Source organism: Haloglomus irregulare (assembly GCF_007421925.1).
Lineage (GTDB): Archaea > Halobacteriota > Halobacteria > Halobacteriales > Haloarculaceae > Haloglomus > Haloglomus irregulare.
In genome coordinates this window covers 471,160-696,243 of sequence record NZ_QMDX01000001.1, presented here as the reverse complement: position 1 = coordinate 696,243, position 225,084 = coordinate 471,160, and the positions used below count along the sequence as shown (strand labels likewise).

Sequence of the window (225,084 nt, the reverse complement as noted above, 5' to 3'; positions counted from 1 at the left end):
CCGGCGGTGTTGCGCGGCGATCGCGTCCGAGAGCCTCGATTCCATTGTACTGAATGCGCCTCCGTCCGGGCTTAAACGGTGCTAAGACCTCTATGTATCGGTACTGTTAGCTCCGTATGGACGTGCCGCGTCGACGTCCTCGCCCCCGAGCGGGAAGCTATTTAGGCCGAAGGACACACCGCATGGGGTATGCAAGCCGTCGTCATCGCGGCGGGCGAGGGAACGCGACTCCGCCCGTTGACCGAGGACAAACCGAAGGGGCTGGTCGAGGTCGCCGGGGAGCCCATCCTCACGCACTGTTTCGACCGGCTGGTCGAGCTGGACGCCGACGAGCTGCTGGTCGTGGTCGGCTACAAGAAAGAGCAGATCATCAGCCGCTACGGCGACGCGTACGAGGGGGTGCCCATCACCTACTGCCACCAGCGCGAGCCGCTGGGCATCGCCCACGCCCTGCTGACGACCGAGGAGCACATCGACGACGAGTTCATGATGATGCTCGGGGACAACGTCTTCGAGGCGAACCTGGCCGACGTCGTCAACCGGCAGCAGGAGGACCGCGCCGACGCCGCCTTCCTCGTGGAGGAGGTGCCCTGGGAGGAGGCCAGCCGTTACGGGGTCTGTGACACGAACGACTACGGGGAGATCGAGGATGTGATCGAGAAGCCCGACGACCCGCCCTCGAACCTCGTGATGACGGGCTTCTACACGTTCACGCCGGCCATCTTCCACGCCTGTCACCTGGTCCAGCCCTCCGGCCGCGGCGAGTACGAGATCAGCGATGCCATCGACCTGCTGATCAAGTCCGGCCGGACCATCGACGCCATCCGGATGGAGGGGTGGCGCATCGACGTGGGCTACCCGGCGGACCGCGACGAGGCCGAACGCCGGCTGGAGGAGGGGTACGACCCCGAGGCAGAGGGCGGCGCCGAAGAGGCCGAAGCGACGGAGTAAGTCCGGTCTCGGCTCATTCCGCCCAGAGCTGTTCGATACGCCCCTCAATATCGTTTAGCACGTGACGGAGTAGGTCACGGTAGCCCTTCGGCCACGAACGGTCCGCTCCGGGTGTCTCGGCGTCCGGTGGAGGATGGAAGTGCTCTCTCGTATCGTGCGGGTTCGGATGCCTGTCCCAGCGGCACTCCCAGTTTCCGTCAGCGGTCTCCTCCTGGTAGTGGACACTGAAATCATCGTTCGTGTACCATCGAACGGTCAGAGTTGACGTGGCCTCCGCGGTCGGGTAGTAGTCCTCCGAGAGCGTCACCAGCAGCTCAAGATGTCCTGCCCCGTCGATGAGCCGCGCCGTGGCAACCTGTCGGGTCGTGAGGAGCCGGTCCCGGAGCTGACGTAGGACGGTACGATCGGTGGGGGTTGCACTTCGGAGTCGTCGGGGCCCATCGCTCACGGTGAGGCCCGACCACCAGTGTCGGCGAGTTTCTGTTGCGCTCGTTCGTGGAGGCGGCGGTCGCGGAGTGCCGTCGCCCAGTCGCTCAAATCCGCGTAGACGGTATCGATGTCACCGTCGACCCTGAGTGCGTCGACCTCGTTCGGATGGTCCGCATGGTACTCCTGCTGATAGGAGTCGATCCGTTCGGTCAGGTCCGCGATTCGGCTTCGGAGCTCCTCGAGAGAGTTCGTCGTTGCGAGGCCGTTCACTCGCCGCCACTCGAAGTACGCGTCGTTGCGCTCGTAGGTCACCGGCCGACCGTCGTGGCGCGTCGCGATACCGAGATCGGTGAACCACTCCAGATACTTGCGAGCGGTTTTCGGATCACAGCCGGACTGCTCGGCGATCGCGGTGACGCCTGTCGGCTCCCGCGTCTGAAGCAGCGTCCCGTAGATGCGCTGTTCCACGTCCTCGCCCTCGAACGGGTCGTCGAACGATGGAGGGCCCCCAGTGTCTTGCTCGCTCATGTACCTCCGTTCATCTGAATAATAATTGTTATTCCGAGGAATAATATCCTCTTCCTCGGCAGTTCTGACACGTAGCGAGCGGACGCCCACCCCTTCGGGGGGGATGACAACCACAAGTAGCGCAACAACTATCCGTCACAGCCCTGTCCCGCCGAACATGGCGACCCAAGAGACCCCCGAGGAGACGAAGGTTAGCGACAGCGGCGTCGTCACGGTCCCCGCGAGTATCCGCCAGCGGTTCGACATCGAACCCGGCGACAAACTCCGTTGGAACACCGACGACGAGGGGAACCTCACCGTCGAGGTCGTCCGCGAGCGCTACGGCACCTTCGAGGACTTCGAGCCGGTCCCCATGGGGGGCGACGGTGGAGACACCCACAACCTCGCTGGCCACGGGGCCGATCCGGCGTTCCGGGAGGACTCGTAGATGCCCGCCGCGCTGGTTGATACCGGCGTCCTCATCGGTGCCGCCGCTACCGACGACCAACATCATAATGTGGCTAACGATGTCATCCAGGCTATCGACCGCGGCGACCTTCCGACGGGACGAGTGACGAATTACGTCGTCTTGGAGACGCTGAACTGGATTCACGAGCGCAAGCGCCACGCCACCGCGGTCGACTTCTATACCCGCCTCACCGAGTCGGCTGGGTTCGAAATTGTCCACTGCGCGCAGAAGGACCACTACCGGGCCACCGACCTGTTCGAGACCCACGACACCCCCGCCTTCGGCGATGCCACCATCGCCGCGTATATGAACCGAACCGATATTGAGTACCTCTACACCTTCGATGGCGAGGATTTCGGCCCATTCGACTGGGTGACGCCCCTCGATACGGCCGATAACCCGTTCCTCTGAGCCGCTCCTGGTATCTCAAACATCGCGCGTCTGATATCCAGTAGGACGGGGACAGCGCTTGTCTCGGCAGCCTCCCACGACTGCGGTCGTGGTCTTCTGGCTTGTATCGCTGTGCGGCCGGTCCCGACACCTTTGTACCCCATCCCCGACGACTCCGTTCCATGCAGATTCTCGTGACGGGCGGCGCGGGCTTCATCGGGGGCCACCTCGCCGAGCGGTTCCTCGCTGAGGGCCACGACGTGACCGTCCTCGACGTGATGCATCCGTACTACGACTTGGGCATCAAGCAGCGGACGCTGGAGGGCCACCGCGAGACCGCCGCCGACGCCGGCACCGACTACGAGTTCATCGAGGGCGATATTCGGGATTCGGACCTCGTCGCGGACCTCGTCGGCGACGCGGACTACGTGTTCCACCAGGCCGGCCGCGCGGGTGTCCGGGACAGCGTGGCCGAGCCCCGCGTCTACGACGAGGTGAACGTCGACGGCACGCTCAACATCCTCGATGCGGCCCGTGCGACCGACGTCGAGCGTGTCGTGATGGCCTCCTCCTCCTCGGTGTACGGCGTCCCCGAGTATCTCCCGTACGATGAGGTCCACCCGACGACGCCGGTGTCGCCGTACGGCGCCTCGAAGCTCGCCGCCGAGCGCTACTCCTGTGCCTACAGCGAGGTCTACGACCTGCCCGCCGTCGCGCTGCGGTATTTCACCGTCTACGGCCCCCGGATGCGCCCGAACATGGCCATCACCAACTTCGTCTCGCGCTGTATGAACGACGAGCCGCCCGTCGTCTACGGTGACGGCACGCAGACGCGGGACTTCACCTACATCGATGACGTGGTCGAGGCGAACCTGTTGCTGCTGGAGACCGACGCCGCCGACGGCGAGGCGGTCAACATCGGCTCGACGGACAACATCGAGATCCGCGAGCTGGCCGCGGTCATCCGCGACGAGATCGCCCCCGATCTGGACTTCGAGTTCGACGACCGACACGACGCCGACGCCGAGCATACCCACGCCGACGTATCGAAGGCGGGAGAGTTGCTGGGCTACGAGCCGACCCACGACATCCGCGAGGGGGTCCGGCAGTTCGTCGACTGGTACCGTGCGAACCGGGACTGGTACGAACAGCTGGTGCGGGCCTCCTGAACGTCACACCGGTGTCGGATGCTCCCGTATACCGCCGGCGCGGCTACCACCCGGTGCCGGTGGCCGAATCGGCGTCGCCGGCGTCGAGATTGCGGGTGATCGACTCCACTATCAGCTCCGTTTCGCGCGGGTCCAGTCCGGCCGTGACGTCGCCGAGTTCGACCGCTGCCTGTGCGACCGTCTCCCTGAGTTGCTCGAACGACTCGCTCTCGGCGAGTTCGGCATCGTCCTTCTGGCCCTCGATGGCGGCCTGCGTGACGGAGTGGCGGACGTGGTCACGGACCTCGGGGTCGAGACGGCCGAGTGCGAGCAGTCGCTCGACGGCCCGTTCGAGCGTCTCGCTATCGACCGGTTTGAGCAGGTAGTCGTCGAACTGCATCCCGATGACGTCCCAGTCCGGTTCGACCGCGGTCAACATCGCCACGGGGGCGTCGACTCCGGCCGCCCGGATCCGCTCGAGCACCTCGTGCCCGGAGAGCCCGGGGAGCCGGCGGTCGAGCAGGACCGCATCGACACCACCGATGGCATCGAGCGCGCGCTCGCCGTCCAGTGCCGTCCGGACCGTGTAGGTCTCCCGGAGTACGCTCGCGTACATCTCCGCGAGTCGCTCCTCGTCCTCTACGAGTAGTATCCGTTTCATAGCAGTCATCTGTTATCACTCTCACCACGAGTCCACTCGTGGCCAGCCTTGTCGGCCCGCAGCGTCTCGCTCGTGATGTTAGCAACGTTCGAGAGGACGTCCTCCCGTGTCAACACGCCCACCACCTCCATCCCGTCGACGACGGGGAGACACCCCGTCTTGGACCGCCGCAGGTGGCCGACCGACAGAAGCACTGTGCGGTCCGGGCTGCTGGTCCGTTCGAACCCCCGACCGAACCGGGTGAGCGAGACGTCGCTCAGCGCCTCCTCCGCGCGATAGGCCGCCAACAGCGCTGTCCGATGCGTTATCAGCGCCGTTGGTTGGTCACCCTCACGGACGATGACGTGGTTGATACCGTTCCGGAACATCCGCTCGACCGCCGTCGCAAGCGTCTCGCCCCGCGAGACGTACTCCAGTTCCGTCGTCATGATCTCCTTTACCAACATCGCTCACTCACCGTTTCCAGGGGGTTCACCCGCCGGCAGGAGCAGTGTGACAGCGGTGCCGCGGTCCGCCTCCGACGCGGTCGTCCCGTCGGCCGACATCACGCCGGTTTCGAACTCGACGGTGCCGCCCGAGAGCGACACGACCCACTGGACCAGCCAGAGCCCGAACCCGTCGAGATGGCTGAGCGGTTCCTCGGCGCCGGCCTCCAGTACGGACACCGTCCGAGCCGGTATTCCGGGACCGTTGTCGACGATCCGGACCGCGACCTCGTCCGTGGCCGGTCGCTCCGAGACCGCGACCTCGAGCGCAGGGGTCGCGCTGTCGTTGTGTTCGACCGCGTTCTGCAACACGTTCCGGACGGCCCGGCCGAGCAATCCGTTCCCGACCACCCACACCGGTTCCGGTAGGCTCGTCTCGACGGTGACTGCCGGGCGCTCGGTCCGCAGTGTCGCCACCTGCTCGGCGACGACTCCCGCCACGTCTACCATCCGTTTTACCTCCGCCTCCTCCTGCTCGAACAGTTCCTGCATCCGTTTGACGTCCCGAACCAGTGACAGCGTCTCCTCGACGGTCTGCCGGATCGCGCCCGCCCGGTCGGCCACGGCGTCGTCCGTCCGCTCGATCGACTCGGCGGCGAGCAGGATCTCGTTGAGGCTGTTGCGCAGGTCGTGGCGGAGCACCCGCTGGAGGACGGACAACTGCTGCTCCCTCCGGCGACGGTCCGTGACGTCCGCCGCGACCGCTACCACCCGCTGCAGTTCGCCGTCCTCGATGACCGGCGAGAGGGTCCGGTTGGCGATGTACCGTTCGCCGCCCTTCCGCCGTCTGACGGCCTTCTGTTCCCAGATCTCACCCTGTGCTAGCGTCTCCCACATCTGCCCGTACTCCCCCTCGTCGTGAACGCCGGCCCGGAGCACGTCGATCCGCTCGCCGACCGCCTCGGCCGCGTCGTAGCCGGTCTGTGTCTCGAACGCCGGGTTGACGTACTCGATCTCGCCGTCCGGCGTCAGCCAACTGATGGCATGCGCGGCGTGCTCGACCGCGGTCCGGAACGCCCGGAGTTCCTGCTCCCGCTCGCGAAGCGCCGTGATGTCGCGCGCGATGCCGATCAGCCGGACCAGCTCCCCGTCACGGTAGACGCCCGACGAGCGGTCCCGCAGCACCTCGTCGTTCATTCGGCTGCCTCCTCGTTGTACTCACGGGTCGGATCGAAACACGCGAAGCACGGCAGCGTGTCGCTGTCCGGGCCGTTACATCGGATTAGTCCGTTTGGGCAGGTGGACGTTTGACTCGACGGAAATTGATCCTCGTTCGATTCTTGGTCGGTATCTTCTTGTCCTCTGGTTTCGGATTTAGACATGGCTTCGATGCCTCCGAAGCCCGAGGTCTGGTGTCTCAGCACCAGGCTATTCTGCTCTGTTGAATAGCGACCTCTAGACGGAAGGAAGCGCCGCAGAGTTTGAGGCCACGCCCCTCAACCGCTCACAAGCCGCCTCACATTCTGCCTGCCTACTCAACTACCGCTATTCAACAGAGCAGGCTATTCCGCTCTCCAAGTTACCTCGGGCCCAGATGTTAGTTCGTCCTGCAGGGTAATAACACTGTTCTATTTGCACATTCTAACAGCACATTCATTCCACAAGGTCTAAGAGCACAGAAAAGTTACTATCGATATGGCGCTAGAGCATCGCCACGTGGTTGACTCAGTCGATCTGTCGGAGGCCGATAAGGCTATTCTTGATGAACTTCAAGAAGGAGCCAGAACAAAAGGGTATCTTGTAGATATAACGGGCTATCATCGAAACACGGTCGGGCATCGGCTTGAGGTGCTTGAAGCTGCGGACGCTATCAGGTGCATACACGAATCTACAGCTCTCTACGAACTCTCCGAAGACCCCCGTGAACGTACTGAGTAGCGACGGGCCACCGGCCTGATCAAGCTACCCGTTTTCTGAGAGCCCGTCCCTGACGAGCGGGAAAACTGGAGGAGCAGCCCTTCGCCAACGGGTTGAGCGCCCACTTGTCGCCGGATACGGACTCAGTCGCCGCCAACTCGTCAGGGAGGGTGTCGTAGCGGGATCCGGCGAGCAGTCGTGCGGCGCCGGTCGACACACAATCATCTGAATTCGGGCCCGCCACGCGTATGGCCAACGCGCGCTCGTGTCCTCTAGATGGAGGCTACGCGACATCGCCCACCGGAACCCCGAACAAAGCCGGTTGTAGGAGGCTTCGGCCCCGGTCGCCGACGGTGGCATGTCCGAGCGCGGCCTCGTGAACGGGCCGAATGACGTCGGCACGCCCTGTCTCCCTCGCGAACTCCACTACCGTACCAAGGAGCAGCAGTTGGGGGTCGTGCCGTCATGCGCTCGGAACACGCGAACTCAGGCATCCACTACTGAATGCGGTTCGCCTCCGACAGCCACAGACCGCACCACGCCGCGAGGACGATACGGGGTCCTACGTCAACGGTACCTCGATCGTCTCGGCCAACTCGGCCGCCTGCTCCTCGGCGACGGCTTCGGGCCCCGGATACGGGTCGACCTCCCAGTCATAATGCGCGGCGACCCCCTCACGCACCGCCTCGAGGGCATCCAGATACCCCGATATCGAGGCGAACACCGCCCGACAGGCCGCCTCGTCGATCGACGCTGAATCACATGTGCCGCCGAAATCATCCACGGGCTGGGTCACCGGTAACAGCATATCGAGGTCGAGTTCGAGCTGCTCCTCGGTGAACAACCGCCACGTGTGGAACGTCTCGGCGAACCGAACGAGCGCCCCGAGCAGCCGAACCTCCGAGACGAACGCCTCGCCGTGGCCGATGTGTACGAGGCGCTGGCGTACTACCACCGGCACCCGGGAGGAGATGCAGGAAATCGAGGAACGGCGCCAGCGCGTCGTGGAGGGGGCGCCGACGCTCGAAAAGCCCGAATGAGACTGCTCCTGGACGAGGCTCTGGAGCATGAACGACACCACCGTCTCCTCACCTTCGGGCACGATGCTCTCCATGTCGAGGGAAATACGTCGCCGGGGCCGTTGCGTTTTGTGTCACAATCCTGTGCTCTCCCGGCCGCAGACGCGGGCGTTCGCGGCCTTTCATTTCGGGTCGTCTCCGGAACAGCAAGGGTGGTGCTACCGGAACGCTTTAGATCATAGTTCGCGTACTATGAACTATGTCTGACGCTACACCGCTCGCGCACTCACCGGACGCGGCACACACTGCTCGCCGGTTTTTTGTCTTGCAGGAACTGTTGGGAACGCCCGAACTTGCCCGGTTCTACACCGATCTGCTGATCAACTCCCCGACGACGGTCACCGCTGCCCGTGACCGCCAGGGGTTCTCGAAGAGTACTGCGTACAAGTACGCCAACACACTGGCAGAGTTGGGGGTCGCAGCGGAACTCGACGAGTACGAGGACGGATCGGCGTTGTGGCGCGCCGACCCTGTGAACGGCAACTGGACTGACGAAACGACGCTCGAACTCGGGCCCGTCATCATCGCCGTCTACGGGGCCACCAGTGTCGATGACGATCTCAAGCTGTTCGTTGACCGCCACGGGAAGGCGGCACTCGCCCCCGCCGTCACGGCGACGATCGACTACCTGAGGGGCGACACGACGCGCCGCGGCGTCGCGGATGACCTCGGCGTGCCTGCCGTGGAGGCCATCGGAGTCACGCAGGCGGTCGAGCGAATCATCGCCGTAGTGAAAGACCACGATCCAACACTCGACGATGTCGCGTTCGAGGTAAACGTCCACGACCGGGCGATCGAGCAGGCACCGTACCAGCGCAGCGATGAGTGAGCCGCATCCGTCGCCGTTCCCGACTGCGCTGATTCTCGATACGAGCTTTCTCCGAACGATCGGTGGGGTGGGAAGTGAGTCCTATCAGACGCTCATTGAGAACGTCCAGGCCGAGGCCCGAGAGTTGTACCTGAGTCGTGGCGTCGTCGAAGAGCTCACCGAACAGCGTGGCTACATCAGCGTCGATTGGGTGGACCGAGCGGACACGACGGAGTGGATCACTCTCGCAGGTGATGTCCAGCCAGGGGTTCGAGTACACGACGGCCCGCGTGCCGGCGAAATCATGGACCGCGTTCACGAGCGGTTGGCAGCGTTCGAACAGGCGAACCCCGATGAGTTACGAAAGACGGACTCGGAACTGCCAGCCGTCGGCGTGATGCTTCTCGGCTCCACGTCACACGATTCTGTCGGAATCCTGATCGACGACCGGAACGCCGAGCGGGCAATTACTGGCGTCATCAAGAACTCATACTACGAAGGACGTATCCGCGTTATCGATGTCTGGACGGCGATTGCATACATGGAGTCACAGCCTGAGTAGGCGGGGATTCCCGCAGGGGCGCCGTACAGTCCAGGACAAGAGTAGTGCTGACACGCTCTTGGGACGATACCGCGCCCTATCACCTGGATGTCGGACGGCACCACCGACACTCACCTGCGGGCGACATAACGGAGCCGGCGTTCATAGGGCTCTCCGACCTAATCGAGGACGTCCAGACCGAGGTGACTGAAATCCATGAGCAACGAACCGACTGATACCGAACCCACGCACGATGAATTCACGCCCGATCCGGGCGAGACTGAATACCCGTCGACCCTCCGCATCACGTCGCTCCCAGCGGCGCAGGCATAGGCGGCGACCGTCGAACGCGCCGAACGGTGGGAGGATGGCGAGGGGGTTCCCCACGTGGTCAACGTTGAGGACCGAGCGCGGCTCCGCAAGCTGCTGACCGACCGGCGGATGGAACTGCTCGAAGCGGTGATGCAGCACTCACCCGAGAGTATCCGCGCGCTGGCGGCCCGCCTCAATCGTGACATACACGATGTGCACGACGACCTGCACCTGCTGGCCGAGTACGAAATCATCCACTTCGAGTCGGACGGCCGCGCGAAGCAACCGTACGTCCCCTACGACACGGTCCGGATCGAAGTCGAGTTCGGCCTGCCCCACGGCGAAGAGTCAGATTCGGCCGCGTCGGCGTGAGTCCCAACACGGTCTACAGATAGACAAGACGAGTAGTTCGAGGCTTGCCCCTGAGGGTGAAGCCGACACCAAATGAAACCCCACTGCGAATATCATGTTCAGTTGGTGACACCCCGGTCGACCACAGCCACGACTGGTTCGCCGTCGCATGGAATCACGAGAGCGTTCTTTATGAATAACGCGCGTCACGAGAGCGGACGGGTGAACGCACACCGACCTCCTCCCACGATCAAATCGTGATCGATGATGTTGCCGTAGGTATGGGACAAGACGTTCCGGAATCGCGCTCCCTGTGCCATCTCCTCGACCAGTGGGCCCGAGACAACACCCATCTCACCGAGTGCCCGCATCGATTCGGGATTGCTCGCTGGCGGCTCGCTACGCTCGTGTTTGACCAATTCTTCAGCAATATCGATTGCAGCCTCGGTCATCTTCACGAACCTCCGCTCGACGATGTCGCGAGTGTCCGAGTCGGACTTGTAGTCCTCGCGGCTGACGTGCTGCTTGCGGGCGAGCACACCGAGACTCTCTTCGATGGTTTCGATAGCGGTCAGTACTCTGTCGAGGCGATCCGCTGGGACCCCATCGCGATCATCCGTCATCCGTCGTCCTCTGTGTCGCCCGTTGCTGGCACCCCAGTATCGCTGTTGTCGAGATGCGCGTCGATTCTGTCGAGCGCCGCATCAAACTGTTCACGGGGTGACGGCTGCTCGGACTCGGCCGCGGATAGCTGCCGGCGAAGCTCGGTAGCATGCTCCTGCTCGCCGACGAGGAGCACCCCGTTCTCGAAGATCGCCGTCGCAAGTGACGACGAGGCCCCGTGGAGATCCACGAGATCCCCGTCATCCGTCCCAAGCACGTCACTGAGATCAGCACTGAGCCCGAGAAATACATTATTGTGACCCGGCTCGGTTGGCCGGTGGGTGTCGAATTCGACCGCGATATTGATATCGCTCTTCGAGTGTGTCGTCCCCGTTGCGTGAGAGCCGAAGAGAATTGCGAGCCGGACGGGGTGCTCCCGAAGCACTTCCTGGAGAGCGTCGAGGTCGAGGGACGTATCAAGCGTAGTCGACCCAGCAGTTCTGATTGGGAGAAACCAGACTCCCAGGTAATATAAAAACTCAGGTGGGGGGGATTCCGCTCTCGCTCGTCTTCGCCGATGGCCTGTAGTCGAGATACACTACCACGAGCGCACCGATAAGGAGATCATGGAACAGCGACGGGGGTAGTTGGGAGACATTTAGCAGCAGTCGCGAGCCAACCATTATTATGTAAGGAATTCTTACGTATGCTATGGCCTCCGACGAACCAGAAGTAACTACGGTTACCTCGAAGGGACAGATCACGATTCCCAGCCGGCTCAGGGATCAATTCGGTCTTGAACAGGGGACGAAGCTCATGGTCGTCCCGACGGAGTACGGGCTTGTATTGAAGAAGGTCGAACTCCCTTCGATTGCAGAGTTCCAACAGCGTGTCGAAGACCGGACGGACACAGTCGAACTGTCGCTCGATGAGGTTACCCAGCTCGTCCACGAGGCACGAGGCAGTGAGGAATGAGGGCGGTTCTGGATACGAATGTGCTCATTTCGGGGGTCATAGCAACCGGTGTGCCACATGAACTTCTCCTCAAGGGATTCAATCGGGAGTATCAGATCGTCGTCTCTGTAGAGACGCTCACGGAGTTCCGCAAAACATTGCACAAGTATCCCGAGCGGTTCCAACTGAGCGACCACGAGATTCAGCAGGAGATCGAAACGATTCGGTACTTTGCGGAGTTCGTCGATCCGCAGGAAGACATCACCGCAGTTGAAGCCGATCCTGACGATGATAAATTTCTTGAAGCCGCTGTCGCTGGTGACGTTGACTACGTTGTCTCTGGGGATGGACATCTGCTCGACCTCCAGTCATTCCGTGGCATCGAAATCGTCGAACCACGAACCTTCTACGAATACCTCAACGCACAGTAGGTCGTTTGTAGCGAACAATTCTGGGGGAGTAACATCCGAGTGTCCAAACCCTCCTATGATATCTTGCCAGGAGGCATGTCAGTCTTGAAGCGGCGCGGGCGCTCCGCGGGCAGAACCGTATTGCAACTAGTATTACAGGCTCTCGACATACAACCGCCGGGCCTCACGACGCACCGACTCGATAAAATGCCCTACCACCATTCGATGGCCTCGGGTTGACGTCAAACCGTTTCGAGGTCACCTGCCTCGTTGCTACCTCCACAGTTTAGTTATATAGTGGAGAGAAAGGCTATCCATGGGTAGTAAAAGTATCCAGAACAGTGCAACACTCGAACTGTCAGTGCCCGTCCCTTCCACTGACCTCTTCAGTCACAGTTGCTCTGCTCATCGGTCCACAACTGAAGTCGTGAGCTTGTCCGTGGACTTCTGGTCTGCCTCCGACGTGGAGGAGGCGGTGCACTCGCCAGTCCCGTTCAGCGTCCCGGAATTAAAAGCGAGATGACCGTCGCCCAACCCATCGGGACGTTTGCCCGATGGTACAGTTAGCAATTTGAAGCCAATGCCCGTGACCATGTTGTAGTCACCGTCGATTGGATATCCACAGTCGTTGTACTCGAACCAGCCATCGGCATTATCGGCCGGCGCGTGCTGTGTAACACCCGCTGAGACCACCCGCGGGTCACTGACCAGAAGAATCCGAGTATTCGCGACCGGCCCGCTCTACGCGTCTGCGATGTTCGACATCGATGTCGGACTGACGAGCAGACTCGAGTTGTGAGTTGATGAGGCGGTTCTGTTGGTCACCCCACTCGTCTGCATCGTGCGTTTTGATGAATTCGACCCAGCGGTTGATACTGCTGAGGCGCTGCTGACGATTCCGTTCGTGCTTCGCCTCGATATCCTCACGCCTGTTTGAGTCGCTCATAGTCTCCCTCGACGCCGGGGTTCGTAACCCAATGTTCGAGCGCAGGGGTGCTAACACTTTCCTCGAACAGCGAATGGAGGTGGAGGGCGTCCTCGAAATCCTTCGGAGTACCCAGATACAGTTTGTAGGCAATCTGAAGCTCGAGGGGACCGATGGGGAGTTCCTCGTTGACGCTAGTGAGTTTCGCGGTGATTCGATTCTCGAGAGAGGCCCGGTCGTACTCGTCGCTGACGAATTTGGCTTCGAGATGCGGAACCATCTCACCGTCGCGGGCGACCCAAATATTGTCTTCGAGCACCTCCTCCATGGAGTCGAGGGGCATGGCTGGCCCCCACAATCCATTATCCTTGAGTTTCGTCACGAGCTGGTTGATTTTGTCGGATGTAGTGCGCGCGAGCAGGACTCGATGTCCTCTGTGGCTCTGGCTCTCCCAGTCAGAATCGCGACGTACCCGCTGATGAAGACGTGACCGATGCCGATTTGATCGAGAAGCGTGGAGAACAGAATCGCGAGTTCGTCCAGGTCGTTCGGCTCCCGATCGACGAGGAGCGTCCCATCGCGAAGTTCGATTCCGCCCATGATTGCTCCTATTTCGGGAGGGGTATAACACCATGGAGACGAGTACATCAGCAGCACTGCCTGATAGTGTCTAGGGAACTGTTTTACCGATAGAGACGCTGGCGTTTGTAATGGGTCGGCTTGACCATATCACGCTCGAAGAGCTCTACGATCTCAAGGACCAGATCGACGAAGGGAAGCCGCGAGAACGTGTTCTCGCGGCGATCGGGCGCAAGCAGGGCGATCAACTGGAGACACTGGCTGACCGCCACGGTGTTGTCGAGAAAACGATTCGCAACTGGCTCGATCGGTTCGAGGAAGAACCGATCGAGCAGGCACCTTACGACGCTCCTCGACCAGGAGGTCCAGCAAAAATCGAGGGCGAAGATCGTGAGCGACTGTTCGAGCAGTTGCAACAGCCGCCGACCGAACTCGGATACGACCAGCAAGCGTGGTCAGCGAAACTGTTGCTTCATCACGCCAAAGCGGAATACGGCGTCGAATACCACGAAACCTACGCGTATGACTTGTTGGAAAGAGGCCGGGCTGTCCTTGCGGACAGCCCGGCCTCAACATCATGAAGCCGACCCTGAAGAGAAAGCTGAGTTTCAGGAGACAGTCGAAAAAAACGGCCCGAACTAACCGAGAAAACTGTCGTTGTTGTCGATCAGTTCACCAAGCACGTCGGAACTGTTCAGCGACGTGGCTTCTACCCAATTGGCTCAAACCCGAGAATAGAGGTTGCAACAGCGTGGGACTCAGTGACGGTGCTGGGCGCTGTCACCGACGACGGTGACAGCTTCTTCTGCTGGACAGAAGAGAATCTCACACGGAACCACGGGATTCGGCTGTTAGAAGCGCTGAAAGACAAGTTCGGTGAGGAGTTAGTGGTGTTTCTGGATCGAGCGGGCTACTTCTACGCGAGGGATCTGTGGGAGCACGTGAGTGGTGAGCGCGAGACCGAAACTGTCGGAGACAGTTCGGTCTCGTGCGTGCGAGGGAATGATCTCGAAGTGTGGTACTTCCCGTCGAAACTTCCCGAATTGAACGCTGTCGAAGGGTGCTGGGACCAATTGCAAGAGTGGTTCAAGTACCGGCTTATGCCAGATCTCTCGACGCTGAAAAGATACATTCCACGAGGATTGAGCGCGATCACCGAACCAAACATCTGGCCGTATCTCACCGGTAAAGATTCGAACTAAACACTATGAGACTCCCGTTTCCCGGCGCGAGCGGCTCCCAGGGCGGGATGTGTCCTTTCGGAGTCGAGAACGAACGACGCCCCCGCGCCAGTATTTAAATACGACCAGGGCACTACTGACCACCATGGCCAATATCGTGACCGACGAGGCGATCCGGTTCGGCAAGCCCCGGATCGAGGGGACGCGAATCACCGTCCTCGATATCAAGCGTCGCGTCGTGGACGGCGATGAGGATCCGTTTGCAGTGGCCGCGGAGTACGAACTCGATGCAGCGGCTGTGTTCACTGCGCTCGCCTATTATTACGACAACGTCGAAGCGATGCAGGCACTGGAAGCCGAGCAGGAGGACCGACAGCGCGAGATCCGTCGCGAATCCCGGTCCCTGCGCGATCGGCTCGAGGATGAGCCCACCTCCGAAGAGGCCTGACCGCGATGCGACTTCTGGCCGACGTCCATGTCAAGTCGGCTTATCTGAGCGCGCTCCGCGCCGACGGCCACAAGATGACACGTGTCGTTGACACGCTGGAGCCGACCGCGTCCGATTCTGACATCGTCGACCACGCTCGTGAGCTGGACGCTATAGTGCTGACCAACGACGCGAAGGATTTCACTCGCTTCGAGGGTCATCCGGGCATCGTAATCGTTCCACAGACAGGGACCAGCGCGGGAGAGGTGGCGGCAGCGGTCTCCCGGATCGAACGGCTCGTTCCGGACCTGACGGGACAGGTACTGTACGCCACCGACTGGGTATAGACTCTCTTTTCCCCTACTCCACGTCCTCCTGCAGCGCGTCGGGGAGGAACCGGTCTTCGTGGGCCGTCACCACGTCTTGGTACGCCACGAGCGAGGAGATCGCGTCCCGAACACCGCCCTCGAAATCCACCCGCTGCGAGCCGATCAACTCCATGTAGCGGTCGTTCTCGATCTCCATCGCGTGCTCCTCGTCCTCGTCACGTGGGTTCTCGACGTGCGTGACCTCCGTGTCGAGCCCGTGCTCCTGGGCCACCTCGGCGATCGTCTCGGCGACCTCGACGATACTGATTGCCCGCGTGACCTGATTGTAGACCACGTGCTCCGCAGGCCGGTCATCGACATCGTTCAACGCCAGTCGTGCCAGCCCCTCGACGGCGTCCTCCAGCGAGATGAACGGCTTGCGCTGCTGGCCCTTCCCGTACACCGTGAGCGGATACTCCGCGACGGCCTGCGCGCAGAAGCGATGCGAGACGACCCCGAAGTAGTAGTCGAAGTCGAACCGCGTCCGGAGCCGCTCGTCGGCCGCGGTCTCCTCCGTCTCGGTTGTGTACGTGATGGCCGTCCGCACGTCCGAAATCGGGATCCCGAACTGCTGGTGTGCGAGCCTGAGATTAGCGGCATCGTGACTCTTCGTCAAGTGATAGAAGGACCCCGCCATCGCCGGGAACGGCACCTCGTCGCGCTCGCCCTGGTTCTCCATGACGGCGCCGCCCTCGGGGATGGGGAAATCAGGGCTCCCGTACACCCCAGTTGTCGTTGTTTCGATGAGATGGGTATCGCTCAGCCCGTTCTCGGCCAGTCCGAACGCGAGGTTCCGGGTGGCCTGCATGTTGTTGTGCTGCGTGTAGTTCGCCCGCTCGCCGTTGATCTGTGAGTACGGCGCACTCGGCTGCGCGGCCGCATGGACCACGACCCGCGGTTCGTGGACCTGTAGCAGTTCGTCGACGAACGAGCGCTCGGTCAGGTCGCCCTCGACGAACGACAGGTTGCCGTAGCCCTGCTCCTCGGCCGCGGCAAGGCGCTGGTTGATACTCGCGATGGGGACGGCGCTCTTCGAGCCGACCTCCTCGACCCACTGCCGCCGGGCGAGGTTATCGACGCCCACGACACGTTCCTCGGTGCGGTTCGCGATGCGGAGCGCGGTGGGCCACCCGATGAAGCCGTCCGCGCCGGTCACGACGATCGTCATTGGTTACTCACTTAGCGAGTAACTTGCTGGCTACAAATATCTTGTTACACGAGCGGCGTCCCCGCGATTAGAGAGCCCCGACCCGCCGGGGCACTCGCCGAGGCGCCGGTCTAGGGCACCACTCGCCATCTCACGACAACTGGGGCCGACCGAACCGCCTTTCGCCCCGTCACCGTACCATCGGCTATGGAGGTTCACGACGAGCGTGTTCCCGAAGGGACGTTCCGCGAGTTCATTGCTCGGATGCCACAAGTTTGCGCGGAGACCGTCGTCGAACGCGCCGACGGGGCCGTCCTCCTCGCTCGGCGGACGAACGAGCCCGTCCGCGGCGCGTGGTTCTGGCCGGGGAGCCGTCTCTACAAGGGTGAGTGGCTGGAGGATGCCGCCCGGCGCGTCGGCCGCGAGGAACTCGGACTCGACCTCACCATCGGCGACCGGCTCGGCGTCTACGAGCATCGCTGGGAGACGAGTGCGCCAGGGCCGAGCCGGCATACCGTCAACATCGTCTTTCGAGCGCGTGCCGCAGTTGACGGCCTCTCAGGTGATGATGTGACGCTCGACGACCAGCACGACGCCGTCCGGTTTGTCCAGCCCGACGACGTGGACGACGAGTACCACGAGTACGTGCAGCAGTACGCGCGTGACCTGCAAGCTGTGCGGAGTTCGTAGGCCAGGCACCTGTAAATCGGGAGGTAAATTACTTCTGAGGGACTGTCCAAAGTGATGTATGTCTGACCGGATGGAGGAGGAGACGACGGTGAATGATAGCTACTCCGTCACGGTGCCCGCGGCGATTCGTCGAATCGCGGGAATCGAGCCGGGCGACAAGCTTCGGTGGTCAGTCGATGAGGCGGGTTCGCTCTCGGTCGAGGCCGTCGAACAGCGATACGGTGCGTTCTCGGAGCTGGAACCGGTCGACACCGGTGAGGAAACTCACGTCGCGGCCGATCACGACCTGATTCCTGGGGACCACTAATGGCTCGGGTACTGGTCGACGCGAACGTCCTAATCGCAGCGCGTCTCACTCGTGATGAGGACCACGACCGGGGGAAAGCGATTACTGACGCGTTCGACGACGGATCACTCCCTGTTGCCTGCGTCCTGAGCGATGCTCTTGAGGAGGTGGTGAACTATCTCCAGGCACGGAGTGGCCATGAGACCGCTGTCGAAACGCTCGATGCCATCGTCGAGAGTCGAGGATTCGATCCCCACTTCACGCCGAAGCGTGATTTCAGCGGTGGCCGTTCCCTGTTCCGGAAGTACGACCAGTTCTCGCTCACCGACGCGGTGATTGTCGCAGCGATGGAGCGCCTCGACATCGAGTATCTCTACTCATTCGATGATGGGTTCGATGCTGTCGAAGGGGTCACTCGTCTAACCACTCCGGACGACTCCTTCGCCTGAACGACCATCGATCGAAACGTCCAAACGAGGAAGGTGGGCGTTCAGCCGTCCAGCCCCTTACGAATCAACGCCCGAACCGTCGCCTCCACGCTCTCCTCGGGCTCCCAGCCCAGCTCCGCCTGCGTCCGTGACGTATCGACGCCGAACTCGCTGACGAGCGTCTCGTCCCGTGGGTTCTCCAGCAGTTCGATGTCGACCTCCAGGCCGCTCTCCTCGACGCAGACCCGCTGGACGAGTTCGGCGATGGTCATCACGCCGGGGTCCTCGTCCGTGGCGACCTCGTACGCGGTGCTGCCGGTCTCGCCCGCCTCGCGCTCGTCCAGTAGCGCCTCGGCACTCCGGAGAAACGCCCGGGCCACGTCCCGGACGTGGACGAAGTTCCGCGCCTGGTCGCCGGGCTCGTACACCGTCAACGGTTCGCCGGCGAGCGCCCGGCTCACGAAGAAGTTGATGACGGTCCCCTTCGAGACCTGCCGGCCGCCCACCTCGTGCCCGCCGTAGAGGTTCGAGATCATGAACTGGTGGGCCGGGAACGCGTCCTCGGCCATCGTCCCGACGGCCCGCTCGCCGAGCACCTTCGTCCGGCCGTACCAGTTCAGCGGGTCCCGCCGCATCTCGGCAGTGATGGGGAACTCGTCGGGGTCGCCGATGACGGCCATCGAGAACGGGAACGCCAGCGCGGCACCGGTCTTCCGACAGAACCAGGCGACGTTGTTCGTGCCCCGGACGTTCACCTCGTACGCGAGGTCAGCGCGGTCCTCGCAGTCGTCGACGCCGGAGATGGCCGCCAGATGGAGCACCACATCGGCTCCCGAGAGTGTCCCCTCCAGCCGCTCCCGGTTCCGGATGTCGACGTGTTCGACGGGAACGTCCCCGATCTCCCGGATATCGCCGAGATAGAAGTTGTCGATGGCGGTTACGTCCCAGTCCGGGTGGATTTCCCGAATATCCGCGACGACGCGGCTCCCGATGTAGCCCGCCGCGCCGGTGACGGCGACGTGTGGCGCTTCGCTCATAGCCGGTTACTCGCTGCCGTGGTCAATAGTTCGTGTGGTCGGTAGGCGGCGGCGACGGATTAGTAGGGTACGATGGCGTCTCTTTTTAATGATTGCCCGCTGCACCCACGACAGAGCGTTATCTATCGACCGGCGTCCGAACGAGTCGGTGACGGCATGCCGACATCGGCCAGATATGGTCTCTTATTCTTCATCATCCCCGGCCCCAGCCTGTTCAGCCTGCCTGCGGATTTTATTCATGTGGTCCTTCACTTGCGGATTCAGTTGGTAGTAGGAGGTCCGCTGTCGCTCCTCGGGAATCTCGGCGACGAGTTCCTCCATTCGCCGGATGACCTTCTCCGGGTCGTCCTCCGGCTCCACGACCGCCTTCCCGTCCTCCTCCCGGGTTTCAACCTCCGTTCCGGGAGTGATTCCGAGGCGTTCACGAATCTCCTGTGGAAGAACGATTCGACCTTTCGAATCGACTTTGAGCATGTCCCCAGCATTAGAGAGATTTAGCATAATATTGCGGTGCGACTCACGGACCCCCGACACTGGTCGACGGTTCCGGTGTGCTACATCCACTCCTCGACCCAGACGAGTTCGTTCTCCAGTTCGGACCGCGTAAACACGGTCAGTAGTCGGTCGACGGCACGGACGACGCTCCCCGGATCCGGTGACTGTGCGGCGAGCAGCAGGATGCCTGCGTGGTCGTATGACTCGGCGAGAGCAACGAAATCCCGGTCATGGGTGAGTACGACCTCGTCCCGTTCGGCGGCATCTCGGAGGAGATCCTCGTCGACCGTCCCTTCACCGTACCGCTCGTCGGCGACCGCAACGTCGTAACCGTTCGAACGCAGGGCGGTCACGACGACCCGCTCGACGACTTCGTCTGCGAGAATCGAAAGGCTCACTGGCCGACCGGGTCCGGCGGTGAAAGAGCGGTTTCCCGCAACTCCGCTTCGAGGTCACGCCGCTCCCGGCGGAGTTCGTGCATCTCCTCGGGATGTTCGTAATAGTACGCGAGCGCGGCGTGCACCTCAGCAAGCGAGATACCGAGTTGGTCGGCAGCGTCCTCCGGCGACCGGCCGGTGTTAAGCACCAGCTCGGCGACACGGAGCACACTGATCCGCCGGCCGTCGAGACAGGGCTTCCCTCCGAGTACCCCCTCCGTCCGGACGATGTCGACCATACTGGTATTCGACCGTTTTCGTGTATAAACCTTCGTCACCCCTCCCCCCGGAACGCGGCCGCGATGTCCCTGACGCCCTCCCGAAGCGACCATTCGGTCTCGAAGCCCGTCTCCCCAAGCCGATCGAAGCTCACGTTGTACGACGGGCCGGGATGCTCGTCCTCCAGATAGGTCACATCGACCGGACCGACCGCCTCGCGGACGAGTTCGGCGATCTCGCTGATGCGGTAGTTCCCCCCGTCCGAGCCGACGTTGTAGACGCGCTGTGGCCAGCGCTCTGGTTCGAGCGCCGCGCTGGCGTACGCCCGCGCCGAATCCCGGACGTGGACGAACGGCCGCCAGTTCGAGCCGTCGCCGTACACTGTCAGCGGCCGGTCGGTCAGCGCCCGGAAGACGAAGTAGTTGACCACGAGGTTGAACCGCACCCCGGGCGCGTCGCCGTAGACGGTCGCCATCCGCAGGGCGGTGCCGTCCATGTCGTGGTCCTCACAGTACTCCTGCAGGAGGGCCTCGCTCTGGAGTTTGGCCTCCGCGTACGGGTTGATAGGGTCGGGGTCGGTCGTCTCGTCCATCGCCCGGCTGGGGGCCCGGCCGTAGACGTTACAGGAGGAGGCGAAGACGACGTTGTCGACGCCCAACTTCCCGGCCGCGCGGAGCACGTTCTCGGTGCCGTCGTAGTTGACGGCGAACGTCTCCTCGCGGCGGTCGTGGGTCGACGCGGCGCCCGTGATGGCCGCGAGATGGATGACCGTATCGACGCCACGGGTCGCGCCCTCCACGTCGCCGTACTCGCGAACGTCGCCGCGCTTGAACGAGAGGTCGTCGCCGCCGAGTTGCCCGCGGAGCGCCCGCGGGGAGCCCGAGTCCAGCGAATCGAGGACGGTGACGTGGTCGACGCGGTCGTCCTCACGGAGTATCGGGAGCAGGACGCTGCCGATGTAGCCACAGCCGCCGGTGACGAGGACGTGCATACCGGTCGTGTGTGGACTGCGGATAAATGGTTTCTGCGACGACCTACTCGGACTGGAGCCTGGAAACGAGTACCGACATCACCTCCCAGACGACTCGCGTCGGGTTGACCGACGAGAACGTGTACGGTTCGTAGTCGTACGAGGCTGCGGGATTGACCCGCTCCTGGAAGTGACCCCACGCGTCGACATGTGGATTCGGCTCGTGGTGCCACCCGAAGTCACCGTTTTCGCCACTGTAGTGGAAGGAGAACGTCGGCCTGTCGTCCGAGGTCCCCCCGGCGAACCAGCGTACCGTGAGCGTCCCCTCGGTTACATCGGTATCGAGACGGTCGATTGCGACCTCGGCACCTACCTGTGTGTACTCACCCGATGGGAACCCCCGAACCGTCGAGATGGTGGGGTGACGTTCCAGTTCTCGCTGGATGCCTCGCAGGGCCCGATGCGACGCTTCTGCTGCGTCGTACGACGAGTCATCACCGCTCATCCTGCTGGTGCGGGCGAGTCTCGACTGTACGCCGTGTAGTTCTCTATCGCCTGCTCGACGATATCGAGTCGGTACAGCAGGAGCGCCCAGTCGTTCGCAGTTTCTCGGATCTCCCGTGTCTCTGCAGCGTCGGCGCTCTCGGCAGCCCGGCGGCGGAGGGCTTCCGGGGATTCGACACCGTATTCGCGGGCCCACGTCTCCACCTGCTCCTGCAACTCGGCCTTCAACTGGAGGAGGCCGTCGTGATCGTACTCGTCAAGAAGGTCACGGAGGGTCTGAACCCGCGTGTGAAGGGGGTCGGGTTCGTACATCGCTGCCCCGCCAATATCACGTTTCATGAGGACGTTCATCTCGACGAGACGCTCGAGGTGGCTGCGCGCGGTGTTCTCGGCGACGTGGGCCTCGGTTGCAATATACGACACCGGTTGCGGCCCCGAGACCGTTCCGGCGACCGACCGAACTCTGTCGAAGGCACTCGTCTGCTTTTTCCACGCCTCGACGCCAGGCGCCTCGTCGTCCATGCCGTAACCTTGCAGTCGAAGTCAATAAATTCATTCATGGAACAGATAATCGAGAACGCGACGGACACTCCGCAGGGTCCGTGCCGGTATCGCGGACTGGGACCGGCGGAGGAGTTTCAGCCCCGTGCGGTTCCAGACCCCGAATATCGGTGGCATGGGTCAGCCGGCCGCTCCGGCGGATGGTTGTGTCTCGGAAACAGCTGGTCGTACTCGCTCGCTTCTATTCTCGGCCTGACGACTCCGGGCTGTAGTCCGGACTACAGTCCGCTCACTCCACCGTCACGCTCTTGGCCAGGTTGCGCGGCTTGTCGATGGGCCGGCCTAACCGATCCGCTACGTGGTAGGCCACCAGTTGCAGCTGGACGTTCGCCAGCACCGCCGCGGTCCGGGGCGGCGCCTCGGGGATCTCCAGCACGTGGTCCGCGTACCGCTCGACCTTGCTGCGTCCGTCCGTCACGGCCACCACGGGTGCGTCCCGTGACTCGACCTCCTTCACGTTCCCGATGGTCTTGGTCGCGAGCGGCCCGTCGCCCGTGACGACCGCGAAGACGGGCGTCTCGTCCGTGACCAGCGCGAGCGGGCCGTGTTTCAACTCGCCGGAGGCGAACCCCTCGGCGTGCCCGTAGGAGATCTCCTTCAGCTTCAGGGCACCCTCCAGCGCGACGGGGAAGTGGACGCCGCGGCCGATGAAGAAGTACGAGGGCGCGCCGACGAACTCCTCGGCGAGCGCCTCGGCGTTCGACTCGTCGAGCACCGCCTGCACGTCGCCCGGGAGCTCCCGGAGGGCGGACAGCGAGTCGCGAACGTCGCCGGCCCGTCGGCGCTCCTGGGCGACCGAGAGCGCGAGCGCGTTGAGCGCGGTCTGCTGGGCGGCGAACGTCTTGGTGGCAGCGACGCCGATCTCCGGGCCCGAGCGGATGTAGAGCACCTCGTCGCACTCGCGGGCGGCGGTCGACCCGACCGTGTTCGTGCAGGCGAGGGTCCGGACCCCCCGCGAGCGTGCCTCCCGGAGCGCGCTCAGCGTGTCGGCGGTCTCGCCGGACTGCGTGACCCCGATGACGAGCGCGTCGTCGACCGGCGGCGGCGAGGTGGCGTACTCGCTGGCGAGGAACGCCTGGGCGGGGACGCCGGCCTGGCGGAACAGTTCGGCGCCGTACAGCGCCGCGTGATACGAGGTACCGCAGGCGACGAACTGCACCCGCTCGGGGTCCACGTCCACGTCCAGCGTGACGCGACCACCCATCTCGTCGACGCGGCCCTGGAGACACTGCCGCAGGGCGCGGGGCTGCTCGTGAATCTCCTTCAGCATGAAATGGTCGTAGCCGGACTTGCCGGTGTCCTCGGGGTCCCAGTCGACCGTCTCGACGGACGTCTGGACGACCTCGCCGTCCGTTCCGGTGACGGTCCAGCCCTCGGCGTCGATACGGGCGAACTCCCCGTTCTCCAGGTAGACGACGCGGTCGGTGAACGCCCGGAACGCGGGGACGTCACTGGCGAGGTATGTCGCGCCGGCTCGCGGCTCGCTGCGCTCACCGCCCGCTGATCCGGCGTCGCGTGGCGACGTCCCCAGCACGAGCGGGTTGTCCTGCCGGGCGCCGAACAGCGTCTCCACGCCGGCGACCGAGACGACGACCGCGAAGCTCCCCTCCAGCCGGGCGACGGCCTCGCGGATGGCCGGCTCCGGGTCCGCAGGGTCGTACTCAGGCCCGTCGAACAGCTCCTCGATGAGGTGTGGGATGACCTCCGTGTCCGTCTCGGAGCGGAACTCGTGACCGTTCGCCGCGAGCTCGTCGCGCAACGCCTGATAGTTCTCGATGATGCCGTTGTGGACGACGGCCACCCGCCCGGTGCAGTCCGTGTGCGGATGGGCGTTCGCGTCCGAGGGCGCACCGTGCGTGCTCCAGCGGGTGTGGGCCATCCCGACGGTGCCGCGGGGCTCGGCCCCGTCCGCCCTGGCGGTCTCGAGGACGCGCCGCAGCGCATCGAGCTGCCCCTGGCGCTTGACGACCTCGACGGTGTCGTCGCCGGAGCCGGTCAGCGCGACGCCGGCGGAGTCGTAGCCCCGGTAGTCCAGCTTCGAGAGCCCGTGGACGAGCGTGTCGAGCGTGTCGTCGCCGCGGCCGACGCACGCGATGATGCCACACATCAGCGGACCACATCGCTGTCCTCGTCGATACGGCCCCGTACCAGCACGCCGGTGCCGAGCGTGGCGTTCGGCCCGACCAGGGCCCCGGGGTCGGCGGTGACGCCACCGCGGGCGGTCACGCGGTCGGCGAAGACGGCGCCGAGCCGCCGGTCGCGGTAGACGCGGTCGTCCAGCGCGACGTCGGCTGGCCCGCCGGGGACGGTCGTGTTCGCGCCGAGGGTCACGTCCTCGCCGGTGACGCACTCGACCAGCGTGGAGCCGGCGCCGACGCGGGTGTCGGCGTCCAGTACGGACCGCTCGACGGTGGCGTTCGCGCCGACGGTGACGTTCCGCCCGAGCGCCGTCTCCGGCCCGACGACGGCGTTCGGCCCCACCTCGCAGTCCGGGCCGACGACGAGTGGCGGCTGGAGCGTCGCGTCCGGGTGGACGATGGCCGACGGCGCGACGTACAGCGTGTCCTCGGATTCGGGCTCGTCGACGCGGTCCGTATGGAGCACCTCCCGCGTGACGTACAGCAGGTCCCACGGGAAGGTGGCATCGGCCCAGAGCTCGTCGGTACGGACACCCCGGACCGGCTTCCCTTCGTCCTCGATGCGTCGCGAGATGGCCGCCGTCAGGTCGAGCTCCCCGTCGCGTTTGGGCGTCCCGGCCAGTGCGTCGAAGATCGCGGGCGTGAACGCGTAGACGCCGGCGTTGATGAGTCGGTACTCGCCGGCCGCCGGCTTCTCGACGAGTTCGGTCACGCGGTCACCGTCTAACCGGACGGCGCCGTACGTGTCGGCGTCCGGATGCTCCATGACCGCGAGCGCGGGGTCGCCACGGTCGCCGAACGCGTCCGCGACGTCCGTGACGATTCCCGGGTCGATGACCCGGTCGCCGTTGAGGACGAGCATCGGTCCCTCGACCCGTTCCCGGGCCTGCAGGAGGGCATGCCCACTGCCGAGCTCCTTCTCCTGGACGGCGTACTCGATGGGCACGTCCCGATACGACGGCCCGAAGTGCTCCTGCACCCGGGCGCGTTCGTAGCCGACGACGAGGACGATGCGGTCGACGGCCGCGGCGACCAGCGTGTCGAGCACGTGCTCGAGGACGGGCCGGTTCCCGGCCGGCAGCATCGGCTTGGGCCGGTTCCTGGTGAGCGGCCGCAGGCGACGGCCCTCGCCTCCCGCGAGGACGACACCCGTATCGAGGGTCATGGAGTTACCCAGAATCTGAGTAACTGTAAGTGTTCGGGGGACGGTGGTGACGCCTCGCACCGCGCGGCGTTGATGTGCCTCCAGCCGTTACAGGATACCGATGGCAGTCCTCTCGGATGTCGACCGACAGAAGCTGGACGACGGCCCCGACGACCGGTTCTACGACGAGCCGCGGTTCGTCACGCATGCCGACGAGACGTTCCAGACGCGACTGACGGCCCTGTACGAGACGGTCCTCGACCCGGGCGACCGCGTGTTCGACGCGATGGGGAGCTGGGTGTCGCATCTCCCGGAGACGGAACTCGGACGCGTCGTCGGCCACGGCCTCAACGGGGCGGAACTGGACGCGAACGACCGGTACGACGAGTGGTTCGTGCAGAACCTCAACGAGGACCGGACGCTTCCGCTCGCGGACGAGTCGTTCGACGCCGTCTGCTGTGCGCTCTCGGTCCAGTATCTCCAGTATCCCGAGGCGGTGTTCGCGGAGTTCGACCGCGTTCTCGATACCGGCGGGACGCTCGTCGTGAGCTTCACGAACCGGATGTTCCCCACGAAGGCGGTCAGGGCGTGGCGGGCGGCGTCGATGACCGAGCGCGAGGAACTGGTCGCGTCGTACATCCGGGCCGGCGGGATGGCGGTGATCGACCGCGTCGGGGAGGGCGGCCCCGGGGACCCGTTCCACGCGGTCGTCGGTCGCTCGGTGCCCTGAGCCCGGCCCCCTCGGCACGCATCGCGTTCGAACTCCGACTACCGCAGACGAACTCACATGGGACAGGAGACACTCGACGGAACCGACATCACGACGCTTCGGGAGACGTATCGCCGCAAGGTCATGGAGGAGTTACCGCGGGCCGCTCGTGACGCGGATGACTGGCCGATACACCTCGACCACTGCTTCGGCCGTGTCGTGCTGGACAACCTGTTCGGGGACGAGTGGTACGACCACGTCGACGGGCGACCGGCGTACGAGGCGCTCTCGGAGGCGGAACTCCGCGAGGCGATCGATATCGCTGACCGGATGCTCGTGGACGGTCGGTCGGCTGTGGCGGAGTTGAACGAGAACTCGCTCCGCTGGCGGGGCGAGGCCGACTGACTCCCGACCCGGCGTCCGGGACGGACCGACGGCTCCGGTCGCGGGTTACTCCTCGACCTCGGTGACCGACTCGATCAGCTGTTTGCCGACCGATTGGGTGGACCCGTCCTCCAGTTCGATCATATACATGCTTCCGTAGTCCTCGTATCCCGCGACCCGAAGCATCGTCTCGTCGCCGTCGGTCAACTGGTGTGGCTCGGCGAATCGGAGTTCGTACATCTCTACTCGGTTGTTGGGCCGCGACGAGCAATACTCCGTCGCTGCCGGAACCCCCCCGTCTCAGTCGTCCAGCAGACGCGTCAGCGCCGAGACCGCATCGGTGGGCCACGCCGAACACGCGGTGGTGCCGACGTGGAACGCCCGGCAGGTCTCCACGGTCGGGTTCCCCGCGAGCGAGACGACCGGCTCCGTCCGGCGCTCCCAGGCGACCGTCCACGATGCCGGCGGCTCCACCCGGACGTAGGTCGTGGCGCCGCCGCTCGTGTCGATCTCGTCGAGCCGCATCCGCCGCTGGCCGGCCGCGTTCGTCGCGTCCACCACCGGCGTCGTGTCGGCCGGCACCGTCCCCGCCGCCCGGACCGTATCGAGGAACTGTCCGACCCCGGCGGCCGTCCAGGTCAGGCTGACGTGACCACCGTACGTCTCGACGTATACGGGCGGCTCGACCGGGACCTGCTCGCTCATCGACCGCCGTACGTGTCGGGCGAGTAAGGGTCCAGTGCTGGCGGCAACGACCGCGTCGTCCCGGCTCACTCCGCCGTCGAGACGCGGACCAGATGTGGCTCCAGCACTCGCGCCTCGTCCGGGTGGGCGGCACTGTAGGCGTGCCAGTCCTCGGTCTCGAAGTCGAAGACGATCTCGCAGGGCCAGTCGATATCGGCCGCGCCCGAGAGCCGTTCCAGCACCGTCGTGCGGTCCCCGGGGGGGATGAGGTCGTCACTGGTCGCGTCGAGGAACTGCTCGAGGGCGGCGTATGACTCGATGGTGAGGTCGGCCCGATACCGGCCGCCCCCCGTGGCTGGCCCGCCCCGGTCGGGCGTCGACGTGACCGTCCGTGAGGCCTCTCGGCGGGTGTTGCGACCGAAGTAGAAGACGAACCGGTCGCCGCGATAGCGGAAGGGGCCGTGGGTGCACTCCGGGTCGTCCGGGAAGCAGCGCCACGCGAACGTGGCGTCACAGTCCAGGCAGCGGAACCGGGAGACGGTGTTCGTCCCGATGGGGTCGTCCCGGTCGAACCCGCCCTCGGCCTCAACGACCCCGCAGTGGGGGCAGTGAGCCGGGCCGCGGTCATCGGCCATGTCACGGGAGAGGCCGCGGGGACACCTGTCGGTTTCGGCTGCCAGGTGGGCCGACGGGCTGCCGGACGCCGGTCGGCCCGACGGCCACGTTCAGAACAGCACCTGCGCCGCGAGTTCGTGCAGTCGGCGGTCCAGTCGGCCCCAGTCCTCGACGACCGAGACGCCGTGGAAGTACGACTCGTCGTCCTCGCGAGCGCCCTCCCCGGCCGCCGCGCCGTCCGTCAGATAGACGCCCAACACCGGGAAGGTGGCCGCCTCCAGTTCGGCGAGATAGCGGTCCCGGTCGTCCGGCCGGCCGTCGGTCACCACCAGCACGAACGGGTTGTCGACCTCGTGGAGTCGGAAGCGAGCGATACGAAGCGCGTCGGCCAGTGGCGTCCCGCCGCTTGCCTCGCCGGCGAGCAGCGCCCGGCGAGCGGTCCGTGTGGGCTCCGCCTCGGCGTTCACCAGCCGGACCGACGAGCCGTGCAGGTCGAGCGTCGTCACGTCGACGCCGACGGCTTCCAGCGCCAGCGCCAGGGCGGCGGCGCCGTCCTCGGCCGCTTCGACCGCGCCGTCGGCCATCGACGCCGACCGGTCGACCACCAGGACACAGGTGTAGGCCCGCTCCTCGCCGGCCTCCGTCCGCGTGAACACGTCCAGCCGCCCGCGGGCCGCCGCGACGAGTCGACCGCGGTCGAACGAGCCGCGTCGCTGCCTGGGGTGGTCGGTGTCGCGTCGCTGCTCCTGCAGCCGGGTCCGGAACGAGCGCGCCAGCCGCCGTGACCGCCGACGGGCCGTCTCCCACCGGTTCCGGTCGAGCGGCTGCGTCACGGACTCTACGACTTCCAGCGCGAGCCGTCGGCCGTCCGCGGTTCCGGCGGCGGCCTCCGTCAGCGCCCGCAGGTACGCCTGCAGTTCGGCGAGTCGCGCCTCGCCGCCGTCGGTCTCGTTGGCCTCCGCCGCCAGTTCGGCCCGATGCCGCTCGGCAACCGACCCCGTATCGGCGTCGTCGATTCCACCGGCTCCGTCCGCGGCGGATCCGGCACTCGTCGCCGGGCTCTCCGCGCCCCCCGAGCGGTCACCGTCGGTTCCACCGGAGCTACTCCCCGGAACCGGCCCGGAGCCCGGGTGCGACCGTCCGTTCACGCCTTCCTCGTCGCTCCGCCCGTCCGGCGTGATTCCGTCCGCACCACCAGCCGGGCCGCTGTCGGAACCGCCCTCACTTCCGCGTCCCGACGCACTGGCGTCATCGTCCGGCTCGTTCCCGCGGCTCCCGCTCATCGGATCGTGGTGCCCGGGCGGTTCGGGGTCGTCGCCGCCGTCTCGACCGTCGTGACCGGTACCGTCCGTCCCGGACGCGCCCGTGTCGGTGTCCGGCGATCCGTCCCGGCTCGCCGTCGTACTCCGGATCTGCCGGCCGACCTCCCTGCGGACGGCGTCGCGACGCAGCTCACGAGCCTCCCGGGCGTCTTCGGCGGCGGGGCCGGCCGTGTCGTCCGGCTTGCCGGGCAGCGGGCCGTCCGTGTCGGCGGCCGCGTGCACGGCGTCGTCGGTGAGCCGTCGCTCGGTCACCGCGCTGGGGCCGTCCGCGGCCCGTATCGTGCCGTCGGGGTCCAGCAGGCGGTCCAGCTCGCTCGCGCCGGCCCCCGAGACGGTCGAGTCGTCCAGCCGGTCGGTCAGGGCCGTCCAGAACGCCCCGATACGCTCGGTCCGAGGCCCCGGGTCGGGCTCGGTCACGACCGCCCGGACCGCACGCTCCATCCGCGGTCGGAACTCGTGGAGCAGCCGCTCGTCCCGACGCGATGCCAGCCGGGCACTGTCGTCGCTCCCGTCCAGCAGCCGCCGGAACCGACCACTGTCGTAGACGGCCATGTCCGCGAGCCCGCAGAGGACGGCGTTGAACAGGCTGTACCGACGCCCGCCGTCGCCGCTGTCGTGGCCGAACGGCCCCGCGGCGAACAGGTTGGCGTTCAGCAGTTCCAGCTCGGTCGCCACGTCGTAGCGGTGGCGCAGCTGTCGCTCGATGGCGCCGTCCTCCAGCGTGTTCCAGACCCGGGCGAACAGCCGCCGTCGCTCGGGTGCCACCGCTTCGAGGCGGTCGTGGAACCCGCCGATGTCGGTGTACAGCAGATGCCCCAGTTCGTGGACGACCAGCGCCTCCTGGACCGCGAGGTCGAACGCCGGCCGCCGGAGGTCGCTGGCCGGCTGGTCGAACGCCCGCGTGGTGATACTGATCTCGGGCTGGTCGGCCTCGTAGTCCGTCGTCGCGGTGTGGACCGCCCCCGAGAGCCGGACGGTCGGGCGGACGGGCGCCAGTAGCCGACAGTACTTCTCGAGGTAGCGCCGCCGCTTCTCGGACTCGCGCAGCGCCTCGGCGGGGCCCACGCCGAGCCGTTCGCGCACCGTCCGGGCCGACGTCGACGGGGTCAGGCGCACGGCCGGACTCACCACCGGGTCGACTCGATGGCCCGGGCGACGGCGTTGCGGTCCTCCGCCGCGGCGCGGGTCTCAAGCACCTGTTTGGCGGCGGCCGCCGGCGCCATGTCGAACTCGCTCACCAGCCGCCCCACCTTGATGACCGCCCGGTGGGAGGTCGGCGTGGCGAGGTCACGCTCCCGGTAGCTGGCCCGGAGACTGGCCGCAAGCTCCGTCAGTCGCTCGGCCACCCGCTCGTCCCGGTCGACCCCATGCCGGAGTCCTGTCGTCGCGTACAGCAGCCGTCGTTCGGGGTCGGGCGCGAGGTAGTCGAGTTCCAGCTCCCAGAACCGCGACCGGAAGGCGTCGTTGAGCGGGCTGGTGCCGGCGTACCGCGGCGGGTTCATCGTCGCGACGAAGCGGAAGGCCGGGTGTGGGTCGAGCACCTCGGCAGTCGGCTGCACGACGAGCTGGCCGTCCCGCTCGGTCAGGCCGTGCAGCGGCATCGTCGCCGCGGGACCGGCGGCGTTCAGCTCGTCGGCCACGAACGTCCAGCCGTGCCGGACCGCCTGGTAGAGGACCCCCGGGCTGAACTCGAAGGCGCGCTCGGCGCCGATCAACTCCGCGGCCTCTCCCAGCGCCAAGTCCTGTGTCTCGGCCACCTCCCGGGCCCGCTGGACCCGGTCACGCTCCGCGCCCTCGGCGGGGGCGTACTCCCCGACGAGGTCGGCGTACGTCGTCCCGGAGCCGAAGTTGACCCTGACCAACGGCCGGTTGGTGCGGGCACAGAGCCCCCGCACGAGGCGGTCCTTCCCGACGCCCGTCTCGCCGGTGAGGAGGAGCGCGTAGTCCTCGTCCGCAAGGAAGCGGGCGGCCAACTCCACGTCGGTTCGGTCGTCCCGTACCTCGCGCTGGATGTACTCGTGAGCCAGGTCGGGGACCAGTGGGTGGCCGGAATCGTCCAGCACGGACAGGCCGTGGAACTCCTCGCTAGTCGGCGTTCCCGCGGGGCGGTCGAGATCCGCGACCGCGACGCGTCGGCCGCGCCCGTCTACGGCCTCCGTCGGTTCACCGGCGTCAGTCATCGTCTCCACTATCGGTGCAACGGGTAAAGCCCCGACGGAAGCGACGGCGGGCTGCTGACCGATGCTCGGTATCCTCCGTCAGTTCGTCCTCGAATCTGTTCGGAGCCCGCCCGAGTGCCAGCGTCGGAGGCGTCGGCCGCTACCGCCACTGACTGGCTTCCGCAACTGGGTGGGCCGTGCTGCGCTCACGCACGTTACGAGCGGAGACCGACTCTAAACAGCCTGTGAGGGCGGGTTCCACGACCCAGTAGTCGAGGCGAAGTCCGGCACTCGGCACGCTGTTCTACCTCCGTCTCACTACTACACGGTTCAACCACTCCCTCTGAACCCGCGCCCGTCGTTCATCTCGGGATATCGCGACGCGTGCCGGACGTGTCGCCACCACGGGGGCCGCGGTCACGATGGGCCACCACTGGCTATCCGTGACCGTCCGAACTGACGGTAGCACCGGTCTGTGGCAGGTCGATTCGCAGGGTGGCCGCAGGCGTATCCGCCGGCCCCGGTTCGAGCGTTGCCGCCCCCCCGACCGACTGGAGGGTCAGATACGACCGTGCGATCTCGACCCCGCCGGCGTGTTGCAGCGCCGTCTCGGTTCCCTCCTGGATTAGCACCCGTTCGCCGCTGCAGAACAGTGGCGTGTCGCTCTCGACGGAGACCTCCACGTGATTGGCCACGGCGTCCGCATCGACACGGATTGCCGCATCGCTGTGACAGTTGAGGATGTTGTCGAACAGCTCCAGCGCCGCCTCGGCGGCCTTCTCTCGGACCTGACCATCCGCCACGTCAATCGCGAGCTCGGCATCGGCGACGCTCTCGTCCGCCCGGAGCTGCGTGGACAGCGTCGTGAGGACGCTACTGACGTCCTGTGGTCTCGCATCGTGGCCGCCCTCCGAAACGGTGTGTCGAAGCTTCACGATCTCGTCGCTCAACTCCAGCAGACGGTCGCTCGCACCCATAATCTCCCTCGCCGCCTTGCCGTTGTCGGACACGGTGTCCTCGAGGATCTCGGCCCACCCGCTAATGATCGTCAGTTCGTTCCGGAGGTTATGCCGCGCGACGCGGTGGAGCACATCCAGTTGCTGCTCACGCTGATGCCGGTCGGAGAGGTCGACGGCCGTCCCGACGACTCCCGAGACCGACCCGTCCTCGTATATCGGACGTAGGTTCACCTCCACGGGAACGCGGGACCCGTTCTCTGCTCTGAGCGCCGTCCGGTAGTCCTCCAGCATCTCTCCCTCGGTCACGCGGTCCAGCAACGAGGCGAACTCGTCGGCGTCGGGCAGCAGCGAGTACTCCCGGCCGACAATCTGCTCGGCCCGGTAGCCGAACGTCTCCTCGGCCGCCCGGTTCCACCGTCTGACGGTGCCATCGGTGTCGAGAACGGCTACCGGGACGGGAAGCGTCTCGAGAAGGGTCTTCAGTCGGCCGGTGGTTCGCTCGAGCGTGCGCTCCCGGGCCAGTTGTGCCGAGCTCTCGCGGAAGAGGCCCATCAGGTGCTCCGTTCCGTCGACCGTCATCGTCTGGACGGTGATCTCGACCGGGACGCGATCGCCTCCCGCAGTCTCGATGAACAGGGGGTCGCCCGACCGAAGCCGGTCGACACGCTCCCCCCTCAGCCCCCGTTCGAACGCCTCGGCGTACGCATCGGCGTTACCCGGCGGATGCAGGCCGGTCTGAACGCGGCCGATGAGGGCCCCCGGCTCACAGTCGAACAGCTCGTTCGCGGCGGCATTCGCATAAACGATGTGACGAGTTTGTGCGTCGGCGATCACGACCGCGTCCGGGATACTACCGAGTCCGATGGTGTCCGACAGCCTGTCACCGACGTCGGACCCCACGGTCGGATCGGGTGAATTGTCGGTCGCCATTAACGTAGTAGTATAATGGAGCCACGGGAATATAGGCGTTTCACCCATGATTTGATGATTTTTAGTAATACAGTTTCGGCACCTGACAGTGCCAAGCCGGCCGCGGTGCGGTCCCGGCATAGTGGTGAACGATACCTCGGTAACCGTGTGCAGACACCCGTCTGATGATACCGAAGGACGTATACTAAATATTATATGAACGACGATAGCCGCCAGGTCGATCAAGCAGCCAGCGATCGAGACTATTCGAGCGCTCCACGCCGGGGGACGGGATTCAGCGGACGGTCGGGTGAGATGTCCACCGCCTGGAAGGGGTACTGGATACCTCCCGACTCTGACCCGACCGTAACCCGGACGCGTGGCCGTGCCGAGGCGCGCGGGACACGCGGGGCGTATCCGGCGGGTCAGCGACCACGGCGAGCACGTCCCCACCCCCGCTCAGAACGAGGTCGACTCCCCTGCGAGGACGCGATAGCTCTCCAACGTGCCGGCCATTGAGGGACTCTCCTCGTCGTCCTTCAGCTGGGTCCCGTAATCCATCCACCGTCCCCTGGTGAAACTGTACATCTCGAAGCCGGTGTCCGTCTCCAGGACGACATCGACGACGGCGTCGTCGGGCGCATCAGGTGGCATGACCACGGACCGGATGCCGGACGTGTGGTCCATCACCCAGACAGCGATGACGTCTCCCTCGTCGGTACGGTGCGCTTTCGCCTCCGCCTCCGAGAGGGGCCTGTCCGGCCATCCCTCTGCGGGCTCGGGTTGCTCCATGGTACCCGTAGGGGCGCGAGACGTATTGCAGTTGGCTCGATGGGGCGCTGCGAGGAGTCCCCCCGCCGCTGTCGTTCGGCGACCGGCTGAGATACGCTCGGTTGTCGGTCACGGCACGGCCCGCACCTGCCGGCGGGGGACGTGCCGCCCCGGAGGGCACGGGACGGACGGCCTCCGACGGGGAGCCGGGATGGCCCGGCGTCCACCTGTTCGGCCGCAAGCGCGGACGACCCGGCCCGTGAGAACCCGTCGACTGCACCCCTTCACCCCTCGACGCTCGGGGGGCCGACCGCCCCCGTGGTCGGAGTCGGTCACCGGGAGCACGGTCCCCGCGCTACAGCTCGCCGAACTCGTTCTTTCGACGCAGGTCCTCGACGCGCGCCTTTATCTCCTCCATCTCGTCGCCGTCCTGCTTCGAGTCGACGTGACTGTACATGAGCCCCATCCTGTGGTTCGACCGGAGCTGGTCCTCGTTCCTGTCGAGGAAGTCCCAGTAGAGGGCGTTGAACGGGCAGGCTCTCTCGCCGGTGTCCTTCGTCTTGTAGTAGTGGCAGTCCCCGCAGTAGTCGCTCATCTTGTCGATGTAGTTGGCCGAGGAGACGTACGGCTTCGACGCGAAGACGCCCTCACCGTACTGTCCCATCTCCACCACGTTGGGCGTCGTGACCCAGTGGTACGCGTCGACGTACGTCGCGTGGAACCACTCGTTCAGCTGCTTGGGCTCGACGCCCCACAGGGTCGCGAAGTTCGCCAGCACCATCAGCCGCTGGATGTGGTGGGAGTATCCACGTTCTCGCACGTCCCCGACCGTCTGCCGGAGGCACTCCATGTTCGTCGCGCCGTCCCAGTAGAACTCCGGCAGGTCGTGTGGGGCGTCCAGCTGGTTGGCCTCGTCGAGCGTCGGCATCGAGTGGCGGTAGACGTGCCGCATGAACTCCCGCCAGCCGATGAGCTGGCGCAGGACCCCCTCGACCGAGTTCAGCGGGATGTCCTCGTGCTCGTGGTATGCGTCCTCGATGGTCCGGACGACCTCCCAGGGGTGGAGCAGGCCGATGTTGATCGACGAGCCCAACAGGGCGTGCGCCATCGCCCAGTCGTCGCTGCGCATCGCGTCCTGGTACGGCCCGAACTCCGGCAGTCGGTTCTCGACGAAATGTGTGAGCTTGGCCTTCGCCTGCGCTCTGGTGACCGGCCACACGAGCGTCCCCTCGACGCCCCAGACGTCGAACTCCTCGCTCACCCACTCGCTCGTCCGCTCGGTCAGGTCGTCGTGCTCCGGCCGATGCACCGGTGGCGACTCCCACTCCTCGGGCGGGAACTCCTGGTTCTCGTCGTCGTAGTTCCACTCGCCGCCGACGGGGTCGCCGTCGTCGGTCATCAGAACGCCGGTCTCCCGGCGCATCCACCGGTAGAACGTCTCGTGTCTGAACGGGTCCTTGTCCGTGTCGTTCGACCACTCGTCGAACGCCTCCCGCGTCCCGACGAACAGCTCGTTCTGAACGACATCGAGCCGACCGCCGGCCGCCGTCACCAGCCGCTCGAAGGTGTCCGCACTCCGGTGGCTCGGCGACCGCATCTGCACGAGTTCGTCGTCCGGGTGCGCCTCGAAATACCGCTCCAACCCGTCGCCGAACGTGTCGGCCTTGATATACTCGACGTCGTACCCGCGCTCCCGGAGGTCGTCCCTGAAATGCCGCATCCCGCTGAAGACGAGGGTGAGCTTGTCGTGATGGTACGGTTTCCGCCGGGCGAAATCGTGTGCCTCGATCAACAGCACGCGCGACCCCTCCGGCGCCCGCCCGATCGGCCCGACGTCGGGGTGCAGATGTGTTCCCAGGACCCAGGGAACCCTGTTCGGGTCCTCCATGCTGTACGTCCGCGTCTCACCGACAACTGGCGAAGTCAACACCCTCTGTAGTACCGTGAGTCACTTATCTGTGTGGCCGACTCGACGACGGCGGACATCTCAACCGGCCGCAAGCGCCGCGGTCGCCTCGATGAGCGAGTGCGGTGGCCGACGCTCCCTCCCGTGGCGGCCCCGGTGCCGCGACGTGCCGCCGGGTCGAGCGTCGACCCCGCAGGAGTCCAGCGCCCGCGTGCTCCGTGCGTCTCAGTCCGAGTCGAGAACCACGTAGCGGTCCGGATGTGTCCTGACGCGGTTCGACCACGACGTCTCCGGACGCGGGAGGACGGTGATGACCGTCCGGACGCCGGCGTCGTCCGCGACGGCTACGGCGTGTCCCTCGTCCTCGACGACGACGAGTTTCGACCCGTGCCTCCGGTCGAAGTAGTCACCCTCGGCATGGCGCATGAACCGCCGGAACCGGGCCACGTTCCGGACGCCGAACTGCTCCAGGCGCTCGGCTGCGTGCGCGGAGACGTCCACCGAGATGTCGTCGCCCATATCCGTTGGTCTGGTCCCTCGGACGGATATCCGTCCCGACGCCACACGGTCGGACCGGACCGGTCGGCCGGGCCCGCGGCGCCGTGGCCGATTCGACCTGGCGGCCGTGCGACGTCAGCCGTCGCCGGGTCGGCGGCGCGGAGCGTGCGCGTTATTCGTTCCCGGCGCCAACATGAGGCATGTCCGACGATACGGTGCCGACGCTGGTGGATCCGGACTGGCTGGCGGACCGACTCGACGCTCCGGACCTCCGGGTGCTCGACTGCACCGTCCATCTGCGTACCGACCGGAACGGCGACTACCAGCTCTCCTCGGGATACGACGACTGGGTAGACGGCCACGTGCCCGGGAGCGCGTTCGCGGACCTGATCGAGGACCTCTCGGAGACGGACGACCCGGACTACCCGTTCCAGCTGCCGACGCCGGAGGACTTCGCGACGGCGGCTGCCGACCTCGGTGTGAGCAACGACTCCAGGGTCGTGCTGTACGACACCGTCGATGCGGGCAACAACAACGAGTGGGCCGCCCGGCTGTGGTGGATGTTCCGCGTCTTCGGCCACGACCAGGTCGGCGTTCTGGACGGGGGCTGGGCGCGGTGGACCGCCGAGGACCGCCCCGTCTCCACGTCGACTTCGGAGCCGGAACCGGCCACGTTCACCGCCGACTACCGCCCGGAGTTGGTGGCCGACAAGGAGGACGTCGATTCACGCCCGGACGACGATGATGCCTGTCTCATCAACGCGCTCCGGCCGTCCGACCACGCGACCCAGCGGATCCCGAACAGTGAGAACGTCCCCGCCGTCGGGGAGGACGCGGTCATCACCGACGACGGGACCTACCAGCCCACGGAGACGCTCCGCGACCGGTTCGCCGATGTCGGTGCAACCGACGCCGAGGCGGTGATCACCTACTGTGGCGGCGGTATCGCCGCCAGCAGCGAGGCGCTGGCCCTGTACCAGGCCGGTATCACGGACGCGGCGGTGTACGATGGGTCGCTCAGCGAGTGGACGGCCGACCCCGACCGGCCGGTCGAGAGCGATAGCTGAGCCGGCCGACTCGTCGCGACCTACGACCGCACGTATGCGGCACAGCGCAGGAGTATCGGGCCGGAAACCAGCATCGCAACTCCGATCAGACGCACGCGGGCAGTCGCGCTCTCCTGCGGCTGGAACCGGACGGCCAGGACACGCTCGTACCCCTGACTGGCGAGCTCGAGCAGTCGGCCCGGGATGGCGATGTGGAGGAGCCCGGCGAGGATGCTCATGACGGCACTCACGCGTAGTACCCGATGAACTGCGACCATCACTCACCGATGAACCGAGCGAGTAATATGACTATCCGTTGCCCGGGACTGCTGTGATGCGCGTCGGCCGCGCCCAGGTGCCGCTCGCTGGTGTGTGCCGGGCTCATCACTCGGGCTCCCGCGTTCCGCGTCCCCGCCAGGTGGTCTCCACCGCGCTCCACGAGGTGCCGAAACCGACACCACCTCGACCGGGGTTCCGACCGGGCAGATACTGAACACTTATTCATCTGTAAGACCGACTATCCGACGAGATGTGTGCACAACAGATGACGACACCGGACGAGATAATCCAGAAGACCCGCGAGGGAGCAGCTGAAGGTGCCGAGATGGGGGCCGCGTTCGGCCCGTTCGGTGCCGGATTCGGCGCGGGCTGGGGCGCTGCGTTCGGGTACCTCGACGCTGCATCCGAGGAGATGGCCGACCCGGAGAACATGTCGATGATGATGGGAATGGGTGGTTCCGACGACTGAGCCCCGGGCGTAAGCGCAGAGCTGGTTCTGCTGTTCCCCCCTTCCGGCCGAGTTCCGAAGTACGATCCCGTACTGAAATCTGCCGTTTCGCCGACTGGTGAACAGATAGCGGCTGGGCCAGCGACGAGCGGGTGTGTGCGGCCGACGACCGTGCAGACCTGCGCCGGCCGAACAACGCCTCGAATCCGCCGCGACCGGGTTTGAGCCGTATTCCGGCTTCCGAGCTATGGACGCCGGAGCCATGCCGGCTGCTCGCGGCTCGAGCGTTCGGAACCTATCGCTTGCATGCTCGAATCAGCCGCTTGGGCCCATCTCCGCCACGTCGGCGCCGAACGTCGCCAGCGCGTCCGCGGGGTTGGGGTCGCTATCGACGAGATGCTGCCAGTCCTGCGTCGGGAGCCGGGTCAGCAGCTCCGCGGCCGCCCCGGCGTATCGCTCGGTTCCATCGATGGTGGTCGGCTCGTCGCCCCAGACGCTCCGGATGACGGTCATCGAGTCGATGCGGATCTCGACCTCGGTCGGGTCGTAGCGGCGCAACAACTCCGCCAGGCCGAGTTGCAACGCGACGTACTCGGCGGTGTTGTTGTCGGCTCGCGAGCCCACCGGCCGCCCCATCCGGACGAGTTCGTCGCCGGCCGTGTCGAGGATGACGGCGCCTGCACCCGCCGGGCCGGGGTTGTTCCGGGCGCTGCCGTCGACGTAGAGCACGAACCCGTCTCCCTCGGGAACCGGACTGGTATGCTGTGGCCCGTCCGTCTCCAGTATCCGGTCCATCGCCGTTCGGAGCTCCGCCGACGTCGTCTCTGGACCGAACAGGCCGCCGTAGCCCGGAACGGCGTCGTCAATAGCAGCGATGGCCGCCTCGGCTTCGTAGCCGAACCGCTCCAGGACACGTTCGACGCGCTCGGCCAGCGGCGATAGCGGCTCCGCCGGCAGCACTTGGAGGTCACCGCTCACGTGGGATACCTCCGTGTGTGCGTGTCTCGCCGGTCGCCCGGTCGATACATACTCGACTATCGGTTCGACGGTGGCCTGTACCTGTCGGTGGTCGTGTGATATCGTGGATGCAATACGAGCGCATACTGCGGGGTGACATCCCCCCCGTCATCTATACTGGGGAGGATATCACCTCTGACTTGTTCGTTCGTGTCGGCCGTGCCGACCGACAGTAGTCGATCATGGATCCTGTGGCGATCGAGTGGGCCGACACCGGTGGTCATCCATCGTTGAGGACTCTGACTATCGCCCAGACGGGGCTCTGAGCGTGTCGTTCGAGGTGACCGGTGGTTCCGTTACAATCCAATGTCAACCCGAAGAACGCACCTCAAGCCCAAGAGGCCCGCCGCCAGGGTAGATGATGGTCAAACCGGCGCTGATTACCGAGTGGGGTATCCCAAGGCGATGCTACGGACGGAACAGGCATGAGCATCAGCGCGGGGATGGTACTACGATGCGGCGCTGAAGCAGTATGCCGCCCCCGCGTTCAGTTCTCGTCGCCCTCCCCGTCCACATCGGGTGCGCCGTACGTCTTCTTGGGCTCGTCGAGGTCGAGGACGACGAGGCTCTCGTCGTCGTTCCATGCCGGGTCGTACTGTGTGGTGACCTCGGGCACGAGGTCGTAGCGTTCGAGGAACGCCTTCGGGGCGATGGTGCCGCCGGAGTCGGTCTTACTGACCGTGTAGGCGGCGTCGTCGGCGTCCTTGTCGGCGACGGGCTCGATGCCGACCTGGTCCGCGTCCTCGTCGTAGTACATCACGGCGCCATCCTGGTCCTCGAAGAACTCGTCGATGGCGGCCTGGTTGACGCCGATGCTGCCGGACTTGCGGATGGAGAGCATCGGCTCGGTGCCTGCCGGGCGGCCCCGACCGGAGCCGGCTTCATCGAATTTCTCGAATCCCATGGCTATACCATTTGATTGTATAATTTACAGTTCTTCTGGTTGGGCGAGCTATGTGGCTATTCTCTACGGTTAATTGTTGAGATGCGTCGGTGACCGTGGCCGATGCGACGGTGTATGTGACAGACCAGCCGACCAAGGGGAACCCGTGACACAGGCGAACGTGGTCGACATAGAAACCGCTGGACGTACGGGATGGCCAACCATTCACCCTCCGTGGTGGGGCGGGGAATTCACCCCAGCTAATGTTGAATAGTACGGAAGTCTTACCTATGAATCATTCTGTACTATGAATAATGAGTGAGTCGGATCAATCAGATAAGTATGAAAAAGAAGTCGTTTCGGTGACGAAGCATGGGCAGGCCACGATCCCGAAACGGTTCCGCGAGAAGCTCGGAATCGACGCCCCCGGGAAAGTCGTGTTCCGGGAGACCGAAGACGGAGAGGTGATCGTCGAACACGTCCGCTCGCCGAGCGAGATGCGTGGCTTCGCCGCACGCAATGCGGCGACCACCGACACGCCCGCAACCCGAATGCTCCGCGAGAAGCGCGAGGATGATCGAGACGAGCGTGACGCCCGCCTCTCAGGACCGGAGTGATGCCAGTCCCCGATCGCGTCGTCTTCGATGCCGAGCCGCTGGTCGCACATGCCGCCGACGAACCTGGAAGTGAGACGGTCGAGGAGTACCTCGATGCGGTCGCCGGTGACGATACAACCGGCCACGTCAGTTGTGTGAACCTCGCCGAGATTCGGTATATTATCGCTCGGAGGTACGATCGGCCCACCGCCGACGAATATCTCGACTGGCTCGATGAGCTCGGTATCGAGACGAGGGGCGCCGAGGCGGTGATGTCCGCGGTGAACGGCGGGAGTCGCACCTCGCGGAAAGATGGACAGATCAACGGTTCGGCCCGATCCACACTGATGCTGTCACTGCCGACACTGCTGCGCGTGGGGTCCGTGATGGGTGCGCTTGCTGGCCTCGTTCATATTGCCATTCCGAATCGGCTGCTCGAACTCGCCAGTTGTGGCTACGACCGCGTCTTAGCCGTCCGGTTCCAGCCGCAGCGGAACGCGACCCGCCGGGTCCGTCCGATCGGTGTTGCGATGGTCGCCTCGGCGCCGGTGCTGGCCCGTCTCGCCGCGTGGATGGAGTAGACACCTCGTTCGATGGTAGGGCGCCGTCCACGATCGACCACGACCGCGACTGCACGGGCCCACTATGAGCCGGTCTTCGCTCGAGTTGAGAGCTGCACCCAGGGAGCGGTACTGATTATCCGGTGCCGCTCGTAACGGCCCCATGGCAACGTCTCTGGGCTTTCACTCGCTCTCGGACGAGCGGGCGACATCGCTGGCGGTCGATGGATCGCTCCCGGCGTGGCTCACGGGCAGTCTCATCCGGAACGGGCCGGGCAGCTTCTCGATAGCCGATGGCCAGGCGGTCGATCACTGGTTCGACGGGCTGGCGATGTGCTATCGGTTCACGTTCGACCCGGGCAACCGGGCCGGAACTGCGGTCGACGGTGCCGACGACGCCGTCCACTATCGGAACCGGTTCCTCGACACGGACGCCTATGCGGATGCACAGGCGGGCACCTTCGACGGCGGGTTCGCCACCGGCGAATCGACGCTGCGCGAGCGCCTCGCAGGGCTGTTCACCGAGCCCTACGACAACACCAACATCATCGTCGAGCGGGTGGCAGACCAGTACCGCGCGCTGACCGAGTCGCCACGGGCGACCGTCGTCGACCCGAACACGCTCACGGTCGCGGACGACGTGCAGTACGACGGGCCGGAGCCGTCGGGCCAACTGGTCTGTGCGCACCTGAAGCGTGACCCCGCGACGGGAACGCTGTTCACCGTCGAGACGGAGTTCGGCCGCACCAGCACCTACCACATCCACGCGCTCCTCGGGGACGGTGATCGCCGACACGTCGGCAGCGTCGAGACCGACGCCCCGGCGTACATGCACAGCTTCGCGCTGACGCCACATTACGTCGTCCTGACGGAGTTCCCGCTGCGGGTGAACCCGCTGTCCTTCTTCAAGCCGGGGCGACAGGGACCGTTCATCGAGCAGTTCGAATGGCAACCCGACCGCGGGACCCGCGTGGCGGTCGTCGACAGGACCAGCGGCGAACTGGTGGCCGAGCCACGAACCGAGGCGCTGTTCGGCTTTCATCACGTCAACGCCTTCGAACGCGACGGCGGCACGGAGGTCGTCTTCGACCTCGAGACGATTCCGGACGCGACGGCGATCGATGACCTCTCGCTGGAGACCCTCCGCCAGGGCAACCTCGATGCCGTCGCCGGCCGGCTCGAACGGTTCATAGTCGACCTGGGCGGCGTGACGGGCAGCGACCGGTACGGGCCGGGCGAGGCGACCGTTCGTCGGGAGATGCGCTACGACGAGGGGACCGCGCTGCCGACGGTCTCGCCGGCGCGGTGGTGTCGGCCCCACCAGTACGTCTACGCTATGAGCATGGACCAGCCGACGACCGAGTGGGCGACCGGCGTCCTGAAGTACGATACCGAAACGGGTGCGGTAGCCGAGTTCAGTTCGGGCGGGGATTACTTCGGCGAGCCGATCTTCGTCCCGCGGGGCGGCGGCCCCGAGGACGCCGGCGTCGTCCTCACCGTCGCGCTGGACATCGACGCCGAGCGCTCACGACTGGTCGTCATCGACGGCGAATCCTTCGACGAGCGCGCGCGGGTCGAGCTGCCGCACGCTGCCCCGTTCGACTTCCACGGTCGATACTTCCCGGAGGTCCAGGCGCGGGCGGAAACGTAAGGAGACTAGCGGTCACCGGCGAGGTTCGATGAGTTCGGGACAGGCCCCGTGAGTACTGGGCGGAGGACAGGCGGCGACCCAGCATTCTCCAGTTCCGTGCGGGCGGTCGGTGCTGGAGCCGGCTTACTCGAGATGGTGCCAGATAGTCGTCGGGTCGGCGTCGTTGAGGTCGGCGTTCGTCTCCATCTGTCGGAGCTCCCTGACACAGCGCTTCGCGACGAGCGGGAAGACATCGGCGGGGACGAGTTCCCGCTCGAGTCGCATGATCTCCTGCCAGTTTTCAGCCCAAATGTCTTCCACGACGCGCGGATACAGGTCGTCAGTCAGGTGGACACCGAAGTCGCGCCCCTCCTCGACGACCATCGAGCGGACCTCCTTCCGGATGCGGGCTGACGTACAGTACGTCGCGACGAGGTACGCCGCACCGGAGTCGGCGTCGTCGGGGTTGCGCCCGAACTGCTTGCGGTTCAGCTCCTTGAATGCCTCGCGGACGATTTTGACGCGCCGGTCGTGGGTGTCGCTCCGGACGACGACGCCCTCGGCGCGGACATCATCCCCCAGCGATGACGGTGGGACCTGGAACGATTCCGGGTCGAACTCGGACGATTGCTCGAGAACTGTTGCCGGGGTGAACGCGTGGGCTGTCGGTGCCGAATCGTTCCGGATGCGATTCAGCACGTCCCATGCCTCGTTCGTCGGGAGGAACCCCTCGAACGTCTCGTCGTACGGGTTCCCCGGCGGCGTCATCGTCTCGATCTCCATGTACGGGAGGACATCGAACCCGACCAGCGCAGGGAGGTCACGGTCGGTGTAGCCGTAATCGAGCGTCGAGTAGACGAGGTTCTCCGCGTACACGATGAGCGGGCTGTCGTACGCGTCGTGGAGGTCACGAAGGGCCGTCGGCTCGATACCCTCGCGCAGACAGCGGACGGCCCGGTGGAGGGCACCGTCGATATCGTCGAGGTCGTCGCGGCGGTTACCCCGAATCGACCGACGGGTACCGAAGACCAGACACCCGTCCCCGTCCGCGGCGTTCAGAACGGGGTCGGGGTACATGTCGGCATACCGGTCGTCGTACAGTGTGAACCGGAACCCGCTCCCGTCGTACTTCTCGACGATCACCAGGTCGTCGGCCTCGAAGAACGACTCCGGAACGACGGGATGGTCATAGCGCGGAATCTTGGGATAGATCTTCATGATGGTGTGATGGACGAGTCGCTGGCCGGCACGCTACGCTTCGGCCCGACCTGATTAAACTGAACGCAGCATCGGCAGACGATAGCATGGGGCAGGTCGCTATCCTGCTTATTCTACGGGCCGACGCATTATCACCGTTCGTCAACATCTGGGCCCCACTCTCCTCTGCCAGGTTGATGAATTCGACCGTCCGGATCGGATAATAACCCTGTACCGAAATCCATCGACGGGCGTCGTGCGTACACTTGATGGCATAGGGCCGTACCGTCCCACTCATTGGTGTGCCGCAGCACCCGTGTTCCGATTTGGCCGGTCTGCGCTTCGAGGTCGTACGTCTCGAAGACGTGGTGGACATCGAGTACGAGCACTTCTCCCGATTCCTCTTGCTGGTAGACCGTCCCGCTCGGTATTTTCATATCATAGCCAGTATCTGTGTTACTTCGCCGCTCTCTACTCCTCGTCCGGCTGATCGATTCCTTCTTCTAGATCTGAGAGATCCCGTTCGAGGCGTTCGACCTGGCGTTCGAGTTCCGCTATGCTCATCAGTGCCAGGCGAAGGAACTCGTCGTCACGCCCGGGCATAAGCGGAAGACAGCTTTCCATCCGGGGCGGGCTATCCGAGTTCTGTGAGCGTTTGCGAATGGGTTCCTCGCGCGCTGCACGCAGTTCTCGGCGGATGAGTTCAGCATCGTCCATTGTTTCTTTTTACGCACTCGAGGGGGCAGCCCGCTACGGCCCAGGTTGGGCGGTCGCGCGGACCGCGTCATCGAGTGCGTGGGAATTCTACCAGCGCTCGCCATGGCATGAACTCACATGAGTATCGCGAGAACAAGTGCTTTTTTTGGTTGCTATCGCAGCCTCACCGCAGATGTACCATTCCTCGAGATATCGGCACTCTTCACCGAGGAGTACCGATTTCGGGTACACGGCTGACAACTTCTGTCGGCCCGCAAGTGTTGGTGCCGATCGTATGCACTGCAAGTCTGGATAGGAGTTTCAGGTCGATTGATAGACAGTCTAGCTGCTGCTGGAATGTGCTAACGTTCGTCCCGTTTTCCGCTAGAGTGGGGTTGTGTAGTCGAAACAGGTGGCAAAGATGGAGAAGAGAGGAATAGTGGCGGAGTCTCGCAGCGCGCGTTGAGGCCTGAAGAATCAGGGGCTTGAGCGGCCCTCCGGATCGTCGAGGAGCACACCTGCCGGTGTTCTGTATCGTTATAAGCATGGATAGAACCGCAAGACAGCACCAAGCTTACACTATTATCACGCGAGATGTGATACTCATCTGAGAGTAGCGAAGAGTCCTCACTCAGCGCAACGACCCCCGCAGCGGCTCCGAGAGAGGCGGTCTGCAAGCAGTAGTTCTCCGACTGCTCTCCGAGCGAAGTGGCCCCACCAAATCACTAGTCAATCTTTCCCACTCACACCACAGCGTAGCGGAAATCGCGGCTAACCTTCCGTCGTCTGAGCGACGACTAGCAGCCTTGGGATGTAACGAGGACTGGTAACTATGCTTGATGTAATCTTAGGCTGAGCAGAGAGACTGGAAGACCTCATACTGTGGGTCCGTCCCCACCGAGCGCTTCTCGGACCTGCTCGACGGTGTACATCGCCGTCAGTCCGGGCACGCTGATTCTGAACGAACTGACCGGCGAGGTCTTCGCGTACGTCTTCTCGACCCGAGCATCGCCTTCGAGCGGGTCATTGAGCGCGGCCAGCACATCGTGGCCCTCGGTGTGCGACATGACGATCCAGATGGCCTCATCAGGGTCGCACGCGGCCATCTTATCGAAGTCCTCCGGGACGGCCCGCTTGACATCGTGGTTCACCCGCTCGACCTCGATCGCGACCACCACATCGCCCTCGTCATCGACACCGGCGAGGTCAAGACGCTGATTGTCCCCGAGGTCGTAGTACGGAATCACCTCGGCGACCTCGGATTCCGGGTCATCCTGATATTCGCCCTCGAGATACCGACGGCCGACCTCGACACCGAGAACGTGCTCGCTCGACTCCTCGAGGTCGCCCTGGCCGTGGCCGTAATCCACGCCCTGTCGGTAGCTCTCGCCGATCACGTTTCGTCCCTCTGGCGAGACTGTGTACAGTCGGTGCGGCCGATCCGTATCGTGGCGCAACAGGTCTGCGTCGATGAGGTCCTGGACGGCGTCGCTCTCGATGCCGACGTACTCCTGCAGGCGGAGCATCGAATCCCAGAGCAAGTCGTACTCTAGCGCGTCGAAGCGCAGTTGCTGGGCGTTGTAGACCGCCTGGAGGAACATGAGCTGTGTGTCGGACCACTCCGAGCCGAGCCGTTCTGCCTCGGTGAGCTTGAGGTTGAGTTCACAGATGGGGATATCGTCGCCGTCGACCGCGTCGATCGACGAACAGCACTCGATGGCGCGCTGCATCCCGTCGCTGGAGGGGTCGTAGCGCGTATCGCATCGCGTACACCGGAGCGCGTGAATCGAGTCGTCGTACTCGACGGTCGGGGGGAGTCGCTTCGTGTGTGGGAGGGCGCTGTCGACCCGGACGGCGGGTGGTGCATCATCGGACGCCGCCGACTCGGCCGGGGCGTCGCCGTGACTCGGCCCCTCGCCGACGACACTCGGCGACGAGAGGCCGAGGCCGAACTCGGCCCGCGTTCTCGCCTGCATCTCGATCCGTGCAGTAGCGAGCGTAGACTGTTTGTCGAACGCGAGTGCGTGCTCGCCGTCCGGATGGCCGGGCGGGAGCGGTGCCGACTGGACGAGGAACGGCCGTGGCTCGGGACGGTCGAACGCACTCGGGAGGCTGACCAGCCACTGCCCGCGTCGGAGCGCCCGGAGTCGGTTACCGACCTGTTGTGGATTCATATCGTCGGTCGCGAGACGCTGGGCGAAGCGGGTGTCCGAGGGGACGTTCCCCGTCAGGACGGTCGAGACGTTGTTGAGGATCTCGTCGTAGACGTCCTGGTCGTAGCCGCGGAGTTGCGCGGGGAACTGCATGGCGAGCGTGACCGAGCAGTCGAAGCTGCGTGACTGTGAGAGGAGTTCCTGCAGGAGGTCGGAGACGGCGATGCTCGCGGCCTCCTCGATGTAGCAGTTGACGAGCGGGAGGTCCTCGGTGACCGCGCGCTTGCGTCGGCGCTTGAGCGCCGTCCACAACTCCGAGAGGATGAGCAGCGCGAGGACGCGCTGCGCCTCGGTTCGGAGCCCCCCCGTGTCGAAGACGATGACGACGTTCTCGTCGAGGAAGTCGAGCAGGTCGAAGCGTGGGCCAGCATCGTCACCGTCACCGTTCTCGTTCTCTGCTCCGTGGACATGGTTGAACAGCCGCGCGAGGCGGCGGTCGACGGGTACCTTCTCGATTCGGTTCGCCACGCCCTGCATGATCTCGTCGAACGTCTGTGCGCGATTCGCGACCACGCCCCCGAGCATCCGTTCAAGATCGTCGTCGGAGACAGCGGGAGCGGACTGGCGCTCGTGCATCCTGCGGGTCGCCTCGTGGAGTTGTCGGTGGGTGAACGCGTCCGAGCCGTGGACCGGGTCGAACAGCGCCTTCACCAGATACCGGATGATGTCGGGCGAGCGGACGGCCTGGTCGAAGCGGTCGCGACCCATGATCGCCCGGAGAATCTCGATGTAGTGGTCGACCGCATCCGCGACGGCCGTCTCGCGAGGAATGCCCGCGTCGAGTTCGCCGCGGATGTCGAAGAACGAGATCGCGGGGAGGACCGCCGCACAGTCGAAATAGAGGACATCATCGAGCGAGCCGTACTCGGCGGAGTGCGCCCGGAGGTAGTCCTTCCCCATCCCGTCGCCCTTCGGGCCGATGAGGATGCTTGCGCCCTCGGTGGCGCGGTGGTTCGCGAGCATCGCGTTGACGAGGGCTGTGGATTTACCGGCGCCCGTCCGGCCGAACCAGCCGACGTGGAGGGGCTGCAATGCGGGTGGGAGGACGAGCGGCTCGTCCGTGGCTCGGTCGTCGTCCGTGAGCGGGAGGCCGAGGGTCATCCCCGCTCCCGAGTAGTGCGCGAGCTGGTCGGCGGGCGGGAGCGCGAGGCCGGTTCGCTCGCTCGGGGTCACGCCCATGCCCCGGACGCCCGCACTCGTGAGGGCGTCACCCGGGAGCGCACAGAACGAGCCGAGTTCGCGAGCATCGACGACGAGGCCCGGACTCGTTCGGCGGCCGGAGCTGGTGAGCGAGCGGCCGTAGGCGGGCGCGTGGAGCGTCCGCTCGTGGAGGTCATCGGCGAGTCGTCGAGCGTCTGTGCCGGTCGCGACGGTGCCTTCGATCCGGTAGAACGGGCCGCTCACGGCCTCGAATGCGGTCGCGAGGTCGCCCAGAACACGCTCTGCGTCTGTCGGGTCGGCACTGTGGCCGGCCACTGCCCGGACGTTGACCTCGAACGAGTGGTGCGAGTCTCGCTCTCGGAGATGGACGACCCGCTCCTCGTCGGCGCCGAGCATGACGAGTTCGTCCTCTGGAGGCGGACCGACGAGCGCGTTCATCAGTTTGCCACCGAACGTGTCCGAGCCCTGTTCGAGGTCGAGGCGGCGCTCGTCGGCCTCGACGGACCAGTCGGGCTTCGGGCGGACGAGCACCTGATAGCAGACCGGGACCGGGCTGTCGGCGAGCGTTTCCGCGACGGCCGCGAGCGGTGCGCGGACGTGATTTCTGTCGCGCTCTGATTCGTGGAACTCAGCGAAGGGTGTGAGACAGGTCTGCCAGTCCTTACGGTGGGTCGGGTCGCCTTCGAAGGCGAGTGCGACTGTGTCGGCGTCTTCGGATAGAGTGAGCGGGTCGAGGAGCGTCTCCCGGTCTGCTTCGGCGATGGCGTAGCTGTCGGGGAACAGCCCGCGGATGGCGTGTTCGAGTGAGGAGTGGGCGTCCTCGTCGTCGACGCCGACGGCGTAGGTGAGACCGTGTTCATCGCCGGAACTGGTCAGTAGCCACTCAATGGTCGGCCGTGGCGACCTCGTGAGGAGGCCTGCCTTCGCGGAGCCAGTCAGTCCGTGGAGACGCCGGAGGTGCGTCTCGACGGTTGCGGGGTCGAGCGGGGAGTCCGCAGGTCGAACCGTGAAGTAGGGCAGCGCAGCGGGAGTGGAGCGTGAATCGTCGGCGGCGGCCACGGGTAATCGCTCCTCTCAGGGTGCGCAGCCAGCATAACTGTTGTCGATGGAGGGGGTAGCTGGGCTGAACAGGAGGATGCGAGGCCCTCCGAAAGCCCCCGGGCGCTCGACCCACGGGAAGACGTTCCTGCTCGGCCTCCGGCCTGCGCGGGCTGCGACTGCCCTGGTTCGCGCCGGAGGCGCTCACCTCCGGGACCGCCTCGCTCCGCTCGCCTCGCCTTCGGCGACGGCTGCGTGCCTCACTCGCTTCGTTCGGCCTGCGGTGCTTGCCGGGTCCGGGAGGGATCGACCGCCCGGCCCCTTTCAGTCCCATCCCGTTGTGTTCCGGGGCCAGCGCTGCGGCGGGAGTAGCATTTTCCTGATGGCTGAGCAGGCTTCCCCTCGGTGTCCCCACGATGGGCGCTGACGCATTCGTTGCGCTAAACGGATTCTACCCTCTACACGGAGCTCCGATTGCATGGTGGACTCGACAGGGCTTCTCTGGCGGTTTGGAGGCGTAGACCGTCCTCCGGAGCGAACGACGCCCCCACCGACTCCCGTGGAAGATAGATTGGGGCCTGCAGGCCTGGCCTCTGGAAACAACTCCTCGCTGTTGCTCGTTGGGACTTGGATATTTGAGTTCAGCCAAATTATTTACGCCATCCGGCACAAACATCGGGCTGATGAGTGAATCGAGTCAGGAATCGTGGACGGAGAGCATGAGTGGGCGCGAGCGCGTCCGGCATGTCGTAGAGCTGCTGGACGAGCCGGTGCCGGTGCAGGAGATCGCAGACCGAGCAGATGTCTCTCGTGCAACGGCGGACGACGAGCTTCAGCGACTGCAGAGCGACGACTGGGTTACCGAGACGACCGTCGACGGGGCAAAGGCCTACGATCTGAACCCCGTGCGGATGCTCTTCGACGAGGTAACTGACCTGATCGACGCACATTCGCGCGACGAACTGGAGCGCCAGCTCGCCGAGCTGAAAGAGGAACAGGAGGCGCTGACTGCGGAGTACGATGTCAGCTCACTCGAGGAGTTCCGCGAGCAACTCGCTGAAGAACATCTCTCGGCGGCAGACGTTCGGGAACGCCGCAACGTGATCGCCACGTGGGAGGCGATCAATACGGAACTCGGGCTCGTGAAGCACGCCCTTCACCTGTATGGCGATGTCGTCGAGCTCTCCTCCCCGCGAACGGATTCGTCCTCGACACTCGCTTGATGATCGTCTTTCTCGCGAACCGGGCGAACTTGCAGAGCAAACGGCTCCACGACCGCATCCGCAATCGGCTCGGCGGAGTGTTCGACAACGTCCGACGACGGCGTGCCGAACCGCGCGAAGCTGGGCCATATCGCGTCATCGGGGAACTGGATCCGCGGCAGTTCCTGGATGATGAGGCGTATCCCGTACCGACCGCACGGATTGAAATCGGGTTTCAATTGCAGACTGGCCAGCCGTACGAGTACTACTGGTTCAACTGGGTCGAGCCGGAGCGGAGTCTGTTGGTCGGCTGGCATCAGGACGATACGCACGAGGACCTCGGACCGGTCCATCTGCAGGTCAACGATGGCGCGACGGCCGTCGTTCACGAGCGAACCCGGTTCATCGATTCGCATCCGCTGGACGTCCTCGAGCACAGACTCGACGCGCTTCCAGACGCAGTCCTCGCTGTCGAGTGGGAGCAGGGACGACCCGTCGGAATCGATTCCGCTACCACCTGAGAAACCAGGCTCTCCGAAAGCCCCCGGGCGCTCGACCCACGGACAGACGGTCCTGCTCGCTTCGCTGTCGCCGGAAATCAAAGATTTCCGGGATGACGAGAGAGCTTTGCTCTCTCGAACCACGCGGGCTGCGACTTCCCTGGTTCGCGCCGGAGGCGCTCACCTCCGGGACCGCCTCGCTTCGCTCGCCTCGCATTCGGCGACGGCTGCGCGCCTCACTCACTTCGTTCGCTCCGGTGGCCGCGGTCGTCCGAAAATCAGAGATTTTCGTGATCACGAGACGGCTTCGCCGTCTCGGATGACTTCGCCGCGGGTCCGGGGGACGGAGTCCCCCGACGCTTGCCGGGTCCGGGTCCGTCGTACTCTGATGTCGGCACTCGCTACTGGCAGAAGGCGGGCCCGTCTGTATCGTCTTCCAACGAGCGTACCAGCTCGGGTATCGGTCGCCGCGCGCGGCGCCCGCTCGCTCGGGGCCGTTCGCGTCTCCCCGACGCGCCAGCATCAAGTGCAGTTTCGGTTGCGACCCAGCGAGCTTTCGCGTTCCAGCCTCGGGGCCACCTGCGCGCCCGCGCCACTACGCGGCGCGAGTGCTCGGCGACCCCCTCGCCTGGACACGACTCGCTGCGGGCCGGACCGAGAACTGACTTGAAGCTGGCCTCGCCCCCGTCGCGGGGGCGCCACTACGCGGCTCGGGGGTGTACGCTCTCGAAACGATCTTTCGCTCGCGCCCGGCAAGCCGGGCGAGGGCGCGAGCGAGAGACGTAGCTGGTTGTGCGATACAATCAGGAAGAAGACGCGGGCGGGAGCGCCTTCAGGAGTTGTAGCTCCAATGAGTACGAGAGACATCTTCGGTAATGACGTTTCGGGTCGGACAGACAACGAACAGTGGGCGACGTGGGCGGCTGAGGAAGGCCTCGAAGCCGAGGCGGTCGATGAGGACGAGATCTACATCGTCGACGAGCGGCCGGAACTGCACGCGACGGTGGCGATGGAAACCCGTACGAAGGTCGACACCAATCATCCCGACACCCGGAGAGCGGGGCTGACACTCGCGGCGGAGGAGCGCATCGAAGCCCGCGAGTGGGAGATCGAGCGAACGCGGACGCGGGTGGACCGGTCACCGGAGTCAGACCGGGAGCACCGGACGGCGCAGGTGGTCGAGCAGGAGAGTCGCGAGCGACGCGTGAGTTTCGAGCGACGGGCGGCGAGTGTCGATTCACGACGCGACCCGGATGCACCCGACCCGAGGGAGCGGCTGAGCGGCGAGGAACTGGCGGCGGTCAATCAGGAAGCGCGGCGCATCCAGGTCGGAATTCCCGAAGCGGGGTCGACGGCGGCTATCTCGCGTGAACTCGCAGAGCAGGTCCTGCGCACGGGCGACCTGCTGAGTGCGACCGTGGCGGTGGCCGATCGGCTGAAGACGCAGCCGGGGACGGTGACGCCGATCTCCCGGCTGGGCGACGTGCCGCACGGCGAGGTCGACTTCTCGGGGCGCGTGGCGGTGCTCTGGGGGCCTAGTCATCCAGCGATCCAGCAAGTCGGGCTCATCGAGGACGAGACGGGTCGGGTGAAGGTGACCGTCTGGGACGCCAGCGATCAGCCGTGGCTGGACGAGGGCGAACGTGTTCGTATCCACGGCGCGGCGAAGAGCTGGTACCAGGGGCGCGTCTCGGTGGCGCTAACCTCGCGGAGCCGGGTCGTCTTCCCCGAGCGCGAGACGTGGCAGGAGCAGATCTCGTAGCCGCTGTCGCCCCCCTTTGCTGGGAGGCGACAGTAGGCTGTCGCCCTCGTGATGCGCTCTTACCTACCCTCCCCAGCCGACAGGCCCTCCACTCCGTTCCGGTCCCGCCCCTCGCGCGTTCTCGGCGCTCAACCGAATCGCCGATTCATCGCGCGCCGGGGTCCGCATCAGGTCGAGCAGAACACCGAACAGAGAGCTGAAACAATCCCGAGGTGGTGAAGTTGAGACCGGTAGTCTCAATGTATACGCCTCAACCTCCGGTCTGCTCTGTCCTTCAGAGTTGGTCGATTGGCTTGTTGATTATTTTGAAGACTTCGCTCGCCCGGTAGAACCGATTCCGCTCTTTGCCAGTGAGTTCTTCGACTATTCCGTCATCTTCGAGCTGCGCGATTAGCCGATTCGCCGTACTGTATTCGACATCTAACCACTCGGCTGCTGTGTTCACGTCGAGGTACGGGTCTTCGAAGAGTCGCATGACCAGTTCCAGGATGTTCTCAGACCGCTCGCTCTGGTAGCGCCGTTGATAGTCCTCACGGAGGTCCACCAAGAGGTTTGCCCGCTGATGAGCCTCGTCTGCTTGCGACTGCACGCCACGCAGGAAAAACAGGAGCCACTCTTCCCATTCACCGTGCTGACTGACTGCCAAGAGATGATCGACGTACGCTGAACGTCGTGCGTTGAAATAGGAACTCAGGTAGAGATACGGCTCGGGCAAGAGACCGTCACGTTGCAGGAGGAGACTGATCAATAGCCGCCCGAGTCGTCCGTTCCCATCGAGAAACGGGTGAATCGTCTCAAACTGGTAGTGGATCAGCCCGATTCGGAGAAGTGGATGCAGATCCGTCTCTTGGTTCGCATACTCGAGCAAGTCTTCGAGGAGGTCGGGGATTTCGTTCGGTGGCGGCGGCACGTACCTAGCGTCTTGGATGTATGGCGTACTACCGATGAAGTTCTGAGTCGTACGGAGTTCCCCTGGGTCAGCCTCGTCCCCACGAACACCCGAAAGCAACCGGTCGTGCATCTCGCATAGAAATTTTACGGTGATTGGATCGTCAGCTGTGATTGCGCCCAATCCGTGCGTCAACGCATGCAGATAGTTCACGACTTCTTGGGTACCCCGCCGTCTGTCTTCGTCGATGAGAGCTTTTTGTCCGGCCTCATAGGCGTAGATATCCGAGAGAGTAGCATGTGTCCCCTCGATTTGGGAGGATTCCAGCGCTTCTTTTCGGATGAACGGCTCGATCAGGATCTCTCTCGAACCGACACGTGGACCAATGCCATGGAGCCGACCGAGTGCCTGTGTCGCCTCCGCTAGCGGCGTGATGAACTGTTCAGTAGTGATTGAGGGCGGAAGCGGCTCAGGTTGAAACGCCGAATACGTCCCCTTCGATGTCGTCGTGGGAACGATCTCACCGGGCGCTGCCTCGTCGAAGTCATCTCGCTCCATTAGTGGTATCCCGACGAATACGCCCGCCACTATTGGTATTTTCGGCACTAAATGAAAATAAAAGTCTAGCTGATTGCGCTGTTACAACTACTGTGGCAGATCTCGATACGCATCTTCACCTCCTCTGGTTCAGCGTAAAATACTACTCAATACATATGCGAATCGGTCACTAGTGAGTGGTCGCAACGAGACCAATCGGGCCAGTCGATACAGAGCGACAACACGACAGCTACCATCGCGTAACATTAGTTTTCGAGTTCTATATCCAACCTTACGAGAGTACTTCCCGAGTTAGATCACTATATGAAACGCCGCGGGAGCTGAGCGTTGGCTGTTCGTTCCGCATAACGCCAGATTTTGTGGCCCCTGAAGGGTGCGGGGCCTTCTGCAGTCCCGCGGAGCCGAGATGGCAACGACACAACCCTACGAGCGAAGTTTCGACGAGGACGTAGCGCACACGACCAACACCTGCCCGGAGTGTGAGGGGCGCGTGACGACGAACACACATGAGACAGTCTGCGATGATTGTGGACTCGTTCTCACGGACGAGAAATTCGACAGAGGGCCCGAGCGAACGCAGTTCGAGGAAGACGAGGGACCGGATCCATCCCGAACAGGTGCACCCTTGACGCCGACCAGACACGATGGCGGACTCTCGACGGAGATCGGCTGGCGACAGAACGGACCGGGACAGCCATCGGGAGCGCAGCGACGGCAACTCGCCCGACTCCGACACCTCCACCGTCGGAGTCAGTTCGAGTCGAAACAGGACTGGTATCGGATGGAGGGCCTCTACGAGGTCCGACGGCTCACGAGTGCGCTCGAGTTGGGCCGGGGACTCCGAAATCAAGCGTGCTCGCTGTTCTCCTCGCTCCACGAGGCGGGGCTGGCACAGGGACGCTCGCTCCCCGCGATCGCAGCCGTGGCCGTCTATGTGGCCTGCCGGGTGAACGGACTCCCATGGACACAGACGGACGTACTGGAGATAGCTGACTGCGACCGAAGTCTGTTCCGAACGACACTACAGGCCGCACGGCAGAAGGTGGGCCTCGAACTCCCACCCCGTCCACCTGCTTCGTTCATCCCGAGACTGGTGTCCGCGGTCGATGCGCCAGACGAGGTTCGAACGCGGGCGACCGAGATCGTGCAGTCGCTTCCCGTCGACGCGTACACGGGAGCCAAGCCGACGGGCGTGGCTGCGGCGTGTGTCTACGTGGCCGCGCAAGAACGGTCGATGTCCATCACGCAGGCCCAACTGGCGGAGGAAGCCGACGTGACGACGGTGACACTCCGGTCGCGTATGAGCGTAATTGAGGGTGTGCTGGAGGAACGATGAGGCCGAGCGAATGATTCCGGGACCTCTTCCACGAGGGGGAGCGCTACTACGAGCGTCGCGAGTGCGGGCAGACAGCTCGGCCGGGGGCTCATCGCTGCTCGAACTGTGGCCGAGACGAGATTGCTGAGTACGATATTCGGTAGTTCGTTGCCGCGCGGAGGCGTCCGGGGTCCAAGGGAGTCCGGCGGTATCGAGGACTGCAACGAGCCACGGGCGGTGACTGCCCCCAACATCTAACGTCTTACATGACTTCTTACCGAGCATGAGCGAGACCGAAGGGCCCGAAACCACCCGCGTTACGGACAAGGGCCAGACGACGATTCCGAAGGCCCTCCGCGAGAAGTATGGCATCGAGCCCGGCGATGAAGTCGTGTGGGTCGAGGGCGAGGACGGCATCACGCTCCGGAAGAAGAGCGACCTCCCGAACTACGGTGTCGCCGCCGAGAACACGACCGAGGACGAGGCTCGGGCAGTTAGCGAGGCGCTGAAAGACGACATGGACGAACTCCAGCGCCCGAGCCTCGACCGATGAAGCGCTACACGGTCGACGCAAACGCCCTCGTGGACTTCTCCCTCGGCATCCTCCCCGACGCGGCCCACAGAGCTGCAAGGAGGAAGCCCACAGCTTTAGCCGTGGGAGGAATCCGACGTTAGGCCGACATCGACGGCATCGAGGTCGGGTTCGTCGAACTCGAGGGCTTCCGCAACCGCCTCGGGAAGCTCCGGGCGCGGGGCCGATTCGTGCCGTTCGATTTTCTCGGTCTTGCGCGTGTTCTCGTAGAGGGCACGAGCGACTGGGATCCCACGGAGATACTTATAGTCATGGAGGATCTCGACGCCCTGCTCCGTGAATCCGTAGAACTGTGAGGGGAAGTCACGTTTCCCCTCACTCGGTTCGTACGTGTACTGTGAGAGAATCCCCGCATCGATCAGCGTCTCGAGCTGGTCTTTGATGGCCGCCTGGCTCTTCCCAGTCATATACTCGAGTTCGGCGAGCGACATGAGATGGGCGGGGTGGCCCAGCAGCTCCTGAATAACGAGGTGGCGCGTATCCTGGGACAACAGCTTGAATAGCCGCTGCTGTTCTGCGAACGGCCCCTCATCGGCCGTGTCAGTATCGGTCTCGCTCATACGTGGCAATACGTGAAGCGTCGCTATAACAGTTAGGGTCATCCAAATTGGTTAATTAGGAAAAGACCAAACTGGTTCAGAAGACATAAGGTGATGTTGTTTGAACCAGCAGCTAATGGGTGATCCGAGTCCTCCGCCTGACGCTACGGACATCATGACGGTGGTCCATGAGGCGATTGGCGGGATTGAACTCGAACCGGGCGAAAAGCGGGAGATCTGGCGCTTCACTCAGCGAGAACTGCCGTATCTCTTGAGTCAGCAGACATCGTATTTCATTCTCGGGAGTTACCGCGACCCCTATATCCGTCGTCTCCGCGCCATGCAGAACGAACTCACGAAGCAACTCGGCGCCTATCCGTTCGTCATGGGTGATCTCCTCGAGTTGCCGACTGAGCGGCTCAACTCGTTCGATATCATGTTCTCCCTGTTGGCGACGTACAGCGACTACATCATCGGTGTCTTCGAGAAGGAGAGTGGTGGTGAAGCGCCGGAACTGGGCGAGATCGATGACTCGCCGTATTTCGACAAATCGTACGTGTTCCCACGCGACTATGCATGGGTGACCGACGAGAACCACGAATCGAAACACCACGTCGTCCAGGCTGCCCTCGAGATTGCGTTCACGGATGATTTATCGAAGGACGATGTCCGTTCGAAGATCGACTCGCTCGTCGACCGTGCACGAGACAACGGTATTGATATCGACGATCAAGAGATGCTGAACCTTATCGAGGATCGGGCGGATGAGGGAGCGGAGCCAGCAACGTACAGTTGGGTCCATCTCAACAAGTTCCGTAAATTCGAATTACATACTCGGTGCTTCCCGTGGACGACAGAGGAAGAACTCCGGGCTGCGGTTGACGAACTCCCGTCGCCGACACCTCGACCGGAGTGGGAAGTCGGTGATCGATGAACCACCTCGATGTTAGTGCCCGAGGCAGTCGACTTGGTCGAACTTTCAGGACGTAGCCCTCGTCCATCAGGATGCGCGAGGATAGTATCTCGTGATTATACAAGAAGATACAAACATATATGAGAATCAGGAGCGAAAGCTGTCGATAGGGGCGTTGAGTATGTCCGAATCTCCGCGAGATGGGGTCCAGTCGTGGGAAGAGTCGATGAGCGCCCGCGAACGCATTCGCTCGGTCGCGGAGACGCTTCGCGAGCCTCGATCAGTCAACTGGATTAGCAACCAGGCGGACACCGCTTGGAGCACGACCGACGATGAGCTCCAGGACCTCGTCGACCAGGGGCGGTTGCGACGTGTTGAGACGGACAATACGACGCTCTATCAGCCGGACTATACGCGGATGCTGTTCGAAGAGATCCGCACGCTCATCGAGGAGAACTCACGCGAAGAGCTTCGGAGTGAGCTGGCGGCGATCACCGACAAGATCGAGGGGTGGCAGGAGACGTACGGTGTCGAGACGTGGGAAGAACTCGAACAATCGCTTGCTGACGGTGATCTGTCGGGCGCTGAGATTCGTGAGCGCCGCGATATAATCGCATTCTGGCAGGAGAACGAGGAAGACCGCCGACTCATCAAGCATGCTTTAGCGCTCTACTCGGATGTCGAGTCTGCTCGCGAACAGCACACAGACCTAACTGAGGGCGCCACGAGCTAACTACCGGTTCTGATCTCTTCATGCTCTTTCTTGCTGGTCGTGATCGGTATACACAACGCACGCTTCTCCGAGATGTTCATGATCGGTTGACGAACGAGGCCAGTTGCGAGGACGTGCGCTATCGCCCATCTCGACGACGGCCCCGATATGTGGTTGCAGATATCTCGCCGGTAACGTTCCTTGGTGAATCCTATCTTGATACAGCGAGAGAATCCCGCCCTTCCCGTGAGTGACGAGGGGTCCGACGCTCTGTCGGAACCGAGGAGCGAACAGGGCGGGAGTGAATCGCGTACGCTCTGTGCAACGAACCACTTGGCTTCTTCCTGCTGAATACCTCACGACACAAGGCTTATCTGACTTGGATATCCCGTATCTGCTAAGGCCAAATGGAGTATCATCTGCAAACCGGGTCCCACACAGTGTACGCCCTCCAGTATCACTTCGTGACCGTCACGAAGTACCGTGCCGATATTCTCACGGATGAGCGGCTGGAGCGTGTCGCTGAAATCGCCCACGACATTGCAGATGACTTCGAGGCCGACATCAAGAACGTGGACGGCGGTACCGACCACGTTCACATCCTGTTTCAGACCAAACCAACCACAGACCTCACGAAGTTCATCAACTCGCTCAAGGGTGTCACCTCGCGCCGGATTCGGCAGGAGTACCCCGAGGTGAAACAAACGCTCGAAGATGCGTTCTGGCAACCGGGATATTTCCTGACCACGACCGGCCAAGTGAGCATCGACGTGCTGATGGACTACGTGGACGACCAGTAGCATGACCGCGACAACCAGGAAAACGCTGGAGGCCACGCTCGCCCCGCCGACAGCCCACAAAGAGCGCAAACTGTGCGACCTGCTCGACACCTACCGCGCAGGACTCCACGAGGCGTTCGAGGCAGGGTGTAAGACGATGACCGCCACCAGCGACGTGGTGACGCCCTACGATCTGCCGTATCAGGCGAAGGCGGCCCTGTGCAACTACGTCCCGCAACTGCACGGCACCTACGACGCACAGGAGTTGGACGACGACCACCCGGTTCGGCTCACCAACCAAGCCGCCGAGTTCGACCACTCACCGGAACGCGACTACGAGTTCACATGGTGGGCACCCCAACCCGGTCGCGGAACGAATTTCTGGATACCGCTTCGTATCAACCCCGAACAAGACGGTCTGTGGCACGACCTCGTACACAGTGACGCTTCGGCGGGACAACTCCGACTGCAACGCCACCGCACGTCGTGGACACTCCACGTCACCGTCGAGTTCCCGGTCGAAGAACCGGACTATGAACCGACAGACGAGGATGTGACGCCAGTCGGCTTCGACATCGGCGAAGCCCACCTGCTCGCGGGCTGTGCCTGCGAGCAGGACACTCCGACCGACCCACTACTCATCAACGGTGGCCGCGCTCGTCGCCTCCGCAAAGAGATGTTCACGACACTCAAGCGACTGCAAGAGCGTGACGCCGCTCAGTGGCGGATTGACGAGCGATTCGACCACTACCAGAACGCACTCACGGACATCATCGAGAAGGCGTCTCGACGTGCCGTCGAGTACGCCTGTCGATTCGAGAAGCCGGTCATTGTGTTGGAAGACCTCTCGGACATCCGCGAAGACCTCGACTACGGCGAATGGATGAACCGACGCCTCCACGCATGGGCGTTCGCTCGCTTGCAGGAGCGCATCGAGGACAAAGCACGAGAGGCTGGCATCCCGGTCGAATACATCCGCCCGGAGTACACGAGCCAGACGTGCCACGAGTGCGGCCACATCGGGTATCGGGACGGCGATGAGTTCCGGTGTACGAACGACGAGTGTTGGGTGTCGGAGTACCACGCAGACATCAACGCGGCGGTCAACATCGCCGACCGCCACGACCCGTGGGGTGAGAGCCTGCCGCTGAAACCGGCGGGCGATGACATCTCACGGGATGGGAGCGCCTGTGACAGCGCCACGACCCACGGAGAGACGAGCGAGGAACCCTCGCAGATGACTCTCTCGACGTTCCACGGGTCGGAACCCTCTGCCAGCAACAGCGAAACGTAGCTGGTATTCCCATGCCGGGAAGCCGCGCCGTTCACGGCGCGGAGGATGTCACGACGTTGAGAACGCACGACTGGAAGTTCGCTTCTGGTATCCCGCCGGTGTTAACCACGAATATTACCGCATCAACTGGATCGAACCCGAGCGGAACTTCATGCTCGGTTTCCATCAGGATGCTGATCACCAGGGCCTCGGCACCTGTCACATCCAACTCGATTACGACGGGACGACTGTTGATCGGTATGGCACGACGTTTCTCGATGAACATCCCCTCGCCGTTCTCGAGGAACGACTTCAGCAATTTCCCAGCGCGTTGGCAGCGATTCGGTGGGAAGCCGGGATCCCCTCGCTCCCGACGTGGCCGGTATAGCCAGGAGACCACGTACGGAACGCCGGGAGGATCATTAATGTTTATTGGCTCTGTTGAAATCCTCTTCTTCAGATATATTATCGTCTGAAACAACCAGTCGCTGAAGAGTGCGTATTGACTATTGAAACTCTGTACTGACATGGATGGCTCGTCACAACATCTATTACGGTGGAGAGAGAATGTAGGGTAAGATGGCCGCAAACAACGACAAAATCCAGTTCCGGGGAGAAACTGAGAAGAAGGCGACTCAGATTGTCGACCAGATGCGTCTTGGTGGGATCAACATTAGTGAGCTTGCTCGACAGGGTCTTCAAGAGAAACTCCGAGAAGTCCTCTCGGACGAGGAGAAGATCACCCTCCACCAGCGATACAAGCAAGGAGAGCTTTCTGAAGACGTTGCAGAGATCCTTCTTGGTGACGCCTTAGAAGAAATTGAGCGGGAGCGAGAGGCTTTTGAGGAGGCCGCAGAGCTTGATACGACAGGCGTTTTCCAGGAGTGAAGATGGTGGACGATGAGGTTCGCCATCCAGTTATCGTTGATACAGACGCACTAATCGCTGTCGCGAACACGGGTCTCTGGTCTCGAATTACGGACAATATCCAGCTGACGACGACTAACGTGTGTTATCACGAACTCAAGCGCCACGTTCGGGAGATGTCTGAGTACGCGCCTGAAGGGACGAGAGAGCGGTGGGTTCACGATGGGAGCAAGAAGGCACTTGAACCGTTCGACGACAAGAAGAAGTCGTTCACGACGGTTCCGTGTGTTCCTCGACCGCATGGAGAGGATGCTGGGGAGAAGTCCGTGAAGGTGGAAATCGAACAGCATACAGCGCTGTATCGGTTCGCTATTTTGATGGATACGCACGGGCGTCGGGCTATTAATCGAGTATTCGATGACGCAGAAGAGACAACTGGGAAGGCGGTTGCTCCCACGTTTTTGCTGTATCTGTTACTAAACGAGGGGGAGTGTACTGTAGCGGAGTTTTGTCAGGCCTGTGGCGAGATGCTTCGAGGGGAAGGCTGGACAGGATATCAAGCGATTCAGGCAGCCTGGGAAGCGATCCCGGTCGATTGCTCGCAGTATCTCCCGAACGATCTACTTCCATGAATACTCCTGAATAACGAAACCGTATTACCAACCACTGTCGATTTGTACTGAGCGATTCGTACTTCAGCTGTACTGGGCGATTGGGGGTGTGAAACTATCAACTTCTGAGGATTTCAACAAGGCCGGAAATCGATTAATTGGACGTGGCAAAGAGGGTCACCGTATCATCTCTCCTATCTGGGATAGCGCCACGCCGATTTTGTAGCCCTCTGAGAGGTGCGAGGGACGTAGGAGCGTGCCTCGCGGAGTTCATCGATGAAAGATGCAGAGCAGACGACGGTCTTCGCGGGACTGGACGGACGAACAGGCGGGCAGCTCCCGACGTGGTACAGATGCGAGACGAACGACTCGGACGCGATCCCGTTCGCGGCAGCCGTGCGGCAACTCCCGCGAGCGACGAGAACGCGGGTGGCCTACCGGAATCCCTACTCCGAGGAGTGGGTCGAGACCGACCGCTTCAACGCCATCATCGAGCCCGCGCGAGCGATGGACCAGGTCAGAGACGAGAGCGTGGATTCGCTGTTCCACGTGCCCACCGACAGCTATTCGATCATCAACCCGACGAACATCTACAGCCCGCTGGAGGCAGTCCTCAGAGAAACCGAGGTCGACGGCCGCTCGCTCGGGGAGGTGATGTTCGGCGAGATTCGCCAGTACCGCGGTGGCGGCGAGGTCCACATGGACATCATGTTCGACGGGCTGGAGGTGCAGCTGCCGGGTGCCAGGGAGCCCATCACGATGGGCGTGACCTCGGGCTATGACTACTTCGGCGGGCATGCGGTCTACGTCGAGGGGTTCGCCCGTGACAACGCCTGTGCGAACTCGATTCGCGCGCTGACGGACAGACAGATCGTCAAGCACGTCGGCGACATCGGTGACTTCGGGGAGTGGTGGGAGGGCATCCTCGAGGGACTCGCGCTCGTGAGCAACGACCTGTACGCGTTCATCGAGGACGCCCAGGAGATCGAGATCGACTTCGCCGAGACGCCCTTCGACGTGGCCGCGTTCTACGAGTTGATCGGCTTCCCCGAGTATCTGGCCGAGCGGGCGGCCGACGACGCGCTCGCCGCGAACGAGGGATTCGAGATCGACCTGTGGATGCTCCACTCGGGGGCGACACACGCACTCACGCACTTCTTCCGGGGGAGAGAGGGCGGGTCGCTCGACCGATACGTCCGGGCGGCCAACGACCTGCTGTTCAATCCCGAGCGGACGCTCTCGGTGGTTGAGCGGACCTACCGCGAGCAGGCCGAAGCCGAGACCAACGGTGATGGGCAGACGGGCATCGAGAGTCAGGTCGCGCTGGCGCAACTGGAGCGCGTGGAGACGGATATCCGGGAGAAGGCAGAGCAGTTCGAGGAGCGGGAGTCGGTACTGCGCGAACGGTTCGCCTGAGTGTCTGCCTACTCGGTGAGAGGCATCAACGGACGAATCTGACCACCCTTCGCGTCTCTGGTGGGCCTCCGTTTCTGGAAAAGCTTTTGATAGACTATCTCATTAGAGATAACTAATAGAGCACCCATGTCGATGACTGAGTTCATGGATTCCACCGCTGCGAAGATCGTCATGGCGGCTAATAGAGGAGACTCAATCAATAGAATCGCCAATAAAGTAAATATATCGTACTCGTGGGTGTACGACTGGATGGGGCGATTAGAGGCCGAAAATATCATCTCAAACACCGATAATGCAATCCGGATTCTCGACCACGAGTTACGCCAGCAGTACGCCGAGATGATGGCCGCGTTATATAGTCGCGACACTATCTCGCAAGAGGACGCTTACGTGATTCCGCACTTCGCCGGGATGGAGTTCGCGTACACGGAGATCGATGCGGCGTACGTCTGGACGGAAGGCGGGTATCAGATCGCTCGGAGTCACGATGATTACCCCGTTTTCGTCGCGGTCCACGACCGGGACATCGAGCGGTGGATTGCCTTCTTTCAGCAGTTCGGGGCCACTGCCACAATCGACGAGCGCCCCGATGCGAGCGATGTCGCTGGCAACGTGCATTACGTCGTATTCCCCCGAGCGGACGGCATCGATGTTGAGTGGGTCGGAGGGAATCCCGTAATTCCGTTGCAGGAGGCGGTCGAACTGATGACGGAGAACCGCCCGGCCTACGAGCCTGCCTTGGAAATGATCGCTGAAATGTACGAGCTAAATATCGACGCCTATCACCACCAGCCACGGATGGCAGATTGACCGGTCACACGTATGAGCCTTCAAGAGAGACAAGACGAACTCGTCAGCACCCACCGAGCGATTCAACAGGCCAGCCTCCCCCACATCCTGGTCGGTGGATGGGCTGTTTCTGCATTCCAGACTCGGTTCACCACCGATGTGGATATGGTCCTTCCAGAATCTCTGTTAGCAGACTACGACGAGCTGCTTCAGAATCGAGGATATCAAAAGGAATTCGATAACGACGTATCGAATGTCTATGAGGGGAGAATCGTCCGGTACGAGAAACCAGTCGGTGATAATGCGGTGCAGTTCGACGCGCTTGTTGGTGCGATGCGATGTCGACAAACTGATGCGGAGTGGTCGTATCGATATCTTTACCAACACAGCGTCGTCGAACCGCTGGATGTTGCTCCTGAATTGGAAGGTCGGATTCCCGAACCTGCACTCCTCTTCGCGCTCAAACTACACAGTGGCCGACTGGCGGATACCCGTGATCTAGTGGTAATCAGCTTACAGGCTGATTTCGACCGTATTGGGGCCCATCTCTATCGCGGTAATCAGGAGAAGCTCGGCGAACAAATCGAAGGAATCCTCGAACGGCTTGCCGATGAGGGCTTCAAGGATTCGTTCAAGGGTGTCTTTCAACAGCAGGAACTCCCCGAGAGTGCACTCACGGAGTTGCGCGGGTTTCTTTATGAGCAGTTGGAGCAGCTTTGAGAACTGCACACCGACGGTCGCGTACGCGTTCTGTCTCTCGGTCGGCACCTAGGAGGTGACGGCGTTTTGTGTGGGGCAATCTTCCGTATACTTGGTATAAAAAACACTATACCGATCGGGTCCCGAAGTGCACGTTAGTGAAATGCCTCCGGGAGAACTACCGGATCGCACCCCAGGGACGTACGTCGAGTACCATCCGAATCCGTACTACTTGCCGGACTCGCTCCCGGTAGAGCCCGCGATTACGATTTCCGACGAGGTGCACGATCAGAAAGCGGATGCCGCGTATCAGATCGGTCGTGTCGATGGTATCAGCTCGACTGTTGAGTTCTCGGCAGTACTCTACACGTCGCTCATCCGAATCGAAGCGGTCGAATCTGCGAGAATCGAGGGTGCAGATGTCGAGTTTCAGGATCTCGAGGCGTATCACACACAGCACCCGACCGAGGAACCGGACACGCCGATCGAGAGAGATCTGAAGGGGGCGCTCAACTACGAAACGGCGCTCACCTATGGGCTTGACCGCATCGAGAAGGGCGAGACGATCACGCTCTCGTTCATCAAGGAACTGCATTCGATGCTGCTTGCCGACGTCCGGAACGAGGGCGATATCGTCGGTGACTTCCGTGACCACATGGTCCATCTCCCGAGTCCACAGTCAGGACAGCGTCCGTTCGTCCCCCCATCGCCCGAGCAACTGGACGGACTCATGCAATCGCTCGAGTCGTATCTCCAGATGGGCGGTCAGTACCATCCGCTGGTCGACGCTGCGATCATGCACTACTTCTTCGAAACAGTCCATCCGTTTTCGGACGGGAACGGACGGCTGGGGCGGCTGCTCATCATTCTGTATCTGACGGGTGAGGGCTATCTCGAGAGCCCCTACATCTACCCGAGTGCGTACTTCAACCGCCACAAGATCGAATACGTAGAGCGGATGCGTGCAGTGAGTGAGGAGGGGGCGTGGGAGGCCTGGTTCGAGTTCTTCTTGGAGGGGCTTCGGAGTCAAGCCGAGCAGTCGTACAGTCGGACTCATCAACTCCGGAAACTTCAACAGCGATACGAGAGCCAGTATCCAGGGAACACGGCTACGGACCGGTTCGCTCGTCAATTACTCCAGTATCCGTATTTTACTGCTCCTGACCTCGTCGACTATCTCGATGTCTCCCGTCGAACTGCCTACAAGGTCGTCGACGCGCTCGAGGAGGACAGGCTCATCAAGGAGGTGACCGGCAAGGAACGCGGGAAGGAGTACAAGGCGGTCGATGTGTTCGATATTCTCCAGTCATCGACCCACGACTGAAGTCGGGGACGTGTCCGTTGGCTCCCGGTCCACTACGACGTGAGGTCGGCGGTGTACTCGTCACCTTCTTACAGAGATTCGAGGAGAAAGCCCACGATTTCAGTCGTGGGAAGATGTCAAAACGAGGCAATGCCGCCGATTAGCGCGAGAGGAGCCGAGAGTCAGGTCGCGCTGGCACAACTGGAGCGTGTGGAGACGGACATCCGAGAGAAGGCCGACCAGTTTGAGGATCGGGAAACCGTCCTGCGGGAGCGGTTCGCCTGAAGCCGTCTGGTAGAAATCCTTATTAGCCTATTCCAAATTAGGCTAATCGGAATAATTACTTTGCACCGAGCCCACAGCCAAGTATGGACAGCTTCGTGGACCGCGATGTGGAACTCTCCCGGTTGCACGACTGCTACGGTTCGGATGAGCCGGAGCTGGCGGTCATCTACGGTCGTCGCCGACTCGGCAAGACGCAGCTCGTTCAGCACTCGCTCACCGACCGCGATGATGCCGTCGTCTACCAGGCGACCGAGACGACGCCACGACTCCAGCTCGACCAGTTCGTCGATATCGCCGCTGAAACGTTCCCTGGCGTGACGGACATCAAGGAAGACTGGGAGTCACTCCTCGGCTATCTCGGTGACCAGAACGCTGTCGTCGTCCTCGACGAGTTCCCGTACCTCATCGAGGCTGACCCGAGTCTTCCGTCCGTCATCCAACGCCTCTGGGACCAGCGCTTCCAGCGTACGTCCGGGACGCTCGTTCTCGTCGGCTCGTCGATCAGCATGATGGAGGAAGCAACCCTCCTCGGCAATAGCCCACTCTACGGCCGCGCCACGGAGAAACTCGACCTCCGGCCGCTGCGCTTCGCTGCCGCTCAGGCGTTCCTCCCTGGCGACTACACGCCCGAAGAGCGTGTGTTCGCGTGGGGCGTGTTCGGCGGTGTCCCGTACTATCTCGATGGAATCGACCTTGGTCGGGACTTCGGTACGGTTCTCACCGAGGAGGTACTCTCACAGAAGGGCTACCTCCACGACGAGCCGGAATACGTGCTTCGGACGGAACTCACCGAGCCGAACCGGTACTTCGCGATACTCTCGGCCATCGCGGCGGGGAAGACGGCATCGAACGAGATCGCCCAGGCGATCGGTATCGATGGGAAGCAGATATCGACGTACACACAGAAGCTCGAACGGCTCAGACTCGTCGAGCGTGACGTGCCCATCACTGAGGAGAAAGCCACATCCCGTCGCGGCCGGTATCGAATCCGCGACCCGCTGTTCCGGTTCTGGTTCCGCTTCGTCTACGGGAACGAGGACCGCTACGAGCGCCTCGGACGCGATGCCTACGAGGCGATCATCGAACCTGAACTCGCTGATTTCGTCAGCCCGGCATTCGAGATGCTCTGCCGGGAGGCGCTTCCGAACCTCTACCCGGACAAGCTATTCCTCGATATCGGGCGCTGGTGGTACAAGGAACACGAGGTGGATGTCGTCGGGTTCACAGATGCGGGCACGATGGTCGTCGGGGAGTGCAAGTTTACGAACGCGCCGCTCGATTACTCAGCACTCGCTTCGCTAGAGAACCACGCTGCAGAGATTCGGTGGACACCACCCGGCGGGGAAGACGCAGATATCGAGTACGCCCTGTTCGCGCGGAGCGGTGCGACCCAGTCCGTACGGGAGGCCGTCGACGAACGTGACGATCTCCAGTTGTTCAGTCTCGAGAATGTGACAGAGAATGCCTGAAACGGGGGTTTGAGGACTGTGTTCGGCTTCTCCTTTCTCGAGTAGAGTTTTCGCGCCCCTCGACGAGCGAGGGGCGCAAACAGATGTGCCCTGACCCGAAATGAGCGAACACACCCACCACTCAGTCCAGCGTCAGGAAACCGACCACGGAGCCAGCGCCCGACTCCGTAGAGCAAGAACAAAGGATATGGATGTCTCCCTCCTTCGAATCGGCATCTACTCTGTGTTCAGCCAGTCTGGACAGACCTACCTCGTCGATGTCTTCGAGCGCAACTGCACCTGTCCGGACTGGGCGAAGAACGAACCGAAGGGCGGCTGCAAGCACATGCGTCGGGTCGACCTCGATATCGACTCCGGCGTCGTGCCAAGACCGGACGGCCGACTGCCGATACCCGAGCCCCGTGTCGTGGTTCAGACGGCGGAACGATCGACTCGACGCCCGCCGACGAACGTCTGCCTACCGTTCGAACACACGAGTTCGAGGGTCCGTTTCCCGAATTCGACCGATATGGACGATTCACCGGGGGGCGGTACTTCCGATGCAGACGCTGTAGCCGCGAGGTAAAGCGACTACAGGCTCCGGAATTCCTCCGTCTTGTCTCGCCTCTGTAGAGTCGCATACGTTCAGGGCGGTTACAAGTACACAGAGAGTCAAACGGGATTGAATGACGGCTCCGTCGCTTCCCAGTGGGTACGACGTCTCGAAGCACGTCAGTGCTGGCCGGCACGACTGTCACATCACCGTGGGCTTCGATCAGCAGGGCACTCGCATTCCCCGTTTCTTGGTACAACTGCACTACCACACTACGACCGGGGCTGACCACTGGGCCGAAATCGCACGGATGGACCACAACGAGACCGCCCCGACCGGCCATGAGATCTACAGCGAGGGACTCCACGTCGACATCGCCCGTCGCTCGGGGGCAACAGTACACCTCCAGATACGCCATAACCCACTCCCATCAAATCGGGGGAAGGTGATTCGCGGCTGCGTCACCTACCTTCACAGTAATGCTGACTATTTCATCGACGTGTACAAGGGGCGGAAGTCGCCCGGTGGCGGTCCCCCACGGTGGTCGCCCGACGGTGGGGAACCGACACCCACGCTTATCTGTGAGAATCCCGTAGACATGGATATGAGTCAGGAATCGCCCGTCGAAGATGCTCTCTCGCCCGATGAACTGTCAGCGATTCTCGCCGAGGCGACTGGGACCACCGCCGAAGAGATCGAGCAGGGGGCCGAAGAGTTGAATCTGTCTCCACCCGATGAGGCGACCGTCGTCAGCGACGAGTCATCGACTCACGACTGAAGTCGTGGGCTTCGGCCTCGCTATTCTGTGATTAACGAGACTCAGGCAGTCTGACGGACGTGGAGACTCGCCCGGGAAGCACTACATGGAGCGGCGCCGAGCAGACATATTAGTCGATCCGAACGAGAGGGATTCGGCCTCCTCCCAGTAGCCTGCGTGGATATCCAAGGCCCAGCCGACAAGTGCCTCGTTAGTAGAGACGAGACCAGCGGGGTACTCGTACGGACTTCCGTATGCCCCGACGACGATTCTTTCCCCGTCGGTTACGAACCCGAATGGCAGCGCTCCCTGAGATATCCTGATGTCGACCCCCGGTCGCTCCGAAGCCGTTTCGACGACGTGCCGATACGGTGAGGACCGAACCCGCTGGGCGGTTTCGGCATCGAGTAAGAATCGATACTCGATATCGTCTTGGAGTATCGTAGCGAACTGCTGGAGCAGGACGGGGCTGTATGTCGAGACGAGGCCGATCACCGAGCCCGAGTCCGCACCAGTCTCGGTGAGTTGCAGGACGGCATCGGCCAGCGCATCGGTATCGTACTGAGATTCCTCGATTGGTGTCGCATCGAACAACGCAGCGACCGGAATAGTCAGGCTCCGCTCGCCAAGTCGTCGGAGGAACGGCGTCGCAGCGAGAACTGTCTCTGTCGCGCTGAGGAACTCCTCGTAGACGGCCATCGCCGTCCGCCCGGCGTCGGTCAGGCTGAGTACCCCGGATAGGTCCTCACTGGCCCAGTCACGAGTCCTGAACTCCGTGACTGTCTTCTCGATTGTCGTTCGCGAGGGGAGATCCTCCTGATGGTGGAGGTCACACTTCCGCCCGGGCGTCTCCGCGATTGACCTGAGGATGGGCAGGCGATGTTCGGACACCGAGAGCACCGCAATCTCGCTCGGTGTCAGCGTCTCGGTCGCGTCCCCGAAGCAGCCGAAGAAAACCAGCCCCGCGGCCGTGAACTCGTACTCACCGACGTGCGTGAGGAACTCGGCCTCGACGAACGGCCGACAGTTGGTCGCGACTGTCGACGGGGAGATCGAATTGGCCCGAGCCAGTTCCGAGGCGTTGGCCGGCCCCTCCTGAAGCGACCTGAGCACGGCGGCCGGTCCGCCGGAGGGTCGCTGCGAGTCATCGCACAGGTGATGGATTAACCCCCTCGCATGCATGAACTCAGGATGTCGTGCCTAGATATATCTATAGCGGTCCGTGCAAAGGTGACTGTCGGACACTCCGAAACCTTTCCGAGAGGCGTGTTCTTGCCCTCTATGGCCCAACGGGGCCATCGATGCCAGCAATCGACCTCACGGAGAACGACATTGCATCGACCGACGACGCGTCCGAAGCATCTGACCTGGACGCAGGGCCACCCACGGAACGGGTAGACCAGTTCTCACCGCTGACGCGCGTCGGCCTCGTGGCCGGTCTCTCGGTCACGGTGCTCGCACTCGCGACCCAGCCCGCGGCCGCGCAGGTCGGGAGCGCCTTTTGTCAATCCGACATGGCGACGACGATCAAGAACCTCTTCACGCTCATCCAGTTCGGCGGCCCACTCGTGGGGGGCGTCATCGCACTCGGCGCCATCGTCGCGACGCCGACCGTCCGACGAGCGGGTATGAAGCGCGAAATCAAAGAGATTCGCAACCAGGCGATCATCTGGGGCATCATCGTCGCGCCGCTCGGAACGGCCATCGTCGCGTTCCTCCTGAACAACGTTGTGGCGGGTGGCTCCAGTTGCGGGTTCTAACCGCTCTTACGAGCCTCCTCATCATGACCACACTCACAACGTCGAGCGCCTTCGGGCATCCAGAGACGGAGCCGGACCACGGTCTCGACAACGAGACGTTCGCCACGCTCTGGGCCGGGGATGTCGATCTCACCGACCTAGAGACGTTCCGGGAAGCGACCGCGAACGAGTCCGACCTGGTCGCCCTCGCTGCCGGAACGGACATCCCGCTCGACGAGCCACCCAAGGCTGTCGAGCGGTGGAACCGCGCCGATCTCGAAACGTTCCCGGATACCGACCATACCCGCTCGGTCTTCCCCGTCGGGGCGCCGCGAGCGAACGGGACCTACCTGAAGGACGTGACCGTCTCGGTGTTCGCGGTCCAGCCATCGACGCGGGCGCTCACGAATCCCGAGCGGACGGCCCTGTTGGTACCGACGGAGGGTGTCACCCTGGGGACGACGGACTACCGCGTTCGCGTGCCTGCGGACGACCGAACTGGGTCACGCCGGTCGACGTGGACACTCGTCGACTCACGAATCGTCGAGACACGACTGCTCGCCGACGGTGAACTTCAGGCGCGGTCGAACGGCGACCGGACGGTCCGACTCGCCTACGACGGGCTCGACACCGGGGACGCAAACGTCGTCTTCACGCTGGAAACCGAGGTAGGGGTCGAACTGTCGGTGCTGCGCGAGCGACAGGTGCGCCGCTGCCGGACGGTCGTCATCAACGAGACGAGCGGTGAGACCGAGCGACGATGCCGGTGGGTGTGGCGCTCCGATCACGAGACGGTACTGGAGACCGTCACCGTCCGTGACTCTATCGAGGCACGGCTGTACAGCCTCGCAGTCAGCGGCCAGCGGACGCGCTACCCGGACGACGATATCGGACTCTCGCTGCGCTACCACGACAGCTGGCTCGGCTACAAAATCGCCTCCGGAGAGGTGAACGGCGTCTGGCGGTTCTACGTCGCACGCGATCCGGTGTGGGATACGCTCGCGACGAGCAGCGAGAGCGGAGCGACGACACAGCATTCGCCGCTCCACCCGCTCCAGGTCCACGCCTATCCGTTCGAGCCGGGGCCGACGACGGACGGGCCGGGCGTGCGTCTCCTCGGAACGGATGGTGTGCGACTCGCCGCACCCGACCTGCCCGAGCACGTGCGCCTCGATACGCCACCCGAGGTGTACGAGACGAGCTTCGAGGTGACCACGCGCGCTGTGGGAGAACCAGGGCGTGGTGACTGGCCACGCGTTCGGGCACATGGACTCGTCCGTGGGGTCGGCGTCTCCTCGGATGATATCGCGTACTCCGAGGTCGCGCTCCATCGGAGCAACCTCTCGCTCTCGATCGTCAACGTGACTCGCGAGACCGCGACGATTCGCATCTCGCTCCGGGATGCGGCGTTGGGGGGGCCGATCGATACGAGTCGGCGTGTCGAACCCGTCTACCTCGGGTCGCGGGTCATCACGACCGACGCGGATGGACTCGCGACGGTCACCATCCCACGGCCTGCTGGTGGTGTCACTGCTCGGTACGAGCCACGCGACTGGTGGCAGGTCCAGGGCGAGCAAGCCTACCTCGGCGACTCGGAGACGGTCTACGTCCGCGGGTCGGCTATCGACGGCCTGTCCGTACTCTACACTGGGGGCGTTCCGATTGCACTGTTCCTGCTCGGCGTGTTCCTCATCGACCGCATCACGAACTGGGGTGTGTGGCCACCGTGGAGGGGGCTGTGATGCCCGCGATGTCGCGTCGGAACGTGCTCCGGGTGCTCGGCGGTGGAGCGATGGTCGGGCTGGCCGGCTGCTCGCGTTCGCAGGCCGACCCGGTCTCACCGACTGATAACGGGAGTGGGGAGCCTGGGAGTGTCCTCCAGTCGCTCTCGTTCGACCTCGGTGATCTGGTTATCGGGCTTCCAGAGGACCACGGCGTCTCGCAGATTTCGCTGGTCGAGCCGGATGGGACGGTGTTCGCGTCGGTCAACCCGGACTTCGCAGCGACGACCGTTCGGATGGCCATTGCTGACCCCGAGATAGGCGATACGGATTACGTCCACTACACACCGGGAGTTCACGAATTAGTCGCCAAGGTGGGTGATGAAACCGAGCGTCAGCCGATTGAGCTGTTGCCCGAAGTCTCGATAACTGGTATCCGACTCAATGGAGGTGGCGAGAGATTGCTTGATTCGGGAAAGGTAGTGGTACAGATCGAGAATCGTGGCTCTGCTCCGACTTGGGCACACGATATAACATTCGAGGAAGCCCCCAACTGGACGGTAGATACCCCAATTAGTGATTTTCCTGGCATCCCATTCATCGGTGGAGTTCCAATTGAATCAGTAGTAATTCCTCCCCAGGGTAGGCAAGAGTACGTATCGACTGCTGCTCCGGCAGTATTTGACGAAGCGACTTCTGTCGAATGTGCAGGCGAAGAATTCGTCTTCAGAATCTCGGTCGGAATTGCGACCGGCGAAGTCCTCTCCACCTCAGTCCGTCTTACCGCAGAAGGGAATCCTGGCACAGGAACTACCGGCGGACGGTTTGTCTGTGATAGCTCCAGAATCGAGGTCCTGGATGGCTGATAGAGGGAATCGTGAGTTTGGAGCTATGAGCCCTGATGACGAGGTTATCACTACACTCCCTGCTGAATTCCCTCTTCTCCCGCTATCGGCGCTCGGAGATGTGATAGTTGATGCGTTGAAACAGCTCCTTGATGGTCTCTTCTCGCCGATATCGGGATTAATAGAAAAGTACGCGGGGGAACTCATCAAACTGGTTGTCAAGACTCCACATCCGAACGCAGTCTATGAAGCCCCGACCAACGATGCGTGGCCACAGATCTACGAGTACTATTGGGACTCGATCGTCCCGCTGGCCCTGCTCCTCTACGCGCTGAGCATCGGACTCGTCATCTTCCTCGAATCGACGAGCTACTTGTTCAGCACCTACCACCGCTCGAAACTCAAGAAGCGGGCATTCACCGGCCTGCTCGGTATCCTCGCGTGGTGGTGGATCGCAGCACTCACCCTACAGTTCGCCGACGCGCTCACGGGGTACATCGTCCCCAACTTGTCGGAACTGACGCTCTTCGAGACGCTCTCGTTCACCGGACTCAGCCTCCTCGGGGTCGTCCTCACGCTGTTCATCGACCTCGTGTTGTTCCTGCTCCTCGCGCTGGTCTATCTGCTCCGCGAGGTGATCCTATACTTCTTCGTTCTCATCATGCCCATCCTCATCGCGCTCTGGGTGCCGGGGGTCGGTCCGTTCGCGCTGGTCGCGAGGTTCGCCTCACGCATCGGCGGGTTCTTCGTCCCATTCCTGTTCATGACACTCCCGGTCGCGGTGCTGTTCCGCCTGGAGATCCTTCTCTTCGAGAGCCTCGAACTCTCGATGGACAGCCTCGGAACGTGGCTGCTCGCGCTGATCGTCCCGCTGGCTGCACTCCTCAGTCCGTTCGTCCTCATATGGCAGGCCGGTGCCGTGTTCCTCGTGGCCGACCGCGTCGGCAGACGGGCATCCGTCCAGACGGCCCGAAACCGAGTGGCAGGTGCAGTCGAGACGAAGCGACAGACGGTCCACCGGACGCAGAACTTCGTCGGCGGGCTGCAGGGTCGCGGAGCGACGGTCTACCAGCCACCACGACCACGCCCGGTCGGCTTCCGGGCGAACGAAGCAGGGACGCGATTGAATGCTCTCGGCTCCCGATTCGCGAGCGAACTTCGGGAGCGACGCCGGGGCCCCGGAGGTTTCGGTCGCGGGAACGACGGCGGTGGAGGACGTGGTGACGGGTCACCCCGCGGTGATGGCGGAGGGCCCCCTGAGACGAAGGTCGCCTCAACGCACAACCCGGACCCACCAGCAGCCGGACCACCAGGGTCGGACGAGAGCAGCTCGTCTCCACCTACGGACGCTACCAGCGAGACCACGTCGGGAGGTCCCGAATCCGAGCGTGAACACATCCCTGTTCCTCCGGATCGCTACAAGCGCGACTCGAACTCGTCGACGCACATCCCCGTTCCACCATCGAAAGCGCCGCCCTGGGAGGAGTCGCGGGAGTTCGAGTCACTGCGCGATGACCGCGGTCGAACACGGCGCACGGCTACCCGACGCCGAGACAACTCTTCGAAGTGATTCAGATGTCAGTCCACGACCCAACCAAACGGATTCCGAACGGCCTGAAGGCCGAGACCAAACTGTTCGGGCGCTACAGCCTGACCGACCTCGCCGTCGGACTGTTCCCGGGGGTGCTGGTCATCCTGGCGACGCAACTGCTCGTCCCGGACGCCGTCATCGGTGGTATCGCTATCCAGACGCTCGCGCTTCCACTCGCGGGCGCTGCCGTGCTGGTCGGGGCACTCTTCGTCTATCTCACGCCGAGTTACACGGGCAGTCTCGACTGGTTCGGGACACTCGTCGGCTACCGGATGCGCGCGCACGACCACGACCACGAGGCGGCGAAGGGATTCACGCTCATCGAGCGGGTCGATGTCGAAACCGATACGATCGAACGAACCGACGGCGCCCTCATCGGGATGGTGCAGGTCGACCCTGCGTCGATGGCCCTCGCGACGGCCGAGGAGTGGCAGGCACAGGCCGGGGTGTTCGAAGACTTCCTGAATACGGTCGTCGAGTTCCCGATCCAACTCTACGCGACCACGCAGGCGTTCCCCGTCGAGGAGTATCTCGGCCACTACGAGGAGCGACTCGGCGACGCGGACGTGAAGGCGAACCCGCAGCTGACCGCGCTCGTCGAGAGCTACATCGACTGGTACGGCGACGAGCTCGAAGCCAGGCGGATGACCATCCGCGACCATTACGTCGTGGTCCCGGTCACGCCTGAAGAGGTCAGCTTCGAGCGCGAGAGCATGGTCGAACGCCTCTCCGTAATCCCCGTCCTCGGCGTGTTCATCCGCGCGGTTCTCGCTGGCGGTGAGGCCGAACAGCACGCCGCGATGGTCGAAACGCTCGATGATCGTCTCGCTCGCACCGAGCGGGGGCTCAGAGAGATCGATGGCTGTGGCGCGCGGCGCGTGCCCGCAGCGGACGCGGCCCTGCTCGTTGCGAAGTTCTGGACCGGAGAGGAGCGCGAGTACGGCGATGCCCCCGAGTCGGTATTCGGCCGGACACCCATCGTCGGCGGGGTGGGCCCATGATCCGACGGCTCCTCGGTCGTCGAGGTGCGGACGACGAACGGGACGACCCGGATGAGTCAGGAGATATTCCCGAAACAGAAGACGCTCGAGCAGAGACAGGCGGGGGTATCGGAGAAGGACGCGGGACATCGAGTGCCGGCCTCCCTGCTCCTGGTGATGCACACCAGTCGATCCTCGCGCCGTCGACGGTCACCGAACACGCGAACGGTGTCGAGACGGGACGTACGTGGACGCAGTCGCTCTGGATCGCGGGCTACCCGGACGAGCCGAGTGACGGCTGCCTGGAGGGGTTGTACGCGACGAGTGATACGCGCCGGACAGACATCGCCATCCACCTCGACCCTCGGGAAACGCACGCAACACTCGACTCGCTGGAGAACCGCATCGAGGACCTGCAAGCTGACCTCGACTATCTGACCGACAAGCAGCGAGCCGGTGCGCGTGGCGTCCAGAAGGATCTGGAGGATTACCAAGCGCTCTACGACGTGCTCCGGAACACGCCCACGCGGGCGTTCGACGTCTCGATGTTCCTGACCGTCCGCGGTGAGGACCACGAGACCGTCGAACACGATGTCGACTCAGTTCGGAAGGCCGCCCGACGGGCGCCCGCGAACCTGACACCTGTGACACCACGGTGGGCCCAGCCCGCGACGCTCACCTCGTGCAGTCCCGTCGCGGTCGACCAACTCGCGGAGTCGATGGAGACCACCACGCCGATGCTCGCGGGTGCGGCGGGCGCACTGTTCCCGTTCGTCGCGGGCGCACTCGCCGAACCGGGTATCGAGTACGGGACGTACGCGCTCAACGAGAGCCCGCTCATCCTCGACCGGTTCAACCGCTCGACCGGCTACTGCATGATGACGATCGGAAAACTCGGCGCGGGCAAGTCCTTCGGGACGAAACTCCAGCTCGTCCGTCGCGCGATGTACGACGAGGATACTGTCATCGTAATGCTCGACCCGATGGGTGGCTTCGCGGGCGTGAGTCAGGCCCTCGGCGGCGAGCGCATCACGGTCGGCGGGCGTCGGGGGCTGAACCCGCTCGAACTCAAGCCGACGCCCGAGTCGATCCTGCGGAGCGTTCCTGATCTCGACCCGTGGGCCCAGCAGATTACCTGGGTGATGACCTTCTTCGAGACGTTCTTCGAACACGTCGCGAACAATCCGCTCGGCGAGCGCAAGCAGACGCTTCGTCGGGCGGTACAGGAGGCCTACGAACGCCGGGATATCACGCGCGACCCGGGCACGCACGACCGGGAGTCGCCCACCGTGACGGACGTGATCGCGGTGCTGGAGACGATGTTGGAGGACCCGCGGGCGTTCGGCTACGAGACAGCCGGTGAGCAGGACAGCGTCCGTGCGGACGTCCAGTCGCTCCTGAAGGATCTCCGCCCGTCATTCCGGGCCGATGGCGATCTCGCACACCTCGCGCAGCCGACGGCGTTCGACCTCGATTCGAAGGTCGTCTATCTCGACCTGCGCCAAGAGGAGGGCAGCCGTGGTCGCTCGGAGACGGGCCTGATGATGCAGGTCCTGTTCAACGCGGTGTACGAGCGAGCGAAGGCGACCGAGAAGCGGGTCCTGTTCGTCATCGACGAGGCGCACTACCTCATGTCGGATGCGACCTCGCTCGGATTTCTGGAGACGGCCGTGCGACACAGCCGGCATTACGACCTCTCTCTCCACTTCGTTACGCAGACGGGCGGTGAGTTCACGCTCACACCGGAAGCCCGGACCATCGCGAACCTCTGTTCGATGACGGTCATCCACCGGGTGGACGAGGAGGCCGAGCAACTCGCCGAGTGGTTCGGGCTGAGCGAGCGGGAGGTCGCGTGGGTCCGGACCGCGAAGGCGGGCAACGACGAGGACGGGTACTCCGAAGCGTTGCTGGGAGTGGACGAGGAGGGCTGGTTCCCGATCCGCGTTCGGGCGAGTCCGTATGAGACACAGGTCATCGACGGGTACGTTGCGGAATCACGTTCCGAGGCTGACACGGTATCCGAGGCGATGGCCGAGAACGGTCTGTCCATCGGCGAAGAGGTGGCCGATGACTGACAGTGCGTACCCCCAGCCGACGGCAGACGAGATACCGGATGCCATGACTGCCCGTGAGCAGTGGCTCTGCTGGCGGGAAGAAGAGCGGGACGGTAAGCCGACGAAGGTGCCGATCAATCCCGCGGATGGCAATTGGGCCTCGACGACGGATCCGGAGACGTGGAGTTCGTTCGACATCGCGTACGAGTTCGCGACCGAGTGGAACTACGGCCTCGGGTTCGTCTTCACCGAGATCGACCCACTCGTCGGTATCGACCTGGACGACTGCCGCGATGCCGAGAATGGGCGGCCGACCCCAGTCGCGAAAGAGATCGTCGGTGCGCTCGATTCGTACACCGAGGTCTCACCGAGCGGAACGGGATATCACGTCATCCTACAGGGGCGGCTTCCAAACGACCGGAACCGTCGTGGGAAGGTCGAGATGTACGAAAAGAAGCGCTTCTTCACCGTAACCGGCGACCATGTCGAGGGGACGCCCAAGTCGGCGAAAGAACGGCCCGAGGAACTCGATGAGGTATACGATGAACACATCGGTGTGGAGACCACGTCGGTCGGGAACGAGCAAGCCTCTAGTCAGTCGTCAACGCCCGTACTCTCGGATTCGGAGCTCATCCGACGGGCGGGCGCCGCGAAGAACGGCGAGAAGTTCCAGCGACTCTGGCAGGGACAGACGACTGGCTACGCGAGTCAGTCGGAGGCCGATATGGCGCTCTGCTGTCTGCTTGCCTTCTGGACCGGTGGCGATGCGAAGCAGATGGACGCGCTGTTCCGTGACTCGGGGCTGATGCACGAGAAGTGGGATGAACAGCACTACGGCGACGGCTCGACGTATGGTGAGGTCACCGTCGCGCGGGCTGTGGATGTGACGGACGAGTTCTACGAACCGGCGAGTGGGGACGGAGCTGCGTCTGCTGGTTCGCGACCGTCATTTCGTCAGCCCCAACAGCGTGGGCAGCGAGCCTACGATGCGGAACGGATTCGGTTACTGGAACAGCGAGTGCAGGAACTGGAGGCGCTGCTCGGGCTGAAAGAGGAACGGATCCAGATGCTGGAAGCAGAGATGGGAGATGGTGAGCCTGCGGTTTCGGAGCCAACTGTCGACCAGATGGGGGAGGAGTCAGATTCCGTCTCCGAGGACTCGAATTCGCTCCTGCGGCGGCTCTTCGGATGATCACCTCGGAGGTCGGCCTGAACGACATCGTTGATGTCGACCAGGTCGTGTGTTTGCGACCCGTCGCCGGCGCCGGTAATTGCTTGTTGTTTCAGGCCTAGTCGGCCTCTGACGGACCTGGCGAGCGGCTCCGTGGCACCAGGCAACCTCGATGAATGTCTCGGGTACCCTCCAGTGAGGCCGATTTCGGGTTGCGCAAATGATTAAAGAGTGAGCACGGGGAAGCATAGGATACGAAACGCGAGTGTGCCAGCCACAGATCGACATGGCGGCACGATATGCGGGACAATCACTCATGAGCACGAATAGCGATCGTCCGACGGCGAAACGAATCACGCTGCTCTACGATGATGATGAGGGCCAGTGGCTTGCGCGTGACGAAACCCGAAAGGTCACTGCCCGGTCATCCACTCGTGAAGATGCGCTCGAAGCCCTCGATAAAGCAGTCGTTCGTGCTACTACAGAGGGCCACGAGATCGTAGTTGACTCGGATGATCCGTTCTTTTCCGCGCCGTCGTTCTCGAGTGGCCAATCCGATGTCTCCCAGAACGTCGATGAATACCTTACACAAGACTCCTCTCGTGGGGATTCTGTGCCTGATGAGGAGTCCTGAGAGCCGATGAGCGGTATCGAACCGTAACCAATCTTCGTCGATACCGGGCCGTTCTACGCCCGATTCGACGAGGATGCTGCGTTTCATGAGCGGACGATCGAACTCTTCGAACGCATCCGGACGGGGGACCTACTCTATCGTCCGGTGTAGACCTCCCGATATATCCTCGCTGAAACGACACGTCTGCTGGTGCAGCGAGTTAGCCACGAGGCAGCCAGCACGGCGCTCGGAGCGATTCGAGCTGGAGGATTGTTCACCGTTCTCGATGTCGACGAGGACCAGTTCGAAGCCGCCTGCAACCAGTTCGTGCAGTACGACGATCAGACGATCACGCTCGTCGACCATCTCAGTAGCGTGCTCGCGGATTCGAAGGACGCCTCACACGTCTTCACGTTCGATACGGACGACTTCCAGACGTTGGGTTTCGATACCGTTCCGGATGATATCGACAGTTGACGGACGGTTGCAACAGACCCCCGAACGAGTCGGGCGGCGAACGCTGGCACTCGCGTTGTCGTGGTTGATCCCGCCGATCCCGTCCTGAATCGGGATCGGCGTGGTTCGATGGCCAGGGCTCTCGCGTTCAGCGACGATCGGAGTCGGCGTCAACCGTGGCCGGCGCTCTAGTTGAATCAGGTACCTATAGCGGACAGGGACTCGATGCCCTTGCGGAGTGAGAGTCGTGGGTCGTGGCCGAGTTGCTCGCGCGCTTTCGCGATATCCGCGACGCTGTGGTCGATGTCGGCCGGACGCGGGTTGGCGTGGACGATTTGGGAATCGGTGTTAGTGGCCTCCTGGATAGTCTCGGCGAGGTCGAGGACGGAGGTTTCGGTGCCCGTCCCGATGTTGTCCGCCTCGCCGACGGCGTCGGTCGTGGCGGCGCGGAGGTTGGCTTAGACGATATCATCCGCGGAGATGGGCTCGTCGTTCCGAACCTGTTGGAGGAAGATGGGGATGACGTCAGAGGGAAGCACCGAAGTGGCGCTGTGGGCCTTGCTCGCACTCAGGGTGGTAGATGGCGGTCGTAGATATTCCGGCGATGCCCGACGGCTTCGACGACGAGGCGGTCGTCGTCTCGGTCCCAGGTGATGATGGCACGATAGTCGCCCGCACGGAGCTTGTAGTACGGATAGCCGGTCAGCTTCTCGAGTCGATGGGAGGTCCAGTCCTTCGCCTCGTCGAGTTTCTTGACCAGTCGCTCCTGGGCTTCGCTGTCGAGGCCGTCGAGCAGATCGAGTGCTTTCGGTATCCAGTCGACCTCATTGACATCCACCCACCCCTGAAGAGGCGGGATTCCTCCGCTGGGGATGGCTATACTGACCCCACGGAGGCAAGGTTCCCGTCGCCGGTACTCCGGTTTGTGCGCTCCTCGTTGGAATTTGTCCGCTGTAGCGGGGCGGGTGTGGTAGGCCGCCATTCGTGATTGTCCCACGTGAGGCGCACGGGCCGTGCCATCGACCCGACTTCGAAGTGGGTGCCTGCCTGGGCTTCGAGGAAGGTCCGCGAGGCACCGAGGTCGGCGTGTCCTTCATAGCCGCACGGACACCAGAATACATCGCCGGTACGTACCGTCTCGTCGCGCTCACCACACGCTGGACACTCCGCAGTGGTGTACGCTTCCGACCGCACTTCAACCGTAATGCCGTACTCCTCGGCGGTCGTCCCAAGGCGGTCGATGAACGAGCGATACGCCCAGAACTGGTGGGTTTTCTCGTTCACTCGTGCCGACCAGTGTTCCGACAGCACATCGCTGAGGTCGCCCACATACACCCTCGCCACGCCCTCGTCGTACAGACGCTCCAGCAGGTTCCGCACCAAGGCGTCCTGTGCGTGGTCGCGTCGGCGTGCGCGCTTGCGGTAGAGGCGCCGAATCTGTCGGCTGCTGTACCGGCCCTCGCGAAGTTTCGACTGCAGGCGGGCGATCTTTTCGGTAGTTTCGCGGAAACGGGCGAACAAGTCACGGCCCTCGTAGCAATACTGCTGGCCGGTCGTGGTCGTACAGGCGACGAGGTTGTTCGCGCCTACGTCCAAGGCAGCCGACTCATCAGCTACTGGTGAATCCTGTCGAGAATCGGGTACGGTGACAGGTTGAAAGGCCCTGAACGTATCGTCTACCTCGTCGTAATACAGTTCCAACCGACCCGGTTCGCCATCCCACTTCGGAGCGCCACAGACCTCTAACCGTAGGCGGTCGTGGTAGCCAAGCCCGAACTCATCCTTCAGGTCTTGGCCAACGGGGATTTCGAGTCGGCTCCGCTCGCAGGTTTCGAGGGTGTACTGGTCGTTGCGGATGTACGTCCGCAACTCCCTGCCGTCGTCTTCGTTGCCCCAGTAGCCGGGTGGGGCGGTGTCCTCGCCGTCCTCGCGGGCAGCGAAGAACGACCGCCACGCCTCGCTGTTTTTGCGGATGACCTGCTGGGCGGTTGCGGAACCGAGGACACCGATGTACCGCTTGCGGTAGTCGGCGGTATCCCAGACACTATCGCCATCGAAGAAGTTCTGGCGGCGCTCGTAGTTCAGCTCGTTCCACAGGCTGGCAGATGCGTCCAACAGCTCGCGGAGCAGCCGCTCGTCTTGCTCGGAGAGGGGGCGCACCGCGAACGTGTTGGTTCGCCGCATCAAGCCTGCTTACCTCGTAATCGCTAATAAATTCTCACCCATTCAGAATGTCTGCTGGAGGTAGCACTGTCACTAATAACAACCCTGCACGGGGAGACGACGGAGAACGTAGAGACCCTCCAGACTGAGCTAGACAACGCGGACTGCGTGGCTCCGCTGTCGCTCAGAATCCCCTGCATGGGTGGACTTCCGCTTGCTATCTGTCATCGATACCGAGCCGTTCCTTCACATCGTCCTGCGACACCGTCTCACCCTGCTCTCGCTGCTCGCGGCTCTCCGCGAGATGGTCGAGGGCCTCCTCGGACAACTGCGTCGGGGGTTCGACCGCGTCCCGAAGGGCGTCGCGGATGAACCGCGCGGCGTCTGCGTACATGATGTCGAGAAAACGCATTTTCGACGGTACAGAACCGAACGGACGCCGTCGTTCAACTCTCAACCGCCATAGCCATCGACGCGATACCCTCCTGCAGCGACACCTGTGGTTCGTACCCCAGCCGCTCGCGAGCCTTCGAGATGTCCGCGACGCTGTGGTCGATGTCGGCCGGCCGTGGATTGGTGTGGATAATCTCCGAGTTGGTGTCGGTGGCCTCCTGGATGTTTTCGGCGAGGTCGAGGACCGAGGTTTCGGTGCCCGTGCCGATGTTGTACGCTTCGCCGACGGCGTCGGTCGTGGCGGCCAGCAGGTTCGCTCGGACCTCGTCGATGTGGACGAAGTCGTGTGTCTGCGTGTCTTCGCCGCCACTCAACTATCGGCCGGCCCTCGGCTGAGCGACCCCCCATTTCGAGACGACTGCGCGATTTTATCCGTGGCAGATGGCTGAATCTGGACCATGTTGGCCGCGTCCAATCACCGACGGACTGCCCTCACAGTGTCTCCCCGCATAGGCCCACAGGTCACCCGTCTGCAGTTGGGGTCCACCGGACGCCAATCCGACTGTAGTGAAGTAACGACCCCCGTCGAGCGGAAGGGGTGGTCGTGGTGAACGTAGAGCGGTTGCGGATGCACTTCGTCCAAGCGCTCACTCGCACGCGCGACGCGGATGTCAGGCGACACGTGGCCGCAGCGCTGGCGGAACTGTCGCCGAGCGGGAAGCCCCCACTGATCACCTGTCCGCGTTGCGGAGCGGTGGGCCTTCCCGAACGAATCAGTGATCACGATTGTACGGAGGAGAGTTGAGTCACCTCGACGGTTGTAGCCGTGTGAAGAGATCGCGTGCCTATAGGAGCGCGCGGACGAGGCGACGACGTGCAACGCGGTCGAGAACGGGCAGCGGAGGTTTGATCAGGGGATGTACGTGGCCGCCGAGCAGGCAGAAGAATGGCCTTCGCGAATCGATACAGCGGGTTCCGACAGGACTTCACCGATTGCTGTGGGACATCAATATCGCCGCTGAGGTGATTGTTGAACAGTCGTTCGTATGGTGGTTCTCGCCTTTGAGGTTCTATACTCTTCCAGAAGGCAGTACTGTCTGAGTACATCGGGCGTTTCGAGTCGGAACGACTCCCTATCTTGTTCTTCTGGTACCACTGGGAACGCACCCGCTGATCTGGACGCCACTGTCGATTGTGACGTTCGGGCCGACCAATGTCCCCGGCTCCGCCGTGGTGCCACCATGGGCGGTGACACGGTCAGCGAAGACCGCCCCGAGGTCCCGATTTTGATACACATGCCCCTCGAACGTCACCTCGGCGGGACCCCCTGGGACGGTCGTATTCGGTCCGAGGCTGACATCCTCGCCTGTAACGCATTCAATGAGTGTCGAGCCAGCGCCAATTCGCGTGTCCGCGTCGATGATGGAGCGTTGGACGGTCGTGTTCGAGCCGACCGTCACGTTCCGTCCGAGGGATGTCTTCAGGCCGATGACGGCTTTCGGGCCGACCTCGCAGTTCGGTCCGACGAGGGTCGGTGGTTGGAGGACAGCATCCTCGTGGACGATCGCCGACGGGGCGACATAGAGTCCGCTGTCGATTTCCGGTACGTCGACCCGGGCCGTTTCGAGGACACTGCGAGTGAGGTCGATCAGGTCCTAAGGGAAGGTTGCGTCCGTCCACAGGGCATCCCTCTGGATGCCGTACACTGGATCGCCCCGTTCGATACGGTGCCCGATGGTTGTGGGAAGCGCGAGTTCGCCCTCGTGCATCGGGGTCTCAGCGAGCGTGTCGAAGATATCCAGCGTGAGGCCGTATACGCCGGCATTGATCAGCTGATACTGGCCACTTTGTGGTTTCTCAACGAGGTCAGTCACCCTCCCGTTGTCGAGTGTCACTGCTCCGAAAGTATGTGCCTCCGGGTGTTCCATCGCGGCTATCGTGGGGACGCCCCTTTCGGTGAATGTATTAGTTACATCGGCGAGAATCTCCTGACCGATGATCCGGTCTCCGTTCAACACAACGAACGGCCCGCTAACGTGATTACGTGCTTGGAGGAGGGCATGTCCACTCCCGAGTTCAGACTCCTGCGTAACATATTCGATCGGGGTGTCGCGGTAACTCGGGCCGAAGTGTTGTTGAATGCGCTTCCGCCGGTATCCGACGACAATGATGATTCGCTGAATATTGATTTCGAGAAGCGTATCGAGGACGTGTTCAAGGATTGGCCGGTTCCCTGCCGGGAGAAGTGGCTTCGGCCGGTTGGTGGTGAGGGGCCTGAGCCGCCGTCCCTCTCCACCTGCGAGAACAACACCAGTAGAGACGTTCATTACATGTTCTACTACCTTATTCAGGAATCAATTTTCGGGTTGCTGGTCGCTTGGTAGGATGATCGGGCTGTTATGATATGCGCTGTCTGATTTATTGCTGGTATATACCTAGTGAATTAAAACTCCATATAATCCGACTATAATCAATTTCCATATATCAAAATATACGCGATTAGCGGTAACTGGTCACGAAATCGTGTTACCGGATGCAACCAGGTCGACAGCGTGCTGCTACCCGTATCCAAAGAAGGATGACTGTTCACATGCCCCTGCAGAGATTCCTGCTGAGTATCCAAATCCATGTACAAGAGCCCTCCAGAGAGCAGTAGAGGTCTGATCAAATAAGCCCAAATGTATCAGATCCCGGTAATCGCTACTATGCGGATGAATTCTCAGAGTTCCGCCTCACTCCGCAACGGAGCTCAGGAAGAACGACGAGAACACCAGTTGAACACCAAGTACAACAGCAGTCATCGCCGCTATATTGATCATGAGTACGGGAAGCATCGTAAATCCACTCGCAACCCAGCGGACACCCATCAGCACCACGTAGGCAGCCCCTACACCGAACACCAATAGCCCGGCAGTTGCTCCATGCTCCAGTTGCACTCGGCCAACGATCCAGTCCGTCACTGGATCGGACGGAGCCTGAATCGGGTCACTCGTCACGGTCGCAAACACGGCGAACGCAGCTATCTGAGCGCCGGTGAGGGTAAGTAAACTCCCGCCGACCATCGTATGCAGCCCGAACGAGGTCGCCCCCAAACTCACGCCAGCCAGACAGAGCGTCATGAGCAGTCCACCGAGCCCCATCATCGCCAGGCCAGGCAGCGAGAACAGGTATCCCGGTGCGTTCACCAGCATGAACCGGACATGCCGCCACCCATCGCGGAAGCTATCGAGTGTCGCCTCACCCTCCCGCTCGTGATAGACGATCGGTCGCTCCTCGATCACGAGCCCGCGGGCCCCGGCGTCCATGATCAGCTCACTGGCGAACTCCATGCCATCGGAGTCCACCTCCAACGTCTCCAGGGCGTCCCGGCTGAATACCCTGAACCCGCTATGCGCGTCGGACACGCCAGCACCGTAGAACGTATTGAGGAACTTCGTCAGAAGCGGGTTCCCGATATACTGGTGTAGTGGGGGCATCGCGCCGGACTTGATCTCTCCGTCGAGGCGGCTCCCCATGCAGATGTCGGCGTCACCGCTCCGGACCGGTTCCAGCAGACGTGGAATCTGCTCGAAGTCATAGGTCGTATCCGCGTCGCCGATGACGACGTACTCCCCGCGGACACGCTCGAAGGCATATCGGTATGCGTAGCCGTAGCCGGGCTCGTCCGGCTCGACGACGATGGCGCCGTGTCGGCGTGCGATTTCAGGCGTTCGATCGGTCGAGCTATCACCGACAAGATGCTCGACAAGTGCGACGAGCAATGGAACGCGTTCTACACCCAACTCGACAACTACCACGACCCGGAACACGACCGCACGGAGAAACCCGGTCTCCCCGACTGCTGGAAGGAAGACGATGACCGCGTCCTCAAGCCATGCATCCGCAACGACGCCTACACCGTTGAATGGGGCGAACGCAGTCGGATCGAACTCGCACTGGGCAGCGAACTGAAAGAGAAGTACGGCATTCCTCTCAACCAGCGACTCCGCGTCCCAATCCGAGGCAACCCGAAATGGGACGGCAAGGGCGGTCGGTTAGAACTTGTGTACGAGAGAACCACCGAATCATTCACGACACGTCAACCAGTCACATTCCTGCACGACACAACACGGGCCACAGACTCCAGCGACGAGGAGTGCGTGGCCACCGTGGATGTCGGTGCCAACAACTTCGTCGCCGTCACGACGACCGCTGGCCACCAAGCCGTCTTCCACGCCCGTCCACTCTTCGACCGCTTCCACGAGTACACCGAGCGCATCGCGGAACTGCAGTCCCAACTCCCCGACGACGAGTACACGAGTCAGCTAATCGAACGCCTGTACAGTAAACGGAAGGCGCACCGCGACCACGCCCAAGACGCCCTCGTCCGCTACCTCGCCCGTCTCTTCGGTGAGTGGAACGTGGGCGAGGTGTACGTCGGCAAGCTCGACGACGTGCGGGAGAAACATTGGAGTGCAGCCGTGAACGAGAAGACGGACTTGTTCTGGGCGCACGGCCGATTCCGGCGCCGGATGCGCAAAGTCCTCGAAGAGGAATGCGGGATTCGCGTCCACGAGGAGTCCGAAGCGGGCACGTCAAGTCGCTGTCCGCGGTGCGGCGAGGAAAAACACGTGGGGCGGAGCGGCGACGTGTTTCAGTGCGGTGAGTGCGGTTTCGAGGGGCACAGCGACGTGGTGGGGAGCGAGAACTTCCTGCAGGACGTGGTTAGTGATGATGTTGCGCTAGCAGGGCCGATGGCTCGGCCCGCGGTCTCCGGCCAGAACAGGCCTGAGAACGGACACGCTGATGTGCTACGCCTCGAGTGGGACGATCACCGGTGGCAACACCGTGATCATTCGAGCAAAGAGGAGCCCGCAAACCGGAGTACCCGCGAGGGGAACTTTGCCTCCGGGGTCTCGGCATAGCCGAATCACCCACGGAGGAATCCCACGGCTTCAGCCGCGGGAGGAAGTCAACCCCGACCAGTTGTTCCTGATCGTAGTACGTCGATATCTCGTGAAGGATAGCGGCCAGTTGCTTCGCCGACAAACTCTGGTCCGGGAAGTACAGGAGCGCCCCATACGCGGACTCTGAGAAGTCTGTCCAGAAATCGTCGTCGTAGGTGACGATAACCCACCCCTCCTCGCGAGAACGCTCGGCCAGTTTCCGATCTGAATCGCCCTTGTTCAGACTTCCACTCACCTCGACGTGGAGTACCTCGTGCCCGTAGTTCTCCAGCCGGTGGTACACCTCGTGTTCCAGATTCTCGTCGAGGAGGAACCTCATTCGGGCTTTTCGAGCGTCTCCATCTCCGAAGCGACCCGCTGGCGCCGCTCCTCGATCTCCCGCATCTCCTCGGGGTGGCGGTGGTAGTAGGCCAGCGCCTCGTACACGTCCGCCACGTCGAGATTCAGCCGTTCCGCGACCGTCTCCGGGCGCAGCCCTCGCCCCTCGACCCGGGCGTGGATGTGCTGGACCGTCACCCGACTCCCCTCGATGTGAGGCTCGTCGTGAATCTCGGACTCATCGGCGGTGACGATTTTCGACTTCGCGACTGCCATACCCGGAGATGTGGCATCGCGGCACGTAAGTCCTCCCCCGCCTCGTCTGAATCGTTCACCTCGCACGCATCCCGGCGTGCTCGGAGATATATTGACGCCGGGCGGGGTTCTGTTCCGTCAGGACCCGGAGCGAACCATAAAAATGGATTCAACTCGTGTGAGCACCTGAGTCGACGCAATGACTACGAAGCCTTCTCGAATCGTTCCCGGCACGGAGTCGGAAATTCACGAGGAGCCCCACATCCAGGGAAGTCGAGTCACCGTCAGGGATGTCCATGCTCGAGTTGAGCAGCGAGGACTCGCACCGGAGCGGGTAGCCGAACGGTACAACCTCGACATCGCCGACATCTACGAGGCGCTGGCGTACTACCACAACAACCCTGCGGAGATGCGCGAGGTCGAGGAACGTCACGAGCGTGCCGTTGCCGAGGCCAAGGACCGATCGTCCCTGACGCCACCTGATAATTGAGGATGGCATACCGGCTCATTCTGGACGAGAACGTGGAACACGAGGTGTTCCACCGCCTCGAGAACTACGGCCACGATGTCGAACACGTCGATTTCGTGCCCGAACTCGGGAAGGGGACATCCGACCGCCCGATCGCCGAGTACTCCCTCGATACCGACCGAGTAATCGTCACGTACGACGACGATTTCGTGCTGAAAATCGACGAGGACGACTACCGGGCAGTACGCTCCGTCGGCGACGAGACGCTCTCCATCAAACAGGTTGCCGACGTCGTCCACGCTGTCACCACGACCTACCCACAGGAGGAGCTGGATGGGCTCGAATACGTCGGCGAAGACTGGCTCTGAAGGCCTCCAACACGACGCGCGAGTGTTCGCGTCCCCTGGTCCGAACCAGCAGGATTCGTAGATTTGTGTTCACTAGCGTTACCACCTGTGAGGATTACTATTGTCATCGGGGTTCACGGGAGGTGCATGAGCGACTCGCCCCCGACGCACCCCGCAGCGGACCGGGACACCAAGCAAGCCCGGCTCAAACACCCGAGCGGCATCCTCCACCTGATGCAACACGAGAGGGTGCCCATCCTCATCGACGCGATTCTCGATCTTCCCCCTGGCCGGGAGTTCAACAAGAGCGAACTTGCCGATCACGCTGGTGTGACCCGGCAGACGGTCGGTACATACACCGACCTGCTTCTCGAGGTCGACATCATTGAGGAGGTGCCGAACACGACGCCACGCCGATACCGGCTAGCCTCCAGCGATGTCGTCAAGAAACTCTTCGCCCTGAGCAGCGCCCTGAACGCTGCCGGAGACCAGGACCGGCAGTAGTACCCCGGTGTTCTGAAACCCTACCTTCTCCGGCATAATTCATATACTGCATGAAGGCCTCTCTTGAGACGAGGCATGTCCCGAACCACCGCGACCATCCCGGATGACCTCACCGATCTCATGGAGGGGGCCGTCAAAGCAGGTATCTTCGAGAACAAGAGCGACGCCATCCGACACGTCCTCCGTGAATACTTCGAGGAGAACCAGAACGCCCGAATAGCGGCTGCGGTCTCGCTGTACGAGACCGAGGATATCACGCTGGGGACCGCCGCGCGGCTCGCTGCTGTCAATCGGTTCGAGATGCGAGACATCCTGCGGGAAGAGGGCGTCGAACTACGGCTCGGACCTGAGGACGTGGCGGCTGTACGAGACGAGATCGAGGCCGCCCGGGATCTCGAATGACAGAGGTGCCGAGAAAGGCGACCGTTCTGAACACGACTGTTCTTTCGAACTTCGCTCACGTCAACCACGTCGAGTTGTTGCTGGGGTTACCCCGGGTCGTGACGGTTGACGCTGTATCTACTGAACTCAACGACGGAATCGAGACTCATCAGTATCTCGAGCGGGCTCTGAGCGCACTCGAAGACGGAATCCCCGTGGTCACCCCGTCACCGCCAGCACAGAAGCTGGAAGAGACACTTCTGGAGACCCTGGACCCGGGGGAGGCGCAGGCGTTGGCCGTCGCAGCGGAGGCCGAGGGGACGGTCGTGACCGATGATGGAGATGCACGGACGGTTGCCGACCAGCGTGGGATCGGGCTAACCGGATCAATCGGTCTGTTGGTTCGGTTCGTCGAAAACGACCGGATCGCGGCCGATACAGCGGATACGTATCTGAAGCGGTGGATCGACGAGGCGGGCTTTCGATCTCCCGCTCGGGATTTCCGACGGTTCCTCGGCGAATGACATAGATCTCCGCCCCTACTGTCGGCATCGAAACTTACGATTCCGGGTGGTCGAATCGTGATCGTACGCCATCGCACGACGATCAGTCGTCGGCCCCGGCCGCCTCAACGCCCGAGTCTCCCTCATCGAGCGCCGCGCGAACGCGCTCCAGCACGGTCGCAGCCGTCTCCTCGTCGGGCGCCTCACCCGCGAAACTCACGCGCTCGAACGCCTCGGTCACCTCGCGGAGCGCGTCGAGTTGGGCCTCCGAGAGCCCGCTGTCGGCGGCCATCCGGTAGAACTCCCAATGTGTCGCCGGCCCCTCCGCCACTGCCAGTCCCTGCCGGAGTGCCGCGTACCCGGAGAGGACGGCCCTACTGTACGCCCCCGCAGACAGCGCGTCCCGGACCGCCGTGATATCAGGACTCCGGTCCGACTCCTCACTGGTGTCACCGGATACGGGTGTTGCCCCGGTCGGCTGCTCGGAATCGTCACCGCTGGCTACCGTCCCCTCACTCGTCCGCCGTCGACGCATGATCACGAAGCCACCGGCGACCAGCAGCCCGAAACCGACGACAGTCCCCCCCCGACTGCAACCGGATTCGACCCGACGAAGGCGACGATACGATCGCCCACACCTGACTCAGCCGCGACACCGCTCCGAACCGACACCGCCTGTCGTGTCCGAGCACTCTCTAAGTTCGTCCCTGTGCCGTCGTACGCCACGACCACGCTGAGCGACGCCTGGCCGGCCGCCGGGGACGACGCGTTCGGAACCGTCACCGTCCCGGGGTAGTATCCACTCGCGTTCGTCCGGAGCGTCCTGACTTGCTGGCCACCGATCCGAACCGCGACCTCCTGTTCGGGGATGCCCTCGCCCTGGGCCAGCAACCGCCCAACGACACGGACGCGCCGCTCGCCCGTCGCTGTCTGCACCGCCCGCGCATCGAGCTGGGTCGCCGACGACTGGACGCGCACCTCCTGCCGAGTTGGTTCGACGACCACCGCACGGCCGGCCGACGGACCACGCACGCGGAGTGGCTGCGTGCCGGGCGCGACTCGCACGGGTAGCGGCCCTCGGAGCGTAACGCGTCCATCCGGGCCAGTACGACTCGTCACCAGTTCCCGCCCGCCGAGCGAGGTTGTCAACGGCACCCCAGGCAGTGAGGTGTTCACGCCGTCAGCAGCGAGTTCGAGCGTCGCAATCCCACCGACCGTATCACCGTACCGCACAGTCCCTGTCACGTCCTGAAGCGCGACGGTCGCCACCACAGGCTCCACCGTCGCCTGAACCGACACGTTCGCGGCCCGGTAGACCGAGGCCGCGGGCGGCACGTACCGGACCGACAGCGTCCGGTTGCCTGTCCGCACGGTCGTCGGCTGGTACGACAGCCGGTACTCGCCGGAGGCGTTCACTGCCGCCCGCGTCCGCGATACGACGGGGGCATCCCGTCCGGGCCCCGTCGCAAGCACGACGCTTCCGTTGGGTACACGACTCCCGTTGGACGTCTGTACCGTGCCCGAGACAACCAGCGGGTCCCGGGCGGAGATGTTGCCCGTACCCTCCCGAGTCGCCGTCATCGCCGTCGGGAGGAACACGGTTGTCACCACCGTTTTGGTCGTGTTCGAGACGTTCCGGGTCGCCAGCCGGGTGTTCTGCTCGACGGATTCAAGTGAAACACCAGACCGGTTGCTGACCTCGGTCGCCGACCGCGAGACGTTCGTCCCCGTGCGCTGGATGTCCCCACGCAGTTCGAGCAGTTCCCGCGCCAGTTGCCGTGCGCGGCTGGTGTTGCCGTTCCGTCTCGCCTCCTGATACTCCTGATACGTCTGCCGGAACTCCCGTGTCTCGTTGGCGAACTCCTGCTGTTCTTCCTGCAGGTCACGGTACGACTCGGCGGTCTCCGAGTCCTCGTCGTCCCCATCTCGCCCGGTCACGTCAACGTACTTCGACAGCGCGTCACCGTACTCCCCATCCGCATCCAACTCTTCACAGGCGTCGTAGTTCCCGACACGAATACCCTCGGAACAGTCGACGGAGATCTCGCCCAGCTGCCCGGCAAGGACCCCACTGACCCTGGAGAGGTCCCCATCTTGATTCGTCTCGTCTGGGTCCTCGTGCCGGACGGTCGTGTTGTTCGCCTGCTGGGCCGACACGGCCGATCCCGCTCTATCCAGAACAACACCGTCAGTAGTATCGGTCCCAACCCCGGCGGCCGTCGTCGTTCCGGCACCGGCCGTGGACGGCACACTCATCGTGACCAGCAGGAGCGCCATCACGACCATTGCGGCGCGACGTGTCACACTCGTCCCGACCGAGGCCCCAGGGCATCAAAGAGGCTCCGCCTCGCATCGCGGAGGGAAGCTTTCAACCATACCACCCACCTGCACCGCGGTATGCACGCCACGCGCCGTGCCCGGGCGGTCGCTGCGACCGCCGTCGTGCTGGCCGCCCTCGCCGTGGGCTTCGAGCGGCCGGTCCTCCTGTTCGGGGCCGCCGTCGTCGGCGCGTGGCTCCTCGCCCACCAGTTCCTGTTCGCCCGCCGGGCGGCCGCGCTCGACGAGCGCCTGACCGTCGACCAGTCGCTCACGCCCGCTCGCGTCGCGACCGACGACCCGGCGACGATCACTCTCTCGCTGTCCGCCCCCGACGGCAGCCCGCTCGACATTCACGCCGACGGCCGTCGCCCAGTGGCCGGCGTCGCGACCGACGAGGGCTCGACGACGACCACGCTCGCCCGCGGCATGACCGAGGCAACCACCGTCTTCGGCGTCACCGTCCCGGTCGCTGGTGGTCACACGGTCCCGCAGGCGGAACTCCACCTCACCGACGGCCGCGGCCTCTTCCACGAGACGGTCGCACGCGGCCCGACACCAAGGCTCACGGTTGAGCCGCGCGCCGCGCAACGTCCACGTCGGCGCCGGCGGCGACTCGGTTGCGGCCGCCTACGGCGAGCACGACGCCGGCCGAATCGGTTCCGGACTCGAGCTCGTCGAGATCAGACAGTACGTCGCCGGCGACGAGGCCAAGCGTATCGACTGGAAGGCGACCGCCCGGCTGAACGAACCCCACATCCGCGAATTCGAAGCCGAAGCCGACCGGACGACGGTGCTCCTGCCCGACCACCGGGCGGCGACCGGGCGCGGCCGCGACGGGCAGCGGGCCCTCAACTATCTCCGGGAGGTCGCCATCGCGTATCTGGAGAGCGCCCGCGAGCTGGACGACCCGCTGGGCTGCTACGCCGTCGGGGACGCAGGCGTGACCGTCGCCGAGCCGCCGAGTGCCGACCTGGAGACGTACGCGACCATCCGCGAGGCACTCACCAACCTGACGCCGACCGCGCCGCACGGAAGCGCGGATGGCAGCAAAGCATCCCGGTCCGGGACGCTCCGGCCCCCAGAGTACGGTCGCGGGGCCCGGACGCCGGCCTCGGCCCGCCGTGATACGACGGCACTCGCCGACGACGAGTCGCCGTTCGCGACGACGCTCCGGCCGTTCCTCGAGGCGGCCGACCCGTACGTTGACCGCGTCGAGGCGGACCCGCTGTTCGCGACCGCACGGAGCCGGCTGACGCGCCTCCGGGGCTCGACCTGGACGATCATCCTCACCGACGACGGCAACCGCGCGGAACTCCGGGAGACGGTGAAGATAGCCCGCCGGGGTGACGACCACGTCGTCGTCTTCCTCGCGCCGCGGGTGCTGTTCGACCCGGACGCGATGACCGACCTCGACGCCGCGTACGACCGGTATCTCGACTTCGAGGCGTTCCGACGCGACCTCGCGGCGCTAGACCGGGTCGAGGCGTTCGAGGTGGCCCCGGGCGACCGCATCGGGGCGCTGCTGGCCCAGCGTCGGCGGCAGCGCGAGGGGCCGCGGGAGGCCGGTAGTAAGGAGACCGTCGACACCGGTGGCGCCGGCGCGAATGGAACCGGCACGGCCGAGAATCCCAACGCGGCGCCCGGGGGTGGCGACCGATGAGCGCCGGGACGGCGACCGCCGGCCGCGCGACGCGGGTCCCGTTGTTCGGCCCGGTGTCCGTGGTGGTCCTCCACCTAGTCGCCCTGCCCATCCTCCCGGCGAACCCGCCGCTCGTGCTGTTCGCGGCGTTGGAGGGCGCGTCGCTACTCATCTGTGCGTTCTCGCTGGCCGGCATCGGGGCTGCCCTCCGGACGACCCTCGTCTGCTGGCTCATCGCGCTCGGGCTGTTCGTGACAGTCAGACTGGCCCAGCGCGGGACCGACAACCTCGCGCTTGTCGCGCTGACGCTGGTGCTGACCGGGACGCTGCTCGGGTACGGGCTCCATCGGTACGAGCGGGTCCGGCTCGGGCTCGTTTCGGACGGAGGGTGACCTTCACGCGGAACCGCCACCCATAATATGGCTAGACTGTCCAGCGCCGACCCCTGCGGTGTGAGTGGTCGAGTAGCAACTGCGAGGCGACCGCCCACCGCTTCAGGAGTGGGCGGAGGTCGATTCCGGATGGAGACGTGTTGATAAAGAAGAGGTCAAGTACGACAGGGCCTAACGGTGTCACGACTGAGAGCTGTGAATCGATTCTACGTCAACAGCGTCGATACGAGCTTGCTGTGTGGCGCCGGCGCAGTATGTGGTGAGATGGATATTTGAGTCTCAGAAATCGTCTCAGTGGACTGTTCAAGGGACAATCGGAACTGGACCTGACTGACGGGTCGATTCCGAAGTCGTTGTTCTTCCTCTCGCTGCCGATCGTCATCACCAATCTGCTGCAGGTCAGTTACAATCTGGCCGATACGTTCTGGCTCGGACGATACAGCACGGAGGCATTAGCGGCGATCAGCCTCGGGTTCCCGCTGGTCTATCTGTTCATTTCGCTTGGGCTGGGGCTAACGGTCGCTGGCAGCGTTCTCGTGGCACAGCACACCGGCGCCGACGATGCGGCGGCCGCCGAGTACGCCGCTTCGCAGACGGTCAGTCTGACGCTCTTGGCTGGGATGGGGTTCGGAATGTTCGGGTTCGTGTTCGTCGCCGATTTACTGCAGGTCTTCGGCGCTGAGCCGGCCGTTCTGGGGCCGGCCACCGACTACATGGAAGTCATCAGTCTCGGGCTTCCGTTCCTGTTCGGATTCACCGTGTTCATCGCGCTCATGCGAGGGGCCGGCGACACCATCACGCCGATGTTCGTCATGCTTGGGACGGTGGTCCTCAACATCGCTATCGATCCGCTGCTCATCTTCGGCGTGGGACCGATCCCCGAACTGGGCGTCGAGGGGGCGGCGATCGCCACCGTCCTGTCGCGCGGGTCGGCGATGATCGTCGGGCTCTGGCTCATGCTACGCGGCTCGCACGGCATCCGAATCAACCCACAGGAGATGATCCCCGATGCCGAGTACGTCCGGAAGATCCTCCGACTTGGGGTGCCGGCCTCCATCGAGAACACCGGTCGCGCGATCTCCGTCAATGCCGTGTTGGTCATCGTCACGTTGTTCGCGACGCCAGTCGTCGCCGCGTTCGGCGTCGGGATCCGCGTGTTCTCGATGATCTTCATGCCCGCCATCGCGATCGACCGCGGCGTCGAGACGATGACAGGGCAGAACATCGGCGCTGGCCGGCAGGACCGGGTCGTCGCCACCAACCGGTTCGCCGCCAAGACGTCGTTTCTCATCCTCTCGACACTGGGCGTCCTGACGTTCATCTTCGCTCCCGACATCATCCGCCTGTTCGATGACTCGCCGGCCGTCGTCGCAGAGGGGGCGACTTTCCTCCGGTGGATCGCGCCCACGTTCGGCTTCGTCGGCGTGTTGCGAGCGTACAGTGGGGGGTTCCGCGGCGCTGGCAAGACGCTGACCGCTGCCGCCATCGCGGTCCTGCTGTTCGGCTTCATCCGCCTGCCCATCGCCTATATCGCCTCCCAGGATCTCATCCCGGTCGATGTCTGGTTCCTCGGGACTCGCACCCCGACCGGAATCTGGTTCGCGTTCGCGGTCTCCGGCATCATCGCGGCCACCGTCGCGGCCAGTTGGTTCGAACTCGGAACGTGGCGCGGGACGGACCTCAGCGGCTCCTCGGATGACGCCGACCAGTCCGGTGGCGACGCCACGCAGGGGGAGAGTGTCGGCGAGACGGATCCGGGGCCCACCACGAGCGAGGCCTGATCGCCGCCCGTCGAACCGAACCCCGGACGTTGCCGGGGTCTCGCAGTCGGTTCCGAGGCCGACCGTAGTCGGCCCAAACACTCGGAACGTTGCCATCCCCCATGGCTAAATCGTGGAGCTTCGGCCTTGTGGTTCTATCTTTGTTCGAGGAGAGGATCCCGCCGTTCACGGCGGGCGTGAATCCGACAACGCCCCCACAACCCACGTTCAGCAACAGTACGTCAACTGGCAGTGTGTCGTAGCATGACATGCACCGAGGCGGCCACACCGCCGACTCAAATGCACAATATCGGGACTCCGAGGCCCAGAACGTTCGAGACACACGCTCGAACCGCTGTGGCGTCTCGGGTACGGATAGCTCCGAGTCCCCATGTCGGGGATAAGGGGTAACGGCGGTGCGGTGCCGTGGGAAGCCTCGCCGTTTACCGCGAGGAGGAGGTTACCACTGCGGGACTCTCACTCAGTTCCGGGCATCGTGACCCGACCCGTCTTGCCGTCAGACGCTCACGGCCGCGAGGTTGCCGGACGTAAAACTTATTTGACTGTGTAAAAGACGTTTGACTGTAAAGAGCGTTTGACGACAAACTCGTTTGACACACTGACCATGACACCGACCGAATCGGATTCCCGTGGCTCGATCGTACCGCTCGCCAGTGGGCTGTTATCCGGCCTTGCGGCGCTCCTATTGGCGCTTCTCTCGCAGAGTCGCCCCCTCGTCGCCGTCGGTGGTTACGTCCTGCTGATCGGCACGGCTGGACTCGGGTTCGTCATCACCGGACAGGGCTCCGATCGCTCCGAGCAAGCGGACCGTATTGGGGCAGCCGACGTGACCCTTGCCGTGGTCGGCATCGCTTCGGGGGCCGTGTTCCCGGGACTCGTCCTCGCGGCAGGCCTGGGGTACTTCCGCTGGACACCCGTGGCCGCCGGTATCGCCTTCAGTGTGGCTGGCCTGTACGCGCTCTACGGGACCGTGGCGTTGGGGCAGTGGCTCCGCACGCGCCCGGCATGACGTATCCGCTACTGAGTCCAGTCGTCGTCCGTCGACTGATCGGGTTCGCCGTCGTGCTCGGGAGTCTCGCACTTGCTGGCCTCACGATCGTCAGCCGTCCCCTTGTCGGCGTGGCAGCGTACGTGCTTTCGCTCGTCGTGGTTGCTGCCGCGCTGTTGCAGACGGATTCGCCCGTGTTCGACGAGCGTGACGAGACGGTCTCGAAGGAGGCAGCCAGCCGGACGCTGACCGTCTTCGGCGTAGCGTCGGCGGTGGTTTTTCCGGCTCTGACCGTCGCCTGGGGGCTCGACATGTTCGAATGGCAGCCGTGGAGCTCCGCGATCGGCGTGTTCGTGGCAGTACTGTACCTGACCTATGGCGCGTTTACCGTCGCTATCGGGTCCCGGAGGTGAGTATCGTGAAGAACTCACTCAAGCAGTTGCGCGAGCAATACGGACTCAGTCAGCGGGCCCTCGCAGCGCAGTTGGAAGTGACCCGCCAGACGATAAACGCGATCGAGGGGGACCGGTACGACCCATCGGCGGAGCTGGTGTTCAAACTCGCCCACTTCTTCGAGTGTTCGGTGGAGGACGTATTCCACCCCGATGTCGGGCTCGACACGACCGTCAGTGAGGTGGACTGAACGAGGTGACGACCGAGGGGTCCGGTGGGCTGTCGAACTAATCACGCGGCATACTGATATTGCGCACTGGCGAATCGCAGGCGTCGCATGTACCGGGTTTGCTTGCAGCAGTCACGCGCTCGCCACAGGATAGACACTCGTACGTGTCCTCGGCGTCAGCCCCAGTTGCTCCAGCGAACATCGAAATCACCGAGTCGAAATCGGTAGTGAGTGCCTCTCTGACATCCGTCGTACTCACGATTCCAACGGCCTCGGTGCCGTCCTCGACGACAACGCGTTTGATTTCATATTCGTCCATGCGGTCGATTGCGGTTTGGACGTCAGCATCTCTCGAAACGGTGACCATCGGGTCGGTCATGAGTTCCGAGGCGGGCGTCGTGAAATTACTGCTGCTGATCTCCGTGAGGAGGTCTGTTTTGGTCACAATCCCATCGGCCTCTGCGACGACGACTGACCCGATCGATTCCTCCAGTAAGATCGTGGCCAGCTCACTCACCGGAGTTTCCGGTGGCACTGATCGGATCGGTTCAGTCATTACTTCACTGACTGGCCGCTCCAGGCTCTCCATACCCTGTATTGGCAATGCTACACAATAACATCGTTGTGGATTCGACTTTTTTGCCTGACGGCCATTTTCTGGACGAAGGCGAGAAGATGTAGTATGATAGCGTGTGGTACAACCCGCTTTCTCGGTCAGGCCACTACTGACAACTGGTGAGTAGGTCGACACAGCGCTGCCGAGTGGACGGCGCGAGTCGGTCAGCCTCCTCATTCGGTGTCGCTCTTCTGTGGCCCGATAGCCCGGGTGTTGTACTGGCCGAGCGGGGTTATTGCAGGACAGGATGTCACGCTGGCTACGTGACATCTCGGACGGGGCCCCCTGTCTCAGGGTGGCAGTCGCTCCGGTACAGCTCAGATTGCCGTATAGAGCACTCGCACGAGGACGACGGTCATCGCCGCGGCGATCAGGAACGCCCAGCCGGTCACTCGAACGCGCCGTCCGTACTCGGGTAGCGCCTCGCTCTCGGTCCCGAGTATCGAGACGAGCCGACTCGGATGTCTGAACGGGCTCGGCGGCCTCGGCTCGGAGAGCCGCCGCCGGAGCCGTCGATACCGGCTGAACGACTGGACGCCGTACAGACACAGCGAGAGAATCATGCCGAGCCAGAAGCCGGCCGCCGCGAGCAGCGGAACGCCGACCGGTCCGAGGAGGTCGGCCTCGACCGGTTGTGCCGACCCCTCGCTCAGGCTCAGGATGCCGACCGCCAGTCCGACCATCGAGAGCCAGAACGCCACGAAGCAAACAAGGAGTGCCCACTTCGACAGTCGGCGGAGCGACTCGTGGTTGCGCTCGATCCACGTCCGGGACGGCGGCGACCGCACCTCGCGTTCCGGGCGGAGTTCGTGTCGGCCCGGACGTTTCTCCCCCAGGCCAGCGAGCACGACGAGGCCGAGCAGGACGCTCCCGATGGCGAGCGCTTGCGTCGGCCACGGGGTCCGCTCCCTGATGAGGAACGCGTCGCCCGGAGCGGACGGGCGGACGTACGCCCGGACCGTCGTCCCCGGCTCAAACGACCGGACCACGGACTCCGCTTTCGACCGATCCGAGTAGGTGCGGATGGTCGGCCCGGGGAACACCTGCTCGCTCGTGTACGTCTCGCCCTGATACTCGTACGTGTACTCGATCTCCGGTTCGTAGTCGATGCTTCGCCGGCTATCCATCCGCTCCACCTGTGCGCTGTCGACCGTCGCCTGCACGGGGACGGCGTCGCCGACCGCCTGTCCCTGCTGGACGTAGCTGTACCCGCCGGCCCCGAGGAAGGCGACCGCGAGGACCAGCAGGTACACGCCCTTCCGTGAGAGGTGGAGGGTCGTGATTCCCACGGGGAGTTCCATCTCGGTCGCCAGTATGGCGGTCCACCAGTATGTGGGTGCTGTCTGCCGCTCGCGATTCCAGCCCTCACTCGAGTGTACGAGCGGTAGCCTCAACCCCGAGTGCGGTCAGGGCGAACGCCACTGCAGCACCGAGGAACCCCCCATCCCATCCAGAGACAAACATTAATGCCCCGACGTAGATGACGAACGTAGCGGTACACGCGGCGCCCGTGCGGACGACCGCGGCGGTGAACCGTGTCCCCAACAGGTCGTGTGACGTGAGCGTCGTCGGCGTCGAGACGCCGAGGATAACCAGTCCCAGGAACGCGGCGACACCCGCACTGACGCGAAGTTGTATTACGTACGCGCCGACGATCGAGAGGGCGACGGCGACTGTAAGACCCGCGTTCTCCGGCGTGAGGAGTCGGGGTCGAACGTCGCGGATGGAGGGCATGTTCCGGGCTTCGTGCGATTCGACATAAACCCTGTGCGGCGCGGGTCGCCATCGCACGGTTCGGTCGAGATCCGCTGCTGTCACCGGGCTCCCAGCGTGATCGCCCCCGCGTGCTCACGCCGACGGGTCGGAGTCACGCCGCGGGGTCGTGGGGACCTCAGCGTGACAAACCACAATGGAATTCCGTGGCGACACCCGGGGTTCAGTTGATGGCCCGACTCGGATGGCTCCGGACGGCCGGCCGCAGCCTCGCTATCGCCACGGGCGCCGTGCTTCTCGTCGGTGGCCTCGTTGCCGACGGTCGGGGACGAACGACGGCGTTCGCGCTCGTCGCGGTGTGGCTCCTCCTCGGGGTCGGCGTGGTGAGTCTCGGTCACGCACACGAAACGAACCGTCTCCCACACCACCTCACGTTCGCCGCCGTCTTCGTCGTGGGCTGCGTCGGCGGGAGTCTCCTGTGGGGTGCGACGGCCGGCATGCTGCCGGATACCGTCGCCGCCGGTATCGGCCTCAGCACGTGGGTCGTGACCTCCTGGGCCGGGAGCAGACTGGTGTACGGTGGTCCGCTCGACAGCGTTCTCGCTCGTGTCCGCAGCGCGGGGTGAGGACGATGTCACAGCAGGGGCCGCGAAGGGTCACCGACGAGCCGGTCCTCGTCGGTGTGTCGATGGAGTTCGAAAAGCCTACTCTACGACCATCGCCGTGGGAGAGCTCCGACAGCAGTATTCTTGGGGACAGCCCCGATACTCCACGACGGTGCCACCGCACGTGCCCTCCGATAGGTCCCGGTCGGAGTTGACGAGCCCGGAATACGTTGCGCCCGTCGTCGGGCCTCGCCGCCGGCGCGCTCGTGGTCCTCGCTGCGCGCAGGCGATCCAGTCCGACGGGTGCGAACGTGCCGTCTACGACCTCGAATATCGCCGTGCCGGCGACCACCGCCCCCGAACTCGCCCGGGGGCGCCGATGAGCGCAGGGCGGTCGTCCACGCCGGCATGAAACGCTGCAGGAGCTCGCGTCCACGACTCGACTGATCGATGCGCGTCCAGCCGCCGACGGAGTGGCAGCAACATCGCGTCGGTAGGGTCGCGGCCGTCGCCAACCTCGTGCCGCTGGTCGGCGTCCTGGCACTCGGGTGGAACGTCTACTCCCTGCTGCTGCTCTACTGGATCGAAGGACTGGTGACGGTGTTGCTGGCTGCAGCGAAGGCGCTGTTCGCCGAACGTGGCTCGCCCGGGCTCCCCGCTATCGAGCCGCTCCACGAGCTTCGGGAGAAGCGTGGTGGCTGGCGTCCCGTCTCCCGGCTGCCCGCGGTTTATCCACGGAACGTTCCGTTCGCGGCGTCGATACTCGGGTTCTGGACCGTCGCCGTCCTCCCGGCGAGCGCCCTCTACTGGCTGACGGCCGAGCCGGCGATCCGTCCGTCGCTGTCCCTGTTCGTTGGCGGTGTCGGACTGGTGATCACACAGCTGCATGAGTTCCTGTCCGACTACCTCGCCAGGCGGGGATACGTCGACGTGTCCGCCCAGGAAATCCTGCGTGAACCCCTACAGCTCGGCTTCGTGACGCTCACCGTGGGCCTGCTCGCCAGCGCCGGCGATCGCTCCGGTGGGGTGGTCCTCCTCGCCGGCATCGTCCTCGTGAAGACCGCGACCTCGCTCTATCGGATCGTCACTGATCACACGGACCTCCCGGTGCCGTCCGTCCTCGACGGGGCGTTCGACGGAAGGCACGCCGAGCCACGGCCGGATATCGACACCCCGGACGGACCCGTCCGTGGACGGGTATCCGTCGACGCGGCCCCCGTCCTGCTCGGCAGCCTCCCGATGGTCGCGTTCGGGTTCGCTCACCGGTCCACGTTCGCTATCCTGGTCGGGCTGGCGTTCGCCGCACTCACCGGTGGACCGGTCTGGCTCGTGTTCTGTCTGGCGTTCGTCCTCGTCGTTGCCGGCGCGCGTATCGGGAGCTACTACTTGCGATACGGGACGATCGAGTACCGCCGGTACGAGGAGCAGCTCGTGGCCTACGATACGGCACTCGGGGCTGTCCAGTGGACCGCCCCGGTGGACTCGGCGGCGTTCTCGATCCGCAACGCGATTCCGGATCGACTGCTCGACACCGGCACGCTCGACGTGTCCGGGGCTGACCCCGACGACCGTGACACACAGCTCGGCCCGGTTACTGATCTCGACGCCACGATCGAGACACTCGAACTCCCCGTGGCGGACCCCGTTCGCCCGGACCGTGATCCTACCGTCATCGCCGCCGCCGTGCTGCTCGCCCTCTTTTTTCTGGCTGTTCCCGTTGGTCTCGCCTTCAGCCCGAGGGTCGACACCGCACAACTGATCGGGCTCGCCATCGGCGTTGGACCGATGTTCCTGCTGCCGGTCGGGCTCATGCTCTGGGCGGCGCTCAGACGGATCTAGATCGCCCTCTCGATCGCATCGCGGGCATCACGGCCCGTTTGTTGGTCGAAAGAGATGGACGCGACGGGACCCACATCCACAACCCGAGTCGGAGCTGCCCGGGCAAGGCGGTTCGAGATACGGGCTCCGAGGCGTGAGTCCGGGATCCGACACGGATCACAAGCCCACTGATACCCACAGGGAGTCCGTAACGCAGGCCGTCGGGGACGCCTCGCCCGGTCCAGCGGCTTCAACACCAGCCCGATGGTGCGTTCGAGGGGTCGGGGGTGACAGGTATCTCGTACTCGATCGTGACGATGGTTTCACCCGCTTCGTTCTGGTGGATGATGTAGAAGGTCTGCCCCTCGTTGCAGACGTGGTTCAGCGCTCCGTCGCTGCCGAAGCCGTCGATGTGGATGTACTCGCTGGCACGCACGTCGCCGCTAGTCGTCCACACGTCCTTCCAGGTCACGCTGTTGCCGCTGCTGTCCTTGATGATGATGCGGCTCGGGTCCGCAGTGGGACCGGCCTCGTAGGTTAACTCGAAGTACGGCTTGCCGGCGTTACCATCGCCGTCGTGATTCACTTCGGTGGTGAACCCGCCCTGTGGCGAGGGATCCTGCAGTCTGTCCTGGAATCCCAGGGCCATCATGGCGATGACCGCGGCGAGTACGACCACGATGGCGACCATGAGCGTGACGCCAACCGTCGGCGACACCCCCCGGTCAGCCACCTGCGAACCACCTATCACGTCGAATACTGGCACGCCGAGGGATACAATCACAGGGACGATTGTCTGAGCGTGAAACCACCGCCATGGAGGCGTCGCGACCGATACTCCCTGGACTGGTGTTGACTCCCGAGACGCGCCTCCGTCCGCACCTCGTCGGAGGCGAGGTCTTCAGGGGAGGTGTTCCGCGTCTCACCCGTTCCGCCATCCGATCTGCTGACCTTGTGTGCAGTTCGCCACTCGGTGATGTTAGCGTCGAGCAGTTACTTCCGCTCGGTGGTGAGGGTGGGACGATTGCGGCGCGTCTCGGGGAGTCGTCCGCCTGTTATTTTACTAGAAGTGTATTCTGATTAATCACTCCACGTTTCTATGGCAGAATCACCGGATATATCCATAGAGATGACACTTTTGGGAGAATAATGCGACTCGACAAGAAATGCCGCCATGAAAATTCGAAATACAGTTCCTGCGAAATGGTGTTTCTCCGTTCCGGACCGCATGACGGGTAATAAAGGATCGCGTCGTGTTTTCAAGTTAGAGACGGGTCACGGAGTACTTGCGATGGTGGAGTGAAGACGGCGTATGGATATCAGCACCAGTCGACGCCGGCTCCTGACGGCGACGGCGACAACGGCGCTCGCGGCGACGGCCGGCTGTGCCAGGCTCGCCGAGTTCGTCGCCTCGTCGATATTCAAGCAGGTCAACGTCGTCAACAACTCCGACCAGCGTGTCAGCGGGACGGTCACTGTCACCGACCCGGCTGGTGAACAGGTTCTCGACGAGACCTTCGATCTGCTCACACAGGAGGCGGCGCAGAACCAGACCGAGACCAACCAGACGGGAACGGAGTCCGGGTCCGCCGCGGCGCGGTACGACGACGTGTTCACCACGACCGGCGAGTACGAGATGGCTGTCTCCCTTGACGACTCGATCGAGGGGGTCAGTGAGGCTTCGGAGACCGTGTCGGTGTCCGATACCGAGGACACGAGCGTCGCGGTCTTCCTCGGCGCCGATGACGGCGAGGAGCCGATCGTCATCGGGACACTCCAGGGGCTCGGTGAGATCGAAACGACCGCTAATTGAGTTCCGTACAGCGTAGCCCAGCCTGAGCTGGTCGCGAGGCTCCCGTCCTGTTGGGAGCGTCCCGGGCACCACACGACTCCTCGGAACCCATCCGAGAGGTTGATTCCGGCCGGGGAACAGGACGCGTAGCGTCGTGCCAGTATCGGTGTGTCTTGGCGTGAGACTCTGCCCCTCGCCTTTTTAGCCCACACGATCAAAGGTGCGTGTTAGCCGAATGAGCGATCATCAGTGTCCGGATTGTGCTGTCCAGATGGAACCGACGACGGTGACTGCTGAAGGGGTCGGAGACCTCTATGTCGAGACCGAACGAGACGGCGGTATTCTCGACCGCCTCGGTGTCGGGCATCACACCGCGCTAGCTGCGTTCCTCTGTCCGGAATGTGGGATGACCCGACTCTACGCTGACCTCCCTGAGTAGTCGAGAGAGCGTCGTATGCCCTCCATCGAATCCGTTCGGACGAAGCGTGGCACAGCGCGGTTCACCGAGGATGCGGTGCAGTTTGAGGCGTCGTTCTCCGGGTACGTTCAGTCGCTGTACCGGGACTACTGGCAGAACGGGAACTGGTGGCACAGCGGAATCTTCATCGGGTACGTCCTGGCGTTCCCGATCGGATGCTGGTGGGTTGTCAGCGCGATTCGTGGTGGCGATGTCCTGTCTCTGGCTGTCGTCGCTGGGTTGCTAGCTGTGCTCAAGCTGGCGGATCGCGCACGTGGATTCCGATCACCCGACCGGATCCGACTCGACACGATCGAGAACGTCTCTGCAACAGCTGGCACGAGGGGACTGACCCGCCCTCGACTCGTCATCACCTATACCGACGAAGCAAAGACCTATCGACGTCGCGTGAACCTCCCGTCGCTCTACACGGACGGTGGTGAGACAACATACGAACGGGCACGGGCGGCGTTTGCAGAGCGTGGACTCTGAATGGCCCCCCAATCCGGGTGGAACGGTCCCGCTATCGAGGATGGTGGTGAGTCCCTGCCCTGGGCCCTGTTCAGACGCTACGTGAGGGCGTACCTGTGTCCACGCTTCAGCACCGACGGCAACTCGTCCGGGCAACGTAGGACCCTGTTGCAGAGCCTGAGACACACGCTGGGCATTTTATCCGACACCGGCGCTAAATCGTGGACATGCTTCCCCTTCAGATACTAGCCGTCCCGCTTCAGAACGCCACCGTCGAGGGAAGTGCACTCCTCCTCCTCCTGGTCTCGTTACTGCTCACGGTGATACAGATCGCTGGGGCGTGGGCGGTATTCGAGAAAGCCGACCACGCAGGATGGAAGGCGATCATCCCGGTCTACAATCTCTACGTGATGCTTCAGATCGGGGAGAACGCGTGGTGGTGGCTGGTTCTGCTGCTCGTCCCGGTGGTCAACATCTACGCGGTGTACAAGATTCATGCCGGGGTGGCGCGGTCCTTCGGCCGGGGAATCGGGTTCGGGCTTGGACTCGCGTTCATCGGCATCGTCTTCTTCCCACTGTTGGGGTTCGGTGGGTATCAGTATCGTCAGCGTGGCGCAGGGGTGTGACATCCTCCGCGGCGTAAACGGCGCGGCTCCCCTGTATAGCGAACACGCCACCGAGAAGCGCCTCCCGGAGTCCTATCACGAATCGGGCCGGGGGATTCACGATGGCGTCGACAGTGTGGCTCCGTTCAGCTGCGAATCCCATGTTCTTCCGTCCGGTCCAGAACTGTGTATCCCTGTGCTCGGAGGGCGCTGTCACGATACCGTTTGGCGATACGCCGTTGTGGGAGGCGTCGCAGGCCGATCCGTCGATCTGATTCGTACGTGTACTCGACCATCGTCCGGTCGTCGTGTCGGTCGATGGTCACTGTATATGTCGACCAGGGGGCACCGTTCGCCGCCACCGCCACCCGTACTTCATGCACCCCATCGTCGCGGGTCGTCGTGTCCGTCCGCACCGTCATCTCGACAGTACGCATCCCGAAGAGATACGATATCTGGTAGGTTGCCGTGGACCCGTCGGTGGTGACCTCGTCCGCGATTCCCCACTGGAACGGGAGCACCGGCGGCGTCGGCCCACTGAAGGCGGCGGCGACGGCGCCCACGGTCTCCTCGGTTCGGAGCTGGACCGTGCCTTCGAGTCGAATGATGGGGGCACGTACGAGGGCGAGCAGACCAACTCCGACCGCTATCGCCGGCAGCAGTGATGTCGCGTGGAAGGTTCCGAGGAACACAGCGACCACGACGACGCTGACGAGTGCGCTCGCCGGCCGCTCGCGGCGGAGGTACTGCTCGGCGACAGTCGTTGCGGCCTCCGGTGTGTCGACATGCTGGTTGTCTGGCACTGGTCAGCTGCGGTCCGTGGCTGCTGCCGTGTCGACTGGCGGACGGTGCCCCTGGCGAGTGCTGCTGGCATCCTGCCATAGCCGTGGCTGCCGTCTCGAGGCCTCGTGAGCAGTCATGATTATCCCGCGCGTTTGAGGATCTGTGGCGCGACGACCACTTCAAGTGCGGCGATTCCAAGTGCGACCAACCGGACGGTCCCGTCCAGCAGTGTGAGTGCGATAGCCGCAACGATAGCGGCGTTGAACAGCGGAACGCCGTAGTGTACAACCGGGTTCTGAAGGATGGAGGTCACAGGGTGTCTGTCAGTCGGCAATCACTAAAACGAACCCGCTCTGTGTCGCGCCCCGAGACACTCGTCTCGCCTATCGTGGATTCGGCCTCCCCCCGACCGCCGACGCTCGACCGGTCGGGGTGACGGTCACGCCTCGCTCGTAGCGGTCCCCGATTCCGTCTCGTCGCCGCCCTCACCCTGCGTGGCGCCCTCGACGGATCGGTCGGTGTCATTCGAGGAGCCGCTGAGGTCCGTCCCACGCCACGTTCCGAGTTCGAACCAGCCGGTGGCGACGGTGGCCGCGATGATGCCGGAGACCGCGAACGCGAACCGGATCCCGATCGGGTGCGGGTCCCGAGGAACCAGATATCGACCGGGATGGGACCCTGTGAGGCGACGTAGGCGATCAGCAGGCGAATAAGCGGTCGGGGCGACGCGTTGCGGCCACCGTTCAGTGCCGTCGGGGAGGTCGGCGTCCGCGAGGCCGGCGTTGGAGAGGTTGCTGGGCCGGAACTCGCCTGAACACCGGGGGTGTCCAAACGGCACATCCCCCGTCTCGACCACATCCGGCCTGTCCGCCGTGCTACACACCGATTCGGGGCGGACTCGCGTCAGGACGTGTGTCTGCTGGTTCGCCGTGCCCGAATGTGGATCCCATCCATCGGAGGAGCGGTGCTCCCCCGCTCCCCCTCACCCAGTACGGTTCGGTCGTTCCGGTCCCAGCCACGACGCGGTCTGACCGGGCCAAACGACCCGAACTCGATCCGTCGCGTACTCGCGACCCGCCACTATCAGTACTACCCGACTGCCCCGTCACTGATAGAATCGCCACGTGGTTCAGGCTCGGTCGGATACGCTGGTCCTGTTCGACACTACTGCAACGCCTCAATATTGTTCAATAATAGTACAGACCCCACCGAAGGGAACTGCACGCAAATAAACTAGTATTTGATAGTTTCAATACCGCGGGGCTCTGCGTTCGACCATGGGAAGCGAATCCCGACCGAACGTGCTGCTCGTGGTTCTCGACTCGGTGCGGGCGATGAACTGTTCGCTACACGGCGCGCCACGGGCGACGACACCGTTCCTCGACCGGTTCGCGACCGAGGCCCGGACCTACACGCAGGCGCGGGCCCCATCGAACTGGTCGCTGCCCAGTCACGTCAGCCTCCTCACCGGACTCGAGACGCATGAACACGGCGTCACCGTTCACGACGCCTTGCGCCCCGGGAACACCGTTTTCGACGACCTGGCCGCCGCCGGCTACGCGACCGGGGTGTTCTCCGAGAACGGGTTCCTCACCGGGGACGCCTTCGGCCTCAGCGCGGCGTTCCGGACGGTCGTAGACGTTCCGGACGCGCCGCCCGATCGCTACGACACCGCGGCGATCAACCACGGGCCGGACGGGTTCTACTACGCGGACGGATTCACTGAGTGGCGGCGCGACAGCGATGGGCCCTGGGCGGCCTGCCTGAACCTCATGGACGCACACCGACCATACGAGCCTCGGGAGGCGTTCGACCTGTGGGGCGACGACCGGGCTCGTGCGTTGCAGTCCGAGCTCGACGTGCGCTGGGAGTGGGCCTTCCACAGTGGGGAGCGCCCGTACTGGCAGCTCGCCGGCCTCGAATCGCTCTACGACGGTGGGATCCGCCAGACCGACGCGATCCTTGAGCGTGTCGTGGAGCGGCTCCGGGCCGACGGCGTCCTCGACGAGACGCTGGTGGTGATCTGTGGCGACCACGGGGAGGGGTTCGGGGAGCCGGGCCGACTCGCCGGCGAACCGCCTGCGGTCGCCCATATCGTCCCGATGCACGAGGAACTGCTCCACGTGCCGCTCCTCGTCCGGCCGCCGGGCGGTGCCGACGGCGAGCGGATTCACGACCCCGCCGCGCTCACGCGGTTCCCCGCGGTCGCACGTGGCTGGGCGGACGGACGGCCCCCCGAGCAGGGGTTCAAAGCTGAGACCGTCGTCGCGACGAAACAGCCGGTGACCGGCGATCTGCGCGACCGCTTCGCGCGACACTGCGATCCGATCGATCCGTACACCGCACCGAGTCGCTGTGTCTACACGAACGCCGAAGGACCCGCCGTTCGCAAGCGGTACTACTGGGGAGAGGAGAGTGCTGACTCACTGATTCGCCGCGCAGGCCACATCGAGGCCACCAGTTCGACCGACCGAGCGGCCGTCGACGCCGCGTTCACCGGCAGTACGGCGACGGTTCGTGAGCCGCGTGAGGGCCAGGCCGTTACGGACCGGACCAAGGACCAGCTCGCCGCACTCGGCTACTACTAACTTCGGAGGGGGACGGTCGTCGTCAGAAGTCATACGGGCCGTTTGCCAACTACTATGCGTCAGGACGGCGACCCGGTCAACAACGACGCCATGTCGGAGGCCGTCACGGACGTGACCGAGCAGCCAGCCGCTGCCGACAGCGACGGCGCCGACGAGGCCACCCCGGACCGCGTGACGCTCGCCGCGCAGGTCGACCTGCTGCGCGAGGAGAACCGCCGCCTCCGTGAGGAGTACACCCGAGCCCGCCGGAGCAACTACCGGCGGACGGCGCTCGGCCTCGCTCTGGTCGGCGCGGTCGCGGTCGGGGCAGGTATCCTCTTCCCGGGCGCCCGGACCGTCCTGTTCGCGCTCGGCGCGACGGGCATCTTCGGCGCGCTGCTGACCTACTACCTCACGCCGGAGCGGTTCATCGCCGTCAGCGTCGGCGAGGCGATCTATCGGGCGTTCGCGGACAACGGTCGCGCCCTCGCCGACGACCTCGGGCTCGGCGAGCCCGTCTACGTCCCGAGAGCGGTGGCCGACGACGTGCGGCTGTACGTCCCGCAGGCCGACGCGGACGGCGCGGGGACGCTTCCGAAGGAGGATGCTCTCGACCCGGGGTTCGTCATCGGCGAGACGAGCCGCGGGCTGGCGCTCGTCCCGACCGGCGACACGCTGTTCGAGGAGTTCGAGCGCTCGCTGACCGGCCCGCTGGCGGAGCGGCCGGGGACGCTGGCCGAGCAGCTCGCTGACGGCCTCATCGAGCAGTTCGAACTCGTCGACGGCGCGGACGTGGACGCCAGCCGCGAGCGCGTGACCGTCGGCATCTCCGGCCCGGCGTACGGGGATGTCGGTCGGTTCGACCACCCGGTCGCCTCGTTCCTCGCCGGGGGGTTCGCCCGGGCGTTCGACGTGCCGACCGACGTGACGGTCACGGAGGCCGACGGCCGGGCGGATGTTTCGGTCACGGTGCGGCCCGCGAATGATGGTGGGATGTTCGGCACTGATTCGACTGACGAGGATGACGCTCCCGAGGGATTCGCGGTTCAGGAATCGCAAGCGGACGCCGAAGCCGACGTGGAAAACGAGTAGGGCCACTACATCGGCGACGGCGATTCAACTCCGCCTCGCCTCGATGGTGCGTCGAAGAGTCCCGCAAGGTCCTCCACCCCGAAGAGCGACCACTCCTCCCCGAGGTCGTCAGTCAGCCCATCGGCGAACCCGCTTCGCGAGAAGAGCGCGAATCGTTCGTCCCCATCGGTCTGACCTCGTCGGACGTGTTCCGCCTTCCCCTCGAGACTCAGCGAAGCACCGCCAGTCGGCCGTGAGGTACGGAAACGAGGGGCTTGGGTCCTCGATGACGCCGCGTAGAGCAGAAATAGTTCAGTGGGCGACAGGTATATTTCGTTTCGAGTCCTACATTACTGGCAACGAGGTGTCACGAGTGGACATTACTGACATTCCGGACGGCGCGTACACCGGCGACGAATCACCGCCGGACCTCGACGAATTCGAGTCGGCTGACTCGCTGCTGAAGAGCGGACCGATCCGCGGGCGACTTCTCGATGTCGTCACCGGGCTTCACACCCCTATCAAGGTATCCGATATCGCTGCTCTCGCTGACTGCGATACCGGGACTGCACGCGACTACCTGGAGTGGTTCGACGAGATGGGACTGGTCCACCGTCACGATGGTCGCCCGGTCCGATACGAGCGCAACGACGCGTACTTCCAGTGGCGACGCATCGACCGCATCCGCGAGGACTACTCCGAACAGGAGATCGTCGAGGCGCTTTCAGACACCATTGACCAGATCGACGACTACAGAGAGCAGTTCGACGCAGACGACCCCGACGACGTCTCTCTCGTCGAAGCCAGCCAGGAGATGGCAACCGAAGACGCGTGGGAGGCACTCTCCGAGTGGGAAACCCTCGAACGCAGAGCGGCCCTCCTTGACGCTGCGCGGCGTGACCGGCCAGCCGCCGGTGGCACCCCCGGCCACATCGATGCCTGACAACGCGGACGACCCACCCCGCACCGGCCCGATCGATGCTGAACTTCTCGACCGGATCGCCGCACACCTCACTCGAAGCGCCCGCTTCGACGATATCCAAACGCGCCCCACGTATGCACCGAATGCCGTCGTCGCGGACTACGACCTCGGGTACTTTCCCGACGGGGTCACGCGTGCGTCACTTCGGGTTCGGTGGTTCCAGACGGACGACTTCAGCATCCATTACGCAGAGCAATACCGGACGGGAGAATCCTGGGAGTGCCGCTGGGACCGTCACCCGAACGACCACAACACCCGCGAGCACTTCCACCCGCCACCGGATGCGCCGACACCGGGCGAGAACAGGGACTACCCGGACGAATGGCGGGACGTACTCGCCACCGTACTCACCCGTCTCGACGAACGAATCGAAGCATTCTGGGACGAGTGACAGCTCCCTCTGCCCGATGGAGGAGTCCCGAGTGTTGGGATATTGGCGTTTGCAGTCCCCTTGCTCTCTCCGTACAGGAGATTCGACACTGATTCCACCGATGGGGAAGCTACCTCTGCGGAATCAGTGAATCATGAATCCCAAGCGGACGCCGAAGCCGACGTGGAAAACGAGTAGGTCCACCGTATCGGCGAGGGCGACCCAGCTCCGACCCACCTCGATGGTGCGCCGAAGAGTTCCGCGAGTTCCTCCACCCCGAAGAGCGACCACTCCTCCCCGAGGTGGTCAGTCAGCCCATCGGCGAACCCGCTCCGCGAGAAGAGCGCGAATCGCTCGTCCCAATCTGCTGGGCCCCATCGGACGCGTTCCGCCTTCCCCTCGAGAGTAGCAACGAGGTCGTGCCCGACGGGCGCCGCTGTCCACGTGCACTCCGAGAGGAGGATGCGGTCGTCGCTCGGGGCCAGTCCGACGATGTCGATCTCGTCTTCACCGTACCACCAGCGGCCGATCTCGGAGTACGGGTCGGATCGGCCCCGGCGGACGGCCTCCCAGGCGGCTTCGAGACACACGTCCTCGAACGTCGTCGCAACGTGGTCCGGGAGGCTCGGTTCGATCGTCCCTTCGTACACCATCTCGGGTGCTTCCTCGATACTCGACCGATTCGGTTCGACGTAGCGGAACCAGAACCGGAGGAACTCTCGGCGACACGGTAGCGCGACCGCTTCGATTTCTGTTGGGATGCCGTGACTGGCACCTCACGCTCAACCAGGCGCAGTCGCTGTAGCGTCCGGAGGTACTTCGAGAGGGGGCCGGAATCGACGGCCGTCGCTCCTGCGACCTCATTCGGTGTCGTATAGCCGGTCGCGATCGCTTCGCGGGCCTGCCCGAAACTGAACGGTTGGAGATCGATCTGCCCGGTCCGACGCCCGTAGAGCGGACTCTCGTGTCCGAACACCTCCGATTCCATGGTGCTCACGCCCGACCCACAGCGGACGACCATCGACTCGGTCTGCTGGAGTTGCTCGTCCGTGAACGACTGGACGCACGACGGGACCGAGCCGTTCTCCCCGACGAGGTACGGGAACTCGTCGATGACCACCACGAACTCCTCCTCGCCGAGTTTCCCGCCCGGATGTTCGAACGCCTCGTCCCATCCGTCGATACGGGGGACACGCTCGTCGAAATGGCCAGCAATCTGTTCGACGAACTTCTCCCGCTGTCTGGCTTCTGCCCCCCGTGCCGGCAAGAAGTAGATATGGGGTCGGTCGACACAGAACCGTTTGAGCAGTTCCGTCTTGCCCACGCGGCGCCGGCCGTACACCACGTACAGGTCGTGGCCGGACGATTCGACGGCGGTTTCGAGCACCTCGAGTTCGGCCTCTCTGTCGTGGAAGGTTACTATCGCGGTAATCGTTACTGCAACGATGACTTGTCCCTTTCGACACTTCCAATTCGGTAGTGCCGCGAGTGGGTCGTTAGCGAGGCGACCCTCTCGAAGAGATCTGGCTTCAGCAGTGGACGAGCGCCGATGTCGCAACTCCGATGAGCGCTGCTGAGACCGCGTTCCCCCTCAGTTCTCGACACAACGACCATCTACTACCACCCGTCAGCAAATATTTGAGCGAAAGCAGATTATCTGAACCACTCAGCACAATCGCCGGTACAATGGCGGAGTCGAGTCAGGGGTCGTGGACGGAGAGTACGAGTGGACGCGAGCGCGTCCGGCACGTCATCGAGCTGCTGGACGAACCAACGCCGGTGCAGGAAATCACAGACCGGGCGGACGTCTCCCGCGCAACAGCCAACGATGAGTTCCAACGACTACGGAGCGACGACTGGGTAACCGAGACAACCGTCGATGGGACGAAGGCGTACGACCTGAACCCCGTGCGGATGCTCCTCGACGAGGTGACCGACCTGATCGCCGCAAACTCACGCGACGAGCTGGAGCAGCAGCTCACGGAGCTGAAGGAAGAGCGGGAGGATTTGATGCCGGAGTTCGATGTCAGGTCGCTGGAGGAGTTCCGGGAACGGCTCGCTAGCGAGGAGCTCTCGGCTGCGGAGCTCCGCGGGCGTCGCAACGTGGTCGCTACGTGGGAGGCCATCAACACGGAACTCGGGCTCGTGAAACACGCCCTCCACCTGTACGATGCTGTCGTCGAACTCTCTTCACCGGGGACCGACACGTCCTCGAGATTCGCCTGATGCTCGTTTTCCTCGCAAATCGGGCAGATCTACGGAGCAAGCGCCTCCACGACCGCGTCGAGAATCGTCTCAGCGGGACGTTCGAGAACGTCCGTCGTCGGCGTGCTGAACCGCGGGAAGCAGGCCCATACCGGGTCGTCGGCGAGGTAGATTCCCGGCAGGTCCCCGGGGATACGGAGTACCCGGTGACGACTTCGCGGGTCGAGATCGGATTCCGGCTGCAAACCCCTAAGCCGTCCGAATACTACTAGCTCGACTGGATCGAACCGGAGCGGGGGCTACTCGTCGGGTGGCATCAGGACGATACACACGATGACCCCGGGCCGGTACACCTGCAGGTGAACGATGAGGCGACGGCTGTCGAGCACCAGCGGGCGCAGTTCATCGATTCACACCCGCTTGCTGTCGCAGAACAGCGACCCGAATCGCTCCAGGGGGTTGTCCTTGCTGTCGAGTGGGAGCAGGGCAAACCTGTCGGACTCGACGTTTGAATCCCGGGTTGACTGTTACTGTCCGGCGTTGCACCGGTTCCGGGAGAATCAGGTCACTCTTGTGGCTTCGGTGCCGTCGCTGGCACGGTCGCGTTGCTTGCCGGCTTCCTCCTCCTGACGCGCCGTCGCCGCGAGAACTAGATCACTCGTACATCCGACCGTCGAACTCGGGGAAATCGAGGCTCCCGTTCCCGACCCGCTCGCGGATCCGACTCTGGTAGAGCGCCATCGCGACCTGTGGCACCGCCTGCGGCGGGACCGGGACCTGCTCGTCGAAGGCGTCCCCGGCCCACTCATTGTAGTCGGCGACGATATCCATCGCGTCCTTGAAGCTGCGGAACATCAACTCCTTGTAGGCATCCTGCATTGCCAGGGATTCGGGCTGGAGGCTGGAATACCCAGCGACTCCCGGCGGCGGCCGGCGACGGGGCCGGCCGAGCGCCGCCGCGCCAAGACACTATGAACACGCCGCCCGTCGTTCCGAACATGCCGAGCGTCGACGTCACGGAACACGACGGCGGGTTGCGACTCGCGCTGACCGAGGACGGGCGGGTGACCGACCTCTACATGGGCGTCGAGCGGCAGGCCCGGCTCGGGACGGAGGCCATCGGCGTGACCGGCTACACCATCGAGAGTATCGTCTTCGACGGCGCGAAGCTCTACTGCTACGCCGAGCCGACCCGCTGGTGGAGCACCGCCGGGGAGCCGACGGTCTGCAAGATCATCGACGTCAGCAACGGCGTCGACGCGGGGGAGTGGACCGTCTACGACGAGCGCGAGAACACGGTGCCGACGCCGGACGGTGAGGCGCGGCTGCTCTGGGAACGGACGGACTGAGGCCAGCCGCTCAGACGACACCGGCCAGCAGGCCCCCGACGACGGCCAGACCGCCGAGCACGAGGCAGACGAGCCAGAACGCGATGCGCTGGACGACACGCAGGAGCCCGTCGATGGTGGCGTAACCGACGACGGCGCTCGTCCCGAGCGCCAGGGCGGCCGCGAGCGGCTCGACCCCCGAGACGCCGGTGTCGAGGACGACGAGCAGGCCCGCGCCGACTGCCGCCGGAATCGAGAGCAGGAAGGAGAGCCGGAAGGCCGCCTCCGCGCGATACCCGCGCAGTAACAGCGCCGAGACGGTCGTGCCCGACCGGGAGACGCCCGGGAGGATAGCCAGTCCCTGGAGGGCGCCGACCAGCAGGGCGTCGGGGAGCGTTCCGCGTTCGCGCTCGCCGAGCGCAGTCCCGGGCCCCGCGGCGGGGGTCGCGTCCTCCGCCTCGGCCGGCGTGCCGCCGTCGGCTCGGGCGGCTCCGCCTCGATTCGCGGCTCGCTGGACGAGGCCCGTACCCACGAGCAGGAGGCCCACCAGCGTGACGAACGCACCGCCGGCCACCGCGGAGACGACCGCCTCCAGGGCGAGATAGGCGACGATACCGACGCCCCCGGAGACGAGCGTCGCGACCGCCAGGAAGCTGCAGTCGGCTCGCTCCCGGTCGGCGAAGGCCCCACCCGGCCGCCAGCGCGGCAGCGTCCGGAGGACCGCCAGGATCTCCCCACGGTAGTAGAGCGCCGCCGCCAGCGCCGTGCCCGCGTGGAGGAACAGCGCGTACTGGACGGCCGCCGTCTCGGGGCGCCCCTCGACGACCGTGAGGTAGAGGGCCACGTTCCCCTCACTGGAGACGGGGAGCCACTCGAACACCCCCTGGATGAGCCCGATGACGACGGCCACGCGGAGCGCCGCTCGCATCTGTGATAGCGTGGCGGACCGCCGGGTGTAGGCATTCCGGTTGGTATCCTGCGACCGCCTCGCCACGCCCACCGCCGTCCGAAGCTACTTGTAATGCAACGTAGTACAATGCATACATGGGATCGATTAGCGCACGGATTCCGGAGGAGGACGAGGCCGATCTGGAGGCCGTCGCCGAACTGCTCGATGAGGACAAGAGTTCGGTCATCCGGAAAGCTCTCCGAGAGGGACTCGACGATATCCGAGTCAGGATGGCGGCGGAGCAGTACCAGTCCGGCGAGGTGAGCGTCAACCAAGCCGCCAGACTCGCGGGCGTGAGCGTCGCCGAGTGGCTCGAGATCGCCCGCGAACGGAACCTGACGACACAGCTCACCCCGGACGACCTCGCGGACGACGCGGCAGCCGCCCACGAGCTATGAGGATACTCCTCGACGCGACGGTACTCATTGGACTGGGGCCGGTGGGCGAACTCGGCCTGTTGACGTCGTTCGACGGCACGCTCGTCTGCTGTCCGGCCGTCCGCCAGGAGGTGACGACGGAACCGGCACGGACCAATCTTGAACGGTTCCGTGAGGCGCACGACATCGGGACGGACTGTCCCGAAGAGGGGCCCCACCTCGACCGGGCGGCGGAGCTCCTCGGCGAGGACGAACTGTCCGGTGATGTCCAACTCGTCGCGGCATGTCTCTCCGCTCGCGACGCGGATACCTCGGTGGCGCTCGTCTCCGACGACCGGCGACTCCGGACGGTTGCGGACGGGCTTGGCGCGACCGTCACAGGGACCATCGGTGCCATCGTCCGGGCCGTTAATGGAGGACTCCCGGCGTCGGAGGGGGTGGAACTCGTCCGACGACTTGACGACCGGGGCCTCCACATGACCGCGGAGCTGCGCCACCGCGCCGAGGAGCTCGTACGAGACGCGGGTGACGGGGGGTCGGGATAGGGCCCCACGTCCGACTGTTGCCAACCTCCACGCCCACGACATAGTCGGAAGGCACAAGCGCCGCCCACGACCAGCAGGACCCATGACCGACGCGGACGCCGGTGGCGACGAGGGTGACGCGGACGTGGACGTGTCGGCCGTCACCCGTCGGGCAGTCGCCTCGGGGCCGGTCTGTGATGCCTGCCTCGGGCGGCTGGTGGCCGATCGGAGCTTCGGGCTGCGCAACGAGGAGCGCGGCCGGGCACTCAGGACGACGCTCGCACTGGCCGACGACGAGGCGTTCGAGCCGCCGTACGAACCGCCGGACGTGGCCGACTGCTGGGTCTGCGAGGGGCTCTGTGGCGAGTTCGACGCCCTCGCCGAGCGGGTGGTCGCGGAACTGGAGGGTATCGAGTTCGACACGTACCAGCTCGGGAGCCGGGTGCCGCCGCTGCTGGAGGAGAACGAGACGCTGCTCCGCGAGGAGGCCGGGCTCGACCCCATCGACGGCGCCCACGGCGAGGACCTGGGCAAGGAGCTCAACCGCGAGGTCGGGCGCCGCGTGGGCGCCCGGACGGGCGCGAAGGTCGAGTTCGGCCGGCCGGAGGTACAGGTCACGCTCGACGTGGCCGTCGGCGCGGAGACGACCGTCGAGGTCGATATCAACTCGCTGGCGGTCTACGGCCGCTACCGGAAGCTCCGGCGGATGGTCCCGCAGACGGAGTGGCCCTGCTCCGCGTGTGGCGGGTCGGGCCGCCAGCACGGCGTCGGGCCGTGCTCGGAGTGCGACGGCACCGGCTATCGCTACCGCACCAGCGTCGAGCAGGAGGTCGCGCCGACGTTGGTGGAGGCCCATCGTGGCCGCGAGGGCGTCTTCCACGGCGCCGGGCGCGAGGACGTCGACGCGCTGATGGTCGGCACCGGCCGCCCGTTCGTGCTGGAGGTCGAGGCCCCCCACCGCCGCCGGACTGACCTCTCGACGCTGGAGGCGGAGATCAACGAGGCCTCCGACGATATCGAGGTCGTCGGCCTCCGCTACGGGACCCACGGGATGGTCGAGCACGTGAAGGAGCTGGAGGCGACCAAGACCTACCGGATGGTCGTTACCTTCGACGAGGCCGTGACGGAGGAGGACCTGCAGGCCGCACTCGACGGGCTGCGGGGGGCGACGGTCGAGCAGCGCACCCCGAACCGGGTGGACCACCGCCGCGCGGACCTCGTGCGCACCCGGACGGTCCATGACATCTCCGGGGCGACGACCGACGGCGAGCACGCCACGCTCGTCGTCCACGGCGACGGCGGGCTCTACGTGAAGGAACTCGTCAGCAGCGACGAGGGCCGCACGGAGCCGTCGCTGGCGGACCTGCTCGGCGTCGACGCCGAGGTGACCGCGCTGGACGTGATGGCTGTCACCGGCGTCGCGGAGCCGTTCGAGCATCCCGACTACTTCCTCGCGGAGAGCGACGCTGCGGGTGCCGGCGGCCGCGACCCGGACGAGTGGACGGAGGGTATCACTGCGGACCAGGCCTCGGTGGTCGTCATGGAGCGGGCCGCGACGGCGGACGCCATCGCCCCCGTCGAACCGGGCGCAACGGCCCCGGACACGGATGCGGACGTCGACGGTGCCGGGTCCGACCGCTGACTGGCGGGACTCACGCCACGCGTGGGTCGTCCGACCGCGACCTCGGGACGCGAAATCTTGATTACGGCTGCGCTCACGCCCCGTGGTATGCGCTTCGGGGCTGACGAGGCCGGCAAAGGGCCCGTCCTGGGGTCGATGTTCGCCGCCGCCGTCCGAGCGCCGGCCGTCGCCATCCCCGCCGACGTCGACGATTCCAAGCGACTCCAGCCCGAACACCGGCGCGAACTCGCCGCCCAGCTCCGCGAGGACGACCGCGTCGACATCGGCGTCGCCGAGGTCCCACCTGCTCGCATCGACGGCCGCGGCCGCTGGGCCGACGCCGACACGGATATGAACACGCTGACCGTCGCCGCGCAGGCCGAGGCCCTCGCCGCGGTCGTCCGCGACGGCGACGGCGGCATCTGTGACGGGGGCGAGACGGACGCCGACCGGTTCGGCCGCCGGGTGACGGACCGCCTCGACGCCGACGTCGAGCTCCGGGCCGAACACGGTGCCGACGAGACGTACGCCATGGTCGCCGCGGCCTCCGTCGTCGCCAAGGTCGAGCGCGACGCCCACGTCGCGGCGCTCTCCGACCGGTACGCCGACCTCGGCTCGGGCTACCCCTCGGACCCGTCGACCCGCGAGTTCCTCACGCGGTACGTCGACCGCGAGGGCGACCTGCCCGACTGCGCCCGCCACTCGTGGTCGACCTGCGAGGACGTGCTGGCCGCACGCGAGCAGTCCGCGCTCCACGAGTTCTGAGCCGCCACGGTGCCGTGACTCGGCGATAGCGCTTCGATATGGAGTATATGTTCACAAATCTGGACAGAATTCTTGTACCCGGCGGTTAGCCCGGTTATACGAATACGGCCGACGGTTCAGCGATGTGACGACCGCCCGGCGGCTGACACGACGGGCGCAGGGGCCCGACCCACGGCGCCAGCCCTCACAGCGACATGTTGCTCTCGGCCTCGGCGCCATCCGTGGCGTCCTCGAGGCCGTCCTCCTTCATATCGCGGGTCATGTCGTGGCTGATGCCGGCGTCGGTGAGCACGTCCTCGAAGTCGGCCTGGTAGCGGGCGGAGACGCTGCGGATCTCCTTCTCCGTCCGGACGACGCGCCGGTAGCGCCGGACCGTGGAGGGCGAGACGTCCAGTTCGGCCGCGATATCGCCCGTGGAGCGGTCCTCGTTGAGCAGTTCCCGGAGGTCGGTCAGGTCGAACGGGGCGTCGCGGTCCCGGTCCCGGACGAGGTGGACGTCGAGGCGGGCCCGAACGACCTCGCGTCGGTCGACGTCCAGCGCCTCGGCGATATCGGTGTCGTCCTCGCCCTCGTAGTAGCCCCGGGCGACCCGGGCGTGTTCCGCGTCGGAGAGCTCCGTCTCGAAGTCGTATGTCTCGCGCATCCGCGCGACGGCCGCCGCCAGTCCCTCGGCCAGGTCGTCCTCGTCCTCCCCCGCCAGCGACCCCGGCGTCTCCTCCTGGGTCTCCGTGACCGTGTCCTCCCCGGTCACCTCCTCGAAGAGGTCCCGGAGCTCCTCCGTTTTCTCGTCCATGCGAGTCGCTCCCAGCCGAGCACGACACTTAAGCCTGTGGGCGAACCGGGTGGGCCGGACGGTCGCCGGGGCCCGCCCGGAGCGGTGGGCCGAGCGGAGACCACGGCCGGCCGGGCACCAGGTGATGGACGACCCGGCCGGTGCCGGGTTTACACTGGCAACCCGACCCCGGATTCGGGCTAAAAGCCGGCAACGGGACGGGTGCGAGCGGTTGACAAGAGTTAAGCATGTTGCCCTCCGTTCACGCCGTATGATGTCGACGCTACTCCAGGCCGGCGTCGAGTCCGGGGTCACCACCCGGCCGACGTTCTGGAAGATCTCCCACACCGGCGAGGTGGTGTTCTACTACCTCGCGATCGTCACGGTGTTCGTCTTTACCTACGGGGTGTACGAGCGGTTCGCCCGGTACCGTCGGGGGACCGAGGACTGGTTCGACCGGCTGGACGACCTTCCCGGGCGCATCGCGAGCGCCGCCAAGATCGTCGGCTCCAACGAGAAGCAGTTCAACCGCGACATCGTCGGCGGCGTGATGCACGCGTTCATCCTCTGGGGCTTCCTGACGCTGCTCATCGGGACCACCATCCTCGCCATCGACATCGACGTCTTCCGCAACGCCACGGCGCTGCTGACCGGCGAGCGCCAGTCCTTCTTCATCGGTGATTTCTATCTCTCCTACTCGCTGGTGATGGACGCGATGGGGCTGCTGTTCGTCGTCGGCGTGGGGATCGCGATCTGGCGGCGCTACGTCTCCCGCAACGAACGGCTCCACGGCAAGCACACCGACTGGGAGGACGCCTTCCTCGTCTGGTCGCTGTTCCTGCTCGGCGTCGGCGGCTACCTCCAGGAGGGGCTGCGCATCCTCGGCACCGCCAGCGTCGAGAACGGTGCCGTCCAGTTCATCGGCTTCGAGCGGGTCTCGTTCGTCGGCTGGTTCGTCGCCGACGTGCTGAACGCGACCTTCCAGACGTTCGGCATGGACCCCGCGGGCTCGGTCGCCATGGCCGGGACCCTCTACCCCGTCGGCTGGTGGTCCCACGCCATCCTCGCCTTCGTCTTCATCGCCGTCATCCCGTACGCAAAGCCGTTCCACATGATCTCCTCGTTCGCGAACGTGGTGACCCGCGACGAGAAGGCCGGCCAGCGCCTGCCAGGCATCCCCGCGGACCTCGATGCGGACACGGGCGCCGAGTCCATCGACCAGTTCTCCTGGAAGGAGATGCTGGACCAGGACGCCTGCACGAAGTGTGGCCGCTGTTCCTCGGTCTGCCCGGCGAACGCCTCCGGGCGCAACCTCGACCCCCGCGACGTCATCCTCGACCTGAAACAGTACCGCGAGGCGGTCGACGCCGGTGCCGAGGAGACGGAGATCATCGCCGAGGACGGCGACGTCATCGCCGCCGAGACGATGGAGTCCTGTATGGCCTGCATGGCCTGCATGGACGCCTGCCCGGTCGAGATCGAGCATCTCAAATCGTTCACCCGGCTCAACCGACAGCTCACCGACCAGGGCGACATCCAGTCCAGCCTGCAGGAGGTGTTCCAGAACGTGATGCAGAAGGGCAACACGTTCGGGAACAGCCAGCGCAAGCGCGCCGACTGGACCGAGGAACTCGACTTCGACGTCACCGACGCCCGCGAGGAGGAGGTCGAGTACCTCTGGTACGTCGGTGACTACCCCAGCTACGACGACCGGAACAGGAAGGTCGCCCGCTCGCTCGCGAAGTTGCTGAAGGAGTCCGGCGTCAGCTTCGGTATCCTGTTCGACGACGAGAAGTACGATGGCAACGACATCCGCCGGGTCGGCGAGGAGTTCCTCTACGTCGAGTTGGCGGGCCATCACGTCGAGTCGTTCCGGGACTGTGACTTCGATAAGATCGTCTGCACGGACCCCCACTCGTACAACACGTTCAAGAACGAGTACCCGGAGGTCGACTTCGACGAGTTCGCCGACGACCCCATGATGCCGTTCGAGGTCGAGGAGGCCTGGAACCAGGACGGCGAGGTGGACGTGCTCCACTGGACGCAGGTGGTCGAGGAACTGGTCGAGCGCAACGCGCTGGGCCTGCAGGGCACCGAACTCGACTACACCGTCACCTACCACGACCCGTGCCACCTCGGCCGGTACAACGACGAGTACGAGGCCCCCCGGGAGCTCATCCGCGCGACGGGCTGTGACCTCCACGAGATGCCCCGCAACCGCGACAACTCCTACTGCTGCGGTGGCGGCGGCGGCGGCCTCTGGCTCGAGCACGACGAGGAGGAGAAGGCCTCCGAGGAGCGCATCCGCGAGGCGCTGAACGACACGGAGGCCGGGAGCGCCGTCGGGAAGTTCGTCGTCGCCTGCCCGATGTGCATGACGATGTACGAGGACGGCCGCAAGACCGGCGACTACGAGGACGACATCGAGATCGTCGACGTCTCCGAGCTGCTCATCGAGGCCGTCGAGGCCGGCCCCTCGGCGACCGCGGCCGGCGAGACCGGCGCCCCGACGCCCGCGGACGACTGAGACGCACTCTTCCCCCTCGAGCCTCCTCGCGCACGCTGCCGGCGGGCGCCACGGGAGCCGCTCCTCGCAACCCCCTGCGGAGGGACGGTGTCGCCCCGCTCGGAGCGGTGCCCCCGCACCTGTGGCGCAGTGTGGCGCGACACGGGGACGGACCGGCGTCGTCCATCACTCGTTCTGACCGACTATCGGTCCCATAACCGACTGGAACCCGGTATAATACCGTTACCGTGGCAACGAGTTCTCGATGGGCCGATTTCCATCGGTATTCCGTCCCCTCCCGGACCGGATTCGCACGCCCACGCCCAGCCGCCGGGCCCGCCTCCCGCTCCTGACCGGGACCTGTCGCCCCGGCGAGAACCGCTGCCGGCGTGGTCCTTTCGGCCGCTCACGGGGCGCAGACGATACGTTCTTTCCCGCGGAGCCATGACATAGTATCACGCACCAGCGAGCCATGACCAAACACCTAGCATCAGGCGGTAGTGTATTATGCTCCTTAGTTGCGGTTAGTGTACCATTAGTCCTTAACAGAAATCCTCTTACGTCGTCTGACGCGAGGTGTTGACATGCAGGAACACACATCTGGGTCCGCGAGCGAGGCGGGCGAGTCGCTGCTCGTTGACCCGGACGAGGACCGCGCCAACTGTGGCGTCGGCGTGGTCTTCGACCTCGACGGCGAGGGCGGACACGACGTACTGGCCGACGGGCTCGAACTGCTGGAGAACCTCGAACACCGCGGCACGACCGGCGCCGAGGAGAACACGGGCGACGGTGCCGGGGTCCTCATCCAGATCCCCGACGCCTTCTTCCGCGACGAGCTCGAGGTCGACCTCCCGCCCGCCCGGGAGTACGCCGTCGGCTCCGTCTTCCTCCCGCAGGACGACGAGGCCGCCGCGAGCCTCCAGTCGATGGTGGAGACCGAGCTGGCCGAGCAGGGACTGGAGGCGTTCCACTGGCGGGCCGTCGAGACGGACAACGGGATGCTGGGCGCGACCGCCGTCGAGAGCGAGCCCCAGGTCGCGCAGGTGTTCGTCCGGCCCGCCGAGCCGATGGACGAGGACGCCTTCGACCGCGCGCTGTACGTCGGTCGCCGGTCGCTGGAGAACCGGCTCGAGGACGAGCAGCCGACCGGCGCCGAGCGGTTCTACATCGTCTCGCTGGACCGCAAGACGCTGGTCTACAAGGGCCTCCTGAAGGCCGACCAGCTCGCCGGCTACTACCCCGAGCTGACCGACGAGCGGATGGGGTCGACGTTCGCGATGGTCCACGCCCGCTTCTCGACGAACACGCTCGGCGCGTGGCATCTCGCCCACCCGTACCGGAACGTCATCCACAACGGCGAGTTCAACACCATCCAGGGGAACATCAACTGGATGCGGGCCCGGGAGACGGAGATCTCCCATCCCGACTTCGGCGACGACATCGAGGAGATCAAGCCCATCATCGACGACCCGGAGCAGTCCGACACGGCCTCCGTCGACAACGCGCTCGAACTGCTGATGGAGGGCGGCCGTGACCTGCCCCACGCTCTGCGGATGCTCATCCCCGAGGCGTGGCGCAAGGAGGGCAACCACGTCCCCGAGGAGCGCCAGGAGTGGTACGACTACCACGCCTCGCTCGTCGAGCCGTGGGACGGCCCCGCACTGGTCGCGGCGACCGACGGTGACCGCATCGGCGCCGTCCTCGACCGGAACGGGCTCCGGCCCTGCCGCTACGACGTCCTGACCGACAACACGCTCGTGATGGCCAGCGAGGCCGGCGCGATGGACCACGACCCCAGCGAGATCGAGCGTCGGGACCGCCTCCAGCCCGGCCAGCTGTTCCTCGCGGACCCCGAGGAGGGACGGGTCGTCCCGGACGCGGAGGTGTTCGAGGGCCTGCTCGACGAGCAGTACGGCGAGTGGGTCGACCGCGAGCAGGTCTCGCTCCCGGACATCGCCGACGCCGACGACAAGGCGCCCCGCGACGACGTCGAGGGGCTCCGGGCCCACCAGGCGATGTACGGCTACACGTACGACGAGATGGACCACCTGCTGGAGCCGATGGCCAGCGACGGGAAGGACCCCGTCGGCTCGATGGGCGATGACACGCCGCTGTCGGTGCTCTCGCAGTTCAACCGGCCGCTGTTCAGCTACTTCAAGCAGCTGTTCGCGCAGGTGACGAACCCGCCGCTGGACTACATCCGCGAGGAGGTCGTCACGTCGATGGAGACGCGGCTGGGCGCCCAGCGCAATCTGCTGGACGAGACGCCCGAGCACGCCCGCCAGCTGGTCGCGGACTCGCCCGTCCTGACCGACGCCGAGACGGCCGGCATCAAGGACCTCGACGAGGCGGACGGCCTCTCCTCGGCCGTCCTCGACATCACGTACGACCCCGAGGAGACGGCCAGCCTGGAGGCCGCGGTGCGCGGGCTGCGGGCGGAGGCGACCGCCGCCGCACAGGAGCACGACATCCTCGTGCTCTCGGACCGCGCGGCCGGCGAGGACCGGGTCCCCATCCCCAGCCTGCTCGCCGTCGGCGGCACCCACCACCACCTCGTCCGGAACGGACTACGCAACCACGTCGGGCTCGTGCTGGAGTCGGGTGACCCGCGTGCGGTCCATCACTTCGCGACGCTGGTCGGCTACGGTGCCGGCGCGGTCAACCCGTACCTGGCCTTCCAGTCCATCTCCGACCTCGTCGCCGGCCCGGACGGCGCCGACGAGGCCGCCGCCATCGACGCGTACATCCACGCCGTCGAGGACGGCATGCTGAAGACGATGGCCAAGATGGGCATCTCGACGGTGGAGTCCTACCAGGGTGCCCAGATCTTCGAGGCGGTCGGCCTCGACTCCGATTTCGTCGCCGAGTACTTCGAGGGCACCACCGCCCGGACGGGCGGCATCGACATCGAGGACGTGGAGGCGGACCTAGAGAAGCGCCACCACGTCGCCTGGAGCGAGGAGGCCGACCTCGAGCGGCAGGGCGAGTACGAGCACCGCTCGGACGGCATCTATCACGAGTGGAACCCCGAGAGCGTCGGGGCGCTCCAGCAGGCGGTCCGCACCGCCGACTACGAGCGCTACGGCGACTTCGCGGAGCTGATGAACGAGCAGAACGAGCAGCTCCAGACGCTGCGCGGGCTGCTGGAGTTCGACTCCGACCGCGACCCCGTCGACATCGACGAGGTCCAGCCGGTCGAGGAGATCGTCCAGAAGTTCGCGACGGCATCGATGAGTCTCGGCTCGCTGTCGCCGGAGGCCCACGAGAACAACGCGATCGCGATGAACCGGCTCGGCGGGAGTTCGGGCACGGGGGAGGGCGGCGAGCCGCCCGAACGGTTCGATACCGAGAAGGAGTGCAACATCAAGCAGGTCGCCTCCGGCCGGTTCGGGGTCACCTCGGACTACCTCACCAACGCCGAGGAGATCCAGATCAAGATGGCCCAGGGGTCAAAGCCCGGCGAGGGCGGCCATCTCCCCGGGATGAAGGTCAACGAGATGATCGCGCACGTCCGCTACTCGACGCCGGGCGTGGGGCTCATCTCGCCGCCGCCGCTGCACGACATCTACTCCATCGAGGACCTCAAGCAGCTCATCCACGACCTGAAGGCGGCCAACCCGGACGCCGACATCAACGTGAAGCTGGTCTCCGAGGCCGGCATCGGCACCATCGCGGCCGGCGTCGCGAAGGCCAACGCCGACGTGGTCCACATCTCGGGCCACTCGGGCGGCACCGGCGCCAGCCCGAAGACCAGCATCAAGAACGCGGGCCTGCCGTGGGAGCTCGGGCTGGCCGAGGCCAACCAGATGCTCCGCGCGACCGACCTGCGCGACCGCATCCGCGTCACCGTCGACGGCGGGATGAAGACCGGCCGTGACGTGGCCATCGCCGCCCTGCTGGGCGCCGAGCAGTACGTCTTCGGCACCGCCTCGCTGGTCACCTCGGGCTGCGTGATGGCCCGGCAGTGCCACGAGAACACCTGCCCGGTCGGCGTCGCCACCCAGCGCGATGACCTGCGTGCCCGGTTCCCCGGCGAGCCCGACCACGTCATCAACTACATGACGTTCATGGCGCAGGAGCTGCGCGAGATCATGGCCGACCTGGGCTTCACCTCGCTGGACGAGATGATCGGCCGCCCGTCGGTCCTCCGCCAGCGGACGGACGTGGAGCAGGAGAAGGCCCGGAAGCTGGACCTCTCCTCGGTCATCGCCCAGCCGCCGGGCGACCAGCGCCGGAAGACCGAGCCCCAGACCCACGAGGTCGACGAGCAGCTGGACTGGGCGATCATGGACGAGCTGGGCGACGCCCTCGAGACGGGCGACCCGACCCACCTCGACATGGAGATCGGCAACCAGCACCGCGCCGTCGGGGCGACGCTCTCGCATCACATCTCGACCGAGCACGGGCTCGAGGGCCTCCCGGAGGACACCATCCGGGTGGACTTCGACGGCGTCGCCGGCCAGTCGTTCGGCGCCTTCCTCAAGCACGGCGTGACGATGTCGCTGACCGGCAGCGGCAACGACTACGTCGGCAAGGGGCTCTCGGGCGGGAAGCTCATCATCCAGACGCCCAACAGCGCCCCGTACGAGCCCGAGGAGAACATCGTCACCGGTAACGTCGCGCTGTACGGCGCGACCCAGGGCCAGGCCTACATCAACGGGAAGGCCGGCGAGCGGTTCGCCGTCCGGAACTCCGGCGTGAAGGCGGTCGTCGAGTCGGTCGGCGACCACGGCTGCGAGTACATGACCGGCGGGGTCGTCGTCTGCCTGGGCGACACGGGCAAGAACTTCGCCGCCGGGATGAGCGGCGGCGTCGCCTACGTGCTCGACCGCGACGGCGACTTCGAGGAGCGGGTGAACTACGGCATGGTCGACACCACCCGCGAACTGGACGAGCGTGACCGGCGCATGATGCGCCGCCTCGTCGAGAACCACGCGGCTCACACGGATTCGGACCGCGCCCAGTACGTCCTCGACAACTGGGAGGCCGAGCTCGACGAGTTCGTGAAGGTGATGCCCGAGGCCTACTCGCGCGTCCTCAGCGAGGGCGCCGAGGACGTCCGGGAGGACCTGCCCGAGTCGGTCGGCCCGGACACCGGCGCCAGCGGCTCCGAGTTCGCCGCCTCCACCGACGACTGAGTGGCACGACGGCCCCGGCCCCCCGACCGGTCGGGGTCCACCCGACGCCGGGACCGCGCTCTCGCCGTGGACGCACAGCACACGAGCCGGTCGGCTGTAACGAGTGCCGCGCCACAGCCGCCGGGACCGGTATCAGTCGGTCCGGCCCCGCTCGTCCGGCCAGGTCTCGCGGACCGCGACGGCGTGCTGCATCGCCTCCCGGAGGTGGTACGACGCCTCGTCGTCCTCGGCGGCGTCGAGCGCGGCCCCGAGTTCCTCGCGGAGGACGGCCAGCGGGTCGGTGCTGAGCTCGGCGTTCCTCATCATCCGGGCGTGCGTCGTGCCGGTATATAAGCTCACCTCCCGAACAGGGGCCGGTCGAGGGTCGGTGCGTCCCTGCCGATGCTCGACCCCCGGACGAACGCGAGGCTGGCTGGCGGAACCGCTTTGCCCTCGCCGGGCGACCGTCGCGCATGGCCACGCTCCAGCTCCTGCGACACGCGACGCTGCGACTGACGCTCGGGGACACGACACTGCTGGTGGACCCGATGCTCGCCGCGCCCGGCGGGATACCGCCGATCCCGAACTCGCCGAACGACCGGCGGAACCCGCTCGTGGCCCTCCCGGACGCCCCGCTCGCCCACGACGCGCTGCTGGTCACGCATCTCCATCGGGACCACCTCGACGACGCGGCCCGCGACCAGCTCCCCGACGGGCAGCCGACGCTCTGCCAGCCGGCGGACGCCGACGAGCTGGGCGACGAGGGGTTCGATCCGCGGCCGGTCGACGGCACGGCGATGCTCGGCGACCTGACGGTCACGCGGACGCCCGCGCGCCACGGCGACGGCGAGCTGGCCGAGCGGATGGGGCCGGTCTCCGGGTTCGTCCTCGAGGCGCCGGGCGAGCCGACCGTCTACCATGCCGGCGACACGGTGCCGTACGAGGCGGTCCGGGAGACGCTCGACACCCACGAGCCCGACGTGGTGGTCGCCAACGCCGGCGCCGCGCAGTTCGTCGAGGGTGACCCCATCACGATGACGCCCGCGGACGTGCTCACGCTCCGCGAGTGGACCGATGCTACGATCGTCGCGGACCACATGGACGCCATCAACCACTGCCTCGCGACCCGCGAGGACCTGACCACGGCGCTGGCCGAGGCTGGCGCCCGGGAACAGGTGGTCGTTCCGGCCGACGGCGGGACGGTCGCGCTGGACTGACGACGCCCGGGGGGCGAGCGCCCCACGTCACAAGGGGTTTGTCGGTCGGGGCCGAGCGGTCTCCCGATGGCTGGTCTCGCCGACGTGTTCCTGACCCCGCTGGGTCTGCTCGCCCTCCTCGCGGTGGTCCCGCTGCTGTTGCTGTATCTGGTGCGGCCGGACCCGCGCCGGCTCCGACTCCCGACGCTGGAGTTCCTCGTCGTAGCCGACGAGAGCGGCGTCGATAGCCCCGCATTCCGCCGGCTCCGCCGGAACCTGCTGCTGCTGGTGCAGGTGGTCGTCATCGTGCTGCTCGCGCTCGCGTTGGCCTCGCCGTACATCACCACGACGGGGACGGCGACGACGGCGGAGACGGTCGTGGTGCTGGACACCTCCGCCAGCATGGCCGTCGAGGACGCCGGCGGGAGTCGGTTCGCGGCGGCGCGTGAGATCGCCCGCGAGTCCGTCTCGGAGTCGACCTCGGTCGTCACGGCGGGCACGACCCCACGGGTCCGGCTCCAGCGCGGCGCCGCCGCCGACGCACGGGGAACCCTCGCGAGGGTCGAGCGGACGGACGCTGCCAGCGACCTCGGGGCGGCGATCTCGGCGGCCACCGCGGTCGCGGACGCGGACGCCCGTGTGGTGGTCGTGAGCGACTTCGCCGGTGCGGGCTGGCGCGAGGCTGTCGAGACCGCCCGCGGCCGGGGATACCGGGTCGACCTCCGACCCGTCGGCGGGTCGGTCCCCAACGTCGGTATCGTCGACGCCGAGTACGAGCGGTCGACGGTGACGGTGTCGGTGAAGAGCTACGCCGACGGGCCAGTCGAGCGGACGGTCCGGCTGGGCGAGGCCGAGGAGACGGTCGCGTTGGACCCGGGCGACGTCGGGACGGTCACGCTGCCGGTCCCGGTCGGCGACGCGACCGTCAGGCTGGCTCCCGGCGACCGGTTCCCCGTGGACGACCGGCTCCACGTCGCGGGTCCGGACGCTCGAACCGTCCGGGTGCTGCTGGTCACGAGCAACCCCCGGAGGGACCGGTTCATCCGGACCGCGCTATCGGTCCCCGAAACGGTCGACGTGACCGTCGCCGAGCCCCCGACCGCCGTGGACGCCGCGTACGACGTGGTGGTGTTCGGCACGGTCGACCGGACCCGGCTGCTGGAGAGCACGCGCGAGACCGCGGCCCGGATCACCCGCGAGGGCGGCGGGACCATCATCGTCGCCCAGGACCAGCTCGGCGAGGTCGGCTACGGCCCCCTGTTGCCGGTCGAGCCGACCGGTCGCACCGAGCGCCCGACGCTCCGGTCGCGGACGGACCGGCTGACCCGCGGCATCAGCTTCCCACCACCGGAAGTGGCGCCGACGGCCGTACTGAAGAACGGCTCGTCGGCGGTCGTCACGGCCGACGGGTCGCCGCTACTGGCTCGCGGCCGACTCGGTCAGGGCCGGACGCTGTACTACGGCTACCTCTCCGACGAGTCGGAGTTCCAGTTCAACTACCAGTATCCCGTCCTCTGGAAGCGGCTGGTGTTCGAGGCGGCCGGCCGGGCCCCGCTTGACGAGACGAACCGGCGGACCGGGGGGCGCCTGTCGGTCGCCAACGGGACGACCGTCGTCGGGCCGGACGGGGAGCGGACGGTCGACGGCGCCGTCCGACTGGACGCGGCCGGTCACTACCGGGCGGGTGACCGGCGGGTGAGCGCCTCCCTGCTCGACGACGCCGAATCGAACGTCTCGGCCCCGGCCCTCTCGTCGGGCCCGGACGGGATCGCCGGGGAACGCGAGGAGACGGTCGAGCGGCCACTCGACCTCTCACCGGGCGTCGCGCTCGTGGCAGTCGGCGCGGTACTGGCCGAGGTGGCGCTGTTGCGCCGCCGGGGTGACCTCTGATGTCGGGGGCGTCCACCGTGGCGCTCGCGCCGACCCAGTCTGACCTCCCCGGCACGGAGGCCGTCGAGGCGACCGTCCGCGGCGTGACCGTCGGGCTGGAGCTCCCACTCGCTCTGCTCGCGATTCCGGTCGCGCTGGCGCTCCTCGTCGCGCTGGCCGTCCGGACGGGCCAGGGTGGAGACTGGGGGCGCCGGCGCCGCATCGGGCTGCTCCTGGCGCGGGCATCGATAGTCGTGTTGCTGGTAACGGCCGCGGCCGGCCCGTACACGGCGGTCGCGCGGGAGACCCCGGGCGAGCCACGGGTACGGCTGCTGGCCGACGAGTCCGACTCGATGGCCGTCACGGACGCCGACATCGATGCACTCGCCGCGGCCATCGAAGCGGAGGGTGTGCCGGTCAGCCGATCGGTCGTCGGCTCCGGCGCCACCTCCAGGGTCGGCGATGCGGTGGTGGCGAGCGCTGAGCGCAACGCCTCGTTACTGCTCGTCTCCGACGGTCGGGTGACCGACGGTCGGTCACTGGCGGCGGCCGGCGAGGTCGTGACAGAGGCCAACGCGACCGTCCACACGGTCGACCTCTCCTCGACGCGGACCGAGCGGTACGTCACCCTGTCCGCCCCTCCGAAGACCTCGGTCGGCATCGACAACCGGTTCGTCGTCCGCGTCGGCGGCGTTGCCATCGAGGACTCGGCGCCCGTCACGGTCGAGGTCGACGGGACGCCCGTCTTCACCGAGGTGGTCGACGGCGCCGACACCGCGGAGTTCAGCTACACCTTCGACGAGGTGGGGACCCACGAACTGGTCGCTCGGGTCGGCGCTGACGACGGGACCGGGCGGAACGACGTCTACCGTCGCACCGTCCGCGTCGTCCCGCAGCCACGGGTTCTCTACGTCTCCGAGGGCGCGTACCCGTTCGGCGATCTGCTTGAGGAACTGTACAACGTGACGCGCCGCCCCGCGATCCCGGACGACCTGCGCCCGTACCAGGCGGTCGTGCTCCAGGACCAACCCGCCGCGACCGCGGGCAACGTGACCGCGCTCCAGCGTGCCGTCATCGACGGCACGGGACTGGTGGCGGTCGGCGGCCGCAGCGCGTACGACGGCGGTGGCTACGGGAACTCCTCGCTGGGCGCGGTGCTCCCCGTGAGCACCGGCGAGACGGACGGCCGGACGACGCGGCTGGTGGTGCTGGTCGACGTCTCGGGCAGCGCCGAGGAGGGGATGACGGTCCAGAAGCGGGCGACGCTCAACGTCATCGGACAGCTCGGTGACGAGAACGAGGTCGGGCTGGCCGCGTTCAACTTCCGGGCTTACCGCATCAACGAGGTGGTGCCGCTCGGGCCGAACCGCGAGCAGCTCCGTGAGAAGGTACGCCGGCTGGACAGCGGCGGCGCGACCGACCTCGCAGTCGGCCTGCGTGGGGCCGCCGACCTGCTCAACGGTCCCGGAACGGTCATCGTCATCTCGGACGGCCGGAGCCAGGACGTCTCCGCCCGCGGCGTCGCCCGCGAGCTCAACGAACAGGGCGTCCAGGTGGTGTCGATCGGCGTCGGGGAGCGCATCGATGAGGACCGCCTGTCGGACGTCGCCGACGCCACGGGCGGGCAGTACTTCCGTGCCGACGAGACCGACCGGCTGCGGCTGCTGTTCGGCGGTGACTCGCGGTCGTTCAGCGGCGACGGCCTCACCGTCGTCAACCGGAACCAGTTCATCACGGCCGGGGTGGAGCCGACCGCCGACCCGGCGATGGCCAACGACGTGTCGGTGAAGTCCGGTGCGGACTTGCTCGTCGCGACCAGCGACGGGACACCTGCGCTGGCGCAGTGGCGCTACGGGCTCGGCCGGGTCGTCTCCGTGACCGCCTACGGGCGGGACGGGACGCTACGCGGACTGCTGACCGAGCCGGACTCGCTGCTGCTGTCGAAGTCTGTCAACTGGGTCATCGGCGACCCCGAACGGGGGAGACGGGGCGTTGTCGCCGCACCCGACGGCAGAGTCGGCGAGCGGGTGACCGTCCGGTACGTCGGCGACGAGCGCCCGACCGCGGCGCCCCGATTCCGCCAGGTCGAGCCGGGGACCTACGAAACGACGCTGCGACCGTCGGAACCGGGCTTCGTCGACGTGCTCGACGCGCGACTCGCTGTCAACTACCCCCGCGAGTACGGTGCCTACGGACAGTCGGACGCGGTCGCGGAGCTGGTCGGGAGGACGGGGGGCCAGCGATTCGACCAGGGTGAGGCGGCGGCCATCGCACGGACGGTCCAGCAGTCGGCCGAACGGACCCGCGAGGTCCGCCAGGAGTGGGGGTGGCTACTGGTGACCGTCGGGCTCCTCCTGTTCCTGCTGGAGGTGACGGCCCGGCGGCTCTCGCGCTACCGGCAGTACCGCCGGACGCCGACCGACGCGGCCGCGGACGACTAACCGCCGGCCAGCGCTCCCACCGAAGAGATTTGTGTGCCCGGTGGCACCGAGAACGCATGAAGTCGCTCGGCGACGGTATCAATCTGGTCCTCGTCCTCGTAGTCGGCGTCTCCATGGCCGGCACCGCCGGTGCGACGCTGTTCTATCAGGAGTCGGTTGAGGACCTCCAGGACCGAAACGAACAGCTGCGCGACCGGAACGCCGAACTGGAGTCCGAGGTTCAGGCCAAGAAGTCCCAATTGGCGGACGCGGAGCAGCGGCTGAAGCGGATCAACGAGACGATCGCCACCCGTCAGGCCGACCTGAGGCAGGTGACCGAGCAGCTCCGGGAGACCGAGGACCGGCTCCGGGAGACCGAGGACGAGCTGGTCGATACCCGTGAGTCGCTCAGGACTGCCCGCTCGCGGGCCGACGAGCTCGAATCGGAGCGTAATTCGCTCCGGGTCGAGCGCAACAACCTGGAGTCGAGGGTGGAGCTGCTGCGAAGCCAGCGCAGCGAACTCGAGTCTCGGACCGAGGAGTTGGAGTCCCAAATAAACGAACTCGAGCGAAGCGTCAGCGAACTGCAGACCACGACCGAGGAGCTGGAGGCGGAGCGCGACGCATTCCAGGAGGAGAACGAGCAGCTCCGACAGGAGAACGAGCAGCTCAGACGAGAGAACGAACGGCTGGAACGGGAACTCGAGGAGTGCCGGTCGAACAACGGCAGCGACGGGTCGGACTCGTGACCGACGCCACGGCCGACGGGACGGACGGAGATGACAGTACCGCTGAAGACCCACGGGCGGCCGTCGAGGGAGCGGTCAAGGAGATCCGGCGGGAGTCGCTCAAGGCCGCCGCCGTTCCGGCACTGGTCGACGGTGTCGTCGTCCTCCTGGCGGCCAACCTCGTGCTGGCGCTCGTCAGCGCCCGGCTTCCGGGTCCGGAGTGGGCCGGTCTCGCCGCCGCGGCCGGGCTGGGACTCGTCGTCGCCACCGGCGAGTTCGCCCTCCAGGTCCGCCGGCCGCCGGTCGAGCGGTTCGAGGCGGCCAACCCGGACCTCCGGGAGGCGCTCCGGACCGCTCGCGACGCCGCCACCGCCGGTGCCGATAGCGTCGTCGCGCGCCGGCTCTATGCGGACGTTCTGGAGCGACTCCGGGCGGCCTCGAGTGCCGAATTGGTGCCCGTACGCCGCGTCGCGGCGACGGCCGTCCTCGTCGTCGTGCTCTCGGTCGCCACCGTCGGCGTGGCCGCCGGCGGAATCGGCCTCGGTCCCGTCGTCGACGGCGACGGTGGAACGAACGGCCCGGCCGCCAACGGGACGACCGCCGACGGGAACAACTCGTACACCGGGCTTCAGGACGGCGACAGCGTGCTGGGTGCCGAGACGAACGTGAGCGACGGCAGCGACGAGACGGAACTGGTCATCAGCGGGACCGAGGGCGGCGCTGGTGACGACGACACGCCGACGAGCAACCGGTCATACGAGTCTGACAGATACGTGCCGGAGGGGTCGTACGAGGCACAGCAGGCCGGCTACGACGCTCCCGACGACGTCCAGAACGCGGACATCATCCGCGAGTACAACCTCCGTATCAGGGAGGACGACGACGAATGAGCCGGCGGCGACCACCCCGACCGGGACGACCGACCGTCGCGGCGGGTCCCGTGGCCCCGGACCGACGCATACGGACACGAGACACATGACCGAAGACACCACCGAGACCGAACTCGATGTCGATGCCCTGCAGACGAAACTGGCGACCGTCCGCGAGGAGGTCGGCCGGCGGCTGGTCGGCCAGCAGCAGGTGCTGGACGAACTGCTGGCCTGTCTGCTGGCCGACGGCAACGCACTCCTGGAGTCGAACCCGGGGCTCGCGAAGACGCTGACCGTCCGGACCCTGGCGAACGTCACTGACCTCTCGTTCTCGCGGATCCAGAACACGCCGGACCTGATGCCCTCCGACATCACCGGCACCGAGATCATCCGTGAGGACGCGACGGGTGGCCGCGAGTTCGTCTTCGAGCAGGGACCGGTCTTCGCGAACGTCGTGCTGGCCGACGAGATCAACCGCGCCACGCCGAAGACCCAGGCCGCGCTGCTGGAGGCGATGGAGGAGGGCCAGGTGACCGCGGCGGGCGAGACCCGCGCGCTCCCGGAGCCGTTCTTCGTGATGGCGACGCAGAACCCCATCGAGCAGGAGGGGACCTACCCGCTTCCGGAGGCCCAGATGGACCGATTCCTGCTGAAGATCCTGGTCGACTACCCCTCGGTGGACGAGGAGCTGACGGTCGTCGACCGGTATACCGGGCGGGTCGACGAGGCCATCCCGGTCGAGCAGGTGCTCACCCGCGAGGAGCTCCGGGACGCACAGCGGCTCACCCGCGAGGTCCCCATCGCCGAGGACATCCGCGAGCGGGCGGTCGAGTTGGTCCGGGCGACCCGGGAGGCCGACCATATCGAGTACGGCGCCTCTCCGCGGGCGAGCATGGCACTGGTGGTGACCGCGAAGGCCCGGGCGCTCATCGAGGGGCGGGCCTACGTGAGCGAGGCCGACATCGAGCGGATGGCCCGGCCGGTGCTCCGACACCGGGTGGTCGTGGACTTCCGGGCCGAGCGCGACGGGATGACCCCCGACGAGGCGGTCGGCGAGCTCCTATGAGTATCGACCCCGGATTCATAGACGAGTTGGAGCGGTTCGCGCAGTCGCGCGATCAGCGTGTCACCTCGCGCTACCAGGGCGAGCAGCGGACCCGAGAGCGTGGCGAGGGGCTCACGTTCGCGGACTACCGGCGGTACGCCCCCGGGGACGATACGCGGCGTATCGACTGGAAACTGTTCGCCCGCACGGACGAACTCTACGTCACCGAATACGAGGCCGAGCGCAACCGGACCCTGCACGTCCTGCTCGATAGCAGCGGCTCGATGGGCTTTGCCGGCGCCGGGGCGCCCCCGAAGTTCGAACTGGCGGCCAAGCTGGGCATCGGGTACGCCTACCTCGCCGCCCGCGCACACGACACGTTCCGGTTTGCCGTGTTCGACGACCGACCGGAGCGGCTCGACCGGGGGCGGTCGACACGTGGGGAGGTGCTCGGCCTCGTCGACGATCTCGGTGCCCGCGAGCCGGCGGGGGAGGGAGCGTTCGACGACGCGCTGGAGGCGTACGCCGACCGCATCGACGACCGGTCGCTGGTGCTGGTGCTCAGCGACTGTCTGGCGCCAGCCGCGGCGGTCGAGGCGGGGCTGGCTACGCTGGCTCGCGACAACGAGGTCATACTGGTCCGAACGCTGGACCCCGTCGAGCGCGACCTCCCGGTCAGTGGTGACGTGGTCGTCGAGGACCCGGAGACGACGACCTCGGTCCGAACCCACGTCGGTTCCCGCCGTCGCGATTCGTACCGGGCCCGACTCCGGGGCCACATCCAGGACGTCGCCGACCGCGCACGCGGGCTGGGTATCGACTACCAGCTCGCGGAGTCGGATGCCGACTTCTTCGAGACGTTCGGGACGCTCTGGCGGACCTGAGGTGTCTCAACCCCGCCGCCCGCGTCGGTGCACCCCCTCCGCTCCCACGCCGTTCGCCGCCCCACCGCGCGCTGCTGTGCCTGCCTGATGTGAACTCGGGCGTCCCCGTCCGCGACCACCACGGCCCGGTCGGGCCGGTCCTCGAGTTCCTGCAGCCGTCTCTCCATCTCGTCCGTTCCTGTACCGAATGACTCGGACCCCGGGTAGTCGGAGGGGTTGATATGTAACGCAAGGGTCCAGCCCGGCTTCCCGCATCGTCGGGCGGCGACGGGGCGGTCCGCGGGCCGCGGGCCCCGCTGTGGCCGTCGGGTCAGCCGTCGAGGAACCGCCGGACGCCGCTGACCGGTTGGGTGTTCAGCACGTCCGCGGGTTCCGCCCAGCCCCGCCGGGCCGCGTGGACCCCGTAGCGGATGTAGGCGTAGCTCTCCGGGCGGTGGGCGTCGGTGTCGACGACGACCGTCGCTCCCTGCTCGACGGCCTGCTTGACCGCCGCGCCGCGCAGGTCCAGCCGGCGGGGATTGGCGTTGATCTCCAGGGCGACGCCCGCCTCGGCGGCGGCCTTCCCGACCGTCTCGAAGTCGAGGTCCAGCCCCGAGCGCCGGTTCAGCTGCCGGCCCGTCGGGTGGCCCACGATGTCCGTCGCGGGGTGCTCGATGGCCGTCACGATACGGTCGGTACCGTCGCCGTCCAGCGCGGCGTGTGGCGAGGCGACCACGCAGTCCAGCTCGTCGAGGACGTCGTCGCCGACGCTCAGCCCGCCCTCGGCGTCGATGTTCGCCTCGACGCCGGCGAACAGCGCCACGTCGGCATCGCTCGCGACCTCGCGGACCTCGGCGACCTGCTCCAGCAGCTCCTCGTCGTCCAGACCGACGCCGCCGACCATCCCCGGTCCCGTGGCGTGGTCGGTGACGGCGATGTAGTCGTGGCCGAACGCGGCCGCGGCCTCGGCCATTTCCGCGACGGTACCGTTCCCGTCGGACCACTCCGTATGAAGATGGAGGTCGCCGCGCACGTCGGGCTCCTCGACGAGGTCCGGCAGGTCGCCCGCGGCGGCGGCGTCGACCTCGCCGCGGTCCTCCCGGAGCTCCGGCGGGACCCACGGCAGGTCGACGGCCGCGTACATCCCGCGTTCGGCCGCCCCGGCGACCCGGTCGCCGGCCCGGGGCCCGGCGTCCTCGCGCTCGCGGCTCTGCCGTTCGCTCCGGGTGGTCTCGCCGTCCCGCTGCTCGGCCTCGTCGACGTCGCTCACGTCGAAGACGCCGTACTCGTTCATCGTCAGGCCGCGCTCGATGGCGCGGTTGCGCACCCGGACGTTGTGGTCGCGACTTCCCGTGAAGTACTGGAGCGCGGCGCCGAACGCCGCCGGGTCGACGACCCGCAGGTCGATCTGGAGCCCGTCGGCCCGCACGGACGCCTTCGCCTCGCCGGCCTCGATGACGCGGTCGGTCCCGTCCCAGCCGGTGAACGCGTCGAACACGCTCTCGGGGTCGTCGCTACCCACCAGCACGTCCACGTCGCCGACGGTTGGCTTCCAGCGCCGGAGCGAGCCCGCGGGCTCGGCGCGCTCGACGGCGCTCGTCGCCTCCAGGTGGTTGATGACACGGTCCGCGAGCGGGCGGCCCTCGCCCAGCAGCGCCCGGCCGTGGCTCTCGCGGGCGAACTCGATGCCCTCCCGGATGTTCTGCTCCGTCTTCGGGCCGAAACCCTTCACCTCCTGTATCTCGCCGGCCTCGGCGGCGGCCTCTAAGTCGTCCAGCGTCTCCACGCCGAGTTCGCGGTAGAGGTCCCCCACCGTCTTCGGGCCGACCCCCTCGACCCGCGTGAGCGCCTCGATATCGGCGGGGAGTTCGGCGCGCAGCTCCTCCAGCTCCTCGATGGCGCCGGTCTCGACGTATTCGACGAGCTTCGCCGCGATGGCGTCGCCGACGCCCTCGATGTCCTGAACCGTGGCCTCGCCCTCGGCCGCGAGCCCGGCGACGTCGGCCGGGTGGCCGCGGACGTTCTCGGCCGCGCGACGGTAGGCGCGGGGCTTGTACTCCACGTCCATCGCCTCCAGCCGGTCGGCCATCTCCTCGAGCAGGTCGGCGACGACGGCGTTCTGTGTCATTGTCCGAACGGAGTGGTTCCGGCGTGATAGTTCGGACGGGTGACGGACTGCCGCCGCCGTCACGACCGGGCGCGCTCGTCACCGCTCCCCAGCCCCCGGGTGGGCCCGACCCCGGGCCAGGTCGTTCGGGCCGCCCCAGAGCTCCACTATTTGAATTACCCGTCAGTAAATGGTAGACTGGTTTTATGATAGCGTAGGGTGATAGCATGTATTATGGGTGACAACCCAGCCTACGACTACGTGATCGTCGGTGCCGGTTCGGCCGGGTGTGCGATGGCCAGCCGGCTCACCGAGGACGCGGGGACGGACGTCCTGTTGCTCGAGGCGGGCGCTCCGGACGAGAAGGAGGAGATCCACGTCCCGGCGATGTTCCCGCACCTGTTCAAGAGCGAGGCCGACTGGGAGTACTACACGGAGCCACAGGACGACCTCGGCGGGCGTGAGTTCTACTGGCCACGCGGGAAGACGCTCGGCGGGTCGAGTTCGCTCAACGCGATGATCTACATCCGTGGGCATCCTCACGACTACGACACGTGGGCCGACTTGGGGAACGAGGGCTGGGGGTACGAGGAGATGCTCCCGTATTTCAAGCAGGCCGAGCATTTCGAGCCGGGCGCCGACGAGTTCCACGGTGCGGGCGGGCCTCTGAACGTCGCCGAGCCGGCCGACCCCCACCCCGTCTCCGGGGCGATGGTGGAGGCAGCGGTCGAGACCGGTATCGAGCGCAACGACGACTTCAACGGTGCCCAACAGGCCGGCGCGGGCCACTACCACGTCACCCAGAAGGACGGCCAGCGCCACAGCACCGCGGCGGCCTACATTCGGCCCGCCCTGGACCGGCCGAACCTGACCGCCGAGACCCGCGCGCAGGTCACGGCGGTCCGGTTCGACGGCTCCCGGGCCGTCGGCGTCACCTACGAACAGGGCGGGGACACGCACGAGGCCGACGCGGACGCCGAGGTCATCCTCAGCGCCGGCGCGGTCAACTCCCCGCAGCTCCTGATGCTGTCGGGTGTCGGCCCGGCCGACCACCTCGCCGAGCACGGCATCGACGTGGTCGCCGACCTGCCGGGCGTCGGCCGGAACCTCCAAGACCACCTGTTCGCGTTCGTGGTCCACGAGCGAACCTCGGGCCCGGAGGAGCCCGCCCCGTCCTCGAACATCGGCGAGAGCGGGGCGTTCACCCGGACGAGCGAGTCCGAGCCGGCGCCGGACCTCCAGTATCATTTCGCGCCCGTCTACTTCATGGACCACGGACTGTCGAACCCCGAGGAGGGGGTTGGCTTCTCCATCGGCGCGACGCAGCTCCGCCCGGAGAGCCGCGGCCGCATCACGCTCGACTCGACGGACCCGTTCGACGACCCCGCCATCGACCCGCGCTACCTCACCGAGGAACGCGACATGGAGGTGCTCGTCGAGGGGGTCAGGGAGGCCCGCGACATCGCGGCGGCGAGCCCGCTCGACGAGTACCGCGGGGAGGAGGTCTGGCCGGGCGAGGACATCCAAACCGATGCGGAGATCCGCGAGCACATCCGCGAGACCTGCCACACGGTCTACCACCCGGTCGGGACCTGCAAGATGGGTGACGACGACATGGCTGTCGTCGACGACTCGCTCTCGGTCCACGGGCTGGAGGGGCTCCGTGTCGTCGACGCCAGCGTGATGCCGACGCTCGTGGGCGGCAACACCAACGCGCCCACCATCGCCATCGCGGAGCGGGCCGCGGAGATGATCTCGGCCGAGCAGCCCCTGCCCGCCGACGACTGAGTCCGCTGCGACCCGCTCGATCCTATTCGAATAAACCGATGGAGCGGCCAGGTACGTGAGATACACTCGTCCTGATATCCGAAAACCGGGCAGAACTCAGTAACCGCCGCGCTTGCCGGTATCATCCTCCTTCCCGAGGGCCTGCTTCAGGAACTTCATCCACCGCTTCTTGTCGGCGGCCTCCTTCGCCTGGGCCTCCTGCTCGATGCTCGAGGGCCCCAGCGACTGCAACGCCTCCAGCGCCCGGTCGATGCCGATGATGGACTCGACCAGCTCCTCCCCCTCCTCGAACGTCATCCCGGTCTCCTCGTCCTCGATACGCTGCTTGCGCTGGAGCCGCTCGCGCCGGAGGTTCTTCTTCGCTTCCTCGACGCGCTCGCGCTCGCCCGGCGGCACCTTGTCCCGACGCTTGATCTCGAAGACGAACTGGTGGAGATCGACCGTCTCTCCTTGAACCTCGATCTCGTCGGGGATGTCGGCGCCGAGCGTCGACCCCTCGCGCTCGACGCGCTCGAGGAGCTGCTTGCGCTTGTAATCTTTCATGCCAGGCAGTAATCGTGTTTGAACTCCCGCATCGGCTCCGTATTGGTCTTCGTGGCTGATTAGTGGTCCGCTCCGGGCGCGGTGGACCGGAGAGCGCCGGGGTAGATGTCTATATCCAACGGAGTAGGTCGTGGTGTACGGTCAAGGGATGGGTGTGCGACCGCTGTGAACGGGTCCACACGGGGACCCCCGCCGAGTGTCGCAACTGTGGCCACCACGTCCTCCGACCAGCAGATGGCTGAGAACTACAACAGGAGACCAGCGGGACGAAGGCTCCGGAACCGATGAACCTCGACTCCCGACCGTCGTACGGCGGCAGATAAGACGAGGACCCGCGCTCGGGCCGGACCCGAATCCGGATGGGAGCATCAGGGCCGGGACTGAGACACCGAGTGTAGCCACGAACGAAACCGAGGAAGATTCCAGTCGGAAGGGGGGTTTCAAGAGAGTGTTACTGGTGCTAGCCCTCTTTGCTTTGCTGGTGCTCGGCGGTGTCCTCGTTGCCGGTGGCCTGTAACGATGGTATCGCGGCAAGCGCACGGCATTCGACGTCAGCATGACGCCCCGACCAGATGGCCTAACCTCACGCCAGCGGCGTCCGCTCGACGACGGTCCCGTCGTAGGTGGGGTACTGCTCGACGACCTCGCCCTCGGGGACGTCGCCCGCCTCGACCATCTCCTCCAGCAGCCACCACGCGATCTCGACGTGATCGGACTTGACGGTGTAGAACTCCTCGGGGACGCCCAGCGCTTCCAGATCGCGCTCGTCCAGCCAGGTCTTGCCGTAGACCAGGGTCCCGTCGTCGGTGATCTCGTCGAACGGGCGCTGGACGGTGCGGGCCATCCGCTTGAGCCGGTTGCGGTGCTGTGCGGCGTCCTTGAACACGCTCGTACAGAAGTAGACTCGCTCGTGGTCGCCCATCGTCTCCAGGATGTCGTGGCTCCCCTCGACGGCGCTCATGTGGCCGTCCTTCAGCTCGAAGCCCTGCTCCTGCATCCGGCGGTAGTTCCCGTCGGACATCTCGAACTCGTTGATGTTGCAGAAGTCTGCGGCGCCCTCGTCGAGGAACTCCATGAACTCGGGCTCCGCGCGGATGCCGGGGATCTCGAAGGCGGGGGTGAGTCCCTCCTCGCGGGCGATGTGGAGGATGTCCTCCCACTCGGTCCCGTGGAGGTCGCCCCACTGCTCGAACGGCGGATGGAAGCGGATCTCGTCGAGGCCGGCCTCGCTCAGCCGGCGCATGTTCTCGCGCCCGCCCGTGATGCCCGTGTAGAGATGTGTGTGGTGGTCCTCGCCGAACTCCTCCTTCAGCAGGGAGAGATACCGTGTGGTGCGCGCCATCGCCTCCTGGGGCTCGCCCCCGGTGATGGAAGTGCCGAGCGCCTCCATCCGCTCTGCCTCCTCGATGACGTCCCGGTCGGACTCGACGGGACGCTCGTTGGCGTACACCTGGTTCACGTTCTTCCGGTTCTCCCCGAGGGGACAGTAGAAGCAGTCGCGCTGGTCGCAGTAACCGTAGACGAACAGTACCATCTTCCCGCCCTTCGCGCACTGTTCGCACCCCTCGGAGATCATCGTGTGTCTACAGTCCATAGCGGGAGCGAGGTAAAAAGTCGTGTGTCTCGGCAGTCGGCCTGCGGGGGGACCACACACCGCCCGGCCGGCACGGAACCGACCGCCCGTCGAGTGCAGACCCGATACCGTACATTTCCTCGGGGAATCGGGGCTTAGGATGACGGAGACAAAGCAATCGCGAGATGTATAATGTGTTCATAGGACTTTGTGGCGTATTAGTTGATATCCACGAAACGCTTTACAGTGACGATGGAGTGGTGGTGTGTATGGCAATCACGGACCCCGCGGATGATAATGCGGTACTCGGGACGACGGACGACCTCGGGACCGGTCACGAGTGCCCGGAGTGTGGCGCGACCGTACTCAACGGGCAGGGACTCTACAGCTGCTTCGAGTGCGAGTTCACTCCGACCTCGGCCGGCCTCGGCGAGGAATCGATCGTCGACCGTTCGGCCCTCCGCCTCTGAACCCATGGCGACCACCGAACACTCCGACGCCGACCCGCTCGAGGACGTCCCGGCGGCCAACTGCCCGTACTGTGGCGGCCGAACGGCCATCGTCAGCGACATCGCGACCTGTGGGGAGTGCGGCTGGATGGACGCCTGACCCGCGTCGGACGCCGAGGCCCGCCGGCCGCCACCGACCCGGGGATGCCCCCGTCCGCCCGACTCCGCTCAATCGCGCTCGTAGGTACCGACGAGTCGCGCTCGTGCCAGCGTCCTCCCGTCGAGTGCCGACTCCAGTGCGGCCCGCTCCGCGCCCGGGTCGAGGGGGAGTCGGTCGTCGACCGCGACCATCGTGAACCGGTAGCGGTGCGGGCCGTCGTCCTTCGGCGGGCACGCGGGGAAGTAGCCCAGGCCGCCACCGCTGTTCGTTCCCTGCGGGGCGCCGTCCAGGTCCGTGGCCCGCTCGTTGGGCGTGACCCCACCTGGCCACGTCCGCAGCGTCACCGGCACGTTCCAGACGAGCCAGTGGACGAACGGCTCGCCGGTCGGGGCGTCCGGGTCGTCGGCGATGAGCGCCAGCGTCTCCGTCCCGTCGGGGACGCCGCCGACCGAGAGCGGCGGCGAGAGGCCGATCCCGTCGCAGCCGTGCTGGGACGGGATCCGGGCGCCGTCGCCGAAGGCCGACGAGGTCAGTCTCATCCGCCCGTCGTCGGTCGGGGGCGTCCCGGCTTCCCCGTCCGTGTCCGCGACGGCCGGCCCCCCGCCGCCCTCGCCGCCGTCGCCGAACGAACAGCCGGCGAGCAGCCCGGTCGCACCGGCCGCAGCCGTCGTGAGGAGTGCTCGCCGTCGCATACTGTGCTGCTAGCGGCGCCGGAAGGTCAAACCGATGGAACCGGGCCGCGACGGGAACCGCGACCGCGCTCCGGGGTGATGCGCCCCGCCCACCGCCAGAGCACCCGCAAGCGAGTTAACCCACCACGTCCTATCGCCGGGCGACCGTGCTGCTGGTGCTGTGTGTCGACCTCGACGACGACCTCGGGCGGAAGACGGCCCACGAGACGCCGGTCATCGGCCGGGCCGCCGTCGAGGAGGCCGCCGTGGACCTGGCGACCGCCGACCCCGAGGACTCCGACGTGAACGTCTGCTTCGAGGGGTGTCACCTCCACGACCGCATCACCGACGAGACCGTCGAGGTGGCCGTCGTCACGGGGACCGAGCGGGGCGACGTCGCCGCCAACCGGAAGGTCGGCGACGAGGTCGACACCGTGCTCGCCTCGCTCGCGACCGGCGAGGACGTCCGCGCGCTGGTCGTCACCGACGGCGCGCAGGACGAGTCCGTCATCCCCGTCATCCGGTCGCGGGTCCCCATCGACGGCGTCCGCCGCGTCGTCGTCCGCCAGGCACAGGACCTCGAATCGATGTACTACACGTTCAAGCAGGTGCTGTCGGACCCCGAGACGCGGGGCACCATCCTCGTCCCGCTGGGCATCCTGCTGCTCATCTACCCGGTCGCCATCCTGGCCGAGCAGCTGGGGCTCCCCGGCTCGACGCTGGGGCTGGTCTCCGGGCTACTGGGGCTGTACGTCCTCGCGCGTGGGCTGGCGATGGAGCAGGTGATCGACCGGGTGGTCGAGCGCACCCGGACCGGGCTGTTCACCGGCCGGGTGACGCTCGTCACCTCCGTGGTCGCGGCGGCGCTGCTGGTCGTCGGCGGCGTCACCGGGGTCGAGACCGTCGAGACCATCCGCACCACGGCGGGTGGCCAGCTCGGACCGGGGCGGACGGTCTCGGCGCTCGTCAGCGGCGCCGTCGAGTGGTTCGCCGCCGCCGGCGTCATCGCCTCGCTGGGGCGCATCACCGACGAGTACATGGCCGGTGGCTTCCGCTGGCGCTACCTCAACGCACCGTTCTACGTCATCGCCATCGCGGTGGTCCTCCACGGCGTGAGCGCCTTCTTCCTCGACCTGTCGTTCGCGGACCTGCCGTATCTGGCGGCGGCGCTCGCCGGCGGCACCCTCCTCGGGGTGTTCAGCACGCTCGTCTTCGCCGTCGCCGAGCAGCGGTTCCCGCGCCGGCGGGAGTCGGAGTCCAAGGCGGCGTGACCTGGCGCCGACCCCGATACGCTCCGGGGTTGCGTTGGAGCCGCCCCCATCGGGGGACCGGTGTGGGTGACGACCCGGACAACGGCCGACAGCTCCTGACCGACTCACTCCACGTCGGCCAGGAGCCCGACCCTGCGACAGGGGCCCGGGCGCCGCCGCGACCTCCTCGGGCATGGCCGCGCTCGGCCTGACGACGTTCCTGCTCGCCTCGGCGGGCGAACACATCGTCCCGGCCTCCTCGTTGTACGGCGGCACGTACACCTACCCCACGCACCCCGTCGAACGACGGGGAGTCACGACCCGGCGCTTGACACGCTGGACGTCCGGCGTGTCGCCGACATCGCTCACGAGCATGACACGCCACTGTTCACGGACAACACGTTCGCGACGCCGGCGCTCTGCCGACCCCCGGGGCACGGCGCGGACTCGGTCCGGGACTCCACGACCAAGTGGCTCCACGGGTCCGGCACCGCCGTCGGCGGGGTGGTCGTCGACGGCGACTCCTTCCCGTGGGCCGGCCACGCCGGGAATTCCCCCGAGATCGCGGGCGACGATCCGGCATACCACGGCGTCAACTCCGCCGAGACGTTCGGCGAGCAGGCGTTCAGGTACGCGGCCATCGCCCGTGGGTCCGCGACCTCGGCAACCAGCAGGCCCCGTTCGACGCCTGGCAGCCCACCCAGGGGTTCGAGACGCTCCCGCTGTGGCTGGAGCGCCACTGCGAGAACGCGATGGCCGTCGCCGAGTTCCTCGACCAGCACGCGGACGTGGCCTGGGTCAACTACCCCGGCCTCGAATTCCACCCGGCCCACGACACAGCCAGCGAGTACCTCGACGGCGGGTACGGCGGGATGATCAGCTTCGGCCTGGCGGGCGATTACGAGGCCCCCCGGACGACGGTCGAGTCGACGGAGCTCGCCAGCCCCCTCGCCGACGTCGGTGACGCGAGGACGCTCATCATCCACCCCGCCTCCACCACCCACCAGCAACCGACCGAGACAGGGAAGCAGTCCTCGGGTGTCACGGACGACCTCGTCCGGCTCCCGGTCGGCATCGAGGACCCCGGCCGCATCATCGATGACCTCCGGCAGGCCGCCGAGACGGCGAACTGATACAGGAGCCCGTGTTCCGACTCCGATCGCGATGTTTCCGGATTATCGTATCGCTACGGGCCGAACGTCCGATTTCCGTGGGTTATATTCCCTTTAGGCCGCTCCCACTGAGCCCGACCACCACGTCCTCGTCCGTGTTCAGGACGCCCCGCTCTCTGTACTCGCGTAGCGCTGCGGGCGCGACCGCACACGTCGGTTCGGCGTAGAGGCCCGCCCGGTGGAGCGCATCCAGCTCCCGCTCGACGGCCGCCTCGCCGAGGGCGATGGCGTCCCCGTCTGTCGCCTCGACGGCCGCCAGTATCTCCTCGAACCGGACCGGCTCCCGGATCTGGATGCCGTCGGCGGTGTCGTTGTCCCCCGCCGCCGCCGCCCCCCCGTGCAGCGCCTCGACGACGGGTGCGTAGCCGGCGGCCTGTGCCCCGAGCAGTCGCGGCATCCCGTCGGTCCAGCCCGCGTCCCGGAGCGCCCGGAACCCGCGGTACACGCCCAGGAACATCGTCCCATGGCCCAGGGGCAGCACCACCGCGTCCGGGACGGACCAGTCGCGCTGCCAGGCGATCTCGTAGGCAAGCGTCGCGGTCCCGGCGAAGAACTGCGGGTTCCACGCGTGGCTGGCGTACCAGCCCTCGCCGGCCTCGACGGCCGCGATGCAGGCCTCGGTCACGGCCTCGCGGGAGCCCTCGACCCGCTCGACCTCGGCGCCGGCCCGCTCGATGGCCTCGACCTTCCCCGGCTTCACGTCCGCGGGGACGTACACCCGGCAGTCGATGCCCGCACGAGCGGCGTAGGTGGCGACCGCGGCGCCGGCGTTGCCCGAGGAGTCCTCGACCACGCGGTCGACGCCGAGTTCGGCCGCCCGCGACAGCATCGCCGTCGCACCTCTATCCTTGAACGACCCCGACGGGAGCGTCCAGTCGAGCTTGAATCCGGCGCCCCACTCGGGCGCCTCGACCAGCGGCGTCGGCCCCTCGCCCAGCGTCACGCGGGGCTCGACCGGCAGGAACGCGTCGAAGGCCCACAGCCCCCGCGTGAGGTCGAGCGTGGCATCGCTCGGGGTGTCCGCGTCCGGAAGCGGCTGCTCGTAGTCCAGTGGCGCGCCACACTCGCAGCGCCACCGGTCGGCGTACGCGGCGCCACAGGAGGGGCAGTGAAGCTCGGACATGACGGGGCCTCACGCGGCAGCGGCCTGTGAGTTTCGGTCGGGGGCGCCTGCCGGCCGTGTCCGAGGGCGTATCAGTCGTCGACGCTCATCGGCTCCGCCGAGCGGCCTCCCCGGCCCCTGGCGCCGTCGGGCCCGTAGCGCCGGGTCCACAGCACCAGCAGCGCCGGCAGGACGACGACCGCGCCGACGAAGGAGTAGGCGATGGTGAGCGCGGTGATGACGCCGAACTGCTGGAGCGGCTCGAGGATGGCGAAGGCGAGCACGCCGACGCCGGCGATGTCGGTGATGGCCGAGCCGAGCATCGCGCCGCCCGAGCCCAGCACGGCGGTCTCCAGCGCACCCACCATCTCGCCCTGGGCCTCCAGCTCCTGCATATACCGCTCGGAGAGGTGGATGGCGTAGTCCACCCCGATCCCGATGGTGAACGACGTGATGAGCGCCGTCATCACGTTGAACGGGATGCCGAGCAGGGACATCGTCCCCAGGATCCACGCGACGGCCATCCCGACGGGGAGCAGCGTCACGGCCCCGAGCGAGGCGTACCCCTCGGTGCGCCGGTAGACCAGCATCAGGATGACGAGGACGACCGAGAGGGTGATGGCCAGCCCCTGGCTGACCGTGTCGAGCAGCTGCGCGGCGACGGCCTGGTTCTCGACCGGCTGGCCGGTGGCGGTGGTCCGGAGGCCGTCGCCCTGGACCGGCGCGGAGGCGTTGCGCACCCGTTCGGTCACCACCTGCTCGGAGTAGCTGCCGTTGACGGGGATCTTCACCCGGAGCGCGACGTACTCGCCGTCCTCGCGGGCCACGACCGTCCGGGCGGCCTGCGGGGCGGTCTCGTAGAGCGCGTCGTACACCTCGGCGAGGTTCCGGTCCGGGATGCCGTCGTCGTCCGCGTCGGCCCGTCGCTTGACCGCGGCGAACGACTCGTTCCGGTCGGCCACGGTGTCCATCACGCGGACGGGCGTCCGCGTGGCGTAGCTCCTGTCGGGGAGCTGGAGGACGACCCCGGTGTCGTTCACCCGGTCGCCGGCGCGCTGGGTCCGCTCCAGCGCGTCGTCATCCGTCACGTCGCCCCTGATGACGTACTGCGTGAACGTACCGTCGTAGATGAAACCGGCCTCCTCGACGTAGTCGAGGTTCTCCTTGGCGGTGTAGTTCGCCGGCTGGAGGGCCGGCGGGAGGGCCGACGTCCACGGCGGCACGTCCCCGTCGTCGACCAGCAGGTCGTCCTGCTCGAAGTCGTTGGGGACCTGCACGGCGCCGGCGACGCCGGCAGTAGTCAGCAACACGGCGGCGCCGACGACGAGCCACGGCGTCCGGTGGGCGAAGCCGACGATGGCGCCCAGGAACGACTCGAACCGGCCGGTCGTGCCGAAGGCCGCCTGCCGCCGGTCCCGGCCACGGGCCTCCAGCGCCCGGTCGACCTCGACCTTCATCGCGGGGACGAACGCCCCGAACACGACCAGCGCGGCGACGATGCCGACCGCACAGACGACGCCGAACTCGCGGATGGGCCCGACGCCGCTGGTGAAGTTCGCGAGGAACCCCGTCGCCGTGGTCAGCGTCACCAGCGTCAGCGCGGTCCCGACGCCCGCCAGCCCGACCGTCATCGTGTCCGTGACGCTGCCACCCCCGCCGACCGCGTGCCCGCCCGACGGGTCCGGGTCACGCCCGCCCGGTGTCGAAGCGGCCCCCGCAACGCCGTCGCCCCCGGTGCCCGGACCGTCGTCGCCGTCCGGCTCGTCGCCCGCCCCGTCCTCGCCGAAGACGAACCCGCCGTCGTCCGGGTCCCCGTCCTCCCCATCGCCCCCGTCGGTCCGGGTGGGACCCCCCCGCGGCTCGGGGTCGGCCCGGGGGTCCGCGCCGCGGTCGGCGCCGGGCGGGCGCTCCTCGCGGTGGCGCATGAAGACGTGAATGGCGTAGTCGACCGAGAGCCCCATCAGCAGGACCGGCACGGCCACGAACAGCTGGTTGAACGTGATGCCGAACCAGCCCATGAAGCCGAAGGTCCAGAGCTGGACCATCCCGACGCCTACGAGCCCCAGCGCCGCGTCCGCGAGGTCACGGTAGGCGAGAAGCAGGACGAGCATCATCAGCCCGAGCGCGAACGGCCCGACGATGGCGAGGCTATCGAGCGATGACTGCCGCAGCTCGGCGTTGATGACGCCGTTCCCGACGATGACCGCGCTCTCCTCGGAGCTGGACAGCTCGTCGTTGGCGATGCGCTCGGCCGTCAGCTGCGCGGCGGTCAGGTTCTTCGGGTCGGCGTCCTCGTCGTGCGAGAGGACGATGCCGGTCGCCGGGGCGGTCTTGCCGTTCGCCTCGTAGCTCAGCGGGACGAACGCGAAGCCGCCCCCGTCCGGCCAGGTGTGCTCGGGGTCGGACAGGACCTGCCTGACCGCGTAGGAGGTGTAGGTGTCGCGCTGGAACGCCGAGAGGTTCCGGACGGCGGCCCGCTGGGCGTCCAGCGGCGGCCGCGGCTCGATGCGCATCTCGTCGATGGGGACACCCTGCTCGTCGCGGATGGCGATGATGGCGACGGCGTTCGCCATCGAGATGGGCTTCTGCTCGGCGACCAGCGTCCGGTTGACCGTTCCGTTGGCGAGCAGCCGCTCCTGTATCCGCAGGTTCGTCAGGAACGCCGCCCTGCTGAGGCGGTTCCGCTCGGAGTTGGCCGCGGACTCGTTCCCGTTACGGACGACCAGCAGCGACTGCTCGACGCCGGCGACCGAGCCGGACATCTCCCGCTCGACGAAGTCGTCCTCGGCGGCCGCCTGGGTCCCGCCCCGGAACTGGTCCAGCGAGGTCGACAGCTCGACGGCCGGCGCGCCGGCGCCGACTATCAGCGTCGCGATCAGCACGACGACGATGGTGGCGCGGCGCCGCTCCGCGACGAGCAGCCGGGCGATCTCGCGGGGACGCCTCACGAGCCCCACCCCGAACGACCGTCGGGGGCTGGCGGAGCGGTGGGCCGGGACCGACGAGCGTTCACGTTCACCCGTCCGTCCGCTGCTCCGGACTTAGACGCCTTGCCGCCTGGAACCGGGCGTACTTGACGGGACCGCCGGCTGGGGGCGGCTCCTCGCGTCGACCCGGGTCGACCCGCCCGCGAACGTTTTTAGTCGGGTGCCGCGCAACCCCGAGCATGGACGTCGAGTACGAGCCCGTGAGCGTCAAGGAGGTTCTGGCGGAGATGAAGGACACCGCCGAGCTCCTCATCGACCTCTCGTACTCGGCGGTGCTGCTGGGCAGTACCGAGGTCGCCGAGGAGGTGCTCGGGCTGGAGGAGCGGATGGACGTGCTGCAGATGCAGGCCCGGATGAGCCTGCTCATGGCCGCGCGGAACCCGGCGGATGCCGAGGCGCTGGCGCCGGTGCTCGGGGTCGTCGGCGCCGCCGAGAAGGTGAGCGACGCCGCCGGCGACATCGCCAAGGTCGTCGTTGAGGAGGTCGGCCTGCCCGAGTCGATGCGGACGGCGCTCCCGGACGCGGTGGAGGCGCTGGTCCCCGTCGGGGTGTCGCCGGACTCCCAGCTCGCGGGGACGACGCTGGGGGCGTCCAACATCGAGACCGAGACCGGCGTCCGCATCATCGCCATCCGGCGGGAGGGGAGCTGGCTGCTCAACCCCGCGAACGACACCCGCCTCGAGGCCGGCGACGTGGCGCTACTCCGCGGCGCCGAGGACGGGCTCGCGACGGTCCACGAGCGGCTCTGTGGCCAGCCCTACGAGCGGCCGGCGCACAGCGAGTCGACCACCGACGACCTGGCGCGGGCGATGGACTCGGTCGTCCTGATGAAGGACATGAGCGAGCTCGCGGTCGACCTGGCGTACGGTTCGGTGCTGTACGACAGCGAGGCCCTCGCCGAGGAGGTGCTCGAACTGGAGGCCGAGGTCGACGCGCTCCAGTCGCGGTTCGAGGCGTGGATCCTCCAGGCCGCCACCGAGGTCGAGGACCCCGTCGCGCTGCGCGGGCTGGTCCACCTCGCCACCGCCACGGAGGTCATCTCCGACGCCGCCGTCGAGATCAGCGAGGGTGTCCTGCGCGGCCTGGGCACCCACCCGGTCATCGCCGAGGCGGTCTGGGAGTCCGACGAGGTCATCGTCCGCTACACCGTCTCGCCGGGCAGCGCGCTCGACGGCGCGACGCTCGGGAGCGCGACCGTCGAGACCGAGACCGGGATGCGCGTCATCGCGGTCCGGCGTGGCCGCCCCGAGGAGACCGCGACCGCCGGCGACTCGGACTGGGTCGTCTCCCCCGGTCCCGAGACCCGGCTCCAGGCCGGCGACCGGTTCGTCGCGAAGGGGACGCGGTCGGGCGCCGGCCGGCTCGCCGAGTTGGCCGGCGACGAGCCCCCGGACGCGGGCTGAGACGGGTCGTCGTCCGGGCTACTCCAGTTCCCGCGCCCGCCGGACCGCGGAGCCGGCGGTGAGTACCGCGGTCACGAGCAGCCCGGTCCCCACCGCGAGCACGAACCCCAGCGTCGCCCACAGCCCCAGCGAGTACGACCGGTCCGGGACGATGACGTAGACGTAGACGACGAACAGTGTGAACGCGACGCCGACGGCGAAGCCGACGGCCGCGTTCCGGCGGACGTTCAGCGCCTGCAACACGTTGGCCACGCCCGGCCTGTCGGGCACGTCGTCCGGTGGCGGCTCGGTCGCGGTGGAGTCGGAGGGGTCGGCCATGGCCGGACGGAGGACCGGGGACCGGGAAGCCGTTCCGGTCCGGTACCGGCAGGGTGGGCGGATACCGAACCTCCTAATAACGCGCCGAGGGTGACTAGATTGCATGACCAGCCTCGGGACGGCCAGCGCGGCTCCCGGCGAGAAGGACACGGGTCGCCTAGCCGTCGGCGAGGCCCGCGACGGGTCCGAGGTCGGCCTCCCGGTCGCCGTTGTCAACGGGGCCTCCAAGGGCCGGACGCTCTACATCCAGGCCGTCAGTGACGGCGACGAACTCAACGGGCTCGGCGTCATCCAGCGGCTCTACCCCCGTATCAACCCCAACGAGCTCGCCGGCACCGTCCTCATCGTCGGCATCGTCAACCACTACGGGTTCCAGGTGGCCGAACACCGCAACCCCATCGACGACACCAAGCTCAACCGGGCCTATCCCGGCAACGCCAACGGGACCGCCAGCGAGCGTATCGCCGCCGCCACCTTCGACGCCGCCACGCGGGCCGACCTCGTCCTCGACCTCCACCAGGGCTCGACCAGTCGCATGATCAACGAGACGCGGGTACGCTGTGGCCCCCGCCACCGGCTCCACCGGGACTGCCTGGAGCTGGCGAAGGTGTTCGGCTGCGGCTACATCCTCGACCAGAAGGGGCCCGACGGTCAGCTCGCCCGTGCGGCCCCCGACGAGGGTATCCCCACCATCGACCCCGAACTCGGCGGCTCCGTCGGCTGGGACGAGGAGTCCATCCGCCTGGGCCTCCAGGGCGTCACGAACGTCCTCACCCACTACGACCTCCTCGACGGCACCCACGACCCCGACCCGCAGACCCGCGCCACCGGCTTCGAGCAGTACGGCGCCCCCGCCGGCGGCCTCGTCTCCTTCACCGCCGACCTCGGCGACCGCGTCGAGCGCGGTGACACCCTCTTCCAGGTGACCGACACCTTCGGCGACGTGAAGAGCGAGGTGTCGGCCGACACGTCCGGCGTCTTCTGGCGCACCCGCCGCCTCCCGCAGATCGCCACCGGCGAGTACGTCTGCTCGGTGGGGACGGATATCGATCGGTTCTGACGAGCTTCCCCGTGGTTCGGGGGTCCTCGGCGACCCTCGGCCGCCCGCGAGGACTGGCTCCGCCGGCCAGGCATCCGCTCGCGGGCGTTGCCGCGAACCGCTCGGCGGACGGACGTTCGGACGAGATGCCGCCGACTCCCTGCGGCCGCCAGCGGTGAAACGCGCCCCGTCGGCGCGCGTATATCCCGGATACTGCTACGATCTGCCGACTCTACCGGGAGTAGCCGATCTACCGTCGCAGTATCGGCACTGCTGGTCTCGCATGGGACTGTCGGAATCTCGGGTAGCGACCCCTCCCATCAAGCGGGGTGAGCGTCCGACCTAGCCGACGATGACGACGGCGCCGTCCGTCTCTAGGAGGTCGCCCTCCCCGTCGTAGCGGCGCTCGCGCTCGACATCGAACATCTCGGCGGTCAGCTCGAACTCGCCGGCCAGGAGGACGGCGTCGTCGCCCTCGTCCTCGAGGACGTACTCGCCGCCCTCGATGGCGGCCTCGATATCCGGGACGTCGCCGCCGAACTCGGGCCCGACGACGGAGTAGTCCAGGTCGATGCCGGTCACGACCGTCTCGACGGCGGGGGCCTCCTCGAGCAGTTCGAGTTCATCCACGTGCATCGCGCGGGCGATGTCGTCGACGTAGTCCGCGACGTCGCCGTAGACCTGCACGCGGCCGAGCCCGGCGTTCAGCGCGAGGTCACGCTCGGACTTGTACTTCCGGAGCGCCCCGACGACCTCCAGGGCGCGCTCGCCGGCCGCGATGTCGGCGTCGAGGCCGAGCGGCTCGGGCCAGTCGGTCGTGTGGACGCTGTCGACGATCCCGGCGGCGCCGCCGTCCGCGGCGGTCGCGTCGTCGGTACCCGCCTCGACGGTCGCGCCGACCGGGTCGGCGTCGGCGTACATCTCGTGCCACAGCTCCTCGGTGACGTGCGCCAGGACGGGCGCGAACAGCTTCAGGAACCGCTCGTGGGCCGTCCGGAGCGTGTAGCGGGCGCTCGGGTCGTCCGTCTCGCGGATGCGGCCCTTCGCGATCTCCAGGTAGTCGTCGCAGAACGTATGCCAGAAGAAGGAGCGAAGCGAGTCCCGGTACTTCGAGAACGCGCGGTCCTCGAGGTGTTCGGCGGCCCGCTCGATCTCCTCGTCCAGGCGTGCGAGCAGCCACTCGTCCAGCGCGGCGAGGTCGGGCCGCTCGTCCGGGACGGACTCGGCGGGCGCGAGCTCGTCGACCAGCTTCGAGGCGTTCCAGAGCTTCTGGAGCAGCCGCTCGCCCGCGACGATGCCCTTCTCCTTGTACGGGAGGTCGTCGCCGACGCTGGAGCCGGCGGCCCAGTAGCGAGCGGCGTCGACGGGGTACTCCGCCAGCACGGAGTCGGGCGCGACGATGTTGCCCTTGGACTTGGACATCTTCTCGCGGTTCTCGTCCAGCACCATCCCGTTGATCATGACCGAGTCGAACGGCGGCTCGCCGGTGTGCTCGTAGCATTTGACGACGGTGTGGAACAGCCAGAACGAGATGATGTCGTGGCCCTGCGGCCGCATGTCCATCGGGTAGAGCTCCGGGCGGGCCATCGCGTCGGAGGCGGGGTCGTCCTTGCCCTCGGCCCAGCCGGCGTTGATGAGCGGCGTCAGCGAGGAGGTGGCCCAGGTGTCGAAGACGTCGTCCTCCGGGGTGAACTCCTCGTGGCCACACTCCGGACAGCTCCCGACCGGCGGGTCGTCGCTGAGGGGGTCGACCGGGAGGTCGGCCTTGTCGGCGAGGACGGGCTCGTCGCAGTCGTCGCAGTACCAGACCGGGAACGGGATGCCGGAGGAGCGCTGCCGGGAGATACACCAGTCCCACTCCAGCCCCTCGATCCAGTGCCTGTACCGGGTGAACATCTTCTCCGGGTACCAGTCCATCTCGCGGCCGGCCTGGAGGTACTCCTCCTTCTTGTCGAGGATCTCGACGTACCACTGCTCGGTGACGAGGAACTCGACCGGCGTCGCGCAGCGCTCGTGGACGTTGACGGTGTGCGTGATGGCGCGCTTGTCCAGCAGTGCGCCGGTCTCGTCGAGATCCGCGACGATGGCCTCGCCGGCCTCGTCCGAGGGCATGCCGGCGTAGTCGCCGGCCTGCTCGGTCATGGTCCCCGTCTCGTCGATGGCGATCCGCAGCGGGAGGTCGTGGGCCTGGTACCACTCGATGTCGGTCTGGTCGCCGAAGGTACAGCACATGACGACGCCGGAGCCGGTCTCCATGTCGACGCGCTCGTCCGCGATGGTGGGGACCTCCTGGCCGAACAGCGGCACCCGCGCGGACTCGCCGACGAGGTGCTGGTTCTCCTCGTCCTCGGGGTGGACGAAGACGGAGACGCAGGCCGGCAGCAGCTCCGGGCGCGTGGTGGAGATGGTGAACGACTCGTCGCTCCCGACGACCTCGAAGGCGATGTCGTGGAAGTGGCTGCCGCGCTCGTCGTCCTCGGTCTCGACCTGCGAGATAGCCGTTGCGCAGTCCGGACACCAGATGGTGGGCGCGCGGCGACGGTACTCCCGGCCCTGCTCGTAGAGGTCGATGAACGAGCGCTGGGAGATGCGCTGAACCCGGGGCTCGATGGTCTGGTAGGTGTGGCCCCAGTCGATGGAGACGCCGAGGGACTGCATCTTCTCGGTGAAGTCGGCCTCGTAGTCGGCGCAGACCTCGCGGCATTTGCGCTGGAACTCGTGGCGCTCGAAGTCGGCGTGCTCGATGTCGAGTTCGTCCTCGGTCAGCCGCTCGCTGGCGATGCCGTTGTCGTCGTAGCCGAAGGGGAAGAACACCCCCCCGTTGGCCATCCGCTCGAACCGGGCGACGAAGTCCTGCAGGGTGGCGCCGTAGACGTGGCCCCAGTGCAGGTCCCCCGAAACGGTCGGCGGCGGCGTGTCGATGCTGAACGACAGGTCCGGGTCGTCGACGGCGTCGTACGCGTAGGTGCCGTGGTCGACCCACCGGTCCTGCCAGGCCGGTTCGACCGTGTCTGGGTCGTAGCTCCCGCTGGGCATTACCGGTTGATGGGCTCGTTCGGCGGGTAAACCCATCGGTCCAACGGGGCTCGCCGCCACGGGGCCACTCGTCCCGACGGCGCGGTGTCCCCCGACTCCGCCGTTCATACCATTTTGGTGATAGGTAGCGGAACCGCACGAGGGCGCTGGAATCGGCCGAGAAGCGGTTCGAGGCGGCAGGACCACAACCCCCTTCTACGCTGGACCCCCAAACAGTGGACATGACCGACGAGCGCCGGTCGACCGCTGACGAGGTGGCAGGGTCGGAGACGGAGCCAGGGGGTGACCCGGAGCCGTCGGAGCCGTCCGACGTTCCCGATGCCGAGGTCGGGGCCGCCGGGCGGGCGGACGAGCGGTGTGACTTCTGCGGGCTGCCGGTCCCTACCGAACCAGTCGCGACCACGCACGAGGGCGACGAGTTCCGCTGCTGCTCGCAGGCCTGCATGGACGCGCTGTCGCGAGCGGGTTTCGACGCGGGCGCCGGCGCGGGCCACCGGCGCATCCGCCCGGGGGTGGCCGCGCTGGACCAGTCGCTCCCGCAGGGGTTCCCCCGGAACGCCTTCGTCCTGCTGGCGGGCGAGGCCGGGAGCCGCGACCGCGCGGTCCACGCCGAACTGGTGTGGCGGGCACTCCAGCGGGGCGAACCCGTCGTCGTCGTCTCCTTCCAGGAACCGCCGGGCAGCATCGTCCAGCAGTTCCTCACGCTGGAGTGGAACGTCCTCCCGTATCTGGAGTCGGGCCAGCTCCACATCGTGGACTGCTTCACCTACCGGCTGTCCGACCGCGACCGCATGTTCGACCGGATGGACGACTGGAACCAGCACCTGTACGACGCGGCGACCGACGCCACCACGACCACCCGCGACCCATCGGATCTGGGTGAGGTCCGGAACAAGCTGGACAACGCCCTCGAGGCCCGCGAGATGGTCGGCGAGGGGCTGGTGCTCATCGACTCGCTCACCGAGCTCGGGACGCTGGTCCAGCCGGTCCAGGCGTACGACTTCGTGAAGGACCTCCGCGCCGACGTCTGCAAGGGCCGGTTCGTCCCGGTGTTCGCGGGGGCGACCATCGCCGGCGGCCGCGAGGAGTTCCCCCACGACCTCGGCTACGTCACCGACGGGATCGTCGAGATGCGGCTCAACGAGGAGATCATCCCGGACACGCTCATCAAGCAGGCCCGCATCCGGAAGCTGAACGGTGTCCTCGTCATCCCCGAGTGGCACGCCTACGAGTACACCTCCGGGCTGGGGATGGTCACCTTCGACCCGGAGGAGGAGCAGGCCAAATCCCGCCAGCGCCGCCGCGAGGCCGCCGACGCGGACGGGCCGCCGGCACACCCGGACGGGACGGACGCCGAGCACCGGAACGGCGAGACGCCGGCGCCCGTCGGCCCGGAGGCCCGCCCCCCCGAGAGGCCGAAACCCGGCGCCGAGGCGCCCGAGAACGACCGCTGACCGCCCGATACGGCGGCTGCAGCCGGTCTCGGACCCCTCCTCTCCGACCCCGCTGACGGCAAGCCTTCGGTTCAGGGACAGGGTTATCCCGGGTCGGGAGGTACCGCGAGGTATGCACGTAGCGCACGATACGGAGGGGCGAGCGGACTGATGCGGGTCGTCGCCAAGTTCGGCGGGACGAGCCTCGGGAACGGGGACCGGGTCAACCGGGCCGCCGACTCCATCGCCGCCGCCGTCCAGGCCGGCCACGAGGTCGCCGTCGTCGCCTCCGCGATGGGCAGCACGACGGACTTCCTGCTCGACGCCATCACCTTCGAGGCCGACGACAGCGACGAGGCCGAGATCGTCAGCATGGGCGAGCGCACCTCCGTCCGGATGCTGAAGGCCGCGCTCGGGGCCCGCGGTGTCGACGCCGAGTTCCTCGAACCCGGCCACGAGGACTGGCCGGTCATCACCGACTCACATGGCGAGGTGGACGTCGGGGAGACCCGCCGCCGCGCGAAGAAGCTCGCCGACCGCATGGACGGGGTCGTCCCGGTCATCACGGGCTTTCTCGCACAGGACCACGACGGCAACGTCACCACGCTCGGCCGCGGCGGCTCGGACACGACGGCCGTGATGATGGGCAACTACATGACCGCCGACGAGGTCGTCATCGTGACCGACGTCGAGGGTGTCATGACCGGGGACCCGCGCGTGGTGGAGGGGGCCCGGAACGTCGGCAAGATCTCCGTCGACGAACTCCGGAACCTCTCCTTCCGCGGCGCGGAGGTGGTCGCGCCGTCGGCGCTCTCGTACAAGGACGTCGAGATGGACGTCCGGGTCGTCCACTACCAGCACGGCGACCTGCTCACCGGCGGCACCAGCATCGAGGGCCAGTTCCAGAACCTCATCGACCTCCGGGAGGGGCGACTCTCCTGTGTCACCGTCGCCGGCCGGGCCATCCGCAACTCCCCCGGCGTGCTCGCCGAGCTCGCGGGCGCGCTCGGCGATGCCGACATCAACATCGACTGCGTCGCCAGCGGGATGGACTCGGTCACGTTCTACGTCGACGACGAGATGGCCGAGCGCGCCGAGACCCTCCTCCACGACGCGGTCGTCGAGGACGACGTGCTCTCCTCGGTCACCGTCGACGACGACATCGCCGTCGTCCGGGTCACCGGCGGGGAGCTCCCGGCCGAATCCGGCATCCTCCGCGATATCGTCGAACCGCTGGAGGAGGCCCACCTCACCGTCCACGACCTCGTCACCTCGGCCACCTCCGTCGCCGTCTTCGTCGACTGGGCGGACCGCGAGACGGCCCTGGAGATCATCCAGTCGCGGTTCCGGTCGTAGCGCCGTTCTGACTCCCTATCCAGCGATCTACGAAGCTATACGCGAACCCCACCGATTATACGCCGTATTGGTGGATAATACCCCCTATCGTGCCTGCTCGTCGGTCCGGAACTCGAAGCGGGCGCCGCCGTCCGCCCCCGTCTCCGCGGCCACCGCCCAGCCGTGTGCCTCGGCGATGGTCCGGACGATAGCGAGGCCGAGCCCGGTCCCGTCCGCGCCGGAGACGCCGTGTTCGAGCGCCGACTCCCCCAGCCCGTCGGGGATGCCGACGCCGTCGTCGGCCACGTAGAACCCTGGACCGTCATCCAGGGGGCCGACGCTGACGGTGAGGCCGGCCGGGTCGGTCGCGGAACCGTGTTCCACGGCGTTCCGGAACAGGTTCTCCAGGAGCTGCCGGAGCCGGTCGGCGTCGGCCGCCACGCCGGGGGCGGGCGTGGTCCGGAGCGTGGCCCCCTCGGTTTCGACGCTCCTCCAGGCCCGCTCGGCGACCGCGGCCACGTCGACCGTCGTCGTCTCCCCGACGGCCCGGCCCTCCTTGGCGAGCGACAGGAGCCCGTCGACGAGGGCCTCGATGCGGTCGAGCGCGTCGTCGACCCGCTCGAACTCCTCGCGGTCGCCGCTCTCCAGTCCCAGCTCCAGGCGGCCCCTGGCGACCGACAGCGGGTTCCGGAGGTCGTGACCGATGACGTCGGCGAACTCCTCCAGCCGGCGGTTCTGTCGGGCGAGCTCCTGTTCGCGGCGCTCGACCTCGCGGCGGGCGGCGAGATTGTCCAGCGCGGCGACGGTGTTGGCCGCGAGGATACGCGCGAAGTAGACGTCCTGGTCGTCGAACTCGGCGACCTCGGCCGAGCCGATGATGAGGACACCGTAGCGCCCGAGCGGGACGTGGAGCTCGCTCCGGAACGCCGTGTCCGGGTCCATCAGCTCCGCCTTGGCCGCCCTGACGTCGTCGAACACGCGGAGCTCGCCGCGCTCGAAGCTCTCCCAGGCGACACCCGACCCGGGCTCGATATCCGGCGGCGGGTCCCGGCCGATGAGGTCGACCAGCGCGTCCGTCCAGGCGACCGGCTCCAGCGCCACGTGTGGCGACTCGGCGGCCGTGGCGGCCCGCTCGGTCAGCGGCGCGTCCGGGAGGAGGTGGACGCCGACGAGTTCGTGCCCCAGCCGGTCGCTGGCCGCCTCGACGACGGTCCGAGCGACGGTCTCGGCGTCCTCGGCGATCATCAGCTCGCGGGTCGCGTCGAGCAGCGCCGCCAGCCCCCGCTCGCGCCCCTCGGCCCGCCGACCGGTTACGTCACGCTCCTCCGACATTCCTGGGCGAACGTACGGGTAGCAGAGTCATACGTCCATCGGGACTCAGACCCCCTTCCGGAGCCGCTCGCCGGCCGCTGCCGGCAGTCCGGCGTCGCGGATCGCCCGCACCGTCCGCTCGACGTCGTAGTCGACCCGGTGGAGCGCGACCGCCGGCTCCGGATCGAGCGTCAGCGTCGCGTACGCGGCCGTCGGCTCCCCGTCACGTGGCTGGCCGACGCTCCCCGGGTTCAGGACGACCCGGCGTCGAACCCTGGCCCACCCGGCTTGCTCGAACCGCTCGCGCGCCTGGATGTGGGTGTGACCCAGCACCAGCACCCGCTCGTCGGCCAGGAGCGACCGGTCGAACAGTGACGGGTAGACGTACCGGTCCGGGTCGGCGGGATGGCCGTGTGCGACCCGGAGACAGTCCCCGTGACCGGTCAGACCGGGTGGCAGGTCGGCCAGCCACGCCAGCGCGTCAGCGCCGAGCTCCGCCCGGGCGTGGCGGACGCCGGCGCCGGCCATCCCGTCGTCCGGGTCGACGCCCGCGGTGACCGCCCGGTCGTGGTTCCCGCGGATCGCCAGCAGGTCGCGGTCGCCGTCCCCCCACGACCGCAGCGCGTCGACGCACGCGGCGGGCTGTGGGCCGTATCCGACGATATCGCCCGCACAGACCAGGCCGTCGACCGGCGGCAGGGCCGCGAGGACGGCCTCCAGCGCCGCCAGGTTCGCGTGCACGTCCGCGATGACGCCCAGTCGCATCTACCCGGAGGGCCGCGGCGAGCGGATATGAACCCGGCGCGGGCCGTGTCACCGTTCCACGACTCCACCCGAAGGAGGGGCGCGCCGGACACACCGACCGACGGTTGAGTCGGCGACGGACCGCCGGTTGCAGTCGAAGTGAGGGGCCGCAGTCGAAACAGTGGAAACGTCAGACGCGCGTCACACGCGGTGGTCTGCGGGCCCCATGGCTCCACGGTGGCGCACTACCCGGGCGTGACCGCGGCCACGTCGAACTCGTCGGCCTCGCGGGTCACCGCCGCCGCACAGACCGCGTGCTCGAACTCGAGGTCGTAGGCCGTGCGGGCCGCGGCCGCGGCGTCGTCGGCCCCGAACTCGAACGCCGTTGGGCTGTCCTCCTCGTAGGTGGCGACGAGGGTCGGCTCCGCCACCTCGCGGACGAGAAGCGCGTCGCGCCGGACGGTGCCGATGGACGCCGCGTCCGGGCCGAGCACCCCGGCGATGCGTGGGGTGTCGTAGTCGTCCTTCTCGAAGTCGAGCGCGTGTAGCGCCGTCACCAGGGCGTCCCGGGGCGGGTAGCCCAGGCCCAGCTTCTCGGCGACGGGGTCGACGTGCGAGCCGTTGCCGATGGCGACCGCCTCGCCGGCCGGGGTGTCGACCGTCCGGAGGCAGTTGTAGGAGATGTAGGGGTTGTCGCTGGGCGGGGCGTCCGGCGTAGGCTCGACCGTGACGGTCCCGCCGGCCTCGCGGACGACGGCCTGCCGGTTCGGGAACGAGCGTGAGGAGACGCGGTAGGCCGCGAGGTCGGGACCGACCACGAGCAGGCGTCCGACGTACATGCGCGGGACTGCGGCGAGGACGGGCAAGTGCGTGCCGGTTCCGGGGCGGCCCGATCTAACAGTCCGCCTGCCGTCAGCCCCTCCCGATGCCGGATGCCCTCCCCGACGACCCGCGCGCCCGGCTACTGCCGGCGCTGGCCGGTGGGGCACTGGCTGGCGTCGCGGTGGCCGCCGCGGCCGCCGTCGGCCCGTTCACACCCCTCCGACCAACGAGGAGCCGACCGTGACCGCCATCGAGGTGACCGACCGCGGCTGCCGGGGCGACCTGCAGGCGTTCTCCCGGACCCGCGACGGCCCGGACGGGATCGTCGAGGTCGCCGGGACCATCGAGACCGACTCGCCACGGACGGAGCTCTCGGTGTCGGCCGTCCGGACCTCCCCCGCCCGGTCGGCGCTCGCCACCACCCGTGTGGAGTTCCGGACACAGGAGCCGGCGGGCGAGCCCCGCTGCGCGGGCCAGATCGCCTACCGCGTCACGGTGCGGACGCCCGGCGGTCCGGCTGGGAGTCGGGCGCTGTTCACGCCGGACGGCCGCCCGGTCGCCTGCAGCGGCGGGAACAGCCGCTGTGCCGTCCTGCTGCGCCCGGATACCTGGGGGCGTCGACCAGCGAGAGCGTCACGGGCTGACCTGGCCCCGGCTGGCCGCGCGGCCTCAGTCGAGCCACTCCGTGAAGCAGCCCTCGATGAGGTTGCCGCGCTGGCGGTCGATATACTCGGCCTGCATCCCCCAGATGGCCTGGCCCAGCGGGACCCCGTGGGTGACGCGCCGGCGGACCTCGCGGTGCTTCCACCGGGCCGGCGTCATCCCCGCCTCCCAGCGGCGCTCCAGCGGCCGGACGTAGCGGTCCACCTCGGCGTCGTCGAGCCCCCGGAGTTCCAGGCCGTCCCGGGCCGCGTCGAACAGCTCCGTGTACAGGGTGTCCAGGTCGGCCGTCTCCGCGCTCTCCATCGTCACCCAGGTCATGTCCGCCTGCAGCCCGTCCTCGACGGCGGCGTAGAAGTTGTCCCGGGCGTCCTGCCACGGGAGCGACCGGAGCGGGTGCTCGCGCCGGGGGAGCGCCTCCATCAGCCCGGCGAAGACCGCGAGGAACGCCATCGAGTCCCGGACGGTCGGCTGGGCGGGGAGCGGCCGGAACTCGATGCGGGCGTTGGCGTCCGGCCTGGAGGGCCCGTCCAGCACGGGCCGCACCCAGCGCCAGAAGGTGCCGTGCTTGTGACGGAAGTGGGCGAACCGGTCGTCGAACCGGCCGGCGTCCTCCTGCAGGGTCGGCACGACCGTCCGGTCGGCCGCGATGCGGTCGATGACCCCCTCGATGTCGTGTACGTCCTCCGGGAAGGTCACCTTCGGGTCCTCGTCCGGGTTGAGGACGGACTCGAAGACGGTGATACGGTTCTCCATCGCGCACTCGTTCAGCACGCGCTCGGCGTCGTCCGTGGTGTAGAGGTCCGGCGGGAAGAACGGCGAGTTGACCGCCAGCGCCACGAGCGGGCCCGCGACCCGCAGCGCGTAGCGGAACCGCTCGGGCAGGTCCGCGGCCTGGCTCATCTGGTAGTGGGGCTGGATGGAGGTGATGAGGCTCTCCGGCATCACCGTCCGCGCGTCCAGGTGGACGTGCCGGGCGTCCAGCGACATGTTCGACTTGAAGCCGGTGTTGGCCATCGCGTGATAGCGGACGGCGTCGCTCATGTTCGTCGCCAGCACCACCCCGTCCTCCTCGATGCTGTCGGCCAGGTAGGAGGAGGCCGTCTCGCCGACCGGCGGCACCGTCCACATCCCGTCGCTGACCAGTATCATCCCGTCCGGCTCGCAGGCGTCCTGGGCGGCCTCCAGTTTCGCCTGCACCTCCCGCTCGGTCGCGCGCAGCCCGTACGCCGAGCAGGGCTGTGGCGAGGTCTGCATCTCGGCGTTGTGCAGCCCGAGCTCCTTCTCGAAGCCGATATACTCCAGCAGGCGCCGGGGGACCCGCTTGAGCGCGTCCGTCCCGGCGTCGACCGCGTAGAACTCGTACTCCAGACCGACGATGGCCTGCGAGTTGTCGAAGGTCCCTTTCTCCACCTCCCGCTTGAGGTCCTCGACCTCGGACTCGACGCGGGCGTCGAAGGCTTCCCGGTCCGCGTCCAGCGTCTCGCGCACCCGCTGAGCGAGTTCCGACCCTGACATACCCTGTTTCTGGCGGCCGTCCCGTTTCAAACCCACCGGTCGGTGGGGCACCGTCCGGTCAGTCCAGCCGGTCGAGCGCCGCCTCGATGCGGTCCCGGTGGAACGCGACGGCCGCCTCCGCGTCGACGACCGGGTAGCGCGGCCGGGTCACCTCGCCCCTGGAGTCGGCGGCCGAGTCGGCGATGCCGAGCAGCCGGAAGGCGCCGAACCCGGCCTCGGGGAACGGGCGGACCTCGCGGTAGCCCGCGCGGTACGCCTCACGGAGTGCCCGCACGTCCGCGTCCACCCGGACGTACCAGTCCGCGAGCGTGAACTCGGCCTTGGCCGCCGAGAGCCCCGCTGGAGCCGCCAGCGGCTCCCCCCAGTCGAGGACGGCAGCCACCTCCGGCCCGCCCTCGGCGTCCCGGACGATGACGTTGCCCGGGCGGTAGTCCCACGGGAACAGTCGGATGTCGTCGGCGGGCAGACCACCGAGACGGTCGGCGAGCACGGCCTCGACGCGGGGTTCGAGGTCCCGCAGGCTCCCGGGCCAGTCCGCCAGCGCCCGGTCGAGGTACTCCCGGTAGAACGCCTCCGCCGGGCGCGGCCCGGGGACGACGAGGTCGTCGCCGCGGGCCGCCACCCGCCCGGGGGCGTCGAACGCGAACGCCTCGTGAACGGCCGCGAGATGCCGGCCCAGCGTCCGGGCCAGGCGTTCGCGGTCGGCGGCCGGGAGGCCGGCGAACCGCTCGTGGAGGTCGTCGCCGGGGACCCGCCGCGTGACGAAGTACGACACCGGGGGGTCGGTCAGCGTCCCGGCGGCGAGCACCGGCGCGGCCGGCAGGTCCGTCCGCCCGGCGACCGCCCGCGTGACGGCCACCTCGGCGTCCAGCGGCCGCTCGCGGGCACGGTACTGGACGACCACCTCGCGGCCGTCGCGCAGGCCCACCAGCGCCGTCCGCTTCGAGTTGCCCGTCGCCGGCGCCGTCACGGCCGCCGGGGTCGCCTCCAGGACCCGCTCGCAGACCGCCGTCACCACGGCCTCGACACCCTGCTGCACACCCGCCCGGTCGGGGTGTCGGTGACATAACCCCCGCGGAAGCGGGCGACCGTCCGACCCGCCGGGTCACAGGGAACGGTGCTTTAGGCCCGGGGGTCGTGGGCTCGGACATGGACGACGGCGAGGCCCGTGACGGGGCGGTGGACGACGTCGAGCAGGGGGAGCCGCTGCTGGCGGCCATCCGGCGGTCGCTGGCGGAGGCGACCTACGACCGGTTCGACGAGCGGGTCGCTACACAGGCCGAGCGGATCGCCGCCGACGCCGCCGCGGGCGCCCTCGACAACGCCGACTTCGCCGTCGGTATGGAGGTCGAGGCGTACACGGTCGACACGCACGGACGGCTCCACACGGTGCCGAACGGCGCCGCCGAGGCCGGCGGCTTCGCCCCCGAACTCGGCCTGCACAACCTGGAGCTCAACACGTCCCCCGACGTGCTCACGCCCGCCGGACTGGAACGGCAGGCCCGGCGCCTGCGGGACGCCGCCGCCGCCGCCCGCGAGGCCATCGCCGAGCACGGCTCCGGCGACCGGGTCCGCCCGGTGCTGGACTCGATGTGGACGGTGCCGCCGGCGGCGGGGAGCGCGGACTACCTCTCCGCCGGCGAGGAGCGCGACGGCGTCTGGCTGGCCGCCAACATGACGGGCAAGGCCCGCTACCACGCCCTCGACGCGGACACCCGTCGCCGGATGGACGACGGCATCCCCCTGGACCTCCCGGGGGTCGACCGCCGGTTCCCGTCCATCCTCGTGGAGTCACTCGCCACCTCCATCCAACCGCACCTGCAGGTTCCCGCCGCCGCCGCCCTCGACCGCTACCTCCGCTACGCCACCCGCATCCTCGGGCCGACCGTGGCGCTGACGGCCAACAGCCCGTTCCTTCCGGCGGACCTCTACCCGGCCGACGTCGACCCCGAGACCGTCCTCGCAGGCCCCCACGAACTCCGCGTCCCCGTCTACGAGGACAGCATCAACCCGCCCGGGGTCCGGAAGGTCCGGGTCCCCGAGGACGTGACGGCTGTCGAGGGCGCCGTCGCCGCGGTCGCCGAGGACGCGACCTTCGCGCCGTTCTGCACCGACCCCGAGGACGTGTCCGAGGACGCGCCCTACCGCAATCGGTTCCCCGAATTCGCCCACAAGCACGGCACCTTCTGGCGCTGGGTCCGGCCCGTCTTCGGCGGTGACCACCCGACGAACGGGAGCGGTCCCGCCGACGGCAACGACGACCGCTCGGTCCGCATCGAGTTCCGACCCATCCCCACCCAGCCCACCGTCCGCGACTGCGTCTCCTGCCAGGCGCTCGTCGCCGGCGCCCTCCGGGGGCTGGACGCGACCGACCACCCGCTGCTCGACCTCCCGTGGGAGGCCGCCCGCGAGTCGTTCTACGACGCCGCCGCCGAGGGCCCGGGCGCCGACCTCGCCTGGGTGACCGCCGACGGCGAGCGGACGGACGACCCCGACCGCGCGCTCGGCGAGTTGCTCTCGGTCGCGCGGCGCGGTCTCCGGGAGTTCGGCTTCGCGGCGCCCGAGGCCGACCGCTGGCTGGCGCCGCTGGAGCAGCGCCGACTCGGCGGCATCGCCCCGAGTACCTGGAAGAAACACCGGGTCCGGGCCGGCCTCGAGCACGGCGAGTCCTTCCACGAGGCCGTCCGCGCGATGCAGCTCGAGTATATCGAGTTGAGCGAGGGCACCGACTGCTTCTCCGACTGGCTCTGAGCGCTCGCCCCACCGATACCGTCAAGCCGCGCCCGCCGGAGGGGCCGGTATGCGCGACGAGACGGCAATCCGCGAGCGGATCGCCGAACTGGAGGCCGAGTACGACAGCCACGACCCGCCGTCCTCGGCGATGGAGGACGAGGCGGAGGTCGCCATCCTCCGGGCCATCGAGGAGCTGGAGTGGGTGCTCGAGGAGCACGACGGGACCGGCGGGTTCACCACCTGAACCGGCGGGTTAGCCCGAGCCGACGCCGGCCAGCTCGCCGTCCGTCATGACCCCGGCGACCTCGAGCAACTCCGTGTACCGGTCGCGGATGGTGACCTCGGAGATGCCGGCGACATCGCCGACCTCCCGCTGGGTGAGCCCCTCGCCGACGAGCATGGCGCCGGCGCAGGGCGCGGCCGTGGCCGGGCCGACGGACGACTCCCCGGAGAACACCCCCGGTCGGCGCTCGCCGCCGGCAGTTCGACCGCCCGGCACGGAGTCGACACCGCACGTCCCGACTCAGGTGCGCCCCCGGCCCAGTGGCTCCCGGGAATAGTTTGGGGCCCCTTCCCGGGCGCCCCCGGCGGCGCCGCCCGACGGCGGATTCCGGCGCGTTCGACCGGTCGAGCCCGACGAGCGGTCGGGTCGTGCGGTGCGTTCGCACGGTTTATTATCCCGTAGCGCGTACTGTGACGTGCCATGTACGACCCGCAGGTCTACGGCCTGCTGGGGGCCGTCCTGCTGTTGCATCTCGGGACGCTGGCGTACGTCTACCTCCGCCGGTCCCGGTCGGTGGAGCGAGCCGGCGATACGGACACGGCCGCCGACGCCGCGGACGTGACCGCCGACCGCCGGGTCGACACCGGGCCGTCGGGGAGCGAAGAGGGGGCCATCGTCTGCTCGCAGTGTGGGGCCCGTAACGAGCCGAACTACCGGTTCTGCCGGATCTGTGTCGCGGACCTACCGGGGCGGGCCACCAGCGTCGACCCGGCCGGGTTCTCGAACGCGGCCTGAGGGCGGTCCCCCGGCTACTCCTCCGGGTCGCCCGGGTCGCGGTACCGGCCGAGGACCTCCTCCAGCAGGAGGCTCGCCTGGTCCATCCCGTCGAAATGGTCGTCGATGTAGGACTCGGCGGTCTCGTACTCCCCCCGGAGGCCGTGCTTGCGGACGGTGACGAACGCGTCCATGAACGGGACCGCGCCGTCCGAGAGCGCGCGGGGCCGTGACCCGGCGGGGTCCAGCCCCAGTTCGTCGGCCAACTCCCCGAACTGGAACGACTCCGTCTCGTACTCCTCCTCCATGAGGCTCAGGACGAACTCCGCTGCGAACCGGTGGAACTCCGACTTCGACTCCAGCTCGTGCTCGTCGACCACCCGTTCGATCTCCGCGACGACGCTGTCGGGGTAGCGGACCGTGTCCTTGGCCATGCCTCTCGTTGGCGGATGTGTACCCCCCATGTTATAAGCGTCGGGGTCAGGCACCTGGGGGCCAGTGCGACGACCCGGCGGCCCGCTCCAGCCGCCGGACGATGCCGAGGGACGCCCGGTTGCGACCGTCCCGTCGCCCGACCGTGACCCGGACCCGCTCGCCCGCTCGTCCCGCCCCGCGGCGCGTGTTGCCGATGGTTCCGTGGTTGTTCCGGCGTTTCTCGATGGATATCGAACATACACGGATAACATCCGCTACATGGCGAGATATCGCGCACGTATCCGCTTCGTCCGGAACCCTTACACCGGTCGCACGGCTTGGTATGGGCATGACCGACCGGTCCCATGCCGGGGCGCTGTTACGGGCGCTCTCGCTCCCGGCCCGGCTGCTGCGCGCCGGCCTCACCGAGGACGAGAACGCCCGAGTCCGGGTCGACCCGGGGGCCTACGTCCTGGAACTCGACCTGCCCGGCTACGAGGCCGACGCCTTCGACGTCAGTTGGGGCGGCGGCTACCTGTCCGTCGCCGCGACCGGCGCGGACCGCTCCTACGAGGCGTCGTTCCAGTTCCCGCCAGTGGTCCGCCCGGACGACATCCGCGCGGCCTACGACGCCGACACGGGCGTGCTGACCGTCACGCTGCCCGTCCACGACCGCCATGCCCGCCCCGCCGCGGACCCCTCCACCGCCGACTGACGACCGCCCGCCGGCTCAGTTCGGCTGTGGCTCGTACTCCGGTCCGACACGGACATCCAGCGCCCGCGGTCGGGTGTACATCGTCACCCGGCCGTGCTCGGCGATCTCGCCGTCGCGCGAGAACGTGACCGACTCGTCACTGGTGACGGTCACCTGCGCGGACTGGAAGTGATGAACGGAGTCGGTCCCCTCACCGAGCAGCCGGTGGATGGCGGCCTCGACGGCCAGGCTGCCCGCCGGCACGTCCTCGACGACGGCCACGTCGAACAGGCCGTCCTCCATGTCCGCCTGCCCGCCCTGTTCGATGAAGCGACGGGCGTTCCCGACGAGCACCGTCACCGCCGAGCCCGCCCAGCTATCGCTCCGCCCACCGCCGTGGAAGTCCAGCCGGAGCTCCAGCCCCTCGAACTCGACGGCCTCCTTGATGCCCGTGACGACGAACGCGAGCGTGCCGAGCCGATCCTTCAGTTCGCCCGACGCGGCCGTACTGGCGTCGGCCGGGAAGCCCGCGATACAGGAGACCACGAACGGCTCCCCGTCGGCCATCCCCACGTCCAGCGCCCGGATCTCCCCCTTGTCAGTCAGGTCGAAGCCGTGACGGATGTCGCGGATGCCGAGCGTCCCCGCCAGGAGGTTGGCCGTCCCCCCCGGGATGACGTTCAGCGTCACCTCGCCCAGATGGTCGGCCGCGTTCAGCCCGCGGAGCACCTCGTTGATGGTGCCGTCGCCACCGCAGACGGCGATCTCGCTCACGCCCTCCTCGCCGGCCCGCCGTCCCAGCGCCCGCCCGTCGCCCGCGCCCTCGGTCTCCCAGACGGCGAACCCCTTCCCGCGGGCCAGCTGTTGGACCAACTCGGCGTGGTCGCCGGTCCCGCTGACGGGGTTCATGATGAGCGTCCGCGACCCGACCTGCATACCACCGCCTCGGTGTCGGGCCACTTATGCCGTGCGAACGGCGCGAGCGAGCCGGTCCGGTCCGTATCGTCCGCGAGGGCGCCGTCTGTGGCGGACCGGCGCCATCGACCGTCCGGCCCCATCCGGGCGTGACCCCGGCCTCAGTTCATCCCCTCGGTCCCGATGTCCGGGTGCTCGCGGTAGAACTCGACCAGCGTCCCCGCGTAGTCCGCGACCCCCGGGCACTCGATGCCCGAGCCCGCCAGGTCCTCGACGGCGTTCGAGCAGTCGAAGCTGGCCGGCCAGGTCTGGTACTCCAGGCCGCCGCTCCGCAGTAGCTCGGACTCGGGCTTGAGCGACTCGAGCAGCCCCTTCAGGATGCCCTTCGGGTAGGGGACGATGACGGTCCGGTCCTTGTCGGCGGCCTCGCCGAGCGCCCTCACGAGTTCGGTCGTCGTGAGCGGGTCGGGGTCGGCGAGGTGGTAGGTCCTCCCCTCGCTCTCCTCGATGCCCGAGAGGTAGCCGATGGCGTCGACGATGTAGTCGCGGGGGACGACGTTGAACTCGCCCTCGCTGGCCCCCCGGGGCGCGGGGATGACGGCGTTGTCGCCCTGGTCGACGAGCCCCTCGACGAAGGCGTACATGCCGTCGTACTTCTGGGTCTCCCCGGTCTCGCTGTCGCCGACCGCGACGCCAGGCCGGTAGATGGTGGTCGGGACCTCGTCCATCCGCTCGCGGACCGCGACCTCCGCCATGTGCTTGGTCGACTCGTAGTAGTTGTGGAACGACTGACCCTCCTGGAGCATCTCCTCCGTGAACCGGCCCTCGTAGTCGCCCGCGACGACGACGGTGGAGACGTAGTGGAGGCGGTCGGCGTCGGCGGCAGCGGCGAACTCGACCATGTGCCGGGTGCCGTCGATGTTGACCGCCTTCGCCGGCGCGCGGTCGACCGTCAGGTCGTAGATGGCCGCGAGGTGGTACACCTGGTCGGTTCCGTCCGCCAGCCCGTCGTAGTCGTCCACGGCGAGGTGGCGGTCCGTGATGTCGCCCTCGGCGAACGCGACCCGCTGGGTCGCGTCGGCGTCGACCGCCGCGTCGATCCCGTCGACCCGCTGTTCGGCCTTGCTCCGGTACTTCGGCTGGACCAGACAGGTGACGGTCCCCTCGTCGTGGCGCTCCAGCAACCGCTCAACCAGCGCCGAGCCCAGGAAGCCCGGGAACCCGGTCAGGAAGACGTTCGTCATGAGTCGTCCGGGCGGGCGGTCGACAAAGAGGTTGTCCCGTGTGTGCGGGTCCCAGTGTAGTCGGCCGGTGGGCCCCAGATCAGAACAGGGTGGTCAGTAGGACGTACAGCAGTGTGCCCGTGCCGTAGACGACTACGATGGATCCGAGCGTCTCCAGCCAGGGAGGCTGGTAGCCGTCGCCGTCCGTCACGGTCGAGGGGAGGGGCGCCACACGCCTCACGGTTCCGGCCACGGCAGGCGCCACGACGGCACAGCCCGGGGGTTTGATTGCGCTGCCGGCCCCACCCCCGCACGTGCCTCCCGAGCCTCCGGACGACGAGCGCAACGTCCACGGCGAGCCGCTACAGCCCTGCAGTACGGACCCGATGACGGGCGCGCTGCGGGACGGGGACTGCCACGCCCTGCCGCGCGACCCCGGCCGACACGAGGTCTGTGCGGTGATGACCGAGGCGTTCCTGGAGTACAGCCGTGCCCAGGGGAACGACCTCATCACGCCGCGGCCGTCGATGAACTTCCCGGGGCTCTCGCCGGGTGACCGCTGGTGTGTCTGTGTGCCGCGCTGGCTGGAGGCCGCCGAGGCCGGCCAGGCGCCCCCGGTCGTCCTGGCGGCCACGAACGAGTCCGTCCTCGACGAGCTCTCGCTGGCGCAACTCGAGCGCCACGCACACGACGCATCGGACTGACGGTCGGCCCGCTCTCCGCGACCTCCCACCGCCCGTGACGGCGTCGCCATCCCGGCACCCCGCGTGCTGGGGCGCGCACACGCCGCCCGACCGCCGGTGCCGTCGGGCGTCCGGCCTCCCCGCCTCTCGCCCGCTGATGGGCATCCATCCAGTTCGGTCGCGGCTGCCGGTCCGGTTCTGGACGTGTGAGGATACCCGATTCATTATATCCGTCCAAGGACTCCGCAGTCCACATCTTATCGGAGCGATTTGTACATGTTCGTAAACGATAACGGGTATGTATGCCTGCTCCATCTATTTTAGACGTGAATACGTGATGTTCGCAAAGGGACTCAGCGAACGACTCGACGAGCATCGCATCCTCGCCCGTCTACCGCCGGGGGTGACCGGATGAGCGAGTGGGTCTCGACGACCTGTATGCGGTGCGCGGTCGGGTGTGGCCACCGTCAGCGCGCCGTCGACGACGGGTACGGCATCGACACGGCGCGTGGCGACCCGACCCACCCCGTCAGCGAGGGGCTGGCCTGCCAGCGCGGCACCCGGGAGTCGGCCGACCCCGACGGGGAGTGGCTGACCCGCCCGCTGGTCCGACGCGACGGCGAACTGCTCCCGACGACGTGGGCGAACGCGCTCGACGAGGCGGTCGGCGCGATGCGACGGGCGATGGCCCGGACCCCCGACTCCGTCGCCGTCCTGGGGAGCGGCCAGCAGACCAACGAGGCCGCCTACGCCCTCGGCAAGCTCGCCCGCGGCGGCATCGGGACCCGGTACTACGACGCCAACACCACGCTCTGCATGGCCAGCGCGGTCACGGCCTACTACGACGCCTTCGGCAGCGACGCGCCGCCCTGTACGTACGACGACATCCCCGGCGCCGAGCGCCACGTCGTCTGGGGGGCCAACCCAGTTGTCGCGCATCCCGTGATGTTCCGCTGGATCCGCGAGTCCGCCGCGGACGGCGAACTCCTCGTCGTCGACCCGGTGGCGACGGAGACGGCTGACCTCGCCGACCGCCACGTCGCCGTCGACCCCGGCGGCGACCTGGCGCTGGCGCGGGCCGTCCTCGCGCGGATCGTCGACCGCGGCGACGTGGACCGGTCGTTCGTCGACCGCGCCACGACCGGCTTCGACGACCTGTGCGCGAAGCTCCCCGAGGCGGCGACCGCGGCCGCCGAGGCCGGCGTCCCGATGGCCGACGTCGACGCGCTCGCCGACGCCTTCGACGCCCGGGCGCTGGTCTACTGGGGGATGGGCGTCAACCAGTCCGTCGACGGGACCGCCACCTCGAGCGCGCTCATCGACTGCTGTCTCGCGACGGGCAACCTCGGTCCCGGTACGGGGCCGTTCTCGCTGACCGGCCAGGCCAACTCGATGGGGACACGTGTCTGCTCCTCGAAGGGCAGCTGGCCCGGCCACCGGGACTTCCAGGACCCGGCCGAGCGAGCCGTTATCGCCGACGACTGGAACGTCCCCGCGAGCCGCCTCCCCGACGACACCGGTCCCGGTCCGGTCGGGACGCTCGAGGCGGTCGCGGACGAGGTCGATGTCGTCTGGACGGTCGCCACGAACCCGGTCGCCGGCGTCCCGAACGCCGGAGCCGTCGCCGACCAGCTGGACGAGGCGTTCCTCGTCGTCCAGGACGCGTTCCACTCCGAGACCGTCGAGCACGCCGACGTGGTCCTCCCCGCGGCGACGTGGGGCGAATCCGAGGGGACCGTCATGAACATGGAGCGGACGGTCTCCCGCGTCCGGGCCGCCACGGACACGCCGTCGGGCGTCAGGCAGGACCTCGACATCATCGCGGAGGTGGGGGCGCGGCTCTGTCCCGGGCTGCTCGGCGAGCCGCCGCTCGACCCGGAGGCCGTCTTCCGGGAGTTCTGTGACCTCACCGCCGACACGGACGCGGACTGCTCCGGGCTCTCCTACGCCCGGCTGGATGCCGAGGGGGCGGTCCGGTGGCCCGCGCCCGACCCTCGCGACAGCGGAGGCTACCGCTACTACGAGGCCGCGGACGCCGGGGCGAGCGGCGACGCGACGCCCGGGGAGCCGGCCGACGACCCCGCCCACCCCGACGCCCCGCACCCGGACTGGTCGTTCCCGACGCCGACGGGCCGGGCGCGGTTCTCGACGGCCGTCGAGACGCACGAGGCCGAGCCGACCGACGGCGAGTACCCGCTCGTCCTGACCACGGGGCGGGAGGCCGACGCCTACAACACCGGCGTCCGGACCCGCGACGGGTCGGGGCCCGGCGAGCCGGTGGCCCCGGTCGCCCGGGTCGCACCGGGGACGATGGCCGCGGTCGCGCCCGAGGGCGACCGCGAGGTGCGGCTGGTCTCCCGCCGCGGGGCGGTCGAGGTCACCCTCCACCCCGACGAGGCGGTGCCGGAGGACCTGGTCTGGCTCTCCATCCACCACCCGGCCACGAACCGCCTGACGACGCCGGAGCGTGACCCCCGCTCGGCGGAGCCGAACCTCAAGCAGTGCGCCGTCCGGGTCGAGCCCCGGGACGGCGACGCCGCGGCGGTCGCCGAGCCCGACGAGGACCGCGTCGGCGACGCCGACGGCGCCGAGCCGCCCGCGGAGGTGGCCGAGTGAGCGACGTGCCGGGCCGTCCGACGCGGACGGGACTGCTGCTGGCCGGCGGCCGGTCGACCCGCTTCGGCGAGTCGGACAAGGCGCTCGCGGACCTGGCCGGCGCGCCACTGGTCTGTCACGTCGCGGCCGCGCTCGCACCCACCATCGACGAGCTGGTGGTCAACTGCCGCGCCGACCAGCGCGCCGCGCTCGCCGACGCGCTCGCGGGCCTCGACGACCGGCTGCCCGTCCGGTTCGCCGTCGACCCCGTCCCCGACGAGGGGCCGGTCGCCGGCCTGCTGACCGGGCTCCGAGTGGCACGGGGCCGACGCGTCGCGGTCGCGGGCTGCGACCAGCCGTTCCTCCGGACCGCCACGGTCGCGACCCTCTTCGACCGCGCCACCGACGAGGGCGCGAGTGGCGGGTCGGGCGCCGACCCGGGCTCCGACGGCGCCGTCGCGCTGGTCGACGGGCGCCGGCAGCCCCTCCCCGCCGTCTACCGGGCGACCGTCGCGCGGGAGGCGGCCGAACGGACGCTGGCGACAGGGTCGCGGGCGCTCCGGGACGTTCTCACGCGGGTCGACCCGGTCCCGGTCCCCGTCGCCCCCGGCGCCGTCCGGGATATCGACACGCGGGGCGACTTCCCCGACGAACAGGCTGAACAGACCGATAGGAACGCGGATTCTACAGTTACGATGGAGATAACCGACGAACTCGCGGCACGCAGGACGAACGGTGCGGCAACCGACTCGGACGATGACTCGGCGTCCGACAGCGAGCCCAACGCGGTCCCGGTGCCCGATGGGGGCGAGGAGGCGTCGTCCGAGCCACGTGGGGGAGCGAGGCGGACCGACGGGGGTGACTCGCGATGACACACAAGAAGGAGGACTGGAAGGAGGGCTGCTACGGCGACGAGGTCCGTGAGAAGCTGCTGGAGTTCGCCGAGCGGGGCTGGGACTCCATCCCTGAGGACGAGCGCGAGAAGTGGTTCTCCCGGTTCAAGTTCTGGGGGGTCTTCCACCAGCGGACCGGCCAGGAGAGCTACTTCATGCTGCGGCTGACCGGCACCGACGGGATCCTCGAACCGGGGCAGTTCAGCGCGCTCGCCGAGGTGGCCGACGAGTACGCCGCCGGCCCGGTCGAGAACCCCGAGTTCGGGGAGAGCTGGCTCGACTTCACCACCCGCCAGTCCGTCCAGCTCCACTGGATCAAGCTCGAGGACGTCCCGGAGATCTGGGAGCGCCTGGAGGGGGTGGACCTCTCGACGCGCTCCTCCGGCGGGGACACGATGCGGAACATCACGGGCAACCCCACCGCCGGGACGGACGCCCGCGAGGTCATCGACACGGCGCCCATCCTCGAGGAGGTCCAGGCGACCATCCGCGACGACGACGCGCTGGCGAACATGCCCCGCAAGTTCAACATCAGCATCTCGGGCATCCCAGACGGCTCCGCGCAGGACGCTATCAACGACATCGGGCTGGAGCCGGCGACGAAGGCGGTCGACGGGGAGGCGACGCTGGGGTTCAACGTCCGCGTCGGCGGCGGGTTGGGCGGCCACGAGCCCCGCGTCGCGCGGCCGCTGGACGTCTGGGTCCCGCCCGAGCGCGCCGTCGAGCTCGTGCGGGGGTTCGTCGAGCTCTACCACGACGAGGGGAACCGGACGAACCGCAACAAGAACCGGGCGCGGTTCTTCGTGGACGAGCGCGGGACGGAGGCCATCCGCGAGCAGCTCCAGGCCGAGTACGTCGACTGGGAGCTGGCGCGGGCGGGCGAGGACTGCCGCGAGTCCTACACCTACAACGCGGGTCACGGCGACGGCGCGGACACGCCGGAGGGTCCCGTCGACTACGTCGGCGTCCACGAGCAGCACGACGGGCGCTACTTCGTCGGGCTGAACGTGCCGGTCGGGCGCATGCCCGCGGACGACGCCCGCGCCCTGGCGGACCTCGCCGAGGCGTACGGCTCCGGCGAGGTGCGGCTGACCCGCCGGCAGAACCCGCTGGTGATGGACGTCCCCGAGGCGGACCTCGCGCAGTTCCTCGAGGAGCCGCTGCTGGAGACGTACTCGCCGGAGCCGAGCGTCTTCGAGCGCGGCGGGATGGCCTGCACGGGGACGGAGTTCTGCTCGCTCGCGCTGGCCGAGACGAAGGCCCGGCAGGCACGGATGATCCGCTGGCTCGATGCGAACGTCGAGCTGCCAGAGGACGTGGACACGGTGAAGATGCACTTCTCGGGCTGCACGGCTGACTGCGGCCACGCCAACACCGCCGACATCGGCCTGCTCGGGATGCGCGGCCGCAAGGACGGGGAGATGGTCGAGGCGCTCGACATCGGCGTCGGCGGCGGGATGGGCGAGGACCCCGCGTTCGTCGACTGGATCCGCCAGCGGGTCCCCGCCGACGAGGTGCCCGGGGCGCTCGCCAACCTGCTGGGCGCGTTCGCGGCCCACCGCGAGCCCGGCCAGTCGTTCCGCGAGTGGGTCGACGCCACCGGGACGGAGGCCGTCACGGAGCTTGTCGAGCCCGAGGAGACGGACTACGTCGACCCGGCGCTCCACGACGCCAAGCAGTCCTGGTACCCGTTCGACGACGGCGAGAGCCCCGCCCCGACGACGCCTGACGACACGCCGCTCTCGGCGGACGACTGACGCGGCGGGCCGGGAGCGCCCGCAATCGACAGCCCTTCCCGGCGCTTGCCCCGAGTTCGAACGTGGCGACGGACACCGCCGACGGCACCGAGACGGCCGCGCCCGACGCGACCGACGCGGGGACGACCCGTGGCTGGGGTCCCGTTGCGGCGGTCGCCGGCTGGCAGACCGCCGCGAGCGCCTGTTACTACAGTCTCTTCGCCGCGACCGGGCTGTTGAAGCCTGCGTTCGACCTGACCGGGGCCACCGTCGGGCTCGTCCTCACGATCGGGCTGCTCGGCTACACGCTGTCACTGTTCCCCAGCGGCGCCCTCGTCGACGGCCTCGGGGAGCGCCGGGTGATGCTGGCCGGCCTCGCGGGGCTGGCGGTCGCCGCGGTCGTCGCGAGCGTCGCCCCGACGTACGGCGCCCTCCTCGCCGGCGCCGCCCTGCTGGGCGCGGCCTACTCAACGGCGATGCCGGCCACCAACCGGGCCATCGGGGCGAGCGCGCCGTCCGGGCGGGCGAACCTGGCGATGGGGCTCAAACAGGTCGGCGTCACCGCCGGGAGCGGGGTGGCGTCGGTCGTCTTCGCCGGCGTCGCGGCCACCGCGCTGTTCGCGTGGGGCGACGGGTTCCGCGCGCTCGCGGCGCTCGCCGTCCTCGCGGCCGCCGGGTTCGCGCTCTCGTACGACGGGCGACCCGGGAGCGGCGGCCTCGCGCTCCCGGACCGCCGGGCACTGGGCGGGGGCCGCGCGTACCGGTTGCTGGTCGCGGCGGGCTTCTTCATCGGCGCCGCCATCTTCGCGGCGCTCGGCTACGTCGTCCTCTACGTCGACGAGGGCGTCGGCGCGACCGTCGCGCTCGGCGGTCTCGTCCTCGGCGCGACGCAGGTGACCGGCAGCGTCGGCCGCGTGCTGGCGGGCGACCTGGCCGACCGGCTCGGCGGGGCCCGCGGCGCCGCGACGGTCGCGCTGGGCCAGGCCGCGGTCGCGCTGGCGCTGTTCGGCGTGCTCGCGACGGGCGTGGACTCACCGCTCGTCGCGACCGCCGTCCTCCTCGGTATCGGCGTCTCCGTGCTCGGCTCGACCGGTGTGTTCTACTCCTGTCTCGCGGGCCTGGTGGCTGACGACGACATCGGCACCGCCACGGCGGCCGGGCAGACGGTCATCAACGTCGGCGGGATGTCCGCGCCGCCGGCGTTCGGCTACCTGGCCGACACGGCGGGCTACACGACCGCCTGGCTGCTGCCGACGGGGTGTATGGCCGGGGCCGTGCTACTGCTGCTCGGCGTCCGCCGGGCGGCCTGACGGCGCCGTCGCCCGGTCGCCGCTCGGAGAAAGCTACTTGCCACCGGCCGGCAAACGGACGAGCATGCGATTCGTCATCGTCGGAGCCGGACGCGTCGGGATGCGGACCGGGCGCGTGCTCCGCGAGGAGGGCCACGACGTGGTCATCGTCGACGCGGACCGGTCGAAGGTCGAGCGCCTCCGCGAGGAGGGGTTCGCCGTCGTCGAGGGCGAGGGCTCACGGGAGGAGGTCCTCCTGGAGCTCGACCTCGACGAGATCGACGGGCTCGCGGCGCTCACCAGCGACCTCGTCGTCAACTTCACCGCCTGCATGATCGCCGACGAGTACGACGTCCGGACCGTCCTCCGGGCGGACGACGACTACCGGGAGTACGTCATCCGGAAGTACGCCAGCGACGTGGACGAGGTGATCTACCCGGAGCGGCTGGGCGCCGTGGTCGCGAAGAACGCCCTGCTCGGCGGCAACAGTCACGCCATCGCGGACGTCGCCCAGGAGGTGCAGCTCGTCGAGCTGACGGTCACCCCCGAGTCGCCGATGCGGGGGTACACGCTCTCGGAACTGGAGATGCCGGCCAACTCCCGCCTGCTCGCCTTCGGCAAGGCCGGCGAGCCGATGGAGCTCCCGAACGCCGACCAGTCCCTCGAGGAGGGCGACCGGGTGGTCGTCATCGCCGGCTTCGACGTGCTCGGCGACGTCCGCCAGCTCATCGTCGGGGGCGACGCGCCGGAGGTCGCCGCCGCGGCCGCCGGAGGTGAGTGAGGATGGTCCGCGCCTACGTCATGGTGAAGGCGCACACCAGCGAGGCCGACCGGCTGCTCCGCGAGGTCGAGGCCATCGACGGGGTCGTCGACGCCGCGGTCGTCGCGGGCGACGTGGACCTCATCGCGACGCTCTCGGTCGACTCGCCGGCCGACGTGAAGGCGGTCTCCGCGGACTCGGTCCAGGGCATCGACGGCGTCGAGGACACCCGCACGTACGTCGCGATGGAGTGACGGCCGGGCCGCGGGGCCACCGGTGACCGTCATCCATATCCGCCCCGACGCGTACCCCGGCGTATGAACCGCCGTCTGCTGGTCCCAGCGGTCGTCCTCCTGCTGTCGGTGGCCCTGCTCGTCGGGCAGGCCGCCACCGCGCCCCCCGCGGCTCCCGAGTCCCCCGACGGCGGCGAGGGTGCCTACCCGGGCGAGACGCTCATCACCGTCCAGGCGTACGGCTGGTTCGACGAGGACAACGGCCAGGTGTTCACCGTCGCCCGGAACGGCACCCGAACCTGGACGTACGACCCACCACACGCCTACGTGTTCGACGCCGAGGCGCTCGACAACGGCAACGTCCTCGTCAGCCTCGGGCAGACCCCGCTCGCCGAGAACGTCCGCTGTCCCGACGAGTACTACAGCGGTGAGCGTCCGGCCGGCCAGAACGGCTGCATCTACAACCGCGTCGTGGAGGTGACCCCCGACACCAACGAGGTCGTCTGGGAGCACTCCTGGTACGACGCCTACCCGACCCACCACGAGGTCCACGACGCCGACCGGCTCGACACCGGCGAGACCGCCATCATCGACATGGGCAACGACCGGACCTTCACCGTCGACCAGTCGGGGGAGGTGACCTGGCAGTGGAACGCGACCGAGCATCTGACCGAGGGAACGCCGTTCTGGGAGGAGTACGTCGCCCCACTGCCCGAGGACGAGCGCGCGGAGTTCCGCCGGAGCGGCCCGGAGAGCGACTGGACCCATATGAACGACGTCGACCGCCTGGAGAACGGGAACTTCCAGATGTCGATCCGTAACTTCGACACCACCATCGAGGTCGACCGGGAGACCGGCGAGATCGTCGACGCCGTCGGCGCGCCAACCCGCCACGAGGTGATGGAGGAGCAGCACAACCCCAACCGGCTGGAGCGACACGGGAACCTCCTCGTCGCCGACTCCGAGAACGACCGCGTCGTCGAGATCGATGCCGAGACCGAGGAGATCGTCTGGCAGTACGACGGGACGGGCTCCGGGCAGAAGCTCGCCTGGCCGCGCGATGCCGACCGCCTGCCCAACGGCAACACGCTGGTCGTCGACTCGCGGAACTTCCGCGTCCTCGAGGTCGGCCCCAACGGCAGCGTCGTCTGGTCGCACTCGATGGCCGCCGACCGCGGCATCGTCTACGACGCCGACCGCCTGGGCCCGTCGCAGGACCCACTCGCCGAGGAACCCGACGACGTGCCGGCCGGCGGGGAGCTGGAGAGCCGCTCGTCGAACGGGAACACCGTCGCAACCGTCGACTCATGGCTCGGCTTCGTCTTCCCGTCCTGGGTCGGGCTCGGCGAGGTCCTCGCCGGGCTCGTCGGCGTCGTCTCGGGGCTGGTCCTGGTCCGCGAGGGCCACCGCGACGGCTGGTTCTCCGGCGTGGGCGGTGGGGAGCGCGGCGATGGACGCGGAGGGGGGGACTGACCGGACCCACCAGGGAGGTCTTTCCAGTCGGCCGTCGCCCGGATAGCTATGCCCTCCCACAGCCCCGCCGACGCCCGTTCCGACGGACGCCGAACCCACCGGCCGTCCCGGTGCCGGCGGCCCGGGGCTGACGTGCGAGGCCGGCGGGGACGTGCGGCGCCACGGGCTGGACAGGTGAGTCGCCCTCAGTCGTCGGCCGCGTCCGTGTCGGCGTGGCCCGGCGGCTGGAGGTCGCGCTGGAACTCGTCGAACCGCTCGAAGTCGTCGGGGAGCTCGTGGGGGATCTCCCGCTCGGCCTTCCGGTCCTCGTGGTCCTCCTCGACCGGCCGGGCGACGGACTCCCAGCCGGGCTTTACCTTCACGCTCCGCGCGGGCGTGCCGACGGCGATGTGGTGGGCGGGGATGTCGTCCTTGACGACGGCCCGCGAGCCGACGACGGCGTTCTCGCCGACCTCGTAGCCGGCCTGGACGACGGCGTCGTAGGTGACCCGGGCGTCGTCCTCGATGACCGTGTGGTAGTTGACGACCTCGGTCTGGTCGACGATGTCGTGGTCGTGGCTGTAGACGTGGACGCCGTCGCTGATGGAGACGCGGTCGCCGATGGTGAGCTTCCCCCGGTCGTCGAGGTGGACGTCGTCGTGGACGACGACGTTGTCGCCGACCTCGATGTTGTGGCCGTAGGTCATGGAGATGCCCTTGAAGAAGCGGCAGTTGTCACCACAGTCGGCGAAGAGGTGATCGGCGAGCATCCGCCGGAAGCGCAGCGCGAACTCGACGTTATCGGCCATCGGCGTGGCGTCGAACTGGCGCCAGAGCCACTGGAGGTACTTCGACTCCTGGAAGACGTCCTCGTCCTTCTCGGCGTAGTACTCGCTCTCGAGGGTGGCGTTGCACGGGTCGTATCCCTGGAGCCGCACGCGCTCGGCAGGCGAGACCGACTCGCCCGCCTGCCAGCGGTCGTAGGCGTCGCGGTCGCCGAACAGGTCCACGAGCGTCTCCGTGACGACCGCACAGGTATCCTCCGCCGGGTCCGAGAGCCGCTGGTCCACGCCCTCGAGGAACGCCTGTAGGCCCTCCTCGGCCTCCACGGGGAGGCGGACGTGCCGTTTGGTCATACGTCTCGTAGTCGGCGCGGCGGCATAGTGGTTGCCGTTACGTCGGTGTAACCGGTTCCCTGGGGCGGTTCCCACAGAGTACGCACGCTGTGGGATTCAGCCGGGGGTGACCGGACGTTCGCCGAACGGTCCCGTGGATTCCCGACGAAACCCGGATTCCGACCGTCACCGCGGGGTCCGGACGGTCCGGCGGTGCCCGGGCGCGATGCCGCATGACGGAAGACCTATACTCGCCGGGCGGTCGACTACCGACAACTGATGGCCACGGACGCCGAGACACGCTCCCCGGCGGGGCGGTGGGTCCTCGACTACGGCGTGTTCGTCCTGTTCCTCGCCATCGCGGCCGCTGGGATCTACCTGTTCCTCTCGCGGGACGCCGCGTTCGCCCGTCGACTGCTGGGGAACGAGCGCTACTGGATGCCGGCGATGTTCGCGCTGTTCGTCCTGGAGGGCGCGATGCTGCTCTACTTCGCCCCCAGCGAGAGCCTCGTCCCGGCCGCGCTGTTCGCCGTCGGCCGGTCACCGGAGGACATCGCCGCCATCCTCGGCATCGCCGTGCTCGGAGCCACGGTCGGCCAGTACCTCCTCTTCCTGCTGGCCAAGCGCGGCGGCCGCGAGCGACTGCTCGAACGGCCCTGGTTCCGGGTGAGCGAGTCGCGCCTGGAGCGGTTCGACGGCTGGTTCGACCGCTGGGGCCCGCTGGTCGTCCCCGTCTCGAACTCGCTGCTGTTCACCCGCGGGATGCTCACCGTCCCGGCGGGCTTCGCCGAGATGGACGACCGGCTGTTCGTCGGGCTGTCGGCCCTGGGCAGCCTCTCCTTCCAGGTCGTCCTCGCGGGGCTGGCGCTGGGCCTGTTCGAGTTCCTCGGCATCTGACCGGCGGGCTCAGACCGCCGGGTCGCGGCCGGTCGCCGCCCGGACGACGGTGAGCAGCCCCCCGACGAGGACGATGACCCCGTCGCTCGCGAGCCGGTACGCCAGGACGACGATGCCGGCGGCCACGGGGTCGAGGGCCAGCGCCGCCACGAGGACGGTCCCGAGCGTGGCGTCGACGCCGCCCAGCCCCGCCGGCAGGGGGACGACGCCCCCGAGCGTCGACAGCGGGACGGCGAGGACGGCGACGGCGGGCGCGGCGGGGTGACCCAGCGCGACCAGCACGGCCGAGAGGGCCAGCGCCCCCGCCACCCAGCCGGCGACGGTCAACACGAACGCGAGGGCCAACGCGGTCCGCGAGCGGCCGAGGACGCGGAGCGTCTCACCGGCGTCCGCGACGGCCTCGTCGACGCGCTCGGCGGCCATCGCGCGCCCGGCCCGTGCCGAGAGTCGGCCCAGCGTCGCCCGGCCGGCGCGCGCGAGGGCGTGCAGCAGCCGGACCGCCGGTCCGGGGCGGGCCGCGACCAGCCCACCGGCGCCGAGCATGACGACCACGATGGCGACCATCGCCAGCAACAGGGCCGGCCCGGCGCCCTCGGTCCCGGTCGCGGTCACCAGCGGCAGCGCCGCGATGGGGACCACGATGGCGGCCGGGAACCCGACCGCGTAGCCGACGGTGACGGCGGTGAGCCCGCGCTCGTACGGGAGGTCCGTCTCCCGGCAGAGCGCGTACGCCATCACCGCCGGGGCGCCGAGCCGGCCGCCGGGGACGGTGCGTTTGGCGAAGTTCCCCGCGACGTACCCGACCAGGAACCGGCCGGGCCCGACCTCGGCGCCGGCGGCGACGAACAGGACGCGCTGGGCCTCGCTCCAGATGAGCAGCGACAGTATCGCCGCGCCCGCGGCGGCCGCCAGCCAGTCCGGGTCCGCGCCGGCCAGCTCCATCGCCACCCGCCGCGGCCCGACGACGGCCAGAAACCCGCCCACCAGCAGACAGACCGCGAGCACGACCAGCAGTCGGCGGGCGCGGGGGCTCCGACGGACCGCCGTCAGCCACCCCCCGTCGCGGTTCCCGGACACAGCCAGCCGAAGGCACGGCGCCGGTATCAGTCCACCGTCGTCGGGTGTCGCCGCCGCACACCGGGGTCAGTCGCTCCGGCTCCGCGTGACCGCGCGTCGGAGCGCCGGCAGTTCCTGGCGTATCTCCCGGCGCTTGACGAGCGCGAACCCGACGAGGATGACGAGGAAGCCCACCGCGGTCAGGAGGTCGACCACCTCGCCGAGGAAGGCGAACCCGGCGGCGGCGGCGAAGACGGGGGCGACGTAGGAGACGAGGTTGATCTCTATCGGTCCGAGCCGGTCCAGCAGGTCGAAGTAGATGAGGAACCCGGCCGCGCTGGCGACCAGCGAGAGGTAGCCCACCGCCGCGATGGCGCCCAGCGACCCTGCGCCCGTCAGGGCGTCGACGGCAACTGCGGGCGACTCGCCGATGGCGAGGCTGATGCCGTGCATCAGCAGCGCCCCGCCGACCATCGCGTACGCCTCCATCGTCTCGATGGGGAGGCCGGCGTCGAGCCAGCGCGTGAGCACGGAGCCAAAGGAGAAGCAGAGGACGGCACAGAAGACGAAGCTCTTGGCGACCACGCCGCCGGCCAGCAGGTTCCCCGGGTCCGGCCGCGCGAGCAGGACCACACCCACCAGCCCGAGCAGGAGGCCGACGACGCCGACCGCGGTCAGCCGCTCATCGGGGATGATGGCCCGGGCGAAGACGGTCGTCATCACCGGGGAGAGGGAGACGATGACCGCGGCGCCGGCACTGGTCACGGCGGGGTCGGTCTCGCCGATGAAGAGGAAGGCGTGGTAGCCGGCGATGAGGAGGACGGCGCCGACGGTGACGGCGGCCCACTCCCGAAGCCCGACGGGACGGGGGTGGTCGGTGGCGTAGGCGGCGTAGCCAAGCATCAGCACGCCCGCCACGTCGTAGCGGACGGCTGCGAACAGTACCGGCGCCGGCCCGAAGTAGTCCGGCGCGAGTCCGGCCTTGATAGCCATGAACGCCGACCCCCAGGCCGCCGCCAGGACGAGAAATAGGGTTACGTTCCGGTAGCGCACGGGGGGACTGCGCCCGGCCGCCGTGTCAACGTTTCGAGTCCGTCCCGTCGAGCGGCGGCCGCGACTCATAAACCATCGAACGTGTTCGCCCCGGTTCCCACGACCCGAGAACCGGCGAAACCACCTCTCAGCGGCTGGGAACCAGCGGCTCCCGCTTTTACCGTCCGGGTCGGAGGTCCACCCGTTATGACACCGGATACCGGTGCGCCGGGCGACGGTATCGGGCGACGGGAGTTCCTCGCGGCGACGGGGACCGTCGGAACGGTCGCGGCTGCGGGCTGTACGGCCCTGAGCGAGCCGGACGTGCAGGAGGTCGACGCCGGGAGCGGGCGCCAGCAGCTCGGGAGCGATCTCCCGACGATGGACCCCCCGGAGGTCGTCGACCTGGACGAGCAGGGGAACCAGGTGACGCTGAAGGCGGAAGCGGCGGCCCACGAGGCCCATCCGCTGGAGAACATGGGCGCCCCGATCCGGCTGCCGCAGGTCTGGGCCTGGCAGGCCGACGACGGCCCGGCCAGTGTCCCGGGGCCCATCTTTCGGGTGACGGAGGGGTCGACGGTGGAGGTCACCCTGGAGAACACGATGTCGATGCCCTACACGATCCACTTCCACGGCGCCCAGACCGCATGGAAGGACGACGGGGTGCCGACGACGACGGGGATCACCGTCGACCCCGGGGCGTCGCACACGTACGAGATCCCAGCGAACACGCCGGGCACCCACATCTACCACTGTCACTACCAGACCCCGTGGCACGTGGAGATGGGGATGTACGGCATCCTGCGGGTGGACCCCGAGGGGTACGAGCCCGCGGACAAGGAGTAGTTCATGACGGTCCGGGAGTGGGACAGCCGGCTCTCCCGGCAGTACGCCGGCGGCGACGCCAGCTACGACATCACGAACCGGCAGCCGGACGTGTTCACGGTCAACGGGAAGTGTGCCCCCCGGACCCTTCACCCGGAGGACGGCTCGCCGATGATCGCCGAGCAGGGTGACACCGTCCGGGTCCACTGGGTGAACACCGGGTTCAACGCCCACCCGCTGCACATCCACAACCACCGGTTCGAAGTGGTCGAGAAGGACGGCGGGACGATCCCTGAGGCCGCTCGCTACGAGCGCGACGTCCAGAACGTCGCGCCCGCCGACCGCTACACGGTCGAGTTCGAGGCGGACGCCGACCCCGGCATCTACCTCATGCACTGTCACAAGATCGACCACGTCCGGAACGGGGGCAGCTACCCCGGCGGGATGCTGACCGGCCTGGTGTACAAGGACGCGATGAACACCACCATCTTCCGCGACCTGATGGAGTACGCGGGCTACGAGGGGTGATCACGATGCCGACGCGACGCCAGGTGCTCGGTGCGACGGGCGCAGCACTGGCCGGGACGGCGCTGGCAGGCCCCGCGGCCGCGCAGCCGGGCACCGACCTCACGGAGTGGTTCGCGGACACGTCGAACGCGACCGAGGTGGTCGACAGGCGCGGTCGGGACGAGGTGACCGTCACGGTCGGGGCCGACGCCAACGACGGGGCCTGGGGGTTCGGCCCCGCGGCCGTCCGGGTCGACCCCGGCACGACGGTCGTCTGAGAGTGGACCGGCAAGGGCGGGGCGCACAACGTCGTCGCCAGGGACGGCAGCTTCGAGTCCGATCTCGTCACAGAGGCCGGCCACACCTTCGAGTGGACGCCCGAGAGCGCCGGCGTGACGACGTACTACTGTGCCCCACACGAGGCGATGGGGATGAAGGGCGCCGTGGTCGCCGGCGGTGAACCGGTCACGGTCGCCGAGGCGACGCCGACGCCGGCTGCGGCGGGGAGCGGCGGCGACGGCGACAGTGCGGACGCCGGCGGCGAGCCGGCCCGGACGTTCGACGGCTGGCTGGCGGAGACGGACAACTACGACGGCGTGGTCGACAAGCGCGGCCAGGACGAGGTCACGGTGGAGGTCGGCGCGGCGGGCAACGGCGGTCCGTTCGCCTTCGAACCCGCGGCCATCCACATTGACCCCGGTACGACCGTCCGCTGGGAGTGGGTCGGCCCGAGGGCCTACGACGTGCTCGACCCGGACCTGGGGCTGAAGTCGGAGACGCTCGCCGCCTCGGGGCACGTGTACGCGGTGGCGTTCGACGGCGACGGCCTCTCGAAGTACACCTGCTCGAACTATGGGGAGCAGGGGATGCGCGGCGTCGTCCTCGTCGGCGACGGCCCGGTCCGGGAGCTGACGGCGGAGGGCACGGCCGGTGCCGGGGGCCTCGCCGCACTGATTGCCGGCTCGGTGGCCTGGCTCTACCGGTTCAACGACAGCACCGCGACGACGACGGACCCCGGGGGCGTCCAGCGGGGCTGCGGCGCCCCGTCGACCCCTCCTCAGCCCGGTTTCCGATTCGAGCCCTGATACTGGTCGTATTACGCTAGTCGACTGTCTATCCGCCCAACAAACGTATCACGTGGGCGAGTACCGATAGATCCGACACACCTGGCGCGGCCGAGCGTTGAAACGTCTCGGCGTGTTACGGGCACACATGAGCGTCTCCGGTCTCTGTCAGGTCTGTGAGGAGCGCGAGATGGCCGACGGCTGCGACCGGTGTGGCCGACTCGTCTGCGAACGACATCTGGAGGAGGGGAGCGGGCTCTGCGTGAAATGCTACGCGGAGCTCGACGGCAGCTGGGAGGGCGGCCAGGGGGGTCGCTCCGACCGCGGCCGTGGCCCCGACGGCGTGGACACCTACCAGTTCTGAGCGGTCGGGCACAGCGTTATCCACGGCCCGCTGCAACGCGGGGTCGATGCGTGCCGCAGCCTTCACCGAACTCATCGGACCGGACGGCGTGTCGCTGATCGAGCAGTCGGACCCGGAGCCGGGCCCCGGCGAGGCGACCGTTGACGTCGATGCCTGTGCCATCAACCGCCACGATCTCTGGATCCTCGAGGGCGACTCGGCGATGGTCGACACGGACGACCTGCCGTTCGTCAGCGGGCTGGATGTCGCCGGCACGGTCGCCGCCGCCGGCGAGGGGGCCGACGTCGAACCCGGCGACCGGGTCGTCCTCTGTCCGAACGAGACCTGCGGCACCTGCCGGTTCTGTCGCGAGGGCCCCGAGAACCAGTGCGAGCGCTTCTCGCTGTTCCACGGCGGGCTCGCCGAGACCGCACGTGTCCGGGCCGACCGGCTGGTGTCGCTCCCGGACGGCGTGGACACGGCGACCGCGAGCGCGCTCCCGACCGCGTACATGACCGCCTACCGGATGCTCCAGCGGGCGCAGGTCGGCCCCGGCGACCTCGTCTTCGTCCCGGGCGCGACCGGCGGCGTCGGCGTCGCGAGCGTCCAGCTCGCGGCTGTGCTCGGCGCGCGGACCGTCGGCACCTCCTCGTCGGCGGCGAAGCTCGACCGGCTGGCCGATCTGAGCCTCGACCACGCGGTCCAGGGGACCGACCCGGACGAGCTACGGGACGCGGTCGGTGCCGTCGGAACGCCGGACGCGGTGCTGAACCACCTCGGCGGCGCGTACACGGAGCTGGGGCTTACCCTCATGCGCCGGGGTGGCCGGATGGTCGTCTGCGGCCGGACCGCCGGCGGCCGCTCGGAGATCGACGTGCCGGACCTGTTCCTGGGACACAAGCGCGTCATCGGGAGCACGATGGGGACCCAGGGGGACCTGGAGACGCTGGTCGAACTGGTCGCCGCGGGCGACCTCGACCCGGAGGTCGAGGCGACCTACCCGCTCGCGGCGACCGGCGACGCCTTCGCCGCGATGCAGGACCGCGAGGCCGTCGGGAAGATACTCGTCACGAACTGACCGGCACCGGGCTCCCGGGCGGAGCGCTACGCCCGGTACTCGTTCAGCCGGCGCTTCAGGCGCTTGGCCGCGTCGCCCGCCGCGTCGAAGTAGCCGCGCGCGTCTCGCGACTCCGCCGCTTGACCGTCCGGGACGCTCCCCGCCCCTACGTCCTCACCCGCGAAGATGATGCCCCGTGAGGAGTTGACGAGGCCGACGCCGTCGGCGAGCCCGTGCTCGATGGCGGCCTCGGCGTCGCCGCCCTGCGCGCCCACGCCCGGAACGAGGAAGGGGAGGTCGGGGACGAGTTCGCGGACGCGTTCTAACTCGTCCGGGGTCGTGGCGCCGACGACGAGGAACACGTCGGCGGCCGACTCGCGGTCCCACTCGGCACAGCGCTGGGCGACGTACTCGTAGAGGCGTTTGTCGTTTCCCACCTGCAGGTTCTGGAAGTCGGCGCCGCCGTCGTTGGAGGTGCGCGCGAGGACTACCACGCCAGCGTCCGCGCGCAGGAACGGCTCCAGCGAGTCCCGGCCGAGGTACGGGTTGACGGTGATGGCGTCGACGTCGAGGCCGTCGGCGTCGAGGACGCCGGCGTACTGGCGGGCCGTGTTACCGATGTCCCCCCGCTTCGCGTCGAGCAGGACGGGCACGTCCTTCCCGTGAGCGTAGGCGACGGTCTCGGCCAGTGCCCGCCAGCCGTCGGCGTCCTCGTAGAACGCGGCGTTCGGCTTGTAGCAGGCGGCGTGCTCGTGGGTGGCGTCGATGATCCGTCGGTTGAACGCCCAGCGCGGCAGGTCGTGATCGGCGACGGCGTCGGGGAGTCGGTCCGGGTCCGGGTCCAGCCCCACCGACACGACGCTGTCGACAGCCTCGATACGGGCCTGCAGGTCCTCGCGGAAGCTCATACCGTGGCGCTCGGCCGCGGGTCGCAAGGGGATTGCGTTCGTGCGGGCGGGTCGAAGCCGGGGCGCATATGTCCGCTGCGGACGAAGCGTTGCTCGTGACGGAACCGACGGTCCCGGACGCCCCGGACGCGCCCGACCCGGACGACGGCCGGCAGCCGGTGCGACGCGCCGACACCGACGCGGACGACGACGAGCCGCTGCTGGACGGCCCGTACCGGGTGCTCGCGAGCACGCGTGACCGTGAGGAGTGGCTGTTCATCGACCCCGCGGGCGACCCGACCTACGTCCCGTGGGCGGGCCACGGCGATCTGGTCGACCGTGTCCGGGCCCTGCGGCCGGGCTACCGCGTCGACGCCGACTTCGACTGGACCGGCGACGACCCCGCCCTCCGCAGCCTCGACGTGCTGGAGCGGTCGCTGTTCGCGTTCGTCACCGACGCCGACCCCGTGTTCGAGGCGGCCCAGTCCTGCTGGGAGGCCGCCCGGCGGGAGGGCCAGGCGATGAACTCCCGGGTGACCCACACCACCGACGGGGACCCCGCCGGCGTGGTCTACACGTTCGCGGACCAGTCCGGCCAGCGCGACCTGTTCGGGGAGTTCCGCGACGGCGTGAAGCCGCTCGACCCGCTGCTGGACCGCCTCGCACAGGGGGAGGACCCGCCGTTCGAGGCGTTCGTCCTCGACCCCGCGGACCCGTACGTCGTCGTCTACCTCGTCGTCGAGAAGGGCGGGGTGGTGGCCGATACCGTCCGGGACACCTACGAACTGTCGCGCCCCGACGAGCCGCTAGACGGGCACGGGACCCCGAAGCCGACGCCCGACACCCCCGACCCGGCCGCAGAGTCGTCGGACGACACGGACGAGGGGGACGGGGGGTTCGACCTCGGGAGCGCGGTCGAGGACCTGCCCGACGACGGCTGAGTCGTCGTCCTCGTCCGCCGTCCGGTCCACGGGAAAGCGCGACCGCCCCCAGGCGGAACGACGGTTCGGGCGGGTCCCGCCGTCCGTATTACGCCGCTGTTCTACGGATACGAACCGAATACGGGATATAATCGAACGGGGACGGCGGTACGGTGCGTGTTCGATAAACCTACGAGAAACAGCGCCATCCGGCCGCCCGTGACTCTCCCGGCGTAGATTCAAATACGAACCCGGGAGCATCGCGCCCATGCGCTGACCGATGCCCGGCGCGTGGCCGCGGTCGCGTGGTGCGACGCGCGCCGGTCCCGACCACAGCACCGCCTGCCCGCCCTACCCCAGCAGCGACGCGACCGCATCCCGGACTGCCTCGCCGGCGACGGTCACGTCCTCGCGGCGGACGTACTCGCGTTCGGCGTGCGCGACGGCCCCCTCGTCGTCCGCGAGGACGCCCGGCCCGAAGACGACGGTCGGCGCGTCGGCCGCGAAGTAGGAGGCCTCCGTGGCGGCACCGAAGGCCCGCACGTCGCCACCGGATGCCCCGGCCAGCGCCTCGACCAGCGGCTCGTCGGCGTCGGTCGCGAACGCCTCCAGGAACGGCGTCTCGCGCTCGGTCAGCGCGAACTCGACGCCGGCGTCGGCGGGCGCGGCCGTGCGGAGGTGCTCGTTCAGTGCCCGCTCGAACCCGTCGGCCGTCTCAGGCGGGACGCTCCGCCGGTCGATGCCGACGCGAACCGTCGCCGGAACCTGATTGATCGCCTCGCCCCCCTGGACGGTGGTGGCCGTCAGCGTCGGCGCGCCCAGCCGCGGGCCCGTGCCCGGCCCCCGGTCGTCGTCGAACGTGTCGATGGCCGCCAGCAGCGGCGCGAGCGCGCGCAGCGCGTTCGTCCCCGACTCCGGCTCGGCGGCGTGTGCCGCCTCGCCGGTCACGGTAAGCGTCCCCTCGAAGCGGCCCTTGCCGGCGGCACAGACGTCGAGATCCGTCGGCTCGCCGACGATGTAGCCGTCCGCCCGGAGCGGGTCGTCGCCAAAGGCCAGTGTGGCCGCGCCGGCGGAGGTGGTCTCCTCGTCCGGCGTGACAGCCAGCGTCAACCGCCCCCGGTCGACCGGCGCACCGAGAAAGCCTGCCAACAGCGCCGCCAACGGTCCCTTGGCGTCGCACGAGCCGCGACCGCGGACGACCGCGCCGTCCTCGGCCTCCGCGAAGGGGACGTGCGGCGGGACGGTGTCGATGTGAGTGTTGAGGACGAGATGTGGCCCGTCGGCGTCGCCCTCGCGGGTTGCCAGCGTGTTGCCGGCACTGTCGACGCGGGGCTCGACGCCGGCGTCAGCGAGCGTCCCCACCAGCAGGTCCCGCATCTCCTCGACCGTCTCGTGGGAGGCGGTTCGAACGGCACGCTCGTGGAAGTCGAGCGGGTCGAATCGGGCGACGGGCACGGGTTCAGTCGCCCGCGTTAGTGCCCGCGTCCGTCAGTTCGACGTCGATGTCCGCGTCCCGGCCCAGCCCCGGCTGTGGGATCGACGCCTCGAACTCCAAGGCCGCGGGTCCCCGGAGGAGCGCGTCGTCGTCGGTGACGGTGACGAACAGATCCCCGCCCGGTGGCGAGATGCGGGCCGTCTCCCCGGTCCCGAGCCGCCCGAGGCGGTGGGCGACGGCGGCGATGGCAACCGCGCCCGTCCCGCAGGAGTCGGTCTCGCCCTCGACGCCGCGCTCGAAGGTGCGCTGGCGGAACGCCGGCTCCTCGTCCACGGTCCGGGTCGCGACGGTGACGTTCGCGCCCTCCGGGAAGACGTCGGCGTGCCGGACCGGCGGGGCGACGGCGGACAGGTCGACCGCGTCGACATCGTCGACGAACGCCACCGCGTGCGGGACGCCGGTGTCGACCGCCGTGACGGTGAGCCCCTCGACGTGCTCCGCCACGAGCGGGTCGGCCGCCCGGACCGGCACGTCCCCGGGGAGGAAGTGGGGACGGCCCATCTCGATGGTGACCTCGTCGGCGAACCCACGGGTGTCACCGTGGCTACGGTTGCCGTCGTCGGGGGCGTCTCGCGAGACGACCGCACGCCGCGTTCCGGACTGCGTGTCGATCATGACCTCGTCGCTGCCGGTCCGCTCGGCGGCCCACCGGGCCGCACAGCGTGCGCCGTTGCCACACATAGCGGCGACGGACCCGTCCGGCTGGACGAGCGTCATCACGACGCGCGGGGTGGCGTACTCCGCCTCCAGGTGGAGGAACAGCACCCCGTCGGCCCCCACACGGGGACTGTCCGGGTGGCTGACGCCGGCCGTTCGGTCGCAGAGTGCTCGCGCGAACGCCCGCCGGTCGCTGACCTGCTCGGCGGCGTCCACGACGACGAAATCGTTGCCCGTTCCGTGGTATTTCTGGATACGTACCATCGTGTTCTCGCGTGGGAGACGACGACCCGTGAGAGTGAGTCGCACGTCGCTCGTTGTCCGCTGGTGGAGAGACGCGTTCAAGAGTCCTCCGCTTCTGCCTCGAACCGCGTCACGTCCGCCAGCGTCTCCCGCCGGGCCACGAGCCGGGGTTCGCCGTGCTCGACGGCCACGACGGCCGGTCGGGGCCGGGAGTTGTAGTTGCTCGACATCTCGTAGCCGTACGCGCCGGCGTTGCCGACGGCAAGCAGGTCGCCGCGGGCCGGATCCGGCAGCGAGCGGTCCCGCCCGAGGACGTCGGCGGTCTCACAGACCGGCCCGGAGACGTCACACGGGACGAGCTCCCGACGCGGCGTGTCCGGCTCCAGCCCCCGGATGGCGTGGTACGAGCCGTACATCGCCGGCCGGACCAGCGTCGTCATCCCGGCATCGACGCCGACGACTGTCGTCTCGGGCGTCGGCTTCACCGTGTTGACCGTGGTCAGCAGGACGCCCGCGTCCGCGACGAAGTAGCGTCCCGGCTCGATGGCCAGTTGCGGCGGCGCAGTGTCGTTCGCGCCGCCGCGCCACCCCTCGGCGTACGCCTCCCGCGTGGCCGCAGCGACCGCGTCGAGGTCGAGCGCGGGGTCGTCCTCGCGGTACGGCACGCCGAACCCGCCGCCGACGGCGACGAAGTCGAGGCGGTCCTCGACGTCGGCGGCGAGCGTGCCCATCCGCCGGACGAGCTCTCGGTGGTCCGAGAGGTCGTCGCCGGCGATGCCGCTGCCGGCGTGGGCGTGGAGGCCGACCAGTTCGAACCCGCGGTCGGCGGCCCGCCTGGCGACCGTCGCGGCCCGGTCGTACGGAACGCCGAACTTCGGCTCCGCGCCGGTCGACACCTTCGCGTGGTGGCCCGCCCCCACGCCGGGGTTGATCCGCACACAGAGCCGGCCGTCGAACCCTCGCTCCGCGACCCGGTTGAGGGTGTCCATCGCCCCAACGGTGAGAATCATCCCCCCCGCGTCGTCCAGCCCGCAGACGTAGTCCAGATCACGCGCCGGCGGGTTGACGGCGGTGTACCGGACCCGATGCGGCGGGAAGCCGGCCGCCAGCGACCGCTGCACCTCGCCCGCGGCGGCACACTCGGCGCCGACGCCGCGGTTCGCCAGCGTCTCCAGCACCGGCCGGGTCGTGTTCGCCTTCACCGCGTAGCTCAGGTCAGCCTCCGGGAACGCCGACCGCAGCCGCCCCGTGTTCGCCTTCACCCGGTCGAGGTCGAGGGCGTACAGCGGCGTCCCGAACTCGTCGGCCAGGTCCCGGAGCGGCTCGGCCGGCCAGTCCGACAGCCGCCGCACCGCCGGGTTGTCCGTGCTCGTCGGCCAGCCCTCGCCGTCAGCCATGGCACACCCCTCCGCGGCTGGGTGTGTTGCCCGGTGCGACATCCGAACCCCTGTTGCAGTGGACGGGCGAGCCCCCCGGGTCGAGAGCGTGAGGGCTTCCGGCGTTCCGTTGACCGCCGTCGCTGTATCGTTCTGGATGACTCATGGAACGTACTCTCAGTTGTCCCGGAGCGCGTCCTCGCGCTCGGTCGCCTCCAGCGTGGACTCCTCGACGTGGGTCGCGACGACGGCGGGCTTGTAGGCGCCACCGTCGAACAGGTCGTGCTCGCCGACGCTGGACTCGACGTAGCGGATGAACGCCCGCCGCTCCGGCGGGAGCCGGCCGTAGATGACCTCCTCCTCGACGAGGTCGTAGACCGGGATGCGCGGCGTGAGCAGCGTGTTCTCCCCGACGACGGAGTTCGCGCCGACCTCGAACCCCGACGTGACCCGGCAGCCGGCGCCCAGCGAGACGCCGTCCTCGACGACGACGGGTTCGGCCTCGACCGGTTCGAGCACGCCGCCGATGAGCGTGTTCGCCCCCAACTTCACGTCCCCGCCGATCTGCGCACAGGAGCCGACCGTATCACAGGAGTCGACCAGCGTCCCGTCGCCGACGTGGGCGCCGATGTTGACGAACGACGGCGACATCATGATGGCGTCGCTGCCGACGTAGGCACCCCGGCGGATGACGGTCCCCGAGGGCGTGTTCCGGGTGCCCCGTTCCGGGAGGTCGTCGGTCCCGCGCAGCGGCAGGACGTCGTGGTAGGCCACGCCGCCGTGGTCGAACGCCCGGATGTCGCGCAGGCCGAAGTTGAGCAGGATGCCACGCTTGACCCACTCGTTGGCCGCCCACCCGTCGTCGGCGGGCTCGGCCGCGCGGACCTCCCCGGACTCCAGGGCGGTCAGGAACGCGTCCAGCGTGTCCAGCTCCTCGCGGCCGACCTCGTCGATGGCGCCCGCGTCGTAGCGGTCGGCCAGGTCCCGAACGTCGGATTCCAGCGTGCTCATACCCGTTCAGTCGTCCCCGTCCCCGATAACGTCCCCGAACTCGTAGCGCCCCGGCGCCCGACCGGGGAGCCACTCCGCGGCGTCCACGGCGCCGGCGGCGAACACGCCACGGGACTCGGCACGGTGGGTCAGCGTGAGCACCTCGTCGTTGTCGGCGAACATGAGTTCGTGTTCGCCGCGGACGTTGCCGGCCCGCCGGACGTGGACCCCGACCTGTCCCGGTTCGCGGGGGTCCTCGCCCTCGCGGCCGTGGGTCCGGTCGAGCGACTCCTCGCGGGCGTCGTCCAGCGCGTCCAGCAGCGTGGTCGCGGTCCCGCTCGGGGCGTCGCGCTTCCCGTTGTGGTGCGTCTCCGTCAGCTCCACGTCGTAGCCGGGGAGCGCCGTCGCGGCCTCGCGGACCACGTTCAGCAGCGCCTGGACGCCCCGCGCGAAGTTCGAGGCCTTCAGCAGCGGGACCGACTCGGCGGCGTCGTCGAGCGCCGACATCCCACCGCTGTCGAACCCGGTGGTGCCGACGACGGCCGGGACGCCCGCCTCGGCCGCGTGCCCGACGTAGTCGACGCTGGCGACCGGGACGGTGAAGTCCACGAGGACCGCGGCGTCGGCAAGCAGTGCGGGCAGGTCCTCGGCGGGTCGGAGGTCGGCCCCCGCGACCGTGCCGGCGGGTTCGCGCGAGACGGGGACCAGCTCGTGGCCCCGCCCGGCGACCTCGCGGGCCACCTCGCCCCCGGTCCGGCCGGTCGCACCGGTGACGACGACCCTCATGTGTCGGCGTCGGTGCGCTCCAGGTCGGCCAGCACCTCGCGCAGATGCTCGCGGCTGTCGTCGTCCAGCAGCGACAGCGGCGAGCGCATCGTCCGCGGGTGGTGGTCCCGCATCGCCATGGCCTCCTTGATGGGGATGGGGTTGGTCCGGACGAACAGGGCGCGGAACAGCGACCCCAGTTCGTAGTGGAGCTCGCGTGCGCGGTCCATCTCGTCGGCGAGCGCCGCGTGGACCATCGCCACCGTCCGCTCTGGCTCGACGTTGGCCGCAACGGAGATGCAACCGGTGCCGCCGGTCGCGACCACGGGCAGGGTCATCCCGTCGTCGCCGGAGAGGACGGTGAACTGCTCCGTCCGGGTGCGCTCGATGACCTCGCAGATGCGACCCATGTCCCCGCTGGCGGCCTTGTAGCCGACGACGTTCTCGTGGCTCGCGAGATTGACCGCGGTCTCGACGGCGATGTTGCGTCCGGTCCGACCGGGCACGTTGTAGATGATCTGCGGGAGGTCGACCGCGTCGGCGACCTGTCGGAAGTGGTGCTCCATCCCCTCGGGTTCGGGGATGTTGTAGTACGGCGAGATGAGCAGGAGCCCGTCGGCGCCGGCGGCCTCGGCGCGGCGGGAGAGCTCCAGCGCTTCCTTCGTATTGTTCGAGCCGCTGCCCGCGATGACGGGCACGTCCTCGACGGCCTCGACGACCGCTTCGACGACCTCGATATGCTCGTCGTGGGTCATCGTCGCGGACTCGCCGGTCGTCCCGACGGGGACGACGCCGTCGACGCCCGCCGCCTCCAGGCGGCGGGCGTTGGCCCGCAGTGTCTCGAAGTCGATGCTCTCGTCCTCGTGGAACGGCGTGGTCATCGCGGGGAACACGCCGTGGAAGCTGTCGTGGGTCATGTGTGGTGTGTCTGTGGCTGCACGCGCCGGCGGCCGGCGGTTCACAGCCGCTCGTGGCGGAAGCGTCGGGACGCTCCCCTATGTAGTTGTAGCTTATACGACCGGAGTCGGCCCGGGACGGGGCGCCACGCCGCCGCCGAGCCTACAGCGGACGCTTGCGCTTCCCGGCCATCGAGAACGGACGGACGGACGCACCGCTCGGCTCCGTGCGGGCCATAGCGTGCGCACGCCGTCGCATATCCTGCGGATTCGGCCCCTGGAACTTAGCCGTTACTCACCGCTCTCGTCCACGGCTCGGGCTGCCACGGGCTCCCGGCCCGTCGTCGCCCCCCGTCGAAACCGACTTGCCGCGCCCGGGCGAGCGGCCGGTATGACCGACGCCGACGCGCTCGTCATCGGTGGGTCCCGGTTCATCGGGCGCCACACGGTCGCGGCGCTCGCCGACGCCGGCTACGACGTGACGATCTTCAACCGTGGCACCCACGACCATCCCTTCGGGTCCGCAGTGGACCGCGTCGAGGGGGACCGCCGCGAGGACGACGACCTCCGCAGGGCCCGCGATGCCGTCGACCCGGCCGTCGTCGTCGACTGCGTGGCCTACTACCCCCGCGACGTGCGGGTCGCCTGCGAGGTGTTCGCCGACGTCGAGGGCTACGTGTTCATCTCCTCCGGGGCGGCCTACGGTGCCGAGCGGGTCCCCAAGCGCGAGGGCGAGACCGCGCTCCACCCGTGCTCCGACGAGCAGGCCACCGACGACACCTGGGAGACGTACGGCAACCGGAAGGCCGAGGCCGACCGCGAGGTGTTCGTGGCGGCCGAGCGCGGCGTGAACGCGATGAGCCTCCGCCCGCCCATCGTCTACGGGCCACACGACTACACGGAGCGGTTCGACTACTGGGTCGACCGCGTCGACGGCGCCGACCGCGTGCTCGTCCCCGGGGACGGGACCAACCTCCGGCATCTGGTCTACGTCGAGGACGTGGCGGACGCGGTCGTGACGCTGCTGGACCGCGGCGAGCCCGGCGAGGCGTACAACGTCGGTGACGACCACCTGCCGACGCTGGGCGAGTGGGTCGACCTCGTCGCCGACGCCTGCGGGAGCCACCCCACGGTCGTCCACGCGGGCGAGCGCGAACTGGCGGCCGGCGACCTGACCCACGAGGACTTCCCGCTCTACCGGCCGTACCCGCACGTGCTCGACACCACGAAACTGCGGACGCTCGGCTGGCGGTCGACGGCGCACGAGGAGGCGGTCGCCGCGACCGTCGAGCACGTCCGCGAGCGCGGCTTCGAGGGCGACCGCGGCCCCGACCGCGAGGCCGAGGCGCGGGTGCTCGACATCCTGGAGACGATGTGACCTCCCGGCGGCGTCACCGTCTCCGGGGGGCTCGTCGACTTCCAGCGCTACGTCCAGCCCGGGGACACCCTTCGCGTGACCGTCGCCAGTACGGGCGCCGTGTTCGACGAGTCGCGCTCCCCGGCCGGCTTCGGCATCGAGCACGGTGACGACAGCCCCGCGACCGTGAGTCCCCGTCGACCGCGGGAGCCCGTCCGGGAACCGACCGGCTCCGACCGCGTTTCGCCATCGAATTCGGCACAATAATCCAAATTCAGATGTTAATACTATATATAGTCCATGATTCCATCACGGAGTTCGTCCATCGGTTGTAGAAGATACAACGCGGATACAGCTGCTGCTCAGTCCGCCGGCCCAGGGGAGAGCCGGTCGGTCTCGGCGCCACAGCCCCCGCACGACAGCACGTACACCGTCGTCCCGTCCGCCTCGACGGCCTCGTAGTCGCGTTCCGTCGTCTCCCCGCATGCCGGGCACTCCTCGACGACGACGGCCGCGTCGGCGTCCTTCGGCGCCCCGACGGCGACGACGCGCGCCCGCTCGTCCCCGACGGCGACCGCCTTCTGGGGGTGGTTCGGCGGGACGAACAGCACCTCGCCGGCCCGGACGCGGCGCTCGCCCTCGGCGGTCTCGACGCGGAGTTCCCCCTCGATGACGTGGAGCACCTCCTCGTGACTGGGGTGGTAGTGGTACCCCCAGGGGATGGCCTCGCCGGGGTCGGCGAGGATGACGTTGTAGCCGAACGCCGTCGCACCGACGGCCTCGTCGACCTCGCGCTTGCCGTGCGAGGGGCTGGGTGCGTCCGGCAGGTCGTCGACCGCGACCTGGCGGTAGTCGTAGTCGCTGTCGAGCGGGTCCGGGTCGGCCTCGTCTGCTGGGTCAGCCATGCGTGGGGTCGGGAGCCGCTGGGAGAAAAGTCCGCCGTGCCGCCTCGGAGCCCCCCGGCGCCGGACGCGCGTCCCGAGAGCGTGCGCGCCGTCGACGGGGTCGGGCGGGTCCTGCTGCTCCGGTCGTCGCGGCGACCCCGGCGCGCCGCGTGGCCGACCCGCTCTTCTTGCCCGGAGACGACCATTTAACGGGTGTCAGGGTGAATCCCGGCGTATGCCGATGAAAGCATCCGGCGCCGGGGCGGTCAACGAGGCGAACCGCTGGGCGGGCGGCGGGAGCTGGATCCCCTATCCGGAGGAGGAGATGCAGCGCGCCAGTCACGCCATCGCCACCGACGCGGGGCTACTCGTCGTCGACCCCGTCGACGTGCCCGACCTCGACGAGTGGCTGGCCGACCTCGGCGAGGAGACGGGCGCGGGCGACGTCGCGGGCGTCGCGGTCCTGCTGGACCGGCACAAGCGCGACGCTGCGGCGGTCGCGAACCGCCACGACGTCCCCGTCGGCGTCCCGGAGTGGATGAGCGGCGTCGATGGGGACCTCGACGCCCCGACGACGGCGCTGTCGGAGCTGGTCGAGGACACCTCATACGAGGTCCGCCGGGTCATCGACAACACGTTCTGGCAGGAGGCCGGGCTGCACGACGCCGAGGCGGCGGTGCTGGTCCTCCCCGAGGTGTTCGGGACCGTCGAGTACTACTGTGCCCCCGGCGAGGACCTGGGCGTCCACCCGGCGCTCCGGTTCACGCCGCCGAAGAAGCTCAAGCGCCTCGACGTGGACCGGCTGCTGGTCGGCCACGGTGAGGGCATCGCTGACGACGCGGACGACCTGATGCGGACGGCGCTCCGGCGCTCGCTGAGTAACGCGCCCGGACTCTACATCAGCACGGTCAAGAACGCCATCTTCTGACGGCCCGGGGGCCCCCGCCGAATCGCGGCCGCGACCCGACCACGGCGACTAAACGAGTCCGGCGCGAAGAGAGCCTATGAGCGATGGCCCCGACGGGACGGCCGGCGACGGGTCCGGCGACCGACCGGTCTACGCCACGGTCGGCCTGGTGACGGCGCTGCTGGACATCGCCGAGGACCGGTCGCCCAGCGAGGTCACCATCGCGCTGACGACGACGCCCGCCGGCGAGTTCGAGCCGCCGCTCGACCTGCCGGCCGGGACGCCCGTGTTCACCGACTTCTACCTGCCCGGGACCGGGGGCTCCGTCGCCGCCGTCTTCGGGATGAATCTGGGGACACCGGCCTCGAACGGCCGGTTCGTCTCCCACCCCGACGGGCATCTCGCGGTCCGGCAGACGGACGACCTCCATCAGGTCGTGTTCATCGGCGTCCCGCCGTGGGAGCCGACCGACATCGCCGCGTTCGGCCGCCGTGGCCGGGGACGGCCGCTCGAACTGCTCGACGTCGAGCCGCCGGTCGAGTCGCTGCCGCCCTGAGGCCGCTACTCCAGGTAGCCCAGGTCGCGGAGCTGGGTAGTTATCTCCTCGAACTCCGCCTCCGTCAGCTCCCCCGCCTGCTGGTGCTGGATGACGATGCTCCGCAGCAGGAACCGGACGAGGTCGCTCGTCGAGGAGAAGGAGGTCCCCTCGATGGTCTCCTCGACGCGCCCGGCCAGGTCCTTCGGGATGGAGACGGTGGTGTACTCCGTCATACCGCGGCGGAGGCGGGCCGTGCCGATAGGGGTGACGCTCGGCGCTCGCGGCGTCAGAAGGGGAGCAGCGCGCGGAGCTGGCCGAGGATGCTGTTGCCGGCGCGCTCGCGGTACGCCTCGAAGACGGGGTGGAGCGCGTTCAGCAGCTCCTGTTCGGACTCGAACTGTTGGAGGTGGATCTCGTCGAGCACGTCCGACAGCGCGACCGTCGAGCCCGCGGCGTCGTACGCGACCTCCGGGTCACCGAGTTCCTCGAGCAGCGTCTCCGCGCCGACGGGGAACTCCACGTCCGCTCGCTCCAGGTGGGCGTCCAGGGCCGCGATTCCGAAGCTGATCGTCTCGGGCTCGTCGCCGTCGTCGTTCTGCGGTGGCCGGACTCCCATTAAGCGGTAATACGCCACGCCCCGTACAAAAGACTGCCCTCATCGGGAGGACGGGACCGCCGGGACACACGTGGTCGCGTCCCGGGGTGCCGAGTTCCGGAGAACCGAGCGGGACCGCGGAGATTGAAGCCCCTTGCCCGCCTGGCCCGGACATGGACCTCTTCGGCACCGCGGGCATCCGCGGCGACACGCGCGACCGGGTGACACCGACGCTGGCACTGCGGGTCGGCCGTGCGGCGGCGCACGAGACGGACGCGGCGGCCCCGACGTTCGTCGTCGGACGCGACGGCCGCGAGACCGGCTCGGCGCTCGCGTCGGCGGTGGCCGCGGGCCTCCAGTCCGGCGGCGCGTCCGTCGTCCGCGTCGGCCGCGTCCCGACGCCGGCACTCGCCTTCGCCGCGCGCGGCCGTCACGGCATCATGGTCACGGCCAGCCACAACCCGCCGGCCGACAACGGCCTCAAACTGTTCCGCGACGGCGAGGAGTACGACAGCGACGCCGAGGGCGCGGTCGAGCGGTTCCTCGCCGCCGAGCGGGGAACGGGCGGCGGGGCCGCGGACGCCGCCCCGGCCAGCGACCGCCCGGTCGGCTGGGACGAGTGGGGCGACGTCGAGCACGCCGCCGTCCTGCCGGACTACCGGCGCGCCGTCATCGACTACGCCCGCGACCACGGCACTCCTCTCGACGGCCTCCGGGTCGCCGCCGACGCCGGCAACGGGATGGCCGCCCGCGCGGCGCCGGCAGTGCTGCGGGAACTCGGCGCCGAGGTCGTCACTCTCAACGGGAACGTCGACGGCCACTTCCCCGGCCGCGAGTCCAAGCCGACGCCCGAGAGCCTCGCCGACCTCCGCGCGTTCGTCGCCGACGCCGCGAGCGGGGGCGAAGGGGCCGGCTTCGCGCTCGGGATGGGGCACGACGGCGACGCCGACCGCATCGTCGTCGTCGACGACGACGGCGACGTCGTCCACGAGGACACCGTCCTCGCGGTCCTGGCCGAGCACTTCACCCGCGCGAGCGACGCCGGCGACCCGGTCGTCGTCACCACGCCGAACAGCTCCGCCCGGGTCGACGAGCGCGTCGCCGCGGCCGGCGGACGCGTCGAACGCGTCCGCCTCGGCGCGCTCCACGAGGGCATCGCCGCCGCCCGCTCCGAGGGCGACTCCGAGACGGTAGTCGTCTTCGCCGGCGAGCCGTGGAAGCATATCCACCCCGACCTCGGCCCGTGGATCGACGGCGTCGCCAGCGCGGCGGTGCTCGCCCGACTGGTCGCCGCCGAGGGGCTCGACGCGCTACGTGCGCCCATCACCGAGCGCCCCTACCGGAAGGTCAGCGTCGACTGCCCGGACGACCGGAAGGCGGCGGCCATGTCGACCCTGGAGACGGCTCTCCCCGCGGCGTTCCCCGACGCGGCGACGGATACGGAGCACGGCGTCCGGCTGGAGGTCGACGGGGGCTGGACGCTGGTCCGGCCCTCCGGGACGGAGCCCTACGTCCGGGTGTACGCCGAGCACGACGACGTGGACGCGCTGGTCGAACGGGTGGTAGCGGTCGTCGAGGACGCCGTGGACGACGCCGGCTAATGCCGCCCGCCGCCCGGACGACGCCCCCGTCGGTTCCGACGGGCCGCCGTTCCGAGGTGTCGACCGACGCCGGGCCGTGCGGTTGGTGCCGTCCCCGGTCGGGGACAGCTATTTGCCCCTCCTGAACGGAGAGGCAGGCGATGTCGAACAGCCGATGGCTCGCGACGCGAGGGCGCGCCGGCTTCGACGACGCCACTGCCACGGGGCTCGCGGCCCTGTTCGCGGCCGTCGTCGGCATCAGTGTCTGGAGTGCGGCCATCGCCAGGGTCGCCCGGGTTCCCGCCGGGGCCGTCCCGAGACCGTGGCCGCTCGTCGTCAGTACTGGCGCGGTTTCCCTGCTGGGGCTCGCCGGCGGCGCACTGGCGTACGCGCGCTATCGCGGCCTCACGATTCCCACGGGACTCCCCCGGGAGGGGTCATGGCCCGCTGCGGGCGCAGGTGTCGTCGGGCCGGCAGTGCTCGTCGCCGCGACGACAGTGGCCGGGAACGCTGCCGGCACGCCGCTGAGCTCGCTGTTGAACCGCGCCGTGAGCCCCGATGCACCGGTGACGCTCCTCGTCTGGAGTACGGGGCTGCCGTCCGCGCTCCTCGGTGTGGGTATCGGTGTCCTGTTCGGGGTGGTGGTCCCCGAGCGCGTGCGCGCGCTCGTCGGTTCCGGGGACGCCCCGGTCGTGGCTACCCTGCTGGTGGGGGCTTTCCGGCTTCTCCCGCTCGACCCCGCCGGGCCGCAGTTCACCGCCGGGGGCGCCGTCGAGTTCGGCGCGACCCTGGTGTTCGGCGTCGCGCTCGCGGCGAGCGTAGGGGTTCTCTGTGGCCGGGTCGGGACGGACGCGGGGGGCGTCTCGCTCGACACCGACACACTGGGCGTGGCCCACCTCCTCGCGTTCGTACTGTCGGCCGTCGGTCTCGTCGGCGCTGCGACGGGCCTGACGACGCCCGGCGAACTCGTCGACACCGGCCTGTGGGTCGCCGCGCTCGGCCTGGCCATCGTTGGCTACGAGCGGACCCGGTCGGCATGGGTTCCAGTGCTTGGGCTGGTCGGGTTCGCGCTCGCGCTCGACGTGGCCGTCTACCTCGAGGCGCTGGCCGGCGTTGGCGGGCTGTAACGACCCGGGACGGGACCGGAGCACCCCCCGCGACGAACGGGTGGCGGTCGTCAGCGGTCCGGGAACGGCGCCGGAACGAACGCATCGAATCGCCAGCCCCTGCTCAGAGCCGACCGGTGTCGATCTCCACGTCGGGCGGGGAGACGACGAGGAAGCCCCGGAAATGCATCAGTTCACCGCCCAGTTCGCGGACGTCGCGGGCGAAGCCGGCCGCGAGTTCGTTGAGGTCACCCTCCACGTCGAGCACGAGCACGGCGCCGCCGTTGACGGCGGCGACCCACTCCTCCGGGTCGACACTGCCGTCCAGGACGCCCAACTCGACGCGGTCGAAGGCACTAGCTTGGGGGTCGTCGATCTCGCCCTCGGCGGCCTGGAGATCGAGGTCGCTCAACGGCCCGCCCGCGGCCTCGTCATCGTCGCTCATATCCGGCCGGAGAGGCGGCGGTAGCAAAAAGCTGGGGCACCACGGGGAGGGCCACTGATACGGCTGGGACGGCCCGCCGGCGCCGGTCCGGACGTCCGTCCACCCGGGAGCGGTCAGGGGCCCGCGTGCGAGTTCTATTCGACCCGGAACTGGTGGAACGTATGCCCGGGTCGCGGTCGGCGCGGTCGGACCCGCCCGCACTGCCGACCGAGGGGGTCCCGCCCGCATCTCCCGTTCCGTACGCTGACGGCCGCTGAACGCCGTTCTACGGGGCCGTCCCGCTCGGCCGGCAGGCCCTGCCGTGACGACAGTATTAAATAGCCGGGAGTGTCCAGTAGCAGGTAGCCATGACAGGCAATACTGAGGGTTCGTCGACCGAGTCGGCGGGTCGAGTTCTTCCAGGGCACGCTTGATTCCACTGGAGAGATAAACGACGCACGAGTTTTCGACACCACGCTGCGCGACGGTGAACAGTCGCCACGCACGTCGTTCTCGTACGAGGACAAGCGGGAGATAGCGGCTGTCCTCGACGAGATGGGCACCCACGTCATCGAAGCCGGGTTCCCCGTCAACTCCGACGCGGAGTTCGCGGCCGTGAGCGACATCGCCGGTAGCACCCGCAACACGGTCTGCGGACTGGCGCGGGTCGTCGACAAGGACATCGAGGCGGCGCTTGACTCCGGCGTGGAGATGGTCCACGTCTTCTGTTCGACCAGCGACGTCCAGCTGGAGGACTCGATGCACGCCTCCCGCGGGGAGGCCGTCGAGCGCTCCGTGGACGCGGTCGAACGGGTGAAGGAGGCCGGCGCGACCTGCATGTTCTCGCCGATGGACGCCACGCGGACCGACGAGGCGTTCCTGGACGAGGTCGTGCGGGCCGTCTCGAAGGCGGGTACCGACTGGATCAACATCCCCGATACCTGCGGGGTGGCGACGCCGCGCCGGTTCTACGACATGGTCGAGAACGTCGTGACCGCCGCCAACGAGGCGTCCACGGCGGTCGGCGGCGACGAGGTGTACGTGGACGTCCACACCCACGACGACTTCGGGCTGGCCGCCGCGAACGCCATCTCGGGCTACGAGGCCGGCGCGAGCCAGTCGCAGGTGTCGGTCAACGGCATCGGCGAGCGCGCGGGCAACGCGGCCTACGAGGAGGTCGTGATGAGCCTGGAGTCGCTGTACGACGTGGACACGGGCATCGACACCACCCGCATCGTGGAGCTGTCGCGGCTGGTGGCCGAGAAGTCCGGCATCGACGTGCCGGCCAACAAGCCCATCGTCGGCTCGAACGCGTTCAGCCACGAGTCCGGCATCCACGCCGCCGGTGTCATCGAGAACTCCGACACCTTCGAGCCCGGCGTGATGACGCCGGAGATGGTCGGCGCGAAGCGCGAACTCGTGCTGGGCAAGCACACCGGGCAGCACTCGGTACGCGAGCGCCTCGAGGACGAGGGCTTCGCCCCGACCGACGACGAGGTGCGCGAGGTGACACGCCGAGTCAAGGACCACGGCGCAGAGCAGGGCCGGGTCACGATGGCCCACCTCAAGGAGTTCGCCCGCGACGTCGGCGTCACGCGCGAGGAGGTCCGGCTCTAGGCCGATGACCGCCCGCCCGTTCGCCCCATCCGCGAGAGCGGTACGTGGTCCGCCGCGTCCGGAGAGCCGTGTCACCGTCCGCGGCCGCCGACGAGCATCGATAGTGCCGCGTCCGGCCGGGAGCGCCCCGATGCCCGCCGTGTGGGCCGCCGTGACACGACAGCGTTTTACGCGACCGGCACACTACAACCGACGTGGTGACACGGCGTGTCGCTCCCGGCCACACGTGGCAGGGGAGCGGTGCGACCGTGCGGCGCCTTCTTTCGATCCTGGGTATTGTAGGGGCCGCCTAGCCCCGATATCACCCATTCCATCGACGCTGTCACAGTTCACGACCAGTAGCGCACGTTCGTGTGCTACCGCCGCGATTACGAGCCAACCACCGATGTACGACAGAAACACGCCACCGACACCCGACCGACGGAGGTATCGACCATGAGCAAGGAGCAGCCGAAGCCGGTTGCCCCGACGACCGAGACCGAGGCGACGCCCGACGAGACGACCGGACCCGACGAGCGCGGCGCCGTGACCGGCGCCGAGACGGTCGTCAAGGCGATGGAGAACGCCGGCGTCGAGTACCTGTTCGGCGTCCAGGGCGGGGCCATCATGCCCGTCTACGACGCGCTGTACGACTCGGAGATGACACATATCACGATGGCCCACGAGCAGGGCGCCGCGCACGCGGCCGACGCGTACGGTATCGTGTCCGGCGAGCCCGGAGTGTGTATGGCCACCTCCGGCCCGGGCGCGACCAACCTGGTCACCGGCCTGGCCGACGCGAACATGGACTCGGACCCCGTCGTCGCGCTGACGGGCCAGGTCCCAACCGACTTCGTCGGGAGCGACGCCTTCCAGGAGACCGACACCATCGGCGTCACCCGACCCATCACGAAGGAGAACACGTTCGCGTCCAGCCCGGACGAGGTCGGTGACGACGTGAGCGAGGCGTTCGCGCTGGCCGCCGAGGGCCGCCAGGGGCCGACCCTGGTCGACCTGCCCAAAGACGTGACCAACGGCGAGACCGAGCGCCGGCCCGGCGCGCCGGAGACGCCGAGGACCTACGACCCGCCCGAGCGGGCCGACCCACAGTCCGTCCGCGAGGCCGCGGACGCGCTCGCGAGCGCCAACCGGCCGGTCATCCTGGCCGGCGGCGGCGTCATCAAGGCCGACGCCAGCGCCGAACTCCGCGAGTTCGCCTTCGAGCACGAGATCCCCGTCATCACGACGATGCCGGCCATCGGCGCGTTCCCGGAGGACCACGAACTCTCCCTGGAGTGGGCCGGGATGCACGGCACCGGCTACGCGAACATGGCCATCACGAACTGCGACTGCATGTTCGCGGTCGGGACGCGGTTCGACGACCGCCTGACCGGCGGCGTCGAGACGTTCGCCCCCGACGCCGAGATTATCCACGCCGACATCGACCCCGCCGAGATATCGAAGAACGTCGAGGCCGACCGCGCGCTGCTGGGCGACGCCGCACAGGTCATCACCCAGGTCCACGACGCGATGCCGACCGCGCCCGACTGCGCGGCGTGGCGGGACACCTGCCAGCAGTGGAAGGCGGAGTACCCGATGGACTACTCGGCGCCCGAGGACGAGCCGGTCAAGCCCCAGTTCGCCGTGGAGGCGTACGACGCCGCGACCGACGACGATACCATCGTCACGACCGGCGTCGGTCAGCACCAGATGTGGGCCTCCCAGTACTGGCTGTTCACCGAGCCACGGACCTGGGTCTCCAGCCACGGGCTGGGGACGATGGGCTACGGGCTCCCGTCAGCCATCGGCGCGCGCCTGGCCGCCGAGGACGAGCAGGACGTTGTCTGCTTCGACGGCGACGGCTCCTTCCTGATGACGCTGCAGGAGCTGTCGGTCGCGGTCCGGGAGGAGATGGACATCACGGTGGTCGTCCTCAACAACGCCGCGGTCGGGATGGTCCGGCAGTGGCAGGACGCGTTCTTCGAGGAGCGCCGGATGGCCTCGGAGTACCCGTGGGTGCCGGAGTTCGACCAGTTGGCCGAGGCGTTCGGCGCGAAGGGGTTCCGCGTGGACACGTACGAGGAGCTGCCCGAGGTTGTCGAGGCGTCGCTTGCGTACGACGGCCCGAGCGTCGTCGACGTCCACATCGACCCCGAGGAGAACGTCTACCCGATGGTCCCGAGCGGCGGCGACAACGGGGAGTTCGCGCTGTCGGAGGACCAGTTATGAGCGGTGAGGAGTTCGAATCCCGGGCCCGCGCCGAGCGCGACGGCGCCGACCGGAAGGGCGGCCTGCATGGGCCGGAGCCGGAGGAGCGGATGCGTCCCACCGGCCGCCGCAACTCGCAGGGCATCCGGGTCGACCCGGACGCCGAGGCCCAGCACGAGCCCCGGCGGACGGTCGTGACCGCGCTGGTCGAGAACGAGCCGGGCGTGCTGTCCCGCGTCTCGGGGCTGTTCAGCCGGCGCCAGTTCAACATCGAGTCACTGACCGTCGGCCCCACCCAGGAGGACGACTACTCCCGCATCACCATCGTCGTCGAGGAGCCGGACCCGAACATCGACCAGATCGAGAAGCAGCTGAGCAAGCTGGTCCCGGTCGTGAGCGCCCGCGAACTGGACGGCCAGCCGGTCGCCCGGGAGCTGGTGCTGGTGAAGGTGAACGGCGAGGAGCCGGACAAGGTCCACGCGATCACCGGGATGTACGACGGGACGACGCTGGACGCCGGCCCCCGGACCATCACCGTCCAGCTCACCGGTGACGAGGGGAAGATCGACGACGCCATCGACGCCTTCGAGCAGTTCGGCATCCGCGAGATCGCCCGGACCGGGCAGGCCGCGCTGGCCCGCGGCGAGACCGCGACCGCGCCCAACAACGCCATCGCCGTGACCGACGGCAGCGGCGCGGCGGCCGACGGGACCGACGACCCGGCGGTACGCGCGCCCGCCAACGACGATGAGGACGCGCCGGCCGCCGACGCCGACCGCCCCGCCGTGACGGCGCCCGGCAACCGGGAGCCGGCGGTCGACGTGCCGGCCAACCGCGAGCCGGCCGTGACCGCGCCCGCGAACCACGGCCGCGAGGAGGCGAACACTGACGGAACCGGGCAGGCCGAGAGCGATGCCGACGAGGTGACCCACGAATGAGCACGAACGACCCCGAGGAGGGGCTCACCACGACGGTCTACTACGACGAGGACGCCGACACCGACGTCCTGGCCGACCACACGGTCGCGGTGCTTGGCTACGGGAGCCAGGGCCACGCCCACGCGCTGAACCTGCACGACTCCGGCGTCGACGTCGTGGTCGGGCTGCGCGACGGGTCCAGCTCCCGCGAGGCCGCCGAGGCCGAGGGGCTGCGCGTGACGACGCCGACGAACGCGGCCGCCGAGGCGGATCTGGTGAGCGTGCTGGTACCGGACACGGTCCAGCCCGCCGTCTACGAGGCGATCGAGGACGAGCTGGAACCGGGCGACACGCTCCAGTTCGCCCACGGGTTCAACGTCCACTACGGGCAGATCGAGCCCAAGGAGTCGGTCGACGTGACGATGGTCGCGCCGAAGAGCCCGGGCCACCTCGTGCGCCGAAACTACGAGCACGACCAGGGGACGCCCGGCCTGCTGGCCATCTATCAGGACGCGACCGGCGACGCCCACGAGGTCGGACTGGCCTACGCGAAGGCCATCGGCTGCACCCGGGCGGGCGTCATCGAGACGACGTTCCGCGAGGAGACCGAGAGCGACCTGTTCGGCGAACAGGCCGTCCTCTGTGGCGGCGTCACCTCCCTGGTGAAGCACGGCTACGAGACGCTGGTCGACAACGGCTACTCGCCGGAGATGGCCTACTTCGAGTGTCTGAACGAGCTGAAGCTCATCGTCGACCTGATGTACGAGGGTGGGCTCGGCGGGATGTGGGATTCCGTCTCCGACACGGCCGAGTACGGTGGACTCACCCGCGGCGACATGGTCGTCGACGAGCACGCCCGCGAGAACATGGAGGCGGTGCTCGAGGCGGTTCAGGACGGCACCTTCGCGCGCGAGTGGATCAACGAGAACCAGGCGAACCGACCCTCCTACAAGCAGCTCCGCCACGCCGAGAAGAACCACGAGATCGAGGCCGTCGGCGAGGACCTGCGCGGGCTGTTCGCGTGGGGCGAGGACGAGGACGGCGAGGAGCACGAGGGGACGGCCGAGACACCAGCGGACGACTGAGACAACGATGACGAAGGACACCGATACACCCGAGACCGAGACCGAGGACGCACCGACCACACTGGGCGAACTGGACCACACCAACCCGTTCACGGGGAAGGCGTTCGGCGCCACTCAGACCTACGACCGGGGCCGGACCATCGCCGCCGACGGCGGCACGGACCCCGAGCGAGAGGACGCCGACGCCGCGGCCGGCGAGGCGGCCGAGGCCGAGGTAGAGGCGGACGCGGACACGGATGCGGACGCCGACGCCGACCGCGAGGAGCTGCGCGACATCGAACACACCCCGCCGGGGGACGCCGAGGGGACCAACGGCGTCTACGAGCGGGGCAACGAGGGCCGCGAGGAGCAGCGATGAGCGAGGGCACCCTCTACGACAAGGTCTGGAACCGACACAAGGTGACGACCCTGCCGAACGGCCAGGACCAGCTGTTCGTCGGCCTCCACCTCATCCATGAGGTGACCAGTCCGCAGGCGTTCGGCATGCTCCGCGAGCGCGACCTGGAGGTCGCGCGGTCGGACCTGACCCACGCCACGGTCGACCACATCGTCCCGACGGCGGACCAGTCGCGCCCGTACAGCGATGACGCCGCCGAGGAGATGATGAGCGAGCTGGAGGAGAACGTCCGTGACGCGGGCATCGAGTTCAACGACCCGACCACCGGCAACCAGGGTATCGTCCACGTCATCGGGCCGGAGCAGGGCATCACCCAGCCCGGCAAGACCATCGTCTGCGGTGACTCCCACACCTCGACGCACGGCGCCTTCGGCGCGCTGGCCTTTGGCATCGGGACCTCGCAGATCCGCGACGTCCTGGCCACCCAGACCGTCGCGATGGAGAAGCAGCAGGTCCGGAAGATCCAGGTCGACGGCGAACTCGGGGAGGGCGTCGAGGCCAAGGACATCGTCCTCGAGATCATCCGCCGCCTGGGCACCGAGGGCGGCGTCGGCTACGTCTACGAGTACGCCGGCGAGGCCATCGAGGATCTGGGCATGGAGGGTCGGATGTCCATCTGCAACATGTCCATCGAGGGTGGCGCCCGTGCGGGGTACGTCAACCCGGACGGGACCACCTACGACTGGCTCCGCGAGACGGACTACTTCCAGGAGCACCCCGAGGAGTTCGACGAACTGATGCCGTACTGGGAGTCCATCCGGAGCGATGACGACGCGGAGTACGACGACGTGGTCACTATCGACGCCTCGGAGCTGGACCCCGTCGTCACCTGGGGTACCACGCCCGGGCAGGGTGTCGGCATCCACGACCCCATCCCCGAACCGGAGGCGCTGGCCGCGGACAAGCAGGACACGGCCCGGCGCGCCCAGAAACACATGCGCGTTGAGCCCGGCGAGACGATGGCGGGGTACGACATCGACGTCGCCTTCCTGGGCTCCTGTACGAACGCACGGCTCCCGGACCTGCGCCGCGCGGCGCGGGTCGTGAAGGGCCGCGAGGTCGCCGACGACGTCCGTGCGTTCGTCGTCCCCGGCAGCCAGCGCGTCCAGCGCGCCGCCGAGGCGGAGGGGCTGGCCGATATCTTCCGCGAGGCCGGCTTCGACTGGCGGAACGCGGGCTGCTCGATGTGTCTCGGGATGAACGAGGACCAGCTGGAGGGTGACGAGGCCTGTGCCTCCTCCTCCAACCGGAACTTCGTCGGCCGGCAGGGCAGCAAGGACGGCCGGACCGTCCTGATGAACCCCCGGATGGTGGCCGCCGCGGCGGTCACCGGCGAGGTAACCGACGTCCGCGACCTGAGGGAGGTGACCATCGCATGAGCGACCCCACCGAGGAGATCCCGGAGGTCGACCACGTGACGGGGACCGGCATCCCCGTCCGCGGGAACGATATCGACACGGACCAGATCATCCCGGCGCGGTTCATGAAGGTCGTCACCTTCGACGGCCTCGGCCAGTTCTCCTTCTTCGACCTGCGGTTCGACGACGACGACAACGAGAAGGACCACCCCATGAATGAGGAGCGGTTCGGGGACGCGAACGTCATGGTGGTCAACAACAACTTCGGCTGTGGCTCCTCCCGGGAGCACGCCCCGCAGGCGCTGATGCGCTGGGGCATCGACGCGCTCATCGGCGAGGGGTTCGCCGAGATCTTCGCGGGTAACTGCCTCGCGCTCGGCATCCCCACGCTGACCGCCGACCACGAGACGATCAACGACCTGCAGCAGTGGGTCGACGACAACCCCGACGGGGAGATCGAGATCGACGTGGCCGCCGAGACGGTGCGCTACGGCGGCCGGGAGGTCGGCGTCACCGTCGACGACGCCCAGCGGAAGGCGCTGGTCGACGGCATCTGGGACACCACCGCGCTGATGAAGGCCAACGAGCGGTCCATCGCCGAGACGGCGGCGAACCTGCCCTACGCCACGGGCAACTGACCGCTCCGCGCCGGCACGCCGCGAACGGCTGTTTCCAAAGAGGCCTCGGCTCTCTATCGATATGATAGCGCTACGGATCGACGTAGCGATATCTCCGACGGACGGTGCGTCCCGTACGAATATACGCCCCGGCTCCGTCCGCCGGTCGAACGGGACGAACGCGATGGGGTTCCTACCCGGCCCCCGGCGGGCGGGCCCTCCCGGTCTCACTCCGGTGTCGCCCGGATGACGACCTGTCCGACCTTCTCGCCCCGGTAGTGTCCCGGCGCGGTCGCCAGGGTGACGGGTTTGATCTTGCCCTCGACTGTCCGGACGCGGTACTCGATCTCCGGGGCGGCCTCGCCCTCCAGGATGCGGTTCTCGAACCGCTCGACTGCCTGCTCCCGGTCCTCCGGATGGAGGAATGAGACCATGGGCTCGCCGGCCAGGTCGCCCATGCAGTCGCCCCCCAGGAACGCGATGGCGGCACCGTTGGCGTAGCGGAGCCGCCGGTCCCGGCCGAACAGGAGGACGGGGACCGGCGCGGTGTCGACGAGGTTGTGGTAGCGCTCCTCGGTGCGGTACCGGTCGACCGCGTCCCGGACGCGCTTGGCGAGCATCTCGTAGCAGTCCTGGCCGCTTCCCTTCTGGAGGTAGTCGCTGACGCCCGCCGAGATGGCCTCGCTGGCGATCTCCTCGCTCCCCTTCCCGGTGAAGAGGATGAACGGGAGGTCCGGGTACGTCTCCCGGACGGCCGCCAACAGCTCCAGGCCGTCCCGCCCCGGCATGTCGTAGTCGCTCACCACGCAGTCGACCGGCTCCTCCGCGAGCCGTGCGAGCGCCGCGTCGGCGTCCCCTGCGGTGACGATTTCGATGCCGTCGGTCACCGTCCGGAGCATCTCCGCCGATAGGTCGGCGAACGTCCCATCGTCCTCGACGTGGAGCACGGTGATTCCCCCCGCACGGGCGCTATCCATCGTTGCGGGGTCTTCCTCGCACAGATGTATACGTGTAGCGGCCATCGACCGACATCTCGTAGCCCGCTACCGTCGTTCGACGTCACGCTCCTCGGCCGCCGTCGCGCGGACCGACACCCTCTTTCGCCGGCCGTACCCACTGACGGGCATGACAACCGATATCGTCGTCATCGAGGGTGATGGCATCGGACGGGAGGTCGTACCGGCCGCGGTCGAGGTGCTCGAGGCCGTGGACGCCGACTTCACGTTCACCCACGCCGAGGCCGGCGACGCCGTCCTCGCCGAGACCGGCGAGGCGCTGCCACGGGAGACGTACGACGCCGTCCAGGCGGCCGATGCGACGCTGTTCGGTGCCGCCGGCGAGACGGCCGCCGACGTCATCCTCCCGCTCCGGGAGGCCGTCGGCTCGTTCGTCAACGTCCGGCCCGCGCGGGCCTACCCGGGCGTCGACGCGCTCCGCCCGGAGACGGACGTGGTCTTCCTCCGGGAGAACACGGAGGGCGTCTACGCCGGCCACGAGGACCGGCTCTCCGATGACCTCTCGACGCTGACCCGCGTCACGACCACCTCGGCCTCCGAGCGGCTGGCCCGCTTCGCCTGCGACTACGTCGAGGAACGCGACATGGACGGCTTCCAGGTCGCACACAAGGCCAACGTGATGCGCGAGACCGACGGCCGCTTCCGGGACGCCGTGGTCGGGGTCGCCGAGGCCCGCGGCCTCGACGCCGACGGGGTGCTGATGGACGCGTTCGCGACGCGGTTGCCGCTCGACCCGACCGCGTTCGACGTGGTCGTCTGTCCGAACCTCGCGGGCGACGTGCTCAGCGACCTCGCTGCCGGCCTGGTCGGCGGCCTCGGCCTGCTCCCGTCGGCCAACATCGGCGCCGACAACGCCCTCTTCGAACCGGTCCACGGCACCGCCCCCGACATCGCCGGCCAGGGCGTCGCCAACCCCGCCGCCACCATCGTCTCGGCGGCGATGCTGCTCGAACACCTCGGCCACGACGAGGCCGGCGCCGCGGTCCACGCCGCCGTCGAGGGCGTGCTCGCCGACGGGCCCCGGACGCCCGACCTCGGCGGCGACGCCAGCACCGAGGACGTGACGGCGGCGGTGCTGGAGCGGTTGTAGCCGGCCGCGATTCTCCCCGTCACGGGCCTACTCGTCGAGGTAGGCCTCGCGGATCTCGACCCACCGGCCGCTCGTCTCGAGATACTCCTGCAGTTCGACCGCATAGGCGTCGGCCAGCCGCTCTGCCTCCTGGAGCTGTTCCTCGTCGATCCCCTCCGCGCTGTCGCCGCCGAACCCGAGCGCGTTCTTGATGTTGTCGACCAGCCCACCGCTGCCACCGTTGCTGGGCTCCTGCCCGCTCGCCATCGCCGCCTGGGCCTCGCGAGCGCGCTCGAGTTCCGGGATGACGTCACGGAGGCTCTCCGTGTCCGCCACCAGTTCGGCCGCCTCCGTGTCGGCCGCGTTCTCGATGTCGAACTCGACGGCGGTCATCACGAGCCCCCACTCCTGCCGGGAGAACACCGACCGGTCGATCTGGCTGGTGAACTCACTATCGACGGCCATGCGTGCCCCGACGATGCGGTCGGACCACTCCCGCTCGCCCGGGTCGTCATCTGACATGCTGAACTGTTGGACGGTCCGCACAATCAGCGTTGTCCCCCGTCCGGGGACGACTGCCCGCGCACACTCACCACCCATGGGGGTTTCCCCGCCCCTGTTCGTCAACGGGCGATTCATCGACGAGAGTACGGCGATTGTCGACGAGAAGCGGATATTATCCCGGAACGTCGCTGGTATCAGCGGTATCCGGAGGATAACTGTCGGGGCGGCTGCCGGCTCGGCCCGCGTGGCCTCGGGCGGACCGCTACGGGAACGGGCCGCTCAGTGGAACGCGATGGGCGTGCCGGCCGTGTCGTCGTCCCGGTCGATCTTCTCCATCGCGTCCTCGAAGTCGACCATCCGGACCTGGGTGCGGTCGTCACGGATGGCGAACATGCCGGCCTCGGTGGAGAGTGACTCCAGCTCGGCGCCGGTGTAGCCCTCGGTGGTGTCGGCGAGCGCCGCGAGCTCGACGTCGTCGTCGAGGCTCATCTCGCGAGTGTGGATCCTGAGGATCTCCGTCCGACCCTCGTCGTTGGGCTCGGGCACCTCGATGAGGCGGTCGAAGCGGCCGGGCCGGAGGATGGCGCGGTCGAGCATATCGAAGCGGTTGGTCGCCGCGATGATGGAGATATCACCCCGCTGGTCGAAGCCGTCCATCTCGGAGAGCAGCTGCATCATCGTCCGCTGGACCTCGGCGTCGCCGGAGGTCTTCGACTCCGTCCGCTTCGAGGCGATGGCGTCGATCTCGTCGATGAAGATGATGGCGGGCTGGCGCTCCTCGGCCAGCTCGAACAGGTCCCGGACGAGCCGGGCCCCTTCGCCGATGAACTTCTGGACGAGCTCGGAGCCGGCCATCTTGATGAAGGTGGCGTCGGTCTGGTTGGCGACGGCCCGGGCCAGCATCGTCTTGCCGGTGCCCGGCGGGCCGTGCAGCAGGACGCCGGTCGGCGGCTCGATGCCGACGGTGTCGAACACCTCGGGGTTGGTCAGGGGGTCCTCGACGGCCTCCCGGACCTCCGTGATCTGGGAGTCGAGTCCGCCGATGTCGGCGTAGGTCACCGACGGCGAACTGTCGATTTCCATGGCCTGTGCCCGGGCGTCCTTCTCGGTGTCGAGCACCGTCTGGATGGCAAAGGAGTCGTTGATGGCGACGCGGTCGCCGGCTTCGAGTTTGTCGGCCAGGCGCGGCGAGACGTCGGTCAGCACCTCCTGGTTGTTGCCGTGCTGCTTGAGGACGACCTCGTCGTCGGCGATCTCCTCGACGGTCGCGAGATAGAGCGAGGAGGTCTTGAGCGCCTCGTTCTCCCGCTGGAGCTTGTCGACCTCCTCCCGGAGGTCGGACTGTCGGTCACGGGCCGCGTCGAGCTGGCTGGTCAGCTCCTGGTGAACGCGGGTGACCTCGGCGAAGTGGTCCTCGAGTGCGGCCAATCGCTCGTCGGGCCCCATCTCCGGGTCCAGGTCGAGCGTCGGTTGATCAGGTAGTGAGGGACTACGCGACATCTGGTAATGAAAAGTTGGGCGCGCTGCCTAGAAGTGTCTTTGGGTCGCTACAAGCTCACACGGCCACCGCGGATGGCGGAATCGCCCGGCTGGACCGCCGCTCCCCGCCGGTTCGACCCTACACCAGCCCCTCGAACTCGGCCACGAGGTCGCCGTAGGCGTCGATGGCCTGCTCGACGGGGGCGGGCGAGGCCATGTCCACGCCGGCGCCCCGCAGGAGCTCCAGCGGGTACTCCCGGGAGCCCTTCGCGAGGAACTCGCGGTAGTCCGCGGCGGCGGGTTCGCCCTCCTCGAGGATCCGGTCGACCAGCGCGTTCGCCGCCGAGATGCCGGTCGCGTACTGGTAGACGTAGAAGGAGTAGTAGAAGTGCGGGATGCGCATCCACTCCCGCTCGATGCCCTCGTCCATCGCCATCGGCTCGTAGTAGGTCGACTTGAGGTCGGCGTAGATCTCGTCGCAGACGTCCGGCGTGATGGCCTCGCCCCCCTCGACGAGCTCGTGGGTCCGGTGCTCGAAGTCCGCGAACATCGTCTGCCGGAACAGCGTCGACCGGAACCGCTCCAGATACTCGTCGAGGACGTGCCGGCGGAAGGTCTCGTCCTCGACCGTCTCCAGCAGGTGCTCGGTCAACAGCGCCTCGTTCACCGTCGAGGCGACCTCGGCGACGAAGATCTCGTAGCCGGAGTAGACGTAGGGCTGGTGCTCGCTCGTCAGCTCGGAGTGCAGCGAGTGGCCCAGCTCGTGGGCCAGCGTGTACATCGAGGCGATGTCGTCCTGGAAGTTCATCAGGATGTACGGCTGGCTGTCGTAGGTGCCGCCGGAGTAGGCCCCCGAGCGCTTGTTGGCGGTCTCGTACACGTCGACCCAGCGCGAATCCAGCCCCTCCGCGACCCGGTTCTGGTAGTCCTCGCCCAGCGGCGCCATCGCCTCGACCACGTGCTCGCGGGCCTCCTCGTATGAGAGGTCCACGTCACCCTCCGCGAGCGGGGCGTACAGGTCCCAGCTCCGCAGTTCGTCGACGCCGAGCGCGTCGGCCTTCAGGTCGGCGTGCCGGTGGAGCGTCCCGATGTTGTCCTCGACGGTCTCGACCAGGTTGTCGTACACCTCGACGGGGATGTTGGCGTCGTCGAGGCTCGCCTGCCGGGCCGTCTCGTAGTTGCGGGCCTCGGCCAGCTTGATATCGGCCTTCACGCTGTTCTTGTACGCCGTCCCGACCGCGTTGCGGACCGTCTCCCACTCCCCGTAGAACGTCTCGTGGACGTCCCGCCGGAACTCGCGGTCCCGGCGCTTCAGCAGCGTCGTGAAGTTCGACAGCGTCGGCCGGACCTGCCCCCCATCGGGCTCGTCGACCGGCGGGAACTCCATGTCCGCGTTCGTCAGCATGTTGTACACCTCGCCGCCGGCGCCGGTCACCTCCGAGAGGTCCGCCAGCAGCTCCTCGACCTCCGCCGAGCGGGTGTGGGGCTTCATCCGCAGCACGTCGTCGAAGTAGTGCTCGTACCGCTCCAGCTCGGGGTTGGCCTCGACGTACTCCTGCAGTTCCTCGCGGGTGCAGGCCTGTAGCTCCGGCTCGATGAACGACGCCGCGGAGGAGGCGTCGGCGGACAACGACTGCGCCCGCGCCGAGAGCGCCTGGTACTGCTGGTCGGCGGTGTCCTCGTCGCTGCGCATCCGCGCGTACGCGCTCACGTTCGCGACCTCCCGCATGATCTCCTCGCGGGTCTCGAGGACCGCCTGGAGGGTTTCGGCGCTCTCGGTCACCCGGCCCTCGTACGCCGCCAGGTCGTCCAGCTTCGCCTGGACCGCGTCGAACGCCGCCTCCCACGCCTCGTCGCTGGCGAACATCGCCTCGAGGGCCCACTTGTGCTGCTCGTCGATCTCGCTGCGCTCGGGGACGTCGGCAGAACTCATATGTTCGGATACAGGCGCGCCCGTCGTAAACGCATCGTCGTGGCGGGGTTCGGGTCGCCCCGTGTGGTCAGCTGTTCTGTGCGTCGACCACGGCGACGCCAGCGAGGTTGACGATGTCCTTGACCTCGTCGCCGCGCTGGAGGACGTGGACCGGCTGGTCCATGCCGACCAGCATCGGGCCGATGGCCTCGGCACCGCCGAGGCGCTGGAGCAGCTTGTAGGCGATGTTGCCGGCCTCGAGGTTGGGGAAGACGAGCACGTTCGCGGGCTCGTCCAGACCGGCGAACTCGTAGTCGCCCTCCAGCATCTCCTCGACGACGGCGGTGTCGGCCTGCATCTCCCCGTCGACCGGGAAGTCGACCTCGTCGTCGGCGTGGAGCATCCGCGCCGCCCTGCGGGGCTTGCGGGTGCCCTCGTTCTCGACGGAGCCGAAGTCGGAGTAGGACAGCAGCGCCGCCCGCGGCTCGACGTTGAACCGGCGCGCCAGCTTGGCGGTCTGCCTGGTCACCTCGGCGAGCACGTCCTCGTCGGGGCTCTGGTTGACCGTCGCGTCGGCGCAGAAGACGACCCTGTTCTTGAACGTCAGCATGTAGACGCCGGCGGCGTACTCGGCGTCGTCGGCGGTCCCGATGACCTGCAGCGGCGGCCGCAGCGCCGACGGGTAGTGGTGCATCAGCCCGGTCAGCATCGCGTCGGCGTCGCCCATCTCGATCATCACGCTGCCGAGGTAGTTGCCGTCCTGGATGAGTTCGTCCGCCTCGCGCCGGGTGATACCCTTCCGCCGCCGGAGCTGGTGGAGCCGCTCGGCGTACGGGTCCAGGTTCCCCTCCTCGGGGTCGACGATCTCCGGCGAGAAGTCGAGTCCCAGCCGCTCGGCCGTCGCCCAGATACCCTCCCGGTCGCCGATGAGGACGGGCTCGGCGATCCCCTGTTCGGTCAGCTGGTGGGCCGCGCGGATCATCTTCTCGTCGTCCCCCTCCGAGAGGACGACCCGTTTGGGGTCGCTCTTGGCCTTGTTGAGGACGACCCGCATCATCTCGCGGGACTTGCCCAGCCGGGCCTCCAGCCGCTCGACGTAGGCCGAGCGGTCCAGTTCCTTCCGGGCGCTCCCGGACTCGACGGCGGCGTCGGCCACGGCCGGCGCGACCTCGAACAGCACGCGGGGGTCGAGCGGCTTCGGGATGATATACTCCGGGCCGAACTGCAGCGGCTCGTCGCCGTACGCCTTCACGACGGCGTCGGGGACGTCCTGGCGGGCCAGCTCCGCGAGTGCCTCCGCCGCGGCGACCTTCATCTCCTCGTTGATCTCCGTCGCGCGCACGTCCAGCGCGCCCCGGAAGATGAACGGGAAGCCGAGCACGTTGTTGACCTGGTTCGGGTAGTCCGAGCGTCCGGTCGCCATGATGACGGTGTCATCGCGGGCCGCCTTTGCCTCCTCGTAGCCGATCTCCGGGTCCGGGTTCGCCATCGCGAACACGATGGGGTTCTCGTCCATCGACCGGATCATCTCCTGGCTCACCAGGCCGCCGATGGAGAGCCCGACGAAGACGTCGGCGCCGTCCATCGCGTCCGCCAGGTCGCCGGCCGCACGATCCGTGGCGAACTCCTGTTTGAACTCGTTGACGTCGCCGGTCTCGGCGCGTTCGGTGGTGATGATGCCCGAGGAGTCACACATCGTGATGTTCTCGCGCCGGGCGCCGAGCGAGACGTAGAACCGCGCCGTCGCGATGGCCGAGGCCCCCGCGCCGGAGAAGACGATCTCCAGCTCCGAGATGTCCTTGTCCGCGATGTCGCAGGCGTTGACCAGCGCCGCGCCGCTGATGATGGCGGTGCCGTGCTGGTCGTCGTGGAACACCGGGATGTCCATCTCCTCGCGGAGTCGCTCCTCGATCTCGAAGCACTCGGGCGCCTTGATGTCCTCCAGGTTGATGCCGCCGAACGTCGGCTCCATCGCCGACACCGACTGGATGACCGCCTCGGCGTCGTCCTGGTCGAGTTCGATGTCGAACACATCGATATCGGCGAACCGCTTGAACAGGACGCCCTTCCCCTCCATCACGGGTTTGGACGCCTGCGCGCCGATATCGCCGAGGCCGAGCACCGCCGACCCGTTCGAGACGACGCCCACCATGTTCCCCTTCGCGGTGTAGGTGAACGCGTCGTCGGGGTCGTCCCGGATATGCCGGCACGGCGCCGCGACGCCGGGCGAGTATGCCAGCGAGAGGTCCCGCTGTGTGTTGGTCGGCTTCGTCGTCGAGATCTCCAGCTTCCCCGGGGGGTCGCTGCTGTGATAGTCGAGCGAGTCCTCGTCGAGTCCCATACCGACGCCGGGGGCGAGACGCGTAAAAAGCTATCCGAACTCGCGGGACTCCCGTCTCGTTCCGGCGCCCTCGTGCGCACCTCCCCCCGCGGCCGCGGGTCGACCCTCCGGTGCGGGACCCCCAGCCGCGGTCGAGCGGTCCGTTCCGCGGGAGCCAGTCGGTATCGGAAACCCATTTACCCTCCCCCCGACTCCCACCGGTATGGTCGAGAACGTCCTCTACCCCGCGTACTTCGACGCCGACTACACCCGCGGGGAGGGCCGCCGGGTCCCGATGGACCTGGCGGTCGAGGAGCCGACGGTCGACGAGCTGGCGAAGGCCGTCCAGCAGGTCGGCTACGACGCGGTGGTCGAGCGCGACGTGACCTACGCCCGGGAGTTCGAGCCCCGGGGGCGGGTGCTCGTCGAGAACGCCGACGACGCCACCAAGTCCGACCTGCTTGGCGCGGTCGCGGCGTATCTGGCGGCGCTGCGGGAGTGATGGACCGATGAGACGCCTCGGCGAGGTCGTCCGCACCGCGCAGGGCCTGGCGGTCGTCCGCTGCCCCGACGACGACCACCTCGACATCGGGACGATGGTGCTCGACGAGGACCTGGAGACGGTCGGCCGCGTCGTCGACGTGTTCGGGCCCGCCGACCGGCCGTATCTCGCGGTGACGCCCGACGACGGCGTCGCGCTCCCGTCGCTGGTCGGCGGGCCGGTGTACGCGCGGTAATCAGCGGGTCAGCGTCGCCCCGTCACAGCGCGTCTGCCGCTCCGGGCCACCGACCAGCGTGTGCTGCTCCCGGCTGTCGCCGTGTACTCCCCGTCGACGGTACAGGTCACCGTGAAGGGGCCGCGCCCGGCCCACTCGCAGTCCACCTGTTCCCGACGGGCGGCAGGGGCCGCCGCACTCGCGGGGCTCCCGCGGGCCGAGGTCGAACGTCGCATCGTGGACGGTCCCGCCGCGCCGGTCGACGGTCACACACACCTCGTGGGCGGCGTCGTCCCGGTTCTGCACCCGGACCGACCCGGGATACGGCGGCGAAACGGCCTCGACGACCGGGAAACGACCGGGCTCCGCGGCGACCGACTCCGGTTCCAGCTCCGGTATCCCGACTATATGTGATCAAACACGTGGATTACCCGATAGGACCACCGATAACTGAAAACGGGACGCTTCACGACCTCTGACTGCCGGGGGAATCAGGGGGTGGACCACGAGCACCTGACTCACTCAAAGGCCTCTTTGAGCCTCCGTGACTGCCGTTATCCGGGGGTTCGACGTACCGATGCCGGCGGACGCCGCCGGCTGACCCCCCGTGTTGAACCCCTCCACCCACCGGCGGGACATCGCCGACCGGATCCGTTCACAGCGAGTCCGGAACCGGCGACGTGTCCCCGACCGAGACCCCCTCGAACGGAGCGACGAACCGCCCACGGAACGATCCGACGAGTGACCCCCCGATGCCACACGCCCTGAACCACCACGACGCGACAACCGATTCCGGCCCGGAACCGGTCCCGGATACCGGGGACTGCGCGGCGGTCGACCGCCCCGAGGGACTCGGGAGTCGGTCGCCCGATGTCCGCGGTCGCTATCCGACGTGGTCGGACTCCGGGCCGCGACCGAGCGTCCTCGACGTTCTCCTGACTCCGGTCCCGACGCGCCGATAGCGGCTGCCGTCACGGCCGACGCTCGCCTCAGTTGAACGCTTCCGGGCTGACCTCGCTCTTCCGGCGGTCGAGGTCCGCGTCCGGGCCGGGGTCCTCGACGACCTCGATGCCGCGGTTGTTGACGGCGCTCGGGTCGAGGCCGACCTCCTGCAGGAAGTCCTTGTAGATGCGCTCGACGGTCTCGCCGTCCTTCTGCTTCGAGGAGGCGTGGTCACAGAGCGACGGGAGCGCGTGATCGCCGGGCGTCTCGTTCCGGTAGATGATCCAGTGGTTGACGAGGTCGCTCAGCCGGCGGATGGGGGAGGTGAAGTGGCCGTAGATCTCGAAATTGAGCGCGTGGTGGCCACCGAACGGGTCGGCCATGTACTTCGCCCGGGGCATCACCTTCATGACGGCCCACTGGATGTCGTTGAGCTGTCGGCCGGGGGCCTGCTCCAGCGTGGCGTTGACGGCCTTGCGCGGGTCGTCCCAGGCCTCGCCCGGGATGGAGACGCCGTCGAGGTCCTGGATCTCCTGGAGCGCCTCGTCCCACTCCTCCGGGGTGGGCTGGGGATGGACCCGGAACATCGCCTCCAGCCCGCGGACCCACTGGAGCTCGTGCGTTACGGCCTTGTTGGCCTTCAGCATGCACTCCTCGATGATGGTGTGGGCGCGGTCGCGCTTCGGGTTGAGGACGAGCGAGCCGTCGGCCTTGCGCTGCTCGTGGAGCGACTCGGTGAGCTCGTAGGCCAGCGACAGCTCCTCGTGGAGGTCGGCGTCGGGCTGGTCGAGGCGGGCCTCGGCCTCGGCGTAGGTGAGCCGCTCGTCGGAGTGGACGACCGATTTGTAGATGTCGATGGACTCGTTCGAGAGGGTCTCGGCGTCGATCTTCATCTCGACGGTGTGGGCCAGCCGGTCCTCGTTCGGAACGAGCGAGCAGACCGTCTCGGCGAGGACGGGCGGCAGCATATGCATCGTGTAGCCCGGGAGGTAGACGGTGTTGGCCCGCTCGACGGCCTCGTCCCACATCGCGTTGCCCGGCTGGACGTAGTGGGTGACGTCCGCGATGTGGACGTGGAGGTAGTAGTAGTCCTCGTCGCGGCGGATGGAGATGGCGTCGTCGTAGTCCTGGGCATCGGCGGGGTCGATGGTGCAGGTGGTGAGGTCCCGGCAGTCCGTGCGGTAGTCCTCGTCGAGCTCGTCCCGGATCTCGGCGTCGGTGTCGGTGGTCCGCTCGCGGGCTTCCCGGAGCACCTCGCTCGGGAACTCGTCGTTGAGCTCGAACTCCTCGAACAGTGACTCGCGCTTGCGCTCGAGTTCGGCCGCCAGCTCGTCGTCGATGCGGACGGGCCCCTGCCCCTCGGCGGTCCCGGCCTGGGCCTGCGCGTCCGCGTCCGTGTCGCTCATGCCACGTCGTAGGAGAAACGGCTAGTTAGTCCTGTTGGGCCGCGACGACTACCGCTCGCGCTCGCGGCCGCCCTCGGCCTCGTCCTCGTCCCCTGGCTCCGCGTCGCCGGTCGCGAGGTCGGCGTACCGGCCAAGGAACGCCTCGCGGTCGCTCTCGCCGGCGCCGCTCTCGACCAGCACCGCCTCCAGGTCGCCACGCGGCTGGTGGCAGAGGTCGCTGTGACACTCCTTGCAGAGGTACTCGAACTGCTTGTCCGCGCGCTCCCACCGGTCGCCGTGCTTGTCGTACTCCCGCGCCGCCGTGCGCGGTACCTCCTCGCCGCAGGCGATGCAGGTCACCTGTGTCCGGTCCCGGTCGCGGCTGCCCCACATTCCTGTTCGCCCGTTGCCATCGGACCCACTTAGCGTTTCGTGCTTGTGGCTCCGGCACGACCCACGCCTGCCGGCGCCACCCCGGCCGCCCGTGTCCCACGGCCGGAGTGCGGTCACCGACATGGCCGTCGCGCCGCCCCTCCCGGCTCGTGGTGCACGGTGTTCGTGAGGAAACCGCCGTCTTGAGCCGCTTTTCCGGTTGTTTCACTGGGGACCGGAGAAGCCAGCGGATATTTACACCTCCCCATCGAGGGTGGCGGTATGCGACGCGCCGTACTGTTCAGTGTGGTCCTTGTCGTCGCGGCGACAGCCCCGTTCGTGGGCACCGCCGTGGCGACGCAGGAGCAGGCAACGCTCGACGTGACCGTGGTGAACCAGGACGGCGACCCGGTCAGTGGGGCGACGGTCAACGCCTCGTGGGACGGCGGGGACGCCACCGCGACCACCACCTCCAGTGGTCGGACGCTCATCGACGTGCCCCGCGGCGCG

232 protein-coding genes and 8 pseudogenes (2 of these 240 cut by a window edge) are annotated in these 225,084 nt (G+C 67.3%); 134 read left to right on the top strand and 106 right to left on the bottom strand.

Going from position 1 to position 225,084, the window contains the following annotated elements; translation table 11 throughout:
* Positions 1-45: the 5' portion of a metallophosphoesterase family protein gene (locus tag DP107_RS03640; RefSeq protein WP_144260754.1), read on the bottom strand. Its footprint begins 669 nt before the window's first position; only the first 45 of its 714 coding nucleotides appear in the window; it begins with the start codon at positions 43-45; the stop codon falls past the left edge of the window.
* 144 nt (positions 46-189) lie between these two features.
* Between DP107_RS03640 and aglF the strand changes: the two genes are divergently transcribed.
* Entirely contained in the window at positions 190-951 is a 762-nt protein-coding gene (aglF, locus tag DP107_RS03635; RefSeq protein WP_144260753.1) for a UTP--glucose-1-phosphate uridylyltransferase AglF, read from the top strand.
* 13 nt (positions 952-964) lie between these two features.
* Here aglF and DP107_RS03630 read toward each other — a convergent pair whose 3' ends face one another.
* Positions 965-1,258 (bottom strand): DUF6516 family protein, encoded by a 294-nt coding sequence (locus DP107_RS03630; protein ID WP_202877321.1) that lies wholly within the window; start codon positions 1,256-1,258, stop codon positions 965-967.
* A 137-nt stretch (positions 1,259-1,395) separates the two neighbouring features.
* Complete coding sequence (locus DP107_RS03625) at positions 1,396-1,908, bottom strand: DUF7342 family protein (protein WP_144260751.1); 513 nt, start codon at positions 1,906-1,908, stop codon at positions 1,396-1,398.
* A 157-nt stretch (positions 1,909-2,065) separates the two neighbouring features.
* Here DP107_RS03625 and DP107_RS03620 point away from each other — a divergent pair, with 157 nt between their 5' ends.
* The 3 genes from DP107_RS03620 (at position 2,066) to DP107_RS03610 (ending at position 3,915) form a co-directional block, all read left to right on the top strand.
* The gene (locus tag DP107_RS03620) at positions 2,066-2,335 is read left to right on the top strand and encodes an AbrB/MazE/SpoVT family DNA-binding domain-containing protein (RefSeq protein WP_144260750.1); all 270 of its coding nucleotides are present in this window, start codon (positions 2,066-2,068) and stop codon (positions 2,333-2,335) included.
* Positions 2,336-2,767, top strand: a complete 432-nt coding sequence (locus tag DP107_RS03615) for a type II toxin-antitoxin system VapC family toxin (RefSeq protein ID WP_144260749.1) — start codon at positions 2,336-2,338, stop codon at positions 2,765-2,767.
* Positions 2,768-2,928: 161 nt separating this feature from the next.
* Positions 2,929-3,915 (top strand): NAD-dependent epimerase/dehydratase family protein, encoded by a 987-nt coding sequence (locus DP107_RS03610; protein ID WP_144260748.1) that lies wholly within the window; start codon positions 2,929-2,931, stop codon positions 3,913-3,915.
* Positions 3,916-3,958: 43 nt separating this feature from the next.
* Here the strand turns inward: DP107_RS03610 and DP107_RS03605 are convergent, their stop codons facing one another.
* From DP107_RS03605 to DP107_RS03595, 3 genes are read right to left on the bottom strand one after another with little or no spacing between them, the layout of a single operon-like run.
* The gene (locus tag DP107_RS03605) at positions 3,959-4,555 is read right to left on the bottom strand and encodes a response regulator transcription factor (protein ID WP_144260747.1); all 597 of its coding nucleotides are present in this window, start codon (positions 4,553-4,555) and stop codon (positions 3,959-3,961) included.
* A 5-nt stretch (positions 4,556-4,560) separates the two neighbouring features.
* Positions 4,561-4,983: a CBS domain-containing protein gene (locus DP107_RS03600; RefSeq protein ID WP_185977154.1), complete on the bottom strand. Its 423-nt coding sequence runs from the start codon at positions 4,981-4,983 to the stop codon at positions 4,561-4,563.
* 21 nt (positions 4,984-5,004) lie between these two features.
* Positions 5,005-6,177 carry a PAS domain S-box protein gene (locus DP107_RS03595; RefSeq protein ID WP_144260745.1) on the bottom strand — a complete coding sequence of 391 codons (1,173 nt, stop codon included), beginning with the start codon at positions 6,175-6,177 and terminating at the stop codon, positions 5,005-5,007.
* Positions 6,178-6,675: 498 nt separating this feature from the next.
* On the opposite strand from DP107_RS03595, the gene DP107_RS03590 reads away from it, so the two are divergent.
* Complete coding sequence (locus DP107_RS03590; RefSeq protein WP_144260744.1) at positions 6,676-6,918, top strand: ArsR family transcriptional regulator; 243 nt, start codon at positions 6,676-6,678, stop codon at positions 6,916-6,918.
* Between the two features lie 541 nt (positions 6,919-7,459).
* On the opposite strand, the gene DP107_RS03585 is transcribed toward DP107_RS03590, so the two are convergent.
* Positions 7,460-8,011 carry a hypothetical protein gene (locus tag DP107_RS03585; RefSeq protein ID WP_144260743.1) on the bottom strand — a complete coding sequence of 184 codons (552 nt, stop codon included), beginning with the start codon at positions 8,009-8,011 and terminating at the stop codon, positions 7,460-7,462.
* 164 nt (positions 8,012-8,175) lie between these two features.
* Here DP107_RS03585 and DP107_RS03580 point away from each other — a divergent pair, with 164 nt between their 5' ends.
* The 3 genes and pseudogenes from DP107_RS03580 (at position 8,176) to DP107_RS21355 (ending at position 10,009) form a co-directional block, all read left to right on the top strand.
* A complete protein-coding gene (locus DP107_RS03580) occupies positions 8,176-8,805 on the top strand; it encodes a DUF7437 domain-containing protein (protein WP_238330762.1) in 630 nt (209 codons plus the stop codon).
* Positions 8,798-9,346 (top strand): hypothetical protein, encoded by a 549-nt coding sequence (locus DP107_RS03575; RefSeq protein WP_144260742.1) that lies wholly within the window; start codon positions 8,798-8,800, stop codon positions 9,344-9,346. The genes DP107_RS03580 and DP107_RS03575 overlap by 8 nt, the downstream gene beginning before the upstream one ends.
* A gap of 195 nt (positions 9,347-9,541) precedes the next feature.
* A pseudogene (locus DP107_RS21355) lies at positions 9,542-10,009 on the top strand (HVO_A0114 family putative DNA-binding protein).
* 185 nt (positions 10,010-10,194) lie between these two features.
* On the opposite strand, the gene hepT reads toward DP107_RS21355, so the two are convergent.
* Positions 10,195-10,611 (bottom strand): type VII toxin-antitoxin system HepT family RNase toxin, encoded by a 417-nt coding sequence (gene hepT / locus DP107_RS03565; protein WP_144260741.1) that lies wholly within the window; start codon positions 10,609-10,611, stop codon positions 10,195-10,197.
* Complete coding sequence (mntA, locus tag DP107_RS03560) at positions 10,608-11,036, bottom strand: type VII toxin-antitoxin system MntA family adenylyltransferase antitoxin (RefSeq protein ID WP_202877319.1); 429 nt, start codon at positions 11,034-11,036, stop codon at positions 10,608-10,610. The genes hepT and mntA overlap by 4 nt, the downstream gene beginning before the upstream one ends.
* Before the next feature lie 266 nt (positions 11,037-11,302).
* Between mntA and DP107_RS03555 the strand changes: the two genes are divergently transcribed.
* Both DP107_RS03555 and DP107_RS03550 read left to right on the top strand, forming a co-directional pair.
* Positions 11,303-11,566 (top strand): AbrB/MazE/SpoVT family DNA-binding domain-containing protein, encoded by a 264-nt coding sequence (locus DP107_RS03555; RefSeq protein WP_144260739.1) that lies wholly within the window; start codon positions 11,303-11,305, stop codon positions 11,564-11,566.
* Positions 11,563-11,976 carry a putative toxin-antitoxin system toxin component, PIN family gene (locus DP107_RS03550; protein ID WP_144260738.1) on the top strand — a complete coding sequence of 138 codons (414 nt, stop codon included), beginning with the start codon at positions 11,563-11,565 and terminating at the stop codon, positions 11,974-11,976. Before DP107_RS03555 ends, DP107_RS03550 begins: the two co-directional genes overlap by 4 nt.
* Before the next feature lie 679 nt (positions 11,977-12,655).
* Here DP107_RS03550 and DP107_RS03540 read toward each other — a convergent pair.
* Genes DP107_RS03540 through DP107_RS20460 form a run of 3 tightly spaced genes read right to left on the bottom strand, consistent with a single transcriptional unit; the run spans position 12,656 to position 13,480 of the window.
* On the bottom strand, positions 12,656-12,901 hold the full coding sequence (locus DP107_RS03540; protein WP_144260737.1) for a hypothetical protein: 246 nt from the start codon (positions 12,899-12,901) through the stop codon (positions 12,656-12,658).
* Entirely contained in the window at positions 12,879-13,223 is a 345-nt protein-coding gene (locus tag DP107_RS20465) for a hypothetical protein (protein ID WP_202877318.1), read from the bottom strand. The genes DP107_RS03540 and DP107_RS20465 overlap by 23 nt, the downstream gene beginning before the upstream one ends.
* 35 nt (positions 13,224-13,258) lie before the next feature.
* Positions 13,259-13,480 carry a hypothetical protein gene (locus tag DP107_RS20460; protein ID WP_202877317.1) on the bottom strand — a complete coding sequence of 74 codons (222 nt, stop codon included), beginning with the start codon at positions 13,478-13,480 and terminating at the stop codon, positions 13,259-13,261.
* Positions 13,481-13,590: 110 nt separating this feature from the next.
* Between DP107_RS20460 and DP107_RS03530 the strand changes: the two genes are divergently transcribed.
* The 4 genes and pseudogenes from DP107_RS03530 to DP107_RS03515 all read left to right on the top strand — a co-directional run bounded on the left by DP107_RS03530 (position 13,591) and on the right by DP107_RS03515 (position 15,414).
* Positions 13,591-14,040, top strand: coding sequence for a helix-turn-helix domain-containing protein (locus DP107_RS03530; protein WP_144260736.1), 450 nt, complete (start codon positions 13,591-13,593; stop codon positions 14,038-14,040).
* 132 nt (positions 14,041-14,172) lie between these two features.
* Positions 14,173-14,661 (top strand): annotated as a pseudogene (locus tag DP107_RS03525) (IS630 family transposase); the annotation flags it as partial.
* Between the two features lie 124 nt (positions 14,662-14,785).
* Positions 14,786-15,088, top strand: a complete 303-nt coding sequence (locus tag DP107_RS03520) for a DUF433 domain-containing protein (RefSeq protein WP_144260735.1) — start codon at positions 14,786-14,788, stop codon at positions 15,086-15,088.
* Positions 15,089-15,093: 5 nt separating this feature from the next.
* Positions 15,094-15,414 carry a DUF5615 family PIN-like protein gene (locus DP107_RS03515; protein ID WP_144260734.1) on the top strand — a complete coding sequence of 107 codons (321 nt, stop codon included), beginning with the start codon at positions 15,094-15,096 and terminating at the stop codon, positions 15,412-15,414.
* A 13-nt stretch (positions 15,415-15,427) separates the two neighbouring features.
* Here the strand turns inward: DP107_RS03515 and DP107_RS03510 are convergent, their stop codons facing one another.
* On the bottom strand, positions 15,428-16,603 hold the full coding sequence (locus DP107_RS03510) for an NAD-dependent epimerase/dehydratase family protein (protein ID WP_144260733.1): 1,176 nt from the start codon (positions 16,601-16,603) through the stop codon (positions 15,428-15,430).
* A gap of 186 nt (positions 16,604-16,789) precedes the next feature.
* On the opposite strand from DP107_RS03510, the gene DP107_RS03505 reads away from it, so the two are divergent.
* The 3 genes from DP107_RS03505 to DP107_RS03495 are packed head-to-tail and all read left to right on the top strand — an operon-like array spanning position 16,790 to position 18,007.
* Positions 16,790-17,272 carry an NUDIX domain-containing protein gene (locus DP107_RS03505; RefSeq protein WP_144260732.1) on the top strand — a complete coding sequence of 161 codons (483 nt, stop codon included), beginning with the start codon at positions 16,790-16,792 and terminating at the stop codon, positions 17,270-17,272.
* A 58-nt stretch (positions 17,273-17,330) separates the two neighbouring features.
* Entirely contained in the window at positions 17,331-17,579 is a 249-nt protein-coding gene (locus DP107_RS03500) for an AbrB/MazE/SpoVT family DNA-binding domain-containing protein (protein WP_144260731.1), read from the top strand.
* Positions 17,579-18,007, top strand: a complete 429-nt coding sequence (locus DP107_RS03495; RefSeq protein ID WP_144260730.1) for a type II toxin-antitoxin system VapC family toxin — start codon at positions 17,579-17,581, stop codon at positions 18,005-18,007. Before DP107_RS03500 ends, DP107_RS03495 begins: the two co-directional genes overlap by 1 nt.
* Positions 18,008-18,048: 41 nt before the next feature.
* On the opposite strand, the gene DP107_RS03490 is transcribed toward DP107_RS03495, so the two are convergent.
* The 9 genes from DP107_RS03490 to DP107_RS03450 form a co-directional block, all read right to left on the bottom strand.
* Positions 18,049-19,023 carry an NAD-dependent epimerase/dehydratase family protein gene (locus DP107_RS03490; protein WP_144260729.1) on the bottom strand — a complete coding sequence of 325 codons (975 nt, stop codon included), beginning with the start codon at positions 19,021-19,023 and terminating at the stop codon, positions 18,049-18,051.
* Between the two features lie 183 nt (positions 19,024-19,206).
* Entirely contained in the window at positions 19,207-19,497 is a 291-nt protein-coding gene (locus DP107_RS03485) for an AbrB/MazE/SpoVT family DNA-binding domain-containing protein (RefSeq protein ID WP_144260728.1), read from the bottom strand.
* 80 nt (positions 19,498-19,577) lie between these two features.
* Positions 19,578-19,916 carry a DUF5615 family PIN-like protein gene (locus DP107_RS03480; RefSeq protein ID WP_144260727.1) on the bottom strand — a complete coding sequence of 113 codons (339 nt, stop codon included), beginning with the start codon at positions 19,914-19,916 and terminating at the stop codon, positions 19,578-19,580.
* Positions 19,913-20,194 (bottom strand): DUF433 domain-containing protein, encoded by a 282-nt coding sequence (locus DP107_RS03475; protein WP_144260726.1) that lies wholly within the window; start codon positions 20,192-20,194, stop codon positions 19,913-19,915. Before DP107_RS03475 ends, DP107_RS03480 begins: the two co-directional genes overlap by 4 nt.
* 35 nt (positions 20,195-20,229) lie before the next feature.
* Positions 20,230-21,165, bottom strand: a complete 936-nt coding sequence (locus DP107_RS03470) for an NAD-dependent epimerase/dehydratase family protein (RefSeq protein WP_144260725.1) — start codon at positions 21,163-21,165, stop codon at positions 20,230-20,232.
* A 43-nt stretch (positions 21,166-21,208) separates the two neighbouring features.
* Positions 21,209-21,649, bottom strand: coding sequence for a hypothetical protein (locus DP107_RS03465; RefSeq protein WP_185977152.1), 441 nt, complete (start codon positions 21,647-21,649; stop codon positions 21,209-21,211).
* On the bottom strand, positions 21,646-22,170 hold the full coding sequence (locus DP107_RS03460; RefSeq protein WP_144260724.1) for a DUF7342 family protein: 525 nt from the start codon (positions 22,168-22,170) through the stop codon (positions 21,646-21,648). The genes DP107_RS03465 and DP107_RS03460 overlap by 4 nt, the downstream gene beginning before the upstream one ends.
* Before the next feature lie 268 nt (positions 22,171-22,438).
* Positions 22,439-24,316: a glutamine--fructose-6-phosphate transaminase (isomerizing) gene (gene glmS / locus DP107_RS03455; RefSeq protein WP_144260723.1), complete on the bottom strand. Its 1,878-nt coding sequence runs from the start codon at positions 24,314-24,316 to the stop codon at positions 22,439-22,441.
* Complete coding sequence (locus DP107_RS03450) at positions 24,316-25,512, bottom strand: sugar phosphate nucleotidyltransferase (protein WP_144260722.1); 1,197 nt, start codon at positions 25,510-25,512, stop codon at positions 24,316-24,318. Before DP107_RS03450 ends, glmS begins: the two co-directional genes overlap by 1 nt.
* 100 nt (positions 25,513-25,612) lie before the next feature.
* Between DP107_RS03450 and DP107_RS03445 the strand changes: the two genes are divergently transcribed.
* Entirely contained in the window at positions 25,613-26,221 is a 609-nt protein-coding gene (locus DP107_RS03445; protein ID WP_185977151.1) for a class I SAM-dependent methyltransferase, read from the top strand.
* Between the two features lie 57 nt (positions 26,222-26,278).
* Complete coding sequence (locus tag DP107_RS03440; RefSeq protein ID WP_144260720.1) at positions 26,279-26,605, top strand: hypothetical protein; 327 nt, start codon at positions 26,279-26,281, stop codon at positions 26,603-26,605.
* A gap of 45 nt (positions 26,606-26,650) precedes the next feature.
* On the opposite strand, the gene DP107_RS19785 is transcribed toward DP107_RS03440, so the two are convergent.
* The 9 genes from DP107_RS19785 to DP107_RS03400 all read right to left on the bottom strand — a co-directional run bounded on the left by DP107_RS19785 (position 26,651) and on the right by DP107_RS03400 (position 36,428).
* Positions 26,651-26,824: a hypothetical protein gene (locus tag DP107_RS19785; protein ID WP_185977150.1), complete on the bottom strand. Its 174-nt coding sequence runs from the start codon at positions 26,822-26,824 to the stop codon at positions 26,651-26,653.
* A 60-nt stretch (positions 26,825-26,884) separates the two neighbouring features.
* Positions 26,885-27,289 (bottom strand): hypothetical protein, encoded by a 405-nt coding sequence (locus DP107_RS03435; RefSeq protein WP_144260719.1) that lies wholly within the window; start codon positions 27,287-27,289, stop codon positions 26,885-26,887.
* 65 nt (positions 27,290-27,354) lie between these two features.
* Positions 27,355-27,903: a hypothetical protein gene (locus DP107_RS03430; protein ID WP_144260718.1), complete on the bottom strand. Its 549-nt coding sequence runs from the start codon at positions 27,901-27,903 to the stop codon at positions 27,355-27,357.
* Positions 27,904-27,993: 90 nt separating this feature from the next.
* The gene (locus tag DP107_RS03425; protein ID WP_144260717.1) at positions 27,994-30,333 is read right to left on the bottom strand and encodes a hypothetical protein; all 2,340 of its coding nucleotides are present in this window, start codon (positions 30,331-30,333) and stop codon (positions 27,994-27,996) included.
* Complete coding sequence (locus tag DP107_RS03420; RefSeq protein ID WP_144260716.1) at positions 30,330-31,385, bottom strand: AAA family ATPase; 1,056 nt, start codon at positions 31,383-31,385, stop codon at positions 30,330-30,332. Before DP107_RS03420 ends, DP107_RS03425 begins: the two co-directional genes overlap by 4 nt.
* Before the next feature lie 416 nt (positions 31,386-31,801).
* Positions 31,802-33,253 carry a PAS domain S-box protein gene (locus DP107_RS03415; protein ID WP_185977149.1) on the bottom strand — a complete coding sequence of 484 codons (1,452 nt, stop codon included), beginning with the start codon at positions 33,251-33,253 and terminating at the stop codon, positions 31,802-31,804.
* Positions 33,254-33,691: 438 nt separating this feature from the next.
* Positions 33,692-34,024 (bottom strand): hypothetical protein, encoded by a 333-nt coding sequence (locus DP107_RS03410; RefSeq protein ID WP_144260714.1) that lies wholly within the window; start codon positions 34,022-34,024, stop codon positions 33,692-33,694.
* A 334-nt stretch (positions 34,025-34,358) separates the two neighbouring features.
* A complete protein-coding gene (locus DP107_RS03405; protein WP_144260814.1) occupies positions 34,359-35,891 on the bottom strand; it encodes a cryptochrome/photolyase family protein in 1,533 nt (510 codons plus the stop codon).
* Between the two features lie 243 nt (positions 35,892-36,134).
* A complete protein-coding gene (locus tag DP107_RS03400) occupies positions 36,135-36,428 on the bottom strand; it encodes a hypothetical protein (protein ID WP_144260713.1) in 294 nt (97 codons plus the stop codon).
* Between the two features lie 179 nt (positions 36,429-36,607).
* Here DP107_RS03400 and DP107_RS03395 point away from each other — a divergent pair, with 179 nt between their 5' ends.
* The gene (locus DP107_RS03395; protein WP_144260712.1) at positions 36,608-37,474 is read left to right on the top strand and encodes a sulfurtransferase; all 867 of its coding nucleotides are present in this window, start codon (positions 36,608-36,610) and stop codon (positions 37,472-37,474) included.
* Positions 37,475-37,494: 20 nt separating this feature from the next.
* On the opposite strand, the gene DP107_RS03390 is transcribed toward DP107_RS03395, so the two are convergent.
* Positions 37,495-37,731: a hypothetical protein gene (locus DP107_RS03390; RefSeq protein ID WP_144260711.1), complete on the bottom strand. Its 237-nt coding sequence runs from the start codon at positions 37,729-37,731 to the stop codon at positions 37,495-37,497.
* 251 nt (positions 37,732-37,982) lie between these two features.
* Between DP107_RS03390 and DP107_RS03385 the strand changes: the two genes are divergently transcribed.
* Complete coding sequence (locus tag DP107_RS03385) at positions 37,983-38,201, top strand: hypothetical protein (protein ID WP_144260710.1); 219 nt, start codon at positions 37,983-37,985, stop codon at positions 38,199-38,201.
* A 294-nt stretch (positions 38,202-38,495) separates the two neighbouring features.
* On the opposite strand, the gene DP107_RS03380 is transcribed toward DP107_RS03385, so the two are convergent.
* Both DP107_RS03380 and DP107_RS03375 read right to left on the bottom strand, forming a co-directional pair.
* Positions 38,496-39,158 (bottom strand): ribonuclease HI family protein, encoded by a 663-nt coding sequence (locus DP107_RS03380; protein WP_144260709.1) that lies wholly within the window; start codon positions 39,156-39,158, stop codon positions 38,496-38,498.
* 526 nt (positions 39,159-39,684) lie between these two features.
* Positions 39,685-40,101: a hypothetical protein gene (locus DP107_RS03375; RefSeq protein ID WP_144260708.1), complete on the bottom strand. Its 417-nt coding sequence runs from the start codon at positions 40,099-40,101 to the stop codon at positions 39,685-39,687.
* 293 nt (positions 40,102-40,394) lie between these two features.
* Between DP107_RS03375 and DP107_RS03370 the strand changes: the two genes are divergently transcribed.
* The 3 genes from DP107_RS03370 (at position 40,395) to DP107_RS03355 (ending at position 42,887) form a co-directional block, all read left to right on the top strand.
* Complete coding sequence (locus DP107_RS03370; RefSeq protein WP_144260707.1) at positions 40,395-40,697, top strand: AbrB/MazE/SpoVT family DNA-binding domain-containing protein; 303 nt, start codon at positions 40,395-40,397, stop codon at positions 40,695-40,697.
* The gene (locus DP107_RS20660) at positions 40,697-41,257 is read left to right on the top strand and encodes a PIN domain-containing protein (protein WP_238330760.1); all 561 of its coding nucleotides are present in this window, start codon (positions 40,697-40,699) and stop codon (positions 41,255-41,257) included. The genes DP107_RS03370 and DP107_RS20660 overlap by 1 nt, the downstream gene beginning before the upstream one ends.
* A 142-nt stretch (positions 41,258-41,399) precedes the next feature.
* A complete protein-coding gene (locus tag DP107_RS03355; protein ID WP_144260706.1) occupies positions 41,400-42,887 on the top strand; it encodes a carotenoid oxygenase family protein in 1,488 nt (495 codons plus the stop codon).
* Positions 42,888-43,010: 123 nt separating this feature from the next.
* On the opposite strand, the gene DP107_RS03350 is transcribed toward DP107_RS03355, so the two are convergent.
* The 3 genes from DP107_RS03350 to DP107_RS03340 all read right to left on the bottom strand — a co-directional run bounded on the left by DP107_RS03350 (position 43,011) and on the right by DP107_RS03340 (position 49,192).
* Positions 43,011-44,084 carry an RNA ligase family protein gene (locus DP107_RS03350; protein ID WP_144260704.1) on the bottom strand — a complete coding sequence of 358 codons (1,074 nt, stop codon included), beginning with the start codon at positions 44,082-44,084 and terminating at the stop codon, positions 43,011-43,013.
* A 450-nt stretch (positions 44,085-44,534) separates the two neighbouring features.
* Positions 44,535-44,780, bottom strand: coding sequence for a hypothetical protein (locus DP107_RS03345; RefSeq protein ID WP_144260702.1), 246 nt, complete (start codon positions 44,778-44,780; stop codon positions 44,535-44,537).
* A gap of 854 nt (positions 44,781-45,634) precedes the next feature.
* On the bottom strand, positions 45,635-49,192 hold the full coding sequence (locus DP107_RS03340) for a type IV secretory system conjugative DNA transfer family protein (RefSeq protein ID WP_144260700.1): 3,558 nt from the start codon (positions 49,190-49,192) through the stop codon (positions 45,635-45,637).
* Between the two features lie 698 nt (positions 49,193-49,890).
* Between DP107_RS03340 and DP107_RS19780 the strand changes: the two genes are divergently transcribed.
* The 3 genes from DP107_RS19780 to DP107_RS03325 all read left to right on the top strand — a co-directional run bounded on the left by DP107_RS19780 (position 49,891) and on the right by DP107_RS03325 (position 52,635).
* The gene (locus tag DP107_RS19780; protein WP_202877331.1) at positions 49,891-50,394 is read left to right on the top strand and encodes a DUF7342 family protein; all 504 of its coding nucleotides are present in this window, start codon (positions 49,891-49,893) and stop codon (positions 50,392-50,394) included.
* Positions 50,394-50,894, top strand: a complete 501-nt coding sequence (locus DP107_RS03330) for a hypothetical protein (protein ID WP_144260699.1) — start codon at positions 50,394-50,396, stop codon at positions 50,892-50,894. Before DP107_RS19780 ends, DP107_RS03330 begins: the two co-directional genes overlap by 1 nt.
* Before the next feature lie 829 nt (positions 50,895-51,723).
* Positions 51,724-52,635 (top strand): DNA-binding protein, encoded by a 912-nt coding sequence (locus tag DP107_RS03325; RefSeq protein WP_144260698.1) that lies wholly within the window; start codon positions 51,724-51,726, stop codon positions 52,633-52,635.
* Between the two features lie 274 nt (positions 52,636-52,909).
* On the opposite strand, the gene DP107_RS03320 is transcribed toward DP107_RS03325, so the two are convergent.
* Entirely contained in the window at positions 52,910-54,112 is a 1,203-nt protein-coding gene (locus DP107_RS03320; protein ID WP_238330758.1) for a Fic family protein, read from the bottom strand.
* A gap of 376 nt (positions 54,113-54,488) precedes the next feature.
* Between DP107_RS03320 and DP107_RS03315 the strand changes: the two genes are divergently transcribed.
* Together DP107_RS03315 and DP107_RS03310 are read left to right on the top strand one after the other, a co-directional pair.
* Positions 54,489-55,418: a transcription initiation factor IIB gene (locus tag DP107_RS03315; RefSeq protein ID WP_144260696.1), complete on the top strand. Its 930-nt coding sequence runs from the start codon at positions 54,489-54,491 to the stop codon at positions 55,416-55,418.
* A 262-nt stretch (positions 55,419-55,680) separates the two neighbouring features.
* Entirely contained in the window at positions 55,681-55,950 is a 270-nt protein-coding gene (locus DP107_RS03310) for an AbrB/MazE/SpoVT family DNA-binding domain-containing protein (protein WP_144260694.1), read from the top strand.
* A 95-nt stretch (positions 55,951-56,045) separates the two neighbouring features.
* Here the strand turns inward: DP107_RS03310 and DP107_RS03305 are convergent, their stop codons facing one another.
* Positions 56,046-56,549, bottom strand: coding sequence for an ArsR family transcriptional regulator (locus tag DP107_RS03305; protein WP_144260693.1), 504 nt, complete (start codon positions 56,547-56,549; stop codon positions 56,046-56,048).
* 115 nt (positions 56,550-56,664) lie between these two features.
* On the opposite strand from DP107_RS03305, the gene DP107_RS03300 reads away from it, so the two are divergent.
* From DP107_RS03300 to DP107_RS03280, 4 genes are all read left to right on the top strand, one after another.
* Positions 56,665-57,462 (top strand): hypothetical protein, encoded by a 798-nt coding sequence (locus DP107_RS03300; protein WP_144260691.1) that lies wholly within the window; start codon positions 56,665-56,667, stop codon positions 57,460-57,462.
* Positions 57,463-57,622: 160 nt separating this feature from the next.
* A complete protein-coding gene (locus DP107_RS03295; protein WP_144260810.1) occupies positions 57,623-58,174 on the top strand; it encodes a DUF7342 family protein in 552 nt (183 codons plus the stop codon).
* Positions 58,175-58,560: 386 nt separating this feature from the next.
* Positions 58,561-58,953: an IS200/IS605 family transposase gene (gene tnpA, locus DP107_RS03285; protein WP_144260688.1), complete on the top strand. Its 393-nt coding sequence runs from the start codon at positions 58,561-58,563 to the stop codon at positions 58,951-58,953.
* A gap of 1 nt (position 58,954) precedes the next feature.
* Positions 58,955-60,226, top strand: coding sequence for an RNA-guided endonuclease TnpB family protein (locus tag DP107_RS03280; protein ID WP_144260687.1), 1,272 nt, complete (start codon positions 58,955-58,957; stop codon positions 60,224-60,226).
* 31 nt (positions 60,227-60,257) lie between these two features.
* Here the strand turns inward: DP107_RS03280 and DP107_RS19775 are convergent, their stop codons facing one another.
* Positions 60,258-60,734, bottom strand: coding sequence for a hypothetical protein (locus DP107_RS19775; RefSeq protein WP_185977147.1), 477 nt, complete (start codon positions 60,732-60,734; stop codon positions 60,258-60,260).
* 50 nt (positions 60,735-60,784) lie between these two features.
* Between DP107_RS19775 and DP107_RS03270 the strand changes: the two genes are divergently transcribed.
* From DP107_RS03270 to DP107_RS03230, 10 genes are all read left to right on the top strand, one after another.
* Complete coding sequence (locus DP107_RS03270; protein ID WP_144260685.1) at positions 60,785-61,093, top strand: hypothetical protein; 309 nt, start codon at positions 60,785-60,787, stop codon at positions 61,091-61,093.
* A 2-nt stretch (positions 61,094-61,095) separates the two neighbouring features.
* Positions 61,096-61,704 carry a hypothetical protein gene (locus DP107_RS03265; protein ID WP_202877316.1) on the top strand — a complete coding sequence of 203 codons (609 nt, stop codon included), beginning with the start codon at positions 61,096-61,098 and terminating at the stop codon, positions 61,702-61,704.
* Positions 61,705-61,959: 255 nt separating this feature from the next.
* Positions 61,960-63,099, top strand: a complete 1,140-nt coding sequence (locus DP107_RS03260; protein ID WP_144260683.1) for a hypothetical protein — start codon at positions 61,960-61,962, stop codon at positions 63,097-63,099.
* Between the two features lie 144 nt (positions 63,100-63,243).
* The gene (locus DP107_RS03255; RefSeq protein WP_144260808.1) at positions 63,244-63,909 is read left to right on the top strand and encodes a helix-turn-helix domain-containing protein; all 666 of its coding nucleotides are present in this window, start codon (positions 63,244-63,246) and stop codon (positions 63,907-63,909) included.
* Between the two features lie 12 nt (positions 63,910-63,921).
* Positions 63,922-64,608 carry a hypothetical protein gene (locus DP107_RS03250; RefSeq protein WP_144260682.1) on the top strand — a complete coding sequence of 229 codons (687 nt, stop codon included), beginning with the start codon at positions 63,922-63,924 and terminating at the stop codon, positions 64,606-64,608.
* 142 nt (positions 64,609-64,750) lie between these two features.
* Positions 64,751-65,911, top strand: coding sequence for a Fic family protein (locus tag DP107_RS03245; protein ID WP_144260680.1), 1,161 nt, complete (start codon positions 64,751-64,753; stop codon positions 65,909-65,911).
* 129 nt (positions 65,912-66,040) lie between these two features.
* Complete coding sequence (locus tag DP107_RS21055; RefSeq protein WP_272949817.1) at positions 66,041-66,175, top strand: hypothetical protein; 135 nt, start codon at positions 66,041-66,043, stop codon at positions 66,173-66,175.
* An 83-nt stretch (positions 66,176-66,258) separates the two neighbouring features.
* Positions 66,259-67,644, top strand: coding sequence for an ATP-binding protein (locus DP107_RS03240; protein WP_144260679.1), 1,386 nt, complete (start codon positions 66,259-66,261; stop codon positions 67,642-67,644).
* Between the two features lie 187 nt (positions 67,645-67,831).
* Entirely contained in the window at positions 67,832-68,209 is a 378-nt protein-coding gene (locus DP107_RS03235; protein WP_144260677.1) for a hypothetical protein, read from the top strand.
* 100 nt (positions 68,210-68,309) lie between these two features.
* Positions 68,310-68,954, top strand: a complete 645-nt coding sequence (locus DP107_RS03230; RefSeq protein ID WP_144260676.1) for a DUF7718 family protein — start codon at positions 68,310-68,312, stop codon at positions 68,952-68,954.
* Positions 68,955-69,035: 81 nt separating this feature from the next.
* Here the strand turns inward: DP107_RS03230 and DP107_RS03225 are convergent, their stop codons facing one another.
* Positions 69,036-70,115: a transcriptional regulator FilR1 domain-containing protein gene (locus DP107_RS03225; RefSeq protein ID WP_144260674.1), complete on the bottom strand. Its 1,080-nt coding sequence runs from the start codon at positions 70,113-70,115 to the stop codon at positions 69,036-69,038.
* A gap of 119 nt (positions 70,116-70,234) precedes the next feature.
* On the opposite strand from DP107_RS03225, the gene DP107_RS03220 reads away from it, so the two are divergent.
* The 10 genes from DP107_RS03220 (at position 70,235) to DP107_RS03175 (ending at position 80,696) form a co-directional block, all read left to right on the top strand.
* Positions 70,235-70,693 (top strand): hypothetical protein, encoded by a 459-nt coding sequence (locus DP107_RS03220; protein WP_238330755.1) that lies wholly within the window; start codon positions 70,235-70,237, stop codon positions 70,691-70,693.
* Positions 70,694-70,716: 23 nt separating this feature from the next.
* The gene (locus DP107_RS03215; RefSeq protein ID WP_144260672.1) at positions 70,717-72,414 is read left to right on the top strand and encodes a hypothetical protein; all 1,698 of its coding nucleotides are present in this window, start codon (positions 70,717-70,719) and stop codon (positions 72,412-72,414) included.
* Complete coding sequence (locus tag DP107_RS03210; protein ID WP_144260670.1) at positions 72,390-73,259, top strand: hypothetical protein; 870 nt, start codon at positions 72,390-72,392, stop codon at positions 73,257-73,259. Before DP107_RS03215 ends, DP107_RS03210 begins: the two co-directional genes overlap by 25 nt.
* Positions 73,252-74,808: a hypothetical protein gene (locus tag DP107_RS03205; RefSeq protein WP_185977146.1), complete on the top strand. Its 1,557-nt coding sequence runs from the start codon at positions 73,252-73,254 to the stop codon at positions 74,806-74,808. Before DP107_RS03210 ends, DP107_RS03205 begins: the two co-directional genes overlap by 8 nt.
* Positions 74,809-74,813: 5 nt before the next feature.
* Positions 74,814-75,830, top strand: coding sequence for a hypothetical protein (locus DP107_RS03200; RefSeq protein WP_144260667.1), 1,017 nt, complete (start codon positions 74,814-74,816; stop codon positions 75,828-75,830).
* The gene (locus DP107_RS03195; protein WP_238330754.1) at positions 75,827-77,884 is read left to right on the top strand and encodes a VirB4 family type IV secretion system protein; all 2,058 of its coding nucleotides are present in this window, start codon (positions 75,827-75,829) and stop codon (positions 77,882-77,884) included. The genes DP107_RS03200 and DP107_RS03195 overlap by 4 nt, the downstream gene beginning before the upstream one ends.
* A complete protein-coding gene (locus DP107_RS03190; protein ID WP_144260666.1) occupies positions 77,877-79,055 on the top strand; it encodes a phage NrS-1 polymerase family protein in 1,179 nt (392 codons plus the stop codon). The genes DP107_RS03195 and DP107_RS03190 overlap by 8 nt, the downstream gene beginning before the upstream one ends.
* 295 nt (positions 79,056-79,350) lie before the next feature.
* The gene (locus DP107_RS03185) at positions 79,351-79,668 is read left to right on the top strand and encodes a type II toxin-antitoxin system HicB family antitoxin (protein ID WP_144260665.1); all 318 of its coding nucleotides are present in this window, start codon (positions 79,351-79,353) and stop codon (positions 79,666-79,668) included.
* A 189-nt stretch (positions 79,669-79,857) separates the two neighbouring features.
* Positions 79,858-80,124 (top strand): type II toxin-antitoxin system VapC family toxin, encoded by a 267-nt coding sequence (locus DP107_RS20455; RefSeq protein ID WP_202877314.1) that lies wholly within the window; start codon positions 79,858-79,860, stop codon positions 80,122-80,124.
* Positions 80,125-80,357: 233 nt separating this feature from the next.
* Complete coding sequence (locus DP107_RS03175; RefSeq protein WP_144260664.1) at positions 80,358-80,696, top strand: hypothetical protein; 339 nt, start codon at positions 80,358-80,360, stop codon at positions 80,694-80,696.
* Here DP107_RS03175 and DP107_RS03170 read toward each other — a convergent pair.
* From DP107_RS03170 to DP107_RS03140, 6 genes are all read right to left on the bottom strand, one after another.
* On the bottom strand, positions 80,672-80,917 hold the full coding sequence (locus DP107_RS03170) for a type II toxin-antitoxin system RelE family toxin (protein WP_394348522.1): 246 nt from the start codon (positions 80,915-80,917) through the stop codon (positions 80,672-80,674). The two genes, DP107_RS03175 and DP107_RS03170, sit on opposite strands and share 25 nt — an antisense overlap.
* Before the next feature lie 62 nt (positions 80,918-80,979).
* Positions 80,980-82,287, bottom strand: a complete 1,308-nt coding sequence (locus DP107_RS03165) for an RNA-guided endonuclease InsQ/TnpB family protein (protein ID WP_144260661.1) — start codon at positions 82,285-82,287, stop codon at positions 80,980-80,982.
* A 196-nt stretch (positions 82,288-82,483) separates the two neighbouring features.
* Positions 82,484-82,660, bottom strand: a complete 177-nt coding sequence (locus DP107_RS03160) for a hypothetical protein (RefSeq protein WP_238330752.1) — start codon at positions 82,658-82,660, stop codon at positions 82,484-82,486.
* Between the two features lie 52 nt (positions 82,661-82,712).
* A complete protein-coding gene (locus DP107_RS03155) occupies positions 82,713-83,033 on the bottom strand; it encodes a GDP-mannose 4,6-dehydratase (RefSeq protein ID WP_144260659.1) in 321 nt (106 codons plus the stop codon).
* Between the two features lie 1,281 nt (positions 83,034-84,314).
* A complete protein-coding gene (locus DP107_RS21210) occupies positions 84,315-84,986 on the bottom strand; it encodes a sugar phosphate nucleotidyltransferase (RefSeq protein ID WP_338072720.1) in 672 nt (223 codons plus the stop codon).
* Positions 84,987-85,391: 405 nt separating this feature from the next.
* Positions 85,392-86,456, bottom strand: a complete 1,065-nt coding sequence (locus DP107_RS03140) for a glycosyltransferase family 2 protein (RefSeq protein ID WP_394348516.1) — start codon at positions 86,454-86,456, stop codon at positions 85,392-85,394.
* Here DP107_RS03140 and DP107_RS03135 point away from each other — a divergent pair.
* Positions 86,397-87,563: a transposase gene (locus DP107_RS03135; RefSeq protein WP_144260655.1), complete on the top strand. Its 1,167-nt coding sequence runs from the start codon at positions 86,397-86,399 to the stop codon at positions 87,561-87,563. The two genes, DP107_RS03140 and DP107_RS03135, sit on opposite strands and share 60 nt — an antisense overlap.
* Positions 87,564-87,699: 136 nt before the next feature.
* Here the strand turns inward: DP107_RS03135 and DP107_RS21350 are convergent.
* A pseudogene (locus DP107_RS21350) lies at positions 87,700-87,924 on the bottom strand (DUF5615 family PIN-like protein); the annotation flags it as partial.
* On the bottom strand, positions 87,921-88,199 hold the full coding sequence (locus DP107_RS03130; protein ID WP_144260654.1) for a DUF433 domain-containing protein: 279 nt from the start codon (positions 88,197-88,199) through the stop codon (positions 87,921-87,923). The pseudogene DP107_RS21350 and the gene DP107_RS03130, both read right to left, overlap by 4 nt.
* A 178-nt stretch (positions 88,200-88,377) precedes the next feature.
* Here DP107_RS03130 and DP107_RS03125 point away from each other — a divergent pair, with 178 nt between their 5' ends.
* The 5 genes from DP107_RS03125 to DP107_RS03105 all read left to right on the top strand — a co-directional run bounded on the left by DP107_RS03125 (position 88,378) and on the right by DP107_RS03105 (position 90,403).
* Entirely contained in the window at positions 88,378-88,668 is a 291-nt protein-coding gene (locus tag DP107_RS03125) for a DUF433 domain-containing protein (RefSeq protein WP_144260653.1), read from the top strand.
* 2 nt (positions 88,669-88,670) lie between these two features.
* Positions 88,671-89,015, top strand: coding sequence for a DUF5615 family PIN-like protein (locus DP107_RS03120; protein ID WP_144260652.1), 345 nt, complete (start codon positions 88,671-88,673; stop codon positions 89,013-89,015).
* 126 nt (positions 89,016-89,141) lie between these two features.
* Entirely contained in the window at positions 89,142-89,498 is a 357-nt protein-coding gene (locus DP107_RS03115; protein WP_144260651.1) for a hypothetical protein, read from the top strand.
* 75 nt (positions 89,499-89,573) lie between these two features.
* Positions 89,574-89,900 carry a UPF0175 family protein gene (locus DP107_RS03110; protein WP_144260650.1) on the top strand — a complete coding sequence of 109 codons (327 nt, stop codon included), beginning with the start codon at positions 89,574-89,576 and terminating at the stop codon, positions 89,898-89,900.
* Positions 89,897-90,403 carry a twitching motility protein PilT gene (locus DP107_RS03105; RefSeq protein WP_144260649.1) on the top strand — a complete coding sequence of 169 codons (507 nt, stop codon included), beginning with the start codon at positions 89,897-89,899 and terminating at the stop codon, positions 90,401-90,403. Before DP107_RS03110 ends, DP107_RS03105 begins: the two co-directional genes overlap by 4 nt.
* Before the next feature lie 82 nt (positions 90,404-90,485).
* Here DP107_RS03105 and DP107_RS03100 read toward each other — a convergent pair whose 3' ends face one another.
* The 3 genes from DP107_RS03100 to DP107_RS20655 all read right to left on the bottom strand — a co-directional run bounded on the left by DP107_RS03100 (position 90,486) and on the right by DP107_RS20655 (position 93,232).
* Positions 90,486-90,917, bottom strand: a complete 432-nt coding sequence (locus tag DP107_RS03100) for a DUF4129 domain-containing protein (RefSeq protein ID WP_144260648.1) — start codon at positions 90,915-90,917, stop codon at positions 90,486-90,488.
* A 2-nt stretch (positions 90,918-90,919) separates the two neighbouring features.
* Positions 90,920-92,539, bottom strand: a complete 1,620-nt coding sequence (locus DP107_RS03095; protein ID WP_144260646.1) for a hypothetical protein — start codon at positions 92,537-92,539, stop codon at positions 90,920-90,922.
* A gap of 174 nt (positions 92,540-92,713) precedes the next feature.
* Positions 92,714-93,232, bottom strand: a complete 519-nt coding sequence (locus DP107_RS20655) for a hypothetical protein (RefSeq protein ID WP_238330751.1) — start codon at positions 93,230-93,232, stop codon at positions 92,714-92,716.
* Between the two features lie 37 nt (positions 93,233-93,269).
* Between DP107_RS20655 and DP107_RS03090 the strand changes: the two genes are divergently transcribed.
* From DP107_RS03090 to DP107_RS03065, 6 genes are all read left to right on the top strand, one after another.
* On the top strand, positions 93,270-94,361 hold the full coding sequence (locus tag DP107_RS03090) for a DUF58 domain-containing protein (RefSeq protein ID WP_238330750.1): 1,092 nt from the start codon (positions 93,270-93,272) through the stop codon (positions 94,359-94,361).
* The gene (locus DP107_RS03085; protein ID WP_144260645.1) at positions 94,358-94,732 is read left to right on the top strand and encodes a hypothetical protein; all 375 of its coding nucleotides are present in this window, start codon (positions 94,358-94,360) and stop codon (positions 94,730-94,732) included. The genes DP107_RS03090 and DP107_RS03085 overlap by 4 nt, the downstream gene beginning before the upstream one ends.
* A 272-nt stretch (positions 94,733-95,004) precedes the next feature.
* The gene (locus DP107_RS03080) at positions 95,005-96,513 is read left to right on the top strand and encodes an MATE family efflux transporter (protein ID WP_144260644.1); all 1,509 of its coding nucleotides are present in this window, start codon (positions 95,005-95,007) and stop codon (positions 96,511-96,513) included.
* A 604-nt stretch (positions 96,514-97,117) separates the two neighbouring features.
* Complete coding sequence (locus DP107_RS03075; RefSeq protein ID WP_144260643.1) at positions 97,118-97,522, top strand: hypothetical protein; 405 nt, start codon at positions 97,118-97,120, stop codon at positions 97,520-97,522.
* Positions 97,519-97,914 (top strand): DUF2178 domain-containing protein, encoded by a 396-nt coding sequence (locus DP107_RS03070; RefSeq protein WP_185977145.1) that lies wholly within the window; start codon positions 97,519-97,521, stop codon positions 97,912-97,914. The genes DP107_RS03075 and DP107_RS03070 overlap by 4 nt, the downstream gene beginning before the upstream one ends.
* Before the next feature lie 5 nt (positions 97,915-97,919).
* Entirely contained in the window at positions 97,920-98,144 is a 225-nt protein-coding gene (locus DP107_RS03065; protein ID WP_144260641.1) for a helix-turn-helix transcriptional regulator, read from the top strand.
* Positions 98,145-98,181: 37 nt separating this feature from the next.
* Here the strand turns inward: DP107_RS03065 and DP107_RS19770 are convergent, their stop codons facing one another.
* The 3 genes from DP107_RS19770 to DP107_RS03050 all read right to left on the bottom strand — a co-directional run bounded on the left by DP107_RS19770 (position 98,182) and on the right by DP107_RS03050 (position 100,473).
* Positions 98,182-98,712, bottom strand: coding sequence for a rubrerythrin-like domain-containing protein (locus DP107_RS19770; protein ID WP_185977144.1), 531 nt, complete (start codon positions 98,710-98,712; stop codon positions 98,182-98,184).
* Between the two features lie 344 nt (positions 98,713-99,056).
* The gene (locus tag DP107_RS03055) at positions 99,057-100,040 is read right to left on the bottom strand and encodes a DUF3592 domain-containing protein (protein WP_144260639.1); all 984 of its coding nucleotides are present in this window, start codon (positions 100,038-100,040) and stop codon (positions 99,057-99,059) included.
* A 64-nt stretch (positions 100,041-100,104) separates the two neighbouring features.
* Positions 100,105-100,473 (bottom strand): hypothetical protein, encoded by a 369-nt coding sequence (locus DP107_RS03050; protein WP_144260638.1) that lies wholly within the window; start codon positions 100,471-100,473, stop codon positions 100,105-100,107.
* 209 nt (positions 100,474-100,682) lie between these two features.
* On the opposite strand from DP107_RS03050, the gene DP107_RS03045 reads away from it, so the two are divergent.
* Entirely contained in the window at positions 100,683-101,078 is a 396-nt protein-coding gene (locus DP107_RS03045) for a hypothetical protein (protein ID WP_144260637.1), read from the top strand.
* 429 nt (positions 101,079-101,507) lie between these two features.
* Positions 101,508-102,896: a DUF6498-containing protein gene (locus DP107_RS20450; protein ID WP_202877313.1), complete on the top strand. Its 1,389-nt coding sequence runs from the start codon at positions 101,508-101,510 to the stop codon at positions 102,894-102,896.
* A 229-nt stretch (positions 102,897-103,125) separates the two neighbouring features.
* Here the strand turns inward: DP107_RS20450 and DP107_RS03035 are convergent, their stop codons facing one another.
* Positions 103,126-103,608, bottom strand: a complete 483-nt coding sequence (locus DP107_RS03035) for a type IV pilin (protein ID WP_144260636.1) — start codon at positions 103,606-103,608, stop codon at positions 103,126-103,128.
* Positions 103,609-104,187: 579 nt separating this feature from the next.
* On the opposite strand from DP107_RS03035, the gene DP107_RS03030 reads away from it, so the two are divergent.
* The 4 genes from DP107_RS03030 (at position 104,188) to DP107_RS03015 (ending at position 106,221) form a co-directional block, all read left to right on the top strand.
* The gene (locus DP107_RS03030; protein ID WP_144260635.1) at positions 104,188-104,688 is read left to right on the top strand and encodes a hypothetical protein; all 501 of its coding nucleotides are present in this window, start codon (positions 104,188-104,190) and stop codon (positions 104,686-104,688) included.
* A gap of 214 nt (positions 104,689-104,902) precedes the next feature.
* Positions 104,903-105,106: a hypothetical protein gene (locus DP107_RS21205; RefSeq protein ID WP_144260634.1), complete on the top strand. Its 204-nt coding sequence runs from the start codon at positions 104,903-104,905 to the stop codon at positions 105,104-105,106.
* A 15-nt stretch (positions 105,107-105,121) separates the two neighbouring features.
* Positions 105,122-105,616 (top strand): hypothetical protein, encoded by a 495-nt coding sequence (locus tag DP107_RS03020; RefSeq protein ID WP_144260633.1) that lies wholly within the window; start codon positions 105,122-105,124, stop codon positions 105,614-105,616.
* Between the two features lie 206 nt (positions 105,617-105,822).
* The gene (locus DP107_RS03015; RefSeq protein WP_144260632.1) at positions 105,823-106,221 is read left to right on the top strand and encodes a DUF5684 domain-containing protein; all 399 of its coding nucleotides are present in this window, start codon (positions 105,823-105,825) and stop codon (positions 106,219-106,221) included.
* A 125-nt stretch (positions 106,222-106,346) separates the two neighbouring features.
* Here DP107_RS03015 and DP107_RS03010 read toward each other — a convergent pair whose 3' ends face one another.
* The 3 genes from DP107_RS03010 to DP107_RS03005 form a co-directional block, all read right to left on the bottom strand.
* Positions 106,347-107,003, bottom strand: coding sequence for a hypothetical protein (locus tag DP107_RS03010; protein WP_144260631.1), 657 nt, complete (start codon positions 107,001-107,003; stop codon positions 106,347-106,349).
* Between the two features lie 119 nt (positions 107,004-107,122).
* Positions 107,123-107,296: a hypothetical protein gene (locus DP107_RS19765; protein ID WP_185977143.1), complete on the bottom strand. Its 174-nt coding sequence runs from the start codon at positions 107,294-107,296 to the stop codon at positions 107,123-107,125.
* A gap of 126 nt (positions 107,297-107,422) precedes the next feature.
* A complete protein-coding gene (locus tag DP107_RS03005) occupies positions 107,423-107,821 on the bottom strand; it encodes a hypothetical protein (RefSeq protein WP_144260630.1) in 399 nt (132 codons plus the stop codon).
* A gap of 439 nt (positions 107,822-108,260) precedes the next feature.
* Here DP107_RS03005 and DP107_RS03000 point away from each other — a divergent pair, with 439 nt between their 5' ends.
* From DP107_RS03000 to DP107_RS02985, 4 genes are all read left to right on the top strand, one after another.
* Positions 108,261-109,571, top strand: coding sequence for a sulfatase (locus tag DP107_RS03000; RefSeq protein ID WP_144260629.1), 1,311 nt, complete (start codon positions 108,261-108,263; stop codon positions 109,569-109,571).
* A 54-nt stretch (positions 109,572-109,625) separates the two neighbouring features.
* Entirely contained in the window at positions 109,626-110,642 is a 1,017-nt protein-coding gene (locus DP107_RS02995) for a hypothetical protein (RefSeq protein ID WP_185977142.1), read from the top strand.
* A gap of 352 nt (positions 110,643-110,994) precedes the next feature.
* Positions 110,995-111,564 carry a DUF7342 family protein gene (locus DP107_RS02990; protein ID WP_144260805.1) on the top strand — a complete coding sequence of 190 codons (570 nt, stop codon included), beginning with the start codon at positions 110,995-110,997 and terminating at the stop codon, positions 111,562-111,564.
* Positions 111,557-111,994 (top strand): hypothetical protein, encoded by a 438-nt coding sequence (locus DP107_RS02985; protein ID WP_144260628.1) that lies wholly within the window; start codon positions 111,557-111,559, stop codon positions 111,992-111,994. Before DP107_RS02990 ends, DP107_RS02985 begins: the two co-directional genes overlap by 8 nt.
* A 131-nt stretch (positions 111,995-112,125) precedes the next feature.
* On the opposite strand, the pseudogene DP107_RS02980 reads toward DP107_RS02985, so the two are convergent.
* Positions 112,126-113,396 (bottom strand): annotated as a pseudogene (locus tag DP107_RS02980) (ATP-binding protein).
* 263 nt (positions 113,397-113,659) lie between these two features.
* Here DP107_RS02980 and DP107_RS19760 point away from each other — a divergent pair.
* Complete coding sequence (locus tag DP107_RS19760; protein ID WP_185977141.1) at positions 113,660-114,199, top strand: DUF7342 family protein; 540 nt, start codon at positions 113,660-113,662, stop codon at positions 114,197-114,199.
* A 29-nt stretch (positions 114,200-114,228) separates the two neighbouring features.
* Here the strand turns inward: DP107_RS19760 and DP107_RS20645 are convergent, their stop codons facing one another.
* Complete coding sequence (locus tag DP107_RS20645; RefSeq protein ID WP_238330746.1) at positions 114,229-114,423, bottom strand: hypothetical protein; 195 nt, start codon at positions 114,421-114,423, stop codon at positions 114,229-114,231.
* A 114-nt stretch (positions 114,424-114,537) separates the two neighbouring features.
* Here DP107_RS20645 and DP107_RS20640 point away from each other — a divergent pair, with 114 nt between their 5' ends.
* Positions 114,538-114,690: a hypothetical protein gene (locus tag DP107_RS20640; RefSeq protein WP_238330745.1), complete on the top strand. Its 153-nt coding sequence runs from the start codon at positions 114,538-114,540 to the stop codon at positions 114,688-114,690.
* A 142-nt stretch (positions 114,691-114,832) separates the two neighbouring features.
* Here the strand turns inward: DP107_RS20640 and DP107_RS02960 are convergent, their stop codons facing one another.
* Positions 114,833-115,057 (bottom strand): hypothetical protein, encoded by a 225-nt coding sequence (locus DP107_RS02960; protein WP_144260627.1) that lies wholly within the window; start codon positions 115,055-115,057, stop codon positions 114,833-114,835.
* 119 nt (positions 115,058-115,176) lie between these two features.
* Between DP107_RS02960 and DP107_RS02955 the strand changes: the two genes are divergently transcribed.
* The gene (locus tag DP107_RS02955) at positions 115,177-115,527 is read left to right on the top strand and encodes a hypothetical protein (protein WP_144260626.1); all 351 of its coding nucleotides are present in this window, start codon (positions 115,177-115,179) and stop codon (positions 115,525-115,527) included.
* 10 nt (positions 115,528-115,537) lie between these two features.
* On the opposite strand, the gene DP107_RS02950 is transcribed toward DP107_RS02955, so the two are convergent.
* Entirely contained in the window at positions 115,538-116,434 is an 897-nt protein-coding gene (locus DP107_RS02950) for an undecaprenyl-diphosphate phosphatase (RefSeq protein WP_144260625.1), read from the bottom strand.
* Between the two features lie 116 nt (positions 116,435-116,550).
* Here DP107_RS02950 and DP107_RS02945 point away from each other — a divergent pair, with 116 nt between their 5' ends.
* From DP107_RS02945 to rnhB, 4 genes are all read left to right on the top strand, one after another.
* The gene (locus DP107_RS02945; RefSeq protein WP_144260624.1) at positions 116,551-116,853 is read left to right on the top strand and encodes a UPF0175 family protein; all 303 of its coding nucleotides are present in this window, start codon (positions 116,551-116,553) and stop codon (positions 116,851-116,853) included.
* The gene (locus DP107_RS02940; protein ID WP_144260623.1) at positions 116,850-117,377 is read left to right on the top strand and encodes a hypothetical protein; all 528 of its coding nucleotides are present in this window, start codon (positions 116,850-116,852) and stop codon (positions 117,375-117,377) included. The genes DP107_RS02945 and DP107_RS02940 overlap by 4 nt, the downstream gene beginning before the upstream one ends.
* Before the next feature lie 124 nt (positions 117,378-117,501).
* Positions 117,502-118,998: a tRNA pseudouridine(54/55) synthase Pus10 gene (locus tag DP107_RS02935; RefSeq protein ID WP_144260802.1), complete on the top strand. Its 1,497-nt coding sequence runs from the start codon at positions 117,502-117,504 to the stop codon at positions 118,996-118,998.
* An 87-nt stretch (positions 118,999-119,085) separates the two neighbouring features.
* Entirely contained in the window at positions 119,086-119,742 is a 657-nt protein-coding gene (rnhB, locus tag DP107_RS02930; RefSeq protein WP_144260622.1) for a ribonuclease HII, read from the top strand.
* 184 nt (positions 119,743-119,926) lie between these two features.
* Here the strand turns inward: rnhB and DP107_RS02925 are convergent, their stop codons facing one another.
* Positions 119,927-120,535, bottom strand: coding sequence for a conditioned medium-induced protein 4 (locus tag DP107_RS02925; protein WP_144260621.1), 609 nt, complete (start codon positions 120,533-120,535; stop codon positions 119,927-119,929).
* A gap of 253 nt (positions 120,536-120,788) precedes the next feature.
* On the opposite strand from DP107_RS02925, the gene DP107_RS02920 reads away from it, so the two are divergent.
* Both DP107_RS02920 and gltB read left to right on the top strand, forming a co-directional pair.
* Complete coding sequence (locus DP107_RS02920; RefSeq protein WP_144260801.1) at positions 120,789-123,041, top strand: heterodisulfide reductase-related iron-sulfur binding cluster; 2,253 nt, start codon at positions 120,789-120,791, stop codon at positions 123,039-123,041.
* Positions 123,042-123,604: 563 nt separating this feature from the next.
* Positions 123,605-128,158: a glutamate synthase large subunit gene (gltB, locus tag DP107_RS02915; RefSeq protein WP_144260620.1), complete on the top strand. Its 4,554-nt coding sequence runs from the start codon at positions 123,605-123,607 to the stop codon at positions 128,156-128,158.
* A gap of 132 nt (positions 128,159-128,290) precedes the next feature.
* Here the strand turns inward: gltB and DP107_RS19755 are convergent, their stop codons facing one another.
* Positions 128,291-128,461 (bottom strand): hypothetical protein, encoded by a 171-nt coding sequence (locus DP107_RS19755; protein WP_185977140.1) that lies wholly within the window; start codon positions 128,459-128,461, stop codon positions 128,291-128,293.
* A gap of 149 nt (positions 128,462-128,610) precedes the next feature.
* Between DP107_RS19755 and DP107_RS02910 the strand changes: the two genes are divergently transcribed.
* The 7 genes from DP107_RS02910 (at position 128,611) to DP107_RS02880 (ending at position 137,148) form a co-directional block, all read left to right on the top strand.
* A complete protein-coding gene (locus tag DP107_RS02910) occupies positions 128,611-129,354 on the top strand; it encodes an MBL fold metallo-hydrolase (RefSeq protein WP_144260619.1) in 744 nt (247 codons plus the stop codon).
* Positions 129,355-129,420: 66 nt separating this feature from the next.
* A complete protein-coding gene (locus DP107_RS02905; protein WP_144260618.1) occupies positions 129,421-131,223 on the top strand; it encodes a vWA domain-containing protein in 1,803 nt (600 codons plus the stop codon).
* On the top strand, positions 131,223-133,643 hold the full coding sequence (locus tag DP107_RS02900; RefSeq protein ID WP_144260617.1) for a vWA domain-containing protein: 2,421 nt from the start codon (positions 131,223-131,225) through the stop codon (positions 133,641-133,643). The genes DP107_RS02905 and DP107_RS02900 overlap by 1 nt, the downstream gene beginning before the upstream one ends.
* Before the next feature lie 56 nt (positions 133,644-133,699).
* Positions 133,700-134,371 carry a chromosome partitioning protein gene (locus DP107_RS02895; protein WP_144260616.1) on the top strand — a complete coding sequence of 224 codons (672 nt, stop codon included), beginning with the start codon at positions 133,700-133,702 and terminating at the stop codon, positions 134,369-134,371.
* A complete protein-coding gene (locus DP107_RS02890) occupies positions 134,368-135,240 on the top strand; it encodes a DUF7502 family protein (protein WP_144260615.1) in 873 nt (290 codons plus the stop codon). Before DP107_RS02895 ends, DP107_RS02890 begins: the two co-directional genes overlap by 4 nt.
* 85 nt (positions 135,241-135,325) lie before the next feature.
* Positions 135,326-136,285 (top strand): AAA family ATPase, encoded by a 960-nt coding sequence (locus DP107_RS02885; protein ID WP_144260614.1) that lies wholly within the window; start codon positions 135,326-135,328, stop codon positions 136,283-136,285.
* Positions 136,282-137,148, top strand: coding sequence for a DUF58 domain-containing protein (locus DP107_RS02880; protein WP_144260613.1), 867 nt, complete (start codon positions 136,282-136,284; stop codon positions 137,146-137,148). Before DP107_RS02885 ends, DP107_RS02880 begins: the two co-directional genes overlap by 4 nt.
* A gap of 310 nt (positions 137,149-137,458) precedes the next feature.
* Here DP107_RS02880 and DP107_RS02875 read toward each other — a convergent pair whose 3' ends face one another.
* Positions 137,459-139,255 carry a helix-hairpin-helix domain-containing protein gene (locus tag DP107_RS02875; RefSeq protein ID WP_144260612.1) on the bottom strand — a complete coding sequence of 599 codons (1,797 nt, stop codon included), beginning with the start codon at positions 139,253-139,255 and terminating at the stop codon, positions 137,459-137,461.
* A 213-nt stretch (positions 139,256-139,468) separates the two neighbouring features.
* Here DP107_RS02875 and DP107_RS02870 point away from each other — a divergent pair, with 213 nt between their 5' ends.
* On the top strand, positions 139,469-141,022 hold the full coding sequence (locus tag DP107_RS02870) for a GMC family oxidoreductase (RefSeq protein WP_185977139.1): 1,554 nt from the start codon (positions 139,469-139,471) through the stop codon (positions 141,020-141,022).
* Between the two features lie 96 nt (positions 141,023-141,118).
* Here DP107_RS02870 and DP107_RS02865 read toward each other — a convergent pair whose 3' ends face one another.
* Entirely contained in the window at positions 141,119-141,565 is a 447-nt protein-coding gene (locus DP107_RS02865; RefSeq protein ID WP_144260611.1) for a DUF5788 family protein, read from the bottom strand.
* A gap of 583 nt (positions 141,566-142,148) precedes the next feature.
* The gene (locus tag DP107_RS02860; RefSeq protein ID WP_144260799.1) at positions 142,149-143,141 is read right to left on the bottom strand and encodes a radical SAM protein; all 993 of its coding nucleotides are present in this window, start codon (positions 143,139-143,141) and stop codon (positions 142,149-142,151) included.
* Positions 143,142-143,407: 266 nt separating this feature from the next.
* Here DP107_RS02860 and DP107_RS02855 point away from each other — a divergent pair, with 266 nt between their 5' ends.
* Both DP107_RS02855 and DP107_RS21050 read left to right on the top strand, forming a co-directional pair.
* Positions 143,408-143,608 (top strand): hypothetical protein, encoded by a 201-nt coding sequence (locus tag DP107_RS02855; protein ID WP_144260610.1) that lies wholly within the window; start codon positions 143,408-143,410, stop codon positions 143,606-143,608.
* Between the two features lie 4 nt (positions 143,609-143,612).
* Positions 143,613-143,747 (top strand): hypothetical protein, encoded by a 135-nt coding sequence (locus DP107_RS21050; RefSeq protein WP_272949815.1) that lies wholly within the window; start codon positions 143,613-143,615, stop codon positions 143,745-143,747.
* A 68-nt stretch (positions 143,748-143,815) separates the two neighbouring features.
* On the opposite strand, the gene DP107_RS02850 is transcribed toward DP107_RS21050, so the two are convergent.
* A complete protein-coding gene (locus tag DP107_RS02850; RefSeq protein WP_144260609.1) occupies positions 143,816-144,439 on the bottom strand; it encodes a YbhB/YbcL family Raf kinase inhibitor-like protein in 624 nt (207 codons plus the stop codon).
* Between the two features lie 146 nt (positions 144,440-144,585).
* Here DP107_RS02850 and DP107_RS02845 point away from each other — a divergent pair, with 146 nt between their 5' ends.
* Both DP107_RS02845 and DP107_RS02840 read left to right on the top strand, forming a co-directional pair.
* Complete coding sequence (locus DP107_RS02845) at positions 144,586-145,689, top strand: DUF373 family protein (protein ID WP_144260608.1); 1,104 nt, start codon at positions 144,586-144,588, stop codon at positions 145,687-145,689.
* Positions 145,690-145,831: 142 nt separating this feature from the next.
* Positions 145,832-146,801 (top strand): annotated as a pseudogene (locus DP107_RS02840) (PLP-dependent transferase); the annotation flags it as partial.
* An 82-nt stretch (positions 146,802-146,883) separates the two neighbouring features.
* Here DP107_RS02840 and DP107_RS02835 read toward each other — a convergent pair.
* Together DP107_RS02835 and DP107_RS02830 are read right to left on the bottom strand one after the other, a co-directional pair.
* Complete coding sequence (locus tag DP107_RS02835) at positions 146,884-147,963, bottom strand: pyridoxal-phosphate dependent enzyme (protein ID WP_144260607.1); 1,080 nt, start codon at positions 147,961-147,963, stop codon at positions 146,884-146,886.
* A 71-nt stretch (positions 147,964-148,034) separates the two neighbouring features.
* A complete protein-coding gene (locus DP107_RS02830; RefSeq protein ID WP_144260606.1) occupies positions 148,035-150,890 on the bottom strand; it encodes an efflux RND transporter permease subunit in 2,856 nt (951 codons plus the stop codon).
* A 218-nt stretch (positions 150,891-151,108) separates the two neighbouring features.
* On the opposite strand from DP107_RS02830, the gene DP107_RS02825 reads away from it, so the two are divergent.
* Entirely contained in the window at positions 151,109-152,332 is a 1,224-nt protein-coding gene (locus DP107_RS02825) for a potassium channel family protein (RefSeq protein ID WP_144260605.1), read from the top strand.
* A gap of 18 nt (positions 152,333-152,350) precedes the next feature.
* Here the strand turns inward: DP107_RS02825 and DP107_RS02820 are convergent, their stop codons facing one another.
* Positions 152,351-152,650, bottom strand: a complete 300-nt coding sequence (locus DP107_RS02820; protein ID WP_144260604.1) for a DUF7536 family protein — start codon at positions 152,648-152,650, stop codon at positions 152,351-152,353.
* 103 nt (positions 152,651-152,753) lie between these two features.
* On the opposite strand from DP107_RS02820, the gene DP107_RS02815 reads away from it, so the two are divergent.
* Positions 152,754-153,710, top strand: a complete 957-nt coding sequence (locus DP107_RS02815; protein WP_144260603.1) for a succinylglutamate desuccinylase/aspartoacylase family protein — start codon at positions 152,754-152,756, stop codon at positions 153,708-153,710.
* A gap of 321 nt (positions 153,711-154,031) precedes the next feature.
* Here the strand turns inward: DP107_RS02815 and DP107_RS02810 are convergent, their stop codons facing one another.
* The gene (locus tag DP107_RS02810) at positions 154,032-156,725 is read right to left on the bottom strand and encodes a valine--tRNA ligase (RefSeq protein WP_144260602.1); all 2,694 of its coding nucleotides are present in this window, start codon (positions 156,723-156,725) and stop codon (positions 154,032-154,034) included.
* Between the two features lie 221 nt (positions 156,726-156,946).
* On the opposite strand from DP107_RS02810, the gene DP107_RS02805 reads away from it, so the two are divergent.
* The gene (locus tag DP107_RS02805) at positions 156,947-158,179 is read left to right on the top strand and encodes an RAD55 family ATPase (protein ID WP_144260601.1); all 1,233 of its coding nucleotides are present in this window, start codon (positions 156,947-156,949) and stop codon (positions 158,177-158,179) included.
* 150 nt (positions 158,180-158,329) lie between these two features.
* Positions 158,330-159,514: an aspartate kinase gene (locus tag DP107_RS02800; RefSeq protein ID WP_144260600.1), complete on the top strand. Its 1,185-nt coding sequence runs from the start codon at positions 158,330-158,332 to the stop codon at positions 159,512-159,514.
* Positions 159,515-159,598: 84 nt separating this feature from the next.
* On the opposite strand, the gene DP107_RS02795 is transcribed toward DP107_RS02800, so the two are convergent.
* The 6 genes from DP107_RS02795 to DP107_RS02770 all read right to left on the bottom strand — a co-directional run bounded on the left by DP107_RS02795 (position 159,599) and on the right by DP107_RS02770 (position 165,587).
* Entirely contained in the window at positions 159,599-160,825 is a 1,227-nt protein-coding gene (locus tag DP107_RS02795) for a sensor histidine kinase (RefSeq protein ID WP_144260599.1), read from the bottom strand.
* Positions 160,826-160,870: 45 nt separating this feature from the next.
* Complete coding sequence (locus DP107_RS02790; RefSeq protein ID WP_144260598.1) at positions 160,871-161,569, bottom strand: metallophosphoesterase family protein; 699 nt, start codon at positions 161,567-161,569, stop codon at positions 160,871-160,873.
* 224 nt (positions 161,570-161,793) lie between these two features.
* Entirely contained in the window at positions 161,794-162,387 is a 594-nt protein-coding gene (locus DP107_RS02785; protein ID WP_144260597.1) for an IMP cyclohydrolase, read from the bottom strand.
* A gap of 192 nt (positions 162,388-162,579) precedes the next feature.
* A complete protein-coding gene (locus DP107_RS02780; RefSeq protein WP_144260596.1) occupies positions 162,580-162,789 on the bottom strand; it encodes a hypothetical protein in 210 nt (69 codons plus the stop codon).
* Between the two features lie 250 nt (positions 162,790-163,039).
* Positions 163,040-164,548 carry a hypothetical protein gene (locus DP107_RS02775; RefSeq protein ID WP_144260595.1) on the bottom strand — a complete coding sequence of 503 codons (1,509 nt, stop codon included), beginning with the start codon at positions 164,546-164,548 and terminating at the stop codon, positions 163,040-163,042.
* A 58-nt stretch (positions 164,549-164,606) separates the two neighbouring features.
* The gene (locus tag DP107_RS02770; protein ID WP_144260594.1) at positions 164,607-165,587 is read right to left on the bottom strand and encodes a phosphotransferase family protein; all 981 of its coding nucleotides are present in this window, start codon (positions 165,585-165,587) and stop codon (positions 164,607-164,609) included.
* 110 nt (positions 165,588-165,697) lie between these two features.
* Between DP107_RS02770 and DP107_RS02765 the strand changes: the two genes are divergently transcribed.
* Both DP107_RS02765 and DP107_RS19750 read left to right on the top strand, forming a co-directional pair.
* Positions 165,698-167,299: a hypothetical protein gene (locus DP107_RS02765; protein WP_202877311.1), complete on the top strand. Its 1,602-nt coding sequence runs from the start codon at positions 165,698-165,700 to the stop codon at positions 167,297-167,299.
* Positions 167,300-167,348: 49 nt separating this feature from the next.
* Complete coding sequence (locus DP107_RS19750) at positions 167,349-167,525, top strand: hypothetical protein (RefSeq protein ID WP_185977138.1); 177 nt, start codon at positions 167,349-167,351, stop codon at positions 167,523-167,525.
* A 9-nt stretch (positions 167,526-167,534) separates the two neighbouring features.
* Here the strand turns inward: DP107_RS19750 and DP107_RS02760 are convergent, their stop codons facing one another.
* Positions 167,535-167,780 (bottom strand): hypothetical protein, encoded by a 246-nt coding sequence (locus DP107_RS02760; protein WP_144260593.1) that lies wholly within the window; start codon positions 167,778-167,780, stop codon positions 167,535-167,537.
* A 204-nt stretch (positions 167,781-167,984) separates the two neighbouring features.
* Here DP107_RS02760 and DP107_RS02755 point away from each other — a divergent pair, with 204 nt between their 5' ends.
* A complete protein-coding gene (locus DP107_RS02755) occupies positions 167,985-168,299 on the top strand; it encodes a DUF7577 domain-containing protein (RefSeq protein WP_144260592.1) in 315 nt (104 codons plus the stop codon).
* A gap of 14 nt (positions 168,300-168,313) precedes the next feature.
* Here DP107_RS02755 and DP107_RS02750 read toward each other — a convergent pair whose 3' ends face one another.
* Entirely contained in the window at positions 168,314-168,712 is a 399-nt protein-coding gene (locus DP107_RS02750; protein WP_144260591.1) for a CopG family transcriptional regulator, read from the bottom strand.
* A gap of 329 nt (positions 168,713-169,041) precedes the next feature.
* Here DP107_RS02750 and DP107_RS02745 point away from each other — a divergent pair, with 329 nt between their 5' ends.
* Entirely contained in the window at positions 169,042-169,407 is a 366-nt protein-coding gene (locus tag DP107_RS02745; RefSeq protein WP_144260590.1) for an Hsp20/alpha crystallin family protein, read from the top strand.
* 15 nt (positions 169,408-169,422) lie between these two features.
* Here the strand turns inward: DP107_RS02745 and DP107_RS02740 are convergent, their stop codons facing one another.
* The 3 genes from DP107_RS02740 to DP107_RS21045 form a co-directional block, all read right to left on the bottom strand.
* On the bottom strand, positions 169,423-170,322 hold the full coding sequence (locus tag DP107_RS02740) for a diacylglycerol/lipid kinase family protein (protein WP_144260589.1): 900 nt from the start codon (positions 170,320-170,322) through the stop codon (positions 169,423-169,425).
* A gap of 140 nt (positions 170,323-170,462) precedes the next feature.
* On the bottom strand, positions 170,463-171,545 hold the full coding sequence (locus DP107_RS02735) for an SDR family oxidoreductase (RefSeq protein WP_144260588.1): 1,083 nt from the start codon (positions 171,543-171,545) through the stop codon (positions 170,463-170,465).
* 79 nt (positions 171,546-171,624) lie between these two features.
* Positions 171,625-171,756 carry a hypothetical protein gene (locus DP107_RS21045; RefSeq protein ID WP_272949814.1) on the bottom strand — a complete coding sequence of 44 codons (132 nt, stop codon included), beginning with the start codon at positions 171,754-171,756 and terminating at the stop codon, positions 171,625-171,627.
* 82 nt (positions 171,757-171,838) lie between these two features.
* On the opposite strand from DP107_RS21045, the gene DP107_RS02730 reads away from it, so the two are divergent.
* From DP107_RS02730 to DP107_RS02695, 8 genes are all read left to right on the top strand, one after another.
* On the top strand, positions 171,839-172,228 hold the full coding sequence (locus DP107_RS02730) for a DUF2237 family protein (RefSeq protein ID WP_272949813.1): 390 nt from the start codon (positions 171,839-171,841) through the stop codon (positions 172,226-172,228).
* 390 nt (positions 172,229-172,618) lie between these two features.
* On the top strand, positions 172,619-174,823 hold the full coding sequence (gene nasA / locus DP107_RS02725; RefSeq protein ID WP_144260587.1) for an assimilatory nitrate reductase NasA: 2,205 nt from the start codon (positions 172,619-172,621) through the stop codon (positions 174,821-174,823).
* Entirely contained in the window at positions 174,820-175,674 is an 855-nt protein-coding gene (locus DP107_RS02720; protein ID WP_144260586.1) for a molybdenum cofactor guanylyltransferase, read from the top strand. The genes nasA and DP107_RS02720 overlap by 4 nt, the downstream gene beginning before the upstream one ends.
* Positions 175,671-177,452 carry a nitrite/sulfite reductase gene (locus DP107_RS02715; RefSeq protein ID WP_144260585.1) on the top strand — a complete coding sequence of 594 codons (1,782 nt, stop codon included), beginning with the start codon at positions 175,671-175,673 and terminating at the stop codon, positions 177,450-177,452. The genes DP107_RS02720 and DP107_RS02715 overlap by 4 nt, the downstream gene beginning before the upstream one ends.
* A 62-nt stretch (positions 177,453-177,514) precedes the next feature.
* Positions 177,515-178,741: an MFS transporter gene (locus DP107_RS02710; RefSeq protein WP_144260584.1), complete on the top strand. Its 1,227-nt coding sequence runs from the start codon at positions 177,515-177,517 to the stop codon at positions 178,739-178,741.
* 64 nt (positions 178,742-178,805) lie between these two features.
* A complete protein-coding gene (locus DP107_RS02705; protein ID WP_144260583.1) occupies positions 178,806-179,501 on the top strand; it encodes a potassium channel family protein in 696 nt (231 codons plus the stop codon).
* Between the two features lie 2 nt (positions 179,502-179,503).
* Positions 179,504-179,734: an Lrp/AsnC family transcriptional regulator gene (locus DP107_RS02700; protein ID WP_144260582.1), complete on the top strand. Its 231-nt coding sequence runs from the start codon at positions 179,504-179,506 to the stop codon at positions 179,732-179,734.
* Positions 179,735-179,797: 63 nt separating this feature from the next.
* Positions 179,798-181,186, top strand: a complete 1,389-nt coding sequence (locus DP107_RS02695) for an aryl-sulfate sulfotransferase (RefSeq protein WP_144260581.1) — start codon at positions 179,798-179,800, stop codon at positions 181,184-181,186.
* A 185-nt stretch (positions 181,187-181,371) separates the two neighbouring features.
* Here the strand turns inward: DP107_RS02695 and DP107_RS02690 are convergent, their stop codons facing one another.
* On the bottom strand, positions 181,372-182,301 hold the full coding sequence (locus DP107_RS02690; RefSeq protein WP_144260580.1) for an acyltransferase: 930 nt from the start codon (positions 182,299-182,301) through the stop codon (positions 181,372-181,374).
* Between the two features lie 258 nt (positions 182,302-182,559).
* On the opposite strand from DP107_RS02690, the gene DP107_RS02685 reads away from it, so the two are divergent.
* The gene (locus DP107_RS02685; RefSeq protein WP_144260579.1) at positions 182,560-183,177 is read left to right on the top strand and encodes a DedA family protein; all 618 of its coding nucleotides are present in this window, start codon (positions 182,560-182,562) and stop codon (positions 183,175-183,177) included.
* Between the two features lie 9 nt (positions 183,178-183,186).
* On the opposite strand, the gene DP107_RS02680 is transcribed toward DP107_RS02685, so the two are convergent.
* Positions 183,187-184,254: a lysylphosphatidylglycerol synthase transmembrane domain-containing protein gene (locus tag DP107_RS02680; protein ID WP_185977137.1), complete on the bottom strand. Its 1,068-nt coding sequence runs from the start codon at positions 184,252-184,254 to the stop codon at positions 183,187-183,189.
* A gap of 66 nt (positions 184,255-184,320) precedes the next feature.
* A complete protein-coding gene (locus tag DP107_RS02675) occupies positions 184,321-185,286 on the bottom strand; it encodes a DMT family transporter (RefSeq protein WP_238330744.1) in 966 nt (321 codons plus the stop codon).
* 186 nt (positions 185,287-185,472) lie between these two features.
* On the opposite strand from DP107_RS02675, the pseudogene DP107_RS02670 reads away from it, so the two are divergent.
* From DP107_RS02670 to DP107_RS02655, 4 genes and pseudogenes are all read left to right on the top strand, one after another.
* Positions 185,473-186,618, top strand: a pseudogene (locus DP107_RS02670) (multicopper oxidase domain-containing protein).
* Between the two features lie 5 nt (positions 186,619-186,623).
* Positions 186,624-187,682: pseudogene (locus DP107_RS21640) on the top strand (halocyanin domain-containing protein).
* A gap of 127 nt (positions 187,683-187,809) precedes the next feature.
* Positions 187,810-188,025: a hypothetical protein gene (locus tag DP107_RS02660; RefSeq protein ID WP_144260576.1), complete on the top strand. Its 216-nt coding sequence runs from the start codon at positions 187,810-187,812 to the stop codon at positions 188,023-188,025.
* Positions 188,026-188,071: 46 nt separating this feature from the next.
* Positions 188,072-189,082 (top strand): alcohol dehydrogenase catalytic domain-containing protein, encoded by a 1,011-nt coding sequence (locus DP107_RS02655; RefSeq protein ID WP_144260575.1) that lies wholly within the window; start codon positions 188,072-188,074, stop codon positions 189,080-189,082.
* A gap of 26 nt (positions 189,083-189,108) precedes the next feature.
* Here the strand turns inward: DP107_RS02655 and pyrF are convergent, their stop codons facing one another.
* Positions 189,109-189,969, bottom strand: a complete 861-nt coding sequence (gene pyrF, locus DP107_RS02650; RefSeq protein WP_144260574.1) for an orotidine-5'-phosphate decarboxylase — start codon at positions 189,967-189,969, stop codon at positions 189,109-189,111.
* A gap of 68 nt (positions 189,970-190,037) precedes the next feature.
* On the opposite strand from pyrF, the gene DP107_RS02645 reads away from it, so the two are divergent.
* Positions 190,038-190,889 carry a DUF6663 family protein gene (locus DP107_RS02645; protein WP_185977136.1) on the top strand — a complete coding sequence of 284 codons (852 nt, stop codon included), beginning with the start codon at positions 190,038-190,040 and terminating at the stop codon, positions 190,887-190,889.
* Positions 190,890-191,219: 330 nt separating this feature from the next.
* On the opposite strand, the gene DP107_RS02640 is transcribed toward DP107_RS02645, so the two are convergent.
* From DP107_RS02640 to dapA, 6 genes are all read right to left on the bottom strand, one after another.
* A complete protein-coding gene (locus DP107_RS02640) occupies positions 191,220-192,323 on the bottom strand; it encodes a M20 family metallopeptidase (RefSeq protein ID WP_144260573.1) in 1,104 nt (367 codons plus the stop codon).
* A gap of 4 nt (positions 192,324-192,327) precedes the next feature.
* Positions 192,328-193,284, bottom strand: a complete 957-nt coding sequence (gene dapF / locus DP107_RS02635; RefSeq protein WP_144260572.1) for a diaminopimelate epimerase — start codon at positions 193,282-193,284, stop codon at positions 192,328-192,330.
* 77 nt (positions 193,285-193,361) lie between these two features.
* Positions 193,362-194,660 (bottom strand): diaminopimelate decarboxylase, encoded by a 1,299-nt coding sequence (gene lysA, locus DP107_RS02630; RefSeq protein ID WP_144260571.1) that lies wholly within the window; start codon positions 194,658-194,660, stop codon positions 193,362-193,364.
* Positions 194,661-194,816: 156 nt separating this feature from the next.
* Positions 194,817-195,650: a 2,3,4,5-tetrahydropyridine-2,6-dicarboxylate N-succinyltransferase gene (locus DP107_RS02625; RefSeq protein WP_144260570.1), complete on the bottom strand. Its 834-nt coding sequence runs from the start codon at positions 195,648-195,650 to the stop codon at positions 194,817-194,819.
* Between the two features lie 6 nt (positions 195,651-195,656).
* Entirely contained in the window at positions 195,657-196,415 is a 759-nt protein-coding gene (dapB, locus tag DP107_RS02620) for a 4-hydroxy-tetrahydrodipicolinate reductase (RefSeq protein ID WP_144260569.1), read from the bottom strand.
* Positions 196,412-197,311, bottom strand: a complete 900-nt coding sequence (gene dapA / locus DP107_RS02615) for a 4-hydroxy-tetrahydrodipicolinate synthase (RefSeq protein WP_144260568.1) — start codon at positions 197,309-197,311, stop codon at positions 196,412-196,414. The genes dapB and dapA overlap by 4 nt, the downstream gene beginning before the upstream one ends.
* Positions 197,312-197,681: 370 nt before the next feature.
* Here dapA and DP107_RS02610 point away from each other — a divergent pair, with 370 nt between their 5' ends.
* Complete coding sequence (locus tag DP107_RS02610; RefSeq protein WP_144260567.1) at positions 197,682-198,668, top strand: NAD-dependent epimerase/dehydratase family protein; 987 nt, start codon at positions 197,682-197,684, stop codon at positions 198,666-198,668.
* Positions 198,669-199,009: 341 nt separating this feature from the next.
* Here DP107_RS02610 and DP107_RS02605 read toward each other — a convergent pair whose 3' ends face one another.
* Complete coding sequence (locus DP107_RS02605) at positions 199,010-199,552, bottom strand: cupin domain-containing protein (RefSeq protein WP_144260566.1); 543 nt, start codon at positions 199,550-199,552, stop codon at positions 199,010-199,012.
* 214 nt (positions 199,553-199,766) lie between these two features.
* Between DP107_RS02605 and DP107_RS02600 the strand changes: the two genes are divergently transcribed.
* The gene (locus tag DP107_RS02600; protein WP_185977135.1) at positions 199,767-200,459 is read left to right on the top strand and encodes a hypothetical protein; all 693 of its coding nucleotides are present in this window, start codon (positions 199,767-199,769) and stop codon (positions 200,457-200,459) included.
* 76 nt (positions 200,460-200,535) lie between these two features.
* Complete coding sequence (locus tag DP107_RS02595; RefSeq protein ID WP_144260565.1) at positions 200,536-200,994, top strand: hypothetical protein; 459 nt, start codon at positions 200,536-200,538, stop codon at positions 200,992-200,994.
* A gap of 5 nt (positions 200,995-200,999) precedes the next feature.
* On the opposite strand, the gene DP107_RS02590 is transcribed toward DP107_RS02595, so the two are convergent.
* Both DP107_RS02590 and DP107_RS02585 read right to left on the bottom strand, forming a co-directional pair.
* The gene (locus tag DP107_RS02590; protein ID WP_144260564.1) at positions 201,000-201,209 is read right to left on the bottom strand and encodes a ribbon-helix-helix domain-containing protein; all 210 of its coding nucleotides are present in this window, start codon (positions 201,207-201,209) and stop codon (positions 201,000-201,002) included.
* Between the two features lie 53 nt (positions 201,210-201,262).
* Complete coding sequence (locus DP107_RS02585; RefSeq protein WP_144260563.1) at positions 201,263-201,592, bottom strand: DUF5789 family protein; 330 nt, start codon at positions 201,590-201,592, stop codon at positions 201,263-201,265.
* A gap of 152 nt (positions 201,593-201,744) precedes the next feature.
* Between DP107_RS02585 and DP107_RS02580 the strand changes: the two genes are divergently transcribed.
* Together DP107_RS02580 and DP107_RS02575 are read left to right on the top strand one after the other, a co-directional pair.
* Complete coding sequence (locus DP107_RS02580) at positions 201,745-203,172, top strand: phosphohexomutase domain-containing protein (protein ID WP_144260562.1); 1,428 nt, start codon at positions 201,745-201,747, stop codon at positions 203,170-203,172.
* 140 nt (positions 203,173-203,312) lie between these two features.
* A complete protein-coding gene (locus DP107_RS02575) occupies positions 203,313-204,278 on the top strand; it encodes a hypothetical protein (protein WP_144260561.1) in 966 nt (321 codons plus the stop codon).
* 103 nt (positions 204,279-204,381) lie between these two features.
* Here the strand turns inward: DP107_RS02575 and DP107_RS02570 are convergent, their stop codons facing one another.
* On the bottom strand, positions 204,382-204,702 hold the full coding sequence (locus DP107_RS02570) for a DUF5779 family protein (RefSeq protein ID WP_238330741.1): 321 nt from the start codon (positions 204,700-204,702) through the stop codon (positions 204,382-204,384).
* 357 nt (positions 204,703-205,059) lie between these two features.
* On the opposite strand from DP107_RS02570, the gene DP107_RS02565 reads away from it, so the two are divergent.
* From DP107_RS02565 to leuD, 7 genes and pseudogenes are all read left to right on the top strand, one after another.
* Positions 205,060-206,298 (top strand): LeuA family protein, encoded by a 1,239-nt coding sequence (locus DP107_RS02565; protein WP_144260560.1) that lies wholly within the window; start codon positions 205,060-205,062, stop codon positions 206,296-206,298.
* A gap of 435 nt (positions 206,299-206,733) precedes the next feature.
* The gene (ilvB, locus tag DP107_RS02560) at positions 206,734-208,506 is read left to right on the top strand and encodes a biosynthetic-type acetolactate synthase large subunit (RefSeq protein ID WP_144260559.1); all 1,773 of its coding nucleotides are present in this window, start codon (positions 206,734-206,736) and stop codon (positions 208,504-208,506) included.
* Positions 208,503-209,147, top strand: a pseudogene (ilvN, locus tag DP107_RS20630) (acetolactate synthase small subunit); the annotation flags it as partial. The gene ilvB and the pseudogene ilvN, both read left to right, overlap by 4 nt.
* Positions 209,148-209,419: 272 nt before the next feature.
* Positions 209,420-210,487, top strand: a complete 1,068-nt coding sequence (gene ilvC / locus DP107_RS02550) for a ketol-acid reductoisomerase (RefSeq protein WP_144260557.1) — start codon at positions 209,420-209,422, stop codon at positions 210,485-210,487.
* A 7-nt stretch (positions 210,488-210,494) separates the two neighbouring features.
* The gene (locus DP107_RS02545; RefSeq protein ID WP_144260556.1) at positions 210,495-210,845 is read left to right on the top strand and encodes a hypothetical protein; all 351 of its coding nucleotides are present in this window, start codon (positions 210,495-210,497) and stop codon (positions 210,843-210,845) included.
* Positions 210,842-212,263, top strand: coding sequence for a 3-isopropylmalate dehydratase large subunit (leuC, locus tag DP107_RS02540; RefSeq protein WP_144260555.1), 1,422 nt, complete (start codon positions 210,842-210,844; stop codon positions 212,261-212,263). Before DP107_RS02545 ends, leuC begins: the two co-directional genes overlap by 4 nt.
* Positions 212,260-212,880 carry a 3-isopropylmalate dehydratase small subunit gene (leuD, locus tag DP107_RS02535; RefSeq protein WP_144260554.1) on the top strand — a complete coding sequence of 207 codons (621 nt, stop codon included), beginning with the start codon at positions 212,260-212,262 and terminating at the stop codon, positions 212,878-212,880. The genes leuC and leuD overlap by 4 nt, the downstream gene beginning before the upstream one ends.
* A 206-nt stretch (positions 212,881-213,086) precedes the next feature.
* Here leuD and DP107_RS02530 read toward each other — a convergent pair whose 3' ends face one another.
* A complete protein-coding gene (locus tag DP107_RS02530; RefSeq protein WP_144260553.1) occupies positions 213,087-213,836 on the bottom strand; it encodes a response regulator in 750 nt (249 codons plus the stop codon).
* A gap of 148 nt (positions 213,837-213,984) precedes the next feature.
* On the opposite strand from DP107_RS02530, the gene DP107_RS02525 reads away from it, so the two are divergent.
* Complete coding sequence (locus tag DP107_RS02525; protein WP_144260552.1) at positions 213,985-214,965, top strand: isocitrate/isopropylmalate family dehydrogenase; 981 nt, start codon at positions 213,985-213,987, stop codon at positions 214,963-214,965.
* A gap of 27 nt (positions 214,966-214,992) precedes the next feature.
* Here the strand turns inward: DP107_RS02525 and DP107_RS02520 are convergent, their stop codons facing one another.
* From DP107_RS02520 to DP107_RS02505, 4 genes are all read right to left on the bottom strand, one after another.
* Entirely contained in the window at positions 214,993-215,466 is a 474-nt protein-coding gene (locus DP107_RS02520; RefSeq protein ID WP_144260551.1) for a DUF5799 family protein, read from the bottom strand.
* A 261-nt stretch (positions 215,467-215,727) separates the two neighbouring features.
* Positions 215,728-216,948 (bottom strand): proteasome-activating nucleotidase Pan2, encoded by a 1,221-nt coding sequence (gene pan2 / locus DP107_RS02515; protein WP_144260550.1) that lies wholly within the window; start codon positions 216,946-216,948, stop codon positions 215,728-215,730.
* A 118-nt stretch (positions 216,949-217,066) separates the two neighbouring features.
* On the bottom strand, positions 217,067-218,860 hold the full coding sequence (gene pepF, locus DP107_RS02510; RefSeq protein ID WP_144260549.1) for an oligoendopeptidase F: 1,794 nt from the start codon (positions 218,858-218,860) through the stop codon (positions 217,067-217,069).
* A 67-nt stretch (positions 218,861-218,927) separates the two neighbouring features.
* On the bottom strand, positions 218,928-221,180 hold the full coding sequence (locus DP107_RS02505) for an NADP-dependent malic enzyme (RefSeq protein WP_144260548.1): 2,253 nt from the start codon (positions 221,178-221,180) through the stop codon (positions 218,928-218,930).
* Between the two features lie 202 nt (positions 221,181-221,382).
* On the opposite strand from DP107_RS02505, the gene srp19 reads away from it, so the two are divergent.
* Both srp19 and DP107_RS02495 read left to right on the top strand, forming a co-directional pair.
* Positions 221,383-221,661, top strand: coding sequence for a signal recognition particle subunit SRP19 (gene srp19 / locus DP107_RS02500; protein WP_144260547.1), 279 nt, complete (start codon positions 221,383-221,385; stop codon positions 221,659-221,661).
* Positions 221,662-221,668: 7 nt separating this feature from the next.
* Positions 221,669-221,896, top strand: a complete 228-nt coding sequence (locus DP107_RS02495) for an H/ACA ribonucleoprotein complex subunit GAR1 (protein ID WP_144260546.1) — start codon at positions 221,669-221,671, stop codon at positions 221,894-221,896.
* Here DP107_RS02495 and DP107_RS02490 read toward each other — a convergent pair whose 3' ends face one another.
* The 3 genes from DP107_RS02490 to DP107_RS02480 all read right to left on the bottom strand — a co-directional run bounded on the left by DP107_RS02490 (position 221,897) and on the right by DP107_RS02480 (position 224,595).
* Complete coding sequence (locus DP107_RS02490; RefSeq protein ID WP_144260545.1) at positions 221,897-222,181, bottom strand: hypothetical protein; 285 nt, start codon at positions 222,179-222,181, stop codon at positions 221,897-221,899.
* A gap of 683 nt (positions 222,182-222,864) precedes the next feature.
* On the bottom strand, positions 222,865-224,223 hold the full coding sequence (locus DP107_RS02485) for a ribonuclease catalytic domain-containing protein (protein WP_144260544.1): 1,359 nt from the start codon (positions 224,221-224,223) through the stop codon (positions 222,865-222,867).
* Between the two features lie 48 nt (positions 224,224-224,271).
* The gene (locus DP107_RS02480; protein ID WP_144260543.1) at positions 224,272-224,595 is read right to left on the bottom strand and encodes a DUF7562 family protein; all 324 of its coding nucleotides are present in this window, start codon (positions 224,593-224,595) and stop codon (positions 224,272-224,274) included.
* Between the two features lie 261 nt (positions 224,596-224,856).
* Here DP107_RS02480 and DP107_RS02475 point away from each other — a divergent pair, with 261 nt between their 5' ends.
* Positions 224,857-225,084, top strand: partial view of a carboxypeptidase-like regulatory domain-containing protein gene (locus tag DP107_RS02475; protein WP_144260542.1) — the beginning only. Its footprint extends 1,005 nt past the window's final position; only the first 228 of its 1,233 coding nucleotides appear in the window; it begins with the start codon at positions 224,857-224,859; its stop codon lies beyond the right edge, outside the window.

Coding starts and splice junctions, on each gene's coding strand:
- aglF (WP_144260753.1), top strand. CDS start 190: ATGCAAGCCGTCGTCATCGCGGCGGGCGAGGGAACGCGACTCCGCCCG.
- DP107_RS03625 (WP_144260751.1), bottom strand. CDS start 1,908: ATGAGCGAGCAAGACACTGGGGGCCCTCCATCGTTCGACGACCCGTTC.
- DP107_RS03620 (WP_144260750.1), top strand. CDS start 2,066: ATGGCGACCCAAGAGACCCCCGAGGAGACGAAGGTTAGCGACAGCGGC.
- DP107_RS03615 (WP_144260749.1), top strand. CDS start 2,336: ATGCCCGCCGCGCTGGTTGATACCGGCGTCCTCATCGGTGCCGCCGCT.
- DP107_RS03610 (WP_144260748.1), top strand. CDS start 2,929: ATGCAGATTCTCGTGACGGGCGGCGCGGGCTTCATCGGGGGCCACCTC.
- DP107_RS03605 (WP_144260747.1), bottom strand. CDS start 4,555: ATGAAACGGATACTACTCGTAGAGGACGAGGAGCGACTCGCGGAGATG.
- DP107_RS03600 (WP_185977154.1), bottom strand. CDS start 4,983: ATGACGACGGAACTGGAGTACGTCTCGCGGGGCGAGACGCTTGCGACG.
- DP107_RS03595 (WP_144260745.1), bottom strand. CDS start 6,177: ATGAACGACGAGGTGCTGCGGGACCGCTCGTCGGGCGTCTACCGTGAC.
- DP107_RS03590 (WP_144260744.1), top strand. CDS start 6,676: ATGGCGCTAGAGCATCGCCACGTGGTTGACTCAGTCGATCTGTCGGAG.
- DP107_RS03585 (WP_144260743.1), bottom strand. CDS start 8,011: ATGGAGAGCATCGTGCCCGAAGGTGAGGAGACGGTGGTGTCGTTCATG.
- DP107_RS03580 (WP_238330762.1), top strand. CDS start 8,176: ATGTCTGACGCTACACCGCTCGCGCACTCACCGGACGCGGCACACACT.
- DP107_RS03575 (WP_144260742.1), top strand. CDS start 8,798: ATGAGTGAGCCGCATCCGTCGCCGTTCCCGACTGCGCTGATTCTCGAT.
- hepT (WP_144260741.1), bottom strand. CDS start 10,611: ATGACGGATGATCGCGATGGGGTCCCAGCGGATCGCCTCGACAGAGTA.
- DP107_RS03555 (WP_144260739.1), top strand. CDS start 11,303: ATGGCCTCCGACGAACCAGAAGTAACTACGGTTACCTCGAAGGGACAG.
- DP107_RS03550 (WP_144260738.1), top strand. CDS start 11,563: ATGAGGGCGGTTCTGGATACGAATGTGCTCATTTCGGGGGTCATAGCA.
- DP107_RS03540 (WP_144260737.1), bottom strand. CDS start 12,901: ATGAGCGACTCAAACAGGCGTGAGGATATCGAGGCGAAGCACGAACGG.
- DP107_RS20465 (WP_202877318.1), bottom strand. CDS start 13,223: ATGCCCCTCGACTCCATGGAGGAGGTGCTCGAAGACAATATTTGGGTC.
- DP107_RS20460 (WP_202877317.1), bottom strand. CDS start 13,480: ATGGGCGGAATCGAACTTCGCGATGGGACGCTCCTCGTCGATCGGGAG.
- DP107_RS03530 (WP_144260736.1), top strand. CDS start 13,591: ATGGGTCGGCTTGACCATATCACGCTCGAAGAGCTCTACGATCTCAAG.
- DP107_RS03520 (WP_144260735.1), top strand. CDS start 14,786: ATGGCCAATATCGTGACCGACGAGGCGATCCGGTTCGGCAAGCCCCGG.
- DP107_RS03515 (WP_144260734.1), top strand. CDS start 15,094: ATGCGACTTCTGGCCGACGTCCATGTCAAGTCGGCTTATCTGAGCGCG.
- DP107_RS03510 (WP_144260733.1), bottom strand. CDS start 16,603: ATGACGATCGTCGTGACCGGCGCGGACGGCTTCATCGGGTGGCCCACC.
- DP107_RS03505 (WP_144260732.1), top strand. CDS start 16,790: ATGGAGGTTCACGACGAGCGTGTTCCCGAAGGGACGTTCCGCGAGTTC.
- DP107_RS03500 (WP_144260731.1), top strand. CDS start 17,331: ATGTCTGACCGGATGGAGGAGGAGACGACGGTGAATGATAGCTACTCC.
- DP107_RS03495 (WP_144260730.1), top strand. CDS start 17,579: ATGGCTCGGGTACTGGTCGACGCGAACGTCCTAATCGCAGCGCGTCTC.
- DP107_RS03490 (WP_144260729.1), bottom strand. CDS start 19,023: ATGAGCGAAGCGCCACACGTCGCCGTCACCGGCGCGGCGGGCTACATC.
- DP107_RS03485 (WP_144260728.1), bottom strand. CDS start 19,497: ATGCTCAAAGTCGATTCGAAAGGTCGAATCGTTCTTCCACAGGAGATT.
- DP107_RS03475 (WP_144260726.1), bottom strand. CDS start 20,194: ATGGTCGACATCGTCCGGACGGAGGGGGTACTCGGAGGGAAGCCCTGT.
- DP107_RS03470 (WP_144260725.1), bottom strand. CDS start 21,165: ATGCACGTCCTCGTCACCGGCGGCTGTGGCTACATCGGCAGCGTCCTG.
- DP107_RS03465 (WP_185977152.1), bottom strand. CDS start 21,649: ATGAGCGGTGATGACTCGTCGTACGACGCAGCAGAAGCGTCGCATCGG.
- DP107_RS03460 (WP_144260724.1), bottom strand. CDS start 22,170: ATGGACGACGAGGCGCCTGGCGTCGAGGCGTGGAAAAAGCAGACGAGT.
- glmS (WP_144260723.1), bottom strand. CDS start 24,316: ATGTGTGGCATCATCGCGTGCGTCGGCCGCGGCGACGACACGCTCGAC.
- DP107_RS03450 (WP_144260722.1), bottom strand. CDS start 25,512: ATGACCCTCGATACGGGTGTCGTCCTCGCGGGAGGCGAGGGCCGTCGC.
- DP107_RS03445 (WP_185977151.1), top strand. CDS start 25,613: ATGGCAGTCCTCTCGGATGTCGACCGACAGAAGCTGGACGACGGCCCC.
- DP107_RS03440 (WP_144260720.1), top strand. CDS start 26,279: ATGGGACAGGAGACACTCGACGGAACCGACATCACGACGCTTCGGGAG.
- DP107_RS19785 (WP_185977150.1), bottom strand. CDS start 26,824: ATGTACGAACTCCGATTCGCCGAGCCACACCAGTTGACCGACGGCGAC.
- DP107_RS03435 (WP_144260719.1), bottom strand. CDS start 27,289: ATGAGCGAGCAGGTCCCGGTCGAGCCGCCCGTATACGTCGAGACGTAC.
- DP107_RS03430 (WP_144260718.1), bottom strand. CDS start 27,903: ATGGCCGATGACCGCGGCCCGGCTCACTGCCCCCACTGCGGGGTCGTT.
- DP107_RS03420 (WP_144260716.1), bottom strand. CDS start 31,385: ATGACTGACGCCGGTGAACCGACGGAGGCCGTAGACGGGCGCGGCCGA.
- DP107_RS03415 (WP_185977149.1), bottom strand. CDS start 33,253: ATGGCGACCGACAATTCACCCGATCCGACCGTGGGGTCCGACGTCGGT.
- DP107_RS03410 (WP_144260714.1), bottom strand. CDS start 34,024: ATGGAGCAACCCGAGCCCGCAGAGGGATGGCCGGACAGGCCCCTCTCG.
- DP107_RS03405 (WP_144260814.1), bottom strand. CDS start 35,891: ATGGAGGACCCGAACAGGGTTCCCTGGGTCCTGGGAACACATCTGCAC.
- DP107_RS03400 (WP_144260713.1), bottom strand. CDS start 36,428: ATGGGCGACGACATCTCGGTGGACGTCTCCGCGCACGCAGCCGAGCGC.
- DP107_RS03395 (WP_144260712.1), top strand. CDS start 36,608: ATGTCCGACGATACGGTGCCGACGCTGGTGGATCCGGACTGGCTGGCG.
- DP107_RS03390 (WP_144260711.1), bottom strand. CDS start 37,731: ATGGTCGCAGTTCATCGGGTACTACGCGTGAGTGCCGTCATGAGCATC.
- DP107_RS03385 (WP_144260710.1), top strand. CDS start 37,983: ATGTGTGCACAACAGATGACGACACCGGACGAGATAATCCAGAAGACC.
- DP107_RS03375 (WP_144260708.1), bottom strand. CDS start 40,101: ATGGGATTCGAGAAATTCGATGAAGCCGGCTCCGGTCGGGGCCGCCCG.
- DP107_RS03370 (WP_144260707.1), top strand. CDS start 40,395: ATGAGTGAGTCGGATCAATCAGATAAGTATGAAAAAGAAGTCGTTTCG.
- DP107_RS20660 (WP_238330760.1), top strand. CDS start 40,697: ATGCCAGTCCCCGATCGCGTCGTCTTCGATGCCGAGCCGCTGGTCGCA.
- DP107_RS03355 (WP_144260706.1), top strand. CDS start 41,400: ATGGCAACGTCTCTGGGCTTTCACTCGCTCTCGGACGAGCGGGCGACA.
- DP107_RS03350 (WP_144260704.1), bottom strand. CDS start 44,084: ATGAAGATCTATCCCAAGATTCCGCGCTATGACCATCCCGTCGTTCCG.
- DP107_RS03345 (WP_144260702.1), bottom strand. CDS start 44,780: ATGGACGATGCTGAACTCATCCGCCGAGAACTGCGTGCAGCGCGCGAG.
- DP107_RS19780 (WP_202877331.1), top strand. CDS start 49,891: ATGAGTGGGCGCGAGCGCGTCCGGCATGTCGTAGAGCTGCTGGACGAG.
- DP107_RS03330 (WP_144260699.1), top strand. CDS start 50,394: ATGATCGTCTTTCTCGCGAACCGGGCGAACTTGCAGAGCAAACGGCTC.
- DP107_RS03325 (WP_144260698.1), top strand. CDS start 51,724: ATGAGTACGAGAGACATCTTCGGTAATGACGTTTCGGGTCGGACAGAC.
- DP107_RS03315 (WP_144260696.1), top strand. CDS start 54,489: ATGGCAACGACACAACCCTACGAGCGAAGTTTCGACGAGGACGTAGCG.
- DP107_RS03310 (WP_144260694.1), top strand. CDS start 55,681: ATGAGCGAGACCGAAGGGCCCGAAACCACCCGCGTTACGGACAAGGGC.
- DP107_RS03305 (WP_144260693.1), bottom strand. CDS start 56,549: ATGAGCGAGACCGATACTGACACGGCCGATGAGGGGCCGTTCGCAGAA.
- DP107_RS03300 (WP_144260691.1), top strand. CDS start 56,665: ATGGGTGATCCGAGTCCTCCGCCTGACGCTACGGACATCATGACGGTG.
- DP107_RS03295 (WP_144260810.1), top strand. CDS start 57,623: ATGTCCGAATCTCCGCGAGATGGGGTCCAGTCGTGGGAAGAGTCGATG.
- tnpA (WP_144260688.1), top strand. CDS start 58,561: ATGGAGTATCATCTGCAAACCGGGTCCCACACAGTGTACGCCCTCCAG.
- DP107_RS03280 (WP_144260687.1), top strand. CDS start 58,955: ATGACCGCGACAACCAGGAAAACGCTGGAGGCCACGCTCGCCCCGCCG.
- DP107_RS19775 (WP_185977147.1), bottom strand. CDS start 60,734: ATGTCAGTACAGAGTTTCAATAGTCAATACGCACTCTTCAGCGACTGG.
- DP107_RS03270 (WP_144260685.1), top strand. CDS start 60,785: ATGGCCGCAAACAACGACAAAATCCAGTTCCGGGGAGAAACTGAGAAG.
- DP107_RS03265 (WP_202877316.1), top strand. CDS start 61,096: ATGGTGGACGATGAGGTTCGCCATCCAGTTATCGTTGATACAGACGCA.
- DP107_RS03260 (WP_144260683.1), top strand. CDS start 61,960: ATGAAAGATGCAGAGCAGACGACGGTCTTCGCGGGACTGGACGGACGA.
- DP107_RS03255 (WP_144260808.1), top strand. CDS start 63,244: ATGGATTCCACCGCTGCGAAGATCGTCATGGCGGCTAATAGAGGAGAC.
- DP107_RS03250 (WP_144260682.1), top strand. CDS start 63,922: ATGAGCCTTCAAGAGAGACAAGACGAACTCGTCAGCACCCACCGAGCG.
- DP107_RS03245 (WP_144260680.1), top strand. CDS start 64,751: ATGCCTCCGGGAGAACTACCGGATCGCACCCCAGGGACGTACGTCGAG.
- DP107_RS21055 (WP_272949817.1), top strand. CDS start 66,041: ATGCCGCCGATTAGCGCGAGAGGAGCCGAGAGTCAGGTCGCGCTGGCA.
- DP107_RS03240 (WP_144260679.1), top strand. CDS start 66,259: ATGGACAGCTTCGTGGACCGCGATGTGGAACTCTCCCGGTTGCACGAC.
- DP107_RS03235 (WP_144260677.1), top strand. CDS start 67,832: ATGGATGTCTCCCTCCTTCGAATCGGCATCTACTCTGTGTTCAGCCAG.
- DP107_RS03230 (WP_144260676.1), top strand. CDS start 68,310: ATGACGGCTCCGTCGCTTCCCAGTGGGTACGACGTCTCGAAGCACGTC.
- DP107_RS03225 (WP_144260674.1), bottom strand. CDS start 70,115: ATGCATGCGAGGGGGTTAATCCATCACCTGTGCGATGACTCGCAGCGA.
- DP107_RS03220 (WP_238330755.1), top strand. CDS start 70,235: ATGCCAGCAATCGACCTCACGGAGAACGACATTGCATCGACCGACGAC.
- DP107_RS03215 (WP_144260672.1), top strand. CDS start 70,717: ATGACCACACTCACAACGTCGAGCGCCTTCGGGCATCCAGAGACGGAG.
- DP107_RS03205 (WP_185977146.1), top strand. CDS start 73,252: ATGGCTGATAGAGGGAATCGTGAGTTTGGAGCTATGAGCCCTGATGAC.
- DP107_RS03200 (WP_144260667.1), top strand. CDS start 74,814: ATGTCAGTCCACGACCCAACCAAACGGATTCCGAACGGCCTGAAGGCC.
- DP107_RS03195 (WP_238330754.1), top strand. CDS start 75,827: ATGATCCGACGGCTCCTCGGTCGTCGAGGTGCGGACGACGAACGGGAC.
- DP107_RS03190 (WP_144260666.1), top strand. CDS start 77,877: ATGACTGACAGTGCGTACCCCCAGCCGACGGCAGACGAGATACCGGAT.
- DP107_RS03185 (WP_144260665.1), top strand. CDS start 79,351: ATGAGCACGAATAGCGATCGTCCGACGGCGAAACGAATCACGCTGCTC.
- DP107_RS03165 (WP_144260661.1), bottom strand. CDS start 82,287: ATGCGGCGAACCAACACGTTCGCGGTGCGCCCCCTCTCCGAGCAAGAC.
- DP107_RS03160 (WP_238330752.1), bottom strand. CDS start 82,660: ATGTACGCAGACGCCGCGCGGTTCATCCGCGACGCCCTTCGGGACGCG.
- DP107_RS21210 (WP_338072720.1), bottom strand. CDS start 84,986: ATGAACGTCTCTACTGGTGTTGTTCTCGCAGGTGGAGAGGGACGGCGG.
- DP107_RS03135 (WP_144260655.1), top strand. CDS start 86,397: ATGCTCGACAAGTGCGACGAGCAATGGAACGCGTTCTACACCCAACTC.
- DP107_RS03130 (WP_144260654.1), bottom strand. CDS start 88,199: ATGGCAGTCGCGAAGTCGAAAATCGTCACCGCCGATGAGTCCGAGATT.
- DP107_RS03125 (WP_144260653.1), top strand. CDS start 88,378: ATGACTACGAAGCCTTCTCGAATCGTTCCCGGCACGGAGTCGGAAATT.
- DP107_RS03120 (WP_144260652.1), top strand. CDS start 88,671: ATGGCATACCGGCTCATTCTGGACGAGAACGTGGAACACGAGGTGTTC.
- DP107_RS03115 (WP_144260651.1), top strand. CDS start 89,142: ATGAGCGACTCGCCCCCGACGCACCCCGCAGCGGACCGGGACACCAAG.
- DP107_RS03110 (WP_144260650.1), top strand. CDS start 89,574: ATGTCCCGAACCACCGCGACCATCCCGGATGACCTCACCGATCTCATG.
- DP107_RS03105 (WP_144260649.1), top strand. CDS start 89,897: ATGACAGAGGTGCCGAGAAAGGCGACCGTTCTGAACACGACTGTTCTT.
- DP107_RS03100 (WP_144260648.1), bottom strand. CDS start 90,917: ATGCGTCGACGGCGGACGAGTGAGGGGACGGTAGCCAGCGGTGACGAT.
- DP107_RS03085 (WP_144260645.1), top strand. CDS start 94,358: ATGAGCGCCGGGACGGCGACCGCCGGCCGCGCGACGCGGGTCCCGTTG.
- DP107_RS03075 (WP_144260643.1), top strand. CDS start 97,118: ATGACACCGACCGAATCGGATTCCCGTGGCTCGATCGTACCGCTCGCC.
- DP107_RS03070 (WP_185977145.1), top strand. CDS start 97,519: ATGACGTATCCGCTACTGAGTCCAGTCGTCGTCCGTCGACTGATCGGG.
- DP107_RS19770 (WP_185977144.1), bottom strand. CDS start 98,712: ATGGAGAGCCTGGAGCGGCCAGTCAGTGAAGTAATGACTGAACCGATC.
- DP107_RS03055 (WP_144260639.1), bottom strand. CDS start 100,040: ATGGAACTCCCCGTGGGAATCACGACCCTCCACCTCTCACGGAAGGGC.
- DP107_RS03050 (WP_144260638.1), bottom strand. CDS start 100,473: ATGCCCTCCATCCGCGACGTTCGACCCCGACTCCTCACGCCGGAGAAC.
- DP107_RS03045 (WP_144260637.1), top strand. CDS start 100,683: ATGGCCCGACTCGGATGGCTCCGGACGGCCGGCCGCAGCCTCGCTATC.
- DP107_RS20450 (WP_202877313.1), top strand. CDS start 101,508: ATGCGCGTCCAGCCGCCGACGGAGTGGCAGCAACATCGCGTCGGTAGG.
- DP107_RS03030 (WP_144260635.1), top strand. CDS start 104,188: ATGGATATCAGCACCAGTCGACGCCGGCTCCTGACGGCGACGGCGACA.
- DP107_RS21205 (WP_144260634.1), top strand. CDS start 104,903: ATGAGCGATCATCAGTGTCCGGATTGTGCTGTCCAGATGGAACCGACG.
- DP107_RS03020 (WP_144260633.1), top strand. CDS start 105,122: ATGCCCTCCATCGAATCCGTTCGGACGAAGCGTGGCACAGCGCGGTTC.
- DP107_RS03015 (WP_144260632.1), top strand. CDS start 105,823: ATGCTTCCCCTTCAGATACTAGCCGTCCCGCTTCAGAACGCCACCGTC.
- DP107_RS03000 (WP_144260629.1), top strand. CDS start 108,261: ATGGGAAGCGAATCCCGACCGAACGTGCTGCTCGTGGTTCTCGACTCG.
- DP107_RS02995 (WP_185977142.1), top strand. CDS start 109,626: ATGCGTCAGGACGGCGACCCGGTCAACAACGACGCCATGTCGGAGGCC.
- DP107_RS02985 (WP_144260628.1), top strand. CDS start 111,557: ATGCCTGACAACGCGGACGACCCACCCCGCACCGGCCCGATCGATGCT.
- DP107_RS19760 (WP_185977141.1), top strand. CDS start 113,660: ATGGCGGAGTCGAGTCAGGGGTCGTGGACGGAGAGTACGAGTGGACGC.
- DP107_RS02960 (WP_144260627.1), bottom strand. CDS start 115,057: ATGCAGGATGCCTACAAGGAGTTGATGTTCCGCAGCTTCAAGGACGCG.
- DP107_RS02955 (WP_144260626.1), top strand. CDS start 115,177: ATGCCGAGCGTCGACGTCACGGAACACGACGGCGGGTTGCGACTCGCG.
- DP107_RS02950 (WP_144260625.1), bottom strand. CDS start 116,434: ATGCGAGCGGCGCTCCGCGTGGCCGTCGTCATCGGGCTCATCCAGGGG.
- DP107_RS02945 (WP_144260624.1), top strand. CDS start 116,551: ATGGGATCGATTAGCGCACGGATTCCGGAGGAGGACGAGGCCGATCTG.
- DP107_RS02940 (WP_144260623.1), top strand. CDS start 116,850: ATGAGGATACTCCTCGACGCGACGGTACTCATTGGACTGGGGCCGGTG.
- rnhB (WP_144260622.1), top strand. CDS start 119,086: ATGCGCTTCGGGGCTGACGAGGCCGGCAAAGGGCCCGTCCTGGGGTCG.
- DP107_RS02925 (WP_144260621.1), bottom strand. CDS start 120,535: ATGGACGAGAAAACGGAGGAGCTCCGGGACCTCTTCGAGGAGGTGACC.
- DP107_RS02920 (WP_144260801.1), top strand. CDS start 120,789: ATGTCGACGCTACTCCAGGCCGGCGTCGAGTCCGGGGTCACCACCCGG.
- gltB (WP_144260620.1), top strand. CDS start 123,605: ATGCAGGAACACACATCTGGGTCCGCGAGCGAGGCGGGCGAGTCGCTG.
- DP107_RS19755 (WP_185977140.1), bottom strand. CDS start 128,461: ATGAGGAACGCCGAGCTCAGCACCGACCCGCTGGCCGTCCTCCGCGAG.
- DP107_RS02910 (WP_144260619.1), top strand. CDS start 128,611: ATGGCCACGCTCCAGCTCCTGCGACACGCGACGCTGCGACTGACGCTC.
- DP107_RS02905 (WP_144260618.1), top strand. CDS start 129,421: ATGGCTGGTCTCGCCGACGTGTTCCTGACCCCGCTGGGTCTGCTCGCC.
- DP107_RS02900 (WP_144260617.1), top strand. CDS start 131,223: ATGTCGGGGGCGTCCACCGTGGCGCTCGCGCCGACCCAGTCTGACCTC.
- DP107_RS02895 (WP_144260616.1), top strand. CDS start 133,700: ATGAAGTCGCTCGGCGACGGTATCAATCTGGTCCTCGTCCTCGTAGTC.
- DP107_RS02885 (WP_144260614.1), top strand. CDS start 135,326: ATGACCGAAGACACCACCGAGACCGAACTCGATGTCGATGCCCTGCAG.
- DP107_RS02880 (WP_144260613.1), top strand. CDS start 136,282: ATGAGTATCGACCCCGGATTCATAGACGAGTTGGAGCGGTTCGCGCAG.
- DP107_RS02875 (WP_144260612.1), bottom strand. CDS start 139,255: ATGACACAGAACGCCGTCGTCGCCGACCTGCTCGAGGAGATGGCCGAC.
- DP107_RS02870 (WP_185977139.1), top strand. CDS start 139,469: ATGGGTGACAACCCAGCCTACGACTACGTGATCGTCGGTGCCGGTTCG.
- DP107_RS02865 (WP_144260611.1), bottom strand. CDS start 141,565: ATGAAAGATTACAAGCGCAAGCAGCTCCTCGAGCGCGTCGAGCGCGAG.
- DP107_RS02860 (WP_144260799.1), bottom strand. CDS start 143,141: ATGATCTCCGAGGGGTGCGAACAGTGCGCGAAGGGCGGGAAGATGGTA.
- DP107_RS02855 (WP_144260610.1), top strand. CDS start 143,408: ATGGCAATCACGGACCCCGCGGATGATAATGCGGTACTCGGGACGACG.
- DP107_RS21050 (WP_272949815.1), top strand. CDS start 143,613: ATGGCGACCACCGAACACTCCGACGCCGACCCGCTCGAGGACGTCCCG.
- DP107_RS02850 (WP_144260609.1), bottom strand. CDS start 144,439: ATGCGACGGCGAGCACTCCTCACGACGGCTGCGGCCGGTGCGACCGGG.
- DP107_RS02835 (WP_144260607.1), bottom strand. CDS start 147,963: ATGTCCGAGCTTCACTGCCCCTCCTGTGGCGCCGCGTACGCCGACCGG.
- DP107_RS02825 (WP_144260605.1), top strand. CDS start 151,109: ATGGACGTCGAGTACGAGCCCGTGAGCGTCAAGGAGGTTCTGGCGGAG.
- DP107_RS02820 (WP_144260604.1), bottom strand. CDS start 152,650: ATGGCCGACCCCTCCGACTCCACCGCGACCGAGCCGCCACCGGACGAC.
- DP107_RS02815 (WP_144260603.1), top strand. CDS start 152,754: ATGACCAGCCTCGGGACGGCCAGCGCGGCTCCCGGCGAGAAGGACACG.
- DP107_RS02810 (WP_144260602.1), bottom strand. CDS start 156,725: ATGCCCAGCGGGAGCTACGACCCAGACACGGTCGAACCGGCCTGGCAG.
- DP107_RS02805 (WP_144260601.1), top strand. CDS start 156,947: ATGACCGACGAGCGCCGGTCGACCGCTGACGAGGTGGCAGGGTCGGAG.
- DP107_RS02800 (WP_144260600.1), top strand. CDS start 158,330: ATGCGGGTCGTCGCCAAGTTCGGCGGGACGAGCCTCGGGAACGGGGAC.
- DP107_RS02795 (WP_144260599.1), bottom strand. CDS start 160,825: ATGTCGGAGGAGCGTGACGTAACCGGTCGGCGGGCCGAGGGGCGCGAG.
- DP107_RS02790 (WP_144260598.1), bottom strand. CDS start 161,569: ATGCGACTGGGCGTCATCGCGGACGTGCACGCGAACCTGGCGGCGCTG.
- DP107_RS02785 (WP_144260597.1), bottom strand. CDS start 162,387: ATGTACGTCGGACGCCTGCTCGTGGTCGGTCCCGACCTCGCGGCCTAC.
- DP107_RS02775 (WP_144260595.1), bottom strand. CDS start 164,548: ATGTCAGGGTCGGAACTCGCTCAGCGGGTGCGCGAGACGCTGGACGCG.
- DP107_RS02765 (WP_202877311.1), top strand. CDS start 165,698: ATGGACGACGGCGAGGCCCGTGACGGGGCGGTGGACGACGTCGAGCAG.
- DP107_RS19750 (WP_185977138.1), top strand. CDS start 167,349: ATGCGCGACGAGACGGCAATCCGCGAGCGGATCGCCGAACTGGAGGCC.
- DP107_RS02755 (WP_144260592.1), top strand. CDS start 167,985: ATGTACGACCCGCAGGTCTACGGCCTGCTGGGGGCCGTCCTGCTGTTG.
- DP107_RS02750 (WP_144260591.1), bottom strand. CDS start 168,712: ATGGCCAAGGACACGGTCCGCTACCCCGACAGCGTCGTCGCGGAGATC.
- DP107_RS02745 (WP_144260590.1), top strand. CDS start 169,042: ATGACCGACCGGTCCCATGCCGGGGCGCTGTTACGGGCGCTCTCGCTC.
- DP107_RS02740 (WP_144260589.1), bottom strand. CDS start 170,322: ATGCAGGTCGGGTCGCGGACGCTCATCATGAACCCCGTCAGCGGGACC.
- DP107_RS02735 (WP_144260588.1), bottom strand. CDS start 171,545: ATGACGAACGTCTTCCTGACCGGGTTCCCGGGCTTCCTGGGCTCGGCG.
- nasA (WP_144260587.1), top strand. CDS start 172,619: ATGAGCGAGTGGGTCTCGACGACCTGTATGCGGTGCGCGGTCGGGTGT.
- DP107_RS02715 (WP_144260585.1), top strand. CDS start 175,671: ATGACACACAAGAAGGAGGACTGGAAGGAGGGCTGCTACGGCGACGAG.
- DP107_RS02705 (WP_144260583.1), top strand. CDS start 178,806: ATGCGATTCGTCATCGTCGGAGCCGGACGCGTCGGGATGCGGACCGGG.
- DP107_RS02700 (WP_144260582.1), top strand. CDS start 179,504: ATGGTCCGCGCCTACGTCATGGTGAAGGCGCACACCAGCGAGGCCGAC.
- DP107_RS02695 (WP_144260581.1), top strand. CDS start 179,798: ATGAACCGCCGTCTGCTGGTCCCAGCGGTCGTCCTCCTGCTGTCGGTG.
- DP107_RS02690 (WP_144260580.1), bottom strand. CDS start 182,301: ATGACCAAACGGCACGTCCGCCTCCCCGTGGAGGCCGAGGAGGGCCTA.
- DP107_RS02685 (WP_144260579.1), top strand. CDS start 182,560: ATGGCCACGGACGCCGAGACACGCTCCCCGGCGGGGCGGTGGGTCCTC.
- DP107_RS02660 (WP_144260576.1), top strand. CDS start 187,810: ATGAGCGTCTCCGGTCTCTGTCAGGTCTGTGAGGAGCGCGAGATGGCC.
- DP107_RS02655 (WP_144260575.1), top strand. CDS start 188,072: ATGCGTGCCGCAGCCTTCACCGAACTCATCGGACCGGACGGCGTGTCG.
- pyrF (WP_144260574.1), bottom strand. CDS start 189,969: ATGAGCTTCCGCGAGGACCTGCAGGCCCGTATCGAGGCTGTCGACAGC.
- DP107_RS02645 (WP_185977136.1), top strand. CDS start 190,038: ATGTCCGCTGCGGACGAAGCGTTGCTCGTGACGGAACCGACGGTCCCG.
- dapF (WP_144260572.1), bottom strand. CDS start 193,284: ATGGTACGTATCCAGAAATACCACGGAACGGGCAACGATTTCGTCGTC.
- lysA (WP_144260571.1), bottom strand. CDS start 194,660: ATGGCTGACGGCGAGGGCTGGCCGACGAGCACGGACAACCCGGCGGTG.
- DP107_RS02625 (WP_144260570.1), bottom strand. CDS start 195,650: ATGAGCACGCTGGAATCCGACGTTCGGGACCTGGCCGACCGCTACGAC.
- dapB (WP_144260569.1), bottom strand. CDS start 196,415: ATGAGGGTCGTCGTCACCGGTGCGACCGGCCGGACCGGGGGCGAGGTG.
- dapA (WP_144260568.1), bottom strand. CDS start 197,311: ATGACCCACGACAGCTTCCACGGCGTGTTCCCCGCGATGACCACGCCG.
- DP107_RS02610 (WP_144260567.1), top strand. CDS start 197,682: ATGACCGACGCCGACGCGCTCGTCATCGGTGGGTCCCGGTTCATCGGG.
- DP107_RS02605 (WP_144260566.1), bottom strand. CDS start 199,552: ATGGCTGACCCAGCAGACGAGGCCGACCCGGACCCGCTCGACAGCGAC.
- DP107_RS02600 (WP_185977135.1), top strand. CDS start 199,767: ATGCCGATGAAAGCATCCGGCGCCGGGGCGGTCAACGAGGCGAACCGC.
- DP107_RS02595 (WP_144260565.1), top strand. CDS start 200,536: ATGAGCGATGGCCCCGACGGGACGGCCGGCGACGGGTCCGGCGACCGA.
- DP107_RS02590 (WP_144260564.1), bottom strand. CDS start 201,209: ATGACGGAGTACACCACCGTCTCCATCCCGAAGGACCTGGCCGGGCGC.
- DP107_RS02585 (WP_144260563.1), bottom strand. CDS start 201,592: ATGGGAGTCCGGCCACCGCAGAACGACGACGGCGACGAGCCCGAGACG.
- DP107_RS02580 (WP_144260562.1), top strand. CDS start 201,745: ATGGACCTCTTCGGCACCGCGGGCATCCGCGGCGACACGCGCGACCGG.
- DP107_RS02575 (WP_144260561.1), top strand. CDS start 203,313: ATGTCGAACAGCCGATGGCTCGCGACGCGAGGGCGCGCCGGCTTCGAC.
- DP107_RS02570 (WP_238330741.1), bottom strand. CDS start 204,702: ATGAGCGACGATGACGAGGCCGCGGGCGGGCCGTTGAGCGACCTCGAT.
- ilvB (WP_144260559.1), top strand. CDS start 206,734: ATGAGCAAGGAGCAGCCGAAGCCGGTTGCCCCGACGACCGAGACCGAG.
- ilvC (WP_144260557.1), top strand. CDS start 209,420: ATGAGCACGAACGACCCCGAGGAGGGGCTCACCACGACGGTCTACTAC.
- DP107_RS02545 (WP_144260556.1), top strand. CDS start 210,495: ATGACGAAGGACACCGATACACCCGAGACCGAGACCGAGGACGCACCG.
- leuC (WP_144260555.1), top strand. CDS start 210,842: ATGAGCGAGGGCACCCTCTACGACAAGGTCTGGAACCGACACAAGGTG.
- leuD (WP_144260554.1), top strand. CDS start 212,260: ATGAGCGACCCCACCGAGGAGATCCCGGAGGTCGACCACGTGACGGGG.
- DP107_RS02530 (WP_144260553.1), bottom strand. CDS start 213,836: ATGGATAGCGCCCGTGCGGGGGGAATCACCGTGCTCCACGTCGAGGAC.
- DP107_RS02525 (WP_144260552.1), top strand. CDS start 213,985: ATGACAACCGATATCGTCGTCATCGAGGGTGATGGCATCGGACGGGAG.
- DP107_RS02520 (WP_144260551.1), bottom strand. CDS start 215,466: ATGTCAGATGACGACCCGGGCGAGCGGGAGTGGTCCGACCGCATCGTC.
- pan2 (WP_144260550.1), bottom strand. CDS start 216,948: ATGTCGCGTAGTCCCTCACTACCTGATCAACCGACGCTCGACCTGGAC.
- pepF (WP_144260549.1), bottom strand. CDS start 218,860: ATGAGTTCTGCCGACGTCCCCGAGCGCAGCGAGATCGACGAGCAGCAC.
- DP107_RS02505 (WP_144260548.1), bottom strand. CDS start 221,180: ATGGGACTCGACGAGGACTCGCTCGACTATCACAGCAGCGACCCCCCG.
- srp19 (WP_144260547.1), top strand. CDS start 221,383: ATGGTCGAGAACGTCCTCTACCCCGCGTACTTCGACGCCGACTACACC.
- DP107_RS02495 (WP_144260546.1), top strand. CDS start 221,669: ATGAGACGCCTCGGCGAGGTCGTCCGCACCGCGCAGGGCCTGGCGGTC.
- DP107_RS02485 (WP_144260544.1), bottom strand. CDS start 224,223: ATGAGCGACACGGACGCGGACGCGCAGGCCCAGGCCGGGACCGCCGAG.
- DP107_RS02480 (WP_144260543.1), bottom strand. CDS start 224,595: ATGTGGGGCAGCCGCGACCGGGACCGGACACAGGTGACCTGCATCGCC.